The organism is Flavobacterium sp. 83, assembly GCF_000744835.1.
GTDB lineage: Bacteria > Bacteroidota > Bacteroidia > Flavobacteriales > Flavobacteriaceae > Flavobacterium.
The window spans coordinates 1,787,487-2,018,172 of record NZ_JQMS01000001.1 but is presented as its reverse complement, the minus strand read 5'-3'; the positions used below and the strand labels follow the sequence as shown (position 1 = coordinate 2,018,172).

The following is a 230,686-nucleotide window of genomic DNA, read 5'->3' as shown; positions in this document are numbered from 1 at the left end:
ATACCACTTATTCTCAATAGTTTTAGCGTCAAATTGTGCAGGAATTGTCATTTTATTGTGGATTCGTTTAATCGTTAAATTCGATTGTTTGTTTGTTTAGTTAAACGAATAACCAAAGCAACAAATAACCTTTTAAAATTTGGTCTGATATTTGTAATTCTATTTGGGACAAAAGTAAATAATTAAGTACAGTATAAAAAGAGAAATAAATATTTGTGCTTTAATTAAAAGAAAGTACATTTACTTAACCGAATCAAAAAAAAAATGAAAATGAAAAAAATAATAACGTTAATCGCAATCGTATTTGTCAGCGCTTTAAGTTTTGCACAATCTGGTGCTAAAATTGAATTTGCAGCTAAAGACAATACTATTGATTATGGCAGGATTTCCAAATCTAGTGACAATGGCATAAGAGCTTTTGAATTCACAAATACCGGAAATACTCCGTTGATTATCACTTCGGTACAATCTACTGCTAGCAGCACCATTTTATCGCAACCAAAAACAGCAATTTTACCAGGAAAAACAGGGAAAATTGAAGTAAAATACAATATGGCTCTAGGTCCTATCCGCAAAACAATTACTGTAGAATCTAATGCGGTAAATTATGAAGAAGGAAGAGTCGCATTAAAGATTAAAGGAGAAGTAATGCCTAATTAAGGCATTTTTAGATATTTTGAAAGCGCTTTTTGACACTCATTTCAAGAAGCGCTTTTTTTCATAAAATATTTTGTAGCTGAAACCTAAATTTAAGAATTTCACCATGCCTTTCAATTTCTAATACAATCCATTTTTCATCCTCCGATTTAAAAAGGGAATTAATTTCCTGTAAAGAATATTTGTATCCTAAATTTTTATTGATTGAAACAATTATATCTCCTTTTTGCAAACCAGAATTTGCTGCTGGTGAATTTTTTCTGACATTAGCAATTTCATAAACAGGTTTTAAATTGAATTTATATTTAAAATCACTTTTATCTGACTTAATCGGATCGTCCACGGTAACTGAAGGGACAGTATGTAAAATAACTGTTTCCTGTACCCATTGCAAACCGTGATGCTGTATTTCGACTCCGCTTTTGTTGTAATTAAAAACCGAAAAATATTCTTTGTTTTTCTTTAAGTATAGGAACCCATTCGCATAGTCCAAAACAACTGAAAATCTTCTCAAAATCTCACCTCCCACTGACCCCACTCTACCGGAAACCATTTTTACATTTCGAATTGAACTGGAATCCGGGAAAGCAACAATAGGATTATGAAATTCAAATTTCGACAAAGCAAATTTTGAAATTCTTGCTCTTTTCCCTTCTACATCACCACTAAATCCCTTGCCTAAATAATCATCAAAATTTTTAACAGGAACTCGTATCAATTTGGAACGACTTTCAAAGAGCCAAAGTGCATCGCTATTGCCTATATCTATTAATAATTTAGCAGGAAACTCAACTGAATCAATACTTATAGTATTTATGATGTATGGTTTTAGTTTTTCAATTGAAATAGCAACCTTCTCAAATCTTCTCTCAATTTTCTTTCGATTTTTTTCAATGTCCCTGTAAACAATTACCCTTCTTCTTTCATAATCAATTTCCACCAAATTATTTCTAAAAAACTGATATCCAATAATTCCATTTACTGGAATTCCAACATGAGAAGACAAATTAAATTCCTGATCCAAAACGATATATAGCAAATGATTATTCGATTTCACCCCTCCCGCCTCTAAGATATTATTAGTCGATTTTAAACCTTCGATGGCATCTTCACTTCCTAGACCACGCAGGGTTATTTTTTCGACATTAGAAAATTCAATTTCTTTTTTATCTTCCAAACTAAACAAAATGGTTTCTTCAACACCAGAATCCAATAAAAAATTTAATTCTACACCGTTGACCTTGATAGGAATGAAAATTAAATTATTAATAAATTTGAAAGGAATCGTCGTTTTATCAACCTTTTTACTAAACTGAAAACCATCTTGTGCTAAAATAGTCAAGGTATTGAAAAGGAGAAAAAATAAAATAATTACCTTTTTCATTAAGAATTGTTTGTATAAAGTTACTAAAAATACAACATAATAGTGCGTTTTTGATACCAAATAGACTTATTAATTACAGTAAGTTTGAAAAAAAAATTGCAAATTTGCATTTCAATAATTTTAAACATGCCAAATATATCCAACAGAGGCAAGCAAATGCCCGAATCACCAATACGAAAATTGGCTCCTTTTGCCGAAATGGCAAAAAAAAAGGGTCATAAAGTATACCATTTGAATATAGGTCAACCCGATATAAAAAGTCCCGAAGTGGCCATTAATGCCATTAAAAATATTGATTTAAGCATTATTGAATACGGTCCTTCTGCAGGTTATGAAAGTTATAGAAAAAAATTAGCCGAATTTTATACCAATCAAGATGTAAAAGTTTCTTTTGAAGACATCATGATTACTACTGGCGGATCAGAAGCACTTTTATTTGCTTTAGGAAGCATTATGGATCAGGGAGATGAAATCATTATCCCAGAACCCTTTTATGCTAATTACAGTGCTTTTTCGGCAGAATCCGGTGCTACGGTAGTTCCTGTAAATTCAGTTTTTGAAAGTGGCTTTACGTTACCTCCAATTGAAGAATTTGAAAAATTAATAACTGCAAAAACCAAAGCTATTTTAATTTGTAATCCGAGTAACCCTACCGGTTATTTGTATTCTGAATCAGAAATTTTACAATTAGGAAAACTCGCTAAACAATACGATTTATTCTTGATTGCAGATGAAGTCTACCGTGAATTTATATACGATGAAGATATTCACTATTCAGTAATGAATCTTGAAGGACTGGAACAAAATGTCATCATGATCGATTCAGTATCTAAGCGCTACAGTATGTGCGGTGCCCGAATTGGTTGCATGGTTACAAAAAACAAAGAGGTAATCTCAGCAGCAATGAAATTTGCTCAAGCCCGCTTGTGTCCGCCTACAATTGAACAAATAGCATGTGAAGCTGCCATTGATACTCCTCAAAGTTATTTTGACGAAGTAATTTCAGAATATAAAGAGCGCAGAGATACCTTAATTTCGGAATTAAATAATATCGAAGGTGTAATTGTCACCAAACCTAAAGCTGCTTTTTATTGTATTGCGCAACTTCCTGTAGATAATACAGATGATTTTGCACAATGGCTTTTAGAAAGTTATGATTTGAATGGTGAAACCGTTATGGTTGCTCCTGCTGCCGGTTTTTATTCAACCCCAGGAATGGGATTAAACCAAGTGCGTATCGCTTATGTGCTTAACAAAGAAGATTTGATTAGCGCAGTTCGTATCCTAAAAGAAGCGATACCGGTTTATAATTCAACCCGACTAAAAAAGTTAATTGAAGTAGAATAATTCCAAATTTAAAAACATCTTTACTATCGTATTGATAACCAAAAGATTTCAAATATTTAATTAAAGGCAGTAACCCATAAGTTATTGCCTTTGTTTTTTTTAATCAATTAGAAAATCATAATTTACTAAAATTGGCTATAAAGTCATCATTAAATAGTATAAACGATAGAAATTCTTTAGTTTTTATTAATTATCTTTACCCCTTAAATTTACATACCCAATATAATAGTACCTTTTGATGATAAATAACGAAGAATTTCAAGACGAGATAGGAAACAATCACATAAGTACAAGTGCAAAAAATCCAGTAAGAGACGATGCATTTGCTATTTCAGACGAAGAAAAAATAGAAAAAATTAAAAAAGATGTTGAAAATATTCTAATTACTCTTGGAATGGATTTGACAGATGACAGCATGAAAGGAACTCCTAATCGCGTTGCTAAAATGTTTGTAAAAGAAATCTTTGGAGGATTGAATCCTACAAGAAAGCCAAAAGCATCTACTTTTGACAATAATTACAAATATGGTGAAATGTTAGTCGAAAAAAACATTACTCTTTACTCTACTTGTGAACATCATTTATTACCAATTATTGGAAGAGCTCATGTAGCTTATATTTCTAATGGAAGAGTAATTGGGCTTTCTAAAATGAACCGAATTGTAGAATATTATTCTAAAAGACCTCAGGTGCAAGAGCGTTTGACAATGCAAATCGTTCAAGAATTACAAATGGCATTAGGAACTGAAGATGTGGCTTGTGTAATTGATGCCAAACATCTTTGTGTGAATTCAAGAGGAATAAGCGATATTGAAAGCAGCACGGTAACCTCAGAATTTGGTGGGAAATTTAAAGATGTTCAAACTAAGAGAGAGTTTTTGGATTATATTAAATTAGAAACAAAGTTCTAAAATACAAATAAACTCTATTTAACCGATAAAGCCCTAGCCCTGATGGAAGCGACATCCTTTTTATGGCTTTTTTAACCATAAAAAGATATAGCGTACAGCGGGAAAAAGCTCCAAAAAAGACACAAATGCCACTATATAAAAGTCAAACTCTAAAAATATACAATTCTCTTTCGGGAGAAAAAGAAACATTTACACCTATTCATGAAGGCAATGTTGGAATGTATGTTTGTGGACCAACGGTTTACAGCAATGTGCATCTTGGTAATGTGAGAACATTCATGTCTTTTGATGTTATATTTAGATATTTTTTGCATTTGGATTACAAAGTGCGTTATGTTCGTAATATAACTGATGTAGGGCATATTGTGGATGATGTGGATGAAGGAGAGGATAAAATTGCGAAAAAAGCACGTTTAGAGCAACTGGAACCAATGGAAGTGGTACAGCGATATACGGTAGATTTTCATGACATCCTGAATGCCTTTAATTTTTTGCCGCCAAGTATTGAACCTACAGCAACGGGTCATATCATTGAACAAATAGAAATCATTAAGACTATTATTGATAAAGGAATTGGTTACGAAGCCAACGGATCTGTATATTTTGATGTGGTCAAATTCAATGAAACTAATCATTATGGCAGATTAAGCGGCAGGAATATTGAAGACATGCTCGCTAATACCAGAGATCTTGACGGACAAAGCGACAAAAGAAATCCACAAGATTTTGCGCTTTGGAAAAAAGCCGAACCACAACATATAATGCGTTGGCCTTCGCCTTGGAGCGATGGTTTCCCTGGATGGCATCTAGAATGTACTGCTATGAGCACTAAATACTTAGGCAATCATTTTGATATTCATGGAGGCGGAATGGATTTAAAATTCCCTCATCATGAATGTGAAATTGCTCAAAACGAAGCCTGCACAGGTCAAACTCCTGTAAATTATTGGATGCATGCCAATATGCTGACGCTAAACGGCAAAAAAATGGCTAAATCCACAGGGAATAATATTTTGCCAAGAGAAATATTGACTGGAGAAAATACTATTTTAAGTAAAGCTTTTTCAGCATCAGTTGCGCGTTTCTTTATGCTACAAGCCCATTATAGAAGTATTCTTGATTTCTCTGATGATGCCATTGTTGCAGCCGAAAAAGGCTACAAAAGATTAATGGAGGCGATAGATGCTGCAAAAGATTTAAACACCAATCCAAACTCTACAATTGACATTGCTACTTGGAAACAGTCTTGTTATGATGCCATGAATGATGATTTCAATACCCCTATTCTAATTGCACAATTATTTGAAGGCGTTCGTTTTATCAATCTATTAAAAGAAGGAAAAGAAACTCTAACAGCCGAAGATTTGAAAACATTCACTGCTGCCATTAATGGGTTTGTATTTGATGTTTTAGGATTAGAGGATGAGAAAATTTCAGACAGTACTAATGATAAATTAGAGGGCACGGTAAATATGTTAATTGAAATGCGAAAACAAGCAAGAGACAATAAAAATTTCGCATTGTCAGACCAGATTCGGGATCAATTAATTGCTTTAGGTATTCAATTGAAAGATGGAAAAGAGGGAACTACGTTTAGCATCTAATCAATAACTTTACGACTACAGATTGAAAATTGAAATTGAATAACAAATATCGAAGTTTTAAATTCTAAAAAATAGAATCATGTTATCAAGAATCCTAATTTTTCCATTTGTAATTCTTGTTCGGTTTTATCAAACTGCTATATCTCCCTATACACCTTCAGCCTGTAGATTTGAACCTACCTGTTCTTCTTACATGATTGAGGCACTACAAACACACGGATTATTTTATGGAGCTTTTTTAGGTATTAAAAGAATTTTAAGCTGCCACCCATGGGGAAAAAGTGGTTACGATCCTGTTCCTGAAAAAAAATGCAATCACAAACATTAACTTTATATAAGTACTATTTTTACTTTAAATATATATTTTTACAATTCATAAAAAACAATATTAAATGACACACGCTTTGAACATCGTTTGGAATCCATCAGAAGGAATTGATTTGGGCTTTTTTGTAATACGTTATTACAGCCTGATGTTTGTAGTTGCTTTTGGATTAGGCTGGTACATCATGAAAAATATTTTTGAACGTGAAGGCGAATCCATAGAGAAATTAGATTCTCTTTTTATATGGACTGTTCTTGCAACATTGATTGGAGCGCGATTAGGCCATGTCTTATTTTATGATTGGGAATATTTCCGCAATCACTTACTGGAGATATTTTTACCATTTCGATTCTCGCCTAAATTTGAATTCACCGGCTTTCAAGGTTTAGCAAGTCATGGAGCGGCTATATCAATCATAATTGCCATGTACTTTTACAGCAAAAATATTTTAAAAAGACCTCAATTGTGGATTTTAGACAGAGTCGTAATCCCTGTTGCGAGTGGCGCTATTTTTGTAAGATTAGGTAATTTTTTCAATTCGGAAATTGTAGGTAAAGAAACAACATCATCATTTGGAATACGTTTTCTGCGTGACAAATTTAGCCCTGCAGATGCTGTTAACGCTACTCAAATAGCTGACCCAAAGACTGCTTACCACGCTATAGCCACTGATCCCAAATTTGCAGCATTGTTAGAACAAGTTCCTGCTAAACATCCTACCCAGTTATACGAAGCATTTTGCTACATTTTTGTATTTGCTATATTATTTTTCATGTATTGGAAAACAGAGGCAAGACTGAAATCTGGATATTTATTTGGTCTGTTTCTAGTGCTTTTATTTACAGTACGTATTGTTGTAGAATCTGTAAAAGAGAGTCAAGGAGGTTTTGAAAATGAGCTAGGCTTGCTTTCAACTGGACAATGGCTAAGCATTCCTTTTATCCTAATAGGATTGTATTTTGTTTTTACAGCCGAAAAGCCTGTTAAAGTAGAACATTAAGCCCTAAATCCCTAAAACAAAAAAGCTTCCAATATTTGGAAGCTTTTTTGTTTTATCTTTTTAAAGAAAAATGAGATTTAAATTTTTTAGGAACATTTTGTTCCATATAATCAACAGTAAACCAATAATCATTAGCTGGCATCGGTTGTCCAATATATCTTCCATCCCAACCTAAACCATTCGGTCTAATTTCTTTTAAAAGTTTACCATAACGATCAAATATCAAAATCTTAGAATCAGTTTGATCTTCTAAACTAAAAATATTCCAAGTATCATTATAACTATCATTATTAGGTGTGAAAAATTTAGGATAATCAATGACTAAAACATTATTTCTAGTTATTGGAGGGCTGCATCCATTTTTATCTTGAACAGTAATTGAATGAGTGCCTAAAGAAACGTATTCAAAAATAGGGCTTTCTTGAAATGGTCCGTCATCCAATTGATATAAATAGTCACCAACCGCAGTAGCATTAATCGTTACAATTTGATTTTTTGAAAACGCCTCCGTTACGGTCCAATCTACATTAACAAGAGTAGATTGATTGACTGTAACATTAATAGTTTTAGAAGTTGAGCATTGATTTGGATTTGGAGTAAATACATAAGCTCCGCTTGTAGTATTAATAACTATTGGCAACCAGGTTCCTGTAATTCCATTTGGCGATATACTATTCAAAATAGGAACTGCATTACCGGAACAAATTGACAAATCAGTAAAACTGGGCTGAATTAAAGGATTTATAATTACAGCTAAAGTTTGAGTTGTAGCACATTCCGTTGCATTTGGCGTAAAAACATAACTGCCGCTTGTAGTATTACTAATTGTTGCGGGTGACCAAGTACCACTAATCCCATTTGGAGAAGTGGTGGCTAACAGCGGTGCAGCCGAACCAGAACAAAATGAAGGAATCGCAGTAAAATTTGGGGTTGTTTTTGGAATAACAACTACGTTCAAAGTTTGAGTTGTTGCACATTGATTCGCGTTCGGTGTAAATACATAACTACCATTAGCTACATTATTAATATTTACCGGAGACCAAGTTCCAGTTATTCGGTTTGGTGACGTATTAGTCAAAAGTGGAGCTGTAGAACCAAAACAGAAAGGAGGAATATTAGTAAAATTAGGGGTTACAACAGGCACAATATTTATTGTGACAGTTGATAGCGCCAAAGAACTACATTGACCTGAATTAGGGGTAAAAGTATAAGTAATTGGGCCCAAAACTGCTGTATTAACTGCAGATGGACTCCAAGTACCTGAAATAGCCGTTGTGTTATTTGAACTTAAAGGCAAAATAGGCGGTGTTGCATTCTGACAAACCGTAGTTGGAATTCCGGTGAAGGTTGGTGTTGTCAATGGCTTAACCGATACATTCAAAGTTTGCGTTGTTGCGCAAGGAAATAATACTGGATCAGGCGTAAAAATATAATTCCCACTTGTAGCATTGCTTATTACAGCCGGAGACCAGGTTCCAGTTATACCATTTGGGGATGTAGTTGATAAAACAGGTGCTACACTTCCTGAACAAAAAGGTGCTATCGCGGTAAAATTTGGAGTTACAATACTCGTTGGGGAACATATTGTAGTACAGCTTTCTGTTTGGGAAGTCACACAAGGTTTTGCACCAACTGCTGTAAGAGTGAATACTACTGTTTGTTTTTCATTCAAACCTGCTACTGTAAAGTTAGAAGGAGCATTATGTGTGCCTGTAATAGGTAATCCACCATCAATTGTATAACTATAGGTAAAACTAGATTGTCCAGTATTCGCAAAATCAAATTTAATAGAATTTGGTGTTACTGTTTGGCAATATAAATCTAATTGTTGATTAACGTATACATATATTGGAGTTCTAGGCGTACTTTCAACTCCACTTACTATCTGCGTTACATAATAAGTAATCGGGCTACCTCCAGTTGCAGCTGTAGCTGTCGAAGGTGTTGGAGCAGTGATAGAAAATGTCCCTCCTGTAACTGCTGTATACCATCTTAAAGTCCCTCCTCCAGAAGATATTGCAGATAAAGGAGTTGCAGTTTCATTCAAACAATAATACAAATATTGCGGATTTGGAGTTGGAGGTGTAGTTTGACCAAAAATACTGGAACCAAGAAACAAATCAGCAAAACAAACAAAGACTAATAAAATTATACTCTTTTTCACTGTTCAAATTTTAAAAATAGATTGGATTAAGGTAAATATATTAAAAATAAAGTTTTATTGAAATTAATTGTAAAAAAAATAAAAATTCATAAATTATAGAAAACACCAAATTCAATATTAGTAGTATTAAAACCTAAGTTTGGACTGTTTAAACCTGCATTAGAAACATGTCGAAAACTTGGCCTAATTTCAAAAATAAATTTGTTAATTTCTAAGTCAATACCGACAGCCAAAGTATTTGATAAAGCAAACCCTTTAGCCAAACGTTCTGTTTCTACATCAGATATCAATGGACCAGTACTTCCTAAAATAAAAATACTAAGCGTATTAGAAATGGGTTTCCTTATGATAATACCTAAATTCAAAATGTATTGACTGATACTATTAATTCTGGAATAATATTCTCTTTTAATCAAATAATCAGGATCATTTGATGTAATAAAAAAAGGATTAATAAGTTTGTGTTGACCCAAATTAATCTCTGGCTCAACTACTAATTCCCATGTACATCTTTTAGTTTTTTTAATTACATAACCAACATGTATTTTATAAAACTGATTATCAAAAGTGTAGTTCTTATTTTTAAATTCATGTCCAAAACCATACAAAAAACCCATCATTAAATCATTCTTATTTTTTTGGGAAAAAGAAGTATGAAATAAAAATAACAACAGTATAAAAAGTATTTTCCTACACATAATCAATTCATTTAAAAGAGATTAAACTAAATACTAATAAATAAAATTAACTATTATAGTTGAATAAATGCTACTATTTATCACAAAAAAAGATCCAACTTTCGCTGGATCTTTTTTTTAAAATATGATTAAAATAAATCTTAAACTTCTGAATGCTGTTTTTCGATTAATTTTTTATCTTCTCTTGAGATCGTATCTACCAATACTGGTGTAGCGATAAACAATGAAGAATATGTTCCTACAATAATACCTACTAACATTGCAAAGATGAATCCTCTGATTGATTCTCCTCCAAAAATAAACATGATTAATAATACACCAATCATAGTCAATGAAGTATTAATTGTTCTGGACATTGTTGAATTAATTGATTTATTTACAATTTCCCCAAAATTACCTTTAGTTTTTCCGTCTAAGAATTCACGAACCCTGTCAAATACAATAACGGTATCATTCATAGAATATCCAATAACAGTAAGAATCGCAGCAATAAAATGTTGATCGATTTCCATACCGAAAGGCATAAATTTATAACACAATGAGTAAATACCTAATACGAAGATAACATCATGCGCAACAGCAGCAATCGCCCCTAGACCATATTGCCATTTTCTGAAACTGATAAACAAATATAAAAATACAATTAGCATAGCTCCAAGAACAGCCCAATATGCATTCGTTTTAATATCTTCTGCTACAGTTGGCCCTACTTTTGAAGCTTGTAAAATACCTAATTTTTTTCCTTCATAAGCATTTACAAATTTATCATATGTTAAACCTGCAGAGAAATGTACTTTTAAATTATCATACAATAACTTATTTACTTCTTCATCAGCTTGAGTTCCGTGTTCTTGTACTTTATATTTTGTCGTAATTTTTAATTGGTTATCATTACCAAATATTTTTACTTCAGCACTTCCTTCAAATACTTTTGCTAATTCTGCTTTTACAATTTCAGCGCTAACTGGTTTTTCAAAACGTACTTGAAAAGTCCTACCTCCTACAAAATCAACACCTTGATCTAAACCATTTGTAAATAAAGAAACAAAACTAATAATAACTACAATTGTAGAAAAAGCATACGTCCATTTTTTTACACCTAAGAAATCAAAATGGAAATTAGTAAAGAAATTTTTAGAGAAATTAGTAACAAATGACAAATCATTTTTACCAGCAATATTCTTGTCTATAAAAATTCTTGCAATAAAGATTGAAGTAAATAATGAAGTTATAATACCAATTAATAATGTTGTAGCAAAACCTTTGATTGGTCCTGAACCAAAAATAAACAATACTGTACCAATTAAAATGTGTGTAACGTTTGCATCTACAATAGAACGCATAGCGCCTTTCCAACTGTATGAAGCAATAACAGCTTCTCCCAATGTTTTTCCAGCTCGTAATTCTTCTTTTGCTCTTTCATAAATAATGATATTCGCATCAACTGCAGTACCCATCGTTAAAACGATACCTGCAATACCAGGCAATGTTAATACAGCACCTAAACTTGCTAAAATTCCAAATAAGAATAGTAAGTTAACTGCTAAAGCAATATTAGCATACCAACCTGCTTTTCCATAATAAACGATCATCCAAAGTGACACTAAAAGCAATCCTACAAGTGCAGAAGTTGTTCCATTATCAATAGCCTCTTGACCTAAGGATGGCCCTACAACTTCTGATTGAACAATATCTGCAGCAGCTGGTAATTTACCTGCTCTTAAAACATTAGCTAAATCTTTAGTTTCTGTAACATCAAAAGTTCCTGAAATTTCAGATCTGCCTCCTGCAATTGGACCACTGGAAACACCCGGAGCAGAATAAACAATATCATCAAGTACAATAGCAATGTTGCTTTTTTGTGTATAAGCTCTACCAGTTAACTCTTCCCAAGCTTTAGCACCTTGGTTATTCATTTGCATAGAAACAGCTGGTTTGCCTAATTGATCAAAAGTATCTTTTGCATCAGTCACAACACTACCACCCATTGAAGGTACATTATCTCTATTCCCTTTTAACGCATATAATTCAACTGCATCAATGTCTTTTGCCTTAGCATCTTTAATAGTAGTTGGTTTACCCCATACAAATTTTGCATAACGTTGGTCACCTGCTAATAAAACTCTGATATCTGCTCTTTTGAAATATCCGTTAACTACAGCAGTATCTTTTGGTGAAAAAAGACCTAAAACTGGTCCACCACCTTGACCTATCATTTTATCCAATAAAGGATTATTTCCTTTTTTATTTGCTGCTGAATCTTTTCCGTCTGTTAACAAGGCACTCAAAGAATCTTTTGCAACAGTTTTAACTTCTCCTTTACTGATTTCAGTTTTTTTCAATGACTCATTTGCAGCCATTAAAAAATTACCAATTTCATCAATTTTATACGTTTCCCAAAACTCTAATTGAGCAGTACTTTGTAATAATTTTTTTATTCTATCAACATCTTTAGCACCAGGAAGTTCTACTAAGATTCTTCCAGATTCTCCTAATTTTTGAATATTTGGTTGTGTTACACCAAATTTATCGATACGTTTTCTTAATACACCAAAAGCACTTTCTACAGATTCATCAACTTTTCTTTTGATTACTTTTTGAACTTGTGCATCAGTCATCTGAAAATCTACTCCACCTTCACCTTGCAAACTTCTATTTGCAAAAATATCAGGAGAAGCTAATTTTATAGTTCCTTTTGAATTTGCTTCAAAAGCATCAAAGAACTTATCTAAATACGACTTATTTCCTTGTAAATCTGCAGTAGCATCAGCCAACGATTTATTGAAAACTGGATTTTTTGAATTGTTAGATAATCCTTTCAATATATCTTTAACAGAGATTTGAAGTATTACATTAATACCTCCTTCTAAGTCAAGACCTTTATTAATTTGTTTATCACTTACTTCATTAAAAGTAAAATCAGTAAACCCAAGATTAAATACTTTTTCCTTACCGATAGAATCTAAATATTTAACTTCTTTCTCAGTATTCCCACCAGCAAAAGATTTTGCATCGTTTTTTACTTTGCTTGCGACAAAAGTGAAAGAAAGTTGGTAAATACTTACCAATGCAAATAGAATTGCGAAAAATTTAATAAGTCCTTTATTCTGCATTATTACTAAAAATTAATTATTTTTTATTTATTTATTTTTGCTTTAAACCTTAAAGAGCAAGACTTTCCATCGTTTTTTGGAACCAAAAAAGAACATCAGGAATTACATCATTTTTTTTAAACCGAGCAAATATATAATTAACGTTAAGATTAAGCAATTTATTTATTGATTAATCTCAAAAAAAAGACTGCTAAAGTGCAGTCTTCTCTCTTTTATAATTAAAATATTATACTAAAATTGATTTTAAGGCATCATTCATTTGTCTAACTGCATCAGCACTTTTAGCAAACAATGCTTTTTCTTGCTCATTTAGCGCAATATCAAGAATTTCTTCTACTCCATTTTTACCAATAATACAAGGCACACCTATACAGATATCATTTTGACCATATTCTCCTTCAACAAAAACAGAACAAGCTATCATTTTCTTTTGATCATTCAAAATACTATCAACCAAATAAGCAACTGAAGCTCCAGGAGCATACCAAGCTGACGTCCCTAAAAGACCTGTAAGCGTAGCACCACCTACCATAGTATCAGCAGCTACTTTTTGCAATACTTCTTCCGAAAGAAATTCAGTTACCGGTATTCCATTATAAGATGCTAAACGAGTTAAAGGAATCATAGTCGTATCACCATGTCCGCCTATCACCATTGCCGAAATATCATTTGCAGGTTTGTCTAAAGCTAAAGATAAATACGTTCTAAAACGAGAACTATCTAATGCTCCACCCATCCCTATTATTCTGTTTTTTGGTAATCCAGTAGATTTCAAAGCCAAATAAGTCATTGTATCCATAGGATTAGAAACTACCACTATAATAGTATCCGGAGAATATTTCAATACATTTTCAGCAACCGTTTTCACAATTCCTGCGTTAATACCTATTAGTTCCTCACGAGTCATTCCTGGTTTTCTAGGAATCCCCGATGTAATTACCACTACATCGCTTCCTGATGTTTTAGAATAATCGTTAGTAACACCTGATACTTTGGTATTAAAACCTGTATTTGTAGCACATTGCATAATATCTAAAGCTTTACCTTCAGCAAATCCTTCTCTGATATCCAATAATACTACTTCGCTAGCAATTCCTCTATAAGAAATTACATCTGCACAGGTTGCACCTACATTCCCTGCTCCTACAATGGTAACTTTCATATTTTTATGTTTATTCGGTTATTGTCTAGCCGTTGAATCGATTAAACAAATAACCAAATCAACGAATAAACTTTTTAATTAAGCATCAATATTAGCGTAAACTGCATTTTTCTCAATGAATTCTCTTCTTGGTGGCACTTCGTCTCCCATTAACATCGAGAAAACTCTATCCGCTTCAGCAAGACTGTCAATATTTACTTGACGTAAAGTTCTAAATCCTGGATCCATCGTAGTTTCCCATAATTGCTCTGCATTCATCTCTCCAAGACCTTTATAACGTTGGATTCCTGCGCTTCCGCCCATTCTAGCATTAGCTTGATCACGCTGATCATCATTCCAAGCGTATTCTTTTTTATTTCCTTTTTTAACTAAATACAAAGGTGGCGCAGCAATATATACGTGTCCTTCCTCTATTAATTCTTTCATAAAACGGAAGAAAAACGTCAAAATCAAAGTAGAGATGTGACTACCATCGACATCGGCATCACACATAATAATTACTTTATGGTAACGCAATTTCGAAATATTCAACGCTTTACTGTCTTCTTCTGTTCCAATAGTTACACCAAGTGCCGTAAATATATTTCGGATCTCTTCGTTTTCAAAAACTTTGTGGTGCATTGCTTTCTCAACGTTCAAAATCTTACCACGTAATGGCAAAATCGCTTGAAACGCACGGTCACGACCTTGTTTTGCAGTTCCACCCGCCGAATCTCCCTCGACAAGATATACTTCACATTTTGCAGGATCTTGTTCAGAACAATCAGAAAGTTTTCCTGGCAATCCACCGCCACCCATTACAGTTTTACGTTGCACCATTTCACGCGCTTTTTTGGCTGCGTGACGTGCCTGTGCTGCAAGAATTACTTTTTGAACAATGATACGAGCATCATTTGGATTTTCTTCCAAATAATTTTCAATCATTTCACTCACTGCTTGACTTACCGGCGAAACAACTTCTCTGTTTCCAAGTTTAGTTTTGGTTTGCCCTTCAAATTGCGGTTCAGCAACTTTTACAGAAATAATAGCCGTCAATCCTTCACGAAAGTCATCACCAGAAATATCAAATTTCAGTTTGTCCAACATTCCCGAAGCATCCGCATATTTCTTTAATGATCTAGTAAGACCAGTTCTAAAACCTTGCAAGTGCGTTCCTCCCTCGTGAGTATTGATATTATTTACGTAGGAAAAAATATTTTCGGTATAACTTGTGTTATAAATCAATGCCACCTCAACAGGAATTTCCCCTTTTTCATGATCCATAGAAATTACGTGCGCAATAATTGGCTCGCGGTTTCCATCTAAATAACGGATATATTCTTTTAAACCCTCATCAGAATGAAACACTTCTGACACAAAATTTCCATCTTTATCTAGTTCTCTTTTATCTGTAAATGTAATTGTAATTCCTTTATTCAAGTATGACAATTCACGCATACGAGCTGATAAAGTATCATACGAATATTCAATTGTTTGGGTAAAAATACTTGGATCAGGATAAAAAGTAACGATTGTTCCTCTTTTTGTAGTTTCCCCAATTTGTTTTACTGGATATAACGCTTTTCCTTTTTCATATTCTTGCTCATATACTTTTCCATCACTACTATGAACAGTAGCTCTCAAATGGTTTGACAATGCATTTACCACCGAAACCCCAACACCGTGAAGACCTCCTGAAACTTTATAGGAATCTTTATCAAATTTTCCTCCGGCACCAATTTTGGTCATTACAACCTCCAACGCAGAAACACCTTCTTTTTTATGAATACCTACTGGAATACCACGTCCGTTATCTTCAACAGAAATAGATCCATCTTCATTTATATCAACTATAATCGTATCACAATGACCTCCCATTGCTTCATCGATAGAGTTATCCACCACTTCATAAACTAAATGATGCAATCCTCGAACACCCACATCTCCAATATACATCGATGGACGCATTCTTACGTGCTCCATTCCTTCTAATGCTTGAATACTATCTGCTGAATAATTGTCCTTCTTGATTTCTTCGCTCATATATTTTATTCTAAAAAAAATGTAATTTTTGTCTAACACGCAAATATATAAAAACGCAAATTATATTACCGTTAAAATCACTTTTTAAGCAGTTAAGTTATTAACAAAAAGTGTCAATTTCAATGGCAAAAATCAATTGCAATGTCAATTACAATGGCTATAAAAAAACAAATTTTCAAAACAAACACCGAGATGCCATTATTTAGTAAAATTCAAATCTGAAAAAAGCTTGAATGTATCTGTTGCAGGAAGTATTGTTCTTTATGATAGAGGTCGCAATAAACCTAGGTCGTAAAATTTCAATTTCAAAAAACAATTACAATGACAACATAAAAATAATACTCGTGCTTATTATCTACTTTCTGTAAGAAATTTTCAAATTCAGACAATAAAACAAACGCTATTTTGTTAACTTTGTTAAAGTAACTTCATAAATTCAAAAAAAATACTTACGAACAATTAAACATTAATACATTATAATTAAATTCCTTATTCTTAAAATAATTATGATACATAATTTACTAAAAACAATTCTTTTCGTTTATATATTGTTTTCAAATATTTCAGGATATGCTCAACTAGGATATACTGAAAAACAAATAATAAAAGGTCAGGGAGAATATTTTAACAAGGTAATTAATGATTCTTCAATTATATTATTTTATAATCCTAACTTGAATACTGATTATGGTAAACCTCCACAGGCACTTGCTAATTACCATTTAGATCGTAAAACTGGTAAATGCTATTATATCGTTTACAACTGCCCTAATTTTGTTGCCGATTCTTATTATAAAACACTTAATACGATAGCAGTTAAAATTGACGACCATACTTGGAGTTCTAATGATGATAATTCTATTTATCAATTGAATTTAAACGGAATAATACTAAAAGTTGAACACTGCTATCTTCCGCTAAGATCTACTGTTTCATCAACAAAATTAAATTCTACAATATTATCTTTACAAAACGAGCTCAATAAATACAAAAATGAAAATAAAATTTTAATAGAAACAATAGAATCTTTAAAAGTGCAGCAAAAAGACTTAACTTATATTTCAAAAGATATGACAATATTGACAGCCAAAGGCGCTGAAAATATTGAAAAAGCATTAGAAAGCATAAAAGATAAGGATTTAAAAATATCACGATTACAAGATGCCTTAACGAAAAAGGATAGTATTATGTTATTATACATTAAAGAATTAAAGATGAAATCAGATAAAAAATAATAGGTTACAATATTGATTTTTTTAGAATCTAACTACTAAATTTTTTTTTGATAAAGTTAAGAAACAACAAAAGTGGATTTATATCTCTCGATACAAAAGCACTTTTTAACTTTTCATAGATACTAAACTTAATTCCCTTATAATTTTCACATTCATTTCTTCTATCTTTTTGTAAGAAAAAAAAAGAAAGGATACCGTTAATAAATCTTTGCTAATTCCTGTTTTTTTTTGAAAATCAATAAATCTCAATAATCAATTTTATGGATGACATTAATAATAGAGCACCATTTACTGCGAAGTTTCATTTAAACCTGCCACGAAAGTGGTATTCAAATCATTTTAAATATGAACTTGAACTTTTGACTTCATTCATAAAATTAAGCACCGAAGAAATTAAAGATTCTAAAATCAAATATCTTTACGGTAAAGAAAATATTGAATATGAAATAGGTGAAGATCAAACAGGCATTATAGCACATTATGAAGGAGTTGACGATCAAACATTCGCTTTAGATGACATATTTATTGATTATTTTCCTGATCTAAAAAGAAAATCAAATTTCATTATGATTATTTCACATTTAGAAGATGGTCTTCGTGAACTCTGCAAAGATTTAAGTATTGAATTTTCAGTTAAATTTGAAAACAGGAACAAAAAAGGAATATTTTATGCCATTTTCTTTTTTTTAAAATTAAGGTTAAATTTAGATTTTGATATTGAGAATGATGAAAGTTGGAAAAATTTAATATTGGCATATAAAATTAGAAATAAAATTGCACACCTTACAGAAAGTGAAATTTCAGAAAAAGGATTGAAAAGATTTAAAATTTCTAATGATTTCATTTTTTGTGATGAAACGAATGAAATTTTATTGGGAGAAATTCATAATTTTCTCAATAAGCTTGAATTAGAATTGTTGAAAAAATAAATCAGGCTTTCTAGTTGTTGTTCATCCTATTGATTTAAAAAACTCCACAGTAAAAACTTCTCTTAATTTTTAAACACCAACGAGAAAAAACAAAACAAGTCAAAACAACAAAACCGAGCAATTGCTCGGTTTTGTCTAATAATTTTAAAATTACAATCCCCTTATTTCCTCATAATCTTCACATTCATTTCTTCTACCTTTTTATCCGATAAAAGCGATGGTGCGCCAAATAATAAATCTTCGCTGCTTCCCGTCTTTGGGAAAGCCATTACTTCCCTAATAGATGCTTTTTTCTCTAAAATCATCATCAAACGGTCAATTCCCCAAGCAATTCCTCCGTGTGGTGGTGCACCGTATTGAAACGCTTTGTACATCGTTCCAACACTTTTTATCATTTCTTCTTTATTGTAACCCATATTTCTATAAGTTGCTTCTAAAATCTCCGATTTATGTGCTCGAACTGATCCTCCACCAATTTCGTAACCGTTTAAAATTATATCGTATTGTTGCGCAATAATGGTTCCGATTTCTTCTTCATTACCATTCATATGTTTTTGCAAATCATAAATAGCGGGCATCGAAAAAGGATTGTGTGTAAACGTCCATCTCCCTTCATCCGTTTTTTCAAACATTGGAAAATCAACTACCCAAGCCGGACATAATTCCTTCGGATTAATTAAGTGTAACATTTTACCCAATTCTTGACGAACAGCATCCAATGCTTTGTTAGCCGTAGCATAATCTGCTGCTGAAAAGAATACAATATCACCCACTTGTGCATTGGTAGCCTTTATAATTCCAGCTGCAATTTCTTCACCTAAAAACTTAATAATTGGCGATTGCAATTCGTCTTCATTTACAATAATATAAGCTAATCCACCTAAACCGTGCTGTTGTGCAATAGCGGTAAGGTTTTCGATTTGCCCCTTAGACATACGTTTATTCCCTTGTTCTTTAGCCGAAACCTTGATACATTTCACAATTCCACCCTCTTCAATAGGCTTACTAAATACTTGGAAAGTGGTGTCTTTTACGATAGCGGTAATGTCTTGCATTTTCAAACCATAACGTAAATCAGGTCTGTCACAACCATAGAAATCCATTGCATCTTTATAAGTAATCACTTCAAACGGACGTAAAATCCATTTGTTGCCATATATTTTTTTCACTACTTCATTAAACATTTTTGTGTTTAAATCTATAATTTGTTGCATACAGGCAAATGCCATTTCCATATCCAATTGCGTAAATTCCGGCTGACGATCGCCACGAGAATCTTCATCTCTAAAACAACGCGCAATTTGGAAATACTTTTCGTAACCACTTACCATCAACATCTGTTTAAACTGCTGTGGCGCTTGTGGCAAGGTATAAAACAACCCAGATCCTTTACGTGTAGGAACAATAAATTCACGTGCTCCTTCATCAGTTCCTGCACTTAAAATTGGGGTTTCAATTTCTAAGAATTCTTCTTCATCCAAAATGTCACGCAATAATTTAATTACTTTATGACGGTTTACGATCGCTCTTCGTACTTCTTCATTTCTATGATCCAAGAACTTATATTGAAAACGAATTGCTTCGTTCGTTTTTGCTGCTCTTTTAATCTCAAAAGGCAATGTTTTAGATAAGTTTAAAATCTCTAAAGCCGAAGTTTCCAATTCAATTTTACCGGTACGTAATCCTGCATTATAATCATCTTCATTACGTCCAACAACAATTCCAGTTACTGAAATTACAGATTCTGGTTTCAATTTCACCAACTCATCTATGTTAGGAAATGATTCTCTACTGATTCGTACTTGAAAAATCTCATAACTCGAATCACGCAAATCAATAAACATCAATTCACCGTGATCCCGAACACTAGCAACCCAACCAGACAATACCACTTCTTCTTGGATACTTTCTTCTGATAATTGCGAAATTTTATGTGTTCTATAACTATCTTTTATAATAATAGGAATTTCAGTAAGCGATTCTTCTTGATTTTCTTTATTTTCTGCAACTAGTACTGACAAGTCGCGACTTGTCCCTACAGTATTTTTTTCTAAAATTGCATCAGCTCCTAATTTGTCTAAAATAATTTGGCGAATTACTTTTCCATTGGCACCTTTTCCAATAACACCTAAAACTTTACCAACTAAAATTCCTGCTTTTCCTTGGTCACCTGCTTTAATATCATTGGCAACAGCCTCATTTTCTAAAATTACAGTAGCTATAACTTCCTGGATTTTATCTTCTGAAATAGTATTTTCTGCAAAGTACTTATTGTAGTCAAAAGTTCTATCTTTCAAATAAGCCGTTATCGCATTTTGAACTAAAACTGCCGTGATTTTCTCCGCTTTGAATAATTTGAAAATATCAGTTAAATGAGCAATACTATGAATTTCAGCGTAATCTTCGGCTTTTATATTGTTTGCCAATGTTTTAGCAACAAACGAAGGATCTTTGATTTCATTATTTATTTCTACAAATGTTTGCGAACGCAACTTATCGGCTGTGAAAAATTTAGCATCTTGTGGCAAAACACCACCGTTAATCAAAATAGATTCAACAGCATAAGGCAATGCGCTTGTATCCACTTTAATAGCCTCGATTTCTTTTTTAATATTTACAAAAGGTAAATCGGGTTCCGAAATAAAACGATAATCCGCTTCAAATTCTTTTTTACGCATTACTTTGGTTTGCTTTAAATCAGCATCCCATAATACGGTAGTTTGATCTGGACGAAACTCTTTATTTTCAATAAAATAATTAAACTGTTTTTCTACTTCCTCTTTCAAAGCTTCCACCATAAACTTAAACGAGTTCAAGTTTTTGATTTCAGTTCTTGGATTTAATTCGTAAGAATGCTTTTTGCGCAAAGACACCGAAACATCCGATTTGAATTCTCCTTTTTCCAGATTTGCTTCAGAGATTCCTAAGTTTTGAACAATACGTTGAATATATTGTGCGTAAGTTGAAGCATCTTCAATATTTCTGACACAAGGTTCCGTAACAATTTCGATCAACGGAACACCCGCTTTGTTAAAATCGACTAACGAAATTTTCTTTTCGTGCATCAACTTTGCAGCATCCTCCTCAATATGTACCTGAGTTAAATTCACAGTAAATTGAGTACCATCATTTCGGTAACAAGATACGTGTCCGTCAGGAATTATTGGATTGTGAAATTGTGTTATTTGAATATTTTTGGGATTATCAGGATATTCGTAATGTTTTCTATCCCAGGATATTACTTCATTACTAAATGACGAATCCACCGCTTTTCCAAAATAAATCGCTTTTATAATTGCTTCTTTATTTAAAGCTGGTAAAATACCCATTTGTCCCGTACAAACCGAACAAATATTTTCGTTAGGTGTTTCTATTTCTTGATTTGGACAAGAACAAAACAACTTGGTTTTGGTATTCAATCGAACGTGAGTTTCCAGTCCAATTACCAATTCTAAATCGTGGGCTTTTAAAGCCGCAGTTAATTGCTCCAATTCCATTATATTGTATCTTTTAAGAAGTTTGCGAACTTCAACACTAATTCATCATTGTTTTTTGCTGCTGTAATTTGCAGTCCAGTGCTTGTTCCTTGAGGCACGGTCAAAGTTGGTAATTGCCCTAAACTAAAACCAACCGTATAAGCATCTGACAAATACATCGCCAAAGGATCTTTCAAACTGTCTCCAATTTTAGGCGGAGTGCTTGGTGTAACTGGTGATAAAATAACATCAACTTCCTTAAAATCTTTACTGAAGTTCTCCGAAATTTGATCTCTTAAAGCCAATCCTTTCAAATAGATTTCATCAGAAAAACCTTGAGACAATACCTGGTTTCCTCCTACAATTCTACGCTTTGTTTCTTCCGAAAAGTTTTCAGAACGGGTAACAGCATAAGTATCAATCAAATTCTCCCCTTCAATTCGATTTCCGTAATTTGTTCCGTCTAAACGAGATAAATTAGAAGCTGTTTCCGCCATTGCTAGCGTATAATAAGTCGAAACTAAAATATCCGATTTAAAAAAGTCTAATTCTTTTACTGCAATTCCTTTGGCTTTCAGTTTTTCGATAGTCGCTAAAAAATCAGCTTTTATTTGTGCATCAATAGCGTCACTTTCGATAAAATTTTTAAAATAACCAACTGTTTTTACAGCAGAAGTTGCAATCGCATCTTCATTAATTTCCATTGAAGCGACTGAAGTTTGATCTTTTGGATCTTTTCCACTCATTACATTCAACACAATTCGAATATCTTCAATTGACTTTGCCAAAGGACCAACACAATCTGTAGAGGATGCATAAGCCATAAGACCGTATCGAGAAATTCTTCCGTAAGTTGGTTTTAAACCGTAAATATGGTTGTATCCCGCAGGCTGACGAATAGAACCTCCGGTGTCGCCACCGATAGAAAATACAGTATATTCTTTAGCAACATTAACCGCAGAACCTCCGCTGGAACCTCCGGCAACCAATGTTGGATCGACAGCATTTTTTACAGCACCAAAAATGGTGTTTTCACTAGAAGAACCGTGACCAAAACTATCACAATTTTCTTTTACTAATGGAATAGCGCCTGCATCCAATAATTTTTGAATAGCAGTAGCCGTGTAAGGCGATTTATAATTTTTCAAGAAATCAGAACTTGCAGTAGTGTAAGTTCCTTGCAACATATAAACATCTTTAATTCCGAAAGGAATTCCTTCTAACAAACCTATTGTTTCACCATTTGCAATTTTAGCATCCACTTTAGACGCTAAATCCAAGGCCAAAGTGTCTAACAAAGAATTTACCGTATTATAAGTGTTTTGTTTAAGTAAGTCTAATTTTTCTTGTACCAATGCGGTGCAAGTTATTTGTTTTGACACCAATTGTTGGTGTATTTTTTTTATTTGAGAATCCATTTTATCCTTCTATAACTTTAGCAACAACTAAAAAACCATTTTTCTTGTTCGGGAAATTTTCTAAAATTATTTGTTTCTCAATAGCCGAACTCTCTATTACAACATCTTCTCTTAAATCACTTACTAACACACAATTATGATTGACATTATTTGCAGCATTATTATTTGTTGGAATTGCATTTTTAATTACCTCAAATAATTGGTTCACGGACTCTGAGGGCTGTGCTCCTTTAATACTCGACAAGATGTCGACTGTCATTGTTTTGCTCATAATTTCGTTTCGTTTTAAAGTCAAACTTTTAAGGTCGCGAATTTACGAAAAGTTTTATTAGGGATTTCTATTTTTTAATGATTTAGATAGTTTTCAACCAAAGAAGATAGTAATTTAACATTATGTTTAATTTTGTTATAATATGTTGGATTGTTGTAAAATGAAGCACAATTACGAAGAATGGAACACGGATAAAACGGATGCAAGCATCACGGATTTTATATAAAACTACCCTATTGCCTTGAAAAAATACACTATTGCCGTTGTTATGCACAGAATTAAGGCCATCCAATTACCAAAACTTTTAACTTTAATATCCCATTTATAAAGCTTATCATTTTCAGTAACGTCTTTATGCCAAAGTTTATGAATTTTATAAAAAGCGAAAGCAGATATAAACCAAGAAAAACTACATATTAAATACCAATAATCCATTAGTACATCAGTTAATTTCTTCAATCAAATACTTCGTTCCATTAATCTCAAAAGTAAATCCAATTGTATTTCCCATTAATTTATTTCCCAATGGCGATTGTGGTGATAATGCGATAATATTGATTCCTTCAACACCTATTTTTGGAAGAGCTGCACTTAAATAAAGGTAAATCCCATTGGCTTTGACCAAACTTCCTACAATAATTGTTTTAGCAATTGTAGTCGAATCAATTTTGTCTAAAATAGCTTTTTGATTCAGTACTTCTCTAAGTTTAGTATTGAGTTTCTCCTGCTCAATATGCATCATAGACAAGGCCGTTTCGTGTTTATCTCCCGCAGAACCTTTGGCATCGTTCTTAGAATCTTCGGTAAGCGCCACAATCATATCTTTGAAGATATCGATTCTGTCTTGAACTAATTGCTGATAGTGGGTATGTATTTTTTGTTTGAAAGTCATAAAAAATTTGCCGCGAAGGCGCTAAGTCACGAAAAAAAAAGAATTGTTGTTGTTGTTGTTGTTGTTGTTGTTGTCTAATACTACATAAAACGCTTGAGTGTTTGGGCCTTAGTGGCAAAAAAACTTGTGTCTTTGCGGCAAAAAACTAAAAATCAAATTTATAGTTCGCTCCTAAAATTATTTGAAAACCTTGAACCGGATAACTCAACCATTTTTCGTAGGCTTTATTGGTAATATTATTGGCTTTTAAAAAGGCAGTCAATCGGTCGCTGTATTTGAATCCAACATTTGCATTCACATCAAAATAGGAAGGCAAAGTAAAAGGACCCGGCTGAACTACATATACAACATCAGTATTTAGCTTTTGATCTTTACGCTCGCCTACATAAAACACATTTGCGCCAGCGAACCATTTTGGGGTAATATTAAAATTAATATTTGAATTTAATTTTACAGTTGGTAAATTCCAAGCTTCACTTTGAAAATCATTCGTATAACTATTAAAAGTTCCATTGATTCCAAAAGATACAGTAGAAGAAAAATCAGCTTTTAATTCTCCATAAAAACTCAGTGTTCGCATATCGTCATAAACTACTTGAAAAGAATTTCCAAAAGCGTAGTCCTGATTTCCAGCATTTTCATTATAATCATTGCTTTTAAACAACGCTTTATTTCTTTCATTCACATACGACCCTTTAATATTATAACTCACATTGTTAGTTAGTTTCCCTTTTAATCCTGCAAAAACATCATATTGCTTGTCCGTTGGTGCAATATTCAATGTAGGAGACAGAAACGGATTTGCATTGACAAAATCCATATAAGAGTTTTGCTCCAAGTTTCCTTCGGCTCCCGCGTAGAAAATCATTAAGTCGCCAACTACTTTATAAGAAGCATTGAATCTTGGATAAACTAAAAACTTATTATTGCTGTTTTGGTTGTCCAAACTATAAAATACAGCCGCTCCAATATTCAACGTCCAATCCTCTTTTTGCATTACAAAACTTGGTGCAACACCAAAATTAGTAAAACCATATTTCACAGGTTGTGTGTTCGTATTTGAGTAATCTTTCTTGAAGCTTCCACCAACATAATCAACAATCATATCTGTTTTTACAGCGCTTTCCATTACATCAAACTGCACTGTTGGCTTTACATAAAATCTATTTTCAGAAGATCCATAAACATCCGAAAAGTGATTGAATTTAACACTCATTTTATTTAAAATACTCTCGTTAAAATCTATTTTTCCTCCAAGTGAGATTGTATTATACGTTTGTTGCGGATTGATTCCATTAATTAAAATCCCTCTATCCTGAGGTGTCAAAGCACTACCAAAACCGGCAGGCAATCCGTACCAATTGTAAATCTGATTTTGATAACCCAAATCTAGATTCCATGATACCTCTTTTTGATTTGATCCATACATTAAATCAATCGCAGTATCATAAAAACGATCATCTAACATAACATTTTTAATACCGCCTTGTGACGAATGATGACGAAACATTCCGCCAACATAATCCGTACTATTTAGATCATGATTTACAAATAATTCCCCTATGAAAGTTCCGTAATTCCCTACACCAAAAGTGGCATAATTTTTAAATAAATGTTCCTGTTTTTCTTTCTCTACTCCTTCTGCTTTTCCTTTAGACGGAGTAAAAGTAGATGCTACCGGAAAAGAGAAAATGGTGTATTTAATCGTTTCTTTTTTTGCATTTCCTTCCTCTTCAAGCATAGGCATTTCTTTTACTTTGAAAGCATCCGAAATTGTTGGTGTATAAGGTTTCACAACATTTACCGTTTCGGTTCCTATTTGTTCTTTCTTTTGTGCAAACGAAAATTGAGACACTACAAGTAGCAGACTAATAATTATTTTATTTTGGAAATTGATTCTCATATTTATAGTTGTTTTTTTGATAAAAGAAAAAAGGCTTTTAACGTTTCACCTCTTCTTATATCCTGACTCTTTTTACTTAATTATTTATAACTCTTAACTTCTAATTTACACTTCCCATTCGCCTTTTGCAACGAATTGTGTTTTACCACCAATTTTTATATCAAAATGATTTTTAGTTATTTTCCCTTCAAAATAAATTCGAGAAGATCTATTCATATAATCTCCCTGATGATTGACAATCTGTATTTCTGTTGAATAATATTTTAAAAGAAACGCTTGCAAACAAGTACTGGCACTACCAGTAGCCGCATCTTCAATAAGTTGATTCTCTTCTATACACAACATTCTGCTATTGAGTTTTGTATCTTCCAAACAATAAAAATACAAGGCTCTATGATTTGTTTTACAATGTGTACGCAACCATTCGTCCATTTTAACCTTGTCCAGAATTAAATGCTCTAATGCTTGTATATTTTTAAGAGGAATAATTACAAAAGCGCTTCCTGTGGTCACTTCCTGAATAGGGAATTTATCGGCAAAATCAGCACTTTTTAAATTACTGAAAGATAAAAAATCCTTTGCTGAAAAAGTATCTAGGAACTCCGGTTGAGCTGCCTGCAACCAAACCAAATCACCTGATTGATGCACTGGAATTTCGCCAATTGGAACCGATAACGTAATCCTTTCAGGATGATTTTCAAATATCTTATTCATTAAAACCCAAGAAGTCCCTATTATGGGATGTCCTGCAAATTTCATTTCATGCTCCGGAGTAAAAATTCTAATTTCAGCGACGCTCTTTTCAGGCTCAAGCCTAGTGATAAAGGTGCTTTCAGCAAAGTTGATTTCGCGTGCAATTTTTTGCATCTCATCAGCACTTAATGAATCAGCCCCTAAGAAAACTGCCAGTTGATTGCCTGCATATTTATTCTCGGCAAAAACATCAACAATGTAAAAAGGTATATTCATTCCGTATATTTTTTTGACTTTCAATTTTCTCTAGTTTACTCCATTTCAATTCCCTTTCTTTACTTGGTAATTGATGAATTTGTTTTAGATTCTTCTGATTTAATAGCGTCTAATTCTGTTTGTGCTTCTGAAACAACATCTGGAAAATCGTTAAAATTTTGAATCACATTTTCCAAAATATAAGTTGCTTGATAACTGTCTTTCAAGCCATAAAAATTTTTTGCCATCAAGATTAATCCTTTGGCTCCAAAATATTTATAGCTTGAGTAATTTTTGGCTAATTTTTGAACGGCAACATTTGAAACTTCAAACTTTCCATCCTTATTTTTAAAATATGCATCATAATACAAGGCTTCGGCTGCCAATTCTCCTTTGGCAATTCCCATTAATTTTGCATAAGCAGTTCGGGCTTTTGCTTCATCACCGGTTTGGATTGCGGCACGTGCAATAATGATTTGTGCATCACTTTTTACATTATCATCCGTTTTAGGGTTCATTAAAACTTTCTCCGCATAAATAACTGAATTTGGATAATCCTTTTTTTCATAATAAGATTTCATCAAATTAGATTGTGCAAATGTTTTATTCTGAGAAATATCTGCTTCATTTTCTAAACGAGACAATACCGGTATTGCTTTATCATAGTCTTTATTTTTAAGAAAAATTTGCGCCAATCTTGACAAAGACTGTTCCGTATATTCACTTCTGGATTGTGCAATTACAAATTCATAATTAGGAACTGACTTGCTTTCTGCTCCATCAGAAAAATAAGATTGGGCTAAATAATAATTAGCTTGTAAAGCATGAATGCCTCTTGGAAATTTAGAAACATACCCACTAAATCCTGCAATTGCCTGTTTTGTGTTATTTTGTTGAAATTGCTTTTCAGCTGCTTCATAGGTATCATTATCCAATTCTGCATCAGTAACAGCAACAAAATCCAAAGTACGAACCCAGTTTGCATATTCATCCACTCTGCCATTATCTACATAAATTAGACGAGCAGTTGCAACTGCTTCGAGTGCCTCAGGAGTTTTAGGAAAATCAGCGGCTACTTTTTTAAATTTCACCAATGCCTGTTCGTCTTTATCCGAATTATAATACACTAACCCTTGACGTAATATTGCTCTTGAAGTAAAGGAACCTCTTTTGAATTCCGCATTTAATCGATCGTATGTTTTTACTGCAAGGTCCGTTTTGTTTTCGGCCACGTAAGTGTTTCCAAGTTCAAAAAGAGCATCATCTCTATATTCTGATTTTGGATATAATTGTAAAAAAGCACTCAGTTCTTCTATTTTTTTATCGTTCTTAGCAATAAATCCATAGGAAATAGCTTTTTGAAAATACGCATAATCCGCATCAACACTTTTAGATTCAATCACTTTAGTGTATGCATCCATTGCCTGTCCATATTTTGAAGTAACAAAACGACAATCTGCCAAACGCAAATAAGAATCATTCAACCGCACTTTATCGCCAGATGCTTTTTCTATTTGACTTTGAAAATAATTACCTGCTTGATCGTACTCTTTCAATTTGAAATACGTGTAAGCAATATTGTAATTGCTATTTTTATATTCCGGTGTTGCTGTTGCTTGTGATGAAGCCACAAATTGTTTAAAAGTCAACAAAGCGCTTTTGAAATCATCTAAAACATATTCGGTTTCTCCTTTCCAGAAAGTGGCTCTAGAAGTAAAAACAGCATCTCTTTGTTCGTTAATAGATCTCGAAAACATTTTCAATGCTTCTTCATAACTCCCGTCAGTATACAACTCTAAACCTCTGTAAAAAAGCACTTTTTGGTAGGCTAATTTATTTTCGGGTGATTTATTTTTTTCCAATAAAACTAAAGCTTCTTTGTAGTTTTTAGAAGAAATATAAGAATCAATCAATAATTTTTCAATCTCTGAACGGCTTGCATTATCTGGATAATTTTTTAAAAAAGCCTGCAAAACTGCTGGTACACTTTGGTACGAATTTCCTAGTTCATAACTCAATTTTGCATAATTTAAACTCGCATCTTCTTGAATAGCGGCATCAAAATTCATTTCTGAAGCATTTTTAAACGCATTTAAAGCTTGTTGTTTCTTATCAGTATTCAGGTAACTTTCCCCCAAATGATAATACGCATTTTGAGCCACAAAGTCTTTTCCTCCTATAATTTTATTAAACTGAGAAATAGCATTTTCGTACTCTTTTTGTTTGTAATACGCATAGCCTAATTGGTAAAAGTCCGTATTATTCCACCTTCCTCTTTTCCCTTTATAGGAAACCAAATAAGGGATTGCAGTGTCATATTTTTTTAAATTAAAATAGCTTTCGCCAATTATTTTATTCAATTCTGATTTTTCAGGAGGATTTGATTTAGCCATTGCTTTTTCGCCTAAATCAATTGCTTTTTGAAAATTACCCAATTTAAAGTTCATATCGGCTTGATAATACGAAAGCTTTTCTTTGTATTTTTCTTCACCCGAAACCTCATCGAAATATTTTGTAGCTTGTTTGTAATCGTCTCCTTCATAGGCCATGAATCCTAAGTAATACTTAGCCTGAGAGCCATATTCGGCAGAATTGACCACTTTATTTAAATAGATAGTTGCTTCTTTTTTCTTTTTGGCATTAAAAAAACTATAGCCTTTCTGGAAGTTAAATTTATCTCGATCGCTAGCACTCAATTGGCTTTCATCTACTTTATCAAACCATTGTAAGGCCTGCGGATAATTCCCTTGATCAAAATGATAATGAGCCACTTCAATATACGCCTGATTCTGTTTTACGCTAGTTGGATAATCCGAAACAAATCGTTCCATTAGTTCATCTGCGTTCGCTTGATTAGTTCTAATGGCACAATTAGCAGCATAATAAGCACAATCTGATTTCAACTCTTCAGTAGTAGCAGTTTCTCTTACCTTATTAAAAATAATTTGTGCCGATGCATATTGTCCATCTTTAAACAAAGCAACCGCTTCATTAAAATCTTTTAAATCACTGGTATAAATAGTTGATTTTTGTGCAAAAACAGTGCTAGCTATTATAAAAAAAAGAAAGAGTGAGGGCCAAGAAATTTTACGCATTGTGATTTTATTTTAATAATTCAAATGTATCATATTCTGAACTCTATAACGAATTGGTGTTGACTTTTATTATAAACATTTTTTTTAACACCCTAAAATTTAACTTTCATTGCTGCAACATTTACACCGCTAAACTTGAAGATTTACATACAGAATTTATAATTATCAGAATTCTATTTAATACAATAGAATTTATTTTGAATAGAAGCGTTATCTTATTACTTTTACCCCATAAACAAACGCTAATTATGTCACAATCCGTACTGTCTTTAAAAAATGTAAACATTTATCAAGAAGGTAAATCTATTTTATCCCACGTAAACTTAGATGTAAAACATGGTGAATTCCTTTACATCATTGGAAAAACAGGTTCTGGAAAAAGTAGCTTAATGAAGACTTTATATGGCGATTTACCTTTGACAGAAGGAGAAGGAAATATCGTAGATTTTGATTTAGTGACTTTGAAAGAAGACGACATCCCGTTTTTAAGAAGAAAAATTGGAATCGTTTTTCAAGATTTCAAATTACTACCGGACAGAACTGTAAAAGACAATATGTTATTTGTTCTTAAAGCCACTGGCTGGATTGACAACGATGAAATGCAACGAAAAATTGACGAGGTTTTAGATAAAGTTGGCATGAAAGAATTTGGCAACAAAATGCCACACCAACTTTCTGGTGGAGAACAACAACGTGTAGCAATTGCCAGAGCTTTGCTAAACGACCCTGAACTTATCCTTGCAGACGAGCCAACTGGGAATCTTGACCCTCAAACCAGCGCTGAAGTACTGGAAGTATTAAAAAGCATTAACGCCAATGGTAAAACCATTATTATGGCTACTCACGATTATGCTTTATTAATGAAATTCCCTTCCAAAACATTGAAATGTGAAGACGAAAGAATTTTTGAAGTAGTTCAGCAGCGAACTGCATAATGCTTTCTATTCTTGTTCCAATATACAATTACAACGTTTATCCTCTTGTTTTAGAGTTGCATAAACAATGCATGGATTGCGGAATAGATTTTGAAATTTTATGCCAAGATGATGCTTCACAATCAAGTTTAAATGTATTTAATGAAAATATAAATACAATAGCAAAGTGTAGCTTTATTTCCTTAAAAAAAAATCTGGCACATCGCGAAAATAGAAATTCTCTCGCCGAGCAGGCAAAATTTGATTATTTGCTTTTTATTGATGGCGACTCAGTTATCATTCAGGATAATTACATAAAAAATTACATCGCCAATCTCACTAATTTTGATGTTGTTTATGGAGGTCGTTTGCATCCTGAAAAATGCCCCTCCAATAGTCAAAAACTACGTTGGAAATATGGAAGATTAATTGAAGATAAAGCTGCAGTAAACCGTAAGAAAAAAGCTTATCAATCATTACTTTTTAATAATACCATAATAAAAAAGGACTGTTTTAACAAAGTGAAGTTTGACAAAAACAGAAAGAAATATGGTCATGATGACACCCAACTTTCGTATCAGTTAAGTCTTTTAAAATCTAAAGTCAATCACATTGAAAATCCTGTTGAACATGGAGATATTGACACAAATTTGGTTTATCTAAACAAAACCAAAGAGTCGTTAGAAAATTTGATTTCGCTGTACGAAGAAAAGAAAATTGATATTGATTTTATACGATTACTTCAATTATATCATTTTTTAAAAAGAACAAAATCTACTGGTTTCATTTCAAAAATCTATACATTTAATGAAAAACCACTGACAAAAAATTTAACTGGAAATAACCCGAATTTATTCTTTTTTAATTTGTTCCGAATTGGATATTTGTGTTCAATAAAATAGAAAATTTAATTCTTTTTGATTTCAATAAATAGTTGATTCCATGTTTGCATGATGGAGTCTATATTGTATTTTTCGGTTGCTATTTTCGCATTTTTACCCATTTCTTTTCTTAATGCCGCATTTTCGATCAGAGTCTCAATTGCTTTAATATAATCCGATTCATTCCCATTTTCGATTAAAAAACCATCTGCGTTATGAGAAATTATAGCTCTTGGGCCACAAGGACAATTATAAGCAATACATGGCAATCCGGAAGCCATAGCTTCAATCAAAACCATACCAAAACCTTCAAATCGAGAAGTCATCAGATAAAATGAAGCTTGTAAATACTTTTCATCAATATCTTGAACCGGTTCATAAAAAACAACATTATCAGAAATATTCAGGCTTTTAGCTAACGATTGCAAAGCAAAATTTTCTGATGATTTTCCATAAATTTCCAATATCCAATCCGGATGTTTGGCAACCACTTTTTCCCAAATTTGCAACATTCGATCAAATCCTTTTTCATAAACATGTCGCCCAACAGCAATAGCTTTTTTATTTTCTAAAGCACTGGATTTTCCTGGTGCAAACCAAAGGGGATTTGGAATTACAGTTGTATTTTTCACTTCCCATTCTGCCACACTTTCCCTTGTTTCAACAACAAATTGATCGTATTTCTTTATTCCGATTTTTTTAAGGGCATGGATAAAATCAGTTCTAACTTTTATTAAAATATTTTTACTAAATTCTCTTTCCTCAATAAACCTCGAACTGTGCATTTCCAGAATAAGCGGGATTTTGTTTTTTAAAATAAAAGGAATTGAATATGCTTTTAAACCATTATCGCAAACAACAATAACATCGGGGTGAATTACTTTAATTTTACTTTTTAAACCTTTAGAATAAGAATTAAAAAACTGAAAAAAATTACCTTTCAAATGTATATCATGAAAAACAATATTGGAATTAAAAGAATAAAACAAAGGATAAAAACCTTCATTTTGCGTTAGAATATGAACTTCATATCCTAATTTTTCAACAAGATAATTAGCTTTTATCGAAAGGACTCTAGCAACACCACCTTCATTATTTATGTTTGGAACTATATAAATAAGCCTCATTTTTTAAAAGCCAAAAATTGATCAAAATCCCTAATATAATCCTGTTCATCATAAGTGCCAGATGCAAAAACTAAGCAAACCGCACCAGATGAAAAATTTTCTAATTCACGCCACATTCCTGTTGGTATATACAATCCAATATTGGGTTTATTCAATAGGAATGATTTTTTTTCGAATCCGTCATTTAACACAACCTCAAAACTTCCACTCAAGGCAATTAGGACTTCACTTTGATTAATATGAGCATGACTTCCCCGAAAAGAATTACTAGGGACATCAAAAAGGTAATAAACGCGCTTAAATTCAAATGGCAAAACATCATTTTGAACAAATGCCAGATTCCCGCGGGTATCTTGTACAACGGGTAATTTAATTAATTGTATGTCTTTTAATGTTGTCATAATTGCGTTACAAACTAATTTTCATCAAATCCAACCATTGTTTTCCAATAAACGAAATCGAAAAAGACTGCACGCTCTGCGGTGCATTTTGTTTGCAATATCGATATAAATTCCCATCTTCTACAAATAAATTCATGGCTTCCGTAAGTTTTTCAACATTTTGATTTTCGACTAGCAATCCATTTTCTTTATGCTGAATCATTTCATTTGGACCTGACAAACAATCAAAAGCAATAACCGGCGTTTCGCAAGCTAATGCTTCTAAAATAACATTTGGCAATCCTTCATTTAAACTACTCAGAACAAAAAATTTAGCTTTTTTCAAATACTTAAACGGATTATTTTGATATCCCAAAAAATGTACCTTATCATCAACCTTTTTATCTCTAACTAACTTTTGCAGGATTAATTTTCGTTCTCCATCGCCCAATAAAACTAAATGAATATTGCTTTTTGGCAAAATAGATTGTGAATATGCCTCTATTAATTTATCAAATTGTTTCATGTTTGTTTCCATTTGGCCTACGCCAATAATATAATCATAAGCAAGTTCATTTGCTTCCTCACTCTTCTCCCTAGTACTTTCAATATCGATAGGATTATAAATTCGGATAACATTATTGAGGTGATGCTTATTTTCTATCAAAGCTTTAGATTCATCTGTAATACTGACCATTTTATAACAATCCGCGTACATCAAGCGAGTAAGAAAAGACCAATTGGGCATGTAATGATCAATTAAATAACTATGAACCGTAAAAATAGATTTCGTTTTATAAAGCCATTTTGCAATTAAAAATTCTTGAATGGGTTTAATCCTGAATCGGAAATCAATGATGAAATCAAAATTATTTTCGACGAGATATTTTTTCAAAAACATCAAGCGGGTCCACTTATTAAAAAGTCCGTTGGAGGTGTTTTTCATTTTTCCCAAATTGACCAGTTTCCCGGAATAAGAATAGGAAACTTCATCGACAACAATAATATTATGAATTTCTATACCTTGTTTTTCAAAAAAATGAGATAAAGAAGCCATAACCCTTTCGGCTCCACCATGACTTAATCGATAACCAATTAAAGCAATTTTAATTTTTTTGTTAGGCAAAATCATTATCGATTTGTTATTTTCGTATCAAATATAACTCTTTTAAAAAAATATGCAAGACAATCCATTGGTTACCATTATTTGCTTGTGTTACAATCAGGAAGATTATGTTGTGGATAGTTTATTTTCGGTAATTAATCAAGATTATCCTTCTGTAGAACTTATTATTGTTGACGACTGCAGTACTGACAATTCACAATCAGTAATTAAAAAATGGGGTGTCGATTTCCCTAAAATTCAATTTATTGCAAATGAAACTAATTTAGGAAGCACAAAATCGTTTAATAAAGCCTTGAAAAAAGCTAAAGGAGAATATATCATTGACTTGGCTGCAGATGATATTTTATTGCCCAATTGTGTTACTTCACAAATAAATGCTTTCAAAAAAACAACCTTTAAAAATCTGGGAATTGTATATGGAAATGTTGAATTAATTACTAAAAAAGGCGCATTTGAATCTTATTATTTCCCTGTTGATAGTTTTCAAAAAGTAATTCGCCCGAGAATAACAGGCGGTATTTATAAATCAGTGCTTTCCGGTGGAGACTGCATGTGTTCGGTTTCGGCGATGATAAAAAAAACGGTGTTTGATTATTTAAATGGCTATGATGAAACGCTTGTTTACGAAGATTTAGATTTTTGGATTCGCGCTTCCCGAATTTATGATTTTGATTTTATAGACGAAATCCTAATGCAGAAAAGGATTGTTCCGAATTCCTTAGGAACCGATTTTTTTAAGAAAAATGACGCCAGAGCAAAAAAAATTAATCATTCTACGTATTTGATTCTAAAAAAGGCAGTCAATTTAAATAAAACTAAAGACGAAGATTTAGCAATCCTGAAAAGAATCCATTTTGAAATTAAGCATTGCTTAAACAACAACAACTATGTTTTATTATTTAAGAATCTTAGTCTTAGATTTATATTATTTTGGAGAAACAAAACCTAATTGATTTAAATTCAGAACAAACTCTTCCTAAAATAAACACACAGCACTAACAAATAAACAAAATTATCAAAAGCTTGTGCCATTACTATTCCTTGAATTCCAAATTCATTAATAAAATAAAGGCTTGAAAAATACAAAACGGCAAGTGAAAACAATTCAGAGATTATAAAGGCTGCTGTTAGCTTTTTTGCGAAAAATTGATATCCTAAAATCAAAGAAGCCACTTTTAAAGCATCACCTAGCAACTGCCAAAAAAACAAAGTCGTAACAGGAAGAAATGCATTGGTAAAAAGCAAATTAACAATAAAGAAGCGCAAAAAATAAATCACCGTTAATCCAATTACAAAAACGGGTAAAATCATTTTATAAAAACTCCAAAACACTTTTTTGGTCTCCAAATTATTCTTGGCAACAACCAATTTTGGTAAAAAATAAACACTCAAAATTGTAGTGACAAACAGCATATAATAAGTTGAAATTCGGGTTATTGTTTCCCAAAAACCAGCTTGTTCTAATCCAACAATCGCAATTACATTTTTTCTGATGGCTAAAAAAACTAAAGGTCCCAAAACCGAGGAAACTAGAGCCATCAAAGAATACGATGATAAATTCTTTATGATTTTAAAATCAAAATGAGAAAACCGAATTGTTTTAAAAAAATTGATTTTCTTGTTTATAAAATAAAATGTCACGAAAAATAACAAAGCCGGCGAAATCACCAACGAAAGTAAAGCCCCCAACGTTTGATAATTGACAATCATACTAATTGACACCAATAACCCAATTGTATTTCCTATTATATTAATCCAAATCACTCTTTTGAATTGTCCTAAACCGTTAATTATGGAGAGCAAAAAAACAGAAATCGCATACCAAGGCAAAGCCAATGCTAACGCCCTAAAAACAAACGGATAATCAAAATTATTCCCAAATATTTCTTTATTCCAAAATGTGGCAAAAAAATACAAAACGCTACTTAAAACAATAGCAATACCTAACAAACTGATAAAAACCGTTGCAACTATCTTCTTAAGCTGATTTTCATTTTTTTCCTCTTCAGCAACGTATTTTATAATTCCGTTTTGAAATCCTAAAGTCGAAATACTTTCTAATGAAGTTAAAAAATTTCTAAGATTTCCCACCAAAGCCATTCCACTTGGCCCCACAAAAACAGCTAATAATTTTGAAGTTATTAATCCAATTCCAATTTTTAGAATAACACTTAAACTGTTTAAAGATGAGATTTTAAACAGCTGTGTTCTGGTTATTTTTTTTATAAATTCCAATTTTAATACTTGTTTAAAATTGAAACAATGAAACCCACTTCATCCATTGTCAAAACAGGACTTATAGGTAAACTTAATACTTCATCATGAATTTTTTGGGTAATCGGAAAAGACAAATGGTTCAAAAATGATAAAGCCTTTTGATTGTGTGGCGGAATTGGATAATGTATTACCGTTTGAATCCTATTTTCATGTAAATAATTTTGCAAATCAAGTCTGTTTTGAGTCCGAATCACAAACAAATGAAAAACATGATTGTTTGACAAATCCCAAAACGGAAGCATTATCTTTTCATTTTTTATTTCAGATAAATAGCGTTTAGCGATTATTCTACGATGTTCATTTTCGGTATCTAAATACGGTAATTTCACATTCAGGAAAGCCGCTAGCAATTCATCTAATCGTGAATTTATACCGATATGATCGTTGTGATATTTCGTTTCTGAACCATAATTTCGTAGCGATTGAATCACTTTGGCTAGCTCTGAATCATTTGTAACAACTGCACCAGCATCGCCTAAAGTTCCCAAATTTTTTCCAGGATAAAAACTGAAAGCGGCAGCATCGCTAAGATTTCCGGCTCTCAAAAAAAGTCCCTCGACTGCGCTCGGGATGACATATTCAGGACGACAATCTATTGACTGAGCACTGAGCGCTGAACACTGAACACATCCGTGAGCCTGAGCCGCATCTTCAATAACTAGCAAATCATTTGCAGCAGCAATTTCATTTATTGCATCCATTTCAGCCAGTTGGCCATAAAGATGAACGACTAAAATTGCTTTGGTTTTTGAAGTAATTCTTTCTGAAATTAAATCTGGATTAATATTATAGGTTTCCAACTTTGGTTCGACCAAAACAGGAATTAAATCGGCTTGTAAAACAGCGAGAATACTGGCAATATATGTATTTGCAGGAACAATAACTTCATCGCCTTTTTGTAATTTTCCAAGCTGAATGTAGCCCTTAAAAATCAAAACTAAAGCGTCAAAACCATTTCCTGTTCCAATGCAATAGTCTGTCCCGCAATACTTGGCAAAATTGGTTTCAAATTCCTTGACTTCATTCCCTAAAATATACCAACCATTAGCTAAAACTGCTTTCAATTTTTCTTGAAAAGCAATTTCATAAGGTTCGTTTATTTTTTTTAAATCAAGAAATGGAATCATTTATTTCGTTTGTTTTTTGATTCGGCAAAAAAGGAATCTAGCTTAACATAATTTGCAGTTTCCACTTCGTAAAAATCATGCACTATGGTACTGGCTCCAAAACTTTCTTTCCAATACGATAAGCCATCATTCAGCTTTTTCCCTTGTGATTCATTTGAAATTCCAAAATCAAAAAACCGCTTATTAGCAAAAACTTCAGTAATCAAAAAATGATACAAAAAGTCTAAACTTCCAAGATTCTCCTTATTTTCATACTTAGAAATATATTGGCAATGAGCGACTTTTTCACTTTCGAAAACAGTTGTTCCCGCAACAATTTTATCTTTATAATACACATTAAACTGCCTTATATTAGAAGGGAAAATATTTTTTAACACGTTCATTTCTTCTAAAGAGTGAATTGGTTTTGCGCCATGTTTTTTGTCTAAATTCGGAATCAAAACTTCGTTCCAAAAAGATTCAAAATCAGTTTCCTCTTTGATTATCAACCTGTTTATTTTTCCTTTTTGAATCCCTCTTTTTCTGATTTTTGAAAAAATATATTGCTGAGATAAATCAATAACTGACAAACTATCTCTTCTCACTAATTGGGCTTCCGCCAAAAACAAAACATATTGAATTTCCTCTGCAGGTTTACTATGATAAATCGATGGAATCGTTTTTAGATGCAATTTTTGAATTCCATTAGCTTCCAAAAACAACAAAACAGCTCTAAAGGCAATAATTACTGTTGTCAATTTAGATTCTTCCTTATAAACTAATCCACCATAAGTCAATCCTTGATGTGAAAAAATTTCATTCCCAACTCTGTTCGCTGGCAAAACTGCAACTACCTTTTCGTCCTCAAAAATCAACAACGAAAAATCCTCAAATCGATCCTTATGGTATTCCATAAAATCACGATGAAAGAGAAAGGTAGCATTTTTGGCTTGACCAATAAAGGCATTCCAATTGTCATAATCGCTTTCCTGATATTGTTTAACGGAATAATTTCTCACTGTTTTAATTTAGACTTCGTGAAAGTAATCATTTTTTATTTATGTTCTAAAGTAGGTAAATACCATTTGTATTTCACAGCCAACAAACGAACTGAAATGATAACTAAAGAAGTCGTCAAGTATAAAACATCGTTATCTAAATCTAATTTTCGAAGGAGAAAAAAGACAATTCCGCCCAAAATACAAATTGTGGCATAAATTTCTTTTCTAAAAATAACGGGAATTTCAGTGCATAAAATATCGCGAATAACACCTCCAAAACAGGCCGTCATCGTCCCTAATGCAATACATATAACAGGATGAAGTCCAATATTCATACCTTTTTCGAGACCAATTAATGTAAAAACACCCAACCCAATCGTGTCAAATAAAAATAATGATGTTCGTAATTTGTCGAATTTTTTTCTAAAAATGATGGCTAAAACAAAGCCCATAATTATCACATAAACATACTTCAAATCTAGCATCCACCCAACCGGTGTTCTACCAATCATGATATCCCGCAAAGTTCCTCCACCGACAGCCGTTACAAAAGCAATGATAAAAACGCCAAAAGGATCCAGCTTTTTATTCATCGCAGTCAATGCACCTGACATGGCAAAAGCCATCGTACCAATAATATCTAATAGATGAAACACTTATAATTTAGGATTTAGATTTTTACAAATTTAGAGAAAATACTCCGTAATAACTGAACTAACTGCGTTTTCTAGCCCAACTGCTATTGCATTTTAGAATTTAAAAAAAGGTAGTAACTTAGCACCTTAGTAACTTAGCATCCTTTCCATTGAAACAAATCACTTCAATACAAAATCCATTTATCAAATCTTTAGTGCAATTGCAGGAAAAAGCAAAAGCGCGCAAACAATCCGGAACATTCTTAATTGAAGGAAAACGTGAAATTTCGATTGCCATAAAAGGTGGTTATGAAATCGAAACGTTATTGTTTTTGCCTGAAATTTGCACAGAGACTGAAGCACATCAATTATCAAAAAATGCGGAACTCATAGAAATCAACAAAGAAATCTATCAAAAACTCGCGTATCGGGATACCACCGAAGGAATTTTGGCTGTTGCCAAAACTAAATCATTACAATTATCCGATTTAGAATTATCCAAAAATCCATTGATTCTTGTTGCCGAAGCTCCTGAAAAACCAGGAAACATTGGAGCATTACTTAGAACAGCCGATGCAGCTAATCTTGATGCTGTGATTATTGCTAACCCAAAAAGTGATTTATACAATCCTAATATTGTGCGTTCCAGCGTAGGCTGTTTGTTTACCAATCAAATTGCCACCGGAACAACATCAGAAATTATTGCTTTTTTGAAAGAACGAAAAATAAATTTTTATTGTGCGACTTTACAAAATTCAACTTCGTATCACACGCAAGATTATACTACTCCAACGGCACTAGTCGTAGGAACAGAAGCAACTGGATTGACCGAAGAATGGCGAAAAGAAGCGACCCAGAATATTATAATTCCAATGCAAGGCGAAATCGATTCTATGAATGTTTCAGTTGCTGCAGCAATTTTGATTTTTGAAGCCAAAAGACAAAGAGGATTTTAGATTGCTGTAAATAACAAATTAGATCAACCTGAAAATGAACTCAATACCTAAATCAAGCGATTTTAGTTATGATTTTCAGGTTTTGAATTTCAAAAGGGTACAATAACAATCTCAACAATTCCATTTTGAATTTTATAGCCAGAAACCCTTTTTAACTTGCATATCTCGGAACTAATTTCTATTTTTAGGAATTGAACCATGCTGTTATGATAGAAATAGATATAGAAAAAGAAAACAAAGCAATTGCGCAAGAATACAAAGAACTACTTCGCATAAGTTATCAAACCCTTACAGATGACGATAAAAAGCTCATCCGTAAAGCTTTTGATGTTGCTGTTGACGCACACAAAGAACAACGAAGAAAATCAGGGGAAGCCTACATTTTTCATCCTATTGCTGTGGCAAAAATTGTTGCTTCAGAAATAGGTCTGGGAGCCACATCTATTGCTGCTGCATTACTGCATGATGTCGTTGAAGACACACCAATGACGGTAAAAGACATTGAACGCTTATTCAATCCTAAGGTGGCTCAACTTGTAGAAGGATTGACAAAAATCTCCATGGTCCAAAAGGATTTGAATGCATCAATACAAGCGGAAAACTTCCGTAAAATGATATTGACACTCAATGATGATGTTCGTGTAATTCTTATAAAATTAGCCGATCGTCTGCACAATATGCAAACAATGGATTCAATGCAAGAAGACAAACAAACCAAAATTGCATCTGAAACCTTATATATATATGCTCCGTTAGCCCATCGATTGGGCCTATACAACATTAAAACAAAACTCGAAGATTTAGGATTAAAATATACAGAACCTGCTATTTACAATGAGATTGTAAGCAAAATAAAAGAGACCAAAGAAGAACAGGATGCTTATATAAAAGACATTTCTGATGTATTAAAAAAAGCATTGGATGCTGAAGGAATGGATTACATCATAAAAGGTCGTCCAAAATCAATCTATTCTATCCGTAGAAAAATGAAAGCGCAAAACGTAAGCTTCGATGAAGTTTATGATAAGTTTGCGCTCCGTATTGTATACAAATCAAATCCACACGAAGAAAAATTTCTTGCTTGGAAAATATATTCCATAGTAACTGATTATTACAGACCAAGCCCAAGCCGTTTACGAGATTGGATTTCTTCGCCGAAATCTACTGGCTATGAAGCGCTGCATATCACAGTAATGGGGCCAAAAGGTCGTTGGGTAGAAGTGCAGGTACGAAGCGAGCGTATGGATGAAATTGCCGAAAAAGGTTACGCAGCACATTACAAATATAAAAATGGAGCTACTGAAGAAAATGAACTTGATGCTTGGCTTAATTTATTAAAAGAAGCCTTAGAAAGTTCAGAAACCAATGCTGTGGATTTTGTGGAAGATTTCAAAATGAATTTATATTCAAAAGAAATTTTTGTATTTACTCCAAAAGGAGAAATAAAATCATTGCCTAAAGGAGCCACTTCACTTGATTTTGCTTTCAGTATTCACTCAGAAATAGGAATTCGCACCCGCGGAACCCGTGTCAATGGAAAATTAGTTCCTTTGAATTTCGAATTAAAAAGTGGTGATCAAATTGAAGTCATTACCTCTCAACATCAAAAACCTACGGCAAACTGGCTTGATTATGTAACCACTTCAAGAGCTAAAACTAAAATTAAAAACGTTTTAAATGAAAACACCAAGAAAATTGGTGAAGAAGGAAAAGAACTGCTTACCCGAAAATTAAAACATTTAAAAATAACGTTAAACGAATCGGTTGTAAATGAATTAGTCAACTTTTTCAAATTAAAAACAAGTTTAGATTTATTTTACAGAGTTGGAATTGGAGCCATAGAGAATCAGCAACTCAAAGATTATGCTGCCCAAAAAAGCAACACTTTTATTAATTTTTTCAAAAATAAAATAAAACGTTCCCCAAGTAGCACTGCTAATGAAGATATACATAAACCAGTAATAAGCAGTAATTACGATTTGCTTGTTTTTGGAAAAGAGCATGACAAACTCGATTATAAATTATCTCCGTGTTGCAACCCCATTCCAGGCGACGACGTATTTGGTTTTGTAACTATCAACGAAGGAATAAAAGTGCATAAGAAAGATTGTCCAAACGCTATTGGGATGCAATCTAATTATGCTTACCGAATTATGACAGCCAAATGGATTGACTCTTCACAAGAAGAATTCAAAGCCATCATAAATATAACAGGAATGGATGTTTTAGGACTTACGAACCAGTTAACTAAGGTAATTTCAAACAATATGCATGTTAATATTCAAAGTATTTCTTTGAGTACCGATGCGGGAATTTTTCATGGTCAAGTGGCTGTAATCGTTCAAAACAATACAATTTTAAAAAAAATGATTAGTAATATCAAAAAAATTGACGGAATCGATAAGGTAACAAGGGTATATAAAACGTAGAAAAGTTTCGAAAAATTTTGTTTCTATCTGTCCGTTTTTTAATTAGAAACTAAAAAAACTTAAAACTAAACAAAGCCGAAACTTTAAACTTTAAACTAAAAAAATTATCTTTGCCCACATATGACACTCATTTCCACAGATAATACTAAAAACCAAGAAATTGTAAAAAATGTTTTTACAATGTATCTTGAAAAAAAAGGACATCGCAAAACTCCTGAACGTTATGCTATCCTTCAGGAAATATACGATAGCGAAGAGCATTTTGATGTAGAAAATCTTTACATTAAAATGAAAAACAAGAACTATCGCGTCAGTAGAGCAACTCTTTACAATACTATTGAATTATTATTAGATTGTGCATTGGTTCGAAAACATCAATTTGGACAAAATCAAGCACACTACGAAAAATCATACTTTGATAAACAGCACGATCATATTATTATGACGGATACTGGAGAAGTAATTGAGTTTTGTGATCCAAGAATCCAAAGTATTAAAAAGACAATCGAAGAAATATTTGACATAGAAATTACCAATCATTCTTTATATCTATACGGAATAAAAAAGCAAAAATAATACCGATAACTTATTAGTTGTCCCATAAATATAAAACTAACTACAAATAAAACACATAGAATGACCGCAGATTTATTACTAGGATTACAATGGGGAGATGAAGGAAAAGGAAAAATTGTTGATGTTCTTACTTCAAATTATGATATTATTGCTCGTTTTCAAGGTGGCCCAAATGCAGGACACACTTTGGAATTTGACGGAATAAAACATGTTCTTAGAACTATTCCTTCTGGTATTTTTCATAAAACAGCTATAAACATCATTGGAAACGGAGTTGTAATAGATCCTGTAGTTTTTCAAAAAGAAATTGAAGGTCTTGAGAAATTTAATTTAGACATCAAAAGCAAATTAATCATTTCAAGAAAAGCACATTTAATATTACCAACACACCGTTTATTAGACGCTGCTTCTGAAGCTTCTAAAGGTAAAGCAAAAATTGGTTCTACATTAAAAGGAATTGGTCCAACTTATATGGACAAAACAGGAAGAAATGGTCTTCGTGTAGGTGATATTGAATTAGAAGATTTTGCAGATCGTTACAGAGCTTTGGCAGACAAGCATGAAGCGATGATTAAATTCTACGATGTTGCTATTCAATACAACTTGGAAGAATTAGAAAAAGAATTCTTTGAAGCAATTGAAGATATAAAAAAGTTAGACTTTATTGATAGTGAAGAATATTTACACCAAGCTCAAAAAGCAGGTAAATCAATATTATGTGAAGGAGCTCAAGGTTCATTATTAGACGTTGATTTTGGAACCTACCCATTTGTAACTTCATCAAATACTACTGCTGCCGGTGCTTGTACTGGTTTAGGAATTGCTCCAAATAAAATAAAAGAAGTTTACGGAATTTTTAAAGCCTATGTAACACGCGTAGGAAGTGGTCCATTTCCAACGGAACTTTTTGACGAAGATGGCGCAACTATGGCACGTGTAGGAAATGAATTTGGGTCTGTCACAGGAAGACAAAGACGTTGTGGATGGCTAGATTTAGTGGCACTAAAATATGCTGTTCAAATTAATGGCGTAACACAACTGATGATGATGAAAGGTGATGTACTTTCAGGATTTGAGACTTTAAAAGTGTGTACAGAATATAATTATAAAGGAAAAAACATCTCTCACTTCCCTTATAACATCGAGCCGGAAAATGTAACTCCAGTTTACCAAGATTTCAAAGGATGGCAAGCTGATTTAACTGGTATGACAACTTACGATGAATTACCAATTGAATTGAAAGAATACATTGAATTCATTGAAAAGGAAGTTGAAGTTCCTATCAAAATTGTTTCTGTAGGACCGGATAGAAAACAAACTATCTTAAAATAAGATTATTCAACGCTCTGAAAATTCAGAGCGTTTTTTTTTTGAAAAAAGCTTACATTTATACTTATTTGAAAATAACGGAACTCAAATTACATTGATGTTAAAAAGTAAAACTATTCTACTTTCTCTGCTACTAATTGCTAGTTTAAATACCTTCTTTTCTTGCAAGAAAGACGAACTGCCTATACCAAATAATTCTTCTCAAAAATACACAACATCTGGATCAAAAATACTTTTAAAGACCCAGCCCATCCAACTTTTAGGGGTTAATGCTTTTCATGTTTTTAGTGCTGGCAGTACTGATATGAATAGTTGGAATATTGATATTGCAAGAGAGTTTATTGGCAATATAAAAGAAATACAACTGCAAGGAAATCCTATCAAAGACAGCAATGGCGCTTATTTATATTCGCTACAAAATATCATTGACGGTAATCGCATTAATAATCGAGTTACTATTCTTTGTGCTTTTGGTTGGGATGGAAAAAATGAAACCGAGTTTACCGGTAAAAACCCTACTCAAACAACTTGGTGGAATGATTATAAAATAAAACTGAAGTCATGGGCAATGTACTTCAAAGACCAACCGGATGTTTGGATTGAAGTATGGAATGAACCTTATCGATTTGATCGTGCGGATGGCTATACCGATGCAGTCTGGATGAATGACATGAACGAAATGGTTGAAACTATCCGAAATACCGGCAATCAGAATATTGTTTTAGTTCCTTGTGCAGAACAAGGTCAAGATGAAAGTGTCTTAATCAATAAAGGGACTGAATTTCTAGCAAATAAATCAAATATAATTTATGATATTCATGCTTATGAAAAATGGCTTCTAGACAGCGACTCTTCTATTAACAATCGTTTACAGCAATTAGAGCATAAAAATATCCCTATTATATTTGGTGAATGTGCTCCAATGAATGCAGGAATATTAATGAATCCACAATCTTTTTTAGAAATCATCTACAACAGAGGACTTTCTATTTGCGGCTGGGTTTGGAAAAAAGATGAAAATGACAAAGATGCATTATTAACTGCCGCTGGCATGCCAAATGACAACAACAACAATAATTGGGGAACTACTTATAAAAACTTAACTACTAAAGTTCGAAATCCATAATAATCACTTTAATTTAAAACAAAAATCATTACATAATCTCTTCCCAACGAATGAAAAATCCAACCATTAAAATACAAAAAACCGAATTACTTTCTGATAATTGGTACCTTTTAAACAAAGTAACTTTTGATTACCAAAAAAAAGACGACTCTTGGATTACCCAAAAAAGAGAAGTTTATGACCGAGGAAACGGTGCTGCCATTTTATTATACAACACCCAACAAAAAACTGTTATTCTAACCAGACAATTCCGCTTGCCAAGTTACCTTAACGGAAATAAAACAGGAATGATGATTGAGGTTTGCGCAGGACTTTTGGACGAAGATCATCCGGAGCAATGCATCATTCGAGAAACCGAAGAAGAAACCGGATATCGCCTTACAAAAGTCACTAAAATAATGGAAACCTATATGTCTCCTGGAGCAGTAACTGAAATTTTATATCTATTTGTTGGAGAATATGATGAATCCATGAAAGTCAGTGATGGCGGTGGAGTCGAACATGAAGAGGAAAATATAGATGTCTTAGAAATGACTTATGACGAAGCTTACGCCATGATTGAATCTGGGGAAATAAAAGACGCCAAAACCATCATGTTGTTACAATACGCTAAAATAAAAAATCTAGTTTAATTTAAATGAGCAATCAAACTAAAGGAGCATTTTTCGCTTTATTAGCCACTTTACTTTGGTCCGTAAATATGGTAATCGCCAGCGGTATTAAAGGGCACATTCCTCCTATTGGACTGGCTTTTTGGCGTTGGACAATCGCTTGTATCGTCTTGGCTCCATTTGCAATTAAAAGTACCATCGAAAGTTTCACCATTATAAAGAAACACATTCGGTATCTCATGGGCACAGCAGTATTAGGCATTACTATTTTTAACACACTGATTTACTTTGCTGGAAAAACAACAAGCGCTGTCAATTTATCTTTAATAGCCATTTCGATTCCGTTGTTCATTGTGGTACTCTCCAGAATTATTTTTAAAGAAAAAGTATCCACTATAAAAATAGTTGGAATTATAACAATAATTACAGGAGTTCTTGTTCTTATTACCAAAGGGTCTCTAGAAGCATTACTACATATCAACTTTACAATTGGAGATTTATTGATGCTTGTGGCCTGTTTCTTTTTTGCCTATTATACGATACTAGTTCGGCAAAAACCAGATAAGTTAACCCCAAAAGTATTTTTATTTAGCGTTTTTGTTATTGGTACCATTTTCCTATTTCCCTTTTATATTTGGGAACATTTATTTTATAAAAAAGTAATTTTCGACACTAAAACCGTATTGGCAACTAGCTATGTAGGCATATTTGCTTCGCTAGTTTCCTATTATTTGTGGAACGAAGCAATCCGATTAATTGGTACTTCAAAAACGGCATTAATCTATTATTTAATTCCAGTGTTCAGTGGAATTTTAGCGTATTTTTTTCTGGGTCAGGCTATTGTAATCACTCAAATTATAAGCATGGGTATCATTATTACCGGTTTATTGATAACCAATAAGAAGTAACTATTTTTAGTTTCTTTTATAAAAACAAAAAAGTGCAATGAATATGTTTTCATTGCACTTTTTCATGTAAAGTCTTATCCGAGAAAAACAATTACTTATTAGGTTGCGGTGTCATTCTCAAATAAGGTTTTACTCTTTCGTATCCTTTTGGGAATTTAGCAGCGATATCTTCATCTTTTACCGCTGTTGAAATTACCACTCGCTCACCATCTTTCCAGTTTGCCGGTGTTGCTACGCTATAATTAGCTGTCAACTGTAAACTATCAATTACACGCAGTAATTCATCAAAATTCCTACCTGTAGAGGCTGGATAAGTCAATGTTAATTTTATTTTTTTGTCAGGCCCAATTATAAAAACCGAACGAACTGTAAAACTTTCATTGGCATTGGGATGAATCATATCATACAATTGTGCAACATGCTTATTTTCATCCGCTATAATTGGAAAATTAACCGTTGTGTTTTGCGTTTCATTAATATCTTTAATCCATTCCATATGAGAATCTAATCCGTCAACGCTTAATGCGATTACTTTTACATTTCTCTTTACAAATTCAGGATAATAATTGGCTACGGTTCCTAATTCGGTAGTACAAACTGGTGTAAAATCAGCAGGATGCGAAAATAATACGCCCCAAGAATCTCCCAGCCATTCGTGAAATTTTATTTTTCCTTGTGTAGTTTCTGCTTCGAAATCCGGAGCAATATCGCCTAATCGTAATGATGCCATACTAATTTCTTTTTTATTGATTATTAATAAACTAAGTTATTGAATTAAGGGCAATAAAAATCAAAACAAATCTTAAAGTTCTAATAAAAATTAAAGAAGATGCCGGTACGTGTTTATGGTTATTAAGAATCATCTAAGCAATCCAAAAATAGCTAGAAGACAAAAATCCCTAGCCCCGATAAAAGTGGAAATCCTTTATAGCAGTAAACTCTGGAAGGTTTACTGTTATAAAGATTGCAACGGATAGCGGGAAAAAGCTCCAAAAAACAAATAGTTTAAGAAGGAATATTCTTTTTCATATTGGGCAAGAAATAAGTAAAAACGCCAATCAGCGGTAGAAAAGAACTTAATTTATAAACGTATTCAATACTGGTTTGATCTGCAACATAACCCAAAATTGCCGAACCTAAACCTCCCATACCAAAGGCAAAACCAAAAAACAGTCCCGAAATCATCCCCACTTTTCCTGGCATTAATTCTTGTGCAAAAACTAAAATTGCTGAAAACGCTGAAGCAATAATAATTCCGATAATAACTGATAATACTCCTGTCCAAAACAAATCGGCATAAGGCAATAATAAAGTGAATGGAGCTGCTCCAAGTATCGAAATCCAAATGATATATTTTCTGCCAAAACGATCTCCTAAAGGCCCACCTATTAATGTTCCTGCAGCAACTGATGCTAAAAAAAGAAACAAATGGAACTGCGATTCTTGTACTGTTAATCCAAATTTATGCATGAGATAAAATGTAAAATAACTTGACATACTCGCCATGTAAAAAAACTTGGAAAATATCAACAACAATAAAACAGCTAAAGCAATATTAATTTTCCTTTTGGATAATGGAACTGCAACGTCTTCATTTACTATTTTTTTGGCAGCACGAAGATTCAAATGGTTTTGGTACCAAAGCGCAATTTGGGACAAAATAATGATTCCTAAAATACCTACTATTACAAACCATATTATATTTGATTGTCCAAAAGGAGCAACAACCAGTGCCACTAATAAAGGACCAATTGCACTTCCTGAATTACCTCCCAACTGGAAAATAGATTGTGCCAAACCTCGCTTTCCTCCTGAACCTAAATAAGCAACACGAGACGCTTCGGGATGAAATATGGAAGAACCAATTCCTACAAATGCAACTGACACCAACAACATCCAAAAAGAAGTTGAAATCGATAAAAATCCTAATCCTGTGATTGTAAATAACATCGCAATTACTAGAGAATACGGTTTTGGATATTTATCTGTATAAAAACCGATGAAAGGCTGCAGAATAGAAGCCGTAAGCTGAAAAACGAATGTTATCAATCCAATTTGAGTAAAACTAAGATTAAAATTTTCTTTTAAAATTGGATAGGTCGAAGGAATAACGGATTGCATTAAGTCGTTTAACAAATGAGCGAAAGCTATTGAAAACAACACCGAATATACTGTTTTTTGAACGATTGGAGCGTTGATGGTTTGTGATGTAGTCTCTGAAGAAATATTCATATTCGAATTGTAAAAAAGATCTAAATTAAATAAATTGTGCAACGAAATACCAAAAAATCAATGTGACAAATGACAATGGTATTCCAAAACCAATCATCATACTACTCAATCTGGGTTTTAAACCATGAGAAGTAGCCAAAATACTTGCTGTAATCATTGGGGCCATAGCCGCTTCCATGATGGATACCTGAATTGGTTTTGAATGCTGTTGCAAAATTACGACATACAATAAATAGATCAGCGCCGGAGTCACTAATAATTTATACAAAAGTCCTAATCCCAAAAATTTCCAATGTTGGCTTTTCCTATCAAATCGCAATTGCAATCCAACAGAAAGCATCGCCAAAGGAGTCATCACACTTCCCACTTTTTGCAAACCAAACTGAATATATTCGTGGAAATCAAAATCGAATACATTCATTAAACAAGCCAACAGAAAAGTGATAAATGGAGGAAAGAACAATATTTTCTTTGCAATATGAAATCCATTTGGACTTCCACTAGAGAATAAAGTAGCCACAAGAATTCCTAAGGTGGAAAGCACTACAAAAGTACCAGGCTGATCAACCAGAATGGCAGTTTTTAAACCTTCTTCACCGTACAAAGCTTGAATTATGGGGAAACCTAAAAAGGAAGTATTTCCCAAACCGGCTGTTATAATCAAACAACCCGTAAGCTTTTTTGACCATCCAAATCTATTCCCTAAAAAGCTAAAAAAGAAATACGAAACCGTAAATCCAATCCAAGTAACACCAATAGGAAAAAGCAGCTTATTATCCCACTCAATTTTAGGGATATAATACAAGGCCAAAGCAGGAAGACAAATATAAATAACCACATTATTTAAAATCTTGAAGGTATTAGACGGAAAACGTTTCACTTTTTGCAATGCGATTCCAAGAAACAGACAAACGAAGATTAGGATAATGTTATTCATAATGTAGAATTAAATGCAAAAATACTATTTAAATTTATTTAGAAAAAAAAGGAAATTACCATTTTGCTTTTTCATTATGTAAAAAACTTGCTGATTTCAATTTTATTTGTAAATTTGTAATATATTTTATTACAGTATGATTTCAGGTAAATTTGCAATAACAATCCATATCCTTACTTTACTTTCTAAATTTCCAGAGGACTATTTATCTTCTGAATTTATAGCGGGAAGCATGAATTTACATCCAGTTTTAGTACGAAAGGAAATAGCAAATCTGAAGAAAAATAATATTGTAGAAAGTAAAGAAGGTAAAAATGGAGGAACGAAACTGCTGAAATCTGCTTCAAGTATTTCACTAGACGCCATTTTTAAAATGACTTTTGACACGGTAAATTTAGGTTTCTCAAAAAACAAACCCAATCCAGATTGCCTTGTAGGAAACAAAATCAATGAAAATTTAGAAAATTTATATGAAAACATCAACGAAAAAATCAGCTTGCAATTAAGCGGCATTTCATTGGAAGATTTTTCGAATAAATTTTAAACTATTTTTTTGAATTAAACTGTAACATTTTTTATTACTTTTAAATACATATAATTATGAAAATCGCCATTATTGGAGCCACAGGATTTGTAGGCTCCGCTATTTTAAATGAATTAGCAAGTCGTAATCATGAAATTACCGCTATTGCCAGAAATCCAAAAAATGATGAAAACACAACTATCAAATGGGAGAAAGCAGATATAAATAACATCGAAGAACTAGCTAAAATTACTGCAGGAAGTGATGTGGTAATAAGTGCTTTCAATGCTGGATGGACCAATCCAAATTTATATACCGATTTTCTTGAAGGATCAAAAGCGATTCAGAAAGGGGTTAAAAAATCAGGTGTGAAACGATTTATTACTATTGGTGGCGCAGGTAGTTTATTTGTCGCTCCAAATTTACAAGCCGTAGATACCCCCGATTTTCCTAAAGAATATTATGCCGGAGCCACAGCAGCAAGGGATTATTTGAACATTATAAAAGAGGAAAAAGAGTTGGATTGGGCATTTTTTAGCCCGGCTTTTGAAATGCACCAAGGAATTACTACAGGACGAACTGGAAAATACCGTTTGGGATTAGACACTCCAGTTTTTGATGAAAATCAAAGAAGTATTTTATCAGTCGAAGACTTAGCCGTTGTCATTGCGGATGAAGCAGAAAATCCAAAACACCATCAAGTACGTTTTACAGCGGCTTACTAATTTAGATTAATAATTTTAATCAAAACAGTTTCACAAGGCATTCGCTTTTTGAAACTGTTTTTGTTTTCACTACTTTTACTTTTCAAATAAATAGTTTTGCCGAATAAAAAACAACATCCTAGCACCTTACATGAAAAACCTGGGATTTCTCAACCAGAAATCATCAGTCCAATCGCTGTTGCGCACATTAAAAAATTCAGAAAAATTCAACCTTCCCCCAAAGAATTGGTTGACGGGATTTTAGCAGGAAATATAACGGCGCTGAGTCGGGCAATTACCTTAGTTGAAAGTACAAATAGCGAACATTTAGCGAAAGCCAATGAAGTTATAAATGCTTGCTTACCTCATGCCAATAAATCTGTCAGAATAGGTATAACGGGAGTTCCCGGTGTGGGAAAAAGCACCTTTATTGAAGCTTTTGGAAAACACTTGACCAGTTTAGGAAAAAAAGTGGCCGTTCTCGCCGTTGATCCCAGTAGTACGATTTCACATGGAAGTATTTTAGGTGACAAAACCCGAATGGAAGAATTGGTTAAAGATAAAAACGCTTTTATTCGCCCCTCGGCATCAGGAGAAACTTTGGGTGGTGTTGCCCGAAAAACCAGGGAAACCATTACGCTTTGTGAAGCTTGCGGGTTTGACACCATAATTATTGAAACTGTAGGAGTTGGTCAAAGCGAAACTGCTGTTCACAGTATGGTGGATTTCTTTTTACTTCTAAAAATTTCAGGTGCTGGTGATGAATTGCAAGGTATCAAACGCGGTATTATGGAAATGGCAGATGCTATCGTAATCAATAAAGCCGATGGTGATAATATTAGAAAAGCCAACTTAGCAAAACTAGAATTCAATAGAGCATTGCATCTTTTTCCTGCTAAAAAATCGGGTTGGATACCGACCACTTCAACTTGTAGTGCAATAACACATGAAGGAATTATTGCTGTTTGGAAAACTATTGTACAATTTCTGGAACTGACAAAAAACAATAATTATTTCTTTGAAAAGCGAAAAGAACAAAACCACTATTGGATGTTAGAAACCATCAACGAACAGTTGAAATTGAATTTTTATAATCATCCCGAAATTCACCAATTATTGGATTCAACTAAAAAAGCGGTTTCAACTGATGAAATTTCACCCTTTGCAGCCGCTCAATTATTATTGGAAAAATATTTTAAATTTTAATCCCGAATAACTAAATTTCAGAACTATTATTTTTTAACGAATGTTACCGACGGAATTTTTAGCCGTATCATGTTTCGTTTTTAAAACACCATTTTCTATGGTAAAACTAATGCGAACCTGAGTTTTTAAGGCATCTTTTAAACCCGAAGTTGCTTTTTCAGCTACAACAAATGCTAATTCAAAATCACCTTCTGATAATTCCAACTTAGAATCACTTGCGTTATCTTCCATTTTCCAAACCAGTTTTCCCGTTCTTGCATAGGAAGCCGCAGCTGCACCACCACCAGCACCTCCTGCTAAATTACCCACACTAGAAACTGCCGCCGATATAATAGCCCCTCCCGGCAAAGCACCACCCAATAACGAAGCGCCCTGTGATAATGCACTCCCAGCTGCATGTAATCCCTGATTTACTTTTTCACCAAAAGCAAGACTCTCATTTCTCGATAATTCAACAATGTTGCTATTGGCTATATTGACCTTATATCCTGTATTAGAAGGAAATAAAACGATACAACCTCCATCCGTTAATACCACATCTATTTTACCCGCATTTACTTTCTCACCAAATGTTGCTCCTTGAGTTTGTTTTGGAACGGTAACATTCATCGAAATTCTGTTTGGCATCCCTCCATTTATGTTATTTATATTGCTTTTTGCATTCTCTAAAGTTTCAGTCGCTGACTTTTTTTCTATTCCATTTAAAGAGATATCTGTTTGTACCTTTTTCTCTTTTATAGCTGCATCTAATCTTTTCAGTTGTGCAAAATTATTTTGAGCAACTAAAAGCAGAACAATCACAATTTGTAAAATTGAATTTTTATTTCTCATCTTGGTTCAAAATTAATGGTTTATAATAGTCTTCAAAAACAGTAAATCCAGAGCCTAATTCTCTGTTGTCTTTAATAAATAATCCTAAAAATCAGTTTGTTAAATTACAAAAAATCTTTGAATCTTGCTTTTATTTTTATTTTTACAAAAAATTACAAAACAAAAAAAAAGCTATTTGAAAAACACAATTGTCTTTTCGTATAGCTTTGTTTAAAATAAGGCAGTAGAAAATATTTACTCTTTTTCGTAACGCTCCATTTCTCTATCATAAAAATCATTCGCAAGAACAATTAATCCTTCCATTTCAGCATTCAATTCTCCTTCGTCTAGATCTTCTGCTTCTTCCATAAATTCTACCTCATCATCTTTAAGATTAATGATAAATCTTGGGTAATCTAAGTGTATGATGAAAATATCTTCCGGAAAATCAGTATTGTCGCCTAGTAAAAATTTTGGTAATTCCATTTTTTAATGTTTAATCAGTTAAATCATTTTTGTTTTTATTTCGATTAACAAATAACCGAATAAACTTTTTTAAAATCTATTTATCAGAAAGAATAACTGGTGTATTTCCTCTTCCATTCATAAAAATAATTTTAGTATTGGGAGAAGCCGCCAGTTCTTTTTGAGCTTTTATTTGCTCGTATTGCAATTGTTTATCTGACAATCCCGTTGAAATAATTCTTTGATAATCAGCAATACCTTGCGCTTCTACTCTTTTTCGTTCGGCCTCCTGTTTTTCTTTTTGAAGTACAAAAGTCATTTTTTGAGCGTCTTGTTCGGCATTAATTTTACTTTCAATAGATGCTTTTACTGATGTAGGAAGGTTAATATTTCTAATTAGCAATTGCTCCAAAACCAATCCTCTTGTTTTAAAATCAGCTTCTATCGTTTTGAAAATTCGTTGTTGAAATTCATTTCTTTTAGTAGAATATAAAGCGACTGCATCATAATAAACAGCGTTATCACGAATACGTGTTCTTGTTACGGGACGAACAATTTTATCGGAATAATCAACCCCAATTTGTTTCAAAATTTTAGGTGCTGACTCAGGCGAAACTCGGAATAAAACGGTCAAATCAATTACTACTTCCAGACCGTCATTTGACAAAACACGAATCGCATCATCACCTTCCTGAGCACCTTCTCCATGAACAGCTGACATAGTATAGTTTTGGGTTTGTATATCAAACTCTGTAATATCCAATAATGGATTTATCAAATGCAGCCCACTTTCCAAAACATCGGGTTGCACACTTCCGTATAGGGATTGAACGCCTACTTTTCCGGCATCAATTTGTTTAAACATAGAAGAAAAAAGCCCTAAAGCAATTACTAAAACGCCAATAATTTTTAGAACATTTGCAAATTTTGAAAACGGATTTACATTACTTTTTAATGAAAAACTTGTAATCAATAAAATTATTCCAAGAATAATAAATAGTATCATTTTTTTGTTTGGTTGGTTAGGTTTTGTTTATATGCTTATTATACGAGTAAAGAAATTAGAAGTTACATTGTATGAACATTATTATTTATGATTCTTTAAAACTAATTTTCTTGTTAATCTCGCAAAGCGAATATACAAAAATAAAGCGGCTGCAGTTAATCCCGCCAAAAGTCCAATCCAGATTCCTACTGCTTGCAAAGAAGTATATTTTCCAAGATAATATGAAATAGGAAAACCAATAACCCAATATGCAACAAACGTAATATACATAGGAATTTTCACATCTTGTAAACCTCTTAAAGCACCTAAAACAACCACTTGAATACCATCTGAAATTTGAAAAACAGCAGCTACCAAAAGCAACTTGGCTGTTATTATAATTATTTCCTGATTGTCTAAAACTTGAGCAGCATCAGTCATATTCAAAAACAAGTGTGGCAAAAAATTATGAAAAACAACAAAAACAATCCCGAAAAGTGTTTCCAGCATAATCGCCAATAAAAAAATGGAGCGTGCAACAATAATCAAATTTTTGTAATCGTTCATTCCTTTAGTATGACTCACTCTAATCATCGCAGTGACACTCAAACCCATAGCTACCATAAATGTTGATGAAGCAAGAGTTAATGCTATTTGATTAGCCGCCTGGCTATTTTTACCCAAAGAACCGGAAAGCCATATTGCCGCAGTAAATAAAGTTACTTCAAAGAGCATTTGCATCGCTGAAGGCAAACCCAAATTGATAATTTTTTTCAGAACTGATTTTCGGATTTCTTTGAAACTAAAATTTTTAAAATACCGTTTCAATGCCTCATTTCTTTTCATAAGATAATGCATAAAAACTACCATCATAATTCTTGAAATTACCGTTCCTAAAGCCGCACCAAGAATTCCTAATTTAGGAAAAATCCAAAATCCATATATCAATACATAATTAAAAAACACATGCACCACATTTGCCATAAAAATAGCATACATCGAATATTTTGTTTTCGCTAAACCATCAGCAAATTGTTTATATCCCTGATACATTATAACCGGAATTAAAGAAAAAGCGACCCAATCAATATAAGGAGCTGCCATATCGGCCACTTCTTTGGGTTGGTGCATCAAGTACATAATTTGTTTAGACAATACTGTCAAAATGAATAAAGCAATACCTAAAACCGTACACAGCAATAATCCATGATGAAAAGTAGTTCGGATTTTTTTATCATCTTTTTCGGCATCAGCCTCAGCAGTCAATGGCGTTATAGCCGTAGAAAAACCTATACCTAAAGACAAAGCAATGAAGATAAAACTATTACCCAACGAAACAGCGGCTAACTCAGTAGAACCAAGGTTACCCACCATGAAATTATCTACGATGCCTATCAATGTATGACCTAGCATTCCCAAAATCACAGGGTATGCTAATTTGATATTATAAGAAAACTCTTTGGTATAATGAGATAAATTCACTTTCTGTTTTTTTGTTGGCAAAGATAATTAGAAGGTTTCAATTGTATCGACACTATTACAAATATTAAATACTCCCTTATAATTATTAATCACAATCAACAATGAATTCTATAACAAAACCGATTAATTCTATAACAATCCTAGCAATTACGGGCTATACATTTGTAATGTTGTTTTGAATCAAATAAAAATCAGGACAGCACCAAAAAAAATATTAATAAAAAAATTACAATTATGAAAAGCACGGGAAAAATCAAAATGTTATTTGTTTTTGCAATAGCAATGATGTTTGCTAGCAATGTACAAGCACAAGACACAAAACAAGCAACAAACTACGATCAAGGATTTCGTTTAGGATTTGGAGCAAATGCAGGATATTCGGTTAATGATCCTTACAAATTGGCACTTGGGGCTGATGCAAGAGTTCAATACGATTTATCAAAAAGATACTCTTTAACTTTAACAACTGGTTTCAGCAACTTATTTGTAAGTAAAGCTGACGGGAATGATTTAGGATTTATCCCCGCAAAAGCAGGTTTTAAAGCTTTTGTATGGAATGATCAATTTTATGTAATGGGAGAAGCTGGTGCTGCCTTTGCAGTAACTAATAATTACAACAAAACGTCATTATTATTATCTCCTAGCATTGGTTATGCTTCAAAATATATTGACGTATCGTTACATTATGAGCACTATTCTGATTTTGAAAAATTAAACAATAATGGTTCAGTAGGAAAAGGTGTTGGGCAAATAGGAGTTCGTGTAGCTTATGGTTTCAAACTATAAACTATTTTGAATTTGTAAAAAAATGCGCTGACGTTCAGCGCATTTTTTTTTGACCTATTCCTTCTTCAGCATTTCTTTATACATTTCAATATTTCCTCTGATTTTTTCATCCATTTCAGGCTCTTTGATATCCGTATGTTTTTGCATTTCTTCCCAAATAATTTTGGCTAGAATATAACGGGCCATTTCTTTATCATCCGCAGGAATAACGTACCAAGGCGCATAATCAGTAGAAGTATTATTAATTGCCTCTTGGTAATAATGCATATAATCATCCCAACGATCTCTTTCTTTCAAATCACCTGTTGAGAATTTCCAGTTGTGTTTTTGTTCTTCCAGTCGGCGTAACAAGCGCTGTCTTTGCTCCTCTTTGCTCATGTGCAAATAGAATTTCAGCATAATCGTTCCGTTTTGGGTAATGTGCTTCTCAAAATTATTGATTTGCTGCATTCTATTCTCCCAAAACTCCGGTGTAATATCATTTACGGTTTCAATACCCGGCAAATTTTCATTCATAATATATTCAGGATGCACTCTGGTTACCAAAACATTTTCATAATGCGATCGGTTAAAAACCGCAAACTTTCCTTTTTCAGGCAAAACCAAATAATGTCTCCATAAATAATCGTGTTCTAACTCGCTTGAATTTGGTGTTTTAAAACTATGCACCACAACACCACGCGAATTAAATTCCTTAAAAACTTCCCGAATCATACTATCCTTGCCCGAAGTATCCATGCCTTGCAAACAAACCAAAACACCATAGCGATTGTGCGCATACATCACATCTTGTATTTCACTCAATTTCACTTGCACCTTATCCAGTTTCTCTTCTTTATCATCATCATCGGCTTTACTAAACAAGTTCGTAGGGATTTTAGACAATTCAATTTTGTCAATCACTTTAAAATCATCGGGTTTTATAGACTTCATGGGAAATATTTTATCTTTACATCTCAAATATAAGAAATATTAAGGATTAATCCTGATGCCATCCTGAGCGCAGTCGAAGGAAGGAGCTATTTCCAGCTATTCGTTGCAATCTTTTATTATTTTAAAGAAAATAATAAAAGGATTTCCACTGCTATCTGGGCTAGGGCATCCGTTTTCAAAATAAAAATCATGGAAAAATTTACACTCGAATTACTATTTCAAATTATCGGCATTGGTTCGGCATCAGGATTCATTCATAAAGACGATTCCTTGTTTATAATCTCTGATAACAGCTCTTTCCTTTACGAATACTCCATCAAGGAAAAAGAACTCCATAAAATAAAACTCTTCGAAAACAGCCAGGAAAACATTCCTAAAAAAGACAAATTCGATTTTGAATCCATTACCCAAAAAGAAAATAAATTATATATTTTCGGTTCTGGTTCCACGCCAAATAGAAACAAACGCATCAGTTACGGTCTTATTTCTAAAGTAATAGAAGAAAAAGACTTATCCACAATTTATGAAAAACTAAAACAAACAGCTTCTATTTCAGATAATGATTTAAACCTGGAAGGCGCTTTGTTCCATAATGAAAAATGGCATTTGTTTCAACGGGGAAATGGAGCGCAATCTAAAAATGGCATTTTTATTCTAGATAAAGAAGAAAATAGTATTCAGTTTTTTCCAATCGCATTACCAAAAATCCAAAACGTAGAAGCCACTTTTACAGATGCTATTCTCGTAGAAGATAAAATCTACTTCTTAGCAGCTGTCGAAAACACAACCTCAACTTATGATGATGGAGAAGTCCTGGGAAGTTTCATTGGCGCGTTGTCATTAGACACTTTCGAACTGACACTTACCCAAAAAATTTCGGAAACCCACAAATTCGAAGGATTAACTTTATATGCCAATTCAAAAGAAAAAATCGAATTCCTACTCTGCGAAGACAAAGACACCGAAGCGCTGGAAACGGATATTTATAAACTGACATTAGACAAAAAATGAAGTCTGTTCCAATAAAAAATGCTCATTTCATCCAAAATAACACAACGTTAAATTTAGATTAAAAAGAAAATCAAAATAGATTTCAAATGCAAAACGTACTACTTTTACAATAAACTCAGCCTTTTATTGGCAGCAAATAATTCATAAAATGACAGATTTAAAAAATAAAAACGCCCTAATCACCGGCGCAGGGAAAGGAATTGGAAAAGCAATCGCTTTGGCCTTAGCCAAAGAAGGCGTAAATATAATTTTGGTAGCACGTACACAAGAAGAAATAGACAGTGTAGCGGCAAAAGTGCGTTCGTTAAGAGTAAAAGCACTGGCAATAACCGCTGATGTCGCCGATATCAATTCGGTAAACGTTGCAGTTGAAAAAGCCTTGGCCGAATTTGGAACTATTGATATTTTAATCAACAATGCGGGAATTGCTGCTTTTGGAAAATTCTTAGAATTAGAACCAACGGATTGGGAACGCATCATTCAGGTAAACCTGATGGGAACCTATTATGTGACGCGTGCCGTTTTGCCAAATATGATCGAAAGACAAACGGGTGATATCATCAATATTTCTTCAACAGCAGGATTAAGCGGAAACGCTCTAACAAGTGCCTATAGCGCTTCTAAATTTGCAGTTTTAGGATTAACGGAATCGTTGATGCAAGAAGTCCGCAAGCATAATATTCGTGTGACGGCATTAACGCCAAGCACTGTTGCCACTGACATGGCCAAAGAATTAAACTTGACCGATGGCAATCCTGATAAAGTCATGCAAGCCGAAGACATGGCCGAATTAATCATCGCACAACTTAAACTAAACCGACGCGTATTTATCAAAAACAGCAGTATTTGGTCTACGAATCCTTAAAAGTAGTCGAAAGTCAAAAGTCTTAAAGTCGAATGGACGATAGGTACTATAAAAACCATTAAGGGATTAAGAAAATTAAGCGTAAAACTTAATGAACTTAATCCCTTAATGGTTTTTTAATCTTTTGCTTATATGACTTATATGTTTAAAAAATTAAACTAAAACATCTACAAAATCCATTCGTACGCTTCCGTCTTCATCGATTTTAGTCAAATTGATTTCACGCAAAGTATTTACTAATTCCGGATTCCAAGGTGTTTTTACTTTCACATAGTTTTCGGTAAAGCCGTGAATGTATCCTTCTTTATTTTCACTTTCAAACAAAACGGTTCTATTTGTACCCAACTGACTTTCGTAAAAAGCACGGCGCTTTTTAACGGATAATCCACGCATCATTTTACTTCGTTTAGCACGAACATTAGCAGGAACAACTCCACTCATATCAGCAGCTTCAGTATTATCTCGTTCTGAATAAGTGAATACATGCAAATAGGAAATATCCATTTCATTCAGGAAATTATAAGTCTCCAAGAAATGTTCATCGGTTTCACCGGGAAAACCAACAATCACATCAACACCAATACAAGCGTGTGGCATGACTTCCCTAATTTTATTTACTCTTTCGGTATATACTTCGCGTTGGTAACGACGTTTCATCAACTTCAAAATATCATTACTTCCAGATTGTAATGGAATATGAAAATGCGGTACAAATGTTCTACTTTTCGATACGAATTCTATAGTTTCATTTTTCAATAAATTGGGCTCAATAGACGAAATTCGCAATCTTTCAATTCCTTCCACTTTATCTAAAGCCTGAACCAATTCTAAGAAAGTATGTTCATGTTTTTTGTTTCCGAATTCTCCTTTTCCGTAATCACCAATATTGACTCCGGTAAGAACAATTTCCTTGATATTTTGTTTCGAAATTTCAGAAGCATTTTTCAGTACATTTTCCAATTCATCACTTCGAGAAATTCCCCTTGCTAACGGAATTGTACAGTAGGTACATTTATAATCACAGCCATCCTGCACTTTTAAGAAAGCACGGGTTCGGTCACCAATAGAGTAGCTTCCCACATAAAAATCAGCTTCGGCAATTTCGCAAGAATGCACCTCGCCCATATCATTTTTGGACAAATCATTTATATAATCGGTGATTTTAAATTTCTCCGTTGCACCAAGAACTAAATCCACACCATCAACTGCTGCTAATTCTTCCGGCTTCAATTGTGCATAACAACCTACCGCGGCAATAAAAGCCTTATCGTTTAGCTTCATTGCTTTTTTTACAATCTGCTTGAATTGTTTATCTGCATTTTCAGTTACTGAACAGGTATTTATTACATACATATCAGCGACTTCTTCAAAATCAACTCTATCAAAACCTTCGTCCTGAATAGAACGAGCAATAGTTGATGTTTCCGAAAAATTCAGTTTGCAACCAAGCGTATAAAAGGCAACTTTTTTTCTATTTTCCATAATTTATCTTAAACTAATGAAATCGTTGTCAAAAAATTTAAGTCTGCAAATTTACGCACAATATTCTGGAAAATGAAATCAATAATTTTCTATATATTAGCATCTTGTAGGAAAATAATTTAGACCCTAAAGAATGAAAAAAATAATTACAATTGTATTTCTTTTATTTGCGTTTCAAATAGATGCTCAAAACAATATTGAATGGGACGGAAAATATCAACTACAACTTTCTGATTTTCAATCTGGCGCCACTCAAATTGGGGATGTAAAAATTAATAGTATTCATAATGCTTCAAGTCTTGATTTTGCGTTCCAAATGAGCAATATTGAGTTTATGTTTACCAAGAATTTTAATTCTAAAGTAAGTTGTACATTCAAGCGTGATGCAGCATCCATTATTGCAACTGATAATAACACAGCAAATTATTTAGTAAATTTTGCGCAGTATGAATTTGATTTGGCCGAACTCTATGCCCGAAAATTGCGAAAAGAAATTTACGACAAAAAAGGGACTTTTTCTGATGTCAGTTTTTTACAACTTATCTATAATACCATTGAAAAACAATACACCGATGAACATGCAACCGCTTCAAAAATAACAGACCTTGGACAAAATGAGAAAAAGCTTTTAGAAATACGAACTGATGTACTGAAAAGAATACAAGAATATCCTGATTTTTGTAAAAGTTGTAAACCTCCAAAGAAAAAATCTTAGTTCAAGATAGATCTTTTTATTCAAAAGCTCAATTGTGTCGAGTGACAACTTATTTTTATAAACAAGTAAAGCGTTTGCAACTCGACCGCTTTCTAAAAACAAAAACCATTAAGAAATTATGCTTATTAAGAACTGGTCTTAAATCACCTTAATTTCTTAATGGTTTTAATATAATTTGAAAAATCTTAGTTCAAAATAAACCTTCGCACCACTTCGGCTACGCCATGATCATTATTTGAAGCAACAATAACATCTCCTTTATCTCTCAATTCAGGATCTACATTATCTACCCAAACCCCTAATCCGGCATATTGAATCATCGTCAAATCATTTCCTGCGTTTCCAACGGCTATGATCTCGCTTTGAAGAATATTTAATTTTTCTGCTAAAAATTTGATACTGGCGCCTTTATCAATTCCGTTTTGGGCTACTTCAAGAAAGAATGGTTTTGACATACATACACTAAGATGAGGCATAGCCGCTTTCAAGTCTTTTTCTACTGTTTTAAGATAACTTGGTTCTTCCAATAAAATACATTTTATGGCCGAAGACTGAACCTCATCTTTAAAACTTACCACTTTATTATGCTCTAATCCGGTGATATTTTTTTCAATGTCAATGTACTCAGAATCCGTCTCACTTACAATTTTCCCATCAAGATAAGTAATAATATGTGTTTTACTTTTTAAACTGTAATCATACAATTCATGAATTTGTTCTTGAGTCAAAGTTTGCTCAAAAATGATTTTATCTTCTTTTAAATCAGTAATTACAGCTCCGTTATACGATATCATATAGGAATTATCCAATTGCAATTCTTTGGCGTAAGCAATCATCGCAGGTGTTGGTCTACCGGAAGCTAAAACAATGTAAACCCCTAATTCCCTTGCTTTAGATAACATTGTTGCATTCTCGCTTGATATGGTATGGTCATCGGTCAACAAAGTGTCGTCCATGTCCAAAACTAACATTTTATATTTCATTCTTATTTTTTAAAAAGCAGTATTTCAAATACCGAAAATTCACAAATTATTTTTTTTTAATTTACTTTGATTTTGTCTTGTATCAAAAATTTGAAGAATACGAATTTCTCTTTCAGAATGATTTTTATAAATGATTTTATAATCTCGAACAAAAATTCTTCTAAAAGGTTCTCCTAAAAATTCATCTTCTTGATATTACTTCGCAAAATGAATATTTTTACTTTGAACCACAATATCTCTAATAACGTTTTTTGCTCCTTGAGGAGATTTTAACTTGATAAATTCAAATATTAATTTCAAATCGGCCTTGGCTTGATTATCCCAAAGTATGGTAATTGGCTTTTGCATATTACCACTTCTCGATTTCTTTTTCTAGATCTTCAATAGTTGTATATTTTCCTGATGAAATTCGTCCATCAGCTTCTTTAACCATATTGATGTATTCTTCTTTGTCAACTGGATAACCACTAATAGTATGAGCAACAACTTCTTTATCTAAAACAGATTTAAGCGCTATTATTTTTTTTAGTTTACTTTCATCAGTAATATGAAGCAACCAATCCATCAATTCTATTTTCTTTGCAGCTATGTCCATCTTAGAGAGTTATTTGAATAACAAATGTACAAATTTAAATACTCATTCTAAATTCTTCAATAACTGGATTCACTTTCGCAAACTCCGTTTCCTGAACAAATAATTCAACAGCTAAATCTGAATTTCCAAATCCTCCTAATCGAGCTGATTGTATGTTATTTTTCAAAACGGTATCGACTCCTATTGCTTCAATTCTCTGTTGTAGCGCCAAAGCTAAAATTTCACTTCCCGAAAACACTTTCATTAATCCCATCTTATTCTTTATTTAATTATTACCATTTTCCTCATCACCTTCTTGCTCATCAAAGTCGTCACCTGCTTCAGGCTCTAAATCTTCTTCTTCTTCTTCAAAATCTTCATCTTCATCCCCGTCAAAATCGAATTCAAAAGGCTCTACCAACATTTTTTCGGCAAGAATTTCTATTCGCTCCGTGAATTGTTCTGTAAAGATAATACGTTGCGTTTTGACAATACTATTCGAAATACGCATGATTTTAGTTTCATGACGCAATTTTAAAATTGGATCTGCATCATCTAAAATAAACATTTTCAATCGGTTTACATTATAACCAGCAGTAGTGAACATATCACTTAATTTATTTGGAGTCCCAATCAACACATCAATTCCTGAAGAAATATAATTTTTATCATATTCCATATCGCCTTTGTCATGCACACCATACACTTCTAAACTTGAATGCTTACCATATTTTTCAAAAAGCGCTACCATTTCTAATACTTTAGCTTTGTCCTCCACAATAATCAAAGCTCTCGGAGATTCTTCGGTTGCACCAGACAATCTCTGAATTACATTTAGCACAATTGTTGTTGATTTCCCGCTTCCTTTTGGAGCAATAACAATACAATCCGCTCCACTTTTCAGTGTCGAAAATGTTTCTTGTTGCATTGCATTGGCCTCTGTCAAACCGTTTTCAATTAAGGCTTCCTGTAACTTTTCGTTTATTTTTTTTAGTTTCATTTCTTATGATTGAAAGATTGAAAGATTAAAACAGTTGCTAAATCTTTAAATCATTAATTTTATTTACTTGCGAATAACTTCACATCACTTTCGGAAATTTCGCTTCCGCCAAGGATAATCAAGCGCTCCACTACATTTCTCAATTCACGGATATTCCCTGTCCAATCGTATTCTTGCAATAAACGAATCGCTGCTGCAGAGAATTTTTTTACGGTATTTCCTTGCTCTGAAGCAATTTTATCCGCAAAATGCGAAATCAACATTGGGATATCATCGCGTCTGTCATTCAATGATGGTACTTTTATCAGGATAACTGCCAAACGATGGTATAAATCCTCACGGAAACGCCCTTCGGCAATTTCTTTTTTCAAATCTTTATTGGTAGCCGCAACTACGCGAACATCGACTTTAATATCTTTATCTGCTCCCACTCTAGTAATCATGCTTTCTTGTAAAGCACGCAATACTTTGGCTTGCGCCGAAAGACTCATGTCACCAATTTCATCTAAGAAGATAGTTCCTTTATCTGCGGCTTCAAATTTCCCTGCGCGGTCTTTCACTGCCGATGTAAACGCTCCTTTTACGTGACCGAATAATTCACTTTCAATTAATTCGCTTGGAATGGCAGCACAGTTCACTTCGATTAAAGGGAAATTAGCCCGTTCACTTTTTTCGTGCAATTGATGTGCAACTAATTCTTTTCCGGTTCCATTTGGTCCCGTAATTAAAACTCGTGCTTCAGTTTGCGCAACCTTCTCAATCATCACTTTGATGTGATTGATGGCTTCGCTTTCGCCAATCATTTCGTAGTTTTTACTAACTTTTTTCTTTAGAATTTTATTTTCAACTACGAGTTGTTTTTTGTCTAAAGCATTACGAACCGTATTCAATAATCGGTTTAAATCCGGCGGTTTTGAAATATAATCAAATGCCCCCAAACGCATCGTATTGATAGCCGTTTCCATATCTCCATGGCCAGAAATCATAACCATAGGAATTTCGGGTTTGATTTTTTTTACTGCTTCCAGAACCTCAACACCGTCCATTTTTGGCATTTTGATATCGCACAAAACCAAATCGTAATCGTTGTTTTTTATTTTTTCAAAACCTACAGCACCGTCTTCGGCTTCCTCAACCTGATAGGTGTCATTTTCTTCAGAGAGTATTTTTGTGAGTACTCTTCGAATAGCGGCTTCGTCTTCTATGATTAGTATTTTTGACATATTTTTATTTTTTTAGCCCCGATTGAAGTGGAAATCCTTTTTATTTTTTCTTTAAAAATAAAAAGATTGCAACGGAAAGCGGGAAATAGCTCCATAAATTAATTAAATTTTAACGGAAGCGGAAACAAACCAAGTTCTTAATATTTCAACCATCGGTATAATTCGTTCCATGTTGGTTTTTTGCCGTACATGAGTATTCCTACCCGGTATATTTTGGCTGCAAACCAAACCACTGAAAAGAACGTACCGAATAATAATGTTATTGATATTGCAATTTGCCACCAAGGTACGCCAAATGGGATTCGCATGAGCATAACGATGGGAGAAGTAAGCGGAACCATTGAAAAAATGATTGCAATTGTTCCGTGAGGATCGTTTATAACAGTAAAAAAACCGATGTAAACGCTCAACATTAATGGCATAATGATAGGCAAAAGAAACTGTTGTGAGTCGGTTTGATTGTCGACTGCGGCCCCAATTGCAGCATAAAATGAACTATACAGAAAATAACCTCCAATGAAATAAATCACAAATCCAATCAAGATACTTGCAATGGGTAAATTCCATAATTCTTTGATATACATTTGAGCAGTTCCTGCAAATTCTTGTTGGGCAGTATGCATTAATTCGGGTGAAATTCTAGCTGTTGGCCCAACGTTTACACCAAAAAATATTGACGCGGCAAACATTAAAGACAGTCCGATAACGGCCCAAATAATAAATTGCAATAACCCGGCTAATGCCGTTCCTACAATTTTTCCCATCATCAATTGAAATGGTTTCACGGAGGAAATGATGATTTCTACAATTCTATTCGTTTTTTCTTCGATAACGCTTCGCATCACCATGTTGCCGTAGATGATAATGAACATCATAATAAGATAGCCAAAAGCGCCTCCAATACCTATTTTTATTTCGTTCAATCCTTTAACACTTTCTTCTCCAGAAGCTTTTGTCAAGTTAATATTCACTTTGGATTGGGCATTTTTGATAGCCAATGTATCCAAATGGGCTTTTTCTAAATTATTTTTTGTTAGCTTATTTGCTATCACATCCTGAACATTTTCAATGAATGAAATACTTGGGCTGCTGTTTGAAATAAATTGAATTTTATTTTCGAAATCTTTAGAATTGTTCTCTTTAGGAATATATAGTAATCCTTCGTAGTTTTCGTTTGTGATGCTGTCTTTGAGGAATTTCAAATCTATTTGAGACAAATCGAGGTATTTGTATTCTCCTTTCTTAACATTTTGAGCTGTAAATTCCTTTGCAAATAAACCAGATTCATCGTGAATGGCGATTCGTTTGGTATCCGCTTTCATGGAACTTAAATACCCCACAAACGCAGCTATTCCCACAAACAATAACGGACTTAGAAAAGTCATGACAATAAAAGATTTATTACGCACTTTGGCAATAAATTCTCTTTTTATGATTAATGAAATTATGCTCATTTATATATAGATTATTGGATTGTCAGATTGTTAGATTTTTCGAAAAATCGAAATGTCAATTAATCTGAAAGTCTATTTTGTTACTGTTTGTATAAAAATATCATTTACACTTGGTATTTTTTCTACAAAGTGCGTCACTTGCCCGCGTTGCGTAAGGATATTCAATAATTCATTTGGAGTGGAATTTCCCAATTGAATTTCCAGTTTCAATTCATTGTTGAGTGATTTAAAATTCGCCGGTCCTACAGTAAATTTTTGTGTAACAGCATACATTAAACCTTCAACATTATCTGATAAAATACCCACTTCAAAACTATTAGTCTTAAACTGTCTCTTGACATCATCCAGTTTTCCTTCAATCAATTTATTCGATTTATGAATCAGCGCAATATGATCGCATAATTCTTCTACACTTTCCATGCGGTGTGTCGAAAAAATTATGGTGGCGCCATCTTCTCGCAACTTCAAAATTTCATCCTTTATAACATTTGCATTTACAGGATCGAAACCAGAAAAGGGCTCATCAAAAATCAACAATTTTGGTTTGTGCAACACACAAACGACAAACTGAATTTTTTGTGCCATTCCTTTGGACAGTTCCTGAATTTTCTTGTTCCACCAGCCTTGAATTTCCAATCTGTCAAACCAATATTCTAGTTGTATCTTCGCCTCAGTCTTAGAAAGACCTTTCATTTGCGCCAGATACAAACATTGCTCCCCCACTTTCATCGTGTTGTACAATCCTCTTTCTTCAGGTAAATACCCTATATATTGAACGTGTTTAGGTTGCAGTTTTTCACCATCCAAAATAATTTCGCCACTATCAGGTAATGTAATTTGATTTATTATTCGGATAAGCGATGTTTTACCTGCACCATTTGGCCCTAAAAGTCCGTAGATACTTCCTTTGGGAACAGTTAATGAAACCTCGTTAAGCGCCACATAATCACCGTATTGCTTGACGACTTTATTAACTTCAAGTATATTACTCATGCTACATTTTTAATTGGTGTAAAAGTAAATAATTAGTACCGAAATACTTAGAATTGTTACATAAAAAACCCATCCTTATTTTAACAAGGATGGGAAATATATTTTTCAGATTAGATGCGATAAATCGTGTCTCTACATATTTTTTATTATGAAAACATATCTTTTACTTTCTCGAAAAATGATTTATCTGATTTTTCAGGACTTGGAATAAAATTTTCATCCGTAAGATTTTTTTCGAAAAATTGTTTTTGGTCTTTGCTCAGCGTTTTTGGCGTCCAGACATTTACATGTACAAGTAAATCTCCACTACCATATCCGTTTAAACTCGGAATTCCTTTTCCTTTTAATCTCAGAATTTTCCCTGATTGAATTCCTTCTTCCAGTTTAATTCTCACTTTTCCGTTTATGGCTTCGATATCTTTAGAAATTCCTAAAACTGCTTCAGCAAAACTAATGTATAAGTCATAGTGCAAATTCTCCCCTTCACGTTTCAATAATTCATGCTCAATTTCCTCGATTGCAACAATCAAATCGCCAGGAATACTATTTCCAGGAGCATCATTCCCTTTATTGGAAACTTTTAATTGCATTCCGTCAACTACACCTGCAGGTATTTTTATTGAAACTGTTTCATCTTCAAGAATCATTCCTTGAGAATCCGCATTTGCTGGTTTTTTATCTAAAATTTGACCTGAACCATTACAAGTAGGGCATGTAGAAGCTGATTGCATTCTACCCAAAATTGTATTAGTAACGCGCATTACCTGTCCTTGACCATTACAGGTAGAACACGTTTTATAGCTAACTCCCGGTGCTTGAACCTTGCGTTTTACTTTTACTTTTTTCTCTACACCATTGGCAATTTCTTCCAATGTCAATTTTACTTTGATACGAAGGTTGCTTCCTTTAGCACGACGAACTCCGCCGCCTCCACCGCCTCCGAATCCACCAAAACCACCTCCGAAAATATCACCAAACTGACTGAATATGTCATCCATATTCATTCCGCCGTGACCTCCTCCGCCAAAACCTCCTGAACCATCAAATGCTTGATGACCGTATTGATCATATTTAGCCTTTTTCTGGGGATCACTTAGTATTTCGTATGCTTCGGCTGCTAATTTAAATTTTTCTTCTGCCGATTTGTCTCCAGGATTTTTGTCAGGATGATGCGCTATTGCTTGTTTTCTATAGCCTTTTTTAATTTCGGCAGCATCAGCATTCTTTGAAATGCCTAATATTTCGTAAAAATCTTTTTTCATTTTTATTTTTCTTTTGTTGAGTCGCACTACAGCGCTCCTCTACGCGTGATGTAAAGACCTGATAAACTGAGTCTGTACTACTGCCCTATAACAACTTTTGGAAAACGAATAATCTTATCTCCCAATTTATATCCTTTTTCAAGAACATCGACAATTTTACCTTTCATTTTGTCTGACGGCGCAGGAATTTGAGTTATTGCTTCAGCAAAATCTGCATCAAAAGCATCTCCAGCTTTAACCTCAACTTGTTCTAATCCTTTAGAAACTAATGTGTTTTTTAATTTCTCATGAATAAGTTCTACTCCTTTTAATAGTAGTTCATCTTCAGATTTGCTTATTTCCACAATAGCTCTGTCAAAATCATCTAAAACAGGCAACATAGCAAGTAAAACTTCTTGATTAGCTGTTTTAAACAACTCGATACGCTCTTTAGAAGTTCTTCGTTTGTAATTTTCAAATTCAGCAAATAATCGTAAATACTTATCTTTTTCTTTGGCTAAGTCTTGAGTTAATTGCTCTTCAACACCTAATTCTTCAATAATAAGCTGCTCACCATTCGCATTCTGTTCTAATGTTACGTCATCTATTTCTTGATCGATTTCTGTATTTTCAGTAGTCATATTACTTGTGTTTTTAAAAAAATTCTTAAACTTCATTTTTTATTCTTTTCTTTGGATTGCAAAAGTACTGCCAAATCTTATAAAATGTCAAATTGTCACCTCACTATTGTAATGCTCTTTTGTTTTTAATTCATTTCAGCAAAATAATTTTAATGCATCACACTGAAATTTTAATATAATTTTAAGACTATATCGATAATGATTCCATAAATTTGTTAATGTTTCTTTGAAGAAAACATAAAAGGTTGCCCACTAAAAAATTATTAATTCATATTACCCTATATTAAAAAAAGCTTCGTTTTATAAAACGAAGCTTTTTTTATGTTTTAACATCACTTATAAAAGTGCCTTTTTCAATCCTTCAAAATCCAGCAAAACCTGCTCTCCTGTCACTAAATTTTTAAGCGAAAAAGAATTAGATTCCATTTCTTGCTCGCCCACAATTACCGCAAAAGGAATTCCTCGCTTATCTGCATATTGAAACTGCTTAGCTACCTTTGCATTATCTGGATATAATTCTACTTTTATACCGGAAGTTCTTAATTTTTTTATGGCTTGTAAACCATAAAATGCCTCGATATCACCATAATTAATAAACAACGCTTTGGAAGTTGCTGTTACGGTTTCAGGAAATAAATTCAATTCTTCGATAACTAAATAAATTCGGTCTAATCCAAAAGAGATACCCACACCACTCATATTTTTGAGTCCAAAAATCCCAGTCAAATCATCGTATCTTCCTCCACCACCAATAGACCCCATGGCGACTGATTTTGGCGGAGCCACTTCAAAAATCGCACCTGTATAATAGTTTAATCCTCTTGCTAAAGTCACATCTAAATCTAAAATAGAAGTATTCAATCCCAATTTCATCACGTTGTCACAAATAAAACGCAACTCTTCAACTCCTTTTATTCCTTCACTGGATTCCGAAAGCAAAACCGATAATTGATTTATTTTCTCTGAAATAGACCCAGTGAAATTAAATAGCGGCTGTACTTTTTCAATGGCTTCTTCAGAAATGCCTTTCTCCATCATTTCTTTTTTTACACCGTCCTCTCCTATTTTGTCCAGTTTGTCTAACGCTACTGTAAAATCTATTAATTTATCTGACGCACCGATTACTTCTGCAATTCCAGATAAAATTTTTCTGTTATTGATTTTGATTGTAACTCCTTCTAAACCCAAACTGGTAAAAACAGTGTCGTATAACTGGACCAATTCTACTTCCTGCCACAAGGATTTAGAACCCACCACATCAGCATCACATTGAAAAAACTCTCTGAAACGTCCTTTTTGTGGACGGTCAGCTCTCCATACGGGTTGGATTTGGTATCTTTTGAATGGAAATTCAATTTCGTTTTGATGTTGTACTACATAACGAGCAAACGGAACGGTTAAGTCATAACGCAAGGCTTTTTCGGAAATACTTGACGTTAATTTAGTACTATCTTTATTTTCTAAATGAGCAGCATTGGCTTTAGCCAAATAATCCCCGGAATTTAATATTTTAAAAATCAATCGATCTCCTTCTTCACCGTATTTACCCATTAAGGTTTCGGAGTTTTCGAATGAAGGTGTTTCTATTGGTTGGAAACCAAATTTTTCGAAATTACTTTTTATAATCTGAATGATATATTGACGTTTTGCCACCTCAGTTGGTGAGAAATCTCTAGTCCCTTTTGGAATGCTCGGTTTTGATGCCATTTTTTGATTATTGTATTTTTATATTTTCAGATTTAGGAATTGTTGAAAAACTCCAGATTCTAATTCTTTGCAAATATCTTATTTTTAAAATAAATCTGTTTACAAATTTTTGCATTTTATTACAAGATGACTAGCCCAGATTACAGCGAAAATCTGGAAGTGAAAAATAATATTGTTTTCACGAACTGATTATAGCGAAAAGGTGGATACGAGCGAAGCGAACTAACGAAGTAAATAGCTCCAAAAAATAAATTAGATTTTTTGAAAAGAAAATTTGTAACAAAATTTGTATTTTCGTGTCAAACTCGTATGATGCTAAAATTATTCAAAGAAAATGTCCGAATTGCCTTTGGTTCTATTAGAACACAATTGCTGCGAACTATACTCACTGTACTGATTATTGCGATTGGAATAACTGCTTTGGTGGGGATTTTAACTGTGGTTTCAGCTTTAGAAAACACGATTTCAACTGATTTTGCTTCGATGGGAGCGAATACTTTTAATATTAATCAATACGAAAACGAAGTACGAAACCGTGGCGGAGAAGAACGTGAAATAATAAATCCCATTATTTCTTATCCGGAAGCTGTCGCTTTCAAAAACAAATATAAATATCCTTTTACTGAAACTTCCCTTTCTTTTAAGGCCACATCGGTAGCGGAAGTTAAATACGGAGCTATTAAAACCGACCCTGAAAATTCAATTGTAGGTGTTGATGAACATTTCATGACCAATTCCGGTTTAGAAACCAGCGCAGGACGTAATTTCACCGGTTTTGACATCGATAACAATGCGTATGTGTGTATCGTAGGTTCTGATTTTGAAAAAGGATTACTAAAAGATGTGAATCCAATTGACAAAGTAATTTCGATTCGTGGTGCCCGATTCAGAGTTATAGGAGTCCTAAAAGAAAAAGGGTCTACTTTTGGAAATAATCAGGATTTACGGGTTTTAATCCCAATACAAGTCGCTCGTTCCTTATTTACCGCACCAAATATCAATTACACCATGAGTATCATGGTTTCCAAAAAAGAATTGCTGGACCAAGCTATTGATAATGCTACCAGCACGATGCGCCGGGTACGCAAATTAAGCCCTATAAAAGATAATAATTTTGGTGTTGTCCGCAGTGATGATCTTATCAACAGAATCCTTGGAATAACTAAATACCTTGGACTTGCTTCCTGGCTTATTGGCATTATTACTGTTCTTGGATCTTCTATTGCTTTGATGAATATCATGATTGTCTCGGTGACGGAACGTACCCGGGAAATAGGGGTTCGAAAAGCATTGGGCGCCAAAAAGACTACAATTGCTTTTCAGTTTTTTATAGAAACATTACTTATTGGACAATTAGGTGGATTGGTAGGAATAATTTTTGGAATCCTGATTGGTTTTGGTATCGCAACCGCAATGAGTTTTGATTTTGTCATTCCGTGGGGCGCTATTATGGCGGCATTTATAACCAGTTTTATAGTGGCAATTGTTTCCGGTCTATATCCGGCGGTAAAAGCTGCAATGCTAGACCCAATTGAGGCGTTGCGATATGAATAGTTAGCAGCTAAAAAAACGAAGTTTTTTTTGATTTTAGAATATTGATTAACGATTTTTGATTTTAGAAGTTTAAAGGCTTAAATCTGCTTTCATCATTCTGTCATTTCCGTAAATATCTTTGCGCAATTCAATATTTTTGAAATTCATTTTTTCGAGCAAATCGATCATTTCTTTTCCTAAATATTGATTGATTTCAAAATACAACTGTCCGTCTTCGGATAGATTTTTTTGAGCCAATTCGGCTATTTTTTTATAAAAAATCAAAGCATCATTATCTTCGACAAAAAGAGCCATATGCGGTTCATTGTCCAAAACATTTTTCTTAATTTCCTCTTTTTCCAGATTTCGAACATAAGGAGGATTCGAAACGATAATATCAAATTGTTGCCTTAAATCTTCCGTTTCAAGAATGTTTTGATTGATAAAAGTAACTTTTACGGCATTAATTTTGGCATTTTTTTGGGCTGTGACCAATGCTTTTTCGGAAACATCAATAGCAAAAACCTGTGCATTTTGAAGATTTTTAGCCAATGAAATTGCGATGCAGCCACTTCCTGTTCCAATATCTAAAATCTTTAGATTTTTAGACTTTTGGATTATTAGATTATTAGATAAAACCCATTCAACTAATTCTTCGGTTTCCGGTCTTGGAATCAAAACGTTTTCATTGACTTCAAAATCCAATCCATAAAAACTCGTTTTCCCTAATAGATATTGAACTGGTATTTCCTTTAGCAATTGTTCTAAAATAGAATTCCAAATCAAAATTTCTTCATCTGAAAAAACCAAATCAAGATGCAACGCTAAGTCAATTCTTTTCAGTTGTTTTTTTTCTTCAAGAATCAAATAGAAAAAACTCTCGGCTTCTCCAGGATCGTAAATTGGAGTAAGCGCGTCAATAAATTGGGTCCTGTATTCTTTTATTTTCATTTTAGTAGAAATCGGTTCTTAATGAATAATGCTATCAATTCAAACTTATAATTCTTTCAGCATCCAAACGGGGCAACTAGTATGACCGGTACTTCCCATTGGGGAACAAATGTATTCGAAACCTACTTTTTTATATAACTTCTGGGCATCAAGCATAAATGGCATTGTTTCCAAGTAACATTTTTCGAAACCAAAATCCTTTGCACTTTGCAGACATAGCGCCATCATTTTACTGCCAATTCCAAGACCTCGTGTTTCTGGAAGAAAGTACATTTTTTGCAATTCACAAATAGTTTCCGCTTCATTTTCAAGTGGCGCTACTCCGGCAGAACCAATGATTCTCCCCTCTTTTTCAACTACATAATAAACAGATTTAGGCTTATTGTACTCTTCAAACATTAAATCCAAATAAGGATCTTCATAGGCCGTTCCTACCTTTGGAATGTTCAATTCATCAAAAACCGCTCGTATCAATTGTGCAACCGCTTGATTGTCTTCTTTTTTTATTTTTCTAATACTGTAGTCTTCCATTTTCACTCGATTCTAATTTTACATACAAAAGTAGAAATTGTTTATTGTTATTTTCGAAAGTTTCAAAACTAATCCCGAAGATTCTAGGCTAAACTCAAAAATTACTACTTTTGTAATGTGAAAATACATGAAAAATATATAAAACGGTGCATCGAGTTAGCCAAAAATGGTTTAGGCACCACCTACCCTAATCCTATGGTAGGCAGTGTGATTGTTTATGAAGATAAAATCATTGGTGAAGGCTGGCATAAAAAAGCTGGAGAACCACATGCCGAAGTAAATGCGGTGAATTCTGTAAAAGATAAATCGTTATTAACAAAAGCGACTATTTATGTGAGTTTAGAGCCTTGTAGTCATTTTGGAAAAACACCACCTTGCTGCGATTTAATAATCAAAAACAAAATTCCAAATGTGGTTATTGGTACCGTTGATCCAAATATAAAAGTGGCTGGAAACGGAATTAAAAAACTTATTGAAGCAGGAACAAAGGTTACAGTAGGTATCCTTGAAACAGAATGTCATGAACTGAACAAACGGTTTTTTACTTTTCACGAAAAGAAAAGACCGTACATCATTTTGAAATGGGCCGAAAGTCAGGATGGTTTTATTGCGCCTTTAGAAAAAGATGAAAAAAAACCAGTTTGGATTACCACTGTTTATTCCCGACAATTAGTACACAAATGGCGAACCGAAGAGCAAGCAATTTTAGTGGGAACGCAAACCGTTATAGATGACAATCCTAAACTAAACGCGCGGGATTGGTATGGAAACAACCCAATCCGATTGATTTTAGATCAAAACAATCGCATTCCAGAGGACAGTCATATATTTAACAATGAGTCTAAGACTATCGTATTTTCAAAATCGAAAACAACAATTAAAAAAGAAAACACTATCTTTGAAGTAATCGATTTTAATCAAAATATTGCTGTCCAAATAATAGAAGTGCTTTACAATCACCAAATTCAATCAGTTATTATTGAAGGAGGCAAACAAACCCTACAGACTTTTATTGATAAAAATCTTTGGGACGAAGCAAAAATATTTATTGGAAATGTAGCATTTACTGCAGGAATAAAAGCCCCAATACTAGATAAAAAACCGTTCGAAAAATATACGATTGCCAATGATGACCTTATAATTTCTAGAAACCATGATTAATACTATTATATTTGATTTTGGGGACATATTTATCAATTTAGATAAACAAGCCACAATGGATGCCTTACAAAAATTAGGCCTATCAGAATGGAATGAAGATTTAGACCATTTAAATACTCAGTTTGAGACAGGTCAAATTTCACGAGAGGATTTTCTTTTTGGCATTCAAAAACATGTACCAAATGCTTCTATAAATGAAATTTTAGATGCGTGGAATGCTATTCTTCTTGATTTCCCATTATACCGATTGGAATTTCTTCAAATGCTTTCCAAAAAATACCGCCTTTTTTTATTATCAAATACAGATTCGATTCATATAGAAACTTTCGAGCAAAAAAACGGAATTTCATTTTACAGTGATTTTTATCAATGTTTTGAGAAAGTTTATTTTTCATTTGAAGTAGAAATGAGAAAACCCAATCCTGAAATTTTCAATTATTTGGTAAACAAACATGACTTAGCTCCTAAGCGCACTTTATTCATTGACGATAAAAAAGAAAATACTGATGCAGCTCTTGCATTAGGTTTCCAAGTATGGAATCTACAAGTTGGAAAAGAAGATGTAGTTCATTTATTTGATAAAAAAATAATTTAGAATACTCTCTTTTGGAATTTAAAGACACTTACAACACTATTGACTTTCCCGTTACAGAAGTATTATTCAAAGAAAAAAACAGTAAATTCTTTGGCTATGCCTATCCCATTCAATCTGAGAACGAAGTAAAACCACTAATAGAAATTTTACGAAAACAACATCCTAATGCCGGACATTTTTGCTATGCTTATCAAATAGGCACTGATACCATAACGTATAGAGCTAATGATGATGGAGAACCCAGCAACAGTGCAGGTACACCTATTTACGGACAAATTCAGTCATTTTCTGTCACGAATATACTAATTGTAGTGGTTAGGATTTTTGGAGGCGTTAAACTTGGCGTTGGTGGATTAATTACTGCTTATAAGACCACAGCTCAAATGGTTCTTGAAACTTGTGAGATAATCGAAAAAACCATAAATATTCATTATTCAATCACATTTGATTATAAAAACATGAACAAAGTGATGCGTGTAATTAAAGAGAAAAAATTAGAAATCGTAACTCAAGAAATGGACGTAAACGAAGATTCCGGACTTCCAATAGGCAAAATAGAGATAAAAACCCGAAAAAAAAATGCCGAAATGATATTCGACATTTTTAATACGATGTTTGAAATCGACATAAAAAAACTCTAATTTTTGTTAGAAATTATTTTTTTTTTAAATTTATTCTATAGTTTTTAACAATTCTAAAATATAATCTGGAGGAGCAGTTGGACGACCCGTTTTTAAGGACAGAAAAACCAAAATAAATTGGGCAGTTGTTAATAACTCATCAGACTCATTATAAATAGCACAATCAAATTCAATCTTCACAGAACTCTGACTTTTAAACGTTGTATGAACGGTAAGCAACTCATCATAATGAGCTGATTTTTTATAATTTATATTCATGGAAACAATCGGTAAGGCAATACCACTTTCTTCCATAATTTTATACGAAATCCCTTTGTTTCTAAGCCATTCCACCCTTCCTATCTCAAAATAGGGAACATAATTCCCATGATAAACCACTCCCATTTGATCTGTTTCTGAGTAGCGTACACGAACTTGAATTTGATGATCTTTCATTAATTATGTATTAAAAATTTAAATTTAAAAAGCTCCTTACGACAATAATTTATAAAATCATTGTGCAATATATTTTTTTTTACAAAAAATTGTTCACATATTTGTTACCCCGAAAAAGAATAAAAAATCATACTTTTTTTAGTAAGATAATAATTACCAATAAAAATAATTTAACAGAATATATGAACAAAACTGCTCAATCAGTATGGGAAAACTGTTTGTCTTTTATAAAAGACAACATTCAGGATCAAGCTTACAAAACTTGGTTCGAACCAATCAAATCAGTTGAACTTACCGATAACGCATTATATATTCAAGTTCCAAGTAAATTTTTCTACGAATGGCTAGAAGAACACTATGTGAAATTATTAAAAGTAGCGCTTACGAAAGAACTTGGAAAAAACGCAAAGTTACTCTATAAAATTAGAATGGAAAACACTTATGGCAATAAACAACCGTTTACGGAGCAGTTACCAAGTGCGAATAGAGTACCCATGAAACCGCAAGAAGTTGATGCGCCATTTAAAAACTTAAACCCGGAATTAAAAAATCCATTTGTAATCCCAGGAATTCGGAATTTAAAAATCGAATCTCAACTTAATGCAAATTATAGTTTTGATAATTTCCTTGAAGGTGATTCTAATAGATTGGCTCGTTCTGCAGGTATGGCTGTTGCTAATAAACCTGGAGGAACTTCCTTCAATCCATTGTTAATTTTTGGAGGAGTTGGTCTTGGAAAAACACACTTAGCACATGCTATAGGTGTGGAAATAAAAGACAAATATCCTGAAAAAACAGTCTTATACATCTCTGCTGAAATTTTCACACAACAATACATCGACTCGGTAAAGAAAAATAACAGAAATGATTTCATACACTTCTATCAATTAATTGATGTTTTGATTATTGATGATGTTCAATTCCTTTCTGGAAAATCAGGAACTCAAGATGTGTTTTTCCATATTTTTAATTATTTACATCAAAATGGCAAACAAGTAATCTTAACATCAGATAAGGCACCTGTTGACATGCAAGATATTGAACAACGTTTATTATCTCGTTTCAAATGGGGATTGTCGGCTGAATTGCACCAACCGGATTATGAAACCAGAATTTCTATCCTTAAAAACATATTGTATAGAGATGGTGTCGAAATACCTGAAGAAATAATTGAATATGTTGCCAGAAACATCAAATCGAATGTACGAGAATTAGAAGGAGCTATTATCTCCCTGATTGCACAATCATCCTTTAATAAAAAAGAAGTTACACTAGAACTTGCTAAAAGTGTTGTTGAAAAATTTGTTAAAAATGTAAAAAGAGAAATTTCTATCGATTACATTCAAAAAATTGTTTCCGATTATTTCCAATTGGATTTAGAAACATTACAATCAAAAACTAGAAAGAGGCATGTTGTACAAGCAAGGCAATTAGCTATGTTTTTTGCAAAAAAATTCACAAAAGCATCTTTGGCGAACATAGGTTCACAAATTGGAGATAGAGATCACGCTACAGTATTACACGCTTGCAAAACCGTTGATAATCTTGTTGCTACTGACAAACAATTCAAGAAATTTGTTGAAGATATCAATAAAAAATTAACGCTATAAAAAGCATCATGTCCATAAAAATTTTAATGGTTTGTCTAGGAAATATTTGTCGTTCTCCCTTGGCCGAAGGTATATTAGCATCAAAACTTCCAAAAAATAAATTCACAGTCGACTCAGCAGGAACTGGTTCATGGCATATTGGTCATTCCCCAGATGAGCGTTCCATTGCTGTTGCAAAAAAATATAAAATAAATATTTCAAATCAAAAAGGACGTCAATTCAGCTCAAATGATTTTGATACCTTCGATTATATTTATGTTATGGACAACTCAAATTACAGTAATGTGATTGAACTTGCCCAAAATCAAGATCAAAAAGACAAAGTAAATCTCATTTTAAATCATCTATTTCCAAATGAAAATGTAGATGTACCTGATCCGTATTTTGGTTTGCCAAATGGATTTGAAATCGTTTACAATATGTTAGATGAAGTTTGCGAAGTAATTGCTAAAAAACTTATAGAAAAACACCAATAATCTTTTATGTATTTTTTTAGTTCTTAAAGAAACATGAACGTGTAAAAAAGAAGCCCTCATTAAAAAAGATTATTTTAGAAACATAAAATCACACCAATGAAACCAAACTCTCTTTTAGGAAAACTTTATCTAATCCCAACCACTATGGGAGATTGCGATCCTATGGATGTTTTACCACAAACCATCAAAAGAAGTATTGATTTTATTGAGTACTATATTGTTGAAAACGAAAAAACAGCTCGAAAATCGATTAAAGGAGTTAGCCCTGAAAAGAAACAATCAGAGCTAAAACTTTTTGTTTTAAACAAGCATACTGAAACTAAAGAGCATTTAGATTTCATCAAACCTTTATTAGAAGGAAAAAATGTGGGATTGATGAGCGAAGCAGGTTGCCCTGGTGTTGCTGATCCTGGTGCCGTAATTGTAAAACTGGCTCATGAAAAAGGAATACAAGTTGTTCCGCTAGTAGGACCGTCTTCTATTCTTTTGGCAATGATGGCATCTGGAATGAATGGACAAAGTTTTACCTTTAATGGGTATTTACCCATTGAAAAAGGCGAAAAGAAAACAGCTTTGAAAAACTTGGAAAAACTATCCCAAGACAAAAACCAATCTCAAATTTTCATAGAAACGCCGTATAGAAATAATAAAATGCTAGAAGATATTTTGCAGGCTATAAACCCTGCTACTTATCTTTGTATTGCTACAGATATTACTTTACCAACTGAATATATAAAAACCATGCGAGGTTCTGATTGGAAAAAAACACAAGTGGATTTACACAACCGTCCTACTATTTTTATTATTCATAAAATGTAATATTTTTCATGTTTAATTTTGATTCTAATAAAATATATTTCAAACAAAAAATTAAACAATTCTTTTTTTAAAAATTACTTCTTAATCTCTAAAAGAAATAATTTAATAATTCCCATTTTTAATGATTTTCAGATTTTTAAAATCCATTGCTTTCGCAAAAAAATATTTTCAACATTAAAAACGAAATTTCAATCATAATTTCAAGTAATTTTTCCTGCTAAAAACTACGCTTCAATTAGCCTTTATATTAATGTTATTTATAGAAAAATTAACTGTAAAATTTCAAAAATAAACTTAATTTTATACTACCCACTACCAGTTTTATATTTTTAAATTCAGAACAAAAAAACCTTCAATGTTTTGTATTACAGAGATTTAAATAATAATCTAAAAAACAAAAAGGGGAAGAAAATCATAAACCTTAATGATTTTATTTTGATCATGTATTTAACTTTACTTAAGTATAATTTAAAAACTAAATATCATGAAATCATTTGTTATTGTCTTGCTTTTTTTAAGCATGACCATTACATCATATTCGCAAGATATGGATGGAAATATTAAAGCCGAAGAATTACCGGGAGTTGTAATTAAAAGTGCTGGAAAAGATTTCTCAGTATATCTACCCGATAAAAATCCTGATAAAGATGTAAGAGCGCTCGAAGAGAAATTTATTGCCTATGATTTAGGTAAAGATTATGAAGGATACGAAAACTATTTAGTAATTATGGAAACCAAAAATGGATCATTGAATGCAACCTATAATGAAAATGGAAAATTGACACGGGTTGTTGAAAACTACAAAAACGTAAAACTGCCGAATAGTGTCATTTACTCTGTTTACAAAGCTTTCCCCGGATGGCAAATTGTAAACGATAAATATTTATATTCTCAAAAAGAAGGTGATATTCTTAAAAAAGAATATAATCTAAGAATAAAAAAAGATACCGAAGTCCGCAAATTAGTTGTTAATGCGAATGGCGATATTGTTAAAGGAATGTAATCAAAAAACACTAAATAAATTAAAGGCTATCATTCTGATAGCTTTTTTTTTGGGGTCTTAAACAATTATTTATTTTTTAAAATTTAATCTTAAAAAAAAGAAATCATGATTAAACCAGTTATATTTATCAAGTAATAAATGAAATTATTTTATGAGTAAACTTCCACATATCAGCACCAGTATTTTTACAGTAATGTCTAAAATGGCTTCTGAACACAACGCCATCAACCTTTCTCAAGGCTTTCCAAATTTTCCTGTTGATGAAAAATTAACAACCATTGTTGCCAAACTTGCTAAAGAAAATGTACATCAATACACCCCAATGTCAGGTTATCCACCACTATTATCAAAAATAGCAACACTTGTCAAAAAATCATACAATAGAATCCTTCAAGCTGATACAGAACTATTAGTAACCGCTGGAGCTACTCAAGCTATTTTTACTACAATACTGGCATTAGTAAAAACTAATGATGAAGTTCTTATTTTAGATCCAAGTTACGATTGTTATGAAGCACCCGTTTTACTTTGCGCCGCAAATCCGGTTCGAGTGTCTTTAAACGATGACTACACTCCAAATTGGGAAAACATAGAAAAAGCCTGTACGTCCAAAACGAAAATGATTATCATTAACAATCCTCATAATCCAACAGGTAAAATTTTAATGAAAGCTGATTTTGAATCATTGGAAATCCTATTGGAAAAATATCCTGACATTTTAGTTCTATCGGATGAAGTCTACGAATACATCACTTTCGAAGAAAAACATATTTCTGCTCATACTCGAAAAAAACTGCTCAATCGTTGCGTGATGATTTCCTCTTTTGGAAAATCGTTCCATGTTACCGGATGGAAAGTAGGCTATTTAGTAGCTCCTGAATACTTAATGAAGGAAATCAAAAAAGTGCATCAGTTTTTAGTTTTCAGTGTAAATAGTATATGTCAAGTAGCTATTAGTGACTATTTAGACTTAGTTTCTGTAGATGAAATTGGGAAATTCTATCAGGAAAAACGAGATTATTTTAGACAATTATTAAAAGACAGTCGTTTCAAACTCATGCCTTGCGAAGGAACTTATTTTCAGGTTGTTTCCTATGCTGCTATTTCAAATGAAAATGATGTTGATTTTTGTAAACGCCTAATCGTTGAACATGGCGTGGCCGCTATTCCTATTTCTACTTTTTATGCCGATGGGAAAGACTTGAAATTAATTCGTTTTTGTTTTGCCAAAGACAATGCAACGCTGGAAGAAGCCGCTAAAAGATTGTGTGCCATTTATAAGCATTGATTTTATTTTTTTTGTTATGCACGCATACTATTTTAATTTTGTTATATTTACAATAAAAAAAATATCAAAATATGAGTTATACAGATAAAATGTTACGCGACGATGCGCTAAAAGGCAAAGTGATTGTCGTAACCGGTGGCGGAAGCGGTTTAGGAAAAGCAATGACTAAATATTTCTTAGAATTAGGAGCTCAAGTTGCCATTACATCCAGAGATTTAGAAAAACTAAAAAATACAGCTGCAGAACTGGAAACGGAAACAGGCGGAACCTGTCTTCCTATTCAATGCGATGTACGTCATTACGAAGAAGTTGAAAACATGTTACAAGAAGTTTTGAAAGCTTTTGGTAAAGTTGATGTTTTACTTAATAATGCTGCCGGAAATTTCATTTCACCAACCGAACGATTATCCGCAAATGCCTTTGATACTGTAATTGATATTGTTTTAAAAGGAACAAAAAACTGCACCCTTGCTTTTGGAAAACACTGGATTGATACTAAACAGGAATCATCTACCATCTTAAATATTGTTACAACTTACGCTTGGACAGGTTCTGCTTATGTAGTGCCAAGCGCTACTGCAAAAGCTGGAGTTTTGGCCATGACGCGAAGTCTTGCTGTAGAATGGGCAAAATACGGAATTCGTTCTAATGCGATTGCTCCGGGACCATTCCCAACGAAAGGCGCTTGGGACCGATTATTACCTGGAGATTTAGCCGAAAAATTTGATATGGCCAAAAAAGTACCTTTAAAACGTGTAGGAGATCATCAGGAATTAGCCAATTTAGCGGCTTATTTAGTTTCTGATTTTTCTGCCTATGTAAATGGTGAAGTTGTCGTAATTGATGGAGGTGAATGGCTGAAAGGCGCCGGACAATTTAATATTCTAGAAGCAATTCCCGAAGAACTTTGGGACCAATTAGAAATGATGATTAAAGCAAAGAAGAACAAATAATAGTTTTTTTGAAATAAACCATTAAGAGATTAAGAAAAATTAAGAAATGGAACTTAATAAAACTTAATTTCTTAATGGTAAAAAAAAAGATTTTTTAATTTTTATTACTCTCCAAAGCTACTAAAATTTCACTTTTCAACAAACCACTTCCTCCACCATAATGCTGTATGACAATTATATTTGGATTCTGTTTTTTGAAAAAAGAACACAAATCAGCTTCACTTTCTTTCTGAATTCCGGAACCCAATAATACCATTGAAAACTCTTTTTTACGAAAAATTTCCTTTGCCTCTTCATCGTTCATAGCACCTACTCCATTCCAACCTTCATTAGAATTAATGAGTCGAACAACAATTGCCAGAATTTCGATATGTCTTCCTATATATAGAATATTAGTGGTTTCCATAATTCAACTTTTATAAATCAACAATCTCAAAGATTATAATCCAATAAGATTACTATTTCAGTTCTTGTAAAAATTACAATTGAATAAATTGTAATTCAATAGTCAATCGAACCTCTTCACCTACTAAAACTCCTCCAGTTTCAAGAGCAGAATTCCAATTCAACCCCCAATCCTTTCTATTGATTTTTCCTTCCAATGAAAAAGCTAATTTTGTATTTCCCCATGGATCCTTCATTAATCCACTAAATTCTGCGGGAAGCTTCACTGATTTTGTAACACCGTGCATGCTTAAATCTCCTACCAATTCATATTCACCCTCATTAACTTTGGTAAATGAAATTGCTGCAAATTTGATTTCTGGAAACTGCGCTGCATCAAAAAAGTCAGGACTTAATAAATGCGTATCTCTATCAGTATTTCCTGTAGATATGGAATCAATTGCTCCGGTAAATTCAATTTTTGCATTTTCAAAATCAGTATCTTCTGCTTCAATTGAAGCGTCAAATTTTGAAAATTTACCTGAAATAGTAGTAAACATCATGTGTTTTACTTTAAAACCAATTTCTGAATGTGTTGGGTCTATTGCCCATTTTGTTGTTGACATAGTAGTATTATTTATTATTAGTTATTTCTTTTATTTATTTATCTGATTACATTTTCATTGGTACTTCCATCAAAAGAATTTCCGCATCAACAGAATTTGCAGTTATTGAAAACATATCTGTATCCCAAATTCCTAATCCGTCACGCTCATTTAAAGCAATGTTTCCTATAGTGAAATCGCCTTTCAAAACAAAAGCATAAATTCCGTTTCCTGATTTTTTTAATTGATATGAAGTTGAAAAATCCTTATCGAATTTCCCGATATGAAACCAAGCATCCTGATGAATCCAAACGCCCTCATCTTCTGGATTTGGAGATAAAATTTGTTGTAATTTATTGTGGCGATCCTTCAAGTCCAAAGTCACCTGATCATAACGCGGGGTTACATTTTTTTTATTCGGATAAATCCAAATCTGTAAAAATTTGACCAATTGGTCTTTATTTTTATTGTATTCGCTATGAAAAATTCCTGTTCCTGCACTCATAACCTGGATATCTCCTTCTTTGATGACGGTGATATTTCCCATGCTGTCTTGGTGCTCTAAATCCCCTTCAAGCGGAATTGAAATAATTTCCATATTATCATGTGGATGTTTCCCAAAACCCATTCCTTGACTGACTCTGTCGTCATTCAAAACTCGCAAAAGACCAAAGTTCGTGCGCTCTGAATTATGGTAATTCGCAAAGCTAAATGTATGATAGGATTCTAACCAGCCATGATTGGCATGACCACGAGTATTAGCTTTGTGTAAAACTGAATGAGTAATTACTCCATCTTTTATTATATCTGTATTTTCCATTATTTTGTTCTTTAATTCTATGGTACAAAATTGCACCAAAAAAAAAGCACAAGCATTGAACTAGGACAAGAAATGAAAAAAGACTATAATTTACTGTTTTGCGATTTTGGTTCTTACTTTACTTAAGAACTCAGCAGAAATACCAAGATAGGAAGCAATGTAATGCTGAGCAACACGCTGTGAAAGCGAAGGATAATGTTCAAGAAATTCTAAATATTTCTCAGTAGCCGTTTTAGAAATGGTATTGAATAAGCGGTCTTGAGTAACCGCAAGATTACGCTGCATCAATATTCGGAACGCTCTTTCAAACTTGGGCGCTTTGGCAAATAAAACTTCTTTTGTTTCAGGATTAAACATAAAGAACTCACAATCTTCTAATGTCTCTATAAACACGCGACTCGGCTTATCTTCATAAATACTAAACGAAATATCGCTTATCCAAGCATTTTCAATGGCAAATTGAAGAATCACTTCAAAACCAGTGGCATCAATATAATATTTCCTCACACAACCCTTGATAACAAAAGCTTCAAAGTTGCACATCTCACCTTCATGAAGCAACACCGTTTTTTTAGGGACTTTTTTATATTCTAATAAAGAACTAAAAATTTCCATTTCTTCTTGTTGAAAAGTTACGTACCGACTAATATTTCTATTGATTTGTGAATACAAAATGCTTCTGTTTTTAGAAAACTAAAGATAGAAAAAATTGCTAATTAATAACACCCCATAAATATATTAAATTAGCAACATTTCCTCAAAAAACAAAAACCATCGCAATTAAATTCCTATTTTTGCTTTGATAAATAAACAACATATCTTTTATGCTCATTATAGGAATTGCAGGAGGAACGGGAAGCGGTAAAACAACCGTAGTTCATCAGATTATGAATGAATTACCAGAAACAGAAGTAGGTATCATTTCGCAAGATTCCTATTACAAAGAAAACCACGGACTTTCATTTGACGAAAGAGCACTCATTAATTTTGACCATCCGCGGGCTATTGATTTTGAATTATTAGTCACCCATCTTAAAGAATTAAAAGCAGGAAATAATATCAATCAACCCGTTTATTCCTTTGTAACGCACAACAGAACTGACGATACCGTTTTTACACATCCCAGAAAAGTGATGATTGTGGAAGGTATTTTAATTTTGGCAAATCCAGAATTAAGAGATTTATTTGATGTAAAAATATATGTTCATGCTGATTCTGACGAACGATTAATCCGTCGTATGAGACGCGATATTGCAGAACGTGGTCGCGATATGCACGAAGTGATCAATCGATACCAAACAACATTAAAACCAATGCATGAGCAGTTTATAGAGCCTACAAAAGCATTTGCGGACATCATTATACCAAATGACAAATACAATACCGTAGCCATTGACGTAGTCCGGGCGGTAATAAATCAAAAAATACTATAATTTAGTTTAAATTAATTATTAGGAGCTATTTCCCGCTTTCCGTTACAATCTTTTTATTTTTGTCAAAAAAAAATAAAAAGGATTTTCACTATAATCGGGGCTAAAAAAACAAAAATGAAAAATCCATATAAAAACAAATCTTGGTTTAAATTTTTGAGTAACAAATACGTTTGGGTCTTGTTGTTTTTTGCTACTTGGATGATATTTCTGGATAACTACTCCTATTTCGACCACCGATTTTTGGACAAGCAAATTGAAGAACTGGAAGACAATAAAAAGTATTACCAAGACGAAATAAAAAAAGACCAAGAGAATATCAAAGAACTAAAGAATTCGGAACAAATAGAAAAATACGCCCGCGAAAAATACTATATGAAAAAAGATAGTGAAGATATTTATATCATTGAATTCGAAGGCGATACGATTGAAAAAAAATAAATAATTAAAGATTTTAATTATTCAAAACCATAAAATAATCAACAAACAAAATGGCTACAAACCTTTTCGATGATTTCAATCCCATTTCTTCCAAACAATGGAAACAAAAAATTCAATTTGAACTCAATGGAGCTGATTATAATGAAACCTTAGTTTGGAACTCCCCCGAAGACATTCAGGTAAAACCATTTTACCACAAAGATGAATTCAAGAAAGCTTTTCCAGTTATTACAAAAGCAACTCAATTTAAAATTTGTCAAAACATATTTGTCTATGATTTTGATAAATCAATCGAGAGAGCATTAGATTCTTTAAAACGTGGTGCAGACAGCCTTCGTTTTACAATAGAAAATGAATCGATTGACATCACAAAACTATTAGAGAAACTACCTTTAGAAAAAATTACTGTATACTTTTATTTGAATTTTATCTCAATCGATTTCGTTAAGAAAATTGATGCATTTGCCAAGAAAAACAATGTGCAAATTTTCTGTAATCTGGACCCAATTGGGCAATTAGCCAAAGATGGAAACTGGTTTGTAACCACAGAAAAAAGTAATTTTGAAACGCTAAATTTACTTTCGGCAGCAACGACATCTGTATCTTTAATAAGTATTAATACTGCTTTATATCAAAATGCAGGTGCCAACATGGTACAGCAAATTGCCTATAGTTTAGGACATGCCAATGAATATTTCAACCGAATTGAATCTATAAAACAACCAATCGTTTTCGAAGTTGCTGTTGGGACAAATTACTTTTTTGAAATAGCAAAACTGCGCGCTTTGCGATTACTTTTTAATTTAATTGCCAAAGAATACAATCACAACCTGAATTGTAACATCATCGTTTCGCCAACCAAACGAAACAAAACATTATACGATTATAATGTAAATATGTTGCGTACCACAACCGAATGTATGAGTGCAATTATTGGCGGAGCCGATGCCATTGCTAATTTACCTTACGATGCATTGTATCATAAAGACAATGAATTTGGAGACCGAATCGCGAGAAATCAATTGTTGATTCTCAAAAACGAAAGTTATTTTGACAAAGTCAATAATCCGGCTGACGGCAGTTATTATATAGAAAATCTTACCAATCAATTAGCTGAAAAAGCATTGGCTTTATTCAAGGATATGGAGTCTAATGGTAGTTTTCTGAAACAACTTAATGACGGAACCATTAAAAGAAAAATTCAGGAAAGCGCAGATACACAACAAGCTTTATTTGATAGCGGAAAAGAAATTTTATTAGGAACAAACAAGCATCCCAACAAACAGGATAAGATGAAACATGATTTAGAACTATTTCCTTTTGTAAAAGTCAAACCAAGAAAAACATTGATTACACCAATAATCGAAAAACGTCTGGCCGAAAAAATAGAGCAAGAGCGATTGGATCTTGAATAACATTCAACAATTTCGACTAATCAAAATTAAAAATTCATCCGCATTCGTGTAATTTGGTACTAAACAAATGAAAAGAAAAGATTTACAACATATAAAATTAGAAAGCACAACGTTGAAAGTGGAGAATGAAAATACTTTGGCTGAAGCATTTCTCACAGCCGAAGGAATTGAATTAAAACCAACGTATTCAGAACAAGATATCGAGCATCTTTCTCATCTTGATTTTGGAGCTGGTTTTGCACCGAATTTACGCGGACCATACGCTACGATGTACGTGCGCCGACCTTGGACAGTGCGTCAATATGCAGGATTTTCGACTGCAGAAGAGAGCAATGCTTTTTATAGAAGAAATCTTGCTGCAGGTCAAAAGGGACTTTCAATAGCTTTTGATTTACCTACACATCGAGGATATGATTCTGATCACGAACGCGTAGTAGGCGATGTTGGAAAAGCGGGAGTTGCAATTGATTCTGTGGAAGATATGAAAGTATTATTTGACCAAATTCCACTAGACGAAATGTCCGTTTCGATGACTATGAATGGTGCTGTTTTACCTATTATGGCTTTCTATATTGTAGCAGCTGAAGAACAAGGCGTAAAACCTGAATTCCTTTCAGGAACAATACAAAATGACATTCTGAAAGAGTTCATGGTGCGTAACACCTATATTTATCCGCCAACTCCTTCGATGAAAATCATTGCTGATATTTTTGAATTTACCAGCAAAAAAATGCCGAAATTCAACTCTATTTCTATTTCTGGATATCACATGCAAGAAGCAGGAGCTACTGCAGATATTGAATTGGCTTACACTCTAGCCGATGGATTGGAATACATCAGAACTGGATTGGCGACCGGAATGAAAATTGATGAATTTGCTCCACGTTTATCATTTTTTTGGGCGATTGGAATGAATCACTTCATGGAAATTGCCAAAATGCGCGCCGGAAGAATGATTTGGGCGAAATTGGTAAAGCAATTTGAACCAAAAGACGATAAATCATTAGCCTTACGAACGCATTGTCAAACTTCAGGTTGGAGTTTAACGGAACAGGATCCTTTCAACAATGTAGCTCGAACTTGTATTGAAGCTGCAGCCGCCGCTTTTGGAGGAACGCAATCTTTACATACCAATGCATTAGATGAAGCAATAGCTTTACCTACAGATTTCTCGGCAAGAATTGCCAGAAATACGCAACTTTATTTACAAGAAGAAACTAAAATTACTAAAACGGTCGATCCATGGGCCGGTAGTTATTACGTAGAAAGTTTAACGAATGAAATAGCCGAAAATGCATGGAAACTTATTGAAGAAGTAGAAGAACTGGGCGGAATGACCAAAGCTATTGAATCCGGAATTCCAAAACTTAGGATAGAGGAAGCGGCAGCCAGAAAGCAAGCCAGAATTGACAGCGGTCAGGATATTATTGTAGGCGTTAATCAATATCGATTAGAAAAAGAAGATCCTTTGCAGATTTTGGACGTGGATAATCAAATGGTTCGTAAGCAACAACTAGAACAATTAGACCGAATAAAAGCAACTCGAGATACTGAAAAAGTACAAAACTCTCTAAAAAAATTAATCCTTTGTGCTCAAACAGGAGAAGGCAATTTATTAGAAATTGCTGTTGAAGCCGCCAGAAACAGAACTACATTAGGAGAGATTAGCGATGCACTGGAAACAATTTTTGGAAGATACAAAGCACAAATTAAATCCTTTAGCGGTGTGTATAGTAAAGAAATAAAAGACGACAAAAGTTTTGAAAAAGCAAAACAACTAGCAGATGAATTTGCTAAAAAAGAAGGCCGCCGCCCTCGGATAATGATTGCCAAAATGGGACAAGACGGGCATGATCGCGGTGCAAAAGTGGTCGCAACGGGTTATGCTGATGTAGGTTTTGATGTTGATATTGGCCCACTTTTTCAAACACCAGCTGAAGCTGCTAAACAAGCTGTAGAAAATGATGTTCATATACTGGGTGTTTCTTCTCTTGCTGCTGGTCACAAAACGCTTGTACCACAAGTAATTTCTGAACTTAAAAAATATGGACGGGAAGATATTATGGTGGTCGTAGGCGGAGTAATTCCTGCACAAGATTACCAATTTTTGTTCGATGCTGGTGCAGTTGCCGTATTTGGACCTGGCACAAAAATTAGTGAAGCAGCTATTAAAATTTTAGAAATTTTAATAGAAAGTTTCGAGTAAGCAAATTCTAATTATAAAACATCAATCGAAAGGTTGGTGTTTTTTTTTGCTTTTTTAAATCCAAATTACAAGTACCTATTCCTACTAAAAAAAATCTTTTTAAAGTGATTTTTTTAACACAGCATACAGAAAAAATTAACTTAAAAGACTTCATAAATATGTTAAATTTACTAAAAATAATACAACATATAAAGCACCCCTCAAAACAATAACAATACTTAATATATTGATAAATAGCTAATTAAAAATCAAAAAGCTACAATAATACAATAAGAATCAGATTTTTATAGTTCATTAAAATTTAACTTATTTAATATTAATTTAAAACCAAATATCATGAAATCATTAATTATTATTTTGTTGTTTTTAGGTTTATGTCTACCATCTTATTCACAAGATCAGAAAAAAGATGCTGAGCAAGGAAAGATAAAAGTTATAGAATTACCGCCGGTTGTAATTAAAAGAGTAGGAAAAGATTTCTCCGTGTATCTTCCTGACAATAATCCCGATCAAAGCGTTAGAACAATCGAAGAAAAATTCATTGCCTATGACTTAGGAAAAGACTATGAAGGATCTGAAGAATATCTTTTGGTTATGAGTACCAAAAAAGGAACTTTGACTGCAACCTATAATGACAAAGGCAAATTAGTACGTGTAGTTGAAGAATACAAAAACATAAAACTTCCTAGTGAAGTAATCTATTCTGTTTACAGAACCTACCCTGGATGGTCCATTGTAAACGATCAATTTCTTTATACACAAAAGGAAGGAGATGTTGTTAAAAAACAATATAACATCAAAATTAAAAAAGACAAAGAAATCGTGAAATTAATCGTTCGTCCCGATGGAGAAATTACAAAAATAAAATAATCTCGTTTAGAACATAACCGAAGCGGCTGCCAAAATATTTTTGGCAGCCGCTTTATTTTAATTCCGAAAAATTTATATGTTCTTTATATTAGCATTACTATCTGCAACAATAAACGAAGTATCATACCCTCCAAAAGCTTTCATGTAGCTTCGTATTGAAGTACCGTATGCATCCCGAAAATATCTTTTACCTTTATTTCTCAAGTATTTTTTTACAGAGCCTGCACCTCCAAGATGCGCAGCAGCTAATATTCCGGATTCCGTTATTTGAATTCCGTTCATTATTGTGCCCTCATATTTTTCGATTTCTCTTTTTAATTCCCATTTATTTTTTGCCAAAAGAGCTATAAAAGCTTTTTCTTGCATTTCAGGACTATTCAAAAAAGCAGAACGATTGTGGATACCAATTGTCTTTAGTGTTTCAATACCAAACTGGTATTTACCTAAATATCCGAGCGAATTAATTTTTTTGTATTTACTTTCAGATTCTCTGTATCCGATTGCTTCTTTGAATCCAATAAAGAAATTTCCAGTAAAAGGGATATTCGAATTGGTGTAATCTTCTTGTTTTTCTGATGGAAATAAGTAGTGTGATCCATCTTCTTCGTGAACTAGAAACCAAGTGTTGGTGTCTAAATTAAAGGGCTTAAAACCCGAGCTTAAAAAGGCAATAATAATTGTCAAACCTGTATAAAAATACCATTTCTTTATCATAAATTGTTTTTCTTCAAAACGCTGTCCCGTTAAGAAATTTCTACGTGCAAATATACGTAAAAAATAATTATACTGATAATCAACAAGTTAAAGTTTACTAAAAATAGATAAAGTGTAATTTAACATCGTTGAAGTGCGCCATTTCAATCGTTGGAGCCGGTATTTTAACTGTATTTAAAACTGAAAAAAGTGTCTTTAAAAAGTGTGATTTGGTATTAATCTTAGTCAAATCGACGTCAAAACTGAGGTAAAACTGTCGCAATCTTTGCGGATTTTGGGTCAAAAAAAGCCCATTATTTTCTCTATTTCCGGTAATCATTCCTTCGGCTCCATAACCCAATGCAAGGTTCAACCATTTTGGTATTTTAGAGCCTTTGGAAAAAGAATATAAATTGACCGAAAGCCAATAAGTTTGCCCGTTATAATCTTTTAGAATTTGTTCCGTAAATGAACTCCCTAAAACCTCTGGTCTTTGAGTTGCATATTGTGTGGTATGGAAAGAAAATTTGGGAGTTATACGTTGTTCTTTCCAAATTAATTCTTGTGAAACATATAAAGCCGTTCCAGAAGCATTTGCGATTATGTCCCCTGATGAAGCACCCCATTCAGATGAATATCCATCCATAACCTCAACAGCCGTCAAAAAAGCAAATCCTAAACCTGAACCATAAATTAATTGGTTCTTTTTACTGGCACCACTCCATTGCAACATTTCGGCACCAAACCTGCCTAAATGATACGAAGAAAAAGAATGCCCCAGTTTATCCATTTGAAGCCATTCGGAATTATCATTTATAAAATGAAAATCAGACTTAGGATAATCAGCATACCAAAGCTGGTTTAATCCAACCAAAATTCCTGAAGCTAATGCCGCTTCAGAAATTACAACCGTATTTTGTCTTTTTTTATTTATAGAATCTAATGGTGAAAGGAAAGTATCAACCATATTTTGTGAAAAACAAGTTTGATATCCATTCAAAAACAAGCATAAAAAAAGCAGTTTTTTTAATTCTAAAACTATCTTTTTACACCTTGACTGTTTATCCAATCTGAATATTTTTTGGCGTTTTTATTGTGTTCTTCTAAAGTTGCGGCAAATTCATGGTATCCAAAACGTTCCACACTCGCACAGAAATAGATAAAGTTATTTTTCTCCGGATTTAAAACGGCTTCCAATGCAGTAATATCAGGCATCGCGATAGGTCCTGGAGGAAGACCAATATTTACATACGTATTGTAAGGAGAACTCATTGTTAAGTCATTATAAAAAACTCTTTTGATAACCTGATCAAAATCATTTGACTTCTTTTTTATTGCATAAATAACTGTTGGATCTGCCTGAAGTGGCATTTGTGCTCTTAAGCGATTTAAATAAACTCCCGCAATTCTTGGTCTTTCGTCTTTTTTCACAGATTCTTTGTGAACTATAGAAGCCAGAATAGTCGCTTCAATTGGAGTTAATCCTTGTTTTGCAGCTTTGGCTACACGTTCTTTATTCCAAAAGTTTTTATACTCTTTAATCATTTTATCTCGGAACTTTTCAGCTGAAGTATTCCAATACGTTTCATACGTATTAGGAATAAACATCGCTAAAATATTTTCTTCAGTAAAGCCATTATCTTTCAAAAAAACAGAATCTTTAAATGTAGTCAGCAAAGACAAACTGTCAGCTTCAATTTGAGAACCCACACGACCAGCTAAATTTTCTATCCGTTCCTGATTATTGAAAGCTAAATTTACCGGTACATTTAATCGTAATGTTTTTACTAATTCATAACTATTCATTCCTTTGGTGAATAAAAAGCGACCTGGTTTTACATTATCCGGATAATCTCTTTTACTGGCAACCATTTCAAAACGGCCCATATTTTCAATGTAAGGAGCAATTATTTTTTCGACATCTTCGTATTTAGAATCTGTTGGAATGTACACGTAGAGTTCTTTTTCTGCAAACTTTGTATTTGCTGAAAAAATTTGGTTCATCAAAACAATTCCATAACCTATTAATACTGATATTAGTACAACAGCGATAATTGTTATAATTTTCTTTAAGTTCAAAATAATTATTTTTTAAAATTGTTACACCAGTTCGCTGGCGCCCGTGTGATTAATTAACTGAAAAATCGCTTCGTCTTTATAAATGCCGTTCACTAAATTCCAATCTTTTTTCACTCCTATCTTTTCGAAACCAAATTTAGTAAAAAGAGCATTACTTGCTACATTTTCTGTCCCAATATTTGCATATAATTGATGGAGATTGAGATGATGAAAAGCATACCGAATTAATAGCCCTAATGCTTCTGAACCAATATTCTGTTTGCGGTTTTCACTGCCTTGAATTACAATTCCAACTCCTGCCCTATTATTCTTTGGATCAAAATCAAATAAATCGATTAATCCAAAAGCCGGAAAATCCTGATCCTGACAGATGGCTAATCGCAATTGCTTTGCTTCATAAATATCCTGATGTGCATTTTCCAAATATTGCTTTACCAAAAACCGACTGTAAGGCGTATGCGTATTACTCACTTCCCAAATACTTTGGTCGTTTTCAATAGCATAAACAAACTCCAAATCATTGGGTTCAAGTGCACGAATATAGATGTTTTCACCTTTTAATGTTATCATTTAGATTTGGTTTCTTGGTTTCGGTTTTTAGCTAAATCTCAATCGTTCCTTTAAACACAAATTCTGCTGGTCCTTTCAAGAAAACATTGGTAAAATGTCCTTCGTTTTTATCAAAAGAAACCACTAATTTCCCTCCTTCTACATTCAAATCTATCGAGTTCGCTTTTGTTTCACCCAATGCATTCATTGCGATTGCTACTGCAGTTGCTCCAGTTCCACAAGCCAAGGTTTCATCTTCAACTCCTCTTTCGTAAGTACGAAGAGAAAAGGTAGAATCATCTACTTTTTTTACAAAATTGATATTACTTCCCTGTTTTCCATACAATTCACCGTATCGAATGCTCGCTCCATTTTCTTTGACATTATAATGTTCTAAATCTTCCACTAATTGAATGTGATGTGGAGAACCCGTATTCATAAACACATATTCTGGAGTGATTTTCACCTCGTCTACATCTATCATTTGTAATGAAACTATTCCATTGTCAGCAACTGAAGCATGATGCAAACCATCTGTCGCTATAAAAGTAGTATTATCTTCAATAACCTTTAGTTTTTTGGCGAAAGCCACTAAACATCTTCCGCCGTTACCGCACATGGAACTTTGATTTCCATCTGAGTTGTAATAGACCATTTTGAAATCGGTTTCAGGGTCGTTTTCTAATAAAATAAGACCGTCTGCACCTATACCAAAACGCCTGTCACATAAGCGAGCTATCAATTGAATATTATCTTTTGGAAAAAATCCCTGACGGTTATCAATCATCACAAAATCATTTCCTGTTCCTTGGTATTTATAAAATTCTATTTGCATTTTTCTTTGGATTAACAGACACAAAAGTACGAACTATTAATGAAATGTTAATCATTGTTAAAGAGCGTTAAACTGTTTTTTAGAAAAATAATTTAACGTTATTTTTACTCTAAAATAATTAAAAAATGAATTCTAATATGAAACGATTTTCAACATTGTTCTTAACATCATTGCTGAGTGGAGCCGTAACATTAGGGGCTTACAAATTATTATTTGACAATGATGGCTATTTCTCAAATAGCAAAAAATCCATTACAACCATCGCTTCTGATTCGTATGGAAAACAAGTAGGTTTATCAGCTGAAAATGTTGATTTCACTGAAGCTGCCGACAAGACCATTCATACGGTAGTTCACGTAAAAAATGTTTCTCGCAAAACGGTTATTAATCCAATGCTTGAATATTTTTATGGCTACGGCGGACAGCAGCAACAAGAACAAGTGGGAACGGGTTCCGGAGTAATTATTTCTGAAGATGGTTATATCGTGACAAACAATCATGTGGTAAAAGATGCTTCGGAAATTGAAATCACTTTGAATAACAAAAAATCGTACAAAGCAAAACTCATTGGAACCGATTCTAAAATGGACATTGCTTTATTAAAAATTGATACTGACGAAAAGTTACCGTATACTGTATTCGCTAATTCTGATTCAGTAAAAATTGGCGAATGGGTTTTGGCAGTAGGAAATCCGTATAACTTAACTTCTACAGTAACTGCAGGGATTGTTTCGGCAAAAGCAAGAGATTTGGGCACTAGCGGTATTCAATCTTTCATACAAACGGATGCTGCGGTAAATCCTGGAAATAGTGGCGGCGCATTAGTAAACACCCGTGGGGAATTAATTGGTATTAATACGATGATTTCCTCCCCAACAGGAAGTTATACTGGTTATTCCTTTGCAATTCCTTCTAATATTGCCCGAAAAATAATAGAAGACCTTATGGAATTTGGTAATGTACAAAGAGGGATTTTGGGTGTTGAAGGAGGCGAATTGAATGATATTGCTTCCAAAGAATTAAAAATTTCACAAACACAAGGATTTTATATCAATAAAGTAACTAAAAATTCCGGTGCCGAAAAATCCGGACTTACAAAAGGGGATATTATTGTAAAACTAGATGATCAAAATGTGGCTACTTATGCCGATCTTTCTGGATACATTAATACTAAAAGACCTAATGATAAAGTTCAGGTAACGATTATCAGAGATGGAAAAAATAGAATAGTTCCAGTAATTTTGAGTAAAAATGAATTTTTCACTACCGAATTCAAAGGATTAGAATTAGAAAATATAGATGCTGCAGATAAAAAGAAATTTCATCTGGACTATGGTGTAAGAATCCGATCCATCACTAATGAAAATTTGAAGCAATATGAAGCAGAACTCAAAGGAAATATTGTTTTAAGCATTGACAATATAAAAGCGACTGATATTGAAACGGTATCGAAGCTTTTGAACAAAAAAGAGGAGAGTCAAAGTATCCGAATTGAAATGATGAATAAAAACGGAGAAACCATTCGAATCATCATCTAATACTAATAATCCCAAAAATGTAAGCCATCTTGAAAAACCAAGGTGGCTTTTTTATTTTAAAAATAAATCATAAAACAGCTTACGAAATCGATTGAAATAGGTACTTTTGCGCCAAATTTAAAAAATCATTAATTTATTTTACAAATTTTCACATGAGTATTACTTACGAAAAAGAAGTTTCATTTCAAGCAGACAGACGCCGTGCAGGAGTAGAATTGATTAAAATCATCAGTGATTTATGGTATGACAAATCAATTGAAATGGTTTTATTCAGGAATCAATTAATTGACAGAAACGTAAGCGAAATCATCAACTTGCATGATTATGCAGGTGAATTTGTGGGAAAACCCATTTCGGTATTTGATTCAGTAGAAATAGCCAGAGCTGTTTTAGAATTGGATTTACCGGCTTCAAAACTGGATATTGGAAAACTTACTTATGAATATCGTTTAGAAGACGAAAAATACCCTGATACCAGACATTTTATATTAGACAAATTAAAAGGCGCCAGAAATTCAGAGGAAATTCAACCTAAAGATGTAGTGTTGTATGGTTTTGGCAGAATTGGAAGATTGCTGGCTCGTGAGTTACTTTCAAAAACAGGAAAAGGAAATCAGTTGCGATTGAGAGCCATTGTAACCCGTGATAAAAACGACGCCACTTCACTGGAAAAAAGAGCCTCCTTATTGCGTTATGATTCTATTCATGGCGATTTTCAAGGATCGGTTGTTGCTGACACAAAAAACAATGCTTTGATAATTAACGGCACAACAGTTCACATTATCACAGCAAATGCACCCGAAGAAATTGATTATACCCTTTATGGCATCGACAATGCTTTAGTCATTGATAATACAGGAGCTTTCACAAATCACGAAGCTTTAAGCAGGCATTTAATTTCAAAAGGGGTAGATAAAGTTTTGCTTACTGCTCCTGGAAAAGGAGTTCCGAATATTGTTCATGGCGTAAATCAAAACGAATACAATCCAGATGAAATAAACATTTTTTCGGCTGCATCCTGTACAACAAATGCGATTACTCCAATCTTGAAAGCTGTCGAAGATACTTTAGGCGTTGTAAAAGGACATTTAGAAACAATTCACGCTTATACTAACGACCAGAATCTAGTTGATAATATGCATAAAAAATACCGTCGCGGAAGAGCAGCAGCTTTAAACATGGTAATTACGGAAACTGGTGCAGGCAGTGCTGTAGCAAAAGCGTTACCGTCACTTGAAGGAAAACTGACTTCTAATGCCATCAGAGTACCAGTTCCTAATGGTTCATTAGTAGTTCTAAATCTAGAGGTTTCCAGAGCCACTTCAATTCAGGAAATCAATGCCATCATGAAAAAATATGCTTTAGAAGGCGAATTGGTAGAGCAAATCAAATACTCCTTGAACAACGAATTAGTTTCATCGGATATTGTAGGGACTTCGGCACCATCAATATATGACAGTAATGCAACGATAGTTTCTAACGACGGAAAAAATATTGTACTCTACATTTGGTACGACAACGAATACGGATACAGCCACCAGGTAATCCGATTAGCAAAATACATTGCCAAAGTAAGACGTTTTACGTATTACTAGCCTTTCAATTACAGGTTGCGTGTTGCCTTTTTTAGTTTTTAGTTTTTAGTTTTTAGTTTTAGATAATAGCAACCCAACCTGAATTAAATAGAAAATCCGTCCCAATAAATCGGGATGGATTTTTTTGTTTTAAACTGAATTATCTTTGTTCCATTTTTTTAGTAGAACAACCCTATAATTTAAATCGGCAAAACAGTGGTACTCTTCACTTCCGAAATAATAAAAAAGCTATTAATCAAAGAAACCTCGGACAGAACCGACAATTTTTTCTGATGAAAATGATGGTAACTTTCCATATCCGGTAATACAATTTTCAACATATAATCAAAACTTCCGGAGACAAAATTACATTCGACGACTTCGGGTAAATTCAGTATTGCTTGATTGAATCCTTCTGAAATATCATAGGTTTGTTTGACAAGAGTCACCTGACAATATACCGTCAGATTTTTACCTAATTTCTTTTTATTCAAAATCGAAACATACTTCTCAATAATACCTTCTTTTTCCAAACGTTTTACCCTGTCATGAACCGGTGTCAGCGAAAGGTTGATTTGATTGGCAATATCTTTCAGTGTCAAATGCGCATCTTCCTGAAGAAGACGTAAGATTTTTTTGTCGGTTTCGTCCAGTATCATAATTAGTTGATTCTTTTTTTAGATTCAAAAGCAGTTTATTTTTCTTTTTAGAAATATAAAAAAACTTATATTCAGAAATATTTTATGCTAAATTACTAAATAAAAATAATATTTTCTTAATTTAAGACCATATAGCAATAATATTTTCTTTATCTATAAATTTGTAATGCAATTAAATTCAAACATTTAAATACATCACTATGATAATCGGAATTCCCAAAGAAATCAAAAATAACGAAAACCGTGTAGCGCTTACTCCTGCAGGTGTTGCCGAATTCAAAAAACAAGGCCATATTGTTTATGTACAAGCAAGTGCCGGTGAAAATAGTGGTTTTAGCGACAAAGCATATGCTGAGGCTGGAGCAGAATTATTGCCAACAATTGAAGACATATATAGCATTGCTGAAATGATAATCAAAGTAAAAGAGCCTATCGCTTCTGAATATCCTTTGATCAAAAAAGACCAATTATTATTTACCTATTTTCATTTCGCCTCATCTGAACCATTGACGCATGCTATGATTGAGCGTGGCGCAGTATGTTTAGCCTATGAAACTGTTGAAAAAGCAGACCGTAGTTTGCCTTTATTGGTACCCATGTCAGAAGTGGCAGGCCGTATGTCAATTCAGGAAGGTGCTAAATATTTAGAGAAACCATTGAAAGGAAAAGGAATCCTTTTAGGTGGCGTTCCGGGAGTTCCTCCTGCTAAAGTATTAGTATTAGGTGGTGGAATCGTAGGAACACAAGCAGCAAAAATGGCCGCTGGTTTTGGTGCTCAAGTAACCATTATGGATGTAAGCTTAGCGCGTTTGCGTTATTTATCTGATGTGATGCCAGCTAATGTGATCACAATTATCTCAAACCATTACAATATCCGTGAAGCAATTGCTACTGCTGATTTAGTTATCGGAGCTGTTTTAATCCCAGGAGCCAAAGCACCGCATTTAATCACCCGTGATATGTTGAAACTAATGAGCCCGGGAACGGTAGTAGTTGACGTAGCGGTTGATCAAGGAGGATGTATCGAAACTTGCACGCCTACAACACACGAAAACCCAACTTTCATCATAGACGATATCGTACATTACTGCGTGGCTAATATGCCTGGGGCAGTTCCTTATACTTCAACATTGGCACTTACTAATGCTACTTTACCTTACGCGTTGCAATTAGCAAACAAAGGATGGCAAAAAGCATGTGCCGAAAATGAAGAATTGAAAAAAGGATTGAACATAGCTAACGGAAAAATCCTTTACAAAGGAGTTGCCGAAGCTTGGAATCTCCCTTTTCATGAAGAGTTAGTGTTAGAAAACGCAGTTGACTAACATTAAGCAAGTGCTTACTACACTAGAAAAACCCGTCTTGGTCTCAAGGCGGGTTTTCTGTTTTTATAGTATAAATTAACGTATTTTGTGGGCGTTACCCTCCACAAAAACTTGGGGTATTCGCAGTATTTTTTTTTCACTGTTATCTCTCACACAAATAAGAAATCAAGTTATGGATTGCAGTGTCTGCCAATTAATAGCATAGAGAATAGGACATCTTCAATTTTTTGTTTGAAAACTACTCTTTCATTTTTGTCAAATAATACACCGGGATACCCAGCAACATTATAAAAACACCCCAACCGCAAGTACTTGTTTTCGTTACTAGTAATGTAACCGAAATTATAGATGAAACTACAATAAAAAACATAGGTAAAAATGGATAACCAAAAGCCTTATACGGTCTCTCTACATTCGGCATTTTTTTACGCAGAATAAAAATTCCGTAAATGGTAAGTATGTAAAAAATCAAAACAATAATAACCACAAAATCTAATAACGCTCCATATTTACCAGTTAAACACAAAACCGAAGCCCAGATGCACTGTGCCCATAAAGCCCATTCCGGAACACTTGCATGATTAAGATTTGCCGCTTTTTTAAAAAACACACCATCTTTTGCCATTGTATAATACACTCTTGCTCCAGCCATAATCAAGCCGTTGTTACAGGCAAAAGTCGAAATCATAATCATCACTGCAATGATTAAAGTACCCATACCACCAAAAATCACTTGCGATGCCACAACAGCAACCCTGTCTGATTTTGCAGTTGCAATATCTTGCAAAGGAAGAACAGCCACATACATTACATTAGCCATCGTGTAAATAAACCCAACGATTAACGTCCCCAGAAAAAGGCTCAAACCCACATTGCGCTTTGGATTTTTAATTTCCTCTGCGATAAAAGTAACCCCTTCCCAAGCCACACTTGAAAATTGAGAACCCACAAAAGCGGCCACAAATCCAGATAACAATGCCGTACCACTTATAGGAAGCCAAGATCCACTGGCAACATCAAGTGCTTTAGAATCCCAGGCATTAGTCCAGTTAGCATCCCAAACCTCAGCTTTGGCACCCAGAATAAAACCAAAAATAATCAATCCCAGTAATGACGAAATTTTGATAACTGTCAAAACAGTCTGTAAAATTTTACTATTTTTCACCCCGCGACTATTGATATAAGTAAGCAAAATAATCGTAATAATAGAAACAATTTGTGCCGCATTGAGCTTAAAATAACCCATTTCAAAAAGAATATTTTCATCGCTCAAAGGGGCATAAATGTAGGCGGCGAATTTTGAAAAAGCCACACCCACCGCAGCAATAGTCCCCGTTTGTATGACAGCAAAGAAGCTCCAACCATATAAAAATCCTATCAATTTTCCGTAAGCTTCTTTGATATAAACATATTGTCCTCCTGCTTTGGGAAACATCGCACTCAACTCACCGTAACTAACCGCTGCAGTAATAGTCAGCATAGCAGTAAGCACCCATATAGCGATAAGCCAACCTGCTGAACCCACCTGGCGCACCATATCTGAGCTTACAATAAATATCCCGGAACCTATCATGGAACCCACCACAAGCATGGTCCCGTCTAGTAATCCTAATTCTCTTTTAAAATCGTCTGGTTTTTGGTCTTCCATATTTTTTGGTTTTGGAGTTTTGATTATTGTTGGCTAAAGATATACTTTTTTTGGAAATTTAAGAAAATGGAAGAAATAGATGATCGATAATAAATTCTGTGAATAAACATGACTTTAAGGATTAACATAAACTTATTTCAAGTCGCTATCCTTTTTTCTTTTAAAATAAAACGGATGCTTACGGTTTCCCGTAAAAGAATGGAAAAACAACAAACTACTTTTGAGAACTCAATAATTGCAATAATAACCATTAAATAAAAAATGAAAACAAAATTATTTTCAACAATAGCATTTTTATTATTCTTCAATCAATGTTTTTCGCAATCTGACGAAGAATTTTCATATGCAGCTTCAGGAACTGATGGTGCTGATTATTTTGTATTAATTGAAAAGGTCACTGATAGCTCAAAAGAGGTTTGGGTAAAAAAAACCAACCCAACAAAAACGGTTAAAACAAAAAAAGGGAAATATATTAAAACTGGTGGTGGTCATTCTATGACATTTTTTATAATAAACTGTTCCGAAAAAAAATATGATATTAAAGAACGAATTGTATATGATCGTTATGGTAAAGTAACTAGTAATGATGACTTTCCAGTATATGAAAACAGAATAGTTCCAGGTTCCGTTATGTCAGGTATTTACAATTTTGTTTGTAATAACGAGGAATAAATATAAACCCAAAAATCATGAATAGTAAAAACTTAATTAAATCCATTTTTTTTATATTATTTTCCTTAATTATATTTTCTTGTTCCAATAAAAAAAAAAGTAATAAAAGTACTGAAACATCAAATATTAATACCGAAACACAAAGCACACAAAGCTTTTCTACAACTGAGGAAAATTACCATACTGATTCGGATTACAAATATGAACATAGAACAGGAACTTCTGGAGATTATGAATACAACTACAATGTAAATGGATCAGACGATGATGGAAATTCAATCAATGGAAATGTTGATATGAATGGAAAATATGGCAGCGGAACAATTAAAGACGAAGAAGGAAACGAAAAAAATGTTGATGTAGAATGGAATGGTTATGGAAGAATGGAAGCTACCGATGAAGATGGAAACACGTATGAATTAGAAACAGATTGATAAAAATATCTTGGATATGATTATCCTAAAAAACTCTGGGTAAGGCTGTGCCCTGTATTTTTATTTCTTAAAGAAAGAAAATAAAGGATGCCGCTACCATCACTCACGCGCACTGCAATAACGACAGCATTTATCCATTTCAATAAAATTTGTAAGAAAAATAATATATTTGAATTTAAATAATGCGAAACAAACCTTCGCCAATCTACCTGTAATTGGGTGTATATACGAATGTTTGTTTCAGTATATGAAAGTTACCTGATATCTAAAAAAATTGAAATTAAAAGAACAAATGGAAGAAAAAATAACGAGCAAAAAAAATAAAATTGTTATTGTTGTTCTCTACATTTTCCCTACTATAATATTCTGTATTTTTGGAATACCGAAAATTATGGAAACATATAATGAATCCCAAAATGAGCTGAATAGGGATGTAACAAATATTATCCTACCAATTTTATTTTTTGTTGGAGTAATTTATATAATCACAAAATTTTTAGATAAATTTCCTGTTTTTATAATAACCAAAAATGGTATTGAAGTTCGATTTTTCTTTAAAACTAAAAAATATAATTGGAACGAAATTGAGGATATTGAAATTATAGGTAAAAAGCAATTCGGTAATTTTTTTGCTACACCAACTGAAGCAACAACTTTTAATTTTAAAAATAAGGAAGAAAAAATATTTTGGGCAGAAAGCTACACAAACTCATCAGAAATTAGACAAGTTTTAGAAAGAGCAAATAAAATTTTATTAGATAGTTCGAAATCTTTTAATTCATTAAATTTTGAAACCGTAACTTCACTAAGAACAACAGAAGTAATAGATATAGAAAATCAAAAAATATTTAACGATAATCATGTTCTCTCAGCAAACGGAATATTATTTTATGCCTTTTTAATTTTTACACTATTTATTATTTTCCAAAATCCATCTGAAATATTTGAAAAATATGACAAACTTTTACTTATCAATTTTTTTAGTTTAATCCTCTGTTTTGCTTTTAGTTCTTCAATGAATTATTTTATTTTCACAGAAAAACATTTAATTATAAAAAATAGCATTTGGTTCTGGAAAAAGAAAATTTACGATTTAGAAAACATAAAAGAAATAGTTATCGATATGCCATTCCGTTCACCAATTTGTTTGAGAGTCATTACTAAAAATTTTAATTCAAATACATATCTAGCAAGTAGTTTAGGAAATTCAACTTGGAGAAATTTAAAAAAGTACATAATTGAACGAAAAATACCGCTGAGAGATGAAATATTAATCTAAACATAAACGGCAAACAGCTAAAGTTGCGTGCGCAGCACAAACAATGAAACTCGTTTGAATGTAACCCGCTATGATTATCAAGATTTGATTACGCAAATAAGTTAACACAAAATCCTAAGAAAAAATCCTAAATTATACTTTACTATTTATACACCATTTAAATTTAACTTTTTAGTTTGGTTTTATTCCGAACTTTTTTTTACATTTGTATACGCTTATGAGATTAATCGGAAAAAACAGATTAACAAAACTAAAAGTAAAGAATCTTGGAAACAAACCTTTATGTACAGCAATTGATATATTAATTTCGGATATTGAAAATAACAATTGGAAGAATGAGACTGAACTGAAGACCATTAGAAACGATGCTGATTGTGTTCATAAAGATGGCTTTTACTTTTTTGATATCGCAATACATCGAACAATGATTTTATTGGAGTTTGACGAAGACGGAGAAGCAACAATTATATGGACGGGTGACCACCAAGATTATGAAAGAACATTTAAAAACAATAAAAAGACTATTGAAAAATGGTTGAAATCACGTAATCACGTATAGCCATGAAAACACATTTTGACATTGAAGAATTTGTTCTTAAAGGTAAAATAGAAAATGAATTAGATTTTGAAAGAGCATTAATCGCTGATAGAAAATTACGTATTCTGTCCAAAGAATCCGTTCATTTTAAAACTTTAAGAAAAAAGTTAAGAGACATTATTGAAATATACGAAACCAATAATTGGTCTGATGAAAATGCAATAGATAAAAATAAAATTAAAGAAAGTGATATTGCAGAACTAATTGCCGAAAAAGAAAGAGAATTCATAGAAAACAGGAAGACTACAATCAAAAATAAACTAAAAAATCTTAATCTTAATCAACAAGAATTAGGATCTATTCTAGGACATAAAAGTAAAACTCACATGTCAGAATTAATGAATGGAATTAGCCCTTTTTCTTTAAAAGACTTAATTCTGATTAATCGATTATTAAAAATTGACATTAGTGAATTAATCCCCGTTTTCTTACCTAAAAGCGAACAAATTAGAGTGAAAAACGCAATTTTAAAATTGAATAAACCAAAAATAAAATTGACAACTGACGATTTAATTTTCGCATAAAACAGTATCCGACCATGAAGATATACTTCCTTATTCGATAGCCCGAAAATCTTTTCCGTGCCCACAATGAAGAAACGCAAAACATAAAAAAAGCTACAATGAAGTAGCTTTTTTTATTTATTGAAAGTAAAAAACAGTATTTCTTACTTAGTTTTCATTGGTGGCAAGTCAAAAGCTGCTGCTTCATGTTCAAAATTGTTGCGGTGGGAACCATCACAAAAAGGTTTGTTTGCTGATAATCCGCATCGACAAAGACCCAATGCCGTTCTACCTTCCAGTCCATAAACATTTCCTTCGCTGTCTGTTATTTCAAAATCACCTTCAATTTTTATAGATCCATTGCGATTGATTGTTAGTTTAGTCTTACTCATAATGCTGTTTAATTTTTTTAGAGTTCAAAGATTGCAAAATATATTAGTACGAATTAGCCTTACTGTTCTTTTTTATGACACAGAATCCTAATTTACATTTATTCTATATTAGTAAAAGTAAATTAGGAAACAATAATAGCCCTATTATTTTTTAATTTTAGCAGGAATAATTTATTGCGTACTTTAGCTACTGCACAAAGTCTAAAAGCTTATCTAACAAAAAACCAAAATTAAATAACCAATGAAAAAAATAACATTCTTACTGCTTGCTTTTCTATTTACCGGATCAATCTGGGCGCAGGATTCCTTTACTTTAAAAATGGACCATGCCGCACTTTCAGTAAAAGACTTGGAACGCTCTGTAGATTTCTATACTAACGTTTTGAAACTTCAAGAAATCACTAATCTTACTAGAAAAGAAGGTATTCGTTGGATTTCTTTAGGAGATGGAAAAGAGCTCCATCTGGTTTCTACTATCAAAGAACCTGTAACAATAAACAAAGCAGTACACCTTGCCTTTAAAACAGCAAACTTTGATGCGTTAGTAAAAGTCTTGGATAATCACAATATCACATATTCTGACTGGCCCGGAGAGCTTCATAAAATCATGGTTCGCGCAGATGGAATCAAACAAGTTTATTTTCAGGATCCTGATGGTTATTGGATTGAAGTAAATAGTGTGAAACAGGAATAAACAGTAAAACCTCCCTTTATCCGTAGTTGTAAATATAGCCAAGAGAAACTTAAAAATGACTTCTTCATTACCATTTTTGCAAAAGCAACACAGCCTTTAATCTCATGTGTGAAAGATGATACTTTTCTTTTAAATTGTATAATGTTTTCCTCGCGTATGTTACGCATCTTTATACCATAGATCTCAGTTTTCTTTTTGTATAAATAATACTATCAGGAAAGTGATGAAGCAAATAACAAGGGTAATAAGAAACAAAAAACTCCTCAGTTACCTGAAGAGTTCCCATTATATAAGAAGTAATATTTTTTCTAAAGTTTGATTATTGTAGAACGCGATTGATTTGAGTTAATTTTTTTTCATAATATTTCTCTTTAACAGATGAAATTACTACACCTCCACCTACTGAGGCGTGAATAAATTTTATGTCTCCATCGCAAACCTCAACTACCATCCCAACATGATTGATACGGCTTCTACCATTAGTTTTGAAGAAAATTAGATCCCCTTTTTGAGCATCTTCAGTATTAACTACTACTCCCAAACGAGATTGCTCCAAGGAAGTTCTGGGTAATTTAATATCGAAAGCTCCAAAGGTAGTACACATTAAACCAGAACAGTCAAAACCTGATTTTGAAGTCCCTCCAGATTGGTACCGTGTTCCAATATTAGCCGATGCTGTTTCAATTAATTCATCTAAAAAATTAGGATTAGATAGTGGTTTTATGAAACTTTTAAATTCTCCGTTATTTTCATCAATTGATTGATTTTCCTCATCAATTTCTTGAGGTTTTTTGAATTCTTTTTTCTTTTTTTCTGGGTTTGAAACCACACCATTTTCATTAGAAGAATTAGCCGCATGAATCGTTAATTTATAGCCAACTGGAAAATTGTTTTTAATCTCGGGATTTTGCTTTTCTAGTTCTTTAACAGTAATACCATATTGTTTAGCAATACCGTATTTAGTTTCTTTTGGCATTACTTCCCGTTTAATATTTTCAGATGTAGCACTAGAAGTTTCGATTTGTTGTGGTACAACAGCTAATTCTGTTTTTGGCAATTCTTTTATTGGCTGCGGAATAACTTTGGCCTCTTCTTGAACCAGTACTTTCTCTTCTTGAGGTACAACTGCTATTTCAGTTTTTACAATTGCGTTTGCTGGAACATTAATTTTTTGCCCAACTCGCAGCGATTTAACTCCTATTGTTGGATTTACTTTATCTAATTCCTTGATGGTGATTCCGTATTTTCTTGCTATAGAATATTTAGATTCTTTTGGCAGTACTTCAATTGATGTAACTTCGGTAATGGGATTTTCAGTTTCAGTAATCTGAGTTTCTATCGGTACTGCTGTTTTTGGGGAAGATTTTTTTGTTTGAGTAACAACTGCGATTTCAGATGAAGTGGCGTTGCCTGGAATTTCAAGTTTTTGACCTATTTTTAATCCTGAAGTTTCTATTGAAGGATTGGCTTCGTTTAGTTCTTTTACAGTAACTCCATATTGTTTTGCGATTCCGTAAAGTGTTTCTTTGGCAAGTACTTCGTGTTCTTTTTCTTGGTAGTTTTTTGCAATCTTAGATTTTGTATCCGTATTCTTAGGAGCAATAGTAGGAATTAATAATACTGAATTTAGTTTTAATAGATTCTTGGCTTTTGGATTTAATTTATAGATTTCACTTTGTTTTACATCATATTTTTCTGCGATACTCGAAATGGTTTCCCCTTTTACGATGGTATGTTTCTTAGTGCTTTCCTGTGAAAAAAGCACAATACTATTCAATAAAAACAATGTTACAACTAATCTTAAACTCATATTCATTTATTTCAAATTACTTACCCCATTTTATTCTACTTGGCGATTTCGGGATATAATTATTAAATCTCGCTAAGGTTTATTTTCAATTATTTTTGTTTAAAAAAAAATTATAAAAAATCCTTAGCTCTTTTAAAAAAAGAGGGCAAGAATAAAATCATTTTAAAATCTAATTGAATTTTGTTCGAATTGCGAAAGCAACTTAAACAGTAACGCGATACAATCGTAATGTATTGTTGCGCTAAAAACAAATATTCATACTGAAGTTATAATTTGGACTTATTGTCAAAACAAGGCTTCACTTAAAGATTTATCTATAAAAAGCTAATTTAAGTTATAAAATTTAAAAAACAATATTTTTTTTGATTTTAACGTGTTAAAAAAAGAAAACTCCTATTTTTCAGCATTTTTAAGGGTGTTTTAGAACAAATTATTCCATTTTATTTAAAATGAAATAATTTTAACTATTAAAAAAAAATCGTGCAATCTAAGCAAAAAATATCATCCCAATTCCTAGCCCTGATGAAAGCGGAAAGCCTTTTTCATGGACTTGCCTATTTTTCCAGAGAAAAAGAGCGACCAACGGAAGCTCCTTTTTTATCTTGGAAAAAAGCAATTCCAGAAAAAAGCTTGAAGCGGTCAGCAGGAAATAGCTCCAAAAAAAAGTGTTCAGCAATCAGTTGTAGCTTTTAATTACTGCAAACTAAATTACTAAACACTTTATATTTTAAACCGACCACTGGTCAATTGGTTGCTGAACAGCTCTTAATTATGCGTTACTGGCAGCAGCAATCAGGTTTAATGCTGAACCTGCTACAAACCAACCAATTTGTCCTTCGTTGTAGGTGTGGTTTGCCAAGATAACATCTTTGGTTCCATCAGCGTGAACGAATTCTATCGTTAATGGTTTCCCTGGAGCAAAATCAACTAAATCTGTGAAGTTAATAGTATCATCTTCCTGGATTTTATCGTAATCTGCTTCGTTAGCAAATGTCAATCCTAAAAGACCTTGTTTTTTAAGGTTTGTTTCGTGAATACGAGCAAATGATTTTACTAATACCGCTTGAACACCTAAGAAACGAGGCTCCATAGCAGCATGCTCACGAGAAGAACCTTCTCCATAATTGTGATCTCCCACAACAATAGATGGCACTCCAGCTGCTTTATAAGCACGCGCAACTGCAGGAACTGCATCATACGTGCCAGTCAATTGATTTTTAACTGAATTGGTTTTATCTGTGAAAGCATTGACTGCTCCAATCAACATATTGTTTGAAATATTATCTAAGTGACCACGGAAACGCAACCATGGACCTGCCATAGAGATGTGATCCGTAGTACATTTTCCGAAAGCTTTAATCAATAATTTAGCTCCTGTAATATTTTTACCATCCCAAGGTTGGAATGGTGCTAATAATTGCAAACGATCTGAGGTTTCACTTACAACGATTTGAACGCCTGATCCATCTTCAGCTGGCGCTTGAAATCCATTATCTTCAACTGCAAAACCTTTTTTTGGTAATTCATCACCAAAAGGCGCAGTCAATCTTACTTCTTCACCGTTATCATTAATTAAAGTGTCAGTAATAGGATTAAAATCCAAACGACCTGAGATTGCCAATGCAGCAACCATTTCTGGAGATGTTACAAAAGCGTGTGTGTTTGGGTTACCATCCGCACGTTTAGAGAAGTTACGGTTGAAAGAGTGAACGATTGTATTTTTCTCTCCTTTATCCGCTCCTGCTCTATCCCATTGTCCGATACATGGTCCGCAAGCATTAGTAAATACTTTGGTTCCCATTTTTTCGAAAGTAGCAATGATTCCGTCTCTTTCGATTGTATATCTAATTTGTTCGGAACCTGGATTGATTCCAAATTCGGCTTTTGGGCTAATTCCTAATTCAACGGCTTGGTTTACAATAGAAGCAGCACGCGCCATATCTTCGTAAGAAGAGTTCGTACAAGAACCGATTAATCCCCATTCTACTTTAATTGGCCATCCGTTAGCAGCAGCTTCTTCTTTCATTTTAGAAACTGGAGTACCTCTATCTGGAGTAAAAGGACCATTAATATGTGGCTCCAATTCAGAAAGATTGATTTCTATAACTTGGTCAAAATAAGTTTCTGGGTTCGCATACACTTCCGGGTCAGCAGTTAAGTATGACGCTACTTTATCCGCAGCATCTACAACATCCTGACGACCAGTTGCGGAAAGGTATCTTCTCATGGACTCGTCATAACCAAATGTAGAAGTAGTCGCTCCAATTTCGGCACCCATATTACAAATTGTTCCTTTTCCAGTGCACGACATTGAAGTAGCTCCTTCTCCAAAATATTCAACAATAGCTCCTGTTCCACCTTTTACAGTAAGAATATCGGCTACTTTAAGGATTACGTCTTTTGGTGCAGTCCAACCAGAAAGTTTTCCAGTCAATTTCACACCTATTAATTTTGGGAACTTTAATTCCCATGACATTCCTGACATTACATCTACCGCATCAGCTCCACCAACACCAATAGCTAACATTCCTAATCCACCTGCATTTACAGTATGTGAATCAGTACCAATCATCAAACCTCCAGGGAATGCATAATTCTCTAAAACGATTTGGTGAATAATTCCCGAACCTGGTTTCCAAAAACCAATTCCATATTTATCCGATACTGAAGAAAGAAAATCAAAAACCTCTTTAGATTGTGTATTTGCTGCAGCTAAATCAAATTCAGCTCCATTTTTAGCCAAAATTAAATGATCACAATGAACCGTTGTAGGAACCGCAACCGTTTTCTTTCCAGCATGCATAAATTGCAATAATGCCATTTGAGCGGTTGCATCTTGACAAGCAACTCTGTCCGGAGCAAAATCAACATAATCAACACCTCTAACAAAAGCTTGTGACGGAGTTCCATCCCAAAGGTGGTTGTACAAAATTTTCTCTGTTAAAGTAAGTGGACGACCAACTATCTTACGTGCTTTGTCTACACGAGATGTCATATTTGCGTACACTTTTTCAATCATTTCAATATCAAAAGCCATAAGATTTATATATAATTGTTACTAATCTATTTTAAACATACAAGATACAAAAAAATAGAGTACAAAAAAAAGCCTGAGTCATCAGACCCAGGCTTTTAAACTATAATTAACGTATTATGTGAATTATTTAACTAATAACTTATGAGATGGCGCAAACTTAGTTAGGTTAATACCTTCTACCGCCGCTTTATATTCCTCAATTGTTGGAGTTCTACCAAGGATTGTAGATAAAACCACAACTGGTGTAGAAGAAAGCAATGACTCTCCTTTTTTACCCTCAGTATCTTCAACAACTCTTCCTTGGAAAAGACGAGTAGATGTTGCCATTACAGTATCTCCTTTAGCAGCTTTCTCTTGGTTCCCCATACAAAGGTTACAACCTGGACGCTCTAAGTATAACATATTTTCGTATGAAGTACGAGCTGCAGCTTTAGGAACGTTATCATCGAATTCGAAACCAGAATATTTTTGCAAAATTTCCCAGTCACCTTCTGCTTTTAATTCATCAACAATATTATAAGTAGGTGGCGCTACAACTAGTGGCGCTTTGAACTCTACTTTACCTTCTTGCTCATCAATATTCTTAAGCATATGCGCTAGAATTTTCATATCTCCCTTGTGAACCATACAAGAACCAATAAAACCAAGATCTACTTTTTTAACTCCTCCATAAAAAGATAATGGTCTAATAGTATCGTGAGTATATCTTTTAGAAACATCAGCATTATTAACATCTGGATCAGCAATCATTGGCTCAGCAATCTGATCAAGATCTACAACAACTTCTGCATAATACTTAGCATTTGCATCTGGTCTTAAGGCTGGTTTCTCACCTGAAATAATTTCGGCGATTCTCTTATCAGCAATAGCAATCAATCCTTTAAGAACTTGATTTTTGTTATCCATTCCTTTATCAATCATGATCTGAATTCTACCTTTTGCAATCTCTAGAGATTCAATCAAGGTATAATCTTCAGAAATACAGATAGAAGCTTTCGCCTTCATTTCTGCAGTCCAATCGGTAAAAGTAAATGCTTGATCAGCATTAAGAGTTCCTAAGTGAACCTCAATGATTCTTCCTTGAAATACATTCTCTCCACCAAATGTTTTAAGCATTTGAGATTGTGTAGCGTGAACCACATCACGGAAATCCATATAGCCTTTCATATCTCCTTTGAAAGTTACTTTCACAGATTCTGGAATTGGCATTGAAGCTTCTCCAGTAGCCAATGCAAGAGCAACTGTTCCTGAGTCAGCACCAAAAGCAACACCTTTAGACATTCTTGTATGAGAATCACCACCAATGATGATAGCCCATTCATTTACAGTAATATCATTCAGTACTTTATGAATTACATCCGTCATTGCGTGATAAACGCCTTTCGGGTCACGCGCAGTAATCAAACCGAAATCGTTCATAAATTTCATCAATCTAGGAATATTTGCTTTAGACTTATTATCCCAAACTGAAGCAGTATGACAACCGGATTGGTAAGCACCGTCAACAATTGGAGAAATCACAGTAGCAGCCATAGACTCTAATTCCTGAGAAGTCATCAAACCAGTTGTATCTTGCGAACCAACAATATTTACAGTAACACGAACATCAGAACCAGCGTGTAAAATTTTACCCGGAGTTGTTCCAACCGCGTTTTTATTAAAGATTTTCTCTACAGCAGTAAGACCTTGTCCTTCAACAGAAACCTCTTTTGACGGAGCGTATACAGGAACAATATCAATACCTAGAGTCTTTGATGCAAATGTTTGTAGTTTTTTTCCAAATACAATTGCGTAAGAACCACCCGCTTTTATAAATTCAATTTTCTGAGGTGTAAATGCCTTAGAAATATCAATTAATTCATTATCTCCGTTATACAGTTTTTTTGTCTTTGTGTTTATTGTAAGAACCGTACCAGTAGCAACAGAGTAAACTTCTTCAAGAATAGGATCACCGCTTTCATTACGAACAACGTTACCATTTTCATCTAATTTTTTTACCCAGTTTTTAAGATCCAGACCAATACCACCAGTAACATCAACAGTTGTTAGGAAAATCGGAGAAATACCATTTGTTCCAGCAACAATTGGAGCAATATTAATAAATGGAACGTATGGACTTGCTTGTTTACCACTCCATAACGCCACGTTGTTTACACCTGACATTCTTGAAGAACCCACACCCATAGTACCTTTTTCAGCGATTAACATTACGCTTTTATCAGGATTCGCTTCTGCTAATGCTTTAATTTCAGCTTGTGCTTCTGGAGAAATTAAACATTTACCGTGCAATTCACGATCTGAACGCGAGTGCGCTTGATTTCCTGGAGAAAGTAAATCAGTTGAAATATCTCCTTCACCAGCAATAAAAGTAACCACCTTAATTTCTTCTGCTATTTCTGGTAATTTAGTAAAGAACTCAGCTTTAGCATAGCTCTCTAGAATTTCTTTCGCTATTCCGCTACCGCTTTTGAAAGCAGCTTCTAAACGATCTGTATCTGCTTCATAAAGAAAAACTTGTGTCTTTAAAACTTCCGCAGCATCATTTGCAATAGCAATATCATTACCTAAAGCTAAATCAAGTAATACGGCTATAGAAGTTCCACCTTTCATGTGAGACAATAACTCTAAAGCAAAAGTTGGCGTGATTTCAGCAACTACTGATTGGCCTAAAACGATTTCCTTTAAAAACTTAGCTTTCACATTGGCAGCAGGAGTTGTTCCCGGAACAACATTGTAAATAAAGAATTTTAGAGAATCAACTCTATTTGCGTTCGCTAAATCTTTAATTTGCGCAATGATTTCGCTTAACAATTCGGCACCATCAATTGGCTTTGGGTGAAGTCCCTGAATTTTTCGTTCTTCGATCTCCTTGATGTAATCGTTATAAATATTCATAATGATATATTTTCAATGTTATATGGCAGATTTTCTTGATTATTGCAAAATAAAAAAGCCATAATATTAGTTTTTTTTTATTTGTGATGCAAACTTAAGAATTAAAGATGAGAATTTAAAAAAATCAGCAAAAGATGCCATTTGAATCATAATATTTATAAATAAAATAAATATTATGTGTTTTATTGAAAAATTCTAAAAATCAGAAAGATTATTTATATAATTACTACTTTAGAAGACAAAATCACCTTTTTACAATGATTATTTTTTTGTTTTTTTTCTAAATTATAATACTAAATATGTGATATTGTATAAATCAAAAGAAAATTATTAGTTTATGGCTAAAAACAACTCCTTAAATCAACTTATCAATAATCATTTCTTCAGTAATTCCTTCCGCATCGGCTTTGTAATTTTTGATTATTCTATGACGCAAAATTCCGGTAGCCACCGCTTTTACATCTTCGATATCCGGTGAAAATTTTCCATTAAAAGCTGCATTGGCTTTGGCTGCCAAAATTAAATTTTGCGATGCTCTTGGTCCCGCTCCCCAATCCAAATAATTTCTAACAAATTCATTTGACAAAGGATTGTCTGGACGCGTTTTGCTCACTAGCGTTACAGCATATTCAATTACATTATCTGCAACAGGTATTCTGCGAATTAATTGTTGAAAATCAATAATTTCCTGTGCCGTAAATAAGGGGTTAATTGTGTTTTTTAAATCAGAAGTCGTACGTTTTACTACTTGTACTTCTTCGGCAAACGAAGGATATTCCAGTTTTATAGCAAACATAAATCGATCTAATTGTGCTTCAGGCAAAGGATAGGTTCCTTCTTGTTCGATAGGATTTTGAGTTGCCAAAACAAAATAAGGCAAATCTAATTTATAATTCTCTCCAGCTATAGTAACAGAACGTTCCTGCATCGCTTCAAGCAAAGCCGCTTGCGTTTTGGGAGGTGTTCTATTAATCTCATCAGCTAGAATAATATTCGAAAAAACAGGCCCCTTTATAAATTTAAATTTACGTGTCTCATCTAATATTTCACTTCCCAAAATATCCGATGGCATCAAATCAGGAGTAAACTGAATTCTTTTGAAATCAAGACCTAAGGCTTGCGCCAAAGTATTTACCATCAATGTTTTTGCTAATCCAGGAACCCCTACTAAAAGCGCATGTCCACCGGAAAAAATACAAAGTAAAATTTGATCGACCACTATGTCCTGACCTACAATAATTTTTGCTATTTCGCTTTTCAGTTCGTTCCTTTTTCGAACTAAGTTATGTATTGCTGCTACGTCAGACATTTTAGAATCTATTTTAAATTAAAAAGAGTTAACTTTATGAATTCATAAAGCTAACTCTTTTTATTTATTTTATAAAAATTATTTTTTCAACCAGTTGTTCGTAAACGTACAATCTCTATACTCTCCGACGATTTTAATATAGGTTTCTTTGATTTTATCATCAAACCATTTTCCGATAGCTTTGATTTGTTTTTCTTTCAACGCCAATTCTTTTATTTTAACATAATCCTTAGCATAATCAGCTGTATGTTCGTTTATTCTATTGGTAACGGTTATTAATTTGTATTTTTTCTTGCCTTGCACATCTTCAACAAATGGAGCTGTAATTTCACCTTCTTTTAAATTTGAAACCTGGCCATACAAGCTAGGATCCATTTTTGTTAATTCAAAACGAGTATCTTGTGTTTTTGGATTAATTAATGCTCCACCGTTCACTCTAGTTTCCTTTTCATCAGACTGGGTTCTTGCAGCTTCAGCAAAAGTAATTTCCTTATCCAATATCTTCTTTCTAATCAAAGTGATTTTTTCTTTAGCATCTTTCAGCGACTCTTCAGAAACAGCTGGAGTCAATAATATGTGACGCAATTCAACCTCTTGACCTTTTATTTTTTCTACATAAATAATATGAAACCCAAAATCCGTTTCAAACGGTGCAGATATCTCTCCTTCAGCCAGACTGAAAGCAACATCTTTAAACTCCTTTACAAATGGAGTCTTACGATTCATTTTATAATACCCTCCATTAGAACTTGAACCTGGATCTTGCGAATATAAAACTGCCTTTGTTGCAAAACTAGATCCTTCTAAACACTCTTTTTTGAAAGCATTTAATTTGTCTATCACTTTTTGCTTTTCTACGTCAGTAACCTTTGGCAAAATAACAATTTGTGCCACTTCCATTTCTGCTCCAAAAACAGGCAGATCAGCCGCAGGTATTGTTTTAAAAAAATTACGAACTTCCTCTGGAGTTATTTCTACTGCATCAACTATCTTTTTTTGCATTTCTGAAGTTAACTTCTGTTCTTTCAAAACATCGAAGAAATAGGTTTTAAATTCCTCTTCATTATTTTTCTTATAATACTTCACCACCTTTTCCAAAGATCCCAATTGCTCTACCATATAGTTTAATCGATCATCCATCATTCCTTTTACTTCAGAATCCGTAACCTTAACACTATCCTGAATAGCCTGATGAGCATACAATTTATCTTCCAATAACTTCCCCAACATCTGACATCTTGTAACATCTTTTATAGAACCTCCCTGACTTGAGATTTCTAAATAGCCTTTATCAATATCTGAATCTAATATGATATAATCTCCAACTGTAGCAATTACACCATCAATTTTTTGTTTTTGATTGGATTGGTTTTTTTTAGTGGAAACAACTGCACTATCTTTTATAATCTCTTGCGCTCTTACTATTGTACATGAAAAAAGTAAAAGAAAAAAGGCAAGCGCAATTTTATTATTTATAGACTTCATTTGTTTATTTTTTAATGGCATTTTTTATATTTATTTATGTAACGTATCGTTGTTTTTCTTGTCTTTAACTCTTCTTTATAAAAGCCTTATTAATTTTGGCCAAATATACACTTTAAGAATCAAGAAACGAATTGATTTTATAATACAATTACTTCTTTTCTTTTAACTTATAACCAACAAAAATAGCAATTCAATTACATAATACAAGTTTACGTACTAGTATTAACAAAAATTTATTAACGCATTTCTTTATTGACTTATTAACTTCCTAATTCTTTTAGAAGACTACTTTTTGAATCAATTAATTGATATGAAAACAATCTTTACGAATCTACATAAAGTAAGCCTCACTAAACTTACTATTATTTCAAATCTATCCTTATCTTAATTTTTCATTTACAATCCCTTTACATTGTTTCTTCTTATGTTGCATTTAGGTTTCAAAAAAAGCAATTAAAACCATTATTAAACAAAACGAAACTTATGTTTACGTAGTTGCATTTAGGTTTCAAAAAAAGCAATTAAAACCATCATTTTCAATAGTCTGATAAAAAGTTCTCAACACTACAACGTTTTCGCAATTAAAAAAAATTTCACTTACATAGGAGTTATCAGAATTTATATAAATTAGCCTTAAATATGCATTTTATTCAATAATTAATATTAAAAAACCCGTTGGGTGTAATTATTTGAAGTAAAAAATATTGATTAGATATTGGTCAAGATACTGAAATTCAGTATCTTGAAGTCGTCAAACAACCAATATCTATGTCAAATATAGTAAAAAATTATTTTAGAGTTTTAGAAGTTATAAGTTCTTTGAATATTGCATTTAATACAGAAATTCGAGCTGGAAGAAAGTTTAAAATGTCTGATTTAGAAGTAGTTGCTTTAAGTTTAACATCTGAATTTATGTCTATTGACAGTGAAAATTCATTTTTTAATCAGTTGCAAAATGGACAAATTTCTAATCTAATTGAACGAAGTCAGTATAATAAGAGAAGGAAAAAATTATTCCATTTTGCTGAAGAAATCAGACAACATTTATATTCAAAATTCACAGAATTTGAGAACTATTTTGTTGTTGATAGTATGCCACTTGAGATTTGTAAAATGGCTCGTCATAATAGGATTAAAATTTGTAAGGGTGATTTTCAGACTGCGCCAGATAAAGGTTTTTGTGCATCACAAAACTCTTGGTTTTATGGTTACAAACTTCACGGAGTTTGTACTGTTTCTGGGGTTTTTCAATCAATAGATATTACAAAAGCAAGTGTTCACGATGTACATTTATTAAAAGATTTAAAATATCAAATGTCTGATTGTGTGCTTCTTGGAGATAGAGGTTATTTGTCTTCACCATTACAATTAGATTTGTTTGAAACAGCAAATATAAAATTAGAAACTCCAATGAGAATCAATCAAATTGGGTATAAAAAACAACCCTACATATTTAGAAAATCAAGAAAAAGAATAGAGACATTATTCTCTCAATTGTGTGATCAATTTATGATTAGACGAAATTATGCTAAATCTTTTCAAGGTTTTAAAACAAGAATTTTAGCTAAAATAACAGCATTAACTTTGGTACAATTCATTAATAAATTTATTTTTGAAAGACCAATAAACAATATTAAAACACAAATAATCTAATTGCACCCAACGGGTTATTAAAAAATAAATTTATACTATTTATTATAGTGATTACTATTAATTTTCATAAAATCATATTTTTAATTTTAATCAACCCAAAATCTATTACCTAACCTAAATCATTTCTTTATGAAAAAACAAAGTTTTAAAATTTATCTATTATCAGCCTTATTAATTGGCTTTTACTCGTGCAGTTCAAATGAAGATGTAGCTACTGATTCCGTTACGGCAGCTTCACAATTTAAAGTAATTGACGTAACGCATCACGATGGACATCCATTTAGCACCGGAATAACAAGCTCATCATTAACAGGAAAATATGTTGCTAATCCTGGAGGAGGCGTTATGATGCAAGCATTTTACTGGGATGTTCCTTCAGGTGGAAACTGGTGGAATACCATCAATACCAAAGTGACGGAGTGGTCTAATGCCGGTATCGGTTCTATATGGCTTCCACCAGCATCAAAAGCTCAAAATGGTGCTTTTTCTATGGGATATGATCCTACTGATTATTTTGATTTTGGAAATTACAATCAAAATGGTTCTATAGAAACCAGGTTTGGTTCTCGTAGTGAATTAGAAAGTTTAATAACAAAAGCGCATACTGAAAACATGCAAGTTTATGCTGATATCGTAATTAATCACAATAGCGGTGGACAATTAGAAAACAATCCTTTCACAGGAACACAAACTTATACCAATTTTACCGGTGTAGCCTCAGGAAAATTTCCTAGAACCAGTGCTGATTTTTATAAAAATTCATTCGGAAATAACGACGAAGGTGCGTTCGGAGGATTTCCTGATTTATGCCATGCCGCCTCAAATGTTCAAAATTGGCTATGGTTGAGAACGGACGGTGTAGGTAAATATTACAAAAACACCATGCATTTTGATGGATGGAGATTTGATTATGTAAAAGGCTTTGGTTCATGGGTTATCAACAGTTGGAATGCAAATGTCGGCGGATTTTCTGTTGGCGAATTATGGGATTCAAACGTAAACACATTGAATGATTGGGCGAACAACGCTAATAGTTCTGTATTTGATTTTGCTTGCTATTACAAAATGAATGACGCTTTTGACGGCAACAACCTTGCCTTATTGAATGATGATATGATGTGGAAAAGAAACCCTTACAAAGCGGTCACTTTTGTTACTAATCATGATACAGATGAAATTTGGAATAAACAATTGGCATATGCTTATATTTTAACTCATGAAGGATATCCAACTATTTTCTACAGAGATTATGAAGAATGGCTAGACAAAGCCAAATTGAATAATTTAATTTGGATTCATAACAATAAAGCAACCGGTACTACTTCCATTTTATATGCAGATAATGATGAATACATTGCTCGAAGAAATGGATATAATGGAAATCCAGGATTAGTGGTTTACATCAATAACTCATCAACTTGGCAAGAAAGATGGATTCAGACTAATTGGGTCAATGCACAAATTAAAGATTTCACAGGTAACTCAACTTGGTATCCTACAACCCAAGCGGATAAATGGGTAAAAATTCAATGTCCTCCAAATGGTTATTCCGTTTGGTCCATTAATATGTAAAATATAATATTTTAGTGGATGTCCAAAAAGACATCCACTTTTTTTTACTACATTATTAAATAGTAAAAAACAGTAAAATTGATTCAAAAGCTACCAGAATACATATTCAAAATTTACATACTCTATTTAGATTATACTATTTTTTTAATTGGCATTTATAAATAGTACTTTTGCAGACTATTTATATTAAACATGAGCTTTTTAAAAGAAATACAACGCAGAAGAACTTTCGGGATTATTTCACATCCTGATGCTGGAAAAACAACACTTACTGAAAAACTCCTCCTTTTTGGTGGTGCTATTCAAGAAGCAGGTGCCGTGAAAAACAACAAAATCAAGAAAGGCGCTACCAGTGACTTTATGGAAATTGAACGTCAAAGAGGAATTTCGGTTTCTACTTCAGTTTTGGCATTCAATTATAAAGACAAAAAAATAAACATTCTCGATACTCCGGGACACAAGGATTTTGCAGAAGATACCTTTAGAACATTAACCGCAGTTGACAGTGTTATTGTTGTAATTGATGTGGCCAAAGGTGTAGAGGAACAAACAGAAAAATTAGTGGCTGTTTGTAGAATGCGAAAAATCCCCATTATTGTTTTCATAAACAAATTAGACCGTGAAGGAAAAGATGCCTTTGATTTAATGGATGAAGTGGAGCAAAAACTGGGTTTAACCGTTACACCATTAAGTTTTCCAATAGGAATGGGTTATGATTTTCAAGGAATCTACAATTTATGGGAACAAAACATCAACTTATTTAGTGGTGACAGCCGTAAAAATATCGAAGAAACCATTGCTTTTTCTGATGTTCAAAATCCTGAATTAGAGAAAATTATTGGACAAAAACCAGCTGACAGATTACGTGAAGAATTAGAACTTATCGATGAAGTATATCCAAAATTTGATCGTCAGGACTATTTAGACGGAAAATTACAGCCAGTATTCTTTGGTTCAGCATTGAATAATTTTGGAGTTAGAGAGTTATTGGATTGTTTTGTTCAAATTGCGCCATCGCCAAGACCAAAAGATTCAGAAACTCGACTAGTTGATCCAAAAGAAGAAAAAATGACTGGTTTTGTTTTTAAAATCCACGCCAATATGGATCCTAAACACAGAGACCGTTTAGCCTTTATAAAAATTGTTTCTGGAACTTTCGAAAGAAACAAACCCTATTATCACGTTCGTCAAAAAAAGAATTTAAAATTCTCCAGCCCAAATGCTTTCTTTGCCGAGAAGAAAGAAATTGTAGACATATCCTATCCTGGTGATATTGTAGGATTACATGATACTGGAAATTTTAAAATTGGAGACACGTTGACCGAAGGTGAAATCATGAGCTTCAAAGGAATCCCAAGCTTCTCTCCAGAGCACTTTAGGTATATCAATAACGCTGATCCCATGAAAGCCAAACAATTGGACAAAGGAATCGATCAACTAATGGATGAAGGTGTAGCACAGTTATTTACTTTAGAAATGAATAACAGAAAAATCATTGGAACGGTTGGTGCTCTTCAATATGAAGTTATTCAGTACCGATTAGAACATGAATATGGAGCTAAATGTACTTATGAAAATTTCCCTGTTCATAAAGCGTGTTGGGTAAAACCAAAAGATTTAAAAAGTGATGAATTCAAAGAATTTAGAAGAATAAAACAAAAATTCCTAGCGCATGACAAATATGGACAATTGGTATTTCTAGCCGATTCTGATTTTACTATTCAAATGACGCAAAATAAATATCCAAATGTGAAGTTGTTTTTTACCTCGGAATTTGAATAAATAGCAAAATATACGCTTGAAATAGCAAACATAAAAGAAGCCTCTTCATTACTGGAGAGGCTTTTCAATTTATTTAAAGAGACTTTAAATAATCGATACTTTTTTTCAATGCTATTTCAGGTGATTGTACCATATCTTGTTCCACGAAGAAATGCTCAACACCATTTTGTTTTGCAGCAGTAAGTATTGTTGGCAAATCCAGTACACCTTCGCCACATGAAGTCATGTACGGAAAAAGACTAATCCATTGCGATGCATCGCCACCATCTCCTGCAAATCTTTTTGCTTCTTTCATGTCTTTTATATGCACCATTTTATACCTGTCTTTGTGCTTTTTGAATAATTCAACGGGATCTGCTCCACCGGCTATTGTCCAATAAAGATCCATTTCAAAATAAACCAAGCTAGGGTCAGTTTGGTCAAAAATAATATTTAATGGCATAACGCCATTCACATTGTTTAAACCATAACCATGATTGTGATAGGCAAAACGAATTCCTTCTTTCTTGGCTTCAGCACCAATAGAGTTGAATTTTTCTGCTACTCGTTTATAATCATCCAAGTTTTTTCTTTCAGCATCCGGAATGGAAGGAAGTACGACGTATTTCGCACCGATTAAATGAGCGGCTTCCGCCAATTGCCCCATATTATTTGATAGCGTATCTAAATCAGTATGCATGGATGGAATACTAATGCCATTTGATTTTGCTGCTTTAAAAAAATCAGCAGTAGTTTTGTTAAAGAAGCCGCTCCCTTTGAATCCAAGTTGGGGTGTAACAGCATTCCATGAAGCTTTTGCTTTTTCAGTACTGAACTCATAAGGACCAAAACATTCCACTTCTTTGTACCCCATTTTAGCTAACATAGCAAAAGCACCATCAAAGTCATTCTCTAACATTTTTGGTATAGAAAATAAACCCAAGCCTACTTTATTGATTAATGGATTTTTGGTAAACAGTTCATTTGCGTTTACTAAGGATGCTACAGAAAATAGAGCAGTGCTTTGAAGAAATTGACGACGTTTCATAGTAAATATTTTAGAATATTAATTTAAAAATAAAAAATAATGGAACTAATTTTAAAAGATTGGATAATCATTTTACACAAAAGTGTAGTTTTTTTTATAAAAAACTGCCCGAAAATTACTTTTCGGGCAGTCACCATTAACCAAACAAATTTAAAACATTAATTAATAACCTGGATTTTGGTCAGCACTTGTAAGTGCTTTATTTTTAGCAATTTCTGATGCAGGAATTGGATATAAATTATTTTTAGAAGTGTATCCTTTACTTGATAACTCAGCATTAGCTCTTCCCCATCTCACTAAATCCCAAAAACGTTGTCCTTCAAAAGCTAGCTCTAAGAATTTTTCATTTACAATAGCATCAAACAAATTAGCACCTGTTAAGGTCGAAGACACATCAGCTAATCCAGCTCTTTGTCTAATTTTGTTTAATTCTATTCTTGCATTGGCATCTTGTCCTTCCTTATTATAAGCTTCGGCCGCAAGCAACAATACTTCAGCAAATCTAAACAATCTCAAGTTTGTACCATAATTTGCTTCTACAACACCACCAGCGCTTGTTTCTGAAGCACGTGGAGCATATTTTGTTCTAATACCTCCTTCATAGTCCCAAGGGGTTCCTGCTTTACTTCCTCCAAATGAAACAAGTTCTGCTTCACTCATTACTGTAACTGCTTTACGCTTTACATCTCCTGCAGTATCAAACGCACTTAAAATTTTTGCTGTTGGCAAGTTAAAGCCCCATCCATTTCTCAATCCTGTACCCGTCAAATTAAAGTAACCATCACCACGAGGCCCCATTAATTGTATAAATATGTTACTTTCTTCACGACCAGCAAGATTTGCAGTAGTAAAATTGTAACCTTTTGTAGTAATAAAGCCTACTTCGAATAAAGACTCTTTTCCAAATTCTGAATCTTTTAACCAAACTTTTGAAACGTCTGACTCTAAACCATGAGCGGGATTATCTATTACAGCTTTTAAATAAGGAATTGCAGCAAGCGTTTTTCCTTGAAAAACCAATACTTTTCCTAATAATGCTTGAGCAGTACCTTTTGAAACTCTAAAATTATTTTTAACCGCGCTTTTATCTGGTAAACCAGCAATAGCAACAGCTAAGTCAGCTTCTATTTGAGCATAAATTTCTGCTCTTGGACTTTTGGCTTTAGCAAAAGCTTCAGCGCTAATTGTTGTGGGATTTTCTAAACGCAAAGGCACGTCACCCCACATTGTAGTTAGCTCAAAATAACACCAAGCTCTCATAAACTTTGCTTCTGCAATTGCAAAGGTCTTATTGCTTAAGTTTCCTGCTTCAACCTTTTCTATAATAGTGTTTGCAAGTGCAATTGTTTTATATTCCTTATTCCAAACACCTTCCAAAGAGGGATTAGAAATAGATATATTTGCATAATCATCAATATCTTGTAATTGCTTTTGATCTGTTGCAGTACCACCACCAGCATTAGCCTCATCACCCGGTAGTACTTTAATAAAAAAAGCTGAATTCCAGGCCTGATCATTATTAAATTGTACAAGGTCATACAATCCAATTAAAGCTTCTTCCGTATTACTTTCACTATTAAAGAAAGTTGTACTCTCCAGTACACCAACAGGTTTTACCTCGGTAAAATCTGAACTACATGATACAGTTATTAAAAATATAACCGCAACACTATATATTATTTTTTTCATATTTAATGTTTTATTTTATTAAAATTCAAGTGACAAACCAAATAATATTTTAGCAGCTACTGGATAATATCCTCTATCTACTCCTATACTATTATCAGAAAAACTTCCTGCTTCAGGATCCAAACCATTATATTTAGTAAAGGTAAAATAGTCGTCTAAAGACACATAAGTTCTTAATTTATTCAATTTTAATTTATTGGAAACTTCTTTAGAGAAGTTATATCCTAATTGAATTTGCTTAATTCTCATATAAGAACCATCTTTTACTACTAAATCAGTATCGTATGCTGATGTTGCATATTGTGCAGCAGGATAAGATGCAATATCTCCTGCTTGTTGCCATCTACCTGTATAAAATTCAATTGGGTGATTGGTAAGCGGTCTTGAAGTCTGGTGGTAAGCTTCAAAAATATCATTCCCTTGCGTACCTTGAAATCTAATGTTTAAATCAATGCCTTTATATCCAAATTGAATATTTCCTCCAAAAAGAATATCAGGGTGAGGAGAACCGATTTTTGTTTTATCGTTTGATGTAATTCCAGGAACTCCATCGGTATCTACAATTTTTATTTTTCCGGTTGCAGGATCTATACCGTCCGTTTTATATCCATAGAAATACCATAATGGTAATCCTTTTTGGAAACGAGTTACACCATCATTGTTTTGCGGTGCAAGTGCGCCTATTATAAAACCATTGTCACCTACATAATTAATATCGGTAACTTCATTATGCAAGGTTGACAAATTAAGGTCTATACCATAACTAAAGCCACCCGCTGTTTTATCACCATACCCTGTTTCAAATTCAAATCCTTTATTTTCAACTGTTCCAGCATTAATAGAAGGAACTCCTACACCTAAAGAGGGTGGTGCAATAATATTTCCATTTACAAGAAGTAAATTTTTAGTTGTTTTAACATAATAGTCAACTGAAAAATTCAGTTTATTTTTTAATGCTCTTAAATCAAAACCTAAATCCAATTGTTCAGAACGTTCCCATTCTAAATTAGCATTTGGTAAATTTCCTGGAGTAATACCTGTTTGACCTTCGTAAACAACTGGAACTGTTAAAGCTGTTTCTGTTGCTACAGTTTGGAATATTAAGCTGCTTATGTAGGTACTTAAATTGTTATCACTACCATTTTGTCCCCAACTGGCTCGTACTTTTAAATAATCAATTTTCGAGTCTTCTTTCCAAAAATTTTCTTTAGATACTAACCAACCTGCAGAAGCTGCAGGGAAATACCCCGATTTTTTTGTAGTCGGAAAAAAACTAGAAGTATCATTACGCAACGAGCCTTCTAATAAATATTTTCCCATATAGTCATAGGAAATTCTTCCAAAAACTGAGCTCCCCCTTTTTTCAACAATACTACCACCAATTACATCATTGTTACGGTTTGCAAAGTCAAAGTATGCAAACTGGTCTGTTTGATCATGAATTTGCGCCCCGCGTAAAGAATAAAATGGACTCTTAGTTTTCTCAGATGAATACCCTAATAATCCCGTTAAGTTATGATTTCCAAATTCTTTAGTATAGCTCGCAAAATTTTCCCATAACCATTTTGAACTTCTTGAAATCTGATTGTTTAATGTTACAGTAGAATTTTGAGCTTCTGACGATACAACCCAAATAGGACTCCATCTATTATCAAACGTATTTGTTCTTTCATATCCGAATCTAGAGGTAAATGATAAACCTTCCGCTAAATTCAATTTAGCAAATACCGATGTTAAAATTTTATCCGTATCAATACCTCCTCTAAATGTGTAGTTTGCTAATCCCACAGGGTTGACAGCCTCACCCGTTGCATAAGTTGGGTATCCGTAAACATTACCATTACCATCTGTCATAGCTGTTCCTGCAGCTACTCCAGCTAAAGCTCTTGCAGGTAAAGTTCCTGTATAAATTACGGGCGTTAATGGATCCATAACTAAAGCTTGAGTTACAACTCCAGCTGTTGAATTATCTTCAGTAATAGGCGAAGACCCTATATTTGAATAGGTCATATTAGTACCTATTTCTAGCCAATCATTGACTTGAGATTTAAGATTAAGTCTTCCTGTAAATCTTTTATAGTTTGAATCTTTACCAACAACTCCATCTTGATCCATATAGGAGCTTGAAAAATAGAAAGACGTTTTCTCGTTCGCTCCAGAGATACTTAAATCATGCCTTTGTGTAGCGGCATTTTTAAAAGTTTCATCGATCCAATTTGTATTAATACCGTTATCAACTACATTAGTTCTTCCTGCCTCTTGGAAATAGGTTACAAATTGAGACGCATTCATCAACTTCATATTAGACCTAACGGATTGAGTACCTAATTGAGTACTGTAGCTAACTATTGTTTCTCCAGGCTTACCTTGTTTAGTTGTAATAATGATAACTCCATTTGCTCCTTGTGTACCATAAATTGCAGAAGATGCTGCATCTTTTAAAACCTCCATGCTAGCAATGTCATTTGGAGAAATATTATCTATGGAACTTACTTTCATTCCATCAACAATATATAATGGATCTGAATTTCCATTAGAACCAGCACCTCTAATTCTAACTTTAGAACCAGAACCTGGAGCCCCAGAAGAAGATACAACGGTAACACCTGATGTTTTACCCTGTAACACGGACTCAACACGTGCTGATGAAGAATTTTGAATATCAGCAGAACTAATACTAGAAATTGCCCCTGTTACTAAACTTTTCTTTTTAGCCCCATAACCTACAACCACAACTTCGTCTAAAGCATTTGAATTCTCTTCCAACAATACATTAATTGGAGAATTCCCTTTGTAATTAATCTCTTGGGATTTATAACCTATAAAAGTGAAGACTAAAACATCTCCATTCTTAGCATTGATTTTAAAAGCCCCATTAAAATCTGTTTGTGTTCCTCCAGCAGTACCTTTAATCAATACATTAACACCTGGAATAGGACCTGTTTTATCGGATACAGTACCCGATACTGATTGAGCATAAATAATACTTCCAAATAATAAGAATACGGGAAGTATTAGTTTTTTTAGTAGTTTGTTTTTCATAAAAAAAATTTTTTGGTTAGTTAGTACTATGAGATTTAGTTTAAAAAAAAGAATCAATGTGAATAATAAAAATGCAATGAGAGCATCTAAATAGTAGTGTTTCAACAAATTAATTCCATTCAGAAAATTTAAATTCCATAGTTTGACAAATGTTAAGAAAATCCAAAAATTTAAATATCAATTTTAAAGCAATAACTATAATTTTTCAAGCTATTGCGTATTTAGCTAACCTTTAAGCGATATTTTGATAGTCGATGCAACAATTTTTATAGTCTTAAATTCCATTTTAACTATAAAAAATCCCTTTGCAAAAGGCCTTCTATGATATTTCGGTTCTATAATTGAATATTTGAATATCCAATAGACCATCAGAAGAACTTTAATTAATTCTTTGGATGGATGTCATTGTTTTAAAGTTAGAGAAGGCTCAAAAGTTAACAACAAAACCCTCTTTTTAACCTTAGGCCCCAACAGAAAAGGACAAAAAAAAGATTTGGGAATGCGGCACGGCAAATACAAAAGCAGCAGTTTTTGGATGAATATCTTAACCGCTTTAAAAACTTGTATTGTTGAAGACAGAGACGTTTTTCCCGAAATCCCAAACACAAATATTCATAATCCTTCAAATTAGAAAAGCTTATAAACACCTTGCTTAGAAGAACCATACAAATCTACTGCCAATATGAAATATTACAACGCTCCAGCCAAACAAGTCGCAGAGCTGGCTTTAAAAATCATAGTGACAAATGGGAAAATAAATGTTTTTATGTTCTAAACTCTTGGTACGATAACTTAGATGAGTTAACGGTATTTTTTGGGCTTTAAGAGAGCAACTAAAAAAATAGTTTATGCCGATTCAAAATTGGAGAATTGTTATAAACCAATTTACCATTATACAAAAAAGGCTCCGATTATAAAATCGAAGCCTAACTTTTTTACTTACACAATTTTGACGAGGTGTCGTTTTTATTACTATCCATTTCAACTTACTCAATTTTTGGCATTGTGTAAGTGGTGAGTTTATAAATGAGGATTCTACACCAATATTACAATCGACTAAACCAATCATCAAAGCTCGTTTTTTTTGATTTTAACATCTGTAGGTTTTATACCAAAATAACTCTTAAAGCATTTTGTAAAATAAGAAGGGGAAGAAAATCCAGTTTTATAACATACTTCGCTTATACTTACATTGTCATTTTCCAAAATTTGTTTTGCTTTTTGAAGCCGAACATTTCTTAAAAACTCATTAGCGGTCTGGTTGGTGAGCACTTTAATTTTTCTATAAAACTGGCTTCTACTCAATTTTAATTGAGTAGCAAGTGATTCTACATTTAAATCCGGATTACTTATATTCTCTTTAATATAGTTTAACACTTTCTCAATAAATTCTTTATCTAAGGATAATGTTTTAATTCCCTCAGGCACTTCACTAATTAAACTAAAATATTTATTAAAAATTAACTGCCTGCTGGTTATTAACTGGGACAATCGCAACCTTAATAATCTCATATCAAAAGGCTTAACCATATAGGCATCTGCACCCACTTCAATACCTTCTATTCTATCTTCGATTTCAGTTTTGGCAGTAAGCATTAATACAGGAATATGACTTGTTCTTAAATCGCTCTTTATATTTTTACAAAAATCGAACCCATCCATTTCTGGCATCATGACATCTGTTAATATAATATCCGGAAGAAACTCATTAGCTAAATCAATTCCACTTTTTCCATTATTAGCAACTAAAACCTTGTATTCATTTTCAAGTTCCTTTTTTAAATAATCTTTAAGTTCGTAATTATCTTCTACTATTAACAATGAATATTTATGCAGATTTTCACCTATATCAATTCCCTTTTCCTTTTCTATTTCAAAACTTGTAAGTGCTTGTTGCTTTTTAACTTGAACCGCTATACTATTTAAAAGTATTTCATTATCATCAAAATGAGAATTGCCCATTGGTAATATGATTGTAAAAGTTGTTCCTTCCCCAACTTTACTATCAACTTCAATTTCGCCTTTATGTAACCTAACAAAATCTCGAACCAATTCTAAACCAATTCCTGTACCTCCGTAATAACTTTTATTTAAATTTTCAACTTGATAAAAACGCTCAAATATTTTTTCCACTTCTCCTTTTTCAATGCCCGGACCCGTATCAGAAATAATAATCTCTACCGCTTTTACCCCCTCAGTTTTACTTACTAAAGGTAAATGGAATAACTTATCCGTTGATTGGAGGTTGATATTGATTGTCCCACCATTTGGTGTAACTTTAATAGCATTTGAAAGGATATTAAAAATAATTTTTTCCAACATAGCTGCATCACACCAAATTGATATATCTGCTGCATCTGAATCTAAATCAAATTCTATTCCTTTGATAGCTAGTTCTTCTCTAAAATGGATTACAACATCTTTAATAAAATCCACTAAATCTAATTTCACAGCTTTAACCTTTAATTTATTTGATTCAAGTTTTTTAAAATCTAATAGCTCGTTTATCAACCTATAAAGTCTATTGGTGTTTTTATGAATAATATTAAGCTTTTCTTTTGTTCGTGTTGCTAGGTTTAAGGTATCATCTCTAATAATATCGTCAATAGAGTTCATAATTAAGGTAAGAGGTGTTCTTAATTCATGGGATATATTAGTAAAAAACTGAAACTTTTTTTCATTTAAAGCCTTTTCTTGCAATCTTTTATTTTGTTCTATAATTATTTCTTTATTTTTATTTAACCTAATAAGCATCATCTTATTAAAATAATAACCTCCCAAAAGCAACAAAACAACATAAGAGAACAAAGCCATATTTGACTTCCACCAAGGTGGCAAAACAGTTATTTTTAGTTCTAATATTTCTTTATTCCATTTACCATCACTATTGGCAGATTTTAATTTGAATATATAATTACCCTTTTCCAAATTTGTATAAGTGGCACTTCTTAATCTACCAACATAATTCCATGATTTTTCTAAACCTTCAAGATAATAAGCATATTGATTTTTTTCTGGTCTTGTATAGTTAATACCTGTATATTCAATAGTAAATACAGATTGAGTACTATTTAACGTGATACTCTTCGTTTGACCAATAGCACTTTTAAGGGGAGACCCCTTCTGATTAGTTGTAACTGTTTTATTAAATAACTTAAAGCCCGTTAAATATAACGATGGTAAAATATTATTAACTTTAATATTCGTGGGATTGAAATAATCTAATCCAAAATAATTACCAAAATAAATGATTCCTTGTTCATCTCTAAAAGTAGCATTTCGGTTAAAATCATTAGAAAGGAGTCCATCATTTTTTGTAAAACTAGTAAACGTATTGGTTTTAACGTCTAATCTTGCCACCCCTGAATTTGAACTTAGCCAAATATTCCCTTTTAAATCTCCAATAATACCCACTATATTATCGGCTTCTAAACCATCTTGTTTATTATACCATTTAAAACGATCTGTTTTAGCATTGTATTTACACAAACCAGCACCTTTTGTTCCAATCCAAATTGAACCGTCCTTTCCTTCATAAAGTGACAAAATGTCTTCCGTTTTTGCATAATTTTTAAATTCTTTCGACATTCTATTAGCCATTGATACAATAGAAAAAGTATTTCCTGATAACTTTTTAATCTTAAATAAGCCTACATTTCGTGTTGCGACCCAAAAATTACCTTTTTTATCAACCAATATTTTAGAAACATAACTATCTGAAATACCAGATTTTAAAAATGGCCCTAATCTGTAATTTGTAAATTTTCCTGTATTGGGATTGAACGAATGCAGCCCTTTATCCCAACTAGCAAACCAAATAGTTCCTTCTAAATCTTCTGTAATACATATAATATTATTGGAAGTTAAACCTCCACCGGTATTATTTACATTGAAATTAATAAATTTTTTATCGCCATTCTTTAAAAAATATAACCCTCCGTTCCAAGTACCAGCCCAAATATTTTGTTTACTGTCAATAAGTAATGCTTCTACATAATTATTGGTCAGACCAGAAAAAACCTTATTTTCTGTAGGACCAATATGAGTATATTGACTCGATTTAGGGTCATAAACATCAATGCCTCCTCCATCCATTGCAATCCAAAATCTATTAAAACGATCTTTTACAATAGCACTAACAGAACTTATTTGTAATGAATTAGCAATACCAGGTATGCTTTCTAGATTTTCAAACTTATCATATAGCTTGTCGTAAACACCAATTCCTGAATTATAATACCCCATCCATATCCGTTCATTACGATCCAAAAATAAAGACCAAATAGAATTAGATAGAATGTTTTTTCTTTCGGACTTGCTGGATAGATAATGATTGAAAATTTTCCCGTTGGCATCAATATGAAATAACCCATCATTCTCCGTACTACACATTACCGTTTTGTCGGGTAAATTAATAATTGATAAAATTCGATTTTGTGAAATTGGAAAATGATTTATCTCAAATAGATGCTCTTTACTATTGCTCTTAATTTTAAATAAGCCTGAAGGCATAGTTCCAATCCATATATTATTTTTTTCTATTAATAAACATTGAATAGGGTCATTAATGGATTTAACACCTTCTTTATTTTTAAAAATAGAATGTCTTAGTGAATTTGTTTTAGAGTCAAACTCTTCGAGACCTCTGTCAGTTCCAGCATATACCTTTCCCTTATAGTCAACTTGAAGTGCATTTATAGTAACAGGTAAGTTAGATTCTTGACACGCTATTTTTTCAACTTTAAAATCATTTAAATTCATCTTGAATAATCCGAGTTCTAAAGTACCAATAAATAAGTTTCCTTTATGATTGCCTATCAAACTCTTAACCAAAACTTTTACTTTATTTTTTTTGAATTCAGATAAAAGAATTCTTTTAAAACAATCATTCTTGTAGTCGTATAAATTGAGTCCTTCGTCTGTCCCAAACCATAATCTGTTTTTATTGTCAAGATAAGAACAATTGATAGTATTATTACTTAATGAGGTAGGATCGTTTGGTTTGAATTTATAGGTCTTGTAATCACTACCATCAAATTTATTTATTCCAGTTCCACTGGTACCTAGCCAAACAAAACCGTAATGGTCTTGAATTATTGTAGGTACACCAATTTGGGAAACGCTTTCTTTTATATTAACAAACCGATATTTTTCAATTGGTTTTTGAGACCAAGTAGCTATGGAAAACAACACTAAACAACAAACAAAAAAAAAATTTTTCATATCACAAAACCCATTTTTAAACTAAATATGGATAAAATTAACACTTAAATTTTACAAATCATTTAAATTACATTAACTAATTAAAATTATCACATTTAATAGCAATTTTGTCTATTAACTGTAATAAATGATTTAAAGTAGACAAATTAAATTGCGTATCGTTATTTCAGGATGGCAGAGACATATAAAAAAAAACGCTAATTTAAAAATTAGCGTTTTTTTTGTGATAACGATTTAAGTTTATGCTATTGTACTTTTCAACCCTACTGCTTTCTTAAAAAAAGCTTTGATTAACAGTCTATTAGGAGCCATTCCAGAAGTCATAATTTGTATTTTTGAATTTATTCCTTCTTTCGAAATAGAGCTATTTGGATCTTGTTTTGACCCCATAAACCAAAGTACAAAATTCATAGTATTAGAAGAAGTATTTGTTGAAACATTTTCTTTATTTACAACATTCAAAACTTCAATAGTATTATTAGTGGCTACAGTACTTTCATTAGATTGACCAAAAACTGAAACATTAGACAATAATATAATTACTAGCAACATAAAAAAGTTGTTGTTTATTTTATTATTAGTATGTTTTGAAAAAAGATCCATTTGTATATTTTTTTTTTAAAAAATCAAATAAGATATTTCTCTTATTCTATGACGAAACTATACTATTAAATTTCTAATAAAAAATATTTTCGATGAATCCCCTTAATACCCGTCTAAGAGACAAAACTTGAATAAAAAACCCGCTTAATGTATAGATTTAGTTAACGGTTTCCTTTCTAACGTTTTAAATTAAAAACAAAAAAAAGATTGAATTATAATACCATAAAAAAAGCTTTTCATTAAAAAAAAGACAAAAAAAAGGCTCCATTTCTGGAGCCTTTAAAATATTATGCTTGTCCTGCAGGACCAAAATTAAGCGGTATTGATGGTTGCTCACTGTCTTTTATTTCGCCATGTGCGACTTCAAAACGGTGAATATTTTCTCCAATAGCTTTCAACAATCTTTTGGCATGTTGCGGTGTCAAGACAATTCTTGATTTAACCTTAGCTTTAGGAATACCAGGCATGATGCTTACAAAATCTAAAACAAATTCAGATGAAGAATGATTTATTATTGCCAAATTAGAATAAATTCCCTCGGCAGTTTTTTCATCCAACTCAATATTAATTTGTTCTTGTTGTTGATTTGAATTACTCATATCTTTTTATTAATAAATGTACTCCTCTTTATTAGCCATCATATCATTGTAGTCTTCTTTTGAACCTACAATAGTATTGTCATATTCTCTCATACCCGTTCCGGCAGGGATTCTATGTCCTACAATTACATTTTCTTTCAATCCTTCTAAGTAATCGATTTTACCTGCAACAGCAGCTTCATTCAATACTTTAGTAGTTTCTTGGAACGATGCAGCAGATATAAATGATTTCGTTTGAAGCGATGCTCTTGTAATACCTTGTAAAACTGGTGTTGCTGTTGCAGTAACAACATCACGAGCCACAACAAGATTTTTATCCGTACGTTTCAATAAAGAGTTTTCATCACGCAACTCACGTGGCGTAATAATTTGTCCTTCTTTTAATGCACTAGAATCTCCAGCATCTTCAACTACTTTCATACCATATAATTTATCATTTTGAACGATAAAATCTTTAGTGTGAATCAATTGATCTTCTAAGAATAAAGTATCACCTGGATCTTGTACTCTTACTTTACGCATCATTTGACGTATTACTACTTCAAAGTGTTTGTCGTTAATTTTCACCCCTTGTAGACGGTATACTTCTTGAATTTCATTAACCAAATACTGTTGAACAGCAGCAGGCCCTTGAATTCTTAAAATATCATCCGGAGTAATTGCACCGTCAGATAAAGGCACCCCTGCTCTTACAAAGTCATTTTCTTGAACTAGAATTTGGCTTGATAATTTAACCAAGTATTTTCTAACATCACCAAATTTAGATTCGATAACGATCTCACGGTTACCTCTTTTGATTTTTCCAAAAGAAACAACACCATCAATCTCAGAAACAACAGCTGGGTTTGAAGGATTACGAGCCTCTAACAACTCTGTAATTCTTGGTAAACCTCCAGTAATATCTCCTGATTTAGAAGAACGACGTGGTATTTTTACCAAAACTTTACCTGCTTTAATTTTCTCACCGTTTTCAACCATCAAGTGGGCTCCAACTGGTAAGTTATAAGAACGAATCAATTCACCTTCTTTACCATAAACTAATAAAGTTGGAATTAATTTTTTAGCTCTCGATTCAGAAATTACTTTTTCTTGGAAACCAGTTTGCTCATCAATTTCAACCATGAATGATTGACCTTGCTCTAAATCTTCGTAAGCAATTTTACCGGTAAACTCAGAAACGATAACTCCATTATATGGATCCCATTTACAAATTACATCTCCTTTTACAACAGATTGACCGTCTTTAACGAAGATACTAGAACCGTAAGGAATATTATTTGTACTTAATAAGATACCTGTTCTTTCATCTATTAATTTCAATTCAGTAGAACGAGATACAACAATATCAACTGCATTACCTTCACTATCTTCACCTTTAACAGTTTTTAAATCTTCAATTTCAAGTTTACCATTAAATTTCGTAATGATGCTTGATTCTTCAGAAATACCACCCGCAACCCCTCCAACGTGGAACGTACGTAATGTTAACTGTGTACCAGGCTCTCCAATAGATTGTGCTGCAATAACACCAACTGCTTCTCCTCGTTGAGTCATTTTTCCGGTAGCTAAATTTCTACCATAACATTTTGCACAAATACCTTTCAAGGCTTCACAAGTTAATGGAGAACGAACTTCAACTTTCTCGATTGGAGAAGCGTCAATTGCTTTCATTATAACCTCTGTGATTTGCTCACCAGATTTAACTAAAATCTCACTAGTTAAAGGATTGATTAAGTCTTGCAATGCAACACGTCCTAAAATTCTTTCTCCTAGAGATTCAACTATTTCCTCATTCTTTTTCAATGCTGATACTTCAACACCTCTTAATGTACCACAGTCTTCAATATTAACAATAACATCTTGAGATACATCATGTAATCTTCTTGTTAAATATCCTGCATCGGCAGTTTTCAAAGCCGTATCCGCAAGACCTTTACGTGCACCGTGAGTAGAAATAAAGTACTCAAGGATAGAAAGACCTTCTTTAAAGTTAGAAAGAATCGGGTTTTCAATAATTTCACCACCACCAGCAGTAGATTTTTTTGGCTTAGCCATCAAACCACGCATACCGGTTAACTGACGAATTTGTTCTTTGGAACCCCTCGCTCCAGAATCAAGCATCATATACACTGAGTTGAAACCTTGTTGGTCTTCTCTAATGTTTTTCATTGCTAACTCTGTAAGTTGAGCATTCGCTGAAGTCCATACATCAATAACTTGGTTGTAACGTTCGTTATTAGTGATAAGACCCATGTTATAATTAGCAGAAATACCTTGAACTTGTTCTCTGGCGTCTGCAATTAATTTAGGTTTTTGATCTGGAATTCTAATATCCCCAAGAGAGAATGACAATCCACCTTTGAAGGCAAATTTGTAACCCATATCTTTCATGTTATCCAAGAAAGCCGCAGTTGTAGGTACATCAGTAGAACTCAAAACGTGTCCGATAATGTCTCTAAGGTTTTTCTTAGTCAATACATCATTGATATATCCAGCTGCTTCCGGTACTACTTCATTAAATAATACACGACCCGCAGTTGTTTGAATGATTTGGTAAACCAAGTCACCAGCTTCATTAAAATGTTTTGCTCTAATTTTCACACGAGCATTCAATTCTAATCTTCCTTCATTCAAAGCAATATTTACTTCTTCAGCAGAATAGAAAGTGATTCCTTCTCCTAAAATTTTAAGCTCAGGAGTAGATAAACGTTCTTTGGTCATATAATATAGACCCAAAACCATATCCTGAGAAGGTACCGTAATTGGAGCTCCATTTGCAGGATTCAGAATATTGTGAGAACCCAACATTAATAGTTGTGCTTCCAAAATAGCTTCTGGTCCTAAAGGCAAGTGAACTGCCATTTGATCCCCATCAAAATCCGCATTAAATGCAGTACAAACTAAAGGGTGCAATTGGATTGCTTTTCCTTCAATTAATTTTGGTTGGAATGCTTGGATACCTAATCTGTGTAACGTAGGAGCACGATTCAGTAATATCGGGTGACCTTTGATTACATTTTCAAGGATATCCCAAACTACAGGCTCTTTCTTATCTATTATTTTCTTAGCTGATTTAACCGTTTTTACAATTCCTCTTTCTATCAATTTACGGATAACAAAAGGTTTGTATAATTCTGCTGCCATATCTTTTGGGATACCACATTCAGATAATTTTAATTCAGGTCCAACAACAATTACCGAACGAGCAGAATAATCTACACGTTTTCCAAGTAAATTTTGACGGAAACGTCCTTGTTTACCTTTAAGGGAATCAGATAATGATTTTAATGGTCTGTTAGATTCTGTTTTTACTGCAGATGCTTTACGCGTATTATCGAAAAGTGAATCTACAGATTCTTGCAACATACGTTTTTCGTTTCTTAAGATAACTTCAGGAGCTTTAATCTCCATTAATCTTTTCAAACGGTTGTTACGTATAATTACACGACGGTATAAATCATTTAAATCTGAAGTTGCAAAACGACCTCCATCAAGTGGCACAAGCGGACGTAATTCTGGTGGAATAACTGGTACTACTTTCATAATCATCCATTCAGGACGATTCTCACGGTTCAAGTTAGACTCACGGAAAGATTCAACAACTTGCAATCTTTTTAACGCTTCCGTTTTACGTTGCTTAGACGTTTCATTGTTAGCATTATGTCTCAATTGGTAAGACAATTGATCTAAATCAATTCTTGCCAATAAATCCATAATACACTCTGCTCCCATTTTGGCAACAAATTTATTAGGATCGAAATCATCAAGATATTGATTGTCAGCAGGAAGCGTATCTAAAATATTTAAATATTCTTCTTCTGTCAAAAAGTCTAATCTTTGTAATGATTCACCATCAGCATTTTTAGCAATACCAGCTTGGATAACTACGTATCTTTCGTAGTAAATAATCATATCTAATTTCTTAGATGGAAGACCAAGGATATACCCTATTTTGTTTGGAAGAGAACGGAAATACCAGATATGAGCAATTGGCACAACAAGATTGATGTGACCTACTCTGTCTCTACGTACTTTTTTCTCCGTAACTTCTACACCACAACGATCACAGATGATTCCTTTGTAACGTATTCTTTTATACTTACCACAAGCACATTCAAAATCTTTAACTGGTCCGAAAATTCTTTCGCAGAAAAGACCGTCACGTTCTGGTTTGTGTGTTCTGTAGTTGATAGTTTCTGGTTTCAATACTTCACCTCTTGATTCTTTCAAGATCGATTCAGGAGAAGCAAGTCCTATTGAGATTTTATTAAACCTTTTTACAGGGTTTTTATCTTTATTGTTATTATTTCTATTATTCATCATAGTTTTTACTATTGATTTATTTGCAATTAAAAAATTGATTTTCATTTAAGTCGAAAGTTTGAAAGTCTAAGATCGAAAGTCATTCGCGACTTTAAAACTTTATGACATTTGACTTGCTACTAAAAGATTACCTCGGATTACTTCTCTAAACTTCAAACTATTTTTAAAGTGCTATTTATAAAACCTATTAGGTCTCAATAAAAAATCGGAACGGGTTACGGGTATAAATCCTAAAAACTTATATAAATGAGTAATCAGTCCCGAAAAATCGAGACTGATTACTAAAATTTTATTTATTCTTCTAAACGAATGTCAAGTCCAAGACCTTTCAATTCATGCATTAATACATTGAATGATTCCGGTAATCCTGGTTCTGGCATTGATTCTCCTTTTACGATTGCTTCGTAAGTTTTAGCTCTACCAATAACATCATCAGACTTAACAGTCAAGATTTCTCTAAGTGTACTTGATGCTCCATAAGCTTCAAGTGCCCAAACCTCCATCTCTCCAAAACGTTGACCTCCAAATTGAGCTTTACCTCCAAGTGGTTGTTGAGTAATCAACGAGTATGGACCTATAGAACGTGCGTGCATTTTATCGTCAACCATATGTCCAAGTTTCAACATGTAGATAACTCCTACTGTTGCTGCTTGATGGAAACGTTCTCCTGTACCACCATCATATAAATGTGTATGTCCAAAACGTGGTATTCCAGCTTCGTCAGTCAATTCATTGATTTGATCAAGAGTTGCTCCGTCAAAAATTGGTGTAGCAAATTTTCTACCCAAGTTCATTCCAGCCCAACCAAGAACAGTTTCATAAATTTGACCAATGTTCATACGCGAAGGCACACCTAATGGGTTCAACACGATATCAACTGGCGTTCCGTCTTCAAGGAAAGGCATATCTTCATGACGAACGATACGAGCAACAATACCTTTGTTACCGTGACGTCCCGCCATTTTATCCCCAACTTTCAACTTACGTTTTTTGGCAATATATACTTTCGCTAATTTCAAAATTCCAGCTGGTAATTCATCTCCAACAGTAATTGTGAATTTCTCTCTACGTAAAGCACCTTGTAAGTCGTTCAATTTAATTTTATAGTTATGAATTAAATCATTAACCATTTTATTAGTTGCATCATCAGCAACCCATTGACCTTTACTTAAGTGAGCAAAATCTTCAACAGCATAAAGCATTTTTTGAGTGTATTTTTTACCTTTTGGTAAAACTTCTTCACCCAAATCATTCATTACACCTTGAGATGTTTTTCCGTTTACGATCAAGAAAAGTTTTTCAACTAATTTGTCTTTTAATTCTACAAATTTAACTTCAAACTCCATTTCAAGTGCTCCTAAAGCATCCTTGTCTTGTGTACGTTTACGTTTATCTTTTACTGCTCTTGCGAACAATTTTTTGTCTAAAACAACACCATGTAAAGAAGGAGACGCTTTTAATGAAGCATCTTTTACATCACCTGCTTTATCTCCGAAGATTGCACGAAGCAATTTCTCTTCCGGAGTAGGATCTGATTCTCCTTTTGGAGTAATTTTTCCGATAAGAATGTCGCCAGGTTTAACTTCGGCTCCAATTCTAATCATACCATTTTCATCTAAATCTTTAGTAGCTTCTTCAGAAACGTTTGGTATATCATTCGTTAATTCCTCGTTACCTAATTTAGTATCTCTAACTTCTAATGAATAATCATCAACGTGAATAGAGGTAAAAATATCGTCACGAACTACTTTTTCAGAAATTACAATCGCATCCTCGAAGTTGTATCCTTTCCATGGCATAAATGCAACTTTTAGGTTTCTACCTAAAGCTAATTCTCCATTTTGAGTTGCGTACCCTTCTGACAATACTTGGCCTAGAACAACTCTGTCCCCTTTTCTTACGATAGGTTTCAAATTGATACTTGTTCCTTGATTGGTTTTTCTAAATTTAATTAGATTGTATGTTTTTTCATCAGGCTCAAAACTTACCATTCTTTCTTCCTCAGAACGATCGTATTTGATAGTGATAATATTAGCATCTACATATTCAATAACTCCATCTCCTTCTGCGTTAATTAAAACTCTAGAATCAGAAGCTACTTGACGCTCTAAACCAGTTCCAACAATTGGAGCTTCAGGACGAATTAATGGTACGGCCTGACGCATCATGTTAGATCCCATCAAGGCTCTATTCGCATCATCATGTTCTAAGAAAGGAATTAAAGAAGCTGAGATAGAAGCAATTTGGTTTGGCGCAACATCGGTATAATCTACTCTTGTTGGTTCAATTACCGGGAAATCACCTTCTTGACGTGCAATTACGTCTTCGGCAGTAATTTTTCCTGTAGCATCCATTTGAATGTTTGCCTGAGCAATCATCATTCCTTCTTCTTCTTCTGCGCTTAAGTAAACTGGAGTAGAAACTAAATCTACAGTTCCGTTAGTTACTTTACGGTAAGGTGTTTCGATGAAACCCATTCCGTTTACTTTAGCATAAACACCAAGAGATGAAATCAAACCAATGTTTGGTCCCTCAGGAGTTTCAATTGGACATAAACGTCCGTAATGCGTATAGTGAACGTCACGTACCTCAAAACCTGCTCTCTCTCTCGAAAGTCCACCTGGTCCTAGTGCAGATAATCTTCTCTTGTGTGTAATCTCCGCTAGTGGATTCGTTTGATCCATAAACTGAGACAACTGGTTTGTTCCGAAGAAAGAGTTGATAACAGATGATAATGTTTTAGCATTAATCAAATCTATTGGTGTAAACACCTCGTTATCTCTAACGTTCATACGCTCTCTAATAGTTCTAGCCATACGAGCTAAACCAACACCGAATTGTTGAGACAATTGTTCTCCAACTGTTCTAACACGACGGTTTGATAAGTGATCAATATCATCAATCTCCGCTTTAGAGTTGATTAATTCAATCAAATATTTTACAATGGTAATGATATCTTCTTTGGTAAGCACTTGCTTTTCCATTGGAATATCTAAACCAAGTTTCTTATTCATTCTATAACGACCTACTTCACCTAAGTTGTAACGTTGGTCAGAAAAGAATAATTTATCTATAATACCACGAGCAGTTTCTTCATCAGGCGGTTCTGCGTTACGCAATTGTCTGTAGATATGCTCAACAGCTTCTTTTTCAGAATTTGTTGGATCTTTTTGAAGCGTATTGTGAATGATGGCATAATCACCTTGATTAGCATCTTCTTTATGCAACAAAATAGATTTAACGTTAGAATCAATGATTTCTTCAACATTATCTTTATCGATAATTGTATCTCTATCAAGGATTATTTCGTTACGTTCGATAGAAACTACTTCCCCCGTATCTTCATCTACAAAATCCTCATGCCATGTATTCAATACACGAGCAGCTAATTTTCTACCTACATATTTTTTAAGTCCTGTTTTAGAAACCTTAATTTCTTCAGCAAGATCAAAAATTTCTAGAATATCTTTATCTCTTTCAAAACCAATTGCTCTAAAAAGAGTGGTAACTGGTAATTTTTTCTTTCTATCGATATAAGCATACATTACGCTATTAATATCTGTAGAAAATTCTATCCAAGAACCTTTAAAAGGAATAACTCTGGCAGAATATAATTTTGTTCCATTTGCATGGAATGATTGACCAAAGAAAACACCAGGTGATCTGTGTAATTGAGAAACAACTACACGCTCAGCACCATTAATAACAAAGGTACCACTAGGTGTCATATAAGGAATTGTACCAAGATAAACATCTTGAACAATAGTTTCAAAATCTTCATGTTCTGGATCTGTACAATATAGTTTTAACCTTGCTTTTAAAGGTACACTATAGGTAAGACCTCTTTCTATACATTCTTGAATTGTATAACGCGGTGGATCTACAAAATAATCAAGGAATTCCAATACAAAGTTATTTCTTGTATCAGTAATTGGGAAATTTTCCATGAAGGTATTGTAAAGCCCTTCGTCGCCTCTTTCGTCAGATTTAGTTTCTAATTGAAAAAAATCTTTAAACGATTTAACCTGAACATCAAGAAAATCTGGATAATCGGGAATGTTTTTTGTTGAGGCAAAATTCAATCTTTCAGTCTGATTTGTTATCATCAATGGACAAAATTTTGATTAAAAAAGTAATTTTTTTGTACAAATATTGATTTATTTATACTTTTCTTTTACAACCATTACATCTTTAAAAATCAATTTAAGATAACTACTTTCTTATTATCTGTTAATTTTTTTTCCTCGTAATGGGTAAAATAAATTTGTTTTCAAAGACTAATATGTAATTACACAAGGTAGACTTTTGTTATACGAAAAATGGTTTAGGTCATTGGGTGACTAAACCCAAGACCTAAACCTAATTCTTTAAACTGAGTTTAACTATTTAAGCTCAACAACAGCTCCAGCTTCTTCTAAAGATTTTTTAAGCCCTTCAGCCTCTTCTTTAGAAACACCTTCTTTTACATTACTTGGTGCGCTATCAACTACATCTTTAGCTTCTTTCAAACCTAAACCTGTAAGTTCTTTTACTAATTTCACAACTGCTAATTTAGAAGCACCAGCTTCTTTCAATACAACTGTAAATTCAGTTTGAACTTCCTCAGCAGCAGCTTCACCACCACCTGAAACTACAACAGCTGCAGCAGCTGGTTCGATTCCGTACTCATCTTTTAATATTGTTGCTAATTCGTTAACTTCTTTTACTGTTAGGTTAACTAATTGTTCTGCGAATTGTTTCAAATCTGCCATTTTTTCTATCGTTTTAAAATGATTTGTAAAAATATAATTTATTTATTGTGCGCTTTTTTTATAAAAATTAGAGTAATACCCTATATTTTTATTATACTTCCACTTCTTCTGTAGCCTCTTCGCTATTAGCGAATTGGTTTTGAAGAGCAGAAATAACTCTTTGTGCTGGTGACTGCAATAAACCAATAAGTTCACCGATAAGCTCTTCTTTTGATTTAATAGTTGCCAACGCATCTAATTGATCATCACCAATATAAATTTCAGAATTTATATAAGCTCCCTTTAAAATAGGTTTAGCCGATTTTTTTCTAAAATCTTTGATAATTTTACCAGGAGCATTTGCTATCTCAGAAATAAATATAGCACTATTACCAGTCAAAACTGAAGGTAAATCACCATAATCATTATCTGAAGCTTCCATTGCTTTTGCAAGCAAAGTATTTTTAACTACTTCTAATTTTATACCTGCTTTAAAGCAAGCTCTTCTCAAGTTTGAAGTTGTTTCTGCATTCATTCCAGAAATATCAGATACATAAACAATGTTTGTACCAGCTAACTGTGCAGTTAAAACTTCAATCGCGATTGATTTTTCTTCTCTAGTCATACTAAAAATTTTTAACTACCAATTATACTGCTTTAGGGTCCAAAGCAATTGCAGGACTCATAGTGCTAGTTAGGTAAATACTTTTGATGTAAGTTCCTTTAGCAGCAGTTGGTTTAAGTTTGATTAATGTTTGAATAATTTCGTGTGCATTTTCAACGATTTGTTCGCTTCCAAAAGAAATTTTACCAATTCCTGCATGCACAATACCAGTTTTATCAACTTTAAAGTCAATTTTACCAGCTTTAACCTCTTGAACAGCTTTAGCAACATCCATAGTTACAGTACCTGTTTTAGGGTTTGGCATTAAACCTCTAGGTCCTAAAATACGACCTAATGGACCTAATTTACCCATAACAGAAGGCATAGTGATAATTACATCAACATCTGTCCATCCGTCTTTAATTTTTTGTAAATAATCATCAAGACCTACATAGTCTGCGCCAGCTGCTAAAGCTTCCGCTTCTTTATCTGGAGTAACTAATGCTAGTACTTTAACATCTTTACCAGTTCCATGAGGTAATGTTACCACACCTCTAACCATTTGATTCGCTTTTCTTGGATCTACGCCCAAACGAACTGCGATATCAACAGACTCATCAAATTTTGCAGAAGCAACTACTTTTATTAACGCCGCAGCATCTTTAAGAGAATATAGTTTGTTCTTTTCAATTTTTGAAGCAGCCTCTTTTTGCTTTTTTGTCAATTTTGCCATGTCTTTCTCTTAATTAAAAAGGAGAATCTCCTGATACAGTTATACCCATAGATCTAGCTGTTCCAGCGATCATGCTCATAGCAGATTCGATTGTGAATGCATTTAAATCTACCATTTTATCTTCAGCTATTGCTTTGATAACATCCCAAGTAACGCTAGCTACTTTTTTACGATTTGGTTCACCTGATCCGGACTTTAGCTTTGCAGCTTCCAATAACTGGACAGCAGCAGGAGGAGTTTTTACAACAAAATCAAATGATTTGTCTTTATACACAGTAATTTGTACTGGGCATATTTTGCCGGGCTTATCTTGAGTTCTAGCATTAAATTGCTTACAGAATTCCATGATGTTTACCCCAGCAGCTCCTAAAGCAGGTCCAACCGGTGGCGACGGGTTCGCAGCACCTCCCTTAACTTGTAGTTTAACTACCTTACTAATTTCTTTAGCCATTTTTTAAAAAATTTAACACTACAATCATTGGAAGCGATTGTAATAGATATTATAGATGTAACAAAAAATTATACTTTTTCAACTTGCATAAAACTCAACTCTAATGGTGTTTTTCTTCCGAAAATCTTAACCATTACTTCTAGTTTACGCTTTTCTTCATTGATTTTCTCAACTGTTCCATTAAAACCATTAAATGGACCATCAACAACTTTAATAGTCTCTCCAATATTAAAAGGAATAGAACGAGTATCTGTATTCACAGCTAACTCATCTACCTTCCCTAACATTCTATTAACTTCAGACATTCTCAAGGGAACAGGCTCACCACCTTTGATTTCACCTAAAAAACCAATAACACTTGTTATAGACTTAATAATATGAGGTATCTCACCAATAAGATTTGCTTCAATCATAACATAACCAGGAAAATAAACTTTATCTTTAATTATCTTCTTCCCTTCTTTTACTGTAACTACTTTTTCAGTAGGCACCAAAACTTGGGAAACATAATCACCCATTCCTAGTCTAGCAATCTCGGTTTCTATATAAGCTTTCACTTTATTTTCTTGCCCGCTTACCGCCCTAACGACATACCACTTCTTAATATTATTATCTGCCATAACAAAAAAAATTACGCTTTTATCCAGTTAAAGAATCCAGATAAAGCTTTTGCGAATATTTCATCTACTCCCCAAGTTGCCAAAGCGAATAGTACTGAAAAAACAGCAACAACAATCGTTAGACGTTGCACCTCAGCCCAAGCAGGCCAAGTAACATTTGACTTTAATTCTTCAAATGCTTCTGATATGTAATTAACAACTTTTGTCATTATGATTTATTTTTTTTGCACGGGCGGAGGGATTCGAACCCCCATCAACGGTTTTGGAGACCGCTATTCTACCCTTGAACTACGCCCGTTAGTTAAAAGCCAGCGATTTTTCAGTTATGAAAATCAACTGGCTTTATATAATTTTAGGATATTATCCTACAATTTCAGTTACTTGTCCAGCTCCTACAGTTCTACCACCTTCACGGATAGCGAAACGTAAACCAACACTCATTGCGATTGGACTCAACAAAGTAACATTAATAGTTAAGTTATCTCCTGGCATCACCATCTCTACTCCTTCTGGTAAAGTAATAACACCTGTCACATCCGTTGTACGAACGTAAAACTGTGGACGGTAATTGTTATGGAACGGAGTATGACGTCCACCTTCTTCTTTTTTCAAGATATAAACCTCAGCTTTAAAAGTAGCGTGTGGTTTTACTGATCCTGGCTTAATGATAACCATTCCTCTTTTGATAGATTCTTTATCAACACCACGCAACAATAAACCTACGTTATCTCCTGCTTCACCTCTATCAAGGATTTTACGGAACATCTCAACTCCTGTAATAGTAGAAGTTAATTTTTCAGCTCCCATACCAATAATTTCAACAGGATCTCCTGTATTAGCAATACCAGTTTCGATACGACCTGTAGCAACAGTTCCACGACCAGTAATAGTAAATACATCTTCAACCGGCATCAAGAATGGTTTCTCAGTATCACGTACTGGCTCTTCGATCCAAGAATCTACAGCTTCCATTAACTCAATAATTTTTGGTACCCAAGCTGGATCATTATTCAACCCTCCAAGAGCAGACCCTTGAACAACTGGACAATTATCTCCATCATATTCATAGAAGGACAATAAGTCTCTAATTTCCATTTCAACAAGCTCTAACAATTCCTCATCATCAACCATATCCACTTTATTCATGAATACAACCATTCTAGGAATACCAACCTGACGTCCTAAAAGGATATGCTCACGTGTTTGTGGCATTGGCCCATCAGTTGCAGCTACCACAAGAATAGCACCATCCATTTGAGCAGCTCCAGTAACCATGTTTTTTACGTAATCCGCGTGACCAGGACAGTCAACGTGAGCGTAATGACGATTAGCAGTTTCATACTCAACGTGAGATGTATTAATTGTAATACCTCTTTCTTTTTCTTCAGGAGCATTATCAATTTGATCAAATGATTTTGCTTGACAGTAACCAGCATCAGATAATACTTTTGTGATTGCTGCTGTTAAAGTAGTTTTACCGTGATCTACGTGTCCGATCGTACCAATATTTAAGTGTGGTTTCGAACGGTTAAAGGTTTCTTTTGCCATTTTACTTAATTTTAATCTTGTTATATATTAATTTTTATTTCCTATTTACTTGAGCCAATGTCGGGAATTGAACCCGAGACCTCTTCCTTACCAAGGAAGCACTCTACCCCTGAGCTACACCGGCAGAGAAATCTTCATTTTTAAATTTAAAATATTCATTTTAAACTTTATTTTGTGGGGAGAGCAGGATTCGAACCTGCGAAGTTCACACAGCAGATTTACAGTCTGCCCTCGTTGGCCGCTTGAGTATCTCCCCTTTTATTGATTTTCAGTACTTTAAAAGAACCATTTCCAAACGCTTTGGAAAAAAATTTTAGAGCCGGCGGAGGGACTCGAACCCACGACCTGCTGATTACAAATCAGCTGCTCTAGCCAACTGAGCTACGCTGGCAAATCAATAAAAAAAGTCCGCTATTTCTAACGGACTGCAAATGTAGAGATTTTATCTCTCAAACAAAACATTTTTTTAAAAAATTTTATATTAAATATGCGAACTTATCTTTTCTTTTCTTTTTACTAACAAACGTTCAAGAGATTCTGCCGATAGTTCCACCGCTTCTTCAAAAGTTTTACACTGCTTTTTTACTAAAAAATCATCCCCAGGAACATTAATTTTTATTTCAGCAATTTTATTTTCTTTATCACTTGTCTTTTCAACTTTTAAAAAAACATCCGAAGAAACTACCTTATCGTAATATTTTTCTAATTTGTCCATTCTTTCTTGAACAAAATCTACTAGCTTTTTGTCAACAGCAAAGTTAACTGCATGAACATTTACCTTCATAATCATTATTTTTAAATAGTTAAACATTTCTGAATTACTTCTGATTCCTTGGATGAGCATCTCCATACACTTTCTTTAGTTCTGCTAAACTATTGTGCGTGTATATTTGCGTTGATGCCAGACTAGAATGTCCTAATAATTCTTTTACTGAATTTAAATCAGCCCCGTTATTTAATAGATGAGTTGCAAACGTATGCCGTAATATATGCGGACTCTTTTTTACTTTCTCGGAGACTGTACTAAAGTAAGAATTTATTAATCGATACACAAAAGAATCATTTAATTTTAACCCTTTTTTTGTGAGAAAAAAATAATCACTATCTACCACTGACAACAAAAAGGAACGCTCCTTTAAATATAAAGAAAACTGATTTATAATTATTGGCAAAACCGGCAATATTCGCTCCTTATTCCTTTTTCCCAGCACCTTGACCGTACTGCCAGATAAATCAATATTAACCATCTCTAAATGAATCAACTCTGTTCTTCGCATACCGGTAGTGTAAAACAAATCGATTATGAGTTTATTTCTTATTTCCTCAAAACCTACTGGATTTTGCAAATGACTTAACACATCTACAACTTCTTTTTCTGAAAACGGAATCTGTAATATCTTTGGTTTTTTTAGCGCTTTGTGCTTCAACAGCGGACTCACTTCTATTTGCTTTATTTTTAATAGAAATTTATAAAACGCTTTCAAGGATGCGATTTTTCTATTAATCGAGGTATTTGACACATCATCATCCACAAGAGAAACAATCCAAGTTCTAATTTGACTATAATTAACTTGCTCTATACCCTCTTGGTCAAAATGAATCGTATTAAATAATTCAAAAGAAGCGATATCATTACAATATGCCGTAACGGTATGTGAAGAATATTTTTTCTCCAACTCTAGATAATCCCGAAATGCATCTTTATTAGTAGCCATAAAAAAACCGTTAGCATCAAAGTTATAAAACTTTAATGACTAACGGTACTTTATTCTAATAGATATTGACTAACTCTCTAAGTTATCTCTCATATTTTGGATATAAGCCGCTTTTTGAATTTTGATTCTATTTGTAACTGAAGGCTTAATAAAAGCAGTACGTGCTCTTAATTGACGAACAGTTCCTGTTTTATCAAATTTTCTTTTGTAACGTTTTAACGCTCTATCGATATTTTCTCCGTCTTTAATTGGTATAATTAACATAATATAGACACCCCCTTTCTTTAAGTGTGCAAAAGTAAACATTATTTTGAATTATGAGTCATGAATTATAGATTATTTTTGGGCGTGCCGGCGGACACCACTTTTATCATTCACAAAACGTCACTTCATTCGCCGTCAGGCTGTCCGTTGCAAGTCCTCATTGCATTCTGGACTTTCCTCTTCCATCCTTCACGCAAAAAAAAGAGCCAATCTACAATTTATGCATCTTGACTCTTTATACTATATTCAAATTTCTAAAAACTATTATTTCAACAAATTTCTGGAAATCACTATTTTTTGAATTTCAGTAGTTCCTTCCCCAATGGTACATAATTTAGAATCTCTATAGAATTTCTCCACTGGATAATCTTTAATATAACCATATCCTCCATGAATTTGCACCGCTTCATTCGCTACTTTTACACAAACTTCTGAAGCATACATTTTAGCCATAGCTCCCATCGTGGTAACTGGTTTATGCTGTTGTTTTAAGAAAGCCGCTTTGTGTAGTAATAATTCTGAAGCTTCAATTTCAGTTGCCATATCAGCTAACTTAAATGAAATTCCTTGGAATTCACAAATTGGCTGCCCAAACTGATGTCTTTCTTTCGAATATTTCAACGCCGCTTCATACGCTCCCTTAGCAATTCCTAGTGACAATGCTCCAATAGAAATCCTTCCCCCATCTAAAACTTTCATTGCCTGAACAAAACCTTGTCCTACCTCTCCTAATCTGTTGGCATCAGGAATTCGACAATTATCAAATATCAATTCAGCAGTTTCACTGGCACGCATTCCTAATTTATTTTCTTTTTTTCCTGAAGCAAAACCTGGCATTCCTTTTTCGAATACGAAAGCTGTCATTCCTTTCGAATCTCCTTTTTCACCGGTACGAACAATAACTACAGCTATATCTCCTGAAATGGCGTGGGTAATAAAATTCTTTGCTCCATTAACAATCCAGAAATCTCCATCTTTTTTTGCAGTAGTATTCATTCCTCCCGCATCTGATCCTGTATCATGCTCTGTCAATCCCCAAGCACCTATATGCTCAGCGGTAGCCAGTTTTGGAACCCATCTTTTCTTTTGTTCTTCGTTTCCAAAAGTCAAAATATGATTGGTACATAAAGAATTATGAGCTGCTACAGACAACCCAATAGAGGGATCCACTTTTGAGATTTCTTCTACAATGGTAATGTATTCATGATATCCTAATCCAGAACCTCCAAGCTCTTCCGGCACTAAAATACCCATAAATCCCATTTCACCTAATTTTTTAAACAAAGGCACAGGAAAAGTTTGCGCTTCATCCCATTCCATTATATTTGGACGAATTTCTTTTTCAGCAAAATCTCTTATAGATTGTGCAATCATAAATTGCGTTTCATTGTAATCAAAGTTCATCGTGACAGTGTTTTATTTTAAAAGCTCAAATATAAGCCAATTATATTTGCTTTATCAACAGGAAATCCCTTAATTTTTATTAAATCCTCAATATTCTTAATATCACCTGTCATACTTCTATAAGTAACAATTTCTTTGGCCAAAGCATATCTAAAATAACAGAACTGAGAAAGCTCCCTTAAAGAAGCATTATTAATATCTATCTTTTTAAAATTAGGGAGAACTGAAATTTTAAAATGAGTATTCAAATTTTCAACAACTTCAGGTGATAATCCCCAAACATCTTTCATTTGTTCCATTGAAACGAATGCACCTAAACTTTCTTTTTGCTTTAAAATCCGAACCGATATGGCCTCACCTATTCCATAAATTTTCATCAAATCTTCTTTGGTAGCCAAATTAATATCGATTAAAACAATTTTTCCTTTTTTGGCGTAAGCCTGGCCTGGATCATTTACGTATGCTTTGAATTCTTTTTTATTTTTAACCCAATCTGGAAATTTAAAAAAGGGAGCAATAGCATTTAATAACGAATCCGAAACTTTAGTCACGTTTTGAAATTCTTCTGAAGAATTGACATATTTATTTTCTTTTCTAAAAGCCAACAAGCGGTCAATTTCCTGAACTGACATCCCTAATTTATAGCCTTTATAGTCTGTTATAAAATTAGGATTGAAAGGATAAATTTTAGAGATAGCCTTAGAATTATCAGTTTTCATGGAATCAATTTGAGATTGTAATGAAAGCCATTTCTTTTTCTCTGGATAATTCTTTATAGCAGCATTAAAGTCAACAAAAAAATAGAGTAATTGCAAAACAACAATAATCACAAACAATAGAAAAATACCTGTACGCTGTTCCCGAGTGAACTTAAAATAAGTGAGAATTGTTTTATAATCCATGTGAAAATTTCGCGTTGATTAATTCAAATAAGAATCCTAAATTTATAAATTAAATCAAGACCGATCAATTTCTAAGGGAAATATTTCATAAAACTAAAAATTACAATGACAATCCCCCGAATATTAGACATAATTACATACTATAAGAGTTTTTCTATAAAATAAACCGCTAAAAACTAGCATAGATTATTTTTTTTATAACTTAAAACCATATTATTGTTTTTATTTTTTACAAAAAAGAATACATTTGAAGCTTAATAACAAAAAAACCATAAATATGTCTATTTGGAAAAGAAAACCATTAGCTCAGCTTTTAGCAGAGGCCGCTGATTCTGAAAAGGGATTAAAAAGAACATTAACCGCCTGGACTCTAATTGCATTAGGTATTGGTGCCATAATTGGTGCAGGATTGTTTGTAAGAACGGCAATGGCTGCCTCACAAAATGCAGGACCATCTGTAACTATAGCATTTGTTGTTGCTGCAATCGGTTGCGCATTAGCTGGCTTGTGTTACGCAGAACTTTCTTCTTCAATACCCATTTCAGGTAGCGCTTACACCTACACTTACGCAACAATGGGTGAGTTTTTAGCCTGGATTATTGGTTGGGATTTAATCCTTGAATATGCTGTGGGAGCTGCCACTGTAGGAATCGCTTGGAGTGAATACCTCAATAACTTACTGGTCAATGTGCTCCATATGAGCCCAATACCCTACTCTTTATCACACTCTCCATTTCAAAATGACCCTATAACAGGTGAACATGGAATGATCAACTTACCAGCGTTGTTCATAGTTGGTGTGATTAGTTTATTACTAATAAAAGGAATTCAAGAATCAGCTTTTGTAAATGGAATTATTGTAATTGTAAAAGTTGCTATTGTAATAATGATTATTGTTATAGGATGGCATTTTGTAAATCCGGCAAATCACACTCCTTATATTCCAGCAAGTTCAATCTTCACAGATGAGCATGGAATCGATCATAAATTTGGAGGTTTTTGGGGAATAATTGGAGCCGCTGGAACCGTTTTCTTTGCTTTCATAGGATTTGATGCCGTAAGTACGGCTGCACAGGAAACGATAAATCCAAAAAGAAATATGCCTATAGGCATCTTAGGTTCATTGGCAATTTGCACTGTATTATATATATTATTTGCCCATGTTCTTACTGGAGTAGCAACTATAGAAGATTTTAGAACAGGTGGTAAAGAAGCTTCTGTAGCCTTTGCAATCAACAAATACATGATTGGATACGCTTGGTTGGGTCAATTGGTAACCGTAGCTATTTTAGCAGGATTTTCTTCTGTAATTTTAGTGATGCTATTAGGACAATCCAGAGTATTTTATGCAATGGGTAAAGATGGTTTATTACCTAAAATGTTTAGCGACTTACATCCAAAATACAAAACTCCGTACAAAGCAAATATTGCAATTTTAATAATTGTTGGTGCATTTGCCGCATTTATTCCTGGAGATATTGTAGGAGATATGACGAGTATAGGAACATTGTTTGCTTTTTCATTAGTATGTGTATCAGTAATAATTCTAAGAAAAAAAGAACCTAATATGGTTCGTGAATTCAAAACACCATTCGTACCTTTAGTTCCAATTTTAGGAGTTATCACTTGTGTATTAATGATGGCTGGATTAGGCTGGACAAACTGGCTTAGACTTTTTGCATGGATGGCAATAGGTGTTGTTTTCTATTTTGCTTACGGAAAGAAAAACAGCGTATTAAACAATACTAAAGAATAATTTTTTTTTACAAAATAAAAAAGGGATTATGAAGTACTTAAATACTTTATAATCCCTTTTTCTTATTTATATTATTTTACAAATCAAAAACAGAAGTTCGTTTAGCCCGAATCAAATCCTTCAAACGAATCCAAAAAGCCAATGTCAAATAAACGGCAAACCACAATCCAACAGTAACAAACGACAAGTAAATAAAAAACAATCGCACACTACTGGCCCGCATTCCTAATGTATCAGCCATACGGGAAGAAACGTGAAAACCGTGTTTCTCAAAAAAAAACTTAAGCTTGATTATTACTGACATCTTTTAGTTTATTTGTTTCATTGATTAATCTTTAATTCCAGAAACAAATTTACAACATTACCGCATGCTCCGGTTAACAATTTTAAAAATAACTGAATCAACTTTTTTTCAACAATTCCATCCCTACAGCACATTCTAAACATTTACTTTTATTACAATACTCATTTTTGAGTTGTAACAAAGACTGTGTTTCAAAAGCACTTTTTGACTCTATACCAAAAGAACTAAATTTATCTATAATTGCATTTTTCTCTGGAGCAACTTCATTTAAAAGGCGTATTAAATTCTCCGAAATTTCCTTTCCCTGACTTTTTGCAAAAGCAAACTGAAGTGGAATTATCGTATTTATGACAATCAAATCAATGAAAGATTTAGATAGTGGTTTCTTTTTACTCGGGCTTTCTTTATCAAATTGATAATGATTTAACCAATATCCTGAAGCGGTCACTTGGAAAATTTCATAAATATCTTTTAATGAATTTAATGTAGCTATTTTCGAAAATAAATTCTGCTGACTGTGGTACAAATTAGCTAATTGCGAAAGTCGTATCGTAGGAAAATTATCCGGACGATGCTTAAAAAACTGAACGGGTTCGATACAAATTTTCTCTATTTGATATTTATGCAACAAATAAAAATATCGAAATTTTAAATCTTTGAAATAATTATCTTCCTTTTCTGAATCCAATAATCCAGAAGCTCCAAAAATTAAAGATTCCAGATTCTCAACCTCAAAACTTTCTTTTCTTATGATTGAAAAGGGAATAGATTGCGCAATTTTTAAAAAGATTTCCCCATTTGTATTTAAACCAAAATTCTTTGCTAAAAGACAAAACAAAACCGCTTCCCAATCTTTATTCGTTTGTTCCAATAAATCAAAAACAGGTTGGGATTTCCGTTCTAAACGTTCAAAAAACAAACGCTCTTGCCAGTTTTCAAAAGCAAATTCGTCAATCTCTTTTAGCTGCTTTTCGCAAAAAATCCAAGATTTAGGAGCCATTAAAGATTGATAATTTTCGACCGTTTCTTTTTCAACATATTTTTTGAGTTCTAAAACTGGAATTTCAGAATTGTTACTTCTAAAAATCTCAGTATCATGTTCCCAAACTACATGCAAAATTACATTTTCATAACCTGCGTCTTTTTCGTGATGATGTACATACCAATCCGAAGATTTAAGATGAATTTCAACGTTACCAGCCCATTTTTGATTGTCAATAGTGATTTGAGCATTGAAGAAATCAGGACCCGCTAGTTCCAAATATTGACCTGCATTGATAATTGTAATTTCTTCATTATTGAACGTTTTCAAATTCAAAGTATCGAACTTCTTGAACTTCCAGAGGTAATGGAGAAAATCTTCTTTCATTTTAAAACTTTAGATGAAAGACTAAAGTAATAAAAAAATAGAAATGAAAGAAATTTATTTCAATAAATACAATTTAGCACAAGCCCGAGCATCAGATAACGCTTCGTGATGATTTAATTGTATTTTCATTTCTCGGCAGCAATCACTTAATTTGGTTGGTTTTAATCCTTTGGCTTTATAAATTTTCACTGTACATTCCCAACGAGAAGCGATATTCAAATCAGCATAATCCAAATTATAAAGCGCCATTGATTTAGCCAGAACATTTCTGTCAAAACTTTCATTATGAGCTACAACCACTCTATTTTGCAGTCTTTTTTGAATTTCAGGATATACTTGTGCGAATGACTTTGCATTTACTGTATCGCGTGGATATATTCCATGCACTTGAATCGTAAAAGGAGAATACAGATTATTTGGCGGTTTGATTAAACTGACAAACTCATCTACAATTATTCCGTTTTCTACGGTCACAATACCTACAGAGCAAGGATGGAATGCTGTTGCGGTTTCAAAATCTATTGCAGTAAAGGTCATTTTGATTTCAGATTTAGGATTAACGATTTTTGATTTCAGATTTACAAAAGCAATGACTTTGGCAACATTTCCAGAAAAGGCATTGCTTTAGCATAATCCAGAGATTCATATTCCAGTCCCAACCTTCTAAGATTAGAATAATACAATTGATGGTTCTGATAATAGTTTTTTTCACTTTGAACAAACCAAGTTTTCTCACCAAGTTTCTCCGATAAAAACCATTTTTCCAATAGTCTGCCAGTACGACCGTTGCCATCATCCCAAGGATGTATTTTCACGAAAACTAAATGAATTAAACTGGCATAGTAAAAAACCTCCTGGAAAATTAATTCCATTTTGAGTAAACTTTCTACGTCTTCATAAAAGGCATTCATCTCTTCATTTACCTGATGAGGAAGCGCCGCTACATATTCTATTCGTCCATCATCAGTAGTTACGAACATGTTATGAATTCGATGTTTTCCTTGCTGATGCTTTGTCACTATATGTTTTCCTAAAAGTTTATGCGCTTCGGCAATACTGGTTTTATTTAATGAATTTATTTTTGCAAAAGAATAAGCGTTGTACAAATCATCAATTTTCTTGGTGTAATCTGGAAGAAATTCAATTCCAAATCGTTTATGCTTTACATACGAATCCAATTCTATTTCCTCACCTTCTATTTTACTCGAAAAAACAGATGCAACTGAGGTATAAAAACTAAACGAATCATTGGATATTTCAGCATCATGCAACGCATCAAATTTATCTTCTAATCCTTTTGGGAAGTTTTTTTTGTAATCGTCTAAAAGTATTTCGGGAATGATTTTCATTGAAAAGTAGTTATAGCACAAATATAATATTAATGATACGAATTTAATGTATCAGATAACTTACTTTCATTTCGTATATTAAACTTTCGCGATTCCAATACTTTAAAAATATCAATTATACAAATTCAAAACATTCAGGAACTTTCTTTTCATTTCGTCTTGCAAACTTTTGGGTTCTAAAACTATTAGTTCTGCAAAATGGACATTAATTCTAAAAACCTTCGTCAAAATTTAAAATTTTGGCAAAGGGTACCATTATAGGCTGATTCAATTCATTATTTATAGCAAATGGCTAATCCATAACAAAAACATCTTCAATAATTTGTTTCATTTTTGTGTTCCTTATCTGTTCGTGAAAAGCCACCGAATAACCATCTATTGTTAATTGCTTGAAAAATTCTTTGGCACAATTAATTTTTACAGATTCAATATTTCTTAAATCAGATTCATTTTTAACATCTTTAGTTTCAACAATAATATTTAAAACTTTATTTCCATCCGATTTTTTTACGACGTACATAAAATCTGGACTGTATGATTGTCCTGTAATTGTTGGGATAGAAATGCTCCTTCTTGGTATTTTTCCGTAAACGATTACTTCTTGTACTTGCTCTAAAATATTATTTTTTTCCAATGGAGAATCAAAAGCAAACCTATCATATAAATATTTTTCAGATGGATTTCCTTCAACAAATTTTGTTCCTATTATACCTTGTTTTATTTCTGCCCTTGGAGTTCCATTTGCAAAAGTCAAAGCAGTTGCATTCAATTTGATATTCGTTTTACCGTAAGAAAATCGGCCTGCGAGATTGTTAGTTTTCCAGTCATTGAATTTCGAAACAAAATTTGCCACACTAAACTCATTTATTTTATCCTTATCTATTTCATTAGTCTTAGCATATTGAATTAATGCCTGATTTAATAAAAGAATCGGAATATTAGTTTGCTTGTTTATTCTTTTTAGAAACTCTCCGTAAGCTAATCTTTTAATGATTTTATATTGAACTCCGTAACTTTCGTTTAATACCATTAAGCCATCATCCGAAGTATTCAATTCTTGTCTTGAACTTGATATAACAACATCCGTAAAAACATCCTTTTTGAAAAGACCAACTAATTCATTTTTTAAATAATCGCCATTTTCTACTTTCTCATAAAACAACAAATACTTTTGACTTATGGCTTCCCATAGACTTTTCAATTCGTTGTATTGTGCAGGTCTAATCTTTACTTTTCGCTCTTTGCCTTTATTATTATCAATTACTTTTCCAGTATTCAATCCTGTGGAAAAATCTGGATATTCTTCAAAAAATTGATTTGAATTTTCAATTACAACATTTTTATTCCTATCGATAAATTTTTTGATCAACAAATCAGTAAATAAATCATCCGAGTTTAAACCTAATTTTTTAGCTACTTTTTGAAGTTGTTCCTCCGTTATCATGAAACCTTTTGGCAATTCATCATTAATTTCTTTGACTAATTTTTCAGCAAAATCAGCTTCAGTAAAATCAATAATATAATTGAGTTTAAAATCTTCATTGGATATTCTATTTCCGTTTTCATCAACGGGTAGACGCAACCCTCGCCCAACTTCTTGAATTTTACTGTTCTCGCTTCCGCTGGAGCGCAATTTTGTAATCGTAAACACATTCGGATTATCCCAACCTTCTTTCAAAGTCCATTTAGAAAATAAAAAACGCCTCGTATTCAGCTTTCCATCGTCCAATTTTATGGATAATAATTTCTTCTTGTCAAATAAAATCTCATTGATTTGATTGGCTATTTCTTCATCCGAATTCGTGTTGTCTTGCGAAAAATAACCTGCGTGACAACTCGAAATATCCAATTTCGATGCTTTTAAATAGTCAATATATTCGTTGTCATTCTCAACCGAAAGTGTAGGTAAAACTTCGTTTATCTTTTCTAATAATAGCTTTTCAAAAGTGTTTTTCAGATAGGTTTCTTTTTCACTTTTATCATCTTTTCTATAGGAATGAATATCATCAATAAAGAAAAGAGCCAGTGTTTTTATCTTAAACTTTCTGTCAAAATTGATTTTTTCAGTTTCAAAATGCCTGTCAATTGCTAATTTTAGCATTTGCTCTTGGTACGAAGAAGAATAAATGTCTGTACTAAATTCCTCGCCTTGAAACTTGGTCTGACCATTTGACAATTCAATATAATTTGTCCCGATTGCCTCAATAACAATTCCTTCTAATTCAGTCGAAATTAAAGACAAACTATCTCCTTTCTTCAATTCAAACGATTTTGTTGAATTCCCTTTTTGAATGTAATTTAATCGAACGGCAGTCTTGCTTTGTACTGACATTATCTTTACCTTATCTTCTTTATTTGATAACGGTTCAAAATGTTCTTTAGCTATTCCTTTTATCAAATTTTGATTGAAAGCATCACAAGCATTCAAATTGTATAATAGGTTATGATAATCCTTAATTGTTTTTTTTACTTTACCTTTTCCAACTGTTACTGTTGGAAATGTAGCACCAAACCGAATAATGCATTGTGGCTGAATATCATTGGTAATAAACTCAAATGTCTTTTGTTCTTTTGAGAAACGATGGGGTTCGTCAATAATCAAGAAAGGTTTTGTTGCTTTCAGCGCATCAACTGGGCGATGAAATCCTTCTGGTCCGTAATCGTAATCATCCCGATTCAACATAGCATCTTTCCTGTTGCTAAACAATGCCATATTGGTCAGCAATACATATATTTTATTGGAGTTTTGGCTTGAACCAGAAACAAATTCTCTAACTGTACTCGGAAAAAACTTTTTCCCTTTTTTATTTTTACCTGCTTCTAAAACTTGTAATTCTATTTCAGTTCCATAACCGCAAACATCTTTAAAATGTTTTTTGGTGTAACTATCCTGTATAAATTGTTTCGTTCCTGCTTTGATGGCAAGTGTTGGAACAACAATTATAAATTTATTAATCTTGAATTTTTTATGAAGTTCAAATATGGCGGCGGTGTGAACATAGGTTTTTCCCGTACCTGTTTCCATTTTAATATCCAAATTCAAATAGTTTTGAATACCATTCAAATTCGCATATTCTAAATCTACTGTATTCTCTTTTTGAATCGCTTTGATACGTTCTAGCAATAATTCTTTGTCCAAATCTAAAGTAGGATTGGAATAATAATTATTACTTTTCTCAAAACTACCGTCTCCAAAAACATTACTAATGGCATTTACTGCTTTTTCCTGATGAGGCAAACCATTCTTTAAAATTAATTCCATAGTTAGTACCTTACATCAATATTGATTTTCAAATTCTTTTCGCTATCATTGAGAATTTTCAAATTCTTTTCTAACATTTCGGTAACAGACCATTCAATAAAACTATAACCAAACAACACAATATTTTCTGGATTAAAACCAGCAATCGTATCGTATTTCTCAAAAAGCGCTACCATAGCTTCTTGAGTAAAATCGGGATTAATTAGATATAAATGTTTCTTGCAGTAGTAAGAAATATAACCATCTAAATCTATTGTCTCTACCTTTGCATTCAATCCATATCCATCGTTATTGAGCCAAGTCGTCAATACGGTTTCTGTGCCAAAATCGTCTAAAATGGTAGCATCCCCAAGTAAACCAGCGGCATCAAATGTTTCGCATTTGTCTAGCGTATTTTGATTGGGTTCGTTTAAAATAAAATGCTTGAAACCAAAATCAATATCTGCTTTTGGTTCCGATTTTATTTTCTTTGATGCTCTGATAATTCTTTCTATTCCAATCTCATCGATTGTTTTATAACCAGCTAAATATGCTTTTGAATTTAATTTGCATTCTTCTTGTAGTTGTATATTTATGAATTTAATATTTAAATCATTCTCATTGGAATTAAGTTTAAAAATACTTTGTGCCGAAGTTGAAGAACCAGAAAAGAAATCTAAAAAAATATCATTTTTACTAAAATTGATGTAAGAAATTAATTCATAAATTAAATCTACTGGTTTAGAATTTTTAAATATATCTTGACCAAATAATTCCTTTAAATCAGAAGTGCCTTTAGTGTTCAATAAGTTCAATAATAAATTTTTATGGGCTGCAGACCTAATCATTTCATTGTTTTCATTATCAACTAACATATAATTTTTATAACAAACTGCCCACCCATTTGCCTTATTCTTTGATCTTCTAAATTCAATAAATCCATTTTCAACACCCCATTGAACTTTCTTTACACTCCATTTCCAAATCCAACCATCATTAAAATATTCTGTACGCCCATTTGGAAAAGCCATTGTGCCGTCTGGGCATTTGATTCCAAAATTCATAGAATCACTATAATTCAAACCACCTCTATCAAGATTATCGGGATAATATTTACCCCTTTCTTCTTCATACTCATCTTTTGAATCATAACGATTTTCATCAAATAAATCTTTATTTTTAGTAAAAGATGAATTAACATCAGCTTTCTTTCTAACATATGTTAATATGCTTTCAGTAATAGTTGCAATTCCTACTGCATCGGAAGCTCCAGTTTTCTTTTGCCAAGAAAATTGAGCAATATAATTTTCCTCTCCGAAAATATCATCACACAACAACTTCAAATTTGCCTGCTCATTATCGTCTATAGAAATAAAAATAACGCCATCATCTTTCAATAAATCTTTTGCCAATTGCAATCTTGCATACATAAACATCAACCAAGCTGAATGCGATGCCGAATTTCTTTTGGTTAAATCCAAAATCCTTTTTGCTTGTGTTTCATCAACGCTTAATTTGTCTTGCAATTCATCCACCGAAAAATTGAAATTGTCTTTATACACAAAACCGTCACTTCCTGTATTATATGGCGGGTCAATGTAAATACATTTTACACTTTTAGAATAAGATTTCAATAAATGTTTCAATCCGTCAAGATTATCTCCACTTATATAAATGTTTTCACTGTTCTTGTTTTCGGGTAAATTATTGTGTTCTGGATTGGGCGTAATTACCGTTGTAGTATCCAAAGAAGCCAAAAGTTTGGCATAGCTTTTACCAAGAAATTTAAGTTCGTAACCTTCGTGAACAACATCCACTTTGTCTTTCAGTTCTTCCTTAAATCGTTCAATATCAAAACTACCATCTTTTTTAAAACAAGACGAAAAGTGTTCTTTTAAGATGGAAATTGATTTATCGTTTATGGAAATATTTTCGTTATTACGTTCTATATCTTTTATCATAATGTGTTTTTTAAATTGATTCTAAATGAAGTATTTTAAAAAATCAATACATTATGAAGTAGATATTCCTGCTTGGATTATAGCACATAATTTCATTTAAATAATTATATTTTTCAAATATATAAAAAACGGTTGAATACAACCTGATTCATTCAATCCTATTTATTTAATCAGACGAAAGTAATTTTCCATTTATGGAAAAAAGAGTTCGAAAATCGGAAATGAGTCAAAAAATTATCCTTTTAGGGAAGCGGATTGAGGAAATTATCAAAGAAAAAGGATTAAAAACCAGAGAAGTTGCCCACGATGCTGATATGGACGTTGAAAATTTAAGAAAGTATATTAAAGGAAAGCAAGAAATGAAAGTGAGCACCATGCTAAAAATTGTTGAAGCCCTTAAAATAGAAGTAAAAGACCTTTTTTAAACTTAATAAATATCAATATAATTTAGGACTATTGAAAAGTTTTTAGTTAAATCTAAACTCTCTAAAAAACAAAAAAACCTACAAGGTTAAAAAAAACCTTGCAGGTGTAAGTATAAAAAATGAATTGTGTTTTAACCTTATTTTATCGATCCAATAATATCATATTTAGTAATAATATGGTGATTCCCATTTTCTAATTCAACCAAAACTGCATCATTTTCTTTGGTAAATAGTCTCGAGACTTCTTCTATTGAGGTTCCTAATTTTACTATTGGAAATGGTTTTCCCATAATTTCTTTAATAGGTCTGTCTGCAACATTTTTATCGGCAACGTAACTTTGGAACAAATCACTTTCATCGACAGAACCTACAAATCCTGTGACGTCAATCACCGGAATTTGAGAAATCTTGTATTTACGCATTCTTTCTATAGCGTGTGAAACTAATTCTTCGGTACGCACTACAATCAATGGTTTATCGAGATGATCTTTGATAACATCTTCTGCTTTTTTGATTTCCTCATCAAGAAAACCGCGTTCGCGCATCCAGTCATCATTGAACATTTTACCTACATAACGGCTTCCTGAATCGTGGAAAAGAACCACAACCACATCTTCTGGTTTGAAATGTTCTTTGAGCTGCAACAATCCTTTTATTGCTGCACCTGCTGAATTCCCTACAAATATCCCTTCTTCAAGTGCTATTTTACGAGTATAAACTGCCGCGTCTTTATCGGTTACTTTTGTGAACCCGTCAATCAAAGAGAAGTCAACATTCTTTGGTAATATGTCTTCGCCAATTCCTTCGGTTATATAAGAATAGATTTCATTTTCGTCGAAAATCCCTGTTTCATGGTACTTTTTAAATACAGAACCGTAGGTATCAATTCCCCAGATTTTAATATTCGGATTTTTCTCTTTCAAGTATTTTCCAACTCCAGAAATCGTTCCTCCAGTTCCTACACCCGAAACAAAATGAGTGATTTTACCACCGGTTTGTTCCCAAATTTCAGGTCCGGTTTGCTCGTAATGTGCTAAAGAATTGGATGGATTATCGTATTGATTTACATACCAGGAATTTGCCGTTTCCTCCGCCAATCTTTTAGAAACTGAATAATACGAACGTGGATCTGTTGGCTCAACATCAGTAGGGCAAACGACTACTTTTGCGCCTACAGCACGAAGAATATCCATTTTTTCTTTGGACTGTTTATCCGAAATCACACAAATAAGTTTGTACCCTTTTATGATAGCCACTAATGCCAATCCCATTCCGGTATTTCCCGAAGTTCCTTCGATTATTGTTCCTCCTGGTTTTAATCGTCCATCCGCTTCAGCATCTTCAATCATTTTAACAGCCATTCTGTCTTTGACAGAATTTCCTGGATTAAAGGTTTCTACTTTGGCAAGTACCAAAGCTTCTATACCAGCAACAACTTTATTTAGTTTTACTAATGGTGTGTTGCCTATTGTGCCTAATATATTTTCAGCGTAGTGCATTTTGTTATCCATTTAAGAGTATTTATTGTTATAAATCACCATACAAAGATAGCGTTTTGTTACAAAAAAATATTGATTTATGGATTTTGCGTTCGCAATTAATTTCCTAAGCTTGAATTTCAAATAAAGCCACATCACTTATTTATCACTTAAAAAATCAACCTAGTTATAATGCTAAAAATTAATCTTTTTGTTAAATAATATACTGTTCATTAATTGAAGAAATTCCAGACTAAACCAAATCGTATTGTAAAATCACGAGACGGATTATTAGGCGACGAGTAGAAATTGTTTCCTGATATGGAAGAATTAAAATGTTCTGCTTTAAAGTAAATTCTTGTTCTTTGAATCTTGGCATTAATAAAGAAATCAAAGTTTGGAGAATTTCCAATTTCTTTTTTATTCTGGACAAAAAATTCTCCTATTACTGGATTATAGTCATTTGCAAAATAATTTGTAAAATAATTAAACGAAATCCCTGTTTGTAAAAACAAAGCATTCTTTTTGAAAAAATAATTCGAATAATAGAACGTATTTCTTGTCACTATTTCGGGTACATTTAAAATAGCTTCTTGTTGATCTACTTTTTGATATAGAACCGTATTATCTAAAGCAAATCTTCCAAATTTAAATTCTTTATTAGCTTTTACTGACAGGTAATTTATAGTTTTGTCATATTGTGCCGGAGCAATAATTTGTGTTTTAACCAATATTTGCGCATCGGTTGATACATCATTAAAATACAAATGATCATTTAGAACTGAATATTGTAAAGATGCATTAAACCATGGCGTAATTGCGTTGGCACTAATCGAATTTATTTTTTCATTCTTGAAATCATTTGACCAGTTGTACTGAACATAACTACTTTGATAGAGGTTGTAATTATTATTAGGCAACTTGTTTATGTTTTGATACTGAAATGAAACTTGCGTTTCATCATTAACGTCATATTTTACCTTAGCATCCAAATTTGATAATGATTGATTCGTAATCGATCTTGAATACAAGAATTTTCCATTCCATTTATTTTTTTGATACTCATATTGCCCTCCGGCATTATTTATTTTTTGAGCTAAAGAACCCGGAATCATTTTATCATCAAAAATTAATATCTGATTGTAGTAATAATTAGACCTGAAATCTTCGACAAAAAATTGAAATTTACCTAACGTCGTGTTCTCATAAGTCAACCCAGCTTTATTATACATTTTATTGTAATGCGTTTGATCATTGATTCCACTATCTTTAAAAGAAGCACCAAATCGATATACAATTTCAGAACCTACAGTTGAAGGAACGGTAGCTTGATTGTATTCGAAAAACTTATTTTCATAATTAAATTGGTGCGTTACATATAAATTATTCGCTCCTTTATTAGCATTTATTCTAAAATTGTGATCTAAGAACACTCTTTTTCCTTTCAGAAATGATTGAGCATCTAAAAAAAAGACCTCAAATCGTTGTCTGTTATTGTATTTTGGATCTTCACTTTCGAAATCACTAATAGTTGTGATTCCACCGTTTTCTTCATTTAAAATGTCTTGAGCTGTAAAATGCGCATTAGAATAATAGCGTTTGTTTTTAGTATTATAACTTACCGTGAATCTAAAGTTTCCGGTACTTGCCAATTGATTTAAATATTCTCCCTGAGAGCGCAATCCTCTGTAAGCCATCGAAAAATTGAGATTCTCAGAGGTATTTAAAGCAATATATGCATCGGTAGACTGTCCTTTTTGAATAGTTGATTTAAAATATAATTCTGTAACTGGAGTGGCAACTGAACTGTATCGAATTTGATTCGCCTCCAAAAAATTAAAATGTTTTGCTTTGAAACCAAATTCTGGAAGTGGAGAAAAATCAGTCAGACTATATTGTAAAGTATTATACGTTTGACCTTCATTTGCAAAAGGCAAAAGTCCAAAATTGTCTTTTCGCAAATAATTATGACTGTATTCTTTTTGGATAGTAAGTGAAGTATCTATGTAAGTTGTATCTCTATCCAAAGTAATCACGCGATACATATCTATGGTAGCAATAGGTTGTGTTACCTTTTTGATAGAATCCGAACTATTGTATTTGCTATTGTAATCTATTTCTTGACTATTTCTTTCTTGAGAAAACAGTAACGTGGAGAATGAAACAAAAATAATAAAAAAGAAAATTCTCATTTGAAAGTGGGTATAATTAGTCAATTATTTTTACAATTTTAATCAAGCAAAGGTAATTTATAAAAACATATAAATAAAAAAACACAGCATTTTATAGGATTCTTATAACAAATAGATAGCTAACGAATTTTTACATCGAAAATTTTATAATATTTGTTGCCTTAAATAAAATAATATGCTCGAAAACAATTTTTCGAAAATCATCCTTGAAAGCGGAACTGATGAAGCTGGTCGTGGCTGCCTTGCAGGTCCTGTAACTGCAGCTGCAGTAATATTACCTTTCCATTTTGAAAACGAAATCCTAAATGACAGCAAACAACTATCTGAAAAAATCAGAGAAAAGTTACGGCCTATTATTGAACAACAGGCCATTACGTTTGCAGTCACACATTTACATCCGAAAGAGATTGATGAAATAAACATCTTGAATGCTTCGATGAAAGGAATGCAAGAATGTGTTTTGAAATTAAATCCTCTACCTGAGTTTATTATTGTTGACGGCAACCGCATGTTAAATGCAAAACTGGGTTTGAAAAATTCTCACGGAAAACAATTTTCTAAAAATGAAATTGAATTATTAAAATCTATTCCAAATACCAGTATTGTAAAAGGTGATTCTAAATTTATGAGTATTGCCGCGGCCTCAGTTTTGGCAAAAACGTATCGTGATGAGTATATGAATACGATTCATGAGGAATTCCCAATGTACAATTGGAAAAAAAATAAAGGTTATCCTACGCAAGAACATCGTGAAGCAATACGAAAATATGGAATTACGAAATACCACCGAGTGACATTTCGACTATTGCCGGAACAATTAAAATTAGAAATTTAGATTTCAAATTCATCAAAAGTCGCATCAAAAAGAGTAGAGAAATGCTTCAAGATTTTTTCTTTTACTTCTTCCTCGTTTACTGTTTCCACTCCGAGTTCTACGTTTAATGATGTTACGGCTTTACCGCGAATCCCACACGGAATAATATTGTCAAAATAACCTAAATCGGCATTTACATTTAAAGCAAATCCGTGCATGGTTACCCAACGGGAAGCGCGCACACCCATAGCACAAATTTTTCTTGCAAATGGAGTTCCTGCGCCCAACCAAACACCTGTTTCACCTTCGCTTCTACCGCTAGCAATTCCAAATTCTTGAAGAGTAAGGATAATAGCTTCTTCCAAAAAACGCAAATATTTATGAATGTCTGTAAAAAAATTTTCTAAGTCAATAATGGGATATCCTACAATTTGTCCAGGACCGTGATACGTAATATCACCGCCGCGATTGATTTTATAGAAGGTAGCTCCTTTGGCTTCGAGTTGTTTTTCGGATAAAAGTAAATTACTTAAATCACCACTTTTACCTAACGTATAAACATGTGGATGTTCTACAAAAAGGAAATAATTAGGTGTTTGCAAACTCGTTTCCTCTCTCCTGTTTTTGATTTTCAAGTCAACGATTCCTTTGAACAATTCTTCTTGGTATTCCCAAGTTTCTTTGTAATCTTTATTTCGTAAATCTTGAAGTTGGATGGTTTTGTTCATTTGTAATTGCGAGGAACGAAGAAATCCTATTTCGTTCACGTATTTTTGAACCGCAAAGATACAAAGTTTTGAAAGATGAATTTTGATTTTATTCTTCTGGTTCCAAAGCACAAAAAATGGTAGCATAGCCCCGATAGTAGCGGCATCCTTTTTATCTTGTTTTTTTTCAAACAAGATAAAAAGATAGAGCAAATAGCGGGACAGGTCGTCTTGAAAATCCTTTCGTTTTTGCTCCCGAAAAAAACCTAACCCCCCGCCCTCTCCTGCTGAGAGGGAGCTAAAAAAATCATTTTTTGGTTTTTGTAACTTTAAGACATAAAGACTATCTTTGCGCTCTTAAAAACAGCATAAAATGGCATTATCCGAACAAGAAATATTACGCAGAGAAGCACTTACCGAATTACGCAATTTAGGCATTGAGCCTTATCCGGCAGCCGAATTTATCACAACCGCTTATTCTAGCGAAATCCTAGCCGATTTCGAGAAGTACGAAGGAAAAGAAGTTGTTTTAGCAGGACGTTTGATGGGTAAGCGTATCATGGGAAAGGCATCATTTGCAGAATTGAAAGATGCTGAAGGACGTATTCAAGTATATGTTTCGAGAGATGATATTTCGACTGATGAAGAGAAAACAATGTACAATGTAGTTTTCAAAAAACTATTGGATATTGGCGATTTTATTGGTATTCGCGGAACGGTTTTCAAAACGCAAGTGGGTGAAATCTCAGTTCATGTTTATGGATTGACCGTTTTAGCAAAAGCCTTAAAACCACTTCCTGTTGTAAAAACAGATGCTGATGGTAAAACGCACGATGCTTTTGCTGATCCAGAACAAAGATACCGTCGTCGTTACGTGGATTTAACCGTAAACGACCACGTAAAAGAAACGTTTATCAAGAGAACAAAATTGTTCAACTCAATGCGTTCTTTCTTTAATGACAAAGGATATCTTGAAGTAGAAACGCCTGTTTTACAACCAATTCCCGGTGGTGCCGCAGCGCGTCCTTTTATCACGCACCACAACTCGCTTGATATGCCATTGTACATGCGTATTGCAAATGAGTTGTACTTAAAAAGATTAATTGTTGGTGGTTTTGATGGTGTTTATGAGTTTTCGAAAAACTTCCGTAACGAAGGAATGGACCGAACGCACAACCCAGAATTTACTGCCATGGAAATATATGTAGCCTACAAAGACTACAACTGGATGATGAATTTCACCGAAAACTTATTAGAACATTGCGCCATTGGTGTGAATGGAACCAGCGAAGCGACTTTTGGAGAACATACCGTGAACTTCAAAGCTCCGTATGCAAGAGTTACAATGACGGATTCTATCAAACATTTTACTGGATTTGATATTTCAGGAAAAAATGAAGCAGAATTATTTGAAGCTGCTAGAGGTATGGGAATTGACGTGGATAAAACCATGGGTAAAGGAAAACTGATCGATGAGATTTTTGGTGCTAAATGTGAAGGAAATTATATTCAGCCTACTTTCATCACGGATTATCCAAAGGAAATGTCTCCGCTTTGCAAACAACACCGGGACAATCCAGAATTGACAGAACGTTTTGAATTGATGGTTTGCGGTAAAGAAGTAGCGAACGCATATTCTGAATTGAACGACCCAATTGACCAAAGAGAACGTTTTGAAGAGCAAATGCGCTTGTCCGAAAAAGGAGATGATGAAGCAACGGGAATCATCGATGAGGATTTCTTGAGAGCGTTAGAATACGGAATGCCGCCAACTTCTGGATTAGGAATTGGAATGGACCGTTTGATGATGTTCCTGACCAATAATTCTTCTATTCAAGAAGTATTGTTATTCCCTCAAATGAGACCAGAGAAAAAACAAGTGAAAATTGAATTGGAAGAAGATGAGAAATTGATTGTTGTGTTATTGCAAACCAATAACAACCAAATGGAATTTGGCCTACTTAAAATTAATTCTGGATTGAGCGGTAAAAAATGGGACAAAGCCATGAAAAACTTATCTTCTTTGGGATTGACTGAAGTAGTTGTTGATGGTGATGTTAAAGCCTGTCGATTAAAAGAATAATTTATTCAGTTTAATATTATATAAAAAAAGGAGCTTCGATCGAAGCTCCTTTTTTTGTTTTTACAAAGTATAATTCAGATTGACGCTCCAACGGTAATTAGCTTCAATTTTTGAATTGGATAAATGTTGATTGATGGGAAGCATCGCATTGACACCAATCGAAAAGTCCCCTTTTCCGGCTTCAATCCCAAATTTACTAAAAAGAATATCTCCAGAAGTATCCGGCAGTTTCTCTCCATATTGTTTATTGGTTGCATAGACTTCACCAGCCAAGCCCAATTGCGGAACCAGTTTTATCGTAGGTAAATCAAAAAGATAAAACAGCGTACTGCCATAATTAAATTGATTTCCAAATTGATACTGTTTTTGATTTTCGGTTTTGAAAGTATAATTCAACATCGTGCTTAACCCCAAATTTCTCTTTTTAATCACATATTCCGACACTAAAAGATAATCCCAACTTCCTGTTCCTACTTGGAAACTCTGATTGACACTTCCGGTATTGTTAGCTTCATCAAATTTTCCTGTTGGAATTTTTACGCCGCCACCCAATTGCAATTTATGTGTAAAAACCGTACTGTCTTTGTGCGTTTGATATACAGAATACATCGCCATAACTGAAACGTCTCCTAATCCTTGAATATTTTCTGTTCCAGTGGAACGTTCCCGATTGTGAAAGTGATACGGAACCAATGCTGAAATCTGGATTTTTTCTGTGATTGGAATTTTAGTCCAAATTTGGATTGTATTGAAATTTTCGTCAATCCACGGAGAGTTGGCAAAAATTCCGTCACGACTAGTGTAGCTTTGATTGAAATAGCGCAAGCCGATAAAATTGTTGTTTAGCATAGAACTAAATCCCATACTTCCACCACTTGCAGAACAGCCACAGGCATCACAATCATCTTCTAAATCTTCTAGTAATTGCATTTTCTGGAAGGTAAATCTCGAAATGCTGTCTTTCTCAATTTTGGCAGCAACAAGCTGGTTTACAAAAAGAACTAAAACAAAAAGTAAAATTTTATTTTTCATGGTTTTAATATTCTGAGAATCGTTTATCGGTGAGATATTGATTATCGGTTAGTGTTTTTAGGAAGGCAATTAATTGTGTTTTTTCAGTATCAGAAAGCGGAATTCCTAAATTTCCGTTTTGATTTAGAATTGGGTCTAAAGTTGCTCCGTTTACAACTCCAGAAGCATAATGATTCAAAACCGTTTCTAATGTCCCGAATCTTCCATCGTGCATATAAGGCGCGGTTTTTTCAACATTTCGCAAACTGGGCACTTTAAATTTATAGTAATCTATTGCTACTTGTGTCACCCGAAATCTTCCCACATCATTTATTTTTGGATTAACAGCCAAGCCATTATTTCTATATGAGTTATCAGTCATCAAATCCGTGGCATGGCACGAAGCACACTTTGCATTGAAAATTGCATAACCCATTAATTCCTCAGAAGTTAAAGTACCGCCTGTTTCATTGCGGCGGTATTTATCAAATTTAGAATTAGATGAAGTCACCATCAACATGAATTGAGAAAGTGCTTTCAGCATATTTTCGGTATTTATGGCTCCATCAGTAAATGCTTGCTGAAAAAGCTTTTGATAAGTTTTATCCGCTTTCATCATCGCAACAATTGTTGTCAGATTTCCATTCATTTCAATTCCACTTGTCAACGGAATAATGGGTTGTAAATCTAAATGCGTTGTTGCTCCATCGTACATAAATGCCGTCTGATAGCCCAGATTTTGAATTGAAGGCGTGTTTCTAGTTCCTATATTATCCCCAACTCCGTGACTGAATGTATGTCCGTGATGTGTAAATGCATTTTCCTGAATGTGACAAAAACCGCAAGAAATAAGACCATCCGAAGATAATCTTCCATCGTAAAACAACTTTTTTCCCAGTTCAAATCCTTTCTCTGTTGGCGGATTCAGTGCGATATTATAAGCCAAATCCGGAAAATTAGCCGGCACTTCGAAATCTAAAGGTTTATTGACATAAACATCATCTAGATCCGAACAACTGGAAAACAAAGTCAAAAAAAGAAATAACAGTATTAATTTGTACATTTTCACGTTTTTTAGCCCTGATAGTAATGGAAAGCCCACAGCAGAAAAATGTAGTTTTTCTTGCTGGAAAAAAGCGACCAAAGGAAGCTCTTTTTCCAGCTTAGAAAACCACATTTTTTAGCGAGGACTTGCAATGTATAGTAGGAAATAGCTTCTAATTCAACACGAATTAATCGTTATGAACGTGCGCTACGGTAAACATTCCGTTAAGGTTTGCTGTGATTAAAGGCAAATTTGTTCCGCCCATAATCATGGCTCCCATTCCGCCCATGTTATTGTCAGACAATTTGATTTTGTTTGTTCCGTCAATAATTTTAGACACATCGGCCACGACATGAATTTCTGGAGCAATAGTTGTTCGAACCATCGCTTTTGTAGGCAAATCAAGTGTTACTTCGGTATAATTATAATCTGTTCCGGTTTGTCCTGTGTGAACCATAAATGAAGTACTGTTTGCCACGGTTGGGGACGTAAATGTACCTTCGAAAGCCAAAAATTTATAGCCCGCAGACCAGCTCCACATCATTCCTGCTGCTTGTGCGGTAGCCAGAAAATTTCCCTGACCCGTTGCGCCCAGTTCCCATTGCGCTTTGTCAACTCCTATTCCAAATTTTACTTTGGTATAATTTGCCGCAGGAACATTCGTTAATTCCAATAAATGGCTAGTCTCAGTAGCTTCATCAACAATAAAATAGCTTTCGCTTTTTGGATAAGTAAAAGTTGTTCCATCCTCTTTGGTCAAGACAATGTTGCTGATGATGTATTTAACGGTAGTGATTTTTAATACTTCACTATTAGAAGTTGTATTGGCTTGCGTACTCAATATCAAGTCATTTGCCCCAAAAGAATTATCAAATTCAACCCCTAAGTTTCCTGTTCCTGAGATTACCTCATCATTATTAGTACAGCCTGCAAATACAGTGCTTAATGCAATAATAGCTATTGCTTTATTCAGTAAATTTTTCATTTATATGATTGTATATTTCTTCTTATTTGTTTTGAAATAATTACGCGCACAAGAGAATTTCAAATGACATTTGTCAAATAAAAAAGCACACGTAAAAGTGTTTCAGATGAAATTTAGGAAATAAAAATGGGCGGATGAAAAATGGAATATAAATTCAGGTGGGAATATAGATTACTATATTTTGAATGTATTGGTGTTTTGGTATTTCCGTTATAAACTAATAAGGAGAAGTCGTTTTTGATGTCCAAAATTAAATCAACAGTATCTACTGTTAGATTCTTTTTGTTAGACGAAGTTTGTTTTTCTGTTTCCTGTGCTTTGGCGAGTTCTTTCATCAAATGGCATTTTCCATTACAATGCATCATGGGTTTTGCCTTATTTACACAAAGTACTTTTGAAATATAGTCATAATTAACTGCATATTCTAAAACCGGGAATAATGGCTTTATAAACATAAACAATACTATTATGAGTGCTATTTTTTTCACGGGGCAAAGGTAGATTATAATTTTTTAAAGTAAATCTTATTTAAAAAATTAAAAGCCCATTTTATATCATTTTAACATTTCCAAAACTACAGAAAATAAAAAAACGGGCTTGAGAAATTTCAAGCCCGTTTTAATTAAACTAGAACCAATTCTGGAATTTCAATCTCAATCAATTCCTTTTTGTAACTATTAAATTGATTTAAAATCTCTTTTTTAGTGCTTTCGAAAAAAGGTGTTGCTGAAAATAAATCTTCATAATATGCAATTCCTTCCATCAAATTCTTTTGGAATGAATGCCATTTTTTTATTTGCGGCGCAGTAATTTCATCAGAAACTGCTGCGATTTCATTTTTCAAATAATCCAAATACATTCTTAATTCTTTGACAAAGAGATTCGGACGATTCGTAACGGTTAATACAGAAGCATTTCCATAAATATGCTGCACCATTTTAGAAAGTGAAACTTCTTGGTTAAAATAAGCCATGTTAGGTCCTGGACAAATAATTACACCTTGTGCCTGCCCTTTTATCTTTATGTCATTTTCAAGATACGAAGCATTGGCCAGGCCTACACAAAGACAGGCTTTTTCAGTAATACTACTTTTCTTTTTTTCGAAAATTTCTGCAGATAAAATATCTTTTTGAAGCAGTAATTCTTCGAGTTTTAAGTCTTGGTATTTTTTAGAAGATGTACAAATTCCTTTCGCATCGTATTCTTTGCTTAACGCCAAAAATCGCTTTGGACACGAGCTTCCCGCTTTACTTTCCTGAATACGTTTCAGTTTTAATTTTTCATTCGTTGTTCCGCGTAAAGTATTAAAAGGAATTCCCAACGGCGAAATATGACTTAAATACAAATCGTCTTCTTTGGCACCAGCTAATAATTCTCTCGTGTGTTTATCAACTGAAGTCGCTTCGGGAACCAATAAAAACGGGGAACCCCAACCCACAGAATCCACTTTATAATGGTCTAATAAAAAATCGTGTTCTTCTGCAGTTCCTACACCGCCTTGAACGGTAATTTTTAAATCCAATGGTTGTTCCGGAACATGCATTTCTTTTTGTCCTAAAGATTTCACCATTAAATCGTGCGCAGATTGAATCAATTGGTCTTTTTTCTGTTTGAATTCTTCTAAAATGGGTCCTAACAAATATCCTTCGGTAGCAAAAGCATGTCCACCACAATTTAAACCGGATTCGATTCTATATTCAGAAACCCAAAGTCCTTTCTTGGCTAAAAAATTTCCCTGAATCATCGCCGAACGAAAGTCGCTCACTTTAAGCGTAATTTTCTTTTTCAGATTGTTGTTCAAATCTGGAAAGAAAGCTGCAAAATTTTCAAAATAACTGTACAATCTCGGATTCATTCCCGCAGATAAAACTACTGATGATTCTAATGTGCTATTGGCAAATCCCCGAAGAGCAGCATGTGCATCATTGAAGGCTATTGGTAATTGTTCGTCTTTAATGAAATTATCTTTATCTAGTTTGGTCATTATATTTACATCAATTGCCCCAGGATGTAGATTATTCTCCAAATATTTTTTGATATTTTCTTTGAAAGTAAAACCGTCTTCCAACAAATTTTGTAAGCCTAATTTAATCTCTGATTTGTTAGGCAACATTGCAATATAATTTTCTAATGCCAATTTGCTTTCAGACAATTCAGTTTTGAAATTTTCAAATTTTTCTTTTACGATTTTGTCTACCAAATTCAAATAAGAAGTAATGCGTTCTGCACGATAATCGTGTATTTTTTGAGTAATTTCTTGGTAAGGGAGATCAAACTGCTTACTGTAAAATGCATTCATTTTTTCGATAAGCTCATCATCCATAATTGAAATCACCGAAGAGATTCCATACTTAGCCACTCTTATTGGGCTATCAATAGTATAGGCAAGTCCCATTACCGGAATATGAAATGTATGAAGTGGTTTAATTGCTGTCATGACTAAATGATTTAATAAATAAACCACAAAAGTCGAGAAACAAAACGGCATAAAAACTGATAAATATCATGCGTCATAAATTAGTCCACGAAAACAATCGTACTTTTTTTGAAACTGAACAATACGTTTCCTCACATTAGCCAAACGATAAACTTTTGTTAACGATTAAACTTTTCATTCCTTCCATTGTCTTATAGCTATAACTTAAAAACAATAGAAATGAAAAAATTAATTATCGCCACATTATTAGTTGTTGGCATGTCTGCTTTTGCTCAGGACAAAAAAGAAATGGAAAAAAGACATCATAGAGATGAGATGGAGAAATTCACTCCAGAACAACGAAATCAATTAATGTTAAAAAAAATGACATTAGAATTGGACTTGAATGCTAAACAGCAAGAGCAAATGAAACAAATTATTGCTGAACAAAGTACCAAAAGAGAAGCTATGAGAGCTGCGAGAAAAGCAAATAAGGAAAAACCAACTAGTGAGGAATTTTTTGCTATGAAAAACAAGATGCTGGACGAGCAAATTGTCATGAAGAATAAAATGAAAAGCATATTATCTCCTGAACAATTTGAAAAATGGGATGCAATGAAAGAAAAACATCATCAAAGAAATGAACATCGTGGACATGGTGGACATCATGAAGGTGAAGATAAACCAGAATTAAAAAAATAAAAATAAAACCCCAAAAATCTTAATTTTTTTGGGGTTTTGTATTTTACTGTAGGTATCGCATCATAATTTCCAGAAGCCTCCTCAATATTATCTAATCTAAAAACACTGTAATATGTATTTCTTAAGCTAACATTAATCTTACTTCCTGATTTAATTCTAATTCTGAATCATGTTCAAAAAAAATGGCTCTTCTTTCAAAAGCTGCTTTTATCAAATAATGGCTACCTTTAAAATAACATTGTTTTACAACTGCCTGCATCATTCCGTTATCGACCACTTTCAACTGATGCGGATAGAGCAAAAGTGCCTCATCATCTCCATCCAGTTCAATTAATTGAGATAATTTCAATTCATTTACTTCTCCAAAAAGAGACGCAACATATTTATTTGAGGGATTTTCATATAGGAATTTAGAGTCCCCTTTGGCAACAACCCTTCCGTTTTGTACTACAATCGTTTCATCCGAAAAAGACAAAGCATCTGTACTGTCATGTGTGGCAATTATACAGGTAATCCCTTTTTGTTTTAAGTAACTGAATAAATTTCTACGCAATGCGTTTTTTCTAAAAGAATCAATCTGGCTGAAAGGTTCATCCAGCAAAATTATTTCCGGCTCCAAAGCCAAGACTCTTGCCAATGCAACTCTTTGTTGTTGTCCTCCACTAAGATATTTTGCTTTTACTTTTGCAAATTCAGTCATTTCCACCATTTCCAAAAGCTCCTGAACTCGGGCTTTCTTTTTATCTTTATAAATATTCGACAAAAACTTTCCTACATTCTCTTCCACCGTAATATAAGGCATCAGATCGAAATCTTGGGCTAAATATTTAATATAATCTTCCCCGGGAACAAGATTGTGTTTTGGCCCCAAAATAGTTTTTTCATTATAAACTATTTCACCCTCATCTAAATCGTATAATCCATATATCAATTTCAACAAAGTACTTTTACCACAACCACTTTCACCAATTACAGCGACATTTTGTCCTTGGGTGATTTCAAAACTAATATTTTTGATAACGGGATTTTCAATGTAAGTAAAAGATATATTTTTTAATTCAAGCATGTTTTGTATTTAAGAGCGCAAATTTACAATGTTTAATTTAAAAATGAAGTCAAAAAAAAAGCTGTTTCATGGTGAAACAGCTTTGATTTTTTATATAAAATTATTTATTGCTTTACTTCCGTTTTAGCATCTTGAATCATCTTATCATTTGCAGTAATAGCAAATTCAACACGACGGTTTTGACTTCTTCCATCAGCTGTGTCATTTGAAGCAATTGGATCAGCAATTCCCAATCCTGTTACTTGAAATCTGCTAGTAGAAACTCCTTTACTTGCTAAATAATTCCTAACTGACGCAGCTCTTTCACCAGAAAGTTTTAAATTATAATCTGCTGGACCAGTACTGTCAGTATATCCGTAAATAGTAATATTAGTATCTGGATATTCTGAAAAAACAGGAACCAATTTATCTAAATTAGCTTTTGCAGAAGCCGTCAAAGTTGATTTATTAGTATCAAAACGTACTGCATTCTCATTCAACACTAATTTAATTCCTTCTCCTACACGAACTACTTCAGCTCCTGGAAGTGCAGCATCTATTTCTCTTGCTTGTTTGTCCATTTTGTTACCAATAACCCCACCGGCAACTCCACCTACAACTCCGCCTAATACAGCTCCTAAAGCTCCATTACCGCCTTTGCCTAAATTATTCCCTAAAACTCCTCCTAATACAGCTCCGGCAACAGCACCAATCCCAGCTCCCCTTTGCGTTTTATTAGTGTTTTTTACAGCTTCACAACTTGTAAACATAGAACCCATTAACATTATTGCTGCCATTGCAACTATTGAAATCTTTTTCATATTTGTATTTTTAATTAATTAGTTTTTTTGAAATTGGTAAACCACATCAGTCATTTTTCCTCCTACATCAATTTTATCAATCAATTGAAAAGAAGTTTCACTCTGATTAGCAACATACAATATGTACCCTTCTCTTACTTTTTTTGCTTTAATACCTGCATCTAAAACCTTCAAAATAAATTGCCCCTCATTATTAACAAACCAAGTTATTGGAGAATTAAATGAAGAACATCCTGCTTTTGTCAAGGCCATATTTCCTTTATTATTATTCGAAATAAATGTCCAAGTACTTCCTACAAAACACTCTGAATCTGCAATTTGAAAAGAATTTACTTTAATATATTGTGAACCGGGATAAGTTACGGAACTGATTACCCAATTACCCTTCATAGCAACTTGCGCTTTTCTATCTGTATTTGTACTAGTTACTGATGTTGACTTACATGCAAACATCAAAACTGCTAATGTGCATAATAAAATGACTTTTCTCATCGTTTAAAAAAATTTGTGATTAATATTAGTACAAATATACAAAGCATTAAGACAAAAATGTTTCACAATTATGTCAATTTATATCATAATTAACGCTTCCGACAATTTGTCACTTTAATCTAAATTGGTATTCTATTTGAGTAAATAGTTGCAAATTCAAACTTAAAAATTTAAAATATGACAACTGGAAAAATTAATGTTTCGGTAGAAAACATCTTCCCCTTAATCAAGAAATTCTTGTACAGTGATCACGAAATTTTCTTGCGTGAATTGATTTCAAATGGGACTGACGCTACACTAAAATTAAAACATTTAATAAGCATTGGCGAAGCCAAAGTAGAATACGGCAACCCAATTATCGAAGTAAAAATCGACAAAGAAGGTAAGAAACTTCACATTATCGATCAAGGTCTGGGAATGAGTGCCGATGAAGTTGAAAAATATATCAATCAGGTAGCATTTTCAGGTGCTGAGGAGTTTTTAGACAAATACAAAGACTCTGCTAAAGATTCCGGAATCATTGGCCATTTTGGTCTTGGTTTCTACTCGGCATTTATGGTTGCTGAAAAAGTGGAAATTATCACTAAATCTTTCAGAGACGAACCGGCAGCGCACTGGACTTGTGATGGAAGTCCTGAGTTCACATTAGAGCCTGCTGATAAAACCACTCGTGGAACCGAAATTATTTTACATATTGCCGAAGATTCTTTGGAATTTTTGGAAGATGCAAAAATCAATCAGTTGTTAAATAAGTACAACAAGTTCATGCCTATTGCAATTAAATTTGGAACAAAAAAAGAAAAAATTGAACAAAAAAAGGGTGAAGAAGTTGCAGCTGAAGATAAAGACAAAACCTTTACCGAAGTAGAAACTGACAACATCATCAATAACCCAAATCCAGCTTGGACAAAACTGCCAACAGAATTATCGGATGAGGATTATAAAAATTTCTATCATGAATTGTACCCAATGCAATTTGAGGAACCTTTATTCCATATTCACTTAAATGTGGATTACCCGTTTAATTTAACTGGAATTTTATATTTCCCAAAATTGGGTTCTGATATGCAAATTCAGAAAGATAAGATTCAACTGTACCAAAATCAGGTTTACGTAACAGACAATGTTGAAGGAATTGTACCAGAATTCTTAACTATGTTGAAAGGAGTTATCGATTCACCGGATATTCCATTGAATGTATCCCGTTCTGGATTACAAGCGGATGCTGCGGTTAAGAAAATCTCAAACTACATCACTCGTAAAGTTGCTGATAAGCTAAAATCTTTATTCAACGAAAACCGTGAAGATTTTGAAAAAAAATGGAATGATATTAAAATCGTTTTAGAATACGGAATGCTTTCTGAAGATAAATTCTACGAAAAATCAGGCGCTTTTGTTTTATACCCTACAGTCGATGATAAATTTTACACGCTGGAAGAATTAAAAGAAAAACTAGCTGCTAATCAAACAGATAAAGACGGAAAACTGGTTGTTTTATATGCTGGAAACAAAGAAGCACAACATTCTTATATCGAAATTGCGAAAGAAAAAGGATATGAAGTTTTATTACTTGATTCTCCAATTATTTCTCATTTAATTCAAAAAATTGAAGGTGATAACAGCGGAATGACTTTTGTACGTGTTGATTCAGATCATATTGATAATTTAATCAAGAAAGAGGAAACGACTATTTCTAAATTATCAGAGGAAGAACAAACAAGTTTAAAAACTGTTTTAGAAGCTATCGTTCCTAAACAAACGTATTCCGTTCAACTAGAAGCTTTAGACAGTAATGCTTCCCCATTTATAATCACGCAACCGGAATTCATGCGTAGAATGAAAGAAATGAGTCAATCAGGTGGTGGAGGAATGTTTGGAATGGGCAATATGCCGGAAATGTACAATTTAGTGGTAAATACCAATTCTGAATTGGCGACAAGCATTCTAAACAACAAAGATAAAACGGCTCAGGAAAGTTTGGTAAAACAAGCCTTAGACTTAGCTAAATTATCACAAAACTTATTAAAAGGAGAAGCATTAACTGCTTTCGTGAAAAGAAGTTTTGAGATGATAAAATAATTTATTGATTATCAGATTATTCACATAATCAATAAATAAGAAAAGACCTGCTCGTGTAAACTTGTAGGTTTTTTTTATTACAAGAAAATTATGAAAAGAATAACGAACTTTGAAACAAGATTTAAAAAGTCCATAACTCTTAATTTATAACTCCCAATGACTTTACAAATAGAAACTCCAGCTTTACTTTTCTCAGCTACCTCCTTGATTTTATTAGCATATACAAACCGTTTTTTGACCGTTGCAACAATTGTTAGAGGACTAAAAAAGACATACAAAGAGAAAGAAAATAAAATAATTTTACTGGAGATTAAAAACCTGAACTTACGATTAACACTCATTCGCTACATGCAAATGGCGGGAGTATTGAGTCTCTTTTTATCCGTTTTCACAATGTTATTGCTGTTTTTAGAGCAGCAATTATTTGGAATTTATCTTTTTGGAATAAGTTTACTTGGTTTACTTATTTCTTTGGGATTATCTTTTTGGGAAATAAACATTTCAGTTGATGCATTGCGTATGCATTTAAGTGATTTGATAGAAAAAGAGACAAAATAACTCCATAATCGATACGCATCTTTAGACGGGATTTTTAAATTATCTTTTTAACGAAATACTGAAACTCTAATCTTAATTCATAGTTAACCTATATCCCAACAACAAAAACTATCTTTACCCGCTTATTTAAAATAGAATAAATGATAAAAAACAGTGTATTAAAAGGCGTTTTTTTAGTAGGACTTGGTGCAACGAGCTACGGAATGCTGGCAACGTTTGTCAAAATCGCCTATAGCGAAGATTTTACCACTCCCGAAGTAACAATAGCGCAGTTTGTATATGGAATCTTGGGAATGCTGATTATAAATAGCTATCAAAAAGCTAAAAAGGGAAATGAAGTTGTAAAAGCATCCAAGAAAAACATTTTTCAATTGATGCTTGCTGGAACTTCTCTGGGAATGACCAGTATTTTTTATTACTTGGCGGTAAAATATATCCCTGTTTCTATCGCGATAGTTTTATTAATGCAAACAGTTTGGATGGGCGTTTTATTCGAAATGATTTTAGAAAAAAAAATACCTTCCACACAAAAAATCATATCCGTAATCATCGTACTAATTGGAACAGCTCTTGCTACGAATCTCATTCAAAGCAAAATCGATTTAGACTGGCGAGGTGGCGTATTAGGGCTATTATCAGCAGCTTCCTTTACCATGACTATGTTTAATGCTAATCGCGTAGCCATCCATGTTTCACCGGCACAACGCAGTTTATTCATGTTGCTGGGTGGAGCAATCATTGTGTTTGGATTTGCAATTGTAACTCAAAACACGCCTTTCAATTTTGATATTTTTATGAAATGGGGAGTTGTACTCGCTCTTTTTGGAACAATCATTCCGCCATTATTGTTTAATGCAGGTTTTCCTCTTACAGGAATTGGATTAGGAAGTATAGTATCAGCATTAGAGCTTCCGGTTTCAGTACTAATGGCTTATTTTCTTTTGAGTGAAAAAGTAAACAACCTGCAGTGGTTAGGAATAGTCTTAATTATTGTAGCTATAGTCATCATGAATGTAAATCTTAAGAAAAGGACCTGATTTTATTGAAAACCAAATTATTAATTGAATTGCATTAATAATTTTATTAAATTCGAAACAAATAACTTGTTATGAATCTACCTTGGCATTTATATTTAATGGCTATTATTTACTTTATAGCTGGATTAAACCATTTTAAAAACCCAAGGCTATACCTTAAAATTATCCCTCCTTATTTTCCAAATCCAAAATTATTAAATTCCATAAGCGGATTAGCAGAAGTACTTTTGGGAGTAACATTATGCATTCCTATAATCTCACATTACGGAGCATGGGGAATTATAGCCTTATTAATAGCTGTTTTCCCCACACATCTTTACATGTATACAAATGAGAGAGCAAGAATGGGTTTACCAAAATGGGCCTTATTATTACGAATGCCTTTACAATTAGCCTTAATTTTATGGGCTTATCAATATATTTAAGAAATTGAATTCACTATTTGACTCCACACCTGAACCGATACATCTTAATTTACCAGATGCCGAAATAATATATTATCCTGCTTTTTTTACCCAAGAAGAAGCTGATAGTATTTATGAAAAACTGATAAATGAAATCCCTTGGCAACAGGATAGTATTCGGGTTTTCGGTAAAATTCATCCGCAACCCCGATTAACAGCTTTATTTGGAAACGAAGGAAAATCGTATTCGTATTCAAATATAGAAATGCAGCCGCACCCTTGGAACTCGCTTTTGCAAAAGATAAAATCAAAAATTGAAAGTGTTTCGAATACGAATTTCACCACTGTTTTACTGAATTATTATCGCGACGGAAAAGACAGCAACGGCTGGCACGCCGATAATGAAAAAGAATTAGGGATAAATCCTGTGATTGCTTCAGTGAGTTTTGGCGCAGAACGTATGTTCCAGTTAAAACACAATTCCAACAAAGACCAAAAAATAAATATACTACTGGAACATGGGAGTTTATTACTGATGAATGGAACCACCCAACATTTCTGGAAACATCAAATTCCAAAAACCACGAAACCCATTGGCCCTCGAATAAATGGTACTTTTCGGGTAATCAAATAGATGATTCCTATAAATTCATTAGATTTGAAATAAATATCAAAATTATGGATGCTATTATTGCTTATTTTTCTACAATACCCTCAACACACAGAAGTTTAATTCTCGTGGGCTGAATCACTATTTTTTGGTTAATCGAGAATGCTTTTCCGCTTTTTAATTTTACCTATAAAAAATGGCATCATGCAAGCATCAATATTTTCTTGACGTTCACAACTATTGTTATCAATTTCTTTCTGGCTTTTATTCTATTAAAACTGCTGATTGGACTATTGCTAACCATTTTGGAATTTTACAAGGGCTGCCGCAAATGCCGTTAATACTTTATACCTTAATTGGTTTGCTTTTATTGGATTTAATAGGTGCATATCTAGTCCATTTAGTAGAACATAAAATCAAATTTTTGTGGCGGTTCCATTTGATTCACCATACAGATACCTGGATTGATACCACAACAGCAAACAGACATCATCCAGGCGAAAGCGTAATTCGTTTTACCTTCACTACTTTAGGGGTTTTGTTAGTAGGCAGTCCCATGTGGATGGTATTTATGTACCAAACACTTTCCGTTGTTGCCACACAATTTAACCACGCTAATATTTCACTCCCTAAAAAATTAGATACAATTTTGAGCTATTTTATCGTCTCTCCGGATATGCATAAAGTACACCACCACTATATATTACCCTACACAGATAGTAATTATGGAAACATATTTTCAATTTGGGATCGCCTTTTTGGAACTTTTAAATCCCTGCCTAAAGAAGAAATAATCTATGGTATTGATACCTATCCGAAGCCCGAAGAGCACAACCGCTTAAAAAACCTGCTCCAAATACCATTTCAAAAACCTCGTTCAACAGAAATCAACTAAAAAACAATAAAAAAAAACTTCTTTTGATATGAAGTAATTATTTTTTTTCTTAATATTGGAATATAATTAGAAATAAAATTTATTAATCATTAACAACCTATTTGAATTAATTTTCACGTGATGAAAAAGAGTAACCGCAAAGAATTGAACTGGGAACAAACAGAAAAACTTGTTACATTAGCCTTAGAGGAAAAAAATCCTTTTGAAATCATAAAAAAAGAATTTGGTTTGGCTGAAAAAGAGGTTCTTGAGATCATGAAAAAGAAGATGCCCGCAGAAAAATTTGAAATGTGGAAAAAGAAAGCTACTGCAAATAAACCAAAACCAAAACCAGTTAAAATAGATGATTTTGATGAAGATTTGGATGGTAAATATTACATAAAAAATAAACTTGACTAAAAAAAGCTCCTGTAACGCAGGAGTTTTTTTGTTTTAAACAAATTTTATTTTCTATTTCAGGCTTTTTTTAATTTAAATTTAAACAATGTTTATTTATAAATAAATAATATTAATTATTTAATTAATATTATTTACATTTGTATACTAAATCAATAGTATGCAACCAAAACTTCCAATACAATGTCCGAGTTGCGAAAATGCACTTTCGGTCACACAGCTTTCATGCGGCAATTGCGCAACAATAGTTTCCGGCAATTATTCCTTACCGCTGCTTCTTCAAATTTCTGAGGAAGAACAAAACTTTATTCTTCAATTTTTTATGACAAGCGGAAGTTTGAAAGAAATGGCTTCTCAAATGGGAAATAGCTATCCCACCGTAAGAAATAAATTAGACGATATTATTCAGAAAATAAATCTCCTAAAACAAAGAATATGAAAACAATGTTATTCAATCCTTTCGAAAAATATTCGGAAAGGGTTTTACTTAGTTTAGGATTGGCATTTACCATAATTGGCGGTTATTTAGGATTTGTTTTTAATACTCGTTTTGACGGCGTTATTGATTTACATTTTGTAGAAAAAGTACCTCTTTACCAACCTTTTTTTGAAATTGGCATTACGATTCTATGTACAACCGTTTTATTATTCATTGTAGGCAAAATCATTAATCCAAAAACGAGAATTATTGACATTTTTTCAACAAGTATGATTGCTCGGATTCCATACTACTGTATTACTTTCTTCAATGCAAATAGTAAAGCATATACCACTTCACAAGGAATTCTAAATCTGGTAAAATCTAACAAAACAAACTTCTTTTCAAGCACAGATGTTTTTTATCTCCTAATGATGTCATTTGCAATCATCGCATCGCTAATTTGGTTCTTCCTATTACTTTATAACGGATTCAAAACAGCTGTAAATGCGAAAGAAACCAAGCATACAGCATTATTTATTGCTGCTATTGTGGTTGCAGAAATTATTTCTAAAATAGTAATTATTAATTTTTTATAAATTTAAAGCTATGGTTGCAGTAACAGAAAATGGAAATGAATTTATTTTTGAAATAAAAGGTTTCCATAAAATATGGGCATTAAAAAGCAAAATTATCGTTTCAAAAGAAAACATCATAAGAGCATATCAAAATGAAAATGAATTTACCTTTTGGAAAGGCTTCAGAATGCCCGGCACAGAAATTCCCGGTTTAATTGCCGCAGGAACCTTCTATAAAAAAGGCAGGAATTTTTGGGATGTAATCAATACAAAAAAGGCACTAGTTGTAGAACTAAAAGACAATTATTATAAAAAACTGATTATTGAAGTCGAGAATCCAGAAGCTGTAATACAGGTATTAAACACTAAACAAAGATGAAAAAATCACTACTCTTAGTCCTAACATTATTTTCAGTACTAGCTCATTCCCAAACAAAAACGACACTACAAACATTTGACAAAGAAGAAATTTCCATCAATTCATTGCTAAATGGCACGTTGTATTCTCCTTTAAAACAAAACAAAAAGACAAATCTGGTTATTCTAATTGCAGGCTCCGGACCTACTGATAGAGATGGAAATCAAAAAAATTTAATCAACAACTCTTCGAAATACTTATCAGAAGAATTAGCAAAAAGTGGTATTGCCGTTTTTAGTTATGACAAAAGAATTATCGCTCAAATGATGGCTGGAACCGTAAACGAGGCAACGCTTTCATTTGATGATTTTGCCAATGATGCTAAAGATGTTTTTGCTTATTTCAAAAATCAAAAAAAATACAACAAAATAATAATTGCAGGACACAGCGAAGGATCATTAATAGGAATGCTGGCCGCAAACAACAATGCCGATGCTTTTATTTCATTGGCGGGAGCCGGAAGAACAATTGATGCTGTTTTAGTAGAGCAAATTGAGCAACAAGCTCCTTTTCTAAAAGAAGAAGTACAAAAAGATCTTGAAATTCTTAAAAGCGGAAAGACTTTTGAACTAAAAAATCAAATGCTAGCCTCTCTATTTAGAGCAAGCGTTCAACCTTATATGATATCATGGATAAAATACAATCCGCAAGCCGAAATCAAAAAACTTAAAATTCCCGTATTACTGATAAATGGAACTAAAGACCTACAAGTTAGTGTTGCAGATGCGGAGCTATTAAAAAAAGCAAAACCTGATGCTGAACTTTTTATTATTGATAATATGAATCATATTTTTAAAGAAATTACGGGGGATGAAACCGAAAACATGAAATCCTATACTAATCCTGATTTACCGATAGCAACAAAATTAACCAATACGATTACTGCTTTTATTAAATCATTATAAACTGTAACAATTGCAAGGTTTAAAGGACTTATAACAAAAATAAAATGAGTAAAATGAAACGAATACTTTTTTCCCTTGCTTTTGCCTCTGTTCTGTGGAGCTGCAAAACGGCAAGTACTGCTGTCGCTACTACTTCAAAACAAGAAGTTCAGGTTGCAATCAATTTAAATGATATAAAAAATGACAAGGTGATGGTAACCGTAAACGCACCATCAATTTCTACGGACGAAATTACCTATCATATTCCAAAAACAGTTCCGGGAACATATTCTGAAGACAACTATGGCAGATACATTGATGATTTAAAAGCATACGATACTAAAGGAAATCTACTGACAGTTAAAAAAACTGATGTTAATTCTTGGTCCATTGCTAATGCAAAAACTTTAGACAAGATCACTTATTTGGTAAATGATTCATTTGATACCGAAACGGGTAAAAAGTTTGGCGGTGATGAAATTTTTTCACCTGCTGGTTCCAATATTGATGCTGGGAAAAACATAATGTTAAACACGCATTGTTTTGTAGGTTATTTTACAAATTACATGTCAATACCGTATAAAGTAACAATTTCACATCCGGCCGCACTTTGGGGAGCTACCTCTATGAATGATTTGGACGCCAGTACCACTAATGATAAATTTATTACGTCTCGATATGCTGAGTTGGTAGAAAATCCAATAATGTATGCCAAGCCAGATTATACCACTTTTACAGTTGACGGAATGGAAATACTGATTGGCGTATATTCTCCAACCGGAAAATATACAGCTGAAAGTATTACTCCGGAAATGAAAACGATGATGACGGCTCAAAAAAACTTTTTGGGTACAATAAATTCTACTAAAAAATACAGCGTTTTGTTGTACCTGTCAACCATGAAGGATGATGATGCAAAAGGATTTGGCGCTTTGGAACATCCTACTGCAACAACGGTAGTTTTACCTGAAATGATGCCAAAGGATGAATTAGTAAAATCAATGAAAGATGTCGTTTCACATGAATTTTTCCACATTGTAACTCCTTTGTCTATTCATTCTAAAGAGATTCAGTACTTTGATTATAACGCCCCAAAAATGTCCGAACATTTATGGATGTATGAAGGAGTAACAGAATATTTCGCCAATCTTTTTCAAATAAATCAAGGACTAATACCCGAAGAAGAATTTTATACCCGTATGGCTGAAAAAATTGCCCGTGCCAACACACTGAATGACACAATGCCATTTACCGTCATGAGCGCCAACGTATTGACAGAACCTTACAAAGACCAATACTTAAATGTGTATGAAAAAGGAGCACTTATAGGAATGTGTTTAGATATTATAATTCGGGAAAAAAGCAACGGAGAAAAAGGAATTCTTAATTTGATGCAACAGCTGTCAAATGAATACGGTCCTGTAAAACCATTTAATGACAATGAGCTTTTTGCAAAAATTACAGCCTTGACCTATCCTGAAGTAGGAACTTTTTTAACTACATATGTATCTGGAACAACCCCAATTCCCTATGCCACTTACTTAGCTAAAGTAGGAGTTACCTATACAACTGAAAAGATTCCCGGTAATGTATTCTTAAAAGATAAAACACCATACATCACTGTTGATCAAAAAACGAAAGAAATTATCGTTGACCCAAAAATAACCTTAATTGATTTTTATAGCAGCTTAGGCCTTAAAGGTGGAGACATTATAATGGCTATAAATGACAAATCCTATTCGCTGGACAATATCTACGAAATGATTAGCGATAGCCAAAATTGGAAAGAAAACGATCCTATTAGCCTAAAAATAAAACGCAACGGCGCAACCCAAATTATTAAAGGAAAAGTAAAATTACCTTACGAAGAAAAAGACGGATTAAAAGCTACTGATTCTTCAAAAAACAAACTTAAAGAAGCCTGGCTAAAAGCATAAATCAAAAAATAATTCAGAAAATCCCAATTTAGAAATAGATTGGGATTTTTTTAGTAAAATTTGAATACGTTACCAAATCATTCCAACAATTTTCTTTATTTTGCGCCAAAATATAAACACAAATGAAATCGCCATGATTCAAAAACAAATCATAATACAAAATGGCGACAACATGTTTCAAAAAAAATAAGAACTTCCCATGAAAAAATCAATTATTGCATTCGCGACCCTTTTACTCATAACCTCTTGTAGTGAAAAGGAATCAAAAACAAACCTACATATTACCGGAAATATTAAAGGATTAAAAAAAGGGACTTTATACATCCAAAGAGTTGTAGATACATCTCTTGTTGCCATTGACACTATTAAAATAGATGGAAATTCTACTTTTGAAAGTAATTTAGATTTAAAATCTCCAGAAATGCTTTATTTATTTTTGGATAGAGGCGTGACCAATTCAAGAGATAACAACCTAACATTCTTTGCTGAACCAGGAAATATAACTATTGAAACTAGTTTAGACTCCTATCTTTCTGGTGCCAAAATTATAGGATCAAAAAATAACGATTTGTATCAAGAGTATAAAAAGATAAATTCTCGTTTCACAGATGAAAATCTTACTTTAATTGAGAAAAAATTCAATGCTATTAAAAATAATAACACGAAAGCGATTGACAGTTTAAGTGCAAAACAAGACTCAAATATAAAACGAAAGTATTTATTTGCTACCAACTTTGCAATAAACAACAGAAATTACGATGTAGCGCCTTATATTGCCTTATCAGAGATCTATGATATTAATATTAAATATTTAGATACAATTCAAAAATCAATGTCTCCAAAAGTGGCACAATCACTTTATGGAAAAAAATTGACTAAATATGTTGCCGATATCAAAAAGCAAAAGTAAATTGGTTCTGATTAACACAAAAAAAAACTTCCGGCTTTAACCGGAAGTTTTTTTTGTATTAAAAAGTTTTAGAAACTTTATCTACAGCTTGAATTGTAAAATCTAAATCATCATACGTTAATGCATCAGTAATAAACCAGGTTTCGTAAGCGGATGGAGCAATATAAATTCCTTCCTGTAATAATCCATGAAAGAATTTTTTGAAGGTTTCATTATCTCCTTTTGCAGCAGATTGAAAATCGACTACCGGAGCAGCATCAAAATGTACAGAAACCATCGAACCAATTCTGTTTATGGTAAAAACAACATTATTTGCTTTCAAAACTTTTTCCATTCCTTCAGCTAAATAGGCAGTTTTTTCTTCTAATCTTTTAAAAATAGCACGATCACTATCTAATGATTGTAACATCGCTAATCCTGCTGCCATTGCCAATGGGTTTCCAGATAAAGTTCCAGCTTGATAAACAGGTCCTAATGGAGCCAGATAATTCATAATTTCGGCACGGGCAGCAAAAGCACCAACTGGTAAACCTCCTCCTATTACTTTCCCGAAACAAACAATATCAGCATTGATATTGAATAATTCCTGAACTCCACCTGCAGCAAGTCTGAATCCCGTCATAACTTCATCAAAAATCAACAGAATTCCATTGTCCGTACACAATTGGCACAAGCCTTCCAGAAAACCTTTGTTTGGTGGAATACAGCCCATATTTCCTGCAACTGGCTCTACGATAATAGCAGCAATTTGATTTTCATTGGCTTCAATTAAAGCTGCTACATTCTCTAAATCATTATATCTTGCCAACAAAGTATCTTTGGCAGTTCCAGCAGTTACACCAGGACTGTTTGGTGTTCCAAAAGTAATCGCTCCACTTCCAGCCTGAATCAAAAATGAATCTGAATGACCGTGATAACAACCTGCAAATTTGATTATTTTATCTCTTTTAGTAAATCCACGAGCGAGTCTCACAGCACTCATACAAGCCTCTGTACCTGAATTTACAAATCTTATTTTATCAATATTAGGAACCATGGAAACGGCCAAAGCCGCAATTTGAGTTTCTAATTCCGTAGGCATTCCAAAAGAAGTTCCTAATTTAGCTTTCTCAATCACGGCTTGTACAACCGGTTCAAAAGCATGTCCTAAAATCATTGGTCCCCATGAATTAATGTAATCTATCAAACGGTTTCCATCTTCGTCATACATGTAAGCACCTTTGGCACTTTTAACAAAAATTGGAGTTCCTCCTACTGCTTTAAATGCTCTTACTGGTGAATTTACTCCTCCTGGAATTACTTTTTCTGCTTCAGCAAAAAGCTGACTACTTCTTGTATATAACATTTATAAATTTTGAGTTATGATTATTTTTTTAATTATTTCACTAACAGTTTTTGTCCAATGGAAAGTATGTTATTCGAAAGATTATTTATCCGTTTTAATTCATCTACCATTAAGTTGAATTTTTTCGAAATAGAATAAAAAGTATCCCCTTTTTGAACTTCATATAAAGCTAGATCTTGACTTTTATTTTTTTTAATTTCTAATGTCAATTCTTCTACCAGTTGTTTTTCATTCGAGACATAATTCACATCTAAAACCTGATTATCATATTGATGCAAATTATAGCGTTCAATATAGGAAATCAATTTATCAGGATATCTTGGATCTGTAGCATAACCTGCCGTTCTTAATCCCCTGGCCCAAGCTTTATAATCCCCTTTTTGTAATTCGAATAATTTAGAATACCTACTTCTACCGGTTAGAAATACAGCATGATCTTTAAAGGACTCCGATGGATTATTGTATTTCCTGAAGCATTCCTGATCAGAATCATCATCATGTCTCACACTTTCTCCAGTCCAGCCTTCATGACATTTTATACCAAAATGATTATTGGCACTTATCGCTAAATCCCCAACTCCAGCACCGGATTCTAAAATCCCCTGTGCTAAAATAATACTGGCAGGAATACCATAATTCCTCATATTTCCCATCGCAATATCTTTAAATTGTGAAACATAAGCTTTAATCACTTCATTAGTGACCACCGTTTTTGAAGTAGAAACGATGACTTCCGTCTCTTGATTATTTTGTTCTTGCTTTGCTGGTTTAGAAAGTATTGGTTTGGCCGAATTAGTTTTTTTAGTAGTAACCACTTGCAATTTTGGTTTTACCTGAACTTTTTTTGTTGTTACAATAACTGGCTTTGTGGCTTTACAACCAACCAAAAATAATAGTATAAAAAGTAGTAGAATTTTTTTAAACATTGATATTAATTGTTGGTAATTGTTTGTTTTTTAATTTCATATTCATTCCCTGAACTCCTTGAATTCCACCAGTATGAATTAGTAAAATTTTTGATTGAACCGGAAAATAGTTGTTCTTTATCAAATCTATAACGCCATAAACCATCTTTCCAGTATAAATAGGATCCAAAGGAATTTGAGTTTCAGCATAAAACTGATTGATAAACTCAATTAATATAGAATTTACTTTTCCATAACCTCCAAAATGATAGTCCGTAATTAATTCCCAATTCTCATTTTGGGCAAAATTACGAATTTCATCTTTTAAAAAATCACCTTTTAAAGCCGGAAACCCTAAAACTTTTTGATGTGACAAAACGCTGTTAATAATTCCTGAAATTGTTCCGCCTGTTCCTATTGAACAACAGATAAAATCAAATTTAGCATCGCCTTCAGTTAGTATTTCCTCACAGCCCTTAATGGCCAATTCATTTGTCCCACCTTCAGGAATAAGATAGAAATTGCCGAATTTTGTTTTTAAATTTTCTAAAAATGTGCTCTCGCTTTTTAACCGATATTCCTCCCTTGAAACAAATTCTAATTGCATTCCGCAGCTTTGGGCGAATGACAACGTTGGATTCTCTAAAATTTTAGATTCTAATTCTTCTCCACGAATAATCCCAATAGTTTTGAATCCCTTGTCTTTTCCCGCAAAAGCAACTGCTGCAATATGATTTGAAAAAGCGCCCCCAAAAGTAAGTACTGTTTCCTGATTTTCTTCTTTCGCCTGAAGTAAATTATACTTCAACTTTCTGAACTTATTTCCCGAAATAAAAGGATGAATCAAATCTTCTCGTTTGATATGTACAGAAATTGAATTTGGAAATGATATCGTTACCTGTTGATTCAAAGTAAATATTTTTCACAAAGGTAAAATTAATATATAATAAAAAATGCAATCGGTGTAGATTGCATTTTTTATTATATATTAATTTCTGGGATTTAATTTCTAATGATAATTTTTTCACCAACCTCCATATTATCTTTGGTCGAAATCCTAACAATATAAATTCCATCTCCAAGTCCAGAAGTAGAAAATTTATATGAGGAATTCACTCCTAGATCCTTTTTACTGAAAATTAATTTCCCTGCAACATCATACAAACTACAAGTGGTAAGATCTATTAACAATGGATTACTAATTGTTACATTTTTAGTAGAATTATTTTGATAAACTACAAAACTTTCGCTAACTAAATCCTTAACCCCTAAAGTAGAATTATTTTTAAAAGTAATTTCAAATTGTGTATTGTTAACTCCACCCGGTAATGTCAATTCATAAAAATCATTTTTTATATCAAAATATTTATCTGCTTCTTTGTCATGTAAATAAATATTTTTTGCTTCATTAAAGTTTAAAATTTCTTTAACTGTAATTTTATAATTGGCTTGATCCGCATTTCTGAAACCAATTGGAATACTCTTATCAACATCAAAGTTTAAAGCATCAATAACATACTCCGTATCTTCTAGTACAAAATAAACATCTGCTGGAGAATCATCGCTTGAGGACATTGCATCCATTGCACGATCAACACCGTCAGTTGCTTCAGGAATAAATGCAAGTGCCAGTTGGCGAACTCCTTTATTATTCATCAATGTATTGAATCTAATTTGTGGCGTTGGCAAAAGACTCACTTTAGTATAATCAAAACCTGATACAGGTAGTATTTTGGACAAGTAATCTTTATTAATTTTCGTTTTATTTTGACTTGTACTTTTGTTAAATTGGGAATAATTTGATACATTTTCCTTAACAAATATTCGGTAGCTGTTTTTCATTTCTACCGTTCCATCAGCCGTTCCATCAATCATAAAGCCTTGTCCCACAGGACTAAAACGTCTCTCGTAAACCCCTCCTGTTCCTGTACTTGTTCCTTCATTACCAGAACCATCATACGAATAGAAAGTTGCGGGAACATAAATACCAGTACCTAATCTAGAAACTGGAGAAAAAGTTCCATAACCACCTTTATAATCTGCTATGTAGTGAGAATTTACAGTTTTATCCTGTTCCCAGAAATAAGCAATCCCAGTACAATTTGTCGCATCTGTTAAAAATGCTGATAAATCTATTGCTGATGGATAAGGATTACCCGTTAATGTAAATTGTTCATTTAATACATTTATGGAGATGGTTCCATCATTAGGTTTTCCTCTAAAATCATATCGTTGTTGACTTGTCGGATTGTTTTGGACTCCATTTACCGTAGTTAAATTTGTTCCTGAAGTTCCTTTCATGGTAAATCCTTCTCCAGCATTTATAGTGGAAGCAGATCCTACTTGGCTCCAATTTGAATATCCAGCTGAAGCTACTAATTTATTTATCCAATATGGAGCAATTGCTAATGGACTGGCTGTACCATTGTAATTATTCATCGCTAAAATAGTTGGATTATTACTATTCGTTACATTTACAACATCTTTAAGTTGGGTAATTCCAAAAGGTGAATTTCCCGCAGTAGCACTATTTCCACCTACTGGTGAACACCAATAATTATATTGAAAATTATTAGTTGATCCTTCTTGAAATACGGATAAACTTCCAACTCCTTTATTAGCTCCTGCAGCAGTAGATCCTTGCAATAACTGACCATCTCTCCTTAAGTAAAAATTACTGCTGGCAGCATTTAATTCCAAATCTTGCTTAACATAAACAACTTCATTATTTACAAAGACGTAGCTATCAGGACTTACATACATTTGTGCGTTAGTATTATATTGAAATAAAAAGCCAATGAGAACTAATAGCGTTTTGAGTAATTTTGAGTTCATAAACTTCCTTATTTAAATTAATTTATTCTTTTTTTAATGAGCAATTTTATTAGATACAACAACATCTTTAATGGTAAAAAATGAAACTATTTAGGATTTTAATAAATTTTAAGAGGCGCTAATAACCCTAGATTTTTAGAAAACAAAACTCAATAGTAAATATTTATCTAAAGTTACAAAAAAAATAAGCTTCAAAGCAGATAAAATAACGATAAAAAGTACAAAAAATCGTTTAAATACATCTTTTTTAATTTTAAATAAATAATTTCTTATATTTTATTGAAAAGATTAAACTACCGTAAACACCTAATTTGTATTTTTTTCCAAATCTTTAGTTTTTATTCAAAAAATAATAACTTTCGAAAACACCAACTTTTTTCAAATACTTTTCAATATCTACCATTGGTGACTTTAAAAACTTTTTTTTATTAATTTAAAATCAATTTATTCTTTTTTGAAACCATATTACCTCAGGCTCATTATCGTTAAGATTCTATTTTTTAGAATTATTGCATCGGAATCAATTTTCCATCTAATGTCAATATTTTGACCTGAAGAAACTATAGCAATTGCTTGTAAAGAAATTGATCCAGTATTCAGATTACTGCCGCAAGTTCTACTCGAGTTAGGAACTAAAACTCCATTTTGATAAATACTAAACGTGGCTAATGCTTTGCTAGAGTTTGCGGCAGTAGTAGTGCCGGGTTTAAATATAGAACCGTTCACGCTTGAATACTCAAAACCTGAAATATCGCCTAAATTCGTACCAATATCCCCAGTGAAATAAGAATTTCCAGTGTTACTAACTGCACCATTACTAGTGAATATAACAAAAGTAGATAATGTTCCTAAATCAAGATAAGAATAATTTAAAGGCATATATACAGTTCCAGGCCCAAAACTAATAGCACCAGTTGTTGAAAACAATCTTCCTTCAAGCGTTCCATTGGCCCCCATAAAAACGGCTCCATTATTAGCAATAACTGTTCCTTTCATTGTAGTTGAAGTGGCCATAGATGCTGCACCTTCTACAATCCAAAATACGTTACATGCTGATGCACCGTTAGTCAATGCAACAACAGTACCTGCTCCTGTTGTAAATGCCCCCTTAATTTTAAAAACAAACACTGCATTTTGGTTTCCTTGTGCGTCCAAAGTTAAAACTCCAGCTATTGATCCTGCAGCATCAATTGAATATACTCCAGCTGTTAGAATCTCTCCACTACCAAGAGCAGGCGCATGAACATTAGTAACAGAAAGCCCATTCAACTGATCGTATGCCGCTTTTAAATCTAATCTACCTTGGTCCGTATTTACTGATCTAGAAGAATGGCTTGAAGCAAAACTATACTGACCATTAAACATAACCAGATAAGTTCCTATCACTGGAGTCAATGAAAATCCTGAAATTAAAACATCAGTATTTGAATTAGTAACTATATCCTCAGTTGCAGTAACCGAATTAAAATTATCTGAATTGGCTAATACAAAAGCCGTAGTTGCTAATTGTGTTGTATTTGTACCCACTGCTGCGGTTGGAGCTAATGAAATCCCTGTGAAGGTTGGCGAATCTGAAAACACTACACTTTTAGTTCCTGTTTCATCAATTAATGAGTTTTGTGATTGTGCAGATGTAATACTTCCCGTTTGTGTTCCGTAAACTGTTCCTGTTGTAGGTAATGTTACATTTGTTACTCCTGTTGTTATTATTGTAGTTGCAAATTCGCTTGGTAAAGCAAGTGTAGATTCGTTACTATTGGCTATTCCTGTCCCCCCATTAATTGGTAAAACTAAACCTGCAATAAAATCTTTCCAACCTAAATTATAAAAATTAAAAATTGAAGTCGTAGTGTTATAAATAAGAAGTCCTACAGCAGGTGAGATTATCGCATCCCTTTCTATAGTAGTCAAACGAGGTAAAAGAAATCCTTTATCGGTAGAATGAATATCTAATGCAGATGAAACTTCTGGGGTAACAGTACCTATTCCTACTTGTGCATTCCCTTTTTCTAAAATTATCAGGAATAAAACGCATAAAAAAAGGATATTATTTTTCATTTATTGTAATAATCTTAATCATTAATACATTAAAACAATGTACTTTGTAGTTTAATAATTTCATCCTAAATTTCACAACATGCAAATTTGATGTTATAAAAGACTTTATAAATGTTAAAAAAAATATTAAATATAAAATATAACAAAACTACCTAACATTAACAAGTGTTAATATCCTATTACCTCCAGTTAATATACCGGAATCAACGTTCCATCTGACATCAATATTTTGACCTGCAGCGACTGTGGCTATAGCTTGTAATGATACATCTACAGTGTTGAATGTACTTATTCTTGATCTGGTTGAATTAGGAATTAAAACACCGTTTTCGTAAATACTAAAACTAGCCAAAGCACTACTAACATTAGTTGTAAAAAAACCACCATTCACAGTAGAACTTCCAAAACCAGCTATTGCACCTGAGTTCGTACCCATATCGCCATTAACAGTTGAAACTCCAGTATTCCCTACATCACCAGTAGAGGTAAACATGGCAAAAGTAGACAAGACTCCCAAGTTAACGTAGGAACTATTTGCAGTTTTGGTTATGGTTGAAGTATCAATACCTATCGCTCCGGCGTTAGAAAACATTCTTCCATCAAGGGTACATGTCGCTCCTAAAGAAACTGCACCATTATTAGCAAGAAGTGTTCCTTTCATAATAGTTGAAGCTCCCAGTCCTATAGCTCCTTCGGCAAGCCAAAAAACATTGGCAGCTGATGCGCCATTAGCCAAGACTACCCTAGTACTTGCTTCTGTATGAAAAGCTGCTCCGAATTTAATAATAAAAAGAGCATTGGGATTCCCTTGTGCATCTAAGGTAATAGTCCCTGCTGCTGAACCAGCTGCAGCTATACTATATACTCCAGGATATAAAGTCTCACTTCCAAACGCAGCTGCATGAGTTGCATTAGTAACTGCAACTTGATTCAATTGATTATAAGCTGATTTCAAGTCAATAATACCCAGAGCCGTTTTATTACCCGGAGCTATGCTATACTGTCCGTTAAAAGTTACAATATAAGTTCCTGCTGATGGTGTGAATGTCATTCCTGGCATTATAACATCAGTAGCTGAAGTAGTTGAAATATCACCACTTCCATTAACTGAATTATAATTATCTGAATTGGCTAATACAAAAGCGGTTGTAGCTAATTGTTCAGTGTTTGTTCCAACAATAGCAGTTGGAGCTAAAGGTACATTCGTAAAAGATGGTGAAACTGAAAACACTACATTTCCTGTCCCTGTCTCGTCAGTTAATGAATTCTGTAACTGCCCAGATGTAATACTTCCTAGTTTTGTTCCGTATAAAGTCCCTGACGTAGGCACAGTAATGTCAGTTATTCCAGTAGTTGTAATTGTAGTTGCAAATACTCCCGGTAATGCAAGCGTTGACAAATTACTATTGGCTATTCCTGTTCCTCCATTTATTGGCAAAACTGAACCTGTTATTAGGTCATGCCAACCGGAATCATAAAAATTAAAAATTGATGAAGTAGAATTATAAATAAGAAGTCCTACAGCAGGTGAGGTTATTGCATCTCTTTGTAAAGTTGTCAATCGAGGCAAAAGAAACCCTTTGTCCGTAGATACAATATCCAACATTGATGAAGCATTTGGATTTGTTGTTCCTATTCCAACTTGTGCATTAGTTATCCCTGATATTAGTATAAAAAAAATGTATAAGAATAAGGTCTTGTTTTTCATGAGTATGTATTGTTTTTATTGAATTGAAATTTTACTTAAATTATTGAAAAGCAAGATGTTTTACATTCAAAAATCCAATTATTGCAAATGTGATGTTAATTAATGAGTAAATACCTATTAAAAAAATTAAAGCGTCAAATCGAAACTTACAAAGCGGCTTTTTTAACTTTTAATCACTTCTATTAGCTTATAATTCCCCGTAAATAGCCACTTTTATGAGTTAAATTTTATTGGAATCTAAATAATATTTTATATTAAAATTTAATCGGTTTTTTCTTATTATTTTAAAAAAATGAATAATATTAATTTTCAAAATAGTTTCTTTGTGTAATCTAAAATTAGGGGAAGCAAGAATAGTGCACTTGATCAATCACAATTGAACGGTAAAAAAGTTTATAATAACTATAATTTTCTTGAAGTAATAGATTTTAAAAGTATTCGGGATAAAGTGGCACTGATTACAAAAAAACAGATTAGAAAATTCAAGCAAGTAATTAGGTCAAAAAATAATATGCTTTTTATCTAAAAATTTAAAAAAATTAAAAAAAGGTCTGCTTTTCAAATAACCAAAATCTTTTTCATTGGCGTAAGCTTCTCTTTCGAAACTGATGTTTCTATACGCTAAATCCGCTTTTTTATATTGAATCAAACGAAAAAAATATTCTATAAAATACCAAATAAAAAAAGGAAGTATTAAAAGTTCTAATTGTTGGCGGAGGTGTATTTTTTCATGATTAACAAAAACCTTGTTTTCAATATCACAACGATATTTAACAAAGACAAATGGAAATACCGCCAAACCGCGATATCCTTTTGGAATTAAATATTTAGCAACAATTAGAAACATTAACTATAAAATTTATAAATTTGTAATGATAAAATGGTTTTATTTAATGAAAAACTCAATCGATTGAGTTATTCCCTTCATTAAAATATTCGCAATGACTTTTATAAAAGAATAATCCCAAGTATGATTGAGCAAAGTAATGAAAATAAATTAATAGAAGGGGAAGATTTCTATTACACACCAGAAGGTTACAAATGTTTCACTGAAAAATACCATTTAAAACGTGGCTATTGTTGTAAAAGTGGTTGTCGCCATTGTCCGTATGGTTTTGATAAAAAAACTGGCACAAATAAAAAGTAGTCAATATTCGGGTTACAGATAGCTAAAATCAAGAGAACGGCAGTTTTCAAAAAATACCAACAAAAAACTAAATGGATATTTGTTTACAGAAATATAGAATCAAAATTCATAAATCCTACCACAGGTCGGATATTCGTTATCCTTAGTTGTTTAATTTTTATATGAAGTCTAAACTTCTTTAGCGAACCAACATAAAAAAATAACGAATAAAATCAAAAATGACTTTTCAAGAACAAATACAACAAGGAATTCCATCTGTTTTACCCCAAATAAGACCATACGAAACAGATATTAATCATGCCCCAAAACGCAAAGAAATCCTTTCGAATGAAGAAAAAAAACTGGCTTTACGCAATGCCTTGCGTTATTTTGAACCGCAACATCATGCTGAATTAGTCAAAGAATTCTCAGAAGAATTACAAACATACGGCCGTATTTACATGTACCGCTTTCGTCCGGCTTACAAAATGTATGCGCGACCTATTGCTGAATATCCCGGAAAATGCGAACAGGCAAAAGCGATAATGCTAATGATTCAAAACAATTTAGATTATGCCGTTGCACAACATCCACATGAGTTGATTACATATGGTGGAAATGGAGCCGTTTTTCAAAACTGGGCTCAGTATCTACTGACAATGCAATATTTGTCTGAAATGACCGATGAACAAACGTTGACTATGTATTCCGGTCATCCAATGGGATTATTCCCTTCACATAAAGAAGCTCCACGAGTTGTCGTGACAAATGGAATGGTAATTCCTAATTATTCTAAACCAGATGATTGGGAAAAAATGAATGCATTAGGCGTTTCTCAATACGGACAAATGACTGCCGGAAGCTATATGTACATTGGTCCGCAGGGAATCGTACACGGAACAACAATCACCGTTTTGAATGGTTTTCGCAAAATAAAACGTAGTCCAAAAGGCGGCTTATTTGTCACTTCAGGATTAGGAGGAATGAGTGGAGCACAACCAAAAGCGGGCAATATCGCGGGCTGTATTACCGTGTGTGCCGAAGTAAACCCAAAAATCACACACATTCGTCACAGTCAAGGATGGATCAATGAAGTAATTGAAAACGTGGATGAACTCGTAAAAAGAGTCACTTTGGCTCAAGCCAATAAAGAAATCGTTTCTATAGCCTATCTTGGAAATGTGGTGGATGTTTGGGAAAAATTTGATGAGGAAAACATTCATATAGATTTAGGATCTGATCAAACTTCACTTCATAATCCCTGGGCAGGAGGCTATTATCCCGCTGACCTTTCCTTTGAAGAAGCTAATAAAATGATGGCTAATAATCCTGATTTATTCAAAGTAAAAGTACAGGAAACATTACGCCGACATACAACAGCAATTAATAAACATACTGCCAAAGGAACTTATTTCTTTGATTACGGAAATGCTTTTTTACTGGAAGCTTCCCGCGCAGGAGCAGATGTGATGGCGGAGAATCACATTGATTTCAGGTATCCGAGTTACGTTCAGGATATTATGGGACCTATGTGTTTTGATTACGGTTTTGGCCCTTTTCGTTGGGTTTGTGCTTCAGGAAAAGCAGAAGATTTAGCTAAAACAGATTTAATTGCTTGTCAAGTTCTGGAAGAAATGGCTAAAACTGCTCCTGAAGAAATTCAGCAACAAATGCAGGATAATATTCACTGGATAAAAGGCGCTCAGGAAAACAAACTAGTCGTTGGCTCCCAAGCCCGAATCCTTTATGCTGATGCCGAAGGTCGTGTAAAAATTGCTGAAGCTTTTAATCAGGCTATTGCCAAAGGCGAAATAGGAATCATCGTTTTAGGCAGGGATCACCATGATGTTTCCGGTACTGATTCACCTTACAGAGAAACTTCAAACATTTATGACGGCTCGCGTTTTACTGCCGATATGGCCATACAAAACGTCATTGGAGATAGCTTTCGTGGTGCCACTTGGGTCTCGATTCACAATGGTGGCGGTGTTGGTTGGGGAGAGGTAATTAACGGTGGTTTTGGTATGGTTCTTGATGGTTCAAAAGAAGCCTCCAGACGTTTAGAATCAATGCTTTTCTGGGATGTCAATAACGGAATTTCAAGAAGAAGCTGGGCTCGAAACGACGGAGCTTTATTTGCAATAAAAAGAGCCATGCAGACGCAACCTTTGTTGAAAGTTACCATCCCTAATATAGTAGCAGATAATTTATTGAATTCTTAAAAAGACATCTTTAATAAAACATAGTAATCAAACAATTAAACCATGAAAGCAATTAAACTCCTTCCAGTATTGCTACTTCTTGTAGTAGCGTCATGCAGTTCCGTAAAAGTGTATTCTGATTTTGATAAAAATGTAGATTTTAGTCAATACAAAACCTATGCATTCCATAGAAGAGGCATCGACAGAGTCGAAGTTTCAGAATTAGACAAGAAAAGAATCCTGCATGCTATTGACAATGAACTAAGCAAAAAAGGAATGACTAAGAGTGAGACACCCGATTTGCTTATCAATATTTTAACCAAAGAAAGAGAACGAGTAGATGTTAACCAATACAACACCGGATGGGGTTACGGTTGGGGATGGGGATGGAATCCTTATTTATGGGGAGGACGCAGCTATGTTTCTACTTCAACTGAAGGGACTCTTTATATTGATTTAATTGATGCTAAGAAAAAAGAATTAGTTTGGGAAGGTGAAGGCGTAGGTTATTTGACCGAAAACCGAAAAGAAAAAGAAAAACAAATCAACGAATTTGTGGCTAAAATTTTAGCGGAATTTCCACCAAAAGCGAAATAGTTTGACCTTAAATTTAAACATAAAAGTCTACCTTTGCGTAGGCTTTTTTTATACCAAATCATGACACAACTTACGGATATTACCAATCTTGAAGATATCAAATTGCTTGTTGATACTTTTTATTCTAAAGTTCAAAAAGATGAATTTATTGGAATTATATTCAATGAAAAAATAGGCAACCGCTGGCCAGAACATTTGGAAAAAATGTATCGCTTCTGGCAAACTATTTTACTTGAAGAGCACACCTATTGCGGCAGTCCTTTTCCACCACACAAACAATTGCCAGTTGCCAAAGAACACTTTGAACGCTGGATGGAAATTTTCACCGAAACGACCAATAATTTATTCGAAGGCCCACTAGCTGATGAAGCAAAACTTCGTGCCAAGAATATGGCCGAAATGTTCAACTATAAAATTGAGTATTTCAGAAACATAGAAAAGAACTAAATACATAACCTATCCTTAAAGACTAATCTTTTAACTTCATTGTAATTACTCTTATTTTTGATAAAAAACACAATTTAACTAAGAATTTAACCGATTCTATACTTTATAAAAAATATGCGTAAATTTTTATTCCTAATTGTTTTACAAGCCATTCTTCTTTCTTGTTCCAATTTAAGACAATCAACCCAAAACAAACTTACTCCTAGTTTAAAACTTATCAGTTCCATTGAAATTCCTTTTGACAAAACTTTTCAGAATACTAAAGTGGGCGGTTTATCAGGAATCGACTATGATGTAAAAAACGATTTGTATTACCTGATATGTGATGACAGATCAGTTTTCAACGATTCCAGATTTTACACGGCGAAGATTCATTTAGATGAAGACAAGATAAAAAATATTGATTTTCAAAACGTAACTTATTTAAAAGATGAAGCCGGAAAAAATTATGGCAACTGGAGTACTAGTCCTTCAACGGCATGTGACCCAGAGGATATCCGATACAATTCAAAAACCAATTCCTTAGTTTGGACTAGCGAAGGCGCTCGTGTAGTTACTACAGATAAATTAATTTTACAAAATCCTTCCCTAAATTTTATAGATTTAAAAGGTAATTTTCTTGGCAAAGCCACATTGCCAGCTAATTTAGAAATACAAAAAGAGGAAAAAGGGCCTAGAAATAACGGAACACTAGAAGGAATCTCTTTTGACTTTAAACACAACAATATCTACACCAATATTGAAGAACCTCTTTTTGAAGATAGCAACCAAGCCAATACCAGTAAAGGAGGTTTGATCAGATTGTATCAATTTAGTGCCAAAACAAAGAAGAACACTGCTCAATACGGATACCAACTGGAACCTATTGCACTTGAACCCAATCCGAAAGGTGCTTTTGCTGTCAATGGCGTTTCAGCAATTCAGTATTATGGTAAAAACCAGTTGCTGGTTGTGGAACGCTCCTACTCTACCGGAACACAAGCCTGCACGATAAAAGTATTTTTATGTGATTTAAAAAAAGCAACTAATGTTAAAAACTATGGTTCGTTAAAGAACCAAAATTTTGAATTAGCATCAAAAAAACTGATACTGAACATGGATGATTTGGGAATTTTTATTGATAATATTGAAGGCCTTACTTTTGGACCAAAACTAACAAATGGCAATCCATCGATCATTTTTGTTTCAGATAATAATTTTTCAGATAAACAGAAAACGCAGGTATTGGTATTTGAATTGGTGAAGTAATAAATCTAAAAATTCATCATTCACGCCCCAACTTCCCTAGCCCAGAGTGGAATGAAAAGCTTTTTGCGAAAGCCGTTTTAGTTTTTCTTATTTATAAAAAGCGACCAAAGGAAGCTCTTTTATAAATAAGAAAAACAAACGGGGTTGCAAAAACTTGCAATGAAAAGCGGGAAATAGCTCCTGAAATTCGTACTTTTGCACCACAACTACAACGATTTCGAAAATGAACTCAACTATAGAAAGTAATCCATTATTAGACCGATTACCAAAGCACTTAAAGCAATTTATTAAGCCTCAGGATTATAACGACTACACACCTATAAACCAGGCAGTTTGGCGGTATGTAATGCGCAAAAACGTAAATTATCTTTCGAAAGTTGCACATAGCTCTTACCTCGAAGGTTTAAAAAAAACGGGAGTCGAAGTTGACAACATTCCAAGTATGTACGGCATGAATAGGATTCTCACCGAAATAGGTTGGGCAGCGGTTGCTGTAGATGGTTTTATTCCGCCAAATGCTTTTATGGAATTTCAGGCCTATAATGTGCTTGTAATTGCCTCCGACATTCGTCAGCTCGAACATATAGAATACACGCCCGCGCCAGATATTATTCACGAAGGTGCTGGTCATGCGCCCATTATTGCCAATCCTGAATATGCAGAATACCTGCGTCGTTTTGGAGAAATAGGCTGTAAAGCGATTTCTTCACATAAAGATTACCAAATGTACGAAGCCATCCGACTGCTTTCTATCTTGAAAGAAGCCGAAGATACGCCGCAAGCTGATATTGATGCTGCCGAAAAAGCAGTGGAAGATTTGCAGAACAACATGGGTGAATTATCGGAAATGGCACAAATCCGAAACCTGCATTGGTGGACCGTAGAATATGGTTTAATAGGAACCATCGACAATCCAAAAATATACGGTGCCGGACTGCTTTCGTCTATCGGAGAAAGTGCTTGGTGTATGACGGATAACGTTAATAAAATTCCTTACGATATATCAGCAGCGAACCAAAGTTTTGATATTACCAAACTGCAACCGCAACTTTATGTCACTCCAAATTTTGCTTATTTAAGCCTGGTTTTAGAAGAGTTTGCCAATAAAATGGCGTTGCGCACCGGAGGATTATCGGGGATTAATAAACTGATTCATTCCAATGCTTTAGGGACGATTGAATTGAGCACCGGAATTCAAATTTCGGGAGTTTTCACAAATGTTATTGAAGAAGAAGGAAAACCCGTTTACATCCAAACAACTGGAAAAACAGCTTTGTCGTACAGAGAAAAAGAATTAGTGGGTCATGGAACAATCAAACATGCCGAAGGTTTTGGAAGTCCTATTGGAAAACTCAAAGGAATAAATCTCGCGATTGAAGACATGAGCCCAAGAGATTTAAGCGCCTATTCTATTACTGAAAACAAAAGTGTAACGCTGGAATTTGAAGGTGATATCACCGTAAAAGGAGAAATCATTACAGGTTCCAGAAATCTGCACGGAGAGATTATTTTAATCAGTTTAAAGAATTGCACCGTGACTCACGGAGAAACTGTTTTGTTTCAACCGGAATGGGGAAATTACGATATGGCGATAGGAAAAAAAGTGATTTCGGCTTTTTCAGGCCCCGCTGATGTGAATAGTTTTGATTTGATTTCACACGTTCCAACAAGCAAAACCATCAAGGCAAAACACACTGCTGAACGTGACGATTTAGAGGTTTTATACCAAACAATTCGAAACATAAGAGAAACTAAGGATACAGAAACTTCATTGGTACCAATTTTTGATAAATTGCGTACCAATCATCCAAACGACTGGTTGCTCGCTGTTGAAATCACGGAGCTTTTGAAAAACCAAAACGAACCTCAATTGTTACAGGAAGTAATAACTTATCTCGATCAATTAAAAGAAAAAAGACCCGAAGTAGCGCATTTGATTGCTGGTGGTTTGGATTTGATTTTTGATAAAGAGAAGGCTTAAATCTTATTTTTGTCAAATCGAGCGCAGTCGAGGTTATTAGGTCTATAAATAAAGACCCCTAAAAATGGTTTCGACTTTAGTTTATCCTGAGCGAAGTCGAACGGACTCAACCTGACAGAGAAGTCTTTATAATTTTATTTGCTTACCAAAATCTTTCTCGCTTTCGATTACTTTTCCTTCGTATTGCAATTTCCACCCCATGGTATTGGTCAGAATCAATATTTTGGACAATTCACTAATTAAGCGGTTTTGAGCATTATTTTTGAGTGACGATTTTTCAATTTTCTTAGCTAGATTAGCTTTAACTGACCTATTGATTTTGTTGTAATCATCTCCCGTAAAAGGATTCAGTTTACTTTGCTCTACATCATAAAATTGAATGTCAGGACTGATTTTTATTTCTTCTTTTGGAATACTTACAATCGTTATGGTCTTGTTTTTCTCATCAATGTCATATTTCATTTTATGCAAATCATACGCTACAGTCACATCGGCATTGACAACCACCAAAGCTTTTTTCTCGAAAGAAAGCATATCCAACAAGTATTTTTGTTGATTTTTATAGGTGATCACTTCAGAAAAATGGCCTTCTGTAACTACCAATTTACCTACGTTCAGAATTTGTTGCTGAATGAGATTTGTGTTGTACGTGATATCTTCATCATCTTTTTTCTTAAAATCGCAATATTTAAATAACAAAAATATTCCACCGATAACTGCTATTCCAATAAGTATTCTTCTCAGCATAATTAAAATTTCATAAATGAATATTGATTTTCCAATTTAGTGATTTTTTCTCTGACTTTGGACTGAAACTTTAAATGACTTTCAGAATTTGGGTTAAAAGGCCTGTGTGAAAGACTTTTTTGAATACTTTCTACTTCTTCCATTGTAGCAAAAGCGGTTTCTGAAATGGTAGTTTCCTTGAAACGCTTCCAAATATAATCAATTGCCACTTGATTAGGATGCAACATATCTTCGGCATAAAAACGGTAATCCCGAAGTTCATCCATCATGATTTCGTAAGAAGGAAAGTAATTTATAGTCGAAAGTCGAAAGTCAAAAGCCTCATGAAGCGCACTAATTATATTGGCTTTGCTCCATTGATTTTCCACAAAACCATCCTTGATGTGTCGTACTGGTGAAACCGTGAAAATAATCTTGCAATCCGGATTTCCAGCATGGATTGATTTCACTGTATTAGCAATACTTTTTTCTATTTCTTCAACAGTAAGCAATTCTTTCGCAAACTGCTTTTGTGGCACTTTATGGCAATTGGCCACAATAGAATCGCTTTCAATATTTCGATATACCCATGACGTTCCGTAAGTGATAATAATATGGGAAGCGTCTTGCAATTGCAGTTTTGTAGATTTGATTATTGCATTTAAAGACGTTAATAAATCCTCTTTATTTGAATTACTCAAATCCGAATGTACATCAAAACAATGCCAGCTTTCATTATGAAAAAAAATATCATTTTCTGTAAATTGCTTTTCGGACACAGCAAAATCAATCAGCTTTTCAATCGCCAACGGATGGAACAAAATACCAACCGGATTACAGCTATTTTGAAATTTAAAATAATCCAATTTCTCCGCCATATTTACTGCAAAACAAGAACCTAAAGACATAATTTTTGAATTATAGTCTATGGGATAATTACTTTGAAGAATAGGAATTTCGGTTCTGAATTGCATTATTTATAATTTACTACAAATTTGAATAATTTTAGCGAATTAAATGGGGTTTAGTTCTTTTTTCATTAGTATTAAAAAACCCTTTCAGAATTTATGGTTCTGAAAGGGTTTCTATAAAATAAATATTTTCTTAATAGAAGTATATTGTTGTCAAAAAACCTGTATTTCCATTCTCTGAAACCTGTTTTACGGGATAGTTGTCTAAATCGTATGTAAAGGCATTTTTATAAAATTTAGCGGAAGATAGTATTTGGTCATCTTTAGAAACACTTGTAATCACAGTACTTATAAGACTATTATTAGATGAGATTCCTTCGTTATAATCTAACAGCTTTTTGTATCCCGAAATATTATACAACGGATTATGTTTCGAATCATACTGAAAACTAATACTGTATTTTGACAAAACACCCGCCTCCATGTTGTCTAATATTCTTTCATCTTTGATAAAATTTTCGTTTTCAAAATACAATACTCCATGATATTCTTTTACTTCCTGATTTCCGGAGCCAATCTCAAATTTTTCATACGAAACCGTTTTATCTGAATTATGAATGTAATTTATCACATAATTATTTAAAGACTTTGCACGCACCAATTTGCCTGCAACATAAGTATATTCTATAGTTTCGAGAACTTGATTTATTTTATTTAATATTACAATTTTCGAAATCAAACCATCCGCATACGTAAAGTCTGTATGTTTCTGAACGCCATCAATACTTACTATTTCATTCCCATTATAGGTAAACAAAGTTGTTACTGAAGTGCCATCGGTTGAAGTAGAAACAATCTTTTTTAACAATTTTATACTATTGTCCTGATCATTTGAACACGAATAAAGTGTGAACAAAAAAATCGATAATAACCAAAATATATAATTTATTTTTTTCATTATAGTAAATAAATCGCATCCATCTTAAAATCTCTTGGTACTATATCAACCAAACCTAGAAAAATAAAATAAAAGCCACAATAATCATCGTTACAATCCTTATATTTCGGTTGAACTACTATTTTTTTAAATCTAATTGCAACGCCATGTAAATACTATAAAAACAGGTATTGAACAAAAAATAAACCCTTTTAGAACCTAAGTCCTAAAAGGGTTTTTATCATAAAAAATAAAATATTTTTATTTTACAAAATCAACTGCTTTTTCTAAAGCTTGTTGAATTCCAGCTACATTCTTTCCTCCTGCTGTCGCAAAAAACGGTTGTCCACCACCGCCACCTTGGATAAACTTACCCAATTCACGAACCACTTGTCCTGCATTTAGATTTTTTTCTGCGACTAATTCTTTAGAAACATAACAGGTTAACATTGGTTTTTCTTCGTCGGCTGTAGCCAAAACCAAAAATAAGTTATTCCCTAAATTTCCTAATTCGTAAGCCAAATCTTTTGCTCCTTCCGGATTCAAATCTACTTGTTTTGCCAAGAATTGAACGCCGTTTATTTCCTGTATTTCAACTGTTAAACTCGCTTTCAAGTTTTTTACTTTATCTTTTACCAAAGCTTCAATTTGTTTGGCTAATTTGGCATTTTCTTCTTGCATCGAATAAACGGCTTTCAAAATATCCTGAGGATTTTTCAAGGCTGATTTCACTTCATTTAATGTGTTCTCATACGAAGCAAAATGCGCTTTTACCGCATCACTGGTAATGGCTTCAATACGACGAATTCCCGCAGCAACCGCTCCTTCAGAAACGATTTTGAAATGCCAGATTTCAGCCGTGTTTTTTACATGGATTCCACCACATAATTCCATGCTTTCGCCAAATTTTATAGCACGCACATTATCTCCATATTTCTCTCCAAAAAGTGCCATTGCGCCTTCTTCTAAAGCTTGCTGAATTGGAATATTTCTTCTTTCGATAAGTGGCAATTGCTCCTGAATTCTTGCGTTTACAAAATCTTCCACTTGTTGTAATTCAGACTCCGTCATTTTAGCAAAATGAGAAAAGTCAAAACGCAAATAATTTGGGTTTACCAAGGAACCTTTTTGTTCTACGTGTGTCCCTAAAATACTTCTCAACGCTTGGTGCATTAAGTGTGTAGCCGAGTGATTTCTGGAAGATAAACTTCTCAAATCCTGATTTACTTTAGCCACAAAACCAGCATTTACATTCTCTGGTAATCTTTTGGCAAAATGTAAAATTAGGTTATTTTCTTTTTTGGTATCGATGATTTCGATGGTTTCATTTGCAGAAACCAATATCCCTTTGTCACCTACTTGTCCTCCACCTTCTGGGTAGAAAGGTGTGTTATCTAAAACGATTTGGTATAAAATCCCATCTTTTTTACTGTCGACTTTACGGATACGAGTAATTTTCACATCACTTTCAGTTTGATCGTAACCCACAAATGTTTCTACGTTTCCAGGAATCAATACAGACCAATCTTCGGTAGAAACTTCTGATGCGGCACGGGAACGATTTTTTTGTTCTTGCATCGCAGCGTTAAAACCAGCCTCGTCTAATTCAAATCCTTTTTCTCTCAGGATTAATGCGGTTAAATCAATTGGAAACCCGAAAGTATCGTATAATTCAAATGCTTTAACACCTGAAACAGTTGCTCCTTTCGTTTCGGTAACTACATTTTCCAGCAACTGTAATCCTTGGTCTAATGTTCTCAAGAAAGAAGCTTCTTCCTCACGAATTACATTGGTAACCAATTGTTGTTGCGATTTGATTTCCGGGAAAAACTCCCCCATTTGATTTGCTAAAACAGCTACCAATTGATTGATAAACGGTTCCTTAGTATTCAAGAAGGTAAACCCGTAACGAATTGCACGACGTAAAATTCTACGAATTACGTAACCTGCACCAGTGTTTGACGGCAACTGCCCGTCAGCAATAGCAAAAGCTACGGCACGAACGTGATCCACCACGACACGAATAGCGATGTTGGTTTTATTCTGTTCTTCGCTCTCTTCGACTCCGCTCAGAGTGACATCATTTGGTGTGTATTTTAATCCTGTAATTTGCTCTACTTTTTCAATAAGTGGCGTGAAAACATCCGTATCATAATTAGACGTTTTTCCTTGTAATGCCATGCACAAACGCTCAAATCCCATTCCGGTATCAACGTGTTTTGCTGGTAGTTTCTCTAGAGAACCATCGGCTTTACGGTTGAATTCCATAAACACATTATTCCAGATTTCCACTACTTGCGGATGGTCATTGTTTACTAAGCTTTTTCCTGAAACTTGTAATTTTTCTTCTTCAGAACGTAAATCCACATGAATTTCTGAACACGGCCCACAAGGTCCCTGATCACCCATTTCCCAGAAATTGTCTTTTTTATTTCCAAGAATGATTCGGTCTTCGTCAATCAATTCTTTCCAAATATCCCAAGCTTCTTGGTCGAATGGTACGTTTTCTTCTTCATTTCCTTCAAAAACAGAAACGTATAAGTTTTCTTTTGGGATTTTATAGACTTCTGTCAAAAGTTCCCAAGCCCAGTTGATGGCTTCTTTTTTGAAATAATCTCCAAAAGACCAGTTTCCCAACATTTCAAACATGGTATGGTGGTAGGTATCAAAGCCTACATCTTCTAAGTCATTGTGTTTTCCTGAAACACGAAGACATTTTTGCGTATCGGCAATTCTATTGCTTTTTGGCGTGGCGTTCCCAAGGAAATATTCTTTGAATTGTGCCATTCCTGAGTTGTTGAACATCAGGGTTGGGTCATCTTTTAGAACTATGGGTGCTGATGGAACGATTAAGTGTCCTTTTGATGCAAAAAAATCCAGAAATTGTTTACGTACGTCTTGTGATGTCATTTTTCTAATTTAAATATTTAAGATTCAAAAATTTAAAGATTATTTAGAATTGAATTTTTCAATCTTAAAATCATTAAATCTTTCAATTTGTTTTGCCCCAGATAGAAGTGAAAAGCTTCGCTGTTTTGAAATTTATTTTTTCTTGAGATGGCAGAGCGACCGGAGGAAGCTCCTGCTGGCTCAACAGAAAAAAAGATTTCAAGACGAGAACTTGCAACGAATAGCTGGAATAGGCACATTATTATATTTATTCCTTAAAAAAGGGTTGAACAAATGAAACATTTATTAAATTTGTTCGACTAACCTTTTACAAAGGTGCAAAAATAGGGTATTTTAAAATATGGCGAAAGTAAAATATTATTACGATTCCGAAAATCTAGCATACCGAAAAATAAAAGTAAGAAAAAGAAAGAAATTTGGTGTTGTAGCCTTATTTTTAGTAGCATCGGCCTTGTTTGGATTTTTATGTTTTATTGTTTTATTGAATACACCTTATTTTGAAACACCAAAAGACCGTTTGCAAGCGCGTGAAATTGATAATTTGAAATTAAATTTTTCTATTTTAAATAAGAAAATGGATCAGGTTGATGATGTGATTGTAGATATTGAAGATAGAGATAATAATTTATACAGGGTTTATTTTAACACGACGGCGATTCCTGACTCGGTACGAAAATCAGGTTTTAGTGACATCAATCGCTATAAAACATTAGAGGGCTATAACAATTCCCAACTGGTAATCAACACGACAAAAAGAGTTGATGTGCTTACTAAAGAATTGTCGATTCAGTCAAAATCACTGGATGTAATTTTAGGCTTAGCTAAAGCAAAAAATAAATTATTGGCAGCTATTCCTGCCATTCAGCCAGTAAGAAATGAGAATTTAAAACGATTGGCATCAGGTTTTGGATATCGAACGGATCCTTTTACGAAAGCTAGAAAAATGCATGAGGGAATGGATTTCTCAGCAAAAACAGGGACTCCCATTTATGCTACGGGAGATGGAGTGGTATCAAAGGCAGATAATACGGTTTCTGGTTTTGGAAATCATGTAGTAATTAGGCATGGTTATGGATACGAAACGCTGTATGGCCATTTAAGCAAATACAATTGCAGAGCCGGGCAAAGAGTGAAACGCGGCGACATAATAGGATATGTAGGAAGTACAGGAAGATCCGAGGGACCACACTTGCATTATGAAGTACACAAAGACGGCAAAGTGGTGAATCCATTGAATTTTTATTATGGAAATATATCAGCGATTGAGTATGTTGCCATTTCAAAATTGGCTAACCAAGAAAATCAATCATTAGATTAATACTTGTAATAGCGTAATCTGGCATAGAAGGGGAAAAATCTACAAATACATAGTAGCAGAATTAAAAAGTCAAATAAAAAATAGTATGCATATTGAGCTTTCTAAAGATAAAAGATATTACAGCATTGGCGAAGTAGCCAAGGCATTTGATGTGAATGCTTCACTAATTCGTTTTTGGGATAATGAATTTGATATTCTGAAACCGAAGAAGAACGCCAAAGGTAACAGAATGTTTACTCCCGAAGACGTGACTAATTTACAACTAATCTTCCATTTAGTGAAAGAAAGAGGTTTTACATTGGAAGGTGCCAAAACACATTTGAAAGAAGGCCAAAAGAAAACCTTGGATAAATTTGAAATTATTCGAAAGCTGGAAACCATACGAACACAATTAACGAATATTAAAAATCAATTATAAAACAATCAAACAACAACAAACTTTAAATTAAATAGAAACATGGATTTTAAAAAATTTTTACCTTGGATTATTGGAGCAGTAATACTTATTGGAATTTATAGCTGGTCTTCTGGAATTTATAATAATGCAGTGACACTTGAACAAGACGTAAAAGAAAGTTGGGGAAATGTTAATACAGCCTACCAAAGAAGAAATGATCTTATACCAAATATAGTTAGCACTGTAAAAGGGTATGCTGAACATGAAAAAAGTACTTTAACAGCTGTCATCGAAGCAAGAGCTAAAGCAACTGCTATAACTATTGACCCAACCAAAGTAACTCCAGAACAATTAGCTGCATTTAATTCGGCTCAATCTGGTGTATCTTCTTCTTTATCTAAATTATTAGTAAGCGTTGAACAATATCCAAATCTAAAAGCTGATGCCAGTTTTATGAAATTACAGGATGAACTAGCTAGTACTGAAAACCAAATTTTGACCGCTAGAACCCGTTTTAACGAGGCTGTTAAGCCATATAACAACAATATCAATACTTTCCCAAGAAATATCTTGGCCGGTATGTATGGACTTAAAGAAAAACCTTATTTTGAAGCAACAGTAGGTTCAGATAAAGCTCCAGAAGTAAAATTCTAAAACAATTAATTCAAAATTAGAATTAACGATTTGGGATTTTAGAAGTATTTATTCTAAAGTCAAAAATCACAAATCTTAACTCAAAAATATTTCAATGTCAAAAGTAGAAGATTTTTTAACCCAAGAAGAAGAACAAGCCATTGTTGAAGCTATTCGTGTGGCCGAAAAAAACACTTCTGGCGAAATTAGAGTTCATATAGAAAAAACAACTTCCGAAGTTCCTTTTGACAGGGCTTTGGAAGTTTTTCATGAATTGAAAATGAACGAAACCCAACTTCAAAATGGCGTTTTAATTTATCTGGCTGTTTCCGATAAAAAATTTGTGATTTGTGGAGATAAAGGAATCAATGATCTTGTAGCCGATAATTTTTGGGATACCACAAAAGAAGTGATGAAAAACCATTTTAAAAATGGAAATTTCAAACAAGGACTAATTGATGGAATTTTAATGACTGGGGAACAATTGAAAAAACATTTCCCTTGGTCAGCTGACGACACCAATGAATTATCAAACGAAATATCTAAAGGATAATGCTATTACAAAAAAAGATTAACTCAATTTTCCTAAAGCTATTAGTTTGTTTTTTATTTACACAAATTAGTTTTGCTCAATTTACTATTCCTGAAAAACCTAGTTTTCAGACTTCAGTTTATGATTATGCGAATGTTTTAAGCGCAACTGAAAAAGCACAATTAGAAGAAAAACTTATTAAATATTCTGATTCTACAACTACACAAATTGTAATTATTACCATTGAAAGCCTTAAAGGCGAAGACATAGGTATTCTTACTCCAAAATGGGGGCATCAATGGGGTATTGGAGGGACTGCAAAAGATGATAATGGTGTCCTTATTCTATTAGCTAAAGCAGAAAGAAAAATATGGATTTCTCCAGGTTATGGACTTGAAGACCGATTAACTGCTGGAATTGGAGGAGAAATTACCCGAAATATTATTATTCCAGAATTTAAGGCAGGAAGCTATTACAAAGGACTTGACAAAGGCACTGATGCAATAATTGATGTTTTTAAAGGAAAATACAAGGGCGAACGCAAACAAATTAAGGGGCAAGAAAAAGGTTTTCCAATTATGCCGTTTATAGTTATCATCATTATTATTCTTATATTAATTTCAAGAAATAAAGGTGGTGGCGGAAATTCTGGTAACAGAGGTGGCGGACCAAGTTTACTTGATGTCCTAATTCTTAGTAGTCTTGGCCGAAACAGTGGTGGTGGAGGCTTTGGTGGCGGATCATCTGGAGGCGGATTTGGTGGAGGCGGTTTCGGTGGTGGATTTGGTGGTGGAGGTTTCTCTGGGGGAGGATCTGGTGGCGATTGGTGATTTAAACCATTCGTTTCGTTACTGTTTGACATAAATACGTTCAAGATTACAATCAACATTCAAAAATCAGCAGTACTTTTAAAATTATAAACTAAAATAGTTTATGTTTGTTTTACTTTCATTTTTTTTAAGAGTTGATACATATTTAATTTAAAAGTTTACAATTTAAAATATATTAAAAAATGCTTTCACATAAAGCCAAATATGCACTAAAAGCCCTCTTATATTTAGCGCAACAAGACGAAAATCACATTTCAAGAACTATTGAAATTGCTGAGGCAGCTAACATTCCAAAGAAGTTTTTGGAACAGATCTTATTGGATTTAAAACGCGGCCATTTTGTAGGGAGCAAACAAGGAAAATTTGGAGGTTATTATCTTTTGAAATCCAAAAACGATATCACTTTAGCTGACATTCACCGATTATTTGATGGTGCAATTGCTTTACTTCCATGTGCTTCATTAAATTTTTACGAGCCTTGCGCCGATTGCACAAGTGAGTCTGAATGCCTGTTACGACACGGATTAATGGTCATTAGAGATGAGACTCTGAAGGCAATGCAAGGCATTACTATTTCTTCATTGGTAAAAAAATAAAAAAATATTTTTTAAACTCTACTACTTTTATAGAATTAATTATATATTTGCCAAGAATTATAACTCTAAAAGTTAAACAAATGAAAAATTACTCTGACAGCATTAATTTATTTATTAATGATCAAAAAAAATTAAATCCAATAACTATTAAATCTCATACGATTATTATAATGTGCATGTGTTAGAAAAAAAAATTTAATTAAAACTCTACCACTTACATATAATTTATATAATAAATGAAAACAATTTACACAAAAACAATATCGACTTTACTTTTAATTTTAATTTTTTCAACTTCTTATGGTCAAAATCTTTTAGAGGGAGAAGTTAAAAATGATGATAATTCACCCATAGAAGGTGTTAATATAATTGTAAAAGGAACTACCAATAATACAACTTCAGATATTAATGGTAAGTTCTCCATTCAAGCTAAAGCACTACCATTTACAATTATTGTACAATACGCTGGTTATAATACAAAAGAACTTAAAATAACCGAACTGCCTACTAATGTAAAACCATTACAAATAACTATTTCTACTGGAGAGGAAAAAGTGTTATTTGAGGTAGTTGTTACATCAAGACGCAGAATAGAAAAAGCACAAGATATTCCAATTGCTGTATCAGTAGTAACAGGAAAACAAGCCGAACAAGCAGGTGCTTTCAATGTTAATCGCATCAAAGAAGTAATACCCTCGGTACAATTGTACTCCTCAAATCCTAGAAATACAGGGATTAACATTCGTGGTTTAGGTTCTCCTTATGGACTTACTAATGACGGTATCGATCCAGGAGTTGGTTTCTATGTTGATGGGGTATATTTTGCACGTCCAGCAGCAACAACTCTAGATTTTCTTGATGTAGAACGAATTGAGGTATTGCGTGGTCCACAAGGATCCTTATTTGGAAAAAACACGACTTCAGGTGCTTTCAACATCACTACTCGCAAACCAAGTTTTACTTCAGGAGCCAATTTCGAAGTGAGTTATGGAAATTATGGCTACCTACAAGCTAAGTCCTCAATTACAGGGGCTTTGGGTAAAAAAATTGCTGGTAGACTTTCCTTTTCAGGTACACAACGTGATGGTTTAATAGAAAATGTTACAACAGGAAAATCAACCAATACCCTAAACAATCAAGGAATTAGAGGACAATTGCTTTATACACCGTCTGAAAATACTACTATTACATTGGCTGCAGATATTACAACGCAACACAATGACGGATATGCGCAAGTAGTTGCAGGTGTTGCTCCTACTAAAAGAGCCGCTTATCGCCAATTTAATGCCATCATTGCCGATTTGAATTACCAGCTTCCTAGTTTAAATGCATTTGATAGAAAAATTGACCACGATACACCTTGGCGTTCTGGACAAGATTTAGGTGGAGCATCTCTTAATGTCGACTCAAAAATTGGACGAGGAACTCTAACCTCAACAACAGCTTGGCGTTTTTGGACTTGGGATCCATCTAACGACAGAGACTTTACAGGTTTGCAAGTACTTGCCAAATCACAAAATCCATCAAGACAAACACAAATTACTCAAGAGGTACGTTATGCTGGTCAACTTACTTCTAAAATCAGTGGTGTAGTGGGTGTGTTTTTTATAGACCAAACATCAAAAACAAAAGGAACAGAGGAATCAGGAAATGCGCAATGGCGTTTTTCTCAAAGTACCACTAGTGCATTATGGAAAACTCCAGGACTTTTTGAAGGTTACGGAATAAAAACCAATGCTAAAATACATTCAACGAGTGCGGCAGTTTTCGGTCAATTGGATTGGGCAATAACAGAAAAACTACACGTATTACCAGGTTTACGATACAATTATGACAAGAAAGATGCTGATTACGACCGTAAAACTTACGGAGGTCTTCAAACAACCGACCCTGCATTACTTGCTTTGAAAAAACTAGTTTATACTGATCAAAATTTCTCCTCAAATAATGATAACACTGATTTTTCTGGAAATATAACAGTATCCTATAAAGCGACTGATAAAATCAATGCTTATGCTACTTTTGCAAAAAGTTACAAACCAATTGGCGTGAATGTAGCGGGACTTCCTACTCCAGCAGCAGGTCAAACTTTAGCTGATCTTGCTACAGTTAAGCCAGAAGATGTAAATCATTATGAATTTGGAGTAAAAACTTCTCCTTTCAAAAATTCTATTTTGAATCTTACTTTCTTTAACACAGAAATTAAAGATTTCCAAACCAATGTTCAAGCGGCTGAATTAGGTGTAAACCGTGGCTATCTTGCTAATGCTGACAAAGTACGTGTAAAAGGTGCTGAACTAGATGCAAGCATTGTAGTTAATCAACATTTTTCTTTCAATGCAGCTGCAACTTATTCAGACGGAAAATATGTTAAATTTACCAATGCACCACTTCCATTAGAAGAAACAGGCTCTGCGGTATCTTTTAAAGATGTATCTGGAACTGACTTGCCAGGTGTGTCAAAATGGGCAGGAAGCCTTGGAGGTGAATATACTAAAAATGCTAAATTTTTCGGAAACTTAGGAAAATTCTTCATCGCTCTTGATGGTTATGCCCGTTCTGAATTCTCTTCAAGCCCTTCTGCTTCAAAATACTTAGTCGTTCCTGGTTACGTTATTTTTAACGCACGTTTAGGTTTCCGTGTTGCAGATGGTTTATCTGCTCACATATGGGGACGTAACCTTTTGAACAAAGATTATTTTGAGCAATTACTACCAGCTGGTGGAAATTCAGGACATTATGCGGGTGTTTTAGGAGATCAAAGAACTTACGGAGTTACACTTCGCTACTCACTATAAATTATTATAAAATAAAAAAGTTAGCTCGGTGTTATATCGAGCTAACTTTTAACTATTAAATAAATCATCACAAATTAAATAAAAACGAACAAAATGAAAACACACAAAAAAGTATTATTATCCTTAATTGTGCTACTACTGGCAAACATTAGCCCAAACAAAGTTTCGGCACAAGATGTATCAGGAAACATCAGTATTTCGGGAGCTTTTGCTTTATACCCTATTACTGTAAAATGGGCCGAAGAATTCAAGAAAACGCATCCAAAAGTTAAAATAGACATTCAAGCTGGTGGTGCAGGAAAAGGAATTACCGATGTATTATCTAAAGTAACCGATATTGGATTGGTATCTCGTGAGCTAAATCCTGCCGAATTCAAAAAAGGAGCTTTTGCTATCGCTGTAACTAAAGATGCCGTAATTCCAACCATAAGTGCATCAAGTCCTTTTTTAGCTGAATTGTATAAAAGAGGCGTAAAAAAAGAAGCCTTCAACAACATCTTCATCACGGGTAAATATAAAACTTGGAATACTTTAGGTTTAAAAAGTAGCGCACCAATTCACGTTTACACCAGATCAGATGCTGCTGGAGCTGCCGAAACTTGGGCTAGTTATTTTGGCAAAAAACAAGAAGACTTACAAGGAGTTGCCGTATTTGGAGATCCAGGATTGGCACAAGCTGTTAAAAGAGATCCAAGTGGAATTGGTTTCAACAACATTGTTTACATCTATGATGCAAAAAGCAACAAAGCTACCAATGGAATTGTTCCCGTGCCTATTGACTTGAACAATAATGGAAAATTGGATGCTAATGAAAATTTCTATGGCGATATCGACAAATTGATTGCAGCCATCGTTGCTGGAAAATATCCATCTCCTCCAGCTAGAAATTTGTATTTTGTAACTACTGGAAAACCGAAAAATCCTGCCGTAAAAGCCTTTATAAAATACATCCTAACCGATGGTCAAAAATTTGTTTCGGAAGCGGGATACATTAAACTTTCAAGTGAAAAATTAAAAAAAGAGTTAGGGAAAGTAAAATAATAACACTCCTCTAAATAAAAACATCCACCCTAAGTAAATACTAAAACCGAAAGCGGTTTAAAAACAGTCTTTTTAAGGGTGGTTTACTGCAAATAAATGAAAAACATAAGACTACTCAAAGACAGCTTCGTCAGCAAATCATTTCTGGCACTCACTATCTTGTCCATTTCGACGGTAGTACTGATTGGGTTGGGATTATTCTACAAATCAATCCCCATTCTAAACAGCACTTCACTTTATAATTTATTATTCTCCTCCGAATGGAAACCTTTCAAGGAAGCTTTCGGGTTTTATCCATTTATTGTTGGAACACTTTGGGTAACGGCTATTGCCATTATTATTGCTTTACCATTATCAATGCTGACGGCGATTTACCTTTCGGAATATGCTCACATACGCATCCGAAAATTGGTTTTGCCTTTAATAGAATTGCTCTCAGGAATTCCACCGGTTCTTTATGGAGTTTGGGGTGTTTTGGTCATTATTCCATTGATACAGGATCATATTGCACCCCATTTTGTGGAATTCTCAACAGGTTATTCTGTATTGGCGGGAGGAATTGTTTTGGCAATTATGATTTTTCCGCTCATCATCAGTATCGTGATTGAAGTATTTGTCAATGTGCCACAAGACTTGCGAAATGCTTCCTTATCATTGGGAGCAACACAATGGCAAACTACCAAAAAAGTAGTTCTACGAAAATCGACAGATGGAATTGTAGCGGCAGTTGTTCTAGCCATTTCCAGGGCCTTTGGAGAAACCATCGCGGTTTTGATGGTCTGCGGAAATTTGGCACAAGTTCCACAAAATATTTTTGATTCAGCTTATCCATTGCCGGCGCTTATCGCTAATAATTACGGCGAAATGATGTCCATACCTATGTATGATTCCGCATTGATGTTTGCCGCGTTACTGCTGTTTGTCATCATCTTTTTATTCAATGCGCTGTCGAGAATTATTTTATATCGAATCGAAAAAAGAAACAACTAACTCCAATCAAAATGAGAAAAATAGAAGAAAATATATTCAAGGTTTTGATGATACTAAGCACGGTAATCATCAGCAGTACCTTGTTTATGATATTGTACACCCTTTTTTCAAAAGGACTGGGTTCATTGAATTGGGATATGGTTTCCAAAATTCCTGAAGGCGGTTTCTATATCGGAAAAGGCGGCGGTATTTTGAATGCAATTGTGGGATCAATTTACATCACGATAGGTTCTACAATTTTGGGGCTTTTTGTAAGTCTCCCCATAGTGATTTACATTAATGTGTATGCCAAAAAAAATGCTGCTTTGGCCACCATTACCCGATTGAGTTACGACATCTTGTTTGGAATTCCGTCCATTGTTTATGGCGCTTTTGGATTTGCCATTATGGTTTATATGGGATTAAAAACCTCATTGTTGGCAGGAATCATTACCGTGACTTTAATGATTATCCCAATCCTAGTTCGAGCCATTGACGAAGTCGTTCGCGTCGTTCCAGAAGATATGAGCAACGCCGTTTTCTCTATGGGAGGAACTCGTTATGAATCGGCAAAAGTTATTTTAAGACAATCTATTCCGGGAATTATTACGGCGATATTATTGTCTTTCGGGAGAGCCATTGGTGATGCGGCTTGTGTACTTTTCACGGCAGGTTTTACTGACAGTATTCCAACATCATTGGATCAACCAGCTGCAACATTACCTTTATCCATCTTTTTCCAATTGAGTAGTCCTATTCAAGAGGTTCAGAATAGAGCCTATGCCGCAGCAGTCGTTCTAACCATTATCGTTTTAGTTATTAATATTTTGGCAAAAGTAGCCAGTAAAAACCTTTCAAAAAATAAAATATGATCATTCAACCACATATCAGCATTCAAAATTTAAACGTCCATATTGGAGAAAATCACATCCTAAAAAACATCAATCTGGACATCCCGGATAAAAAAGTTACTTCATTAATAGGTCCTTCAGGTTGTGGAAAAACCACGCTTCTTAAAACAATGAACCGATTGCTCGACCGTCAAAATGATGTGCGTGTGGAAGGAAAAGTTTTAGTGGACGGAGAAAATATTTACGACCCAAAAGTAGAAGTAACCCACATTCGAAAAAAAATGGGTTTGCTGTCGCAAAGACCTTTTCCGTTGCCTATGAATATCTATGACAACATTGCCTATGGACAACGCATTCACGGCAACCACAACAAAAAAGAATTGGACGAAATTGTCGAAAAATACCTTCGTGGTGTGAATCTTTGGGATGAAGTAAAAGACAGGTTGAAATCGCCTGCCACTCGCCTTTCCATTGGACAACAACAAAGATTGTGTTTGGCCAGAGGACTTGCCATCGAACCGGAAATTATTTTAGGAGATGAGCCAACTTCGGCATTAGACCCGATTTCTACACAAGCTATTGAGGAATTATTTTTGCAACTAAAAGACAAATACACGATCGTTTTAGTAACTCATATTTTGCGTCAAGCTCGAAGAGTTTCGGATTATATTGGTTTTGTATATATGGGAGAAATTATTGAATTTGGTCCAACGGAAGAAGTGCTTTTGAATCCGAAAGAAAAACTGACCAAAGATTATGTAAAAGGTTTTTTAGTTTAGCAGCAAAAAATAAATCCTATTAAATTCATAGAGTTTGTTTACATTTGCCGAAAATTGAAACAAACTCTATGAAAATCATCAATATCTTTAGTCTTTTATTCGTCTGTTTAATCTGTAAAGCCCAAACTGAAAAAAATGTAGATCATCAAAGTTTGCTTTGGACACGGTATTACAACCAATTGACACTAGACAACAAATGGTCTATTCATAGTGAATTTGACAATCGCATTTTTATAAATCTTGTAGAGGAAAATTTATATGAAATGCGAATTCAGGGACGGTACAAAATTAATAAAGATATAGAAATAGGTGCTGGATACGCTTATTTCTCTGTGGCAACACAAGTTCCAGAAACCACCTATGATTTTAGAATACCCGAAAACAGAGGGCAACAGGATATTACTTGGAAACAAGAACACGGCAAGGTAACAGTGAACCAAAGATTTCAAGTAGAAGAGCGATTTTTTCACAATGCAGATAAAATAGGCTTACTTCCTGGAACTACTTTTTATTGGAGATTCAGATACCGTCTTCAAGGAGAATATTCCTTTTGGAAAAAAGAAAGCCAGTATTTGAAAGCAATTGTCTACGATGAATTAATGATTAATGGTGGTAAAAATGTTGTTAAAAACACTTTTGATCAAAACCGAATTTATGCCGCTTTTCAATACGGTGTCAACAAAAATATCGCTTTGGAATTGGGGTATTTAAACAGTTTTCAACAACGTGCAAGTGGTGTTGATTATTTTGACCGAGATATTATTCGGTTTACGTTTTATCATAAAATAAACCTTAACAAAAAGAAGTAACATAAAAAAACAAGGTTAAAAGGAAATCTATCCTATTTTAAGTTACCTAGTTCATTTTTAGTTGTCTTTTTTTAAAATAACGGATATGATTATAGAAAAACTTAATTACACTTTAATCGATTTAATAAAATATTTCCTCAAACTGGGCACAACAGGTTTTGGCGGTCCAGTGGCATTAGTTGGTTACATGCATAGTGACTTGGTAGAAAATAAAAAATGGATTAATGATTCCGATTTCAAGGAAGGATTAGCACTTTCGCAATTAGCTCCAGGACCTTTGGCAGCACAACTGGGAATTTATATTGGGTTTGTACACTTTGGGGTTTTAGGTGCAACACTTTCCGGATTGGCCTTTGTTCTCCCTTCATTTATAATGGTTGTTTTATTAGGAATGGCCTACCAAGCGTATGGAGGATTGCCTTGGATGCAAGCTATTTTCTATGGAATTAGTGCAGCTGTAATTGGAATTATTGTATTAAGTTCTTATAAACTCACTATTAAATCCATCGGTAAATTTGAATTCCCAGCACTCAAACAAAATTGGTTGCTGTGGCTGTTTTATATTGCAGCTACTATTTTAACGGCTGTAACTCAAAAAGAAGAACTCTTATTATTTATTGCTTTAGGTTTGATCTATATGGTTGTAAAAGCACCCCCAGAATGGATAAAAAAACCAAAAAACACATCCCTGTTTTTACTCACTACCGCAGCCTTCTCGACTATTGAACTTGGAAAATTAGGGGATCTCGCCTGGTTTTTCATCAAAGCGGGAGCCTTTGTTTTTGGAAGTGGACTCGCAATTGTTCCCTTTTTACATGCTGGAGTGGTCAATGAACACGGATGGTTAATCGAACATCAATTTGTTGATGCAGTTGCAGTAGCGATGATTACTCCTGGACCAGTTGTAATTACAGTCGGTTTCATTGGGTATTTAGTTGCTGGAGCAACTGGAGCAACTATTGCCGCTTTGGGCGTTTTTCTGCCTTGCTATTTATTTACGGTAATTCCCGCTCCCTATTTCAAAAAAATATCACAAAACAGAAGCATCAAAGCATTTGTAGAAGGAATAACTGCCGGAGTTATTGGCGCTTTGGTAGGAGCGGTAATAGTAATTGCTCTCCGGACTATTGTAGATATTCCGACAGCAATGATAGCTGAAGGTACCGTTTTGATTCTCATTTATATCAAAAAAATACAAGAACCACATATTATAGCCATTGCAGCACTTTTAGGAGTTTTACTTAAACTGTTTTAAGTTTATAAAAAAAAGCGATTGTTCAACACAATCGCTTTTTTCTTATTTCTCTCTGATATAAATATCTATTGGCACTCCTGAAAAGTCCCAGTTTTCTCTAATTTTATTTTCCAGATAACGTTTATAAGGTTCTTTTACATATTGTGGCATATTGGCAAAAAACACAAATTGTGGTGTCTGTGTTGGCAACTGCATACAATACTTAATTTTCACATATTTCCCTTTTGTTGCTGGTGGTGGGTAGGCTTCAATCACTTTCAACATAAATTCGTTGAATTTTGAAGTTGCAATACGCTGTTGTCTGTTCTCGTAAACTTTTACGGTAGCTTCCAATGCTTTTAACAAACGTTGTTTTGTTAATGCCGAAACAAAAAGAATAGGCACATCCGTAAACGGCATTAATTCTTTTTTAATTTTTTCTTCGTAATCTCTGGTTGACATGGTTTCTTTTTCAACCAAATCCCATTTATTTACAAGGATTACAACTCCTTTTCTATTCTTTTCTGCCAACCAAAAAATACTTTGATCCTGTCCCTCAAAACCACGAGTGGCATCAATAATCAAAATACAAATATCGGCATGCTCAATCGCACGAACAGAACGCATTACCGAGTAAAACTCTAAATCTTCTTTAACTTTCGCTTTACGACGGATTCCCGCAGTATCAACCAAGTTAAATTCAAAACCAAAACGGTCAAATTTAGTATCAATAGCATCACGGGTTGTCCCCGCGATATCCGTAACCATAAAACGCTCTTTACCAATTAGTGCATTGATAAAACTCGATTTCCCAGCATTTGGACGTCCAACAACCGCAAAACGAGGCAAAACGACTTCTTCTTGAACTGGTTCTGGTTTTACAGGAAAAGCATCAATCAAAGCATCCAATAAATCTCCTGTTCCACTTCCTGAAATACTAGCAAACGTATAATATTCACCCAGACCCAAGTTGTAAAACTCAAGAGCATCTTTCTCGCGCATGGCATTATCAACCTTGTTTACCGCCAATAAAACCGGCTTAGTCACTTTACGCAATAAACGCGCAACAACATCATCCATTGGTGTAATTCCTTCTTCAACATCTACTACAAAAATGATAACATCCGCCTCATCAATAGCAAGTTCTACTTGTTTACGTATTTCGCCTTCAAAAACGTCATCCGACCCACGCACGTATCCGCCAGTATCAATTACCGAAAATTCCTTTCCGTTCCATTCGCTTTTTCCATAGTTTCTGTCACGGGTAACTCCCGAAACTGAATCTACAATAGCTTCTCTTCTTTGGATTAATCGATTAAATAGCGTCGATTTTCCTACGTTTGGCCTTCCTACAATGGCAACAATGTTATTCATAATCCTATTTTCAAATATTTTGCAAAGGTATGCTTTTTGTTTAAGCTTTCAACTTTAAAGTTTTAAGGAGCTTTTTCCTGCTATCCGCTGTATCTTTTTCTGTCTAAAAAAGCCAGAAAAAGGATGCCGCTATTATCAGGGCTAGGGCATTTCGAGATTAAACAGCTTTTATTTTCAAACGATTAAACAAGTAATCGAATAAAAAAATCAACTCTTATTGGTTATAACCAAAACGCTTCAACATATTCGCGTTGCTTCTCCAGTTTTTATTCACTTTCACGTACAACTCAATATGGATTTGTTTTCCAAAGAATTTCTCTAAATCGACACGTGCTTCCATTCCTACTTTTTTCAAAGCAGCACCTTTATGACCAATCACAATTCCTTTTTGAGTTTCACGCTCTACCATAATCAAAGAACGGATTCTAATGATGTTTTCATCTTCAAAAAACTCTTCGGTTACAATTTCTACGGCGTATGGGATTTCTTTGCTGTAATTCAACAAAATTTTCTCACGAATGGTTTCATTTACAAAGAAACGCTCCGGTTTATCTGTCAATTGATCTTTCGGGTAATATGCAGGAGATTCCGGCAACAACGAAATGATTCTTCCAAAAACTTCTGGCACATTAAAATTCTGCAATGCTGAAATTGGAAAAATTTCTGCATTAGGAACTTTCGCGGTCCAGAAAGCCACCTGTTCTTCTAGCTGCGCCTGATTTGAATTGTCAATTTTATTCAATAATAATAAAACAGGGATTTTGGCATGGATAATTTTATTAAAAAACGCTTCGTCTTTCAGTTCTTGTTCTCCAATTTCCACCATATAAATCAGAACATCAGCATCTTCAAAAGCCGATTTTACAAAATTCATCATTGATTCCTGCATTTCATATGCCGGCTTTATGATTCCAGGCGTATCTGATAAGATCATTTGAAAATCTTCTCCGTTTACAATTCCCAGAATTCTATGACGTGTTGTTTGTGCTTTTGAAGTAATAATTGATAATCTTTCTCCAACAAAGGCATTCATTAATGTTGATTTCCCAACATTTGGATTTCCTATGATGTTTACAAAACCTGCTTTATGTGACATTTCTACTATAATTTATTATGCAAAGGTAGTCATATCAAGTCAATAGACGAAATAAAACATTTTTAAAAAAAATTGTTGGATATACGGAAATTCGTTGTACATTTGCACCCGAAACAACGCGGGATAGAGCAGTAGGCAGCTCGTCGGGCTCATAACCCGAAGGTCACAGGTTCGAGTCCTGTTCCCGCTACTAAGAATTTTATTGAAAATACAAACGCACATCGCGGGATAGAGCAGTAGGCAGCTCGTCGGGCTCATAACCCGAAGGTCACAGGTTCGAGTCCTGTTCCCGCTACTAGAAAAGCTTCAGAGAAATCTGAAGCTTTTTTTATTGCTTAGAACTCAATTTGTTTTTTTATATTTTCAAAAAAAAACCTGTGAAGCAACAAGCTCACAGGTTTTTTCTAACTAAATTTATAAAACTAACTAATTAAACTAACTAAATCCATTTTCTTAAAGAGTTTTTCACCTCCTAATTTATTCAAAACACTACTCTTCTGAAACTATAGCTGAATTTTTATCAGTAGTCACATCTAACAAAACTGTAGCGCCATTATCATTAATCATCGTCATATTTAATGTATCAAGAGAAGCTAAACTCTTAGACACTGAACCATTAAACATATTATAAGAAATATTCATTTCTTTAAGATTATTCAGTTTTTCTAACTCTAAAGGTACTTGACCATTCATTTTATTATCAAATAAACTAAAATTTTCAAGAGATGTCATATGCACCACCTCGCGACTTAATTCTCCCGTAAGCTTATTACTGCTTAAAAGTAAAATTTTCATTGTTTTTAAATCGTAAAGTGAGTTTGGAATTTGCCCTGTTATTTCATTATTATACAATGCCAACACTTCTAATTGTTTTAAGGCTCCTATTTGCATAGGAATCTCTCCTGAAAGTGCATTCATATAAAGCTCTAAGTCCTTCAAATTACTTAATTCACATACCGAGGAAGGAATTATTCCTGACAATTTATTGAACGAAAGATTTAATATTTTCAAATCTTTTAGGCTTCCAATTAAAGAAGGAATCGTACCAGATATTTGATTTTTATGCAAATCTAACTCTTGAAGGCTACCTAAATTAACAATATCAGACGGTATTTCACCAACTAAATTATTATTGGCTAAGTTTATAGAAACTACTTTCTCACCTTCTAGCTTCACGCCATACCAAGTTGCAACAGGCAATGACAAATCCCATTTTGTAATCCACTGACTTCCATTTGTTGCTTTGTATAATTTAAGAAGCGCTTCTTTATCTGAAGGAGATACTTTAGCAAACATGGAAAAAGAAAATAAAATGGTTAAAAACAGAGTAGTTATATTTTTCATAACTTGAGATTTTTAATTTTTACACAATTAAATCTACATACAATACAGTCAAATAACAAATAAAACCGACGAAATACATCTTTAAACGCATTATTAAAGGTTATATCTTACAATTTAATTAAATTACTATTAAATAATAATTCATTAAATTTGATTTACTAACCTTTAAAAACTATTTTATGGAAATTAATTTTTTAGCGCTATTAGTTGCAGCTTTATCTACCCTTTTGGTAGGGTATGTTTGGTACCACCCAAAAATTTTTGGTACAATTTGGATGAAAGAGGCAGGTTTAACTGAACAAAGCATGAAAGGCAGCAATATGGCAGCGATTTTTGGTTTTGCAGTTTTTTATGCTTTTCTTATTGCTATAATTCTTCAGTTTTTGACGATTCATCAATGGGGCGCTCTTAGCATGGTTGGTGGTGATGCTACAAAAGCTTTACCTTCTTACGCTGCATTTATGACTGATTATGGAACTGCATTTAGAACATTCAAACATGGCGCATTTCATGGATTTTTATCCGGTTTATTTTTAGCGCTGCCTATTATTGGGACAAATGCATTATTCGAAAGAAGAAGCTTTAAATACACTTTAATAGCCGGAGGCTTCTGGATTGTATGCTTTATAATTATGGGAGGAATTATCTGTGCTTGGGTTTAAAAATAAACAAACAATAAAAATCTTGTCTCTTAAAAAAAGATAAGATTTTTTATTGTATCTGATCAATCGCATTTGCTAAATCAACATCTTTATCGGTAACTCCTTCAGCATCATGAGTTGTTAACCGAATCGAAACTTTATTATACACATTATGAAATTCTGGATGATGATTCCTTTTCTCAGCCATCACTCCTACTTGAACGATGAAACCCAATGCTTGTGTGAAGTTTAAAAAAGAAAACTTTTTCTCTAATCCATTATTAATAAATTGCCAATCCTTTAGCTCTTTTAATTGAGGTTGAATTGTTTCTTCTGAATAGGTTTTCATAATTTCATTTTTTATTTACATAAAGTTAGTTAATTTCGAATCAAAAAGAAATACTTTAACTTTATTAACTATTTTTGATAAAATATTAAAATTCAACTTGAATACTTCTTATTCTTTCAAAATTTATAATTCTACTGCTCAACTTCCAAAAAAATGGAATGATTTAGCTGTTTCAACCATTTTTTTATCAAAAAAATATCTGGAGGTATTAGAAAAATCATCTCCTGAGAATATGATTTGCAATTTTATTGGAATTTTCGACAATAGCAATTTAGTTGGTATTGCTGTTTCTCA

204 protein-coding genes, 6 tRNA genes and 2 pseudogenes (2 of these 212 only partly in view) are annotated in these 230,686 nt (G+C 33.3%); 95 read left to right on the top strand and 117 right to left on the bottom strand.

All coding sequences use genetic code 11. The features are described from left to right. Positions 1-51, bottom strand: partial view of a valine--tRNA ligase gene (locus tag T410_RS08895; RefSeq protein ID WP_035670694.1) — the 5' end (the start) only. 2,583 nt of this gene lie to the left of the window's left edge; the window shows 51 of its 2,634 coding nt (coding positions 1-51); the start codon lies at positions 49-51; its stop codon lies beyond the left edge, outside the window. A gap of 219 nt (positions 52-270) precedes the next feature. Between T410_RS08895 and T410_RS08890 the strand changes: the two genes are divergently transcribed. Further along, entirely contained in the window at positions 271-660 is a 390-nt protein-coding gene (locus tag T410_RS08890; protein ID WP_035674306.1) for a DUF1573 domain-containing protein, read from the top strand. Between the two features lie 58 nt (positions 661-718). Here the strand turns inward: T410_RS08890 and T410_RS08885 are convergent, their stop codons facing one another. Beyond that, on the bottom strand, positions 719-2,041 hold the full coding sequence (locus T410_RS08885) for a retropepsin-like aspartic protease (protein ID WP_035670691.1): 1,323 nt from the start codon (positions 2,039-2,041) through the stop codon (positions 719-721). 126 nt (positions 2,042-2,167) lie between these two features. Between T410_RS08885 and T410_RS08880 the strand changes: the two genes are divergently transcribed. The 5 genes from T410_RS08880 (at position 2,168) to lgt (ending at position 7,227) form a co-directional block, all read left to right on the top strand. Continuing rightward, a complete protein-coding gene (locus T410_RS08880) occupies positions 2,168-3,388 on the top strand; it encodes a pyridoxal phosphate-dependent aminotransferase (RefSeq protein ID WP_035670689.1) in 1,221 nt (406 codons plus the stop codon). Between the two features lie 238 nt (positions 3,389-3,626). Next, the gene (folE, locus tag T410_RS08875; protein WP_035670686.1) at positions 3,627-4,298 is read left to right on the top strand and encodes a GTP cyclohydrolase I FolE; all 672 of its coding nucleotides are present in this window, start codon (positions 3,627-3,629) and stop codon (positions 4,296-4,298) included. Between the two features lie 125 nt (positions 4,299-4,423). After that, a complete protein-coding gene (gene cysS, locus T410_RS08870) occupies positions 4,424-5,902 on the top strand; it encodes a cysteine--tRNA ligase (RefSeq protein ID WP_035674303.1) in 1,479 nt (492 codons plus the stop codon). Positions 5,903-5,981: 79 nt separating this feature from the next. Then, complete coding sequence (gene yidD, locus T410_RS08865) at positions 5,982-6,230, top strand: membrane protein insertion efficiency factor YidD (protein ID WP_035670685.1); 249 nt, start codon at positions 5,982-5,984, stop codon at positions 6,228-6,230. 64 nt (positions 6,231-6,294) lie between these two features. Continuing rightward, entirely contained in the window at positions 6,295-7,227 is a 933-nt protein-coding gene (gene lgt, locus T410_RS08860) for a prolipoprotein diacylglyceryl transferase (RefSeq protein ID WP_035670683.1), read from the top strand. A gap of 52 nt (positions 7,228-7,279) precedes the next feature. Here lgt and T410_RS16475 read toward each other — a convergent pair whose 3' ends face one another. The 5 genes from T410_RS16475 to gyrB all read right to left on the bottom strand — a co-directional run bounded on the left by T410_RS16475 (position 7,280) and on the right by gyrB (position 16,386). Continuing rightward, on the bottom strand, positions 7,280-9,391 hold the full coding sequence (locus T410_RS16475; RefSeq protein ID WP_051929379.1) for a T9SS type B sorting domain-containing protein: 2,112 nt from the start codon (positions 9,389-9,391) through the stop codon (positions 7,280-7,282). Between the two features lie 86 nt (positions 9,392-9,477). Beyond that, positions 9,478-10,089 carry an acyloxyacyl hydrolase gene (locus T410_RS08850; protein WP_035670681.1) on the bottom strand — a complete coding sequence of 204 codons (612 nt, stop codon included), beginning with the start codon at positions 10,087-10,089 and terminating at the stop codon, positions 9,478-9,480. 140 nt (positions 10,090-10,229) lie between these two features. Continuing rightward, positions 10,230-13,202 carry a protein translocase subunit SecDF gene (gene secDF / locus T410_RS08845; RefSeq protein WP_035670679.1) on the bottom strand — a complete coding sequence of 991 codons (2,973 nt, stop codon included), beginning with the start codon at positions 13,200-13,202 and terminating at the stop codon, positions 10,230-10,232. 226 nt (positions 13,203-13,428) lie between these two features. Further along, positions 13,429-14,364, bottom strand: a complete 936-nt coding sequence (mdh, locus tag T410_RS08840; RefSeq protein WP_035670677.1) for a malate dehydrogenase — start codon at positions 14,362-14,364, stop codon at positions 13,429-13,431. A gap of 78 nt (positions 14,365-14,442) precedes the next feature. Continuing rightward, complete coding sequence (gene gyrB, locus T410_RS08835) at positions 14,443-16,386, bottom strand: DNA topoisomerase (ATP-hydrolyzing) subunit B (RefSeq protein WP_035670676.1); 1,944 nt, start codon at positions 16,384-16,386, stop codon at positions 14,443-14,445. A 193-nt stretch (positions 16,387-16,579) separates the two neighbouring features. On the opposite strand from gyrB, the pseudogene T410_RS17220 reads away from it, so the two are divergent. The 3 genes and pseudogenes from T410_RS17220 to T410_RS08825 all read left to right on the top strand — a co-directional run. Beyond that, positions 16,580-16,681, top strand: a pseudogene (locus tag T410_RS17220) (TrmH family RNA methyltransferase); the annotation flags it as partial. A 211-nt stretch (positions 16,682-16,892) separates the two neighbouring features. Further along, entirely contained in the window at positions 16,893-17,621 is a 729-nt protein-coding gene (locus T410_RS16470; RefSeq protein ID WP_152556944.1) for a hypothetical protein, read from the top strand. 260 nt (positions 17,622-17,881) lie between these two features. Next, the gene (locus T410_RS08825; RefSeq protein WP_035670675.1) at positions 17,882-18,550 is read left to right on the top strand and encodes a hypothetical protein; all 669 of its coding nucleotides are present in this window, start codon (positions 17,882-17,884) and stop codon (positions 18,548-18,550) included. A 161-nt stretch (positions 18,551-18,711) separates the two neighbouring features. Here T410_RS08825 and gatB/aspS read toward each other — a convergent pair whose 3' ends face one another. The 7 genes from gatB/aspS to T410_RS08785 all read right to left on the bottom strand — a co-directional run bounded on the left by gatB/aspS (position 18,712) and on the right by T410_RS08785 (position 30,553). After that, positions 18,712-22,047, bottom strand: a complete 3,336-nt coding sequence (gatB/aspS, locus tag T410_RS08820) for a bifunctional amidotransferase subunit GatB/aspartate--tRNA ligase AspS (RefSeq protein WP_035670674.1) — start codon at positions 22,045-22,047, stop codon at positions 18,712-18,714. Then, on the bottom strand, positions 22,047-23,444 hold the full coding sequence (locus T410_RS08815) for an amidase (protein ID WP_035670672.1): 1,398 nt from the start codon (positions 23,442-23,444) through the stop codon (positions 22,047-22,049). The genes gatB/aspS and T410_RS08815 overlap by 1 nt, the downstream gene beginning before the upstream one ends. Before the next feature lies 1 nt (position 23,445). After that, positions 23,446-23,715, bottom strand: coding sequence for a hypothetical protein (locus T410_RS08810; protein ID WP_035670669.1), 270 nt, complete (start codon positions 23,713-23,715; stop codon positions 23,446-23,448). A 442-nt stretch (positions 23,716-24,157) separates the two neighbouring features. After that, complete coding sequence (locus T410_RS08800; protein WP_035670664.1) at positions 24,158-24,607, bottom strand: hypothetical protein; 450 nt, start codon at positions 24,605-24,607, stop codon at positions 24,158-24,160. Between the two features lie 145 nt (positions 24,608-24,752). Beyond that, positions 24,753-26,510: a TonB-dependent receptor gene (locus T410_RS08795; RefSeq protein ID WP_035670661.1), complete on the bottom strand. Its 1,758-nt coding sequence runs from the start codon at positions 26,508-26,510 to the stop codon at positions 24,753-24,755. 105 nt (positions 26,511-26,615) lie between these two features. After that, positions 26,616-27,479, bottom strand: coding sequence for a PhzF family phenazine biosynthesis protein (locus T410_RS08790; protein WP_035670658.1), 864 nt, complete (start codon positions 27,477-27,479; stop codon positions 26,616-26,618). Positions 27,480-27,538: 59 nt separating this feature from the next. Further along, the gene (locus T410_RS08785) at positions 27,539-30,553 is read right to left on the bottom strand and encodes a tetratricopeptide repeat protein (RefSeq protein ID WP_035670655.1); all 3,015 of its coding nucleotides are present in this window, start codon (positions 30,551-30,553) and stop codon (positions 27,539-27,541) included. 248 nt (positions 30,554-30,801) lie between these two features. Between T410_RS08785 and T410_RS08780 the strand changes: the two genes are divergently transcribed. Continuing rightward, positions 30,802-31,488 carry a cell division ATP-binding protein FtsE gene (locus tag T410_RS08780; protein ID WP_035670652.1) on the top strand — a complete coding sequence of 229 codons (687 nt, stop codon included), beginning with the start codon at positions 30,802-30,804 and terminating at the stop codon, positions 31,486-31,488. Then, on the top strand, positions 31,488-32,369 hold the full coding sequence (locus T410_RS08775) for a glycosyltransferase family 2 protein (RefSeq protein ID WP_035670650.1): 882 nt from the start codon (positions 31,488-31,490) through the stop codon (positions 32,367-32,369). The genes T410_RS08780 and T410_RS08775 overlap by 1 nt, the downstream gene beginning before the upstream one ends. 5 nt (positions 32,370-32,374) lie before the next feature. On the opposite strand, the gene T410_RS08770 is transcribed toward T410_RS08775, so the two are convergent. From T410_RS08770 to T410_RS08760, 3 genes are read right to left on the bottom strand one after another with little or no spacing between them, the layout of a single operon-like run. After that, positions 32,375-33,475 (bottom strand): glycosyltransferase family 4 protein, encoded by a 1,101-nt coding sequence (locus T410_RS08770; protein ID WP_035670648.1) that lies wholly within the window; start codon positions 33,473-33,475, stop codon positions 32,375-32,377. Beyond that, a complete protein-coding gene (locus T410_RS08765) occupies positions 33,472-33,876 on the bottom strand; it encodes an FdtA/QdtA family cupin domain-containing protein (protein WP_035670645.1) in 405 nt (134 codons plus the stop codon). The genes T410_RS08770 and T410_RS08765 overlap by 4 nt, the downstream gene beginning before the upstream one ends. Before the next feature lie 7 nt (positions 33,877-33,883). Continuing rightward, positions 33,884-34,987, bottom strand: a complete 1,104-nt coding sequence (locus tag T410_RS08760; RefSeq protein ID WP_035670642.1) for a glycosyltransferase — start codon at positions 34,985-34,987, stop codon at positions 33,884-33,886. Positions 34,988-35,033: 46 nt separating this feature from the next. On the opposite strand from T410_RS08760, the gene T410_RS08755 reads away from it, so the two are divergent. Further along, a complete protein-coding gene (locus T410_RS08755) occupies positions 35,034-35,930 on the top strand; it encodes a glycosyltransferase (RefSeq protein WP_035670640.1) in 897 nt (298 codons plus the stop codon). Positions 35,931-35,941: 11 nt separating this feature from the next. Here the strand turns inward: T410_RS08755 and T410_RS08750 are convergent, their stop codons facing one another. The 4 genes from T410_RS08750 to T410_RS08735 are packed head-to-tail and all read right to left on the bottom strand — an operon-like array spanning position 35,942 to position 40,021. Next, entirely contained in the window at positions 35,942-37,216 is a 1,275-nt protein-coding gene (locus tag T410_RS08750; protein WP_035670638.1) for an O-antigen translocase, read from the bottom strand. 2 nt (positions 37,217-37,218) lie between these two features. Then, positions 37,219-38,385 (bottom strand): DegT/DnrJ/EryC1/StrS aminotransferase family protein, encoded by a 1,167-nt coding sequence (locus T410_RS08745; RefSeq protein WP_035670635.1) that lies wholly within the window; start codon positions 38,383-38,385, stop codon positions 37,219-37,221. After that, positions 38,382-39,383, bottom strand: a complete 1,002-nt coding sequence (locus T410_RS08740) for a hypothetical protein (protein WP_035670632.1) — start codon at positions 39,381-39,383, stop codon at positions 38,382-38,384. The genes T410_RS08745 and T410_RS08740 overlap by 4 nt, the downstream gene beginning before the upstream one ends. A 35-nt stretch (positions 39,384-39,418) precedes the next feature. Continuing rightward, a complete protein-coding gene (locus T410_RS08735) occupies positions 39,419-40,021 on the bottom strand; it encodes a trimeric intracellular cation channel family protein (protein WP_035670629.1) in 603 nt (200 codons plus the stop codon). A 149-nt stretch (positions 40,022-40,170) separates the two neighbouring features. Here T410_RS08735 and T410_RS08730 point away from each other — a divergent pair, with 149 nt between their 5' ends. The 7 genes from T410_RS08730 (at position 40,171) to T410_RS08700 (ending at position 47,935) form a co-directional block, all read left to right on the top strand. After that, on the top strand, positions 40,171-40,956 hold the full coding sequence (locus T410_RS08730) for an RNA methyltransferase (RefSeq protein WP_035670626.1): 786 nt from the start codon (positions 40,171-40,173) through the stop codon (positions 40,954-40,956). Positions 40,957-41,162: 206 nt separating this feature from the next. Next, a complete protein-coding gene (locus tag T410_RS08725; RefSeq protein WP_035670623.1) occupies positions 41,163-43,385 on the top strand; it encodes a bifunctional (p)ppGpp synthetase/guanosine-3',5'-bis(diphosphate) 3'-pyrophosphohydrolase in 2,223 nt (740 codons plus the stop codon). 120 nt (positions 43,386-43,505) lie between these two features. Next, positions 43,506-43,961, top strand: coding sequence for a Fur family transcriptional regulator (locus T410_RS08720; RefSeq protein ID WP_035670620.1), 456 nt, complete (start codon positions 43,506-43,508; stop codon positions 43,959-43,961). Positions 43,962-44,021: 60 nt separating this feature from the next. After that, entirely contained in the window at positions 44,022-45,293 is a 1,272-nt protein-coding gene (locus T410_RS08715) for an adenylosuccinate synthase (protein WP_035670617.1), read from the top strand. A gap of 94 nt (positions 45,294-45,387) precedes the next feature. Next, complete coding sequence (locus tag T410_RS08710; protein ID WP_035670614.1) at positions 45,388-46,416, top strand: cellulase family glycosylhydrolase; 1,029 nt, start codon at positions 45,388-45,390, stop codon at positions 46,414-46,416. Positions 46,417-46,466: 50 nt separating this feature from the next. Next, positions 46,467-47,048, top strand: coding sequence for a GDP-mannose pyrophosphatase NudK (nudK, locus tag T410_RS08705; protein WP_035670611.1), 582 nt, complete (start codon positions 46,467-46,469; stop codon positions 47,046-47,048). Positions 47,049-47,053: 5 nt separating this feature from the next. Next, positions 47,054-47,935 (top strand): DMT family transporter, encoded by an 882-nt coding sequence (locus T410_RS08700; protein WP_035670608.1) that lies wholly within the window; start codon positions 47,054-47,056, stop codon positions 47,933-47,935. Positions 47,936-48,026: 91 nt separating this feature from the next. On the opposite strand, the gene T410_RS08695 is transcribed toward T410_RS08700, so the two are convergent. The 3 genes from T410_RS08695 to T410_RS08685 form a co-directional block, all read right to left on the bottom strand. Beyond that, positions 48,027-48,665 carry a peroxiredoxin gene (locus tag T410_RS08695; protein WP_035670606.1) on the bottom strand — a complete coding sequence of 213 codons (639 nt, stop codon included), beginning with the start codon at positions 48,663-48,665 and terminating at the stop codon, positions 48,027-48,029. Positions 48,666-48,940: 275 nt separating this feature from the next. Next, positions 48,941-50,167 (bottom strand): MFS transporter, encoded by a 1,227-nt coding sequence (locus T410_RS08690; RefSeq protein ID WP_035674296.1) that lies wholly within the window; start codon positions 50,165-50,167, stop codon positions 48,941-48,943. A gap of 25 nt (positions 50,168-50,192) precedes the next feature. Then, positions 50,193-51,104: an AEC family transporter gene (locus tag T410_RS08685; protein ID WP_035670604.1), complete on the bottom strand. Its 912-nt coding sequence runs from the start codon at positions 51,102-51,104 to the stop codon at positions 50,193-50,195. Between the two features lie 136 nt (positions 51,105-51,240). Here T410_RS08685 and T410_RS08680 point away from each other — a divergent pair, with 136 nt between their 5' ends. The 3 genes from T410_RS08680 to meaB all read left to right on the top strand — a co-directional run bounded on the left by T410_RS08680 (position 51,241) and on the right by meaB (position 53,537). Further along, the gene (locus T410_RS08680; RefSeq protein ID WP_035670601.1) at positions 51,241-51,648 is read left to right on the top strand and encodes an Rrf2 family transcriptional regulator; all 408 of its coding nucleotides are present in this window, start codon (positions 51,241-51,243) and stop codon (positions 51,646-51,648) included. 56 nt (positions 51,649-51,704) lie between these two features. After that, the gene (locus T410_RS08675) at positions 51,705-52,352 is read left to right on the top strand and encodes an NAD(P)-dependent oxidoreductase (RefSeq protein ID WP_035670598.1); all 648 of its coding nucleotides are present in this window, start codon (positions 51,705-51,707) and stop codon (positions 52,350-52,352) included. Between the two features lie 96 nt (positions 52,353-52,448). Then, the gene (gene meaB / locus T410_RS08670; RefSeq protein WP_035670595.1) at positions 52,449-53,537 is read left to right on the top strand and encodes a methylmalonyl Co-A mutase-associated GTPase MeaB; all 1,089 of its coding nucleotides are present in this window, start codon (positions 52,449-52,451) and stop codon (positions 53,535-53,537) included. Positions 53,538-53,570: 33 nt separating this feature from the next. Here the strand turns inward: meaB and T410_RS08665 are convergent, their stop codons facing one another. The 4 genes from T410_RS08665 to T410_RS08650 all read right to left on the bottom strand — a co-directional run bounded on the left by T410_RS08665 (position 53,571) and on the right by T410_RS08650 (position 57,279). Next, positions 53,571-54,368, bottom strand: a complete 798-nt coding sequence (locus T410_RS08665) for a hypothetical protein (protein ID WP_035670594.1) — start codon at positions 54,366-54,368, stop codon at positions 53,571-53,573. A 234-nt stretch (positions 54,369-54,602) separates the two neighbouring features. Beyond that, on the bottom strand, positions 54,603-54,833 hold the full coding sequence (locus T410_RS08660; RefSeq protein WP_035670593.1) for a hypothetical protein: 231 nt from the start codon (positions 54,831-54,833) through the stop codon (positions 54,603-54,605). Positions 54,834-54,909: 76 nt separating this feature from the next. Beyond that, positions 54,910-55,818: a prohibitin family protein gene (locus tag T410_RS08655; RefSeq protein ID WP_152556943.1), complete on the bottom strand. Its 909-nt coding sequence runs from the start codon at positions 55,816-55,818 to the stop codon at positions 54,910-54,912. 81 nt (positions 55,819-55,899) lie between these two features. Next, positions 55,900-57,279: an MATE family efflux transporter gene (locus T410_RS08650; protein ID WP_035674290.1), complete on the bottom strand. Its 1,380-nt coding sequence runs from the start codon at positions 57,277-57,279 to the stop codon at positions 55,900-55,902. Positions 57,280-57,513: 234 nt separating this feature from the next. Between T410_RS08650 and T410_RS08645 the strand changes: the two genes are divergently transcribed. Beyond that, the gene (locus T410_RS08645; protein ID WP_035670590.1) at positions 57,514-58,065 is read left to right on the top strand and encodes a hypothetical protein; all 552 of its coding nucleotides are present in this window, start codon (positions 57,514-57,516) and stop codon (positions 58,063-58,065) included. Positions 58,066-58,119: 54 nt separating this feature from the next. Here T410_RS08645 and T410_RS08640 read toward each other — a convergent pair whose 3' ends face one another. After that, on the bottom strand, positions 58,120-58,998 hold the full coding sequence (locus tag T410_RS08640; protein ID WP_035670587.1) for a phosphate--nucleotide phosphotransferase: 879 nt from the start codon (positions 58,996-58,998) through the stop codon (positions 58,120-58,122). Between the two features lie 189 nt (positions 58,999-59,187). On the opposite strand from T410_RS08640, the gene T410_RS08635 reads away from it, so the two are divergent. Both T410_RS08635 and T410_RS08630 read left to right on the top strand, forming a co-directional pair. Beyond that, the gene (locus T410_RS08635) at positions 59,188-60,009 is read left to right on the top strand and encodes a hypothetical protein (RefSeq protein WP_035670584.1); all 822 of its coding nucleotides are present in this window, start codon (positions 59,188-59,190) and stop codon (positions 60,007-60,009) included. A gap of 148 nt (positions 60,010-60,157) precedes the next feature. Further along, a complete protein-coding gene (locus T410_RS08630) occupies positions 60,158-60,874 on the top strand; it encodes a 3-ketoacyl-ACP reductase (RefSeq protein WP_035670581.1) in 717 nt (238 codons plus the stop codon). A gap of 153 nt (positions 60,875-61,027) precedes the next feature. Here the strand turns inward: T410_RS08630 and mtaB are convergent, their stop codons facing one another. After that, positions 61,028-62,356 (bottom strand): tRNA (N(6)-L-threonylcarbamoyladenosine(37)-C(2))-methylthiotransferase MtaB, encoded by a 1,329-nt coding sequence (gene mtaB / locus T410_RS08625; RefSeq protein WP_035670578.1) that lies wholly within the window; start codon positions 62,354-62,356, stop codon positions 61,028-61,030. 133 nt (positions 62,357-62,489) lie between these two features. On the opposite strand from mtaB, the gene T410_RS08620 reads away from it, so the two are divergent. Continuing rightward, positions 62,490-63,071 carry a hypothetical protein gene (locus tag T410_RS08620; protein ID WP_035670575.1) on the top strand — a complete coding sequence of 194 codons (582 nt, stop codon included), beginning with the start codon at positions 62,490-62,492 and terminating at the stop codon, positions 63,069-63,071. 185 nt (positions 63,072-63,256) lie between these two features. On the opposite strand, the gene T410_RS08615 is transcribed toward T410_RS08620, so the two are convergent. The 11 genes from T410_RS08615 to hisS form a co-directional block, all read right to left on the bottom strand. Continuing rightward, a complete protein-coding gene (locus tag T410_RS08615) occupies positions 63,257-64,054 on the bottom strand; it encodes a Cof-type HAD-IIB family hydrolase (RefSeq protein ID WP_035670572.1) in 798 nt (265 codons plus the stop codon). A gap of 195 nt (positions 64,055-64,249) precedes the next feature. Next, the gene (locus T410_RS17060) at positions 64,250-64,402 is read right to left on the bottom strand and encodes a hypothetical protein (protein ID WP_193743735.1); all 153 of its coding nucleotides are present in this window, start codon (positions 64,400-64,402) and stop codon (positions 64,250-64,252) included. A gap of 1 nt (position 64,403) precedes the next feature. Next, complete coding sequence (locus T410_RS08610; protein WP_035670570.1) at positions 64,404-64,649, bottom strand: hypothetical protein; 246 nt, start codon at positions 64,647-64,649, stop codon at positions 64,404-64,406. A gap of 34 nt (positions 64,650-64,683) precedes the next feature. Next, positions 64,684-64,902, bottom strand: coding sequence for a DUF2007 domain-containing protein (locus T410_RS08605; RefSeq protein ID WP_035670567.1), 219 nt, complete (start codon positions 64,900-64,902; stop codon positions 64,684-64,686). 12 nt (positions 64,903-64,914) lie between these two features. After that, positions 64,915-65,628 carry a DEAD/DEAH box helicase gene (locus T410_RS08600; protein ID WP_051929377.1) on the bottom strand — a complete coding sequence of 238 codons (714 nt, stop codon included), beginning with the start codon at positions 65,626-65,628 and terminating at the stop codon, positions 64,915-64,917. 59 nt (positions 65,629-65,687) lie between these two features. Next, positions 65,688-66,851 carry a sigma-54 dependent transcriptional regulator gene (locus T410_RS08595; protein WP_035670565.1) on the bottom strand — a complete coding sequence of 388 codons (1,164 nt, stop codon included), beginning with the start codon at positions 66,849-66,851 and terminating at the stop codon, positions 65,688-65,690. Positions 66,852-66,988: 137 nt separating this feature from the next. Next, on the bottom strand, positions 66,989-68,305 hold the full coding sequence (locus tag T410_RS08590) for an ABC transporter permease (protein WP_035670563.1): 1,317 nt from the start codon (positions 68,303-68,305) through the stop codon (positions 66,989-66,991). Between the two features lie 72 nt (positions 68,306-68,377). Then, positions 68,378-69,298 carry an ABC transporter ATP-binding protein gene (locus T410_RS08585; protein ID WP_035670560.1) on the bottom strand — a complete coding sequence of 307 codons (921 nt, stop codon included), beginning with the start codon at positions 69,296-69,298 and terminating at the stop codon, positions 68,378-68,380. 146 nt (positions 69,299-69,444) lie between these two features. Next, complete coding sequence (gene dnaJ, locus T410_RS08580; RefSeq protein ID WP_035674284.1) at positions 69,445-70,560, bottom strand: molecular chaperone DnaJ; 1,116 nt, start codon at positions 70,558-70,560, stop codon at positions 69,445-69,447. Positions 70,561-70,637: 77 nt separating this feature from the next. After that, positions 70,638-71,216, bottom strand: coding sequence for a nucleotide exchange factor GrpE (locus T410_RS08575; RefSeq protein WP_035670557.1), 579 nt, complete (start codon positions 71,214-71,216; stop codon positions 70,638-70,640). A 300-nt stretch (positions 71,217-71,516) separates the two neighbouring features. Further along, positions 71,517-72,887 carry a histidine--tRNA ligase gene (gene hisS / locus T410_RS08570; RefSeq protein ID WP_035670553.1) on the bottom strand — a complete coding sequence of 457 codons (1,371 nt, stop codon included), beginning with the start codon at positions 72,885-72,887 and terminating at the stop codon, positions 71,517-71,519. A 309-nt stretch (positions 72,888-73,196) separates the two neighbouring features. Here hisS and T410_RS08565 point away from each other — a divergent pair, with 309 nt between their 5' ends. After that, positions 73,197-74,441 carry an ABC transporter permease gene (locus T410_RS08565; RefSeq protein WP_035670551.1) on the top strand — a complete coding sequence of 415 codons (1,245 nt, stop codon included), beginning with the start codon at positions 73,197-73,199 and terminating at the stop codon, positions 74,439-74,441. A 69-nt stretch (positions 74,442-74,510) separates the two neighbouring features. Here T410_RS08565 and prmC read toward each other — a convergent pair whose 3' ends face one another. Both prmC and T410_RS08555 read right to left on the bottom strand, forming a co-directional pair. After that, positions 74,511-75,371, bottom strand: a complete 861-nt coding sequence (prmC, locus tag T410_RS08560; protein ID WP_035670549.1) for a peptide chain release factor N(5)-glutamine methyltransferase — start codon at positions 75,369-75,371, stop codon at positions 74,511-74,513. A 45-nt stretch (positions 75,372-75,416) separates the two neighbouring features. Beyond that, positions 75,417-75,902, bottom strand: a complete 486-nt coding sequence (locus tag T410_RS08555) for a GNAT family N-acetyltransferase (protein WP_035670547.1) — start codon at positions 75,900-75,902, stop codon at positions 75,417-75,419. Positions 75,903-76,019: 117 nt separating this feature from the next. Here T410_RS08555 and ribD point away from each other — a divergent pair, with 117 nt between their 5' ends. The 3 genes from ribD to T410_RS08540 are packed head-to-tail and all read left to right on the top strand — an operon-like array spanning position 76,020 to position 78,299. Continuing rightward, entirely contained in the window at positions 76,020-77,063 is a 1,044-nt protein-coding gene (ribD, locus tag T410_RS08550) for a bifunctional diaminohydroxyphosphoribosylaminopyrimidine deaminase/5-amino-6-(5-phosphoribosylamino)uracil reductase RibD (RefSeq protein WP_035670545.1), read from the top strand. After that, positions 77,056-77,658: an HAD family phosphatase gene (locus tag T410_RS08545; RefSeq protein WP_035670543.1), complete on the top strand. Its 603-nt coding sequence runs from the start codon at positions 77,056-77,058 to the stop codon at positions 77,656-77,658. Before ribD ends, T410_RS08545 begins: the two co-directional genes overlap by 8 nt. Before the next feature lie 11 nt (positions 77,659-77,669). After that, entirely contained in the window at positions 77,670-78,299 is a 630-nt protein-coding gene (locus T410_RS08540; RefSeq protein ID WP_035670540.1) for a YigZ family protein, read from the top strand. Between the two features lie 30 nt (positions 78,300-78,329). Here the strand turns inward: T410_RS08540 and T410_RS08535 are convergent, their stop codons facing one another. Continuing rightward, complete coding sequence (locus T410_RS08535) at positions 78,330-78,734, bottom strand: thioesterase family protein (RefSeq protein WP_035670537.1); 405 nt, start codon at positions 78,732-78,734, stop codon at positions 78,330-78,332. A 182-nt stretch (positions 78,735-78,916) separates the two neighbouring features. On the opposite strand from T410_RS08535, the gene dnaA reads away from it, so the two are divergent. The 6 genes from dnaA to T410_RS08505 all read left to right on the top strand — a co-directional run bounded on the left by dnaA (position 78,917) and on the right by T410_RS08505 (position 84,883). Continuing rightward, positions 78,917-80,344, top strand: coding sequence for a chromosomal replication initiator protein DnaA (gene dnaA / locus T410_RS08530; RefSeq protein WP_035674283.1), 1,428 nt, complete (start codon positions 78,917-78,919; stop codon positions 80,342-80,344). A gap of 8 nt (positions 80,345-80,352) precedes the next feature. Further along, positions 80,353-80,820 (top strand): low molecular weight protein-tyrosine-phosphatase, encoded by a 468-nt coding sequence (locus tag T410_RS08525; protein ID WP_035670534.1) that lies wholly within the window; start codon positions 80,353-80,355, stop codon positions 80,818-80,820. Between the two features lie 96 nt (positions 80,821-80,916). Next, positions 80,917-81,639, top strand: coding sequence for an SAM-dependent methyltransferase (locus tag T410_RS08520; protein ID WP_035670533.1), 723 nt, complete (start codon positions 80,917-80,919; stop codon positions 81,637-81,639). A gap of 484 nt (positions 81,640-82,123) precedes the next feature. Further along, positions 82,124-82,642 (top strand): hypothetical protein, encoded by a 519-nt coding sequence (locus T410_RS08515; RefSeq protein WP_035670531.1) that lies wholly within the window; start codon positions 82,124-82,126, stop codon positions 82,640-82,642. Between the two features lie 151 nt (positions 82,643-82,793). Continuing rightward, positions 82,794-83,930, top strand: coding sequence for a methionine aminotransferase (locus tag T410_RS08510; protein WP_035670529.1), 1,137 nt, complete (start codon positions 82,794-82,796; stop codon positions 83,928-83,930). A 71-nt stretch (positions 83,931-84,001) separates the two neighbouring features. Then, entirely contained in the window at positions 84,002-84,883 is an 882-nt protein-coding gene (locus T410_RS08505) for an SDR family oxidoreductase (protein WP_035670526.1), read from the top strand. 94 nt (positions 84,884-84,977) lie between these two features. Here T410_RS08505 and T410_RS08500 read toward each other — a convergent pair whose 3' ends face one another. The 4 genes from T410_RS08500 to T410_RS08485 all read right to left on the bottom strand — a co-directional run bounded on the left by T410_RS08500 (position 84,978) and on the right by T410_RS08485 (position 87,364). Continuing rightward, positions 84,978-85,289 (bottom strand): hypothetical protein, encoded by a 312-nt coding sequence (locus T410_RS08500; RefSeq protein ID WP_035670523.1) that lies wholly within the window; start codon positions 85,287-85,289, stop codon positions 84,978-84,980. A gap of 73 nt (positions 85,290-85,362) precedes the next feature. Continuing rightward, positions 85,363-85,893, bottom strand: a complete 531-nt coding sequence (locus T410_RS08495) for a YceI family protein (RefSeq protein WP_035670520.1) — start codon at positions 85,891-85,893, stop codon at positions 85,363-85,365. 46 nt (positions 85,894-85,939) lie between these two features. Then, complete coding sequence (locus T410_RS08490) at positions 85,940-86,692, bottom strand: pirin family protein (RefSeq protein WP_081897822.1); 753 nt, start codon at positions 86,690-86,692, stop codon at positions 85,940-85,942. A 90-nt stretch (positions 86,693-86,782) separates the two neighbouring features. Beyond that, positions 86,783-87,364 (bottom strand): Crp/Fnr family transcriptional regulator, encoded by a 582-nt coding sequence (locus T410_RS08485; RefSeq protein ID WP_035670517.1) that lies wholly within the window; start codon positions 87,362-87,364, stop codon positions 86,783-86,785. A 152-nt stretch (positions 87,365-87,516) separates the two neighbouring features. Between T410_RS08485 and udk the strand changes: the two genes are divergently transcribed. The 5 genes from udk to T410_RS08460 all read left to right on the top strand — a co-directional run bounded on the left by udk (position 87,517) and on the right by T410_RS08460 (position 93,054). Next, positions 87,517-88,125, top strand: coding sequence for a uridine kinase (udk, locus tag T410_RS08480; RefSeq protein ID WP_035670514.1), 609 nt, complete (start codon positions 87,517-87,519; stop codon positions 88,123-88,125). Positions 88,126-88,239: 114 nt separating this feature from the next. Next, a complete protein-coding gene (locus T410_RS08475; protein ID WP_035670512.1) occupies positions 88,240-88,563 on the top strand; it encodes a septum formation initiator family protein in 324 nt (107 codons plus the stop codon). A 50-nt stretch (positions 88,564-88,613) separates the two neighbouring features. After that, positions 88,614-89,978: a methylmalonyl-CoA mutase subunit beta gene (locus T410_RS08470; protein WP_035670509.1), complete on the top strand. Its 1,365-nt coding sequence runs from the start codon at positions 88,614-88,616 to the stop codon at positions 89,976-89,978. A gap of 67 nt (positions 89,979-90,045) precedes the next feature. After that, the gene (gene scpA / locus T410_RS08465) at positions 90,046-92,184 is read left to right on the top strand and encodes a methylmalonyl-CoA mutase (protein WP_035670506.1); all 2,139 of its coding nucleotides are present in this window, start codon (positions 90,046-90,048) and stop codon (positions 92,182-92,184) included. A gap of 336 nt (positions 92,185-92,520) precedes the next feature. Continuing rightward, positions 92,521-93,054, top strand: a complete 534-nt coding sequence (locus T410_RS08460; protein ID WP_035670504.1) for a hypothetical protein — start codon at positions 92,521-92,523, stop codon at positions 93,052-93,054. A gap of 72 nt (positions 93,055-93,126) precedes the next feature. Here the strand turns inward: T410_RS08460 and T410_RS08455 are convergent, their stop codons facing one another. The 5 genes from T410_RS08455 to dapF all read right to left on the bottom strand — a co-directional run bounded on the left by T410_RS08455 (position 93,127) and on the right by dapF (position 97,210). Beyond that, entirely contained in the window at positions 93,127-93,768 is a 642-nt protein-coding gene (locus tag T410_RS08455) for a peptidoglycan-binding protein LysM (RefSeq protein WP_035670501.1), read from the bottom strand. 97 nt (positions 93,769-93,865) lie between these two features. Further along, positions 93,866-94,714, bottom strand: a complete 849-nt coding sequence (locus T410_RS08450; RefSeq protein WP_081897821.1) for a DUF2279 domain-containing protein — start codon at positions 94,712-94,714, stop codon at positions 93,866-93,868. 71 nt (positions 94,715-94,785) lie between these two features. Beyond that, complete coding sequence (gene mltG / locus T410_RS08445) at positions 94,786-95,826, bottom strand: endolytic transglycosylase MltG (RefSeq protein WP_035670499.1); 1,041 nt, start codon at positions 95,824-95,826, stop codon at positions 94,786-94,788. Positions 95,827-95,847: 21 nt separating this feature from the next. Then, entirely contained in the window at positions 95,848-96,396 is a 549-nt protein-coding gene (locus T410_RS08440; protein ID WP_035670496.1) for a GNAT family N-acetyltransferase, read from the bottom strand. A 31-nt stretch (positions 96,397-96,427) separates the two neighbouring features. After that, a complete protein-coding gene (dapF, locus tag T410_RS08435) occupies positions 96,428-97,210 on the bottom strand; it encodes a diaminopimelate epimerase (RefSeq protein ID WP_035670494.1) in 783 nt (260 codons plus the stop codon). Between the two features lie 137 nt (positions 97,211-97,347). Between dapF and T410_RS08430 the strand changes: the two genes are divergently transcribed. Further along, positions 97,348-98,748, top strand: coding sequence for a S1C family serine protease (locus T410_RS08430; protein WP_035674276.1), 1,401 nt, complete (start codon positions 97,348-97,350; stop codon positions 98,746-98,748). A 152-nt stretch (positions 98,749-98,900) separates the two neighbouring features. Then, entirely contained in the window at positions 98,901-100,343 is a 1,443-nt protein-coding gene (locus T410_RS08425) for a glyceraldehyde-3-phosphate dehydrogenase (RefSeq protein ID WP_035670491.1), read from the top strand. Between the two features lie 179 nt (positions 100,344-100,522). Here T410_RS08425 and T410_RS08420 read toward each other — a convergent pair whose 3' ends face one another. Further along, positions 100,523-100,981, bottom strand: a complete 459-nt coding sequence (locus T410_RS08420; RefSeq protein ID WP_035670489.1) for an Lrp/AsnC family transcriptional regulator — start codon at positions 100,979-100,981, stop codon at positions 100,523-100,525. A 200-nt stretch (positions 100,982-101,181) separates the two neighbouring features. Here T410_RS08420 and ald point away from each other — a divergent pair, with 200 nt between their 5' ends. After that, positions 101,182-102,306, top strand: coding sequence for an alanine dehydrogenase (gene ald, locus T410_RS08415; RefSeq protein ID WP_035670486.1), 1,125 nt, complete (start codon positions 101,182-101,184; stop codon positions 102,304-102,306). A gap of 238 nt (positions 102,307-102,544) precedes the next feature. Here the strand turns inward: ald and T410_RS08410 are convergent, their stop codons facing one another. After that, the gene (locus tag T410_RS08410; RefSeq protein ID WP_035670485.1) at positions 102,545-103,954 is read right to left on the bottom strand and encodes an APC family permease; all 1,410 of its coding nucleotides are present in this window, start codon (positions 103,952-103,954) and stop codon (positions 102,545-102,547) included. A 261-nt stretch (positions 103,955-104,215) separates the two neighbouring features. Here T410_RS08410 and T410_RS08405 point away from each other — a divergent pair, with 261 nt between their 5' ends. The 5 genes from T410_RS08405 (at position 104,216) to T410_RS08385 (ending at position 107,461) form a co-directional block, all read left to right on the top strand. Continuing rightward, complete coding sequence (locus tag T410_RS08405; protein WP_035670484.1) at positions 104,216-104,626, top strand: hypothetical protein; 411 nt, start codon at positions 104,216-104,218, stop codon at positions 104,624-104,626. A gap of 17 nt (positions 104,627-104,643) precedes the next feature. Further along, complete coding sequence (locus T410_RS17055) at positions 104,644-105,060, top strand: hypothetical protein (RefSeq protein ID WP_193743734.1); 417 nt, start codon at positions 104,644-104,646, stop codon at positions 105,058-105,060. A gap of 274 nt (positions 105,061-105,334) precedes the next feature. Further along, a complete protein-coding gene (locus T410_RS08395; RefSeq protein ID WP_035670482.1) occupies positions 105,335-106,339 on the top strand; it encodes a hypothetical protein in 1,005 nt (334 codons plus the stop codon). 217 nt (positions 106,340-106,556) lie between these two features. After that, positions 106,557-106,898, top strand: coding sequence for a type II toxin-antitoxin system HigB family toxin (locus T410_RS08390; protein ID WP_035670479.1), 342 nt, complete (start codon positions 106,557-106,559; stop codon positions 106,896-106,898). Between the two features lie 2 nt (positions 106,899-106,900). Beyond that, positions 106,901-107,461, top strand: coding sequence for a helix-turn-helix domain-containing protein (locus T410_RS08385; protein WP_035670477.1), 561 nt, complete (start codon positions 106,901-106,903; stop codon positions 107,459-107,461). A gap of 143 nt (positions 107,462-107,604) precedes the next feature. On the opposite strand, the gene T410_RS08380 is transcribed toward T410_RS08385, so the two are convergent. Beyond that, entirely contained in the window at positions 107,605-107,832 is a 228-nt protein-coding gene (locus tag T410_RS08380; RefSeq protein ID WP_035670474.1) for a CDGSH iron-sulfur domain-containing protein, read from the bottom strand. A 319-nt stretch (positions 107,833-108,151) separates the two neighbouring features. Here T410_RS08380 and T410_RS08375 point away from each other — a divergent pair, with 319 nt between their 5' ends. Further along, entirely contained in the window at positions 108,152-108,526 is a 375-nt protein-coding gene (locus T410_RS08375) for a VOC family protein (protein ID WP_051929492.1), read from the top strand. A 319-nt stretch (positions 108,527-108,845) separates the two neighbouring features. Here the strand turns inward: T410_RS08375 and T410_RS08370 are convergent, their stop codons facing one another. From T410_RS08370 to T410_RS08350, 5 genes are all read right to left on the bottom strand, one after another. Beyond that, positions 108,846-110,336, bottom strand: coding sequence for a peptidoglycan endopeptidase (locus tag T410_RS08370; RefSeq protein WP_035670469.1), 1,491 nt, complete (start codon positions 110,334-110,336; stop codon positions 108,846-108,848). A 769-nt stretch (positions 110,337-111,105) separates the two neighbouring features. Next, the gene (locus T410_RS08365; RefSeq protein ID WP_035670466.1) at positions 111,106-113,373 is read right to left on the bottom strand and encodes an aconitate hydratase; all 2,268 of its coding nucleotides are present in this window, start codon (positions 113,371-113,373) and stop codon (positions 111,106-111,108) included. A 123-nt stretch (positions 113,374-113,496) separates the two neighbouring features. Next, the gene (locus T410_RS08360) at positions 113,497-116,268 is read right to left on the bottom strand and encodes a bifunctional aconitate hydratase 2/2-methylisocitrate dehydratase (RefSeq protein ID WP_035670463.1); all 2,772 of its coding nucleotides are present in this window, start codon (positions 116,266-116,268) and stop codon (positions 113,497-113,499) included. Positions 116,269-116,623: 355 nt separating this feature from the next. Next, complete coding sequence (locus T410_RS08355) at positions 116,624-117,577, bottom strand: MoxR family ATPase (RefSeq protein WP_035670461.1); 954 nt, start codon at positions 117,575-117,577, stop codon at positions 116,624-116,626. Between the two features lie 78 nt (positions 117,578-117,655). Then, positions 117,656-119,083, bottom strand: a complete 1,428-nt coding sequence (locus tag T410_RS08350) for a peptidylprolyl isomerase (RefSeq protein WP_035670459.1) — start codon at positions 119,081-119,083, stop codon at positions 117,656-117,658. Between the two features lie 846 nt (positions 119,084-119,929). Between T410_RS08350 and T410_RS08345 the strand changes: the two genes are divergently transcribed. The 3 genes from T410_RS08345 to T410_RS08335 all read left to right on the top strand — a co-directional run bounded on the left by T410_RS08345 (position 119,930) and on the right by T410_RS08335 (position 124,069). Further along, a complete protein-coding gene (locus T410_RS08345) occupies positions 119,930-120,715 on the top strand; it encodes an IS982 family transposase (RefSeq protein WP_369793036.1) in 786 nt (261 codons plus the stop codon). A 129-nt stretch (positions 120,716-120,844) separates the two neighbouring features. Further along, positions 120,845-122,287: an alpha-amylase gene (locus T410_RS08340; protein WP_035670456.1), complete on the top strand. Its 1,443-nt coding sequence runs from the start codon at positions 120,845-120,847 to the stop codon at positions 122,285-122,287. A gap of 192 nt (positions 122,288-122,479) precedes the next feature. Further along, the gene (locus T410_RS08335; protein ID WP_035670453.1) at positions 122,480-124,069 is read left to right on the top strand and encodes a peptide chain release factor 3; all 1,590 of its coding nucleotides are present in this window, start codon (positions 122,480-122,482) and stop codon (positions 124,067-124,069) included. 73 nt (positions 124,070-124,142) lie between these two features. On the opposite strand, the gene T410_RS08330 is transcribed toward T410_RS08335, so the two are convergent. The 3 genes from T410_RS08330 to T410_RS08320 form a co-directional block, all read right to left on the bottom strand. Continuing rightward, positions 124,143-125,096, bottom strand: a complete 954-nt coding sequence (locus tag T410_RS08330) for a sugar phosphate isomerase/epimerase (protein ID WP_035670451.1) — start codon at positions 125,094-125,096, stop codon at positions 124,143-124,145. A gap of 162 nt (positions 125,097-125,258) precedes the next feature. Then, complete coding sequence (locus T410_RS08325; RefSeq protein WP_035670448.1) at positions 125,259-126,785, bottom strand: RagB/SusD family nutrient uptake outer membrane protein; 1,527 nt, start codon at positions 126,783-126,785, stop codon at positions 125,259-125,261. Positions 126,786-126,803: 18 nt separating this feature from the next. Further along, positions 126,804-129,827 (bottom strand): TonB-dependent receptor, encoded by a 3,024-nt coding sequence (locus tag T410_RS08320; RefSeq protein ID WP_035670446.1) that lies wholly within the window; start codon positions 129,825-129,827, stop codon positions 126,804-126,806. 391 nt (positions 129,828-130,218) lie between these two features. On the opposite strand from T410_RS08320, the gene T410_RS16465 reads away from it, so the two are divergent. After that, a complete protein-coding gene (locus tag T410_RS16465) occupies positions 130,219-130,458 on the top strand; it encodes a transposase (protein ID WP_051929375.1) in 240 nt (79 codons plus the stop codon). A 437-nt stretch (positions 130,459-130,895) separates the two neighbouring features. Here T410_RS16465 and T410_RS08310 read toward each other — a convergent pair whose 3' ends face one another. From T410_RS08310 to T410_RS08210, 21 genes are all read right to left on the bottom strand, one after another. Further along, positions 130,896-135,050 (bottom strand): two-component regulator propeller domain-containing protein, encoded by a 4,155-nt coding sequence (locus tag T410_RS08310; protein WP_035670445.1) that lies wholly within the window; start codon positions 135,048-135,050, stop codon positions 130,896-130,898. Between the two features lie 240 nt (positions 135,051-135,290). Further along, the gene (locus tag T410_RS08305; protein ID WP_035670443.1) at positions 135,291-135,653 is read right to left on the bottom strand and encodes a hypothetical protein; all 363 of its coding nucleotides are present in this window, start codon (positions 135,651-135,653) and stop codon (positions 135,291-135,293) included. A gap of 287 nt (positions 135,654-135,940) precedes the next feature. Next, on the bottom strand, positions 135,941-136,252 hold the full coding sequence (locus T410_RS08300; protein ID WP_035670440.1) for a DUF3467 domain-containing protein: 312 nt from the start codon (positions 136,250-136,252) through the stop codon (positions 135,941-135,943). Between the two features lie 9 nt (positions 136,253-136,261). Further along, the gene (gene rpoC / locus T410_RS08295) at positions 136,262-140,575 is read right to left on the bottom strand and encodes a DNA-directed RNA polymerase subunit beta' (protein WP_035674272.1); all 4,314 of its coding nucleotides are present in this window, start codon (positions 140,573-140,575) and stop codon (positions 136,262-136,264) included. Positions 140,576-140,868: 293 nt separating this feature from the next. Next, positions 140,869-144,681, bottom strand: a complete 3,813-nt coding sequence (gene rpoB / locus T410_RS08290) for a DNA-directed RNA polymerase subunit beta (RefSeq protein WP_035670437.1) — start codon at positions 144,679-144,681, stop codon at positions 140,869-140,871. Positions 144,682-144,957: 276 nt separating this feature from the next. Continuing rightward, on the bottom strand, positions 144,958-145,326 hold the full coding sequence (rplL, locus tag T410_RS08285; protein ID WP_035670434.1) for a 50S ribosomal protein L7/L12: 369 nt from the start codon (positions 145,324-145,326) through the stop codon (positions 144,958-144,960). A gap of 91 nt (positions 145,327-145,417) precedes the next feature. Continuing rightward, entirely contained in the window at positions 145,418-145,930 is a 513-nt protein-coding gene (gene rplJ / locus T410_RS08280) for a 50S ribosomal protein L10 (RefSeq protein ID WP_035670433.1), read from the bottom strand. A 22-nt stretch (positions 145,931-145,952) separates the two neighbouring features. Beyond that, the gene (rplA, locus tag T410_RS08275) at positions 145,953-146,642 is read right to left on the bottom strand and encodes a 50S ribosomal protein L1 (RefSeq protein ID WP_035670431.1); all 690 of its coding nucleotides are present in this window, start codon (positions 146,640-146,642) and stop codon (positions 145,953-145,955) included. Positions 146,643-146,655: 13 nt separating this feature from the next. After that, a complete protein-coding gene (gene rplK, locus T410_RS08270) occupies positions 146,656-147,093 on the bottom strand; it encodes a 50S ribosomal protein L11 (protein ID WP_035639405.1) in 438 nt (145 codons plus the stop codon). 68 nt (positions 147,094-147,161) lie between these two features. Further along, positions 147,162-147,713, bottom strand: a complete 552-nt coding sequence (gene nusG / locus T410_RS08265) for a transcription termination/antitermination protein NusG (protein WP_035670430.1) — start codon at positions 147,711-147,713, stop codon at positions 147,162-147,164. A gap of 11 nt (positions 147,714-147,724) precedes the next feature. Further along, on the bottom strand, positions 147,725-147,922 hold the full coding sequence (secE, locus tag T410_RS08260) for a preprotein translocase subunit SecE (RefSeq protein WP_035670428.1): 198 nt from the start codon (positions 147,920-147,922) through the stop codon (positions 147,725-147,727). An 18-nt stretch (positions 147,923-147,940) separates the two neighbouring features. Next, a tRNA-Trp gene (locus T410_RS08255) sits at positions 147,941-148,011 on the bottom strand. Between the two features lie 62 nt (positions 148,012-148,073). After that, positions 148,074-149,261, bottom strand: coding sequence for an elongation factor Tu (tuf, locus tag T410_RS08250; RefSeq protein ID WP_035670425.1), 1,188 nt, complete (start codon positions 149,259-149,261; stop codon positions 148,074-148,076). A 52-nt stretch (positions 149,262-149,313) separates the two neighbouring features. Beyond that, positions 149,314-149,385: transfer RNA gene (locus T410_RS08245), tRNA-Thr, on the bottom strand. A gap of 51 nt (positions 149,386-149,436) precedes the next feature. Then, positions 149,437-149,517, bottom strand: a tRNA-Tyr gene (locus T410_RS08240). A gap of 61 nt (positions 149,518-149,578) precedes the next feature. Beyond that, positions 149,579-149,652, bottom strand: a tRNA-Thr gene (locus tag T410_RS08235). Positions 149,653-149,742: 90 nt separating this feature from the next. Continuing rightward, positions 149,743-150,045 (bottom strand): ribosome hibernation-promoting factor, HPF/YfiA family, encoded by a 303-nt coding sequence (hpf, locus tag T410_RS08230; protein ID WP_035674270.1) that lies wholly within the window; start codon positions 150,043-150,045, stop codon positions 149,743-149,745. 34 nt (positions 150,046-150,079) lie between these two features. Continuing rightward, positions 150,080-150,976, bottom strand: a complete 897-nt coding sequence (locus tag T410_RS08225; protein ID WP_035670423.1) for a tyrosine-type recombinase/integrase — start codon at positions 150,974-150,976, stop codon at positions 150,080-150,082. A gap of 69 nt (positions 150,977-151,045) precedes the next feature. Next, on the bottom strand, positions 151,046-151,240 hold the full coding sequence (gene rpsU, locus T410_RS08220) for a 30S ribosomal protein S21 (RefSeq protein ID WP_035670421.1): 195 nt from the start codon (positions 151,238-151,240) through the stop codon (positions 151,046-151,048). 264 nt (positions 151,241-151,504) lie between these two features. After that, positions 151,505-152,644 carry an acyl-CoA dehydrogenase family protein gene (locus T410_RS08215; protein WP_035670417.1) on the bottom strand — a complete coding sequence of 380 codons (1,140 nt, stop codon included), beginning with the start codon at positions 152,642-152,644 and terminating at the stop codon, positions 151,505-151,507. A 17-nt stretch (positions 152,645-152,661) separates the two neighbouring features. Further along, positions 152,662-153,546, bottom strand: coding sequence for a helix-hairpin-helix domain-containing protein (locus T410_RS08210; RefSeq protein WP_035670415.1), 885 nt, complete (start codon positions 153,544-153,546; stop codon positions 152,662-152,664). Positions 153,547-153,823: 277 nt separating this feature from the next. Between T410_RS08210 and T410_RS08205 the strand changes: the two genes are divergently transcribed. Next, on the top strand, positions 153,824-155,302 hold the full coding sequence (locus tag T410_RS08205) for an amino acid permease (RefSeq protein ID WP_035670412.1): 1,479 nt from the start codon (positions 153,824-153,826) through the stop codon (positions 155,300-155,302). Positions 155,303-155,378: 76 nt separating this feature from the next. Here T410_RS08205 and T410_RS08200 read toward each other — a convergent pair whose 3' ends face one another. The 6 genes from T410_RS08200 to T410_RS08175 all read right to left on the bottom strand — a co-directional run bounded on the left by T410_RS08200 (position 155,379) and on the right by T410_RS08175 (position 163,526). Further along, positions 155,379-155,606 (bottom strand): hypothetical protein, encoded by a 228-nt coding sequence (locus T410_RS08200; protein WP_035670409.1) that lies wholly within the window; start codon positions 155,604-155,606, stop codon positions 155,379-155,381. Positions 155,607-155,703: 97 nt separating this feature from the next. After that, positions 155,704-156,975 (bottom strand): DUF2851 family protein, encoded by a 1,272-nt coding sequence (locus T410_RS08195; protein WP_035670407.1) that lies wholly within the window; start codon positions 156,973-156,975, stop codon positions 155,704-155,706. Between the two features lie 54 nt (positions 156,976-157,029). Next, the gene (locus T410_RS08190; protein ID WP_035670403.1) at positions 157,030-157,512 is read right to left on the bottom strand and encodes a 3'-5' exonuclease; all 483 of its coding nucleotides are present in this window, start codon (positions 157,510-157,512) and stop codon (positions 157,030-157,032) included. Positions 157,513-157,553: 41 nt separating this feature from the next. After that, on the bottom strand, positions 157,554-158,324 hold the full coding sequence (locus T410_RS08185; protein WP_035670400.1) for a Fic family protein: 771 nt from the start codon (positions 158,322-158,324) through the stop codon (positions 157,554-157,556). A gap of 292 nt (positions 158,325-158,616) precedes the next feature. Then, positions 158,617-161,586, bottom strand: a complete 2,970-nt coding sequence (locus T410_RS08180; RefSeq protein ID WP_035670397.1) for a type III restriction-modification system endonuclease — start codon at positions 161,584-161,586, stop codon at positions 158,617-158,619. A gap of 2 nt (positions 161,587-161,588) precedes the next feature. After that, complete coding sequence (locus tag T410_RS08175; RefSeq protein ID WP_035670396.1) at positions 161,589-163,526, bottom strand: site-specific DNA-methyltransferase; 1,938 nt, start codon at positions 163,524-163,526, stop codon at positions 161,589-161,591. Between the two features lie 194 nt (positions 163,527-163,720). Between T410_RS08175 and T410_RS08170 the strand changes: the two genes are divergently transcribed. Beyond that, on the top strand, positions 163,721-163,951 hold the full coding sequence (locus tag T410_RS08170) for a helix-turn-helix domain-containing protein (protein ID WP_035670395.1): 231 nt from the start codon (positions 163,721-163,723) through the stop codon (positions 163,949-163,951). 137 nt (positions 163,952-164,088) lie between these two features. Here T410_RS08170 and T410_RS08165 read toward each other — a convergent pair whose 3' ends face one another. Both T410_RS08165 and T410_RS08160 read right to left on the bottom strand, forming a co-directional pair. Next, on the bottom strand, positions 164,089-165,450 hold the full coding sequence (locus T410_RS08165) for a pyridoxal-phosphate dependent enzyme (protein WP_035674267.1): 1,362 nt from the start codon (positions 165,448-165,450) through the stop codon (positions 164,089-164,091). Positions 165,451-165,662: 212 nt separating this feature from the next. Next, positions 165,663-167,621, bottom strand: a complete 1,959-nt coding sequence (locus tag T410_RS08160) for a putative porin (protein ID WP_035670394.1) — start codon at positions 167,619-167,621, stop codon at positions 165,663-165,665. 175 nt (positions 167,622-167,796) lie between these two features. On the opposite strand from T410_RS08160, the gene T410_RS08155 reads away from it, so the two are divergent. Beyond that, positions 167,797-168,456, top strand: a complete 660-nt coding sequence (locus tag T410_RS08155; RefSeq protein WP_035670392.1) for a ribonuclease HII — start codon at positions 167,797-167,799, stop codon at positions 168,454-168,456. Here the strand turns inward: T410_RS08155 and lipB are convergent. Beyond that, a complete protein-coding gene (gene lipB, locus T410_RS08150; RefSeq protein ID WP_035674265.1) occupies positions 168,453-169,163 on the bottom strand; it encodes a lipoyl(octanoyl) transferase LipB in 711 nt (236 codons plus the stop codon). The two genes, T410_RS08155 and lipB, sit on opposite strands and share 4 nt — an antisense overlap. Before the next feature lie 352 nt (positions 169,164-169,515). Here lipB and lysS point away from each other — a divergent pair, with 352 nt between their 5' ends. Then, a complete protein-coding gene (gene lysS, locus T410_RS08145) occupies positions 169,516-171,225 on the top strand; it encodes a lysine--tRNA ligase (protein ID WP_035670390.1) in 1,710 nt (569 codons plus the stop codon). Between the two features lie 60 nt (positions 171,226-171,285). Here the strand turns inward: lysS and T410_RS08140 are convergent, their stop codons facing one another. From T410_RS08140 to T410_RS08120, 5 genes are all read right to left on the bottom strand, one after another. Further along, entirely contained in the window at positions 171,286-172,257 is a 972-nt protein-coding gene (locus tag T410_RS08140; protein WP_035670388.1) for a transporter, read from the bottom strand. 4 nt (positions 172,258-172,261) lie between these two features. Next, entirely contained in the window at positions 172,262-173,299 is a 1,038-nt protein-coding gene (locus tag T410_RS08135; RefSeq protein WP_035674263.1) for a cytochrome-c peroxidase, read from the bottom strand. 169 nt (positions 173,300-173,468) lie between these two features. Continuing rightward, positions 173,469-174,266, bottom strand: a complete 798-nt coding sequence (locus tag T410_RS08130) for an MbnP family protein (RefSeq protein ID WP_035670387.1) — start codon at positions 174,264-174,266, stop codon at positions 173,469-173,471. A 113-nt stretch (positions 174,267-174,379) separates the two neighbouring features. Further along, entirely contained in the window at positions 174,380-174,721 is a 342-nt protein-coding gene (locus T410_RS08125) for a hypothetical protein (RefSeq protein ID WP_035670386.1), read from the bottom strand. A 167-nt stretch (positions 174,722-174,888) separates the two neighbouring features. Beyond that, on the bottom strand, positions 174,889-176,703 hold the full coding sequence (locus T410_RS08120) for a hypothetical protein (RefSeq protein ID WP_035670382.1): 1,815 nt from the start codon (positions 176,701-176,703) through the stop codon (positions 174,889-174,891). A 219-nt stretch (positions 176,704-176,922) separates the two neighbouring features. On the opposite strand from T410_RS08120, the gene T410_RS08115 reads away from it, so the two are divergent. Beyond that, positions 176,923-177,384 carry a hypothetical protein gene (locus tag T410_RS08115; protein WP_035670380.1) on the top strand — a complete coding sequence of 154 codons (462 nt, stop codon included), beginning with the start codon at positions 176,923-176,925 and terminating at the stop codon, positions 177,382-177,384. A 121-nt stretch (positions 177,385-177,505) separates the two neighbouring features. Here the strand turns inward: T410_RS08115 and T410_RS08110 are convergent, their stop codons facing one another. From T410_RS08110 to T410_RS08100, 3 genes are all read right to left on the bottom strand, one after another. Next, entirely contained in the window at positions 177,506-178,450 is a 945-nt protein-coding gene (locus T410_RS08110; RefSeq protein ID WP_035670378.1) for an ABC transporter ATP-binding protein, read from the bottom strand. 104 nt (positions 178,451-178,554) lie between these two features. Further along, the gene (locus T410_RS08105) at positions 178,555-179,250 is read right to left on the bottom strand and encodes an OmpA family protein (RefSeq protein ID WP_035670376.1); all 696 of its coding nucleotides are present in this window, start codon (positions 179,248-179,250) and stop codon (positions 178,555-178,557) included. 18 nt (positions 179,251-179,268) lie between these two features. After that, the gene (locus tag T410_RS08100) at positions 179,269-179,742 is read right to left on the bottom strand and encodes a lipocalin family protein (protein ID WP_035670374.1); all 474 of its coding nucleotides are present in this window, start codon (positions 179,740-179,742) and stop codon (positions 179,269-179,271) included. 177 nt (positions 179,743-179,919) lie between these two features. On the opposite strand from T410_RS08100, the gene htpG reads away from it, so the two are divergent. The 13 genes and pseudogenes from htpG (at position 179,920) to T410_RS08035 (ending at position 190,866) form a co-directional block, all read left to right on the top strand. Then, positions 179,920-181,821, top strand: a complete 1,902-nt coding sequence (gene htpG / locus T410_RS08095; protein ID WP_035670373.1) for a molecular chaperone HtpG — start codon at positions 179,920-179,922, stop codon at positions 181,819-181,821. 156 nt (positions 181,822-181,977) lie between these two features. Continuing rightward, entirely contained in the window at positions 181,978-182,379 is a 402-nt protein-coding gene (locus tag T410_RS08090; protein WP_035670371.1) for a DUF2721 domain-containing protein, read from the top strand. Positions 182,380-182,519: 140 nt separating this feature from the next. Further along, entirely contained in the window at positions 182,520-183,416 is an 897-nt protein-coding gene (locus tag T410_RS08085; protein ID WP_035670370.1) for a DMT family transporter, read from the top strand. A gap of 71 nt (positions 183,417-183,487) precedes the next feature. Continuing rightward, positions 183,488-183,841: a hypothetical protein gene (locus T410_RS08080; protein WP_035670368.1), complete on the top strand. Its 354-nt coding sequence runs from the start codon at positions 183,488-183,490 to the stop codon at positions 183,839-183,841. Positions 183,842-183,845: 4 nt separating this feature from the next. Further along, positions 183,846-184,454, top strand: coding sequence for an alpha-ketoglutarate-dependent dioxygenase AlkB (locus T410_RS08075; protein WP_035670366.1), 609 nt, complete (start codon positions 183,846-183,848; stop codon positions 184,452-184,454). A 44-nt stretch (positions 184,455-184,498) separates the two neighbouring features. Continuing rightward, positions 184,499-185,325, top strand: a pseudogene (locus T410_RS08070) (sterol desaturase family protein). A gap of 120 nt (positions 185,326-185,445) precedes the next feature. After that, positions 185,446-185,724 (top strand): DUF2805 domain-containing protein, encoded by a 279-nt coding sequence (locus tag T410_RS08065; protein ID WP_035670363.1) that lies wholly within the window; start codon positions 185,446-185,448, stop codon positions 185,722-185,724. Between the two features lie 157 nt (positions 185,725-185,881). Next, positions 185,882-186,160 carry a DUF2089 family protein gene (locus T410_RS08060; RefSeq protein ID WP_035670360.1) on the top strand — a complete coding sequence of 93 codons (279 nt, stop codon included), beginning with the start codon at positions 185,882-185,884 and terminating at the stop codon, positions 186,158-186,160. Then, complete coding sequence (locus T410_RS08055; protein WP_035670357.1) at positions 186,157-186,738, top strand: hypothetical protein; 582 nt, start codon at positions 186,157-186,159, stop codon at positions 186,736-186,738. Before T410_RS08060 ends, T410_RS08055 begins: the two co-directional genes overlap by 4 nt. Positions 186,739-186,748: 10 nt before the next feature. Continuing rightward, positions 186,749-187,096: a hypothetical protein gene (locus tag T410_RS08050; RefSeq protein ID WP_035670355.1), complete on the top strand. Its 348-nt coding sequence runs from the start codon at positions 186,749-186,751 to the stop codon at positions 187,094-187,096. After that, on the top strand, positions 187,093-188,040 hold the full coding sequence (locus tag T410_RS08045) for an alpha/beta hydrolase (protein ID WP_035670353.1): 948 nt from the start codon (positions 187,093-187,095) through the stop codon (positions 188,038-188,040). Before T410_RS08050 ends, T410_RS08045 begins: the two co-directional genes overlap by 4 nt. Before the next feature lie 53 nt (positions 188,041-188,093). Further along, positions 188,094-189,956, top strand: coding sequence for a peptidase M61 (locus tag T410_RS08040; protein WP_035674261.1), 1,863 nt, complete (start codon positions 188,094-188,096; stop codon positions 189,954-189,956). Positions 189,957-190,155: 199 nt separating this feature from the next. Beyond that, entirely contained in the window at positions 190,156-190,866 is a 711-nt protein-coding gene (locus T410_RS08035; RefSeq protein WP_035670350.1) for a DUF4369 domain-containing protein, read from the top strand. Between the two features lie 58 nt (positions 190,867-190,924). Here the strand turns inward: T410_RS08035 and hemL are convergent, their stop codons facing one another. The 7 genes from hemL to T410_RS08000 form a co-directional block, all read right to left on the bottom strand. Further along, a complete protein-coding gene (hemL, locus tag T410_RS08030; RefSeq protein ID WP_035670347.1) occupies positions 190,925-192,211 on the bottom strand; it encodes a glutamate-1-semialdehyde 2,1-aminomutase in 1,287 nt (428 codons plus the stop codon). A gap of 32 nt (positions 192,212-192,243) precedes the next feature. Then, complete coding sequence (locus tag T410_RS08025) at positions 192,244-193,137, bottom strand: glucosaminidase domain-containing protein (RefSeq protein ID WP_035670344.1); 894 nt, start codon at positions 193,135-193,137, stop codon at positions 192,244-192,246. Next, a complete protein-coding gene (locus tag T410_RS08020; RefSeq protein WP_152556940.1) occupies positions 193,130-194,026 on the bottom strand; it encodes a 1-aminocyclopropane-1-carboxylate deaminase/D-cysteine desulfhydrase in 897 nt (298 codons plus the stop codon). Before T410_RS08020 ends, T410_RS08025 begins: the two co-directional genes overlap by 8 nt. A gap of 92 nt (positions 194,027-194,118) precedes the next feature. Continuing rightward, positions 194,119-195,951 carry a T9SS type A sorting domain-containing protein gene (locus tag T410_RS08015; RefSeq protein ID WP_035670339.1) on the bottom strand — a complete coding sequence of 611 codons (1,833 nt, stop codon included), beginning with the start codon at positions 195,949-195,951 and terminating at the stop codon, positions 194,119-194,121. A 465-nt stretch (positions 195,952-196,416) separates the two neighbouring features. Beyond that, the gene (locus T410_RS16460; RefSeq protein ID WP_051929374.1) at positions 196,417-198,009 is read right to left on the bottom strand and encodes an ice-binding family protein; all 1,593 of its coding nucleotides are present in this window, start codon (positions 198,007-198,009) and stop codon (positions 196,417-196,419) included. A 148-nt stretch (positions 198,010-198,157) separates the two neighbouring features. Beyond that, the gene (locus T410_RS16455) at positions 198,158-199,717 is read right to left on the bottom strand and encodes an ice-binding family protein (protein ID WP_051929373.1); all 1,560 of its coding nucleotides are present in this window, start codon (positions 199,715-199,717) and stop codon (positions 198,158-198,160) included. A 499-nt stretch (positions 199,718-200,216) separates the two neighbouring features. Continuing rightward, positions 200,217-200,564 carry a hypothetical protein gene (locus T410_RS08000; RefSeq protein ID WP_035670338.1) on the bottom strand — a complete coding sequence of 116 codons (348 nt, stop codon included), beginning with the start codon at positions 200,562-200,564 and terminating at the stop codon, positions 200,217-200,219. A 123-nt stretch (positions 200,565-200,687) separates the two neighbouring features. On the opposite strand from T410_RS08000, the gene T410_RS17050 reads away from it, so the two are divergent. From T410_RS17050 to T410_RS07975, 6 genes are all read left to right on the top strand, one after another. Then, positions 200,688-200,864: a DUF5522 domain-containing protein gene (locus tag T410_RS17050; RefSeq protein WP_193743733.1), complete on the top strand. Its 177-nt coding sequence runs from the start codon at positions 200,688-200,690 to the stop codon at positions 200,862-200,864. 218 nt (positions 200,865-201,082) lie between these two features. Next, the gene (locus T410_RS07995) at positions 201,083-203,065 is read left to right on the top strand and encodes a urocanate hydratase (protein WP_035670336.1); all 1,983 of its coding nucleotides are present in this window, start codon (positions 201,083-201,085) and stop codon (positions 203,063-203,065) included. A 42-nt stretch (positions 203,066-203,107) separates the two neighbouring features. After that, positions 203,108-203,641, top strand: coding sequence for a DUF4136 domain-containing protein (locus T410_RS07990; protein WP_035670334.1), 534 nt, complete (start codon positions 203,108-203,110; stop codon positions 203,639-203,641). Between the two features lie 60 nt (positions 203,642-203,701). Further along, a complete protein-coding gene (locus T410_RS07985) occupies positions 203,702-204,088 on the top strand; it encodes a group III truncated hemoglobin (protein ID WP_035670331.1) in 387 nt (128 codons plus the stop codon). Positions 204,089-204,202: 114 nt separating this feature from the next. Then, positions 204,203-205,336, top strand: coding sequence for an esterase-like activity of phytase family protein (locus T410_RS07980; protein ID WP_035670329.1), 1,134 nt, complete (start codon positions 204,203-204,205; stop codon positions 205,334-205,336). Positions 205,337-205,559: 223 nt separating this feature from the next. After that, positions 205,560-207,317: an aromatic amino acid hydroxylase gene (locus T410_RS07975; protein WP_035670327.1), complete on the top strand. Its 1,758-nt coding sequence runs from the start codon at positions 205,560-205,562 to the stop codon at positions 207,315-207,317. Between the two features lie 126 nt (positions 207,318-207,443). Here T410_RS07975 and T410_RS07970 read toward each other — a convergent pair whose 3' ends face one another. The 4 genes from T410_RS07970 to alaS all read right to left on the bottom strand — a co-directional run bounded on the left by T410_RS07970 (position 207,444) and on the right by alaS (position 212,801). Continuing rightward, entirely contained in the window at positions 207,444-208,064 is a 621-nt protein-coding gene (locus T410_RS07970; RefSeq protein WP_035670325.1) for a DUF4230 domain-containing protein, read from the bottom strand. Between the two features lie 2 nt (positions 208,065-208,066). Beyond that, positions 208,067-209,017 (bottom strand): GSCFA domain-containing protein, encoded by a 951-nt coding sequence (locus T410_RS07965; protein ID WP_035670322.1) that lies wholly within the window; start codon positions 209,015-209,017, stop codon positions 208,067-208,069. Between the two features lie 130 nt (positions 209,018-209,147). Further along, positions 209,148-209,822, bottom strand: a complete 675-nt coding sequence (locus T410_RS07960) for a hypothetical protein (protein WP_238567357.1) — start codon at positions 209,820-209,822, stop codon at positions 209,148-209,150. 330 nt (positions 209,823-210,152) lie between these two features. After that, positions 210,153-212,801: an alanine--tRNA ligase gene (gene alaS, locus T410_RS07955; RefSeq protein ID WP_035670317.1), complete on the bottom strand. Its 2,649-nt coding sequence runs from the start codon at positions 212,799-212,801 to the stop codon at positions 210,153-210,155. A gap of 340 nt (positions 212,802-213,141) precedes the next feature. Here alaS and T410_RS07945 point away from each other — a divergent pair, with 340 nt between their 5' ends. From T410_RS07945 to T410_RS07885, 13 genes are all read left to right on the top strand, one after another. Continuing rightward, positions 213,142-214,119: a M23 family metallopeptidase gene (locus T410_RS07945; RefSeq protein WP_035670313.1), complete on the top strand. Its 978-nt coding sequence runs from the start codon at positions 213,142-213,144 to the stop codon at positions 214,117-214,119. Between the two features lie 85 nt (positions 214,120-214,204). After that, positions 214,205-214,537, top strand: coding sequence for a MerR family transcriptional regulator (locus T410_RS07940; RefSeq protein ID WP_035670311.1), 333 nt, complete (start codon positions 214,205-214,207; stop codon positions 214,535-214,537). A gap of 39 nt (positions 214,538-214,576) precedes the next feature. After that, the gene (locus T410_RS07935) at positions 214,577-215,170 is read left to right on the top strand and encodes a LemA family protein (protein ID WP_035670308.1); all 594 of its coding nucleotides are present in this window, start codon (positions 214,577-214,579) and stop codon (positions 215,168-215,170) included. Between the two features lie 94 nt (positions 215,171-215,264). Next, positions 215,265-215,702: a TPM domain-containing protein gene (locus T410_RS07930; protein ID WP_035670306.1), complete on the top strand. Its 438-nt coding sequence runs from the start codon at positions 215,265-215,267 to the stop codon at positions 215,700-215,702. Further along, complete coding sequence (locus T410_RS07925) at positions 215,702-216,511, top strand: YgcG family protein (RefSeq protein WP_035670304.1); 810 nt, start codon at positions 215,702-215,704, stop codon at positions 216,509-216,511. Before T410_RS07930 ends, T410_RS07925 begins: the two co-directional genes overlap by 1 nt. 182 nt (positions 216,512-216,693) lie before the next feature. Further along, positions 216,694-217,107 (top strand): Rrf2 family transcriptional regulator, encoded by a 414-nt coding sequence (locus T410_RS07920; protein ID WP_035670302.1) that lies wholly within the window; start codon positions 216,694-216,696, stop codon positions 217,105-217,107. Between the two features lie 236 nt (positions 217,108-217,343). Then, on the top strand, positions 217,344-219,905 hold the full coding sequence (locus T410_RS07915) for a TonB-dependent receptor (protein ID WP_035670300.1): 2,562 nt from the start codon (positions 217,344-217,346) through the stop codon (positions 219,903-219,905). Between the two features lie 93 nt (positions 219,906-219,998). Beyond that, positions 219,999-220,946, top strand: coding sequence for a PstS family phosphate ABC transporter substrate-binding protein (locus T410_RS07910; RefSeq protein WP_035670298.1), 948 nt, complete (start codon positions 219,999-220,001; stop codon positions 220,944-220,946). Positions 220,947-221,042: 96 nt separating this feature from the next. Beyond that, a complete protein-coding gene (gene pstC / locus T410_RS07905) occupies positions 221,043-221,936 on the top strand; it encodes a phosphate ABC transporter permease subunit PstC (protein WP_035670297.1) in 894 nt (297 codons plus the stop codon). Positions 221,937-221,947: 11 nt separating this feature from the next. Further along, positions 221,948-222,787: a phosphate ABC transporter permease PstA gene (gene pstA, locus T410_RS07900; protein ID WP_035670295.1), complete on the top strand. Its 840-nt coding sequence runs from the start codon at positions 221,948-221,950 to the stop codon at positions 222,785-222,787. After that, the gene (pstB, locus tag T410_RS07895) at positions 222,784-223,545 is read left to right on the top strand and encodes a phosphate ABC transporter ATP-binding protein PstB (protein WP_035670293.1); all 762 of its coding nucleotides are present in this window, start codon (positions 222,784-222,786) and stop codon (positions 223,543-223,545) included. The genes pstA and pstB overlap by 4 nt, the downstream gene beginning before the upstream one ends. Positions 223,546-223,613: 68 nt before the next feature. Then, positions 223,614-224,354 (top strand): DUF2490 domain-containing protein, encoded by a 741-nt coding sequence (locus T410_RS07890; RefSeq protein WP_035670290.1) that lies wholly within the window; start codon positions 223,614-223,616, stop codon positions 224,352-224,354. An 85-nt stretch (positions 224,355-224,439) separates the two neighbouring features. Further along, positions 224,440-225,609 carry a chromate transporter gene (locus T410_RS07885; protein ID WP_035670287.1) on the top strand — a complete coding sequence of 390 codons (1,170 nt, stop codon included), beginning with the start codon at positions 224,440-224,442 and terminating at the stop codon, positions 225,607-225,609. 42 nt (positions 225,610-225,651) lie between these two features. Here the strand turns inward: T410_RS07885 and der are convergent, their stop codons facing one another. Next, entirely contained in the window at positions 225,652-226,962 is a 1,311-nt protein-coding gene (der, locus tag T410_RS07880; protein WP_035670284.1) for a ribosome biogenesis GTPase Der, read from the bottom strand. A gap of 214 nt (positions 226,963-227,176) precedes the next feature. Beyond that, positions 227,177-228,058 (bottom strand): GTPase Era, encoded by an 882-nt coding sequence (gene era / locus T410_RS07875; protein WP_035670282.1) that lies wholly within the window; start codon positions 228,056-228,058, stop codon positions 227,177-227,179. Between the two features lie 117 nt (positions 228,059-228,175). Here era and T410_RS07870 point away from each other — a divergent pair. Both T410_RS07870 and T410_RS07865 read left to right on the top strand, forming a co-directional pair. Continuing rightward, positions 228,176-228,248, top strand: a tRNA-Met gene (locus tag T410_RS07870). Positions 228,249-228,280: 32 nt separating this feature from the next. Beyond that, positions 228,281-228,353: transfer RNA gene (locus T410_RS07865), tRNA-Met, on the top strand. Between the two features lie 194 nt (positions 228,354-228,547). On the opposite strand, the gene T410_RS07860 is transcribed toward T410_RS07865, so the two are convergent. Then, positions 228,548-229,402, bottom strand: coding sequence for a leucine-rich repeat domain-containing protein (locus T410_RS07860; protein WP_035670279.1), 855 nt, complete (start codon positions 229,400-229,402; stop codon positions 228,548-228,550). Between the two features lie 179 nt (positions 229,403-229,581). Between T410_RS07860 and T410_RS07855 the strand changes: the two genes are divergently transcribed. Then, positions 229,582-230,064, top strand: coding sequence for a DUF1761 domain-containing protein (locus T410_RS07855; RefSeq protein ID WP_035670276.1), 483 nt, complete (start codon positions 229,582-229,584; stop codon positions 230,062-230,064). Positions 230,065-230,113: 49 nt separating this feature from the next. Here the strand turns inward: T410_RS07855 and T410_RS07850 are convergent, their stop codons facing one another. Beyond that, on the bottom strand, positions 230,114-230,392 hold the full coding sequence (locus tag T410_RS07850) for a 4a-hydroxytetrahydrobiopterin dehydratase (RefSeq protein WP_035670273.1): 279 nt from the start codon (positions 230,390-230,392) through the stop codon (positions 230,114-230,116). Positions 230,393-230,489: 97 nt separating this feature from the next. Here T410_RS07850 and T410_RS07845 point away from each other — a divergent pair, with 97 nt between their 5' ends. Further along, positions 230,490-230,686, top strand: the 5' portion of a protein-coding gene (locus tag T410_RS07845; RefSeq protein WP_035670270.1) for a GNAT family N-acetyltransferase. 952 nt of this gene lie beyond the right edge of the window; only the first 197 of its 1,149 coding nucleotides appear in the window; it begins with the start codon at positions 230,490-230,492; the stop codon falls past the right edge of the window.

What these genes read in the sequence shown, in the direction of transcription:
- T410_RS08890 (WP_035674306.1), top strand. Translation starts at nt 271, where the DNA reads ATGAAAAAAATAATAACGTTAATCGCAATCGTATTTGTCAGCGCTTTA.
- T410_RS08885 (WP_035670691.1), bottom strand. Translation starts at nt 2,041, where the DNA reads ATGAAAAAGGTAATTATTTTATTTTTTCTCCTTTTCAATACCTTGACT.
- T410_RS08880 (WP_035670689.1), top strand. Translation starts at nt 2,168, where the DNA reads ATGCCAAATATATCCAACAGAGGCAAGCAAATGCCCGAATCACCAATA.
- folE (WP_035670686.1), top strand. Translation starts at nt 3,627, where the DNA reads ATGATAAATAACGAAGAATTTCAAGACGAGATAGGAAACAATCACATA.
- cysS (WP_035674303.1), top strand. Translation starts at nt 4,424, where the DNA reads ATGCCACTATATAAAAGTCAAACTCTAAAAATATACAATTCTCTTTCG.
- yidD (WP_035670685.1), top strand. Translation starts at nt 5,982, where the DNA reads ATGTTATCAAGAATCCTAATTTTTCCATTTGTAATTCTTGTTCGGTTT.
- lgt (WP_035670683.1), top strand. Translation starts at nt 6,295, where the DNA reads ATGACACACGCTTTGAACATCGTTTGGAATCCATCAGAAGGAATTGAT.
- T410_RS08850 (WP_035670681.1), bottom strand. Translation starts at nt 10,089, where the DNA reads ATGTGTAGGAAAATACTTTTTATACTGTTGTTATTTTTATTTCATACT.
- secDF (WP_035670679.1), bottom strand. Translation starts at nt 13,202, where the DNA reads ATGCAGAATAAAGGACTTATTAAATTTTTCGCAATTCTATTTGCATTG.
- mdh (WP_035670677.1), bottom strand. Translation starts at nt 14,364, where the DNA reads ATGAAAGTTACCATTGTAGGAGCAGGGAATGTAGGTGCAACCTGTGCA.
- gyrB (WP_035670676.1), bottom strand. Translation starts at nt 16,386, where the DNA reads ATGAGCGAAGAAATCAAGAAGGACAATTATTCAGCAGATAGTATTCAA.
- T410_RS16470 (WP_152556944.1), top strand. Translation starts at nt 16,893, where the DNA reads ATGATACATAATTTACTAAAAACAATTCTTTTCGTTTATATATTGTTT.
- T410_RS08825 (WP_035670675.1), top strand. Translation starts at nt 17,882, where the DNA reads ATGGATGACATTAATAATAGAGCACCATTTACTGCGAAGTTTCATTTA.
- gatB/aspS (WP_035670674.1), bottom strand. Translation starts at nt 22,047, where the DNA reads ATGGAATTGGAGCAATTAACTGCGGCTTTAAAAGCCCACGATTTAGAA.
- T410_RS08815 (WP_035670672.1), bottom strand. Translation starts at nt 23,444, where the DNA reads ATGGATTCTCAAATAAAAAAAATACACCAACAATTGGTGTCAAAACAA.
- T410_RS08810 (WP_035670669.1), bottom strand. Translation starts at nt 23,715, where the DNA reads ATGAGCAAAACAATGACAGTCGACATCTTGTCGAGTATTAAAGGAGCA.
- T410_RS08800 (WP_035670664.1), bottom strand. Translation starts at nt 24,607, where the DNA reads ATGACTTTCAAACAAAAAATACATACCCACTATCAGCAATTAGTTCAA.
- T410_RS08795 (WP_035670661.1), bottom strand. Translation starts at nt 26,510, where the DNA reads ATGAGAATCAATTTCCAAAATAAAATAATTATTAGTCTGCTACTTGTA.
- T410_RS08790 (WP_035670658.1), bottom strand. Translation starts at nt 27,479, where the DNA reads ATGAATATACCTTTTTACATTGTTGATGTTTTTGCCGAGAATAAATAT.
- T410_RS08785 (WP_035670655.1), bottom strand. Translation starts at nt 30,553, where the DNA reads ATGCGTAAAATTTCTTGGCCCTCACTCTTTCTTTTTTTTATAATAGCT.
- T410_RS08780 (WP_035670652.1), top strand. Translation starts at nt 30,802, where the DNA reads ATGTCACAATCCGTACTGTCTTTAAAAAATGTAAACATTTATCAAGAA.
- T410_RS08775 (WP_035670650.1), top strand. Translation starts at nt 31,488, where the DNA reads ATGCTTTCTATTCTTGTTCCAATATACAATTACAACGTTTATCCTCTT.
- T410_RS08770 (WP_035670648.1), bottom strand. Translation starts at nt 33,475, where the DNA reads ATGAGGCTTATTTATATAGTTCCAAACATAAATAATGAAGGTGGTGTT.
- T410_RS08765 (WP_035670645.1), bottom strand. Translation starts at nt 33,876, where the DNA reads ATGACAACATTAAAAGACATACAATTAATTAAATTACCCGTTGTACAA.
- T410_RS08760 (WP_035670642.1), bottom strand. Translation starts at nt 34,987, where the DNA reads ATGATTTTGCCTAACAAAAAAATTAAAATTGCTTTAATTGGTTATCGA.
- T410_RS08755 (WP_035670640.1), top strand. Translation starts at nt 35,034, where the DNA reads ATGCAAGACAATCCATTGGTTACCATTATTTGCTTGTGTTACAATCAG.
- T410_RS08745 (WP_035670635.1), bottom strand. Translation starts at nt 38,385, where the DNA reads ATGATTCCATTTCTTGATTTAAAAAAAATAAACGAACCTTATGAAATT.
- T410_RS08725 (WP_035670623.1), top strand. Translation starts at nt 41,163, where the DNA reads ATGATAGAAATAGATATAGAAAAAGAAAACAAAGCAATTGCGCAAGAA.
- T410_RS08720 (WP_035670620.1), top strand. Translation starts at nt 43,506, where the DNA reads ATGACACTCATTTCCACAGATAATACTAAAAACCAAGAAATTGTAAAA.
- T410_RS08715 (WP_035670617.1), top strand. Translation starts at nt 44,022, where the DNA reads ATGACCGCAGATTTATTACTAGGATTACAATGGGGAGATGAAGGAAAA.
- T410_RS08710 (WP_035670614.1), top strand. Translation starts at nt 45,388, where the DNA reads ATGTTAAAAAGTAAAACTATTCTACTTTCTCTGCTACTAATTGCTAGT.
- nudK (WP_035670611.1), top strand. Translation starts at nt 46,467, where the DNA reads ATGAAAAATCCAACCATTAAAATACAAAAAACCGAATTACTTTCTGAT.
- T410_RS08700 (WP_035670608.1), top strand. Translation starts at nt 47,054, where the DNA reads ATGAGCAATCAAACTAAAGGAGCATTTTTCGCTTTATTAGCCACTTTA.
- T410_RS08695 (WP_035670606.1), bottom strand. Translation starts at nt 48,665, where the DNA reads ATGGCATCATTACGATTAGGCGATATTGCTCCGGATTTCGAAGCAGAA.
- T410_RS08690 (WP_035674296.1), bottom strand. Translation starts at nt 50,167, where the DNA reads ATGAATATTTCTTCAGAGACTACATCACAAACCATCAACGCTCCAATC.
- T410_RS08685 (WP_035670604.1), bottom strand. Translation starts at nt 51,104, where the DNA reads ATGAATAACATTATCCTAATCTTCGTTTGTCTGTTTCTTGGAATCGCA.
- T410_RS08680 (WP_035670601.1), top strand. Translation starts at nt 51,241, where the DNA reads ATGATTTCAGGTAAATTTGCAATAACAATCCATATCCTTACTTTACTT.
- T410_RS08675 (WP_035670598.1), top strand. Translation starts at nt 51,705, where the DNA reads ATGAAAATCGCCATTATTGGAGCCACAGGATTTGTAGGCTCCGCTATT.
- T410_RS08665 (WP_035670594.1), bottom strand. Translation starts at nt 54,368, where the DNA reads ATGAGAAATAAAAATTCAATTTTACAAATTGTGATTGTTCTGCTTTTA.
- T410_RS08660 (WP_035670593.1), bottom strand. Translation starts at nt 54,833, where the DNA reads ATGGAATTACCAAAATTTTTACTAGGCGACAATACTGATTTTCCGGAA.
- T410_RS08655 (WP_152556943.1), bottom strand. Translation starts at nt 55,818, where the DNA reads ATGATACTATTTATTATTCTTGGAATAATTTTATTGATTACAAGTTTT.
- T410_RS08645 (WP_035670590.1), top strand. Translation starts at nt 57,514, where the DNA reads ATGAAAAGCACGGGAAAAATCAAAATGTTATTTGTTTTTGCAATAGCA.
- T410_RS08640 (WP_035670587.1), bottom strand. Translation starts at nt 58,998, where the DNA reads ATGAAGTCTATAAAACCCGATGATTTTAAAGTGATTGACAAAATTGAA.
- T410_RS08635 (WP_035670584.1), top strand. Translation starts at nt 59,188, where the DNA reads ATGGAAAAATTTACACTCGAATTACTATTTCAAATTATCGGCATTGGT.
- T410_RS08630 (WP_035670581.1), top strand. Translation starts at nt 60,158, where the DNA reads ATGACAGATTTAAAAAATAAAAACGCCCTAATCACCGGCGCAGGGAAA.
- mtaB (WP_035670578.1), bottom strand. Translation starts at nt 62,356, where the DNA reads ATGGAAAATAGAAAAAAAGTTGCCTTTTATACGCTTGGTTGCAAACTG.
- T410_RS08620 (WP_035670575.1), top strand. Translation starts at nt 62,490, where the DNA reads ATGAAAAAAATAATTACAATTGTATTTCTTTTATTTGCGTTTCAAATA.
- T410_RS08615 (WP_035670572.1), bottom strand. Translation starts at nt 64,054, where the DNA reads ATGAAATATAAAATGTTAGTTTTGGACATGGACGACACTTTGTTGACC.
- T410_RS17060 (WP_193743735.1), bottom strand. Translation starts at nt 64,402, where the DNA reads ATGCAAAAGCCAATTACCATACTTTGGGATAATCAAGCCAAGGCCGAT.
- T410_RS08610 (WP_035670570.1), bottom strand. Translation starts at nt 64,649, where the DNA reads ATGGACATAGCTGCAAAGAAAATAGAATTGATGGATTGGTTGCTTCAT.
- T410_RS08605 (WP_035670567.1), bottom strand. Translation starts at nt 64,902, where the DNA reads ATGGGATTAATGAAAGTGTTTTCGGGAAGTGAAATTTTAGCTTTGGCG.
- T410_RS08600 (WP_051929377.1), bottom strand. Translation starts at nt 65,628, where the DNA reads ATGAAACTAAAAAAAATAAACGAAAAGTTACAGGAAGCCTTAATTGAA.
- T410_RS08595 (WP_035670565.1), bottom strand. Translation starts at nt 66,851, where the DNA reads ATGTCAAAAATACTAATCATAGAAGACGAAGCCGCTATTCGAAGAGTA.
- T410_RS08590 (WP_035670563.1), bottom strand. Translation starts at nt 68,305, where the DNA reads ATGAGCATAATTTCATTAATCATAAAAAGAGAATTTATTGCCAAAGTG.
- T410_RS08585 (WP_035670560.1), bottom strand. Translation starts at nt 69,298, where the DNA reads ATGAGTAATATACTTGAAGTTAATAAAGTCGTCAAGCAATACGGTGAT.
- dnaJ (WP_035674284.1), bottom strand. Translation starts at nt 70,560, where the DNA reads ATGAAAAAAGATTTTTACGAAATATTAGGCATTTCAAAGAATGCTGAT.
- T410_RS08575 (WP_035670557.1), bottom strand. Translation starts at nt 71,216, where the DNA reads ATGAAGTTTAAGAATTTTTTTAAAAACACAAGTAATATGACTACTGAA.
- hisS (WP_035670553.1), bottom strand. Translation starts at nt 72,887, where the DNA reads ATGGCATCAAAACCGAGCATTCCAAAAGGGACTAGAGATTTCTCACCA.
- T410_RS08565 (WP_035670551.1), top strand. Translation starts at nt 73,197, where the DNA reads ATGATGCTAAAATTATTCAAAGAAAATGTCCGAATTGCCTTTGGTTCT.
- prmC (WP_035670549.1), bottom strand. Translation starts at nt 75,371, where the DNA reads ATGAAAATAAAAGAATACAGGACCCAATTTATTGACGCGCTTACTCCA.
- T410_RS08555 (WP_035670547.1), bottom strand. Translation starts at nt 75,902, where the DNA reads ATGGAAGACTACAGTATTAGAAAAATAAAAAAAGAAGACAATCAAGCG.
- T410_RS08545 (WP_035670543.1), top strand. Translation starts at nt 77,056, where the DNA reads ATGATTAATACTATTATATTTGATTTTGGGGACATATTTATCAATTTA.
- T410_RS08535 (WP_035670537.1), bottom strand. Translation starts at nt 78,734, where the DNA reads ATGAAAGATCATCAAATTCAAGTTCGTGTACGCTACTCAGAAACAGAT.
- dnaA (WP_035674283.1), top strand. Translation starts at nt 78,917, where the DNA reads ATGAACAAAACTGCTCAATCAGTATGGGAAAACTGTTTGTCTTTTATA.
- T410_RS08525 (WP_035670534.1), top strand. Translation starts at nt 80,353, where the DNA reads ATGTCCATAAAAATTTTAATGGTTTGTCTAGGAAATATTTGTCGTTCT.
- T410_RS08520 (WP_035670533.1), top strand. Translation starts at nt 80,917, where the DNA reads ATGAAACCAAACTCTCTTTTAGGAAAACTTTATCTAATCCCAACCACT.
- T410_RS08515 (WP_035670531.1), top strand. Translation starts at nt 82,124, where the DNA reads ATGAAATCATTTGTTATTGTCTTGCTTTTTTTAAGCATGACCATTACA.
- T410_RS08510 (WP_035670529.1), top strand. Translation starts at nt 82,794, where the DNA reads ATGAGTAAACTTCCACATATCAGCACCAGTATTTTTACAGTAATGTCT.
- T410_RS08505 (WP_035670526.1), top strand. Translation starts at nt 84,002, where the DNA reads ATGAGTTATACAGATAAAATGTTACGCGACGATGCGCTAAAAGGCAAA.
- T410_RS08500 (WP_035670523.1), bottom strand. Translation starts at nt 85,289, where the DNA reads ATGGAAACCACTAATATTCTATATATAGGAAGACATATCGAAATTCTG.
- T410_RS08495 (WP_035670520.1), bottom strand. Translation starts at nt 85,893, where the DNA reads ATGTCAACAACAAAATGGGCAATAGACCCAACACATTCAGAAATTGGT.
- T410_RS08490 (WP_081897822.1), bottom strand. Translation starts at nt 86,692, where the DNA reads ATGGAAAATACAGATATAATAAAAGATGGAGTAATTACTCATTCAGTT.
- udk (WP_035670514.1), top strand. Translation starts at nt 87,517, where the DNA reads ATGCTCATTATAGGAATTGCAGGAGGAACGGGAAGCGGTAAAACAACC.
- T410_RS08475 (WP_035670512.1), top strand. Translation starts at nt 88,240, where the DNA reads ATGAAAAATCCATATAAAAACAAATCTTGGTTTAAATTTTTGAGTAAC.
- T410_RS08470 (WP_035670509.1), top strand. Translation starts at nt 88,614, where the DNA reads ATGGCTACAAACCTTTTCGATGATTTCAATCCCATTTCTTCCAAACAA.
- scpA (WP_035670506.1), top strand. Translation starts at nt 90,046, where the DNA reads ATGAAAAGAAAAGATTTACAACATATAAAATTAGAAAGCACAACGTTG.
- T410_RS08460 (WP_035670504.1), top strand. Translation starts at nt 92,521, where the DNA reads ATGAAATCATTAATTATTATTTTGTTGTTTTTAGGTTTATGTCTACCA.
- T410_RS08455 (WP_035670501.1), bottom strand. Translation starts at nt 93,768, where the DNA reads ATGATAAAGAAATGGTATTTTTATACAGGTTTGACAATTATTATTGCC.
- T410_RS08450 (WP_081897821.1), bottom strand. Translation starts at nt 94,714, where the DNA reads ATGGTTGATACTTTCCTTTCACCATTAGATTCTATAAATAAAAAAAGA.
- T410_RS08440 (WP_035670496.1), bottom strand. Translation starts at nt 96,396, where the DNA reads ATGATAACATTAAAAGGTGAAAACATCTATATTCGTGCACTTGAACCC.
- dapF (WP_035670494.1), bottom strand. Translation starts at nt 97,210, where the DNA reads ATGCAAATAGAATTTTATAAATACCAAGGAACAGGAAATGATTTTGTG.
- T410_RS08430 (WP_035674276.1), top strand. Translation starts at nt 97,348, where the DNA reads ATGAAACGATTTTCAACATTGTTCTTAACATCATTGCTGAGTGGAGCC.
- T410_RS08425 (WP_035670491.1), top strand. Translation starts at nt 98,901, where the DNA reads ATGAGTATTACTTACGAAAAAGAAGTTTCATTTCAAGCAGACAGACGC.
- T410_RS08420 (WP_035670489.1), bottom strand. Translation starts at nt 100,981, where the DNA reads ATGATACTGGACGAAACCGACAAAAAAATCTTACGTCTTCTTCAGGAA.
- ald (WP_035670486.1), top strand. Translation starts at nt 101,182, where the DNA reads ATGATAATCGGAATTCCCAAAGAAATCAAAAATAACGAAAACCGTGTA.
- T410_RS08410 (WP_035670485.1), bottom strand. Translation starts at nt 103,954, where the DNA reads ATGGAAGACCAAAAACCAGACGATTTTAAAAGAGAATTAGGATTACTA.
- T410_RS08405 (WP_035670484.1), top strand. Translation starts at nt 104,216, where the DNA reads ATGAAAACAAAATTATTTTCAACAATAGCATTTTTATTATTCTTCAAT.
- T410_RS17055 (WP_193743734.1), top strand. Translation starts at nt 104,644, where the DNA reads ATGAATAGTAAAAACTTAATTAAATCCATTTTTTTTATATTATTTTCC.
- T410_RS08390 (WP_035670479.1), top strand. Translation starts at nt 106,557, where the DNA reads ATGAGATTAATCGGAAAAAACAGATTAACAAAACTAAAAGTAAAGAAT.
- T410_RS08385 (WP_035670477.1), top strand. Translation starts at nt 106,901, where the DNA reads ATGAAAACACATTTTGACATTGAAGAATTTGTTCTTAAAGGTAAAATA.
- T410_RS08380 (WP_035670474.1), bottom strand. Translation starts at nt 107,832, where the DNA reads ATGAGTAAGACTAAACTAACAATCAATCGCAATGGATCTATAAAAATT.
- T410_RS08375 (WP_051929492.1), top strand. Translation starts at nt 108,152, where the DNA reads ATGGACCATGCCGCACTTTCAGTAAAAGACTTGGAACGCTCTGTAGAT.
- T410_RS08370 (WP_035670469.1), bottom strand. Translation starts at nt 110,336, where the DNA reads ATGAGTTTAAGATTAGTTGTAACATTGTTTTTATTGAATAGTATTGTG.
- T410_RS08365 (WP_035670466.1), bottom strand. Translation starts at nt 113,373, where the DNA reads ATGGCTTTTGATATTGAAATGATTGAAAAAGTGTACGCAAATATGACA.
- T410_RS08360 (WP_035670463.1), bottom strand. Translation starts at nt 116,268, where the DNA reads ATGAATATTTATAACGATTACATCAAGGAGATCGAAGAACGAAAAATT.
- T410_RS08355 (WP_035670461.1), bottom strand. Translation starts at nt 117,577, where the DNA reads ATGTCTGACGTAGCAGCAATACATAACTTAGTTCGAAAAAGGAACGAA.
- T410_RS08350 (WP_035670459.1), bottom strand. Translation starts at nt 119,083, where the DNA reads ATGCCATTAAAAAATAAACAAATGAAGTCTATAAATAATAAAATTGCG.
- T410_RS08345 (WP_369793036.1), top strand. Translation starts at nt 119,930, where the DNA reads ATGTCTGATTTAGAAGTAGTTGCTTTAAGTTTAACATCTGAATTTATG.
- T410_RS08340 (WP_035670456.1), top strand. Translation starts at nt 120,845, where the DNA reads ATGAAAAAACAAAGTTTTAAAATTTATCTATTATCAGCCTTATTAATT.
- T410_RS08335 (WP_035670453.1), top strand. Translation starts at nt 122,480, where the DNA reads ATGAGCTTTTTAAAAGAAATACAACGCAGAAGAACTTTCGGGATTATT.
- T410_RS08330 (WP_035670451.1), bottom strand. Translation starts at nt 125,096, where the DNA reads ATGAAACGTCGTCAATTTCTTCAAAGCACTGCTCTATTTTCTGTAGCA.
- T410_RS08325 (WP_035670448.1), bottom strand. Translation starts at nt 126,785, where the DNA reads ATGAAAAAAATAATATATAGTGTTGCGGTTATATTTTTAATAACTGTA.
- T410_RS08320 (WP_035670446.1), bottom strand. Translation starts at nt 129,827, where the DNA reads ATGAAAAACAAACTACTAAAAAAACTAATACTTCCCGTATTCTTATTA.
- T410_RS08310 (WP_035670445.1), bottom strand. Translation starts at nt 135,050, where the DNA reads ATGAAAAATTTTTTTTTTGTTTGTTGTTTAGTGTTGTTTTCCATAGCT.
- T410_RS08305 (WP_035670443.1), bottom strand. Translation starts at nt 135,653, where the DNA reads ATGGATCTTTTTTCAAAACATACTAATAATAAAATAAACAACAACTTT.
- T410_RS08300 (WP_035670440.1), bottom strand. Translation starts at nt 136,252, where the DNA reads ATGAGTAATTCAAATCAACAACAAGAACAAATTAATATTGAGTTGGAT.
- rpoC (WP_035674272.1), bottom strand. Translation starts at nt 140,575, where the DNA reads ATGATGAATAATAGAAATAATAACAATAAAGATAAAAACCCTGTAAAA.
- rpoB (WP_035670437.1), bottom strand. Translation starts at nt 144,681, where the DNA reads ATGATAACAAATCAGACTGAAAGATTGAATTTTGCCTCAACAAAAAAC.
- rplL (WP_035670434.1), bottom strand. Translation starts at nt 145,326, where the DNA reads ATGGCAGATTTGAAACAATTCGCAGAACAATTAGTTAACCTAACAGTA.
- rplJ (WP_035670433.1), bottom strand. Translation starts at nt 145,930, where the DNA reads ATGACTAGAGAAGAAAAATCAATCGCGATTGAAGTTTTAACTGCACAG.
- rplA (WP_035670431.1), bottom strand. Translation starts at nt 146,642, where the DNA reads ATGGCAAAATTGACAAAAAAGCAAAAAGAGGCTGCTTCAAAAATTGAA.
- rplK (WP_035639405.1), bottom strand. Translation starts at nt 147,093, where the DNA reads ATGGCTAAAGAAATTAGTAAGGTAGTTAAACTACAAGTTAAGGGAGGT.
- nusG (WP_035670430.1), bottom strand. Translation starts at nt 147,713, where the DNA reads ATGGCAGATAATAATATTAAGAAGTGGTATGTCGTTAGGGCGGTAAGC.
- secE (WP_035670428.1), bottom strand. Translation starts at nt 147,922, where the DNA reads ATGACAAAAGTTGTTAATTACATATCAGAAGCATTTGAAGAATTAAAG.
- tuf (WP_035670425.1), bottom strand. Translation starts at nt 149,261, where the DNA reads ATGGCAAAAGAAACCTTTAACCGTTCGAAACCACACTTAAATATTGGT.
- hpf (WP_035674270.1), bottom strand. Translation starts at nt 150,045, where the DNA reads ATGAAGGTAAATGTTCATGCAGTTAACTTTGCTGTTGACAAAAAGCTA.
- T410_RS08225 (WP_035670423.1), bottom strand. Translation starts at nt 150,976, where the DNA reads ATGGCTACTAATAAAGATGCATTTCGGGATTATCTAGAGTTGGAGAAA.
- rpsU (WP_035670421.1), bottom strand. Translation starts at nt 151,240, where the DNA reads ATGTTAATTATACCAATTAAAGACGGAGAAAATATCGATAGAGCGTTA.
- T410_RS08215 (WP_035670417.1), bottom strand. Translation starts at nt 152,644, where the DNA reads ATGAACTTTGATTACAATGAAACGCAATTTATGATTGCACAATCTATA.
- T410_RS08210 (WP_035670415.1), bottom strand. Translation starts at nt 153,546, where the DNA reads ATGGATTATAAAACAATTCTCACTTATTTTAAGTTCACTCGGGAACAG.
- T410_RS08205 (WP_035670412.1), top strand. Translation starts at nt 153,824, where the DNA reads ATGTCTATTTGGAAAAGAAAACCATTAGCTCAGCTTTTAGCAGAGGCC.
- T410_RS08200 (WP_035670409.1), bottom strand. Translation starts at nt 155,606, where the DNA reads ATGTCAGTAATAATCAAGCTTAAGTTTTTTTTTGAGAAACACGGTTTT.
- T410_RS08195 (WP_035670407.1), bottom strand. Translation starts at nt 156,975, where the DNA reads ATGAAAGAAGATTTTCTCCATTACCTCTGGAAGTTCAAGAAGTTCGAT.
- T410_RS08190 (WP_035670403.1), bottom strand. Translation starts at nt 157,512, where the DNA reads ATGACCTTTACTGCAATAGATTTTGAAACCGCAACAGCATTCCATCCT.
- T410_RS08185 (WP_035670400.1), bottom strand. Translation starts at nt 158,324, where the DNA reads ATGAAAATCATTCCCGAAATACTTTTAGACGATTACAAAAAAAACTTC.
- T410_RS08180 (WP_035670397.1), bottom strand. Translation starts at nt 161,586, where the DNA reads ATGGAATTAATTTTAAAGAATGGTTTGCCTCATCAGGAAAAAGCAGTA.
- T410_RS08175 (WP_035670396.1), bottom strand. Translation starts at nt 163,526, where the DNA reads ATGATAAAAGATATAGAACGTAATAACGAAAATATTTCCATAAACGAT.
- T410_RS08170 (WP_035670395.1), top strand. Translation starts at nt 163,721, where the DNA reads ATGGAAAAAAGAGTTCGAAAATCGGAAATGAGTCAAAAAATTATCCTT.
- T410_RS08165 (WP_035674267.1), bottom strand. Translation starts at nt 165,450, where the DNA reads ATGCACTACGCTGAAAATATATTAGGCACAATAGGCAACACACCATTA.
- T410_RS08160 (WP_035670394.1), bottom strand. Translation starts at nt 167,621, where the DNA reads ATGAGAATTTTCTTTTTTATTATTTTTGTTTCATTCTCCACGTTACTG.
- T410_RS08155 (WP_035670392.1), top strand. Translation starts at nt 167,797, where the DNA reads ATGCTCGAAAACAATTTTTCGAAAATCATCCTTGAAAGCGGAACTGAT.
- lipB (WP_035674265.1), bottom strand. Translation starts at nt 169,163, where the DNA reads ATGAACAAAACCATCCAACTTCAAGATTTACGAAATAAAGATTACAAA.
- lysS (WP_035670390.1), top strand. Translation starts at nt 169,516, where the DNA reads ATGGCATTATCCGAACAAGAAATATTACGCAGAGAAGCACTTACCGAA.
- T410_RS08140 (WP_035670388.1), bottom strand. Translation starts at nt 172,257, where the DNA reads ATGAAAAATAAAATTTTACTTTTTGTTTTAGTTCTTTTTGTAAACCAG.
- T410_RS08135 (WP_035674263.1), bottom strand. Translation starts at nt 173,299, where the DNA reads ATGTACAAATTAATACTGTTATTTCTTTTTTTGACTTTGTTTTCCAGT.
- T410_RS08130 (WP_035670387.1), bottom strand. Translation starts at nt 174,266, where the DNA reads ATGAAAAATTTACTGAATAAAGCAATAGCTATTATTGCATTAAGCACT.
- T410_RS08125 (WP_035670386.1), bottom strand. Translation starts at nt 174,721, where the DNA reads ATGTTTATAAAGCCATTATTCCCGGTTTTAGAATATGCAGTTAATTAT.
- T410_RS08120 (WP_035670382.1), bottom strand. Translation starts at nt 176,703, where the DNA reads ATGACAGCAATTAAACCACTTCATACATTTCATATTCCGGTAATGGGA.
- T410_RS08115 (WP_035670380.1), top strand. Translation starts at nt 176,923, where the DNA reads ATGAAAAAATTAATTATCGCCACATTATTAGTTGTTGGCATGTCTGCT.
- T410_RS08110 (WP_035670378.1), bottom strand. Translation starts at nt 178,450, where the DNA reads ATGCTTGAATTAAAAAATATATCTTTTACTTACATTGAAAATCCCGTT.
- T410_RS08105 (WP_035670376.1), bottom strand. Translation starts at nt 179,250, where the DNA reads ATGAAAAAGATTTCAATAGTTGCAATGGCAGCAATAATGTTAATGGGT.
- T410_RS08100 (WP_035670374.1), bottom strand. Translation starts at nt 179,742, where the DNA reads ATGAGAAAAGTCATTTTATTATGCACATTAGCAGTTTTGATGTTTGCA.
- htpG (WP_035670373.1), top strand. Translation starts at nt 179,920, where the DNA reads ATGACAACTGGAAAAATTAATGTTTCGGTAGAAAACATCTTCCCCTTA.
- T410_RS08090 (WP_035670371.1), top strand. Translation starts at nt 181,978, where the DNA reads ATGACTTTACAAATAGAAACTCCAGCTTTACTTTTCTCAGCTACCTCC.
- T410_RS08085 (WP_035670370.1), top strand. Translation starts at nt 182,520, where the DNA reads ATGATAAAAAACAGTGTATTAAAAGGCGTTTTTTTAGTAGGACTTGGT.
- T410_RS08080 (WP_035670368.1), top strand. Translation starts at nt 183,488, where the DNA reads ATGAATCTACCTTGGCATTTATATTTAATGGCTATTATTTACTTTATA.
- T410_RS08065 (WP_035670363.1), top strand. Translation starts at nt 185,446, where the DNA reads ATGAAAAAGAGTAACCGCAAAGAATTGAACTGGGAACAAACAGAAAAA.
- T410_RS08060 (WP_035670360.1), top strand. Translation starts at nt 185,882, where the DNA reads ATGCAACCAAAACTTCCAATACAATGTCCGAGTTGCGAAAATGCACTT.
- T410_RS08055 (WP_035670357.1), top strand. Translation starts at nt 186,157, where the DNA reads ATGAAAACAATGTTATTCAATCCTTTCGAAAAATATTCGGAAAGGGTT.
- T410_RS08050 (WP_035670355.1), top strand. Translation starts at nt 186,749, where the DNA reads ATGGTTGCAGTAACAGAAAATGGAAATGAATTTATTTTTGAAATAAAA.
- T410_RS08045 (WP_035670353.1), top strand. Translation starts at nt 187,093, where the DNA reads ATGAAAAAATCACTACTCTTAGTCCTAACATTATTTTCAGTACTAGCT.
- T410_RS08040 (WP_035674261.1), top strand. Translation starts at nt 188,094, where the DNA reads ATGAAACGAATACTTTTTTCCCTTGCTTTTGCCTCTGTTCTGTGGAGC.
- T410_RS08035 (WP_035670350.1), top strand. Translation starts at nt 190,156, where the DNA reads ATGAAAAAATCAATTATTGCATTCGCGACCCTTTTACTCATAACCTCT.
- hemL (WP_035670347.1), bottom strand. Translation starts at nt 192,211, where the DNA reads ATGTTATATACAAGAAGTAGTCAGCTTTTTGCTGAAGCAGAAAAAGTA.
- T410_RS08025 (WP_035670344.1), bottom strand. Translation starts at nt 193,137, where the DNA reads ATGTTTAAAAAAATTCTACTACTTTTTATACTATTATTTTTGGTTGGT.
- T410_RS08015 (WP_035670339.1), bottom strand. Translation starts at nt 195,951, where the DNA reads ATGAACTCAAAATTACTCAAAACGCTATTAGTTCTCATTGGCTTTTTA.
- T410_RS16460 (WP_051929374.1), bottom strand. Translation starts at nt 198,009, where the DNA reads ATGAAAAATAATATCCTTTTTTTATGCGTTTTATTCCTGATAATTTTA.
- T410_RS16455 (WP_051929373.1), bottom strand. Translation starts at nt 199,717, where the DNA reads ATGAAAAACAAGACCTTATTCTTATACATTTTTTTTATACTAATATCA.
- T410_RS08000 (WP_035670338.1), bottom strand. Translation starts at nt 200,564, where the DNA reads ATGTTTCTAATTGTTGCTAAATATTTAATTCCAAAAGGATATCGCGGT.
- T410_RS17050 (WP_193743733.1), top strand. Translation starts at nt 200,688, where the DNA reads ATGATTGAGCAAAGTAATGAAAATAAATTAATAGAAGGGGAAGATTTC.
- T410_RS07995 (WP_035670336.1), top strand. Translation starts at nt 201,083, where the DNA reads ATGACTTTTCAAGAACAAATACAACAAGGAATTCCATCTGTTTTACCC.
- T410_RS07990 (WP_035670334.1), top strand. Translation starts at nt 203,108, where the DNA reads ATGAAAGCAATTAAACTCCTTCCAGTATTGCTACTTCTTGTAGTAGCG.
- T410_RS07985 (WP_035670331.1), top strand. Translation starts at nt 203,702, where the DNA reads ATGACACAACTTACGGATATTACCAATCTTGAAGATATCAAATTGCTT.
- T410_RS07980 (WP_035670329.1), top strand. Translation starts at nt 204,203, where the DNA reads ATGCGTAAATTTTTATTCCTAATTGTTTTACAAGCCATTCTTCTTTCT.
- T410_RS07975 (WP_035670327.1), top strand. Translation starts at nt 205,560, where the DNA reads ATGAACTCAACTATAGAAAGTAATCCATTATTAGACCGATTACCAAAG.
- T410_RS07970 (WP_035670325.1), bottom strand. Translation starts at nt 208,064, where the DNA reads ATGCTGAGAAGAATACTTATTGGAATAGCAGTTATCGGTGGAATATTT.
- T410_RS07965 (WP_035670322.1), bottom strand. Translation starts at nt 209,017, where the DNA reads ATGCAATTCAGAACCGAAATTCCTATTCTTCAAAGTAATTATCCCATA.
- alaS (WP_035670317.1), bottom strand. Translation starts at nt 212,801, where the DNA reads ATGACATCACAAGACGTACGTAAACAATTTCTGGATTTTTTTGCATCA.
- T410_RS07945 (WP_035670313.1), top strand. Translation starts at nt 213,142, where the DNA reads ATGGCGAAAGTAAAATATTATTACGATTCCGAAAATCTAGCATACCGA.
- T410_RS07940 (WP_035670311.1), top strand. Translation starts at nt 214,205, where the DNA reads ATGCATATTGAGCTTTCTAAAGATAAAAGATATTACAGCATTGGCGAA.
- T410_RS07935 (WP_035670308.1), top strand. Translation starts at nt 214,577, where the DNA reads ATGGATTTTAAAAAATTTTTACCTTGGATTATTGGAGCAGTAATACTT.
- T410_RS07930 (WP_035670306.1), top strand. Translation starts at nt 215,265, where the DNA reads ATGTCAAAAGTAGAAGATTTTTTAACCCAAGAAGAAGAACAAGCCATT.
- T410_RS07925 (WP_035670304.1), top strand. Translation starts at nt 215,702, where the DNA reads ATGCTATTACAAAAAAAGATTAACTCAATTTTCCTAAAGCTATTAGTT.
- T410_RS07920 (WP_035670302.1), top strand. Translation starts at nt 216,694, where the DNA reads ATGCTTTCACATAAAGCCAAATATGCACTAAAAGCCCTCTTATATTTA.
- T410_RS07915 (WP_035670300.1), top strand. Translation starts at nt 217,344, where the DNA reads ATGAAAACAATTTACACAAAAACAATATCGACTTTACTTTTAATTTTA.
- T410_RS07910 (WP_035670298.1), top strand. Translation starts at nt 219,999, where the DNA reads ATGAAAACACACAAAAAAGTATTATTATCCTTAATTGTGCTACTACTG.
- pstC (WP_035670297.1), top strand. Translation starts at nt 221,043, where the DNA reads ATGAAAAACATAAGACTACTCAAAGACAGCTTCGTCAGCAAATCATTT.
- pstA (WP_035670295.1), top strand. Translation starts at nt 221,948, where the DNA reads ATGAGAAAAATAGAAGAAAATATATTCAAGGTTTTGATGATACTAAGC.
- pstB (WP_035670293.1), top strand. Translation starts at nt 222,784, where the DNA reads ATGATCATTCAACCACATATCAGCATTCAAAATTTAAACGTCCATATT.
- T410_RS07890 (WP_035670290.1), top strand. Translation starts at nt 223,614, where the DNA reads ATGAAAATCATCAATATCTTTAGTCTTTTATTCGTCTGTTTAATCTGT.
- T410_RS07885 (WP_035670287.1), top strand. Translation starts at nt 224,440, where the DNA reads ATGATTATAGAAAAACTTAATTACACTTTAATCGATTTAATAAAATAT.
- der (WP_035670284.1), bottom strand. Translation starts at nt 226,962, where the DNA reads ATGAATAACATTGTTGCCATTGTAGGAAGGCCAAACGTAGGAAAATCG.
- era (WP_035670282.1), bottom strand. Translation starts at nt 228,058, where the DNA reads ATGTCACATAAAGCAGGTTTTGTAAACATCATAGGAAATCCAAATGTT.
- T410_RS07860 (WP_035670279.1), bottom strand. Translation starts at nt 229,402, where the DNA reads ATGAAAAATATAACTACTCTGTTTTTAACCATTTTATTTTCTTTTTCC.
- T410_RS07855 (WP_035670276.1), top strand. Translation starts at nt 229,582, where the DNA reads ATGGAAATTAATTTTTTAGCGCTATTAGTTGCAGCTTTATCTACCCTT.
- T410_RS07850 (WP_035670273.1), bottom strand. Translation starts at nt 230,392, where the DNA reads ATGAAAACCTATTCAGAAGAAACAATTCAACCTCAATTAAAAGAGCTA.